General features: G+C 72.0%; 208 protein-coding genes, 5 tRNA genes, 2 pseudogenes and 2 riboswitches (2 of these 217 running past the window's edge). Of the genes and pseudogenes, 60 read left to right on the forward strand and 155 right to left on the reverse strand.

What is annotated here, in order from left to right; genetic code table 11:
• The 19 genes from caldi_RS09450 to caldi_RS09540 all read right to left on the reverse strand — a co-directional run.
• A protein-coding gene (locus caldi_RS09450) for a potassium channel family protein (protein ID WP_264841528.1) crosses the window boundary here: on the reverse strand, window positions 1-411 show its 5' portion. It extends 243 nt beyond the left edge of the window; 411 of the gene's 654 nt are visible here — the first part of the coding sequence; the start codon lies at window positions 409-411; the stop codon falls past the left edge of the window.
• A 93-nt stretch (window positions 412-504) separates the two neighbouring features.
• Window positions 505-858 carry a 50S ribosomal protein L20 gene (gene rplT / locus caldi_RS09455; protein WP_264841529.1) on the reverse strand — a complete coding sequence of 118 codons (354 nt, stop codon included), beginning with the start codon at window positions 856-858 and terminating at the stop codon, window positions 505-507.
• A gap of 22 nt (window positions 859-880) precedes the next feature.
• Entirely contained in the window at window positions 881-1078 is a 198-nt protein-coding gene (gene rpmI, locus caldi_RS09460; protein ID WP_264841530.1) for a 50S ribosomal protein L35, read from the reverse strand.
• A 62-nt stretch (window positions 1079-1140) separates the two neighbouring features.
• Window positions 1141-1776: a translation initiation factor IF-3 gene (gene infC / locus caldi_RS09465; protein WP_454464613.1), complete on the reverse strand. Its 636-nt coding sequence runs from the start codon at window positions 1774-1776 to the stop codon at window positions 1141-1143.
• Window positions 1777-2025: 249 nt separating this feature from the next.
• Entirely contained in the window at window positions 2026-2868 is an 843-nt protein-coding gene (proC, locus tag caldi_RS09470; RefSeq protein ID WP_264841531.1) for a pyrroline-5-carboxylate reductase, read from the reverse strand.
• Between the two features lie 326 nt (window positions 2869-3194).
• Complete coding sequence (gene thrB / locus caldi_RS09475; RefSeq protein WP_264841532.1) at window positions 3195-4124, reverse strand: homoserine kinase; 930 nt, start codon at window positions 4122-4124, stop codon at window positions 3195-3197.
• A gap of 36 nt (window positions 4125-4160) precedes the next feature.
• A complete protein-coding gene (thrC, locus tag caldi_RS09480) occupies window positions 4161-5204 on the reverse strand; it encodes a threonine synthase (RefSeq protein ID WP_264841533.1) in 1044 nt (347 codons plus the stop codon).
• Window positions 5205-5222: 18 nt separating this feature from the next.
• The gene (thrS, locus tag caldi_RS09485; protein ID WP_264841534.1) at window positions 5223-7214 is read right to left on the reverse strand and encodes a threonine--tRNA ligase; all 1992 of its coding nucleotides are present in this window, start codon (window positions 7212-7214) and stop codon (window positions 5223-5225) included.
• A gap of 818 nt (window positions 7215-8032) precedes the next feature.
• Window positions 8033-10045, reverse strand: a complete 2013-nt coding sequence (locus caldi_RS09490; protein WP_264841535.1) for a sodium-translocating pyrophosphatase — start codon at window positions 10043-10045, stop codon at window positions 8033-8035.
• A 176-nt stretch (window positions 10046-10221) separates the two neighbouring features.
• Window positions 10222-11121, reverse strand: a complete 900-nt coding sequence (ytxC, locus tag caldi_RS09495; protein ID WP_264841536.1) for a putative sporulation protein YtxC — start codon at window positions 11119-11121, stop codon at window positions 10222-10224.
• 150 nt (window positions 11122-11271) lie between these two features.
• Window positions 11272-11967 (reverse strand): N-acetylmuramoyl-L-alanine amidase family protein, encoded by a 696-nt coding sequence (locus caldi_RS09500; RefSeq protein WP_264844775.1) that lies wholly within the window; start codon window positions 11965-11967, stop codon window positions 11272-11274.
• A gap of 115 nt (window positions 11968-12082) precedes the next feature.
• The gene (locus tag caldi_RS09505; protein WP_264841537.1) at window positions 12083-15034 is read right to left on the reverse strand and encodes a VWA domain-containing protein; all 2952 of its coding nucleotides are present in this window, start codon (window positions 15032-15034) and stop codon (window positions 12083-12085) included.
• Window positions 15024-16895, reverse strand: a complete 1872-nt coding sequence (locus tag caldi_RS09510; protein ID WP_264841538.1) for a vWA domain-containing protein — start codon at window positions 16893-16895, stop codon at window positions 15024-15026. Before caldi_RS09510 ends, caldi_RS09505 begins: the two co-directional genes overlap by 11 nt.
• Window positions 16896-16926: 31 nt before the next feature.
• Complete coding sequence (locus tag caldi_RS09515) at window positions 16927-17808, reverse strand: DUF58 domain-containing protein (RefSeq protein ID WP_264841539.1); 882 nt, start codon at window positions 17806-17808, stop codon at window positions 16927-16929.
• Window positions 17805-18842: an AAA family ATPase gene (locus tag caldi_RS09520; RefSeq protein ID WP_264841540.1), complete on the reverse strand. Its 1038-nt coding sequence runs from the start codon at window positions 18840-18842 to the stop codon at window positions 17805-17807. Before caldi_RS09520 ends, caldi_RS09515 begins: the two co-directional genes overlap by 4 nt.
• A 34-nt stretch (window positions 18843-18876) precedes the next feature.
• Window positions 18877-20616: a hypothetical protein gene (locus caldi_RS09525; RefSeq protein ID WP_264841541.1), complete on the reverse strand. Its 1740-nt coding sequence runs from the start codon at window positions 20614-20616 to the stop codon at window positions 18877-18879.
• On the reverse strand, window positions 20613-21704 hold the full coding sequence (locus tag caldi_RS09530) for an ABC transporter permease (RefSeq protein ID WP_264841542.1): 1092 nt from the start codon (window positions 21702-21704) through the stop codon (window positions 20613-20615). Before caldi_RS09530 ends, caldi_RS09525 begins: the two co-directional genes overlap by 4 nt.
• Window positions 21701-22627, reverse strand: a complete 927-nt coding sequence (locus tag caldi_RS09535; protein WP_264841543.1) for an ABC transporter ATP-binding protein — start codon at window positions 22625-22627, stop codon at window positions 21701-21703. The genes caldi_RS09530 and caldi_RS09535 overlap by 4 nt, the downstream gene beginning before the upstream one ends.
• The gene (locus caldi_RS09540; RefSeq protein WP_264841544.1) at window positions 22624-25224 is read right to left on the reverse strand and encodes a hypothetical protein; all 2601 of its coding nucleotides are present in this window, start codon (window positions 25222-25224) and stop codon (window positions 22624-22626) included. The genes caldi_RS09535 and caldi_RS09540 overlap by 4 nt, the downstream gene beginning before the upstream one ends.
• Window positions 25225-25475: 251 nt before the next feature.
• Here caldi_RS09540 and caldi_RS09545 point away from each other — a divergent pair, with 251 nt between their 5' ends.
• The gene (locus caldi_RS09545; protein ID WP_264841545.1) at window positions 25476-25688 is read left to right on the forward strand and encodes a hypothetical protein; all 213 of its coding nucleotides are present in this window, start codon (window positions 25476-25478) and stop codon (window positions 25686-25688) included.
• Between the two features lie 50 nt (window positions 25689-25738).
• Here caldi_RS09545 and caldi_RS09550 read toward each other — a convergent pair whose 3' ends face one another.
• Window positions 25739-26170, reverse strand: a complete 432-nt coding sequence (locus tag caldi_RS09550; protein ID WP_264841546.1) for a GreA/GreB family elongation factor — start codon at window positions 26168-26170, stop codon at window positions 25739-25741.
• Between the two features lie 248 nt (window positions 26171-26418).
• On the opposite strand from caldi_RS09550, the gene caldi_RS09555 reads away from it, so the two are divergent.
• On the forward strand, window positions 26419-26913 hold the full coding sequence (locus caldi_RS09555) for a DUF2103 domain-containing protein (protein WP_264841547.1): 495 nt from the start codon (window positions 26419-26421) through the stop codon (window positions 26911-26913).
• A gap of 77 nt (window positions 26914-26990) precedes the next feature.
• Window positions 26991-27248 carry a DUF3243 domain-containing protein gene (locus caldi_RS09560; RefSeq protein ID WP_264841548.1) on the forward strand — a complete coding sequence of 86 codons (258 nt, stop codon included), beginning with the start codon at window positions 26991-26993 and terminating at the stop codon, window positions 27246-27248.
• Window positions 27249-27255: 7 nt separating this feature from the next.
• On the opposite strand, the gene caldi_RS09565 is transcribed toward caldi_RS09560, so the two are convergent.
• Window positions 27256-28221, reverse strand: coding sequence for an NAD(P)H-dependent flavin oxidoreductase (locus tag caldi_RS09565; RefSeq protein ID WP_264841549.1), 966 nt, complete (start codon window positions 28219-28221; stop codon window positions 27256-27258).
• A 179-nt stretch (window positions 28222-28400) separates the two neighbouring features.
• On the opposite strand from caldi_RS09565, the gene caldi_RS09570 reads away from it, so the two are divergent.
• The 3 genes from caldi_RS09570 to caldi_RS09580 all read left to right on the forward strand — a co-directional run bounded on the left by caldi_RS09570 (window position 28401) and on the right by caldi_RS09580 (window position 31810).
• On the forward strand, window positions 28401-28622 hold the full coding sequence (locus caldi_RS09570; protein ID WP_264841550.1) for a hypothetical protein: 222 nt from the start codon (window positions 28401-28403) through the stop codon (window positions 28620-28622).
• 138 nt (window positions 28623-28760) lie between these two features.
• A complete protein-coding gene (locus caldi_RS09575; protein WP_264841551.1) occupies window positions 28761-29684 on the forward strand; it encodes a S1C family serine protease in 924 nt (307 codons plus the stop codon).
• 152 nt (window positions 29685-29836) lie between these two features.
• Entirely contained in the window at window positions 29837-31810 is a 1974-nt protein-coding gene (locus caldi_RS09580; RefSeq protein WP_319951744.1) for an ammonium transporter, read from the forward strand.
• 506 nt (window positions 31811-32316) lie between these two features.
• Here the strand turns inward: caldi_RS09580 and caldi_RS09590 are convergent.
• From caldi_RS09590 to caldi_RS17795, 9 genes and pseudogenes are all read right to left on the reverse strand, one after another.
• Complete coding sequence (locus caldi_RS09590; protein ID WP_264841552.1) at window positions 32317-33147, reverse strand: PilZ domain-containing protein; 831 nt, start codon at window positions 33145-33147, stop codon at window positions 32317-32319.
• Between the two features lie 25 nt (window positions 33148-33172).
• The gene (locus tag caldi_RS09595; RefSeq protein ID WP_319951823.1) at window positions 33173-34636 is read right to left on the reverse strand and encodes a putative bifunctional diguanylate cyclase/phosphodiesterase; all 1464 of its coding nucleotides are present in this window, start codon (window positions 34634-34636) and stop codon (window positions 33173-33175) included.
• A gap of 127 nt (window positions 34637-34763) precedes the next feature.
• Entirely contained in the window at window positions 34764-35087 is a 324-nt protein-coding gene (locus tag caldi_RS09600; protein ID WP_264841554.1) for a hypothetical protein, read from the reverse strand.
• A complete protein-coding gene (locus caldi_RS09605; protein ID WP_264841555.1) occupies window positions 35084-35890 on the reverse strand; it encodes an ExeA family protein in 807 nt (268 codons plus the stop codon). The genes caldi_RS09600 and caldi_RS09605 overlap by 4 nt, the downstream gene beginning before the upstream one ends.
• Before the next feature lie 23 nt (window positions 35891-35913).
• Window positions 35914-37299, reverse strand: a complete 1386-nt coding sequence (locus tag caldi_RS09610) for a DDE-type integrase/transposase/recombinase (RefSeq protein ID WP_264841556.1) — start codon at window positions 37297-37299, stop codon at window positions 35914-35916.
• Window positions 37300-37396: 97 nt separating this feature from the next.
• Window positions 37397-37639: a hypothetical protein gene (locus caldi_RS09615; protein ID WP_264844844.1), complete on the reverse strand. Its 243-nt coding sequence runs from the start codon at window positions 37637-37639 to the stop codon at window positions 37397-37399.
• Between the two features lie 60 nt (window positions 37640-37699).
• Window positions 37700-38140 (reverse strand): annotated as a pseudogene (locus caldi_RS17635) (DUF6431 domain-containing protein); the annotation flags it as partial.
• Window positions 38141-38214: 74 nt separating this feature from the next.
• Window positions 38215-40377 (reverse strand): annotated as a pseudogene (locus tag caldi_RS17640) (GAF domain-containing protein); the annotation flags it as partial.
• A 323-nt stretch (window positions 40378-40700) separates the two neighbouring features.
• Entirely contained in the window at window positions 40701-40877 is a 177-nt protein-coding gene (locus caldi_RS17795; protein ID WP_406568124.1) for a methyl-accepting chemotaxis protein, read from the reverse strand.
• Window positions 40878-41167: 290 nt separating this feature from the next.
• Between caldi_RS17795 and caldi_RS09635 the strand changes: the two genes are divergently transcribed.
• From caldi_RS09635 to caldi_RS09645, 3 genes are read left to right on the forward strand one after another with little or no spacing between them, the layout of a single operon-like run.
• Window positions 41168-42352: a DUF7305 domain-containing protein gene (locus tag caldi_RS09635; protein ID WP_264841557.1), complete on the forward strand. Its 1185-nt coding sequence runs from the start codon at window positions 41168-41170 to the stop codon at window positions 42350-42352.
• A gap of 6 nt (window positions 42353-42358) precedes the next feature.
• A complete protein-coding gene (locus caldi_RS09640) occupies window positions 42359-42778 on the forward strand; it encodes a type IV pilus modification PilV family protein (protein WP_264841558.1) in 420 nt (139 codons plus the stop codon).
• A gap of 1 nt (window position 42779) precedes the next feature.
• Window positions 42780-43274 carry a PulJ/GspJ family protein gene (locus caldi_RS09645; RefSeq protein WP_264841559.1) on the forward strand — a complete coding sequence of 165 codons (495 nt, stop codon included), beginning with the start codon at window positions 42780-42782 and terminating at the stop codon, window positions 43272-43274.
• Window positions 43275-43285: 11 nt separating this feature from the next.
• Here caldi_RS09645 and caldi_RS09650 read toward each other — a convergent pair whose 3' ends face one another.
• The 6 genes from caldi_RS09650 to caldi_RS09675 form a co-directional block, all read right to left on the reverse strand.
• Window positions 43286-43813, reverse strand: coding sequence for a type II secretion system protein (locus caldi_RS09650; RefSeq protein WP_264841560.1), 528 nt, complete (start codon window positions 43811-43813; stop codon window positions 43286-43288).
• A gap of 158 nt (window positions 43814-43971) precedes the next feature.
• Entirely contained in the window at window positions 43972-45303 is a 1332-nt protein-coding gene (locus caldi_RS09655; protein ID WP_264841561.1) for a type II secretion system F family protein, read from the reverse strand.
• A 74-nt stretch (window positions 45304-45377) separates the two neighbouring features.
• Window positions 45378-47081 (reverse strand): GspE/PulE family protein, encoded by a 1704-nt coding sequence (locus caldi_RS09660; RefSeq protein ID WP_264841562.1) that lies wholly within the window; start codon window positions 47079-47081, stop codon window positions 45378-45380.
• 20 nt (window positions 47082-47101) lie between these two features.
• Window positions 47102-47890 carry a type II secretion system protein GspM gene (gene gspM, locus caldi_RS09665; protein WP_264841563.1) on the reverse strand — a complete coding sequence of 263 codons (789 nt, stop codon included), beginning with the start codon at window positions 47888-47890 and terminating at the stop codon, window positions 47102-47104.
• Entirely contained in the window at window positions 47887-49854 is a 1968-nt protein-coding gene (gene pilM / locus caldi_RS09670; protein WP_264841564.1) for a pilus assembly protein PilM, read from the reverse strand. The genes gspM and pilM overlap by 4 nt, the downstream gene beginning before the upstream one ends.
• Before the next feature lie 434 nt (window positions 49855-50288).
• A complete protein-coding gene (locus tag caldi_RS09675; protein WP_264841565.1) occupies window positions 50289-50783 on the reverse strand; it encodes a hypothetical protein in 495 nt (164 codons plus the stop codon).
• A 177-nt stretch (window positions 50784-50960) separates the two neighbouring features.
• Here caldi_RS09675 and caldi_RS17800 point away from each other — a divergent pair, with 177 nt between their 5' ends.
• The gene (locus tag caldi_RS17800) at window positions 50961-52115 is read left to right on the forward strand and encodes a DUF4349 domain-containing protein (protein WP_406568125.1); all 1155 of its coding nucleotides are present in this window, start codon (window positions 50961-50963) and stop codon (window positions 52113-52115) included.
• Here caldi_RS17800 and caldi_RS09680 read toward each other — a convergent pair.
• Both caldi_RS09680 and caldi_RS09685 read right to left on the reverse strand, forming a co-directional pair.
• Window positions 52072-52146: transfer RNA gene (locus caldi_RS09680), tRNA-Val, on the reverse strand. The two genes, caldi_RS17800 and caldi_RS09680, sit on opposite strands and share 44 nt — an antisense overlap.
• Before the next feature lie 165 nt (window positions 52147-52311).
• Entirely contained in the window at window positions 52312-53775 is a 1464-nt protein-coding gene (locus tag caldi_RS09685; RefSeq protein ID WP_264841566.1) for an ISLre2 family transposase, read from the reverse strand.
• A gap of 622 nt (window positions 53776-54397) precedes the next feature.
• Here caldi_RS09685 and caldi_RS09690 point away from each other — a divergent pair.
• Window positions 54398-56938 carry a cation-translocating P-type ATPase gene (locus caldi_RS09690; RefSeq protein ID WP_264841567.1) on the forward strand — a complete coding sequence of 847 codons (2541 nt, stop codon included), beginning with the start codon at window positions 54398-54400 and terminating at the stop codon, window positions 56936-56938.
• Here caldi_RS09690 and thiC read toward each other — a convergent pair.
• The 3 genes from thiC to caldi_RS09705 form a co-directional block, all read right to left on the reverse strand.
• Window positions 56929-58632, reverse strand: a complete 1704-nt coding sequence (gene thiC / locus caldi_RS09695; RefSeq protein ID WP_264841568.1) for a phosphomethylpyrimidine synthase ThiC — start codon at window positions 58630-58632, stop codon at window positions 56929-56931. The genes caldi_RS09690 and thiC overlap by 10 nt on opposite strands.
• Before the next feature lie 108 nt (window positions 58633-58740).
• Window positions 58741-58855, reverse strand: a riboswitch (TPP riboswitch).
• A 112-nt stretch (window positions 58856-58967) separates the two neighbouring features.
• Window positions 58968-60305 carry a DUF3794 domain-containing protein gene (locus tag caldi_RS09700; protein WP_264841569.1) on the reverse strand — a complete coding sequence of 446 codons (1338 nt, stop codon included), beginning with the start codon at window positions 60303-60305 and terminating at the stop codon, window positions 58968-58970.
• A gap of 220 nt (window positions 60306-60525) precedes the next feature.
• Entirely contained in the window at window positions 60526-60777 is a 252-nt protein-coding gene (locus caldi_RS09705; protein WP_264841570.1) for an RNA recognition motif domain-containing protein, read from the reverse strand.
• Window positions 60778-60929: 152 nt separating this feature from the next.
• Here caldi_RS09705 and caldi_RS09710 point away from each other — a divergent pair, with 152 nt between their 5' ends.
• Together caldi_RS09710 and caldi_RS09715 are read left to right on the forward strand one after the other, a co-directional pair.
• Window positions 60930-61811 carry a 3-hydroxyacyl-CoA dehydrogenase family protein gene (locus caldi_RS09710; protein ID WP_264841571.1) on the forward strand — a complete coding sequence of 294 codons (882 nt, stop codon included), beginning with the start codon at window positions 60930-60932 and terminating at the stop codon, window positions 61809-61811.
• A 21-nt stretch (window positions 61812-61832) separates the two neighbouring features.
• Window positions 61833-63083, forward strand: coding sequence for an acetate/propionate family kinase (locus tag caldi_RS09715; RefSeq protein WP_264841572.1), 1251 nt, complete (start codon window positions 61833-61835; stop codon window positions 63081-63083).
• On the opposite strand, the gene caldi_RS09720 is transcribed toward caldi_RS09715, so the two are convergent.
• From caldi_RS09720 to caldi_RS09755, 8 genes are all read right to left on the reverse strand, one after another.
• A complete protein-coding gene (locus caldi_RS09720; RefSeq protein ID WP_264841573.1) occupies window positions 63067-63951 on the reverse strand; it encodes a DMT family transporter in 885 nt (294 codons plus the stop codon). The two genes, caldi_RS09715 and caldi_RS09720, sit on opposite strands and share 17 nt — an antisense overlap.
• Window positions 63952-64098: 147 nt before the next feature.
• A complete protein-coding gene (locus tag caldi_RS09725; RefSeq protein WP_264841574.1) occupies window positions 64099-65352 on the reverse strand; it encodes a D-alanyl-D-alanine carboxypeptidase family protein in 1254 nt (417 codons plus the stop codon).
• Window positions 65353-65392: 40 nt separating this feature from the next.
• Window positions 65393-66064 carry a pyrroline-5-carboxylate reductase family protein gene (locus caldi_RS09730; protein ID WP_406568079.1) on the reverse strand — a complete coding sequence of 224 codons (672 nt, stop codon included), beginning with the start codon at window positions 66062-66064 and terminating at the stop codon, window positions 65393-65395.
• A 174-nt stretch (window positions 66065-66238) separates the two neighbouring features.
• Window positions 66239-67870 (reverse strand): bacillithiol biosynthesis cysteine-adding enzyme BshC, encoded by a 1632-nt coding sequence (bshC, locus tag caldi_RS09735; RefSeq protein ID WP_264841576.1) that lies wholly within the window; start codon window positions 67868-67870, stop codon window positions 66239-66241.
• A gap of 14 nt (window positions 67871-67884) precedes the next feature.
• Window positions 67885-68937 carry a selenide, water dikinase SelD gene (selD, locus tag caldi_RS09740; RefSeq protein WP_264841577.1) on the reverse strand — a complete coding sequence of 351 codons (1053 nt, stop codon included), beginning with the start codon at window positions 68935-68937 and terminating at the stop codon, window positions 67885-67887.
• Between the two features lie 5 nt (window positions 68938-68942).
• The gene (gene selA / locus caldi_RS09745) at window positions 68943-70367 is read right to left on the reverse strand and encodes an L-seryl-tRNA(Sec) selenium transferase (RefSeq protein WP_264841578.1); all 1425 of its coding nucleotides are present in this window, start codon (window positions 70365-70367) and stop codon (window positions 68943-68945) included.
• A 493-nt stretch (window positions 70368-70860) separates the two neighbouring features.
• The gene (locus caldi_RS09750; RefSeq protein WP_264841579.1) at window positions 70861-72006 is read right to left on the reverse strand and encodes a hypothetical protein; all 1146 of its coding nucleotides are present in this window, start codon (window positions 72004-72006) and stop codon (window positions 70861-70863) included.
• Window positions 72007-72010: 4 nt separating this feature from the next.
• Window positions 72011-73354 carry a cytochrome ubiquinol oxidase subunit I gene (locus caldi_RS09755; RefSeq protein WP_264841580.1) on the reverse strand — a complete coding sequence of 448 codons (1344 nt, stop codon included), beginning with the start codon at window positions 73352-73354 and terminating at the stop codon, window positions 72011-72013.
• 182 nt (window positions 73355-73536) lie between these two features.
• Between caldi_RS09755 and caldi_RS09760 the strand changes: the two genes are divergently transcribed.
• Both caldi_RS09760 and caldi_RS09765 read left to right on the forward strand, forming a co-directional pair.
• Window positions 73537-74598, forward strand: a complete 1062-nt coding sequence (locus caldi_RS09760) for a DUF1464 family protein (protein ID WP_264841581.1) — start codon at window positions 73537-73539, stop codon at window positions 74596-74598.
• A 13-nt stretch (window positions 74599-74611) separates the two neighbouring features.
• Entirely contained in the window at window positions 74612-75745 is a 1134-nt protein-coding gene (locus caldi_RS09765) for a pyridoxal-phosphate dependent enzyme (protein ID WP_264841582.1), read from the forward strand.
• A 34-nt stretch (window positions 75746-75779) separates the two neighbouring features.
• Here the strand turns inward: caldi_RS09765 and caldi_RS09770 are convergent, their stop codons facing one another.
• Window positions 75780-76562, reverse strand: a complete 783-nt coding sequence (locus caldi_RS09770; RefSeq protein WP_264841583.1) for a hypothetical protein — start codon at window positions 76560-76562, stop codon at window positions 75780-75782.
• Window positions 76563-77837: 1275 nt separating this feature from the next.
• Here caldi_RS09770 and cbiB point away from each other — a divergent pair.
• Window positions 77838-78821, forward strand: a complete 984-nt coding sequence (gene cbiB / locus caldi_RS09775; protein ID WP_264841584.1) for an adenosylcobinamide-phosphate synthase CbiB — start codon at window positions 77838-77840, stop codon at window positions 78819-78821.
• Between the two features lie 34 nt (window positions 78822-78855).
• Here cbiB and cobD read toward each other — a convergent pair whose 3' ends face one another.
• The 4 genes from cobD to caldi_RS09795 form a co-directional block, all read right to left on the reverse strand.
• Window positions 78856-79995, reverse strand: a complete 1140-nt coding sequence (cobD, locus tag caldi_RS09780) for a threonine-phosphate decarboxylase CobD (RefSeq protein ID WP_264841585.1) — start codon at window positions 79993-79995, stop codon at window positions 78856-78858.
• Window positions 79996-80895 carry a dihydrodipicolinate synthase family protein gene (locus tag caldi_RS09785; RefSeq protein WP_264841586.1) on the reverse strand — a complete coding sequence of 300 codons (900 nt, stop codon included), beginning with the start codon at window positions 80893-80895 and terminating at the stop codon, window positions 79996-79998.
• 88 nt (window positions 80896-80983) lie between these two features.
• Window positions 80984-81910: an agmatinase gene (gene speB / locus caldi_RS09790; protein WP_264841587.1), complete on the reverse strand. Its 927-nt coding sequence runs from the start codon at window positions 81908-81910 to the stop codon at window positions 80984-80986.
• 168 nt (window positions 81911-82078) lie between these two features.
• Window positions 82079-82177: transfer RNA gene (locus caldi_RS09795), tRNA-Sec, on the reverse strand.
• 225 nt (window positions 82178-82402) lie between these two features.
• Between caldi_RS09795 and caldi_RS09800 the strand changes: the two genes are divergently transcribed.
• Window positions 82403-83212 carry a polysaccharide deacetylase family protein gene (locus tag caldi_RS09800; protein WP_264841588.1) on the forward strand — a complete coding sequence of 270 codons (810 nt, stop codon included), beginning with the start codon at window positions 82403-82405 and terminating at the stop codon, window positions 83210-83212.
• 3 nt (window positions 83213-83215) lie between these two features.
• Here caldi_RS09800 and caldi_RS09810 read toward each other — a convergent pair whose 3' ends face one another.
• The 5 genes from caldi_RS09810 to caldi_RS09830 all read right to left on the reverse strand — a co-directional run bounded on the left by caldi_RS09810 (window position 83216) and on the right by caldi_RS09830 (window position 89964).
• The gene (locus tag caldi_RS09810; RefSeq protein WP_319951745.1) at window positions 83216-85024 is read right to left on the reverse strand and encodes a PLP-dependent aspartate aminotransferase family protein; all 1809 of its coding nucleotides are present in this window, start codon (window positions 85022-85024) and stop codon (window positions 83216-83218) included.
• Window positions 85025-85116: 92 nt separating this feature from the next.
• On the reverse strand, window positions 85117-86799 hold the full coding sequence (locus caldi_RS09815; RefSeq protein ID WP_264841589.1) for a peptide-binding protein: 1683 nt from the start codon (window positions 86797-86799) through the stop codon (window positions 85117-85119).
• Between the two features lie 163 nt (window positions 86800-86962).
• Window positions 86963-88396: a rhomboid family intramembrane serine protease gene (locus caldi_RS09820; protein ID WP_264841590.1), complete on the reverse strand. Its 1434-nt coding sequence runs from the start codon at window positions 88394-88396 to the stop codon at window positions 86963-86965.
• Between the two features lie 24 nt (window positions 88397-88420).
• The gene (locus caldi_RS09825; protein WP_264841591.1) at window positions 88421-89443 is read right to left on the reverse strand and encodes a YpdA family putative bacillithiol disulfide reductase; all 1023 of its coding nucleotides are present in this window, start codon (window positions 89441-89443) and stop codon (window positions 88421-88423) included.
• 74 nt (window positions 89444-89517) lie between these two features.
• Window positions 89518-89964, reverse strand: coding sequence for an Hsp20/alpha crystallin family protein (locus tag caldi_RS09830; RefSeq protein WP_264841592.1), 447 nt, complete (start codon window positions 89962-89964; stop codon window positions 89518-89520).
• Between the two features lie 331 nt (window positions 89965-90295).
• Here caldi_RS09830 and caldi_RS09835 point away from each other — a divergent pair, with 331 nt between their 5' ends.
• Window positions 90296-90541: a hypothetical protein gene (locus caldi_RS09835; RefSeq protein ID WP_264841593.1), complete on the forward strand. Its 246-nt coding sequence runs from the start codon at window positions 90296-90298 to the stop codon at window positions 90539-90541.
• Between the two features lie 57 nt (window positions 90542-90598).
• The gene (locus tag caldi_RS09840) at window positions 90599-91414 is read left to right on the forward strand and encodes a DUF2268 domain-containing protein (protein WP_264841594.1); all 816 of its coding nucleotides are present in this window, start codon (window positions 90599-90601) and stop codon (window positions 91412-91414) included.
• Between the two features lie 29 nt (window positions 91415-91443).
• On the opposite strand, the gene caldi_RS09845 is transcribed toward caldi_RS09840, so the two are convergent.
• Both caldi_RS09845 and caldi_RS09850 read right to left on the reverse strand, forming a co-directional pair.
• Window positions 91444-91911, reverse strand: a complete 468-nt coding sequence (locus tag caldi_RS09845; RefSeq protein ID WP_264841595.1) for a GNAT family N-acetyltransferase — start codon at window positions 91909-91911, stop codon at window positions 91444-91446.
• Window positions 91912-92001: 90 nt separating this feature from the next.
• Window positions 92002-92481 (reverse strand): DUF2203 domain-containing protein, encoded by a 480-nt coding sequence (locus caldi_RS09850; protein WP_264841596.1) that lies wholly within the window; start codon window positions 92479-92481, stop codon window positions 92002-92004.
• Window positions 92482-92763: 282 nt separating this feature from the next.
• Between caldi_RS09850 and caldi_RS09855 the strand changes: the two genes are divergently transcribed.
• Both caldi_RS09855 and folE read left to right on the forward strand, forming a co-directional pair.
• Window positions 92764-94113, forward strand: coding sequence for a dihydropteroate synthase (locus caldi_RS09855; protein ID WP_264841597.1), 1350 nt, complete (start codon window positions 92764-92766; stop codon window positions 94111-94113).
• Between the two features lies 1 nt (window position 94114).
• Window positions 94115-94714: a GTP cyclohydrolase I FolE gene (folE, locus tag caldi_RS09860; protein WP_264841598.1), complete on the forward strand. Its 600-nt coding sequence runs from the start codon at window positions 94115-94117 to the stop codon at window positions 94712-94714.
• A 1-nt stretch (window position 94715) separates the two neighbouring features.
• On the opposite strand, the gene glgP is transcribed toward folE, so the two are convergent.
• The 4 genes from glgP to hpt form a co-directional block, all read right to left on the reverse strand.
• Window positions 94716-96323, reverse strand: a complete 1608-nt coding sequence (gene glgP, locus caldi_RS09865; RefSeq protein WP_264841599.1) for an alpha-glucan family phosphorylase — start codon at window positions 96321-96323, stop codon at window positions 94716-94718.
• Between the two features lie 105 nt (window positions 96324-96428).
• The gene (locus caldi_RS09870) at window positions 96429-97226 is read right to left on the reverse strand and encodes a LytR/AlgR family response regulator transcription factor (protein ID WP_264841600.1); all 798 of its coding nucleotides are present in this window, start codon (window positions 97224-97226) and stop codon (window positions 96429-96431) included.
• Window positions 97227-97295: 69 nt separating this feature from the next.
• The gene (locus tag caldi_RS09875) at window positions 97296-98708 is read right to left on the reverse strand and encodes a histidine kinase (protein WP_264841601.1); all 1413 of its coding nucleotides are present in this window, start codon (window positions 98706-98708) and stop codon (window positions 97296-97298) included.
• Window positions 98709-98730: 22 nt separating this feature from the next.
• A complete protein-coding gene (gene hpt / locus caldi_RS09880; RefSeq protein WP_406568080.1) occupies window positions 98731-99300 on the reverse strand; it encodes a hypoxanthine phosphoribosyltransferase in 570 nt (189 codons plus the stop codon).
• Window positions 99301-99371: 71 nt separating this feature from the next.
• On the opposite strand from hpt, the gene caldi_RS09885 reads away from it, so the two are divergent.
• Window positions 99372-100370 carry an MBL fold metallo-hydrolase gene (locus caldi_RS09885; protein WP_264844778.1) on the forward strand — a complete coding sequence of 333 codons (999 nt, stop codon included), beginning with the start codon at window positions 99372-99374 and terminating at the stop codon, window positions 100368-100370.
• A gap of 80 nt (window positions 100371-100450) precedes the next feature.
• Here the strand turns inward: caldi_RS09885 and lipA are convergent, their stop codons facing one another.
• Entirely contained in the window at window positions 100451-101458 is a 1008-nt protein-coding gene (gene lipA, locus caldi_RS09890; protein ID WP_264841603.1) for a lipoyl synthase, read from the reverse strand.
• 155 nt (window positions 101459-101613) lie between these two features.
• Complete coding sequence (locus caldi_RS09895; RefSeq protein ID WP_264841604.1) at window positions 101614-102084, reverse strand: ATPase P; 471 nt, start codon at window positions 102082-102084, stop codon at window positions 101614-101616.
• 191 nt (window positions 102085-102275) lie between these two features.
• Here caldi_RS09895 and caldi_RS09900 point away from each other — a divergent pair, with 191 nt between their 5' ends.
• A complete protein-coding gene (locus caldi_RS09900; RefSeq protein ID WP_264841605.1) occupies window positions 102276-102995 on the forward strand; it encodes a metal-dependent hydrolase in 720 nt (239 codons plus the stop codon).
• A 182-nt stretch (window positions 102996-103177) separates the two neighbouring features.
• On the opposite strand, the gene caldi_RS09905 is transcribed toward caldi_RS09900, so the two are convergent.
• The 4 genes from caldi_RS09905 to lpdA are packed head-to-tail and all read right to left on the reverse strand — an operon-like array spanning window position 103178 to window position 108073.
• Complete coding sequence (locus caldi_RS09905) at window positions 103178-104575, reverse strand: dihydrolipoamide acetyltransferase family protein (protein ID WP_264841606.1); 1398 nt, start codon at window positions 104573-104575, stop codon at window positions 103178-103180.
• Between the two features lie 59 nt (window positions 104576-104634).
• Window positions 104635-105618: an alpha-ketoacid dehydrogenase subunit beta gene (locus caldi_RS09910; RefSeq protein WP_264841607.1), complete on the reverse strand. Its 984-nt coding sequence runs from the start codon at window positions 105616-105618 to the stop codon at window positions 104635-104637.
• A gap of 5 nt (window positions 105619-105623) precedes the next feature.
• Complete coding sequence (locus tag caldi_RS09915) at window positions 105624-106628, reverse strand: thiamine pyrophosphate-dependent dehydrogenase E1 component subunit alpha (RefSeq protein WP_319951746.1); 1005 nt, start codon at window positions 106626-106628, stop codon at window positions 105624-105626.
• 32 nt (window positions 106629-106660) lie between these two features.
• Entirely contained in the window at window positions 106661-108073 is a 1413-nt protein-coding gene (lpdA, locus tag caldi_RS09920; protein ID WP_264841608.1) for a dihydrolipoyl dehydrogenase, read from the reverse strand.
• A gap of 368 nt (window positions 108074-108441) precedes the next feature.
• Here lpdA and gap point away from each other — a divergent pair, with 368 nt between their 5' ends.
• Window positions 108442-109497: a type I glyceraldehyde-3-phosphate dehydrogenase gene (gene gap, locus caldi_RS09925; protein ID WP_264841609.1), complete on the forward strand. Its 1056-nt coding sequence runs from the start codon at window positions 108442-108444 to the stop codon at window positions 109495-109497.
• 54 nt (window positions 109498-109551) lie between these two features.
• Here gap and caldi_RS09930 read toward each other — a convergent pair whose 3' ends face one another.
• The 3 genes from caldi_RS09930 to caldi_RS09940 all read right to left on the reverse strand — a co-directional run bounded on the left by caldi_RS09930 (window position 109552) and on the right by caldi_RS09940 (window position 111175).
• Window positions 109552-110490, reverse strand: a complete 939-nt coding sequence (locus caldi_RS09930) for a D-2-hydroxyacid dehydrogenase (protein ID WP_264841610.1) — start codon at window positions 110488-110490, stop codon at window positions 109552-109554.
• Window positions 110491-110561: 71 nt separating this feature from the next.
• Window positions 110562-110638 (reverse strand) — tRNA-Ile (locus caldi_RS09935).
• 75 nt (window positions 110639-110713) lie between these two features.
• Window positions 110714-111175 carry a PaaI family thioesterase gene (locus caldi_RS09940; RefSeq protein WP_264841611.1) on the reverse strand — a complete coding sequence of 154 codons (462 nt, stop codon included), beginning with the start codon at window positions 111173-111175 and terminating at the stop codon, window positions 110714-110716.
• A 227-nt stretch (window positions 111176-111402) separates the two neighbouring features.
• Here caldi_RS09940 and caldi_RS09945 point away from each other — a divergent pair, with 227 nt between their 5' ends.
• A complete protein-coding gene (locus caldi_RS09945; protein ID WP_264841612.1) occupies window positions 111403-111864 on the forward strand; it encodes a hypothetical protein in 462 nt (153 codons plus the stop codon).
• Window positions 111865-111866: 2 nt separating this feature from the next.
• On the opposite strand, the gene caldi_RS09950 is transcribed toward caldi_RS09945, so the two are convergent.
• Both caldi_RS09950 and caldi_RS09955 read right to left on the reverse strand, forming a co-directional pair.
• Window positions 111867-112439, reverse strand: a complete 573-nt coding sequence (locus caldi_RS09950) for a sulfite oxidase-like oxidoreductase (protein ID WP_264841613.1) — start codon at window positions 112437-112439, stop codon at window positions 111867-111869.
• A gap of 6 nt (window positions 112440-112445) precedes the next feature.
• Window positions 112446-114347: a sigma-54 interaction domain-containing protein gene (locus caldi_RS09955; protein WP_264841614.1), complete on the reverse strand. Its 1902-nt coding sequence runs from the start codon at window positions 114345-114347 to the stop codon at window positions 112446-112448.
• A gap of 267 nt (window positions 114348-114614) precedes the next feature.
• Here caldi_RS09955 and pruA point away from each other — a divergent pair, with 267 nt between their 5' ends.
• The 8 genes from pruA (at window position 114615) to caldi_RS09995 (ending at window position 123047) form a co-directional block, all read left to right on the forward strand.
• Window positions 114615-116171 (forward strand): L-glutamate gamma-semialdehyde dehydrogenase, encoded by a 1557-nt coding sequence (pruA, locus tag caldi_RS09960; RefSeq protein WP_264841615.1) that lies wholly within the window; start codon window positions 114615-114617, stop codon window positions 116169-116171.
• A gap of 66 nt (window positions 116172-116237) precedes the next feature.
• Window positions 116238-117452 (forward strand): branched-chain amino acid ABC transporter substrate-binding protein, encoded by a 1215-nt coding sequence (locus caldi_RS09965; protein WP_264841616.1) that lies wholly within the window; start codon window positions 116238-116240, stop codon window positions 117450-117452.
• Between the two features lie 68 nt (window positions 117453-117520).
• Window positions 117521-118420 carry a branched-chain amino acid ABC transporter permease gene (locus tag caldi_RS09970; protein ID WP_264841617.1) on the forward strand — a complete coding sequence of 300 codons (900 nt, stop codon included), beginning with the start codon at window positions 117521-117523 and terminating at the stop codon, window positions 118418-118420.
• A 14-nt stretch (window positions 118421-118434) separates the two neighbouring features.
• Window positions 118435-119409, forward strand: coding sequence for a branched-chain amino acid ABC transporter permease (locus tag caldi_RS09975; protein WP_264841618.1), 975 nt, complete (start codon window positions 118435-118437; stop codon window positions 119407-119409).
• Window positions 119396-120175, forward strand: coding sequence for an ABC transporter ATP-binding protein (locus caldi_RS09980; protein ID WP_264841619.1), 780 nt, complete (start codon window positions 119396-119398; stop codon window positions 120173-120175). Before caldi_RS09975 ends, caldi_RS09980 begins: the two co-directional genes overlap by 14 nt.
• Window positions 120172-120903 (forward strand): ABC transporter ATP-binding protein, encoded by a 732-nt coding sequence (locus caldi_RS09985; protein ID WP_264841620.1) that lies wholly within the window; start codon window positions 120172-120174, stop codon window positions 120901-120903. The genes caldi_RS09980 and caldi_RS09985 overlap by 4 nt, the downstream gene beginning before the upstream one ends.
• A gap of 63 nt (window positions 120904-120966) precedes the next feature.
• Window positions 120967-121893: a proline dehydrogenase family protein gene (locus tag caldi_RS09990; RefSeq protein WP_264841621.1), complete on the forward strand. Its 927-nt coding sequence runs from the start codon at window positions 120967-120969 to the stop codon at window positions 121891-121893.
• Window positions 121894-121898: 5 nt separating this feature from the next.
• The gene (locus caldi_RS09995) at window positions 121899-123047 is read left to right on the forward strand and encodes an NAD(P)/FAD-dependent oxidoreductase (protein ID WP_264841622.1); all 1149 of its coding nucleotides are present in this window, start codon (window positions 121899-121901) and stop codon (window positions 123045-123047) included.
• Between the two features lie 14 nt (window positions 123048-123061).
• On the opposite strand, the gene caldi_RS10000 is transcribed toward caldi_RS09995, so the two are convergent.
• Both caldi_RS10000 and caldi_RS10005 read right to left on the reverse strand, forming a co-directional pair.
• Window positions 123062-123673: a DedA family protein gene (locus tag caldi_RS10000; protein ID WP_264841623.1), complete on the reverse strand. Its 612-nt coding sequence runs from the start codon at window positions 123671-123673 to the stop codon at window positions 123062-123064.
• An 84-nt stretch (window positions 123674-123757) separates the two neighbouring features.
• Window positions 123758-124606, reverse strand: coding sequence for a deoxyribonuclease IV (locus caldi_RS10005; protein ID WP_264841624.1), 849 nt, complete (start codon window positions 124604-124606; stop codon window positions 123758-123760).
• Between the two features lie 200 nt (window positions 124607-124806).
• Between caldi_RS10005 and queG the strand changes: the two genes are divergently transcribed.
• Window positions 124807-126021: a tRNA epoxyqueuosine(34) reductase QueG gene (gene queG, locus caldi_RS10010; protein WP_264841625.1), complete on the forward strand. Its 1215-nt coding sequence runs from the start codon at window positions 124807-124809 to the stop codon at window positions 126019-126021.
• A gap of 7 nt (window positions 126022-126028) precedes the next feature.
• On the opposite strand, the gene caldi_RS10015 is transcribed toward queG, so the two are convergent.
• The 3 genes from caldi_RS10015 to mqnE all read right to left on the reverse strand — a co-directional run bounded on the left by caldi_RS10015 (window position 126029) and on the right by mqnE (window position 128629).
• Window positions 126029-126352 (reverse strand): HesB/IscA family protein, encoded by a 324-nt coding sequence (locus tag caldi_RS10015; RefSeq protein WP_264841626.1) that lies wholly within the window; start codon window positions 126350-126352, stop codon window positions 126029-126031.
• A gap of 74 nt (window positions 126353-126426) precedes the next feature.
• Window positions 126427-127494, reverse strand: coding sequence for a hypothetical protein (locus tag caldi_RS10020; RefSeq protein WP_264841627.1), 1068 nt, complete (start codon window positions 127492-127494; stop codon window positions 126427-126429).
• Between the two features lie 31 nt (window positions 127495-127525).
• Window positions 127526-128629: an aminofutalosine synthase MqnE gene (mqnE, locus tag caldi_RS10025; protein ID WP_264844780.1), complete on the reverse strand. Its 1104-nt coding sequence runs from the start codon at window positions 128627-128629 to the stop codon at window positions 127526-127528.
• Between the two features lie 229 nt (window positions 128630-128858).
• Between mqnE and caldi_RS10030 the strand changes: the two genes are divergently transcribed.
• The 3 genes from caldi_RS10030 to caldi_RS10040 all read left to right on the forward strand — a co-directional run bounded on the left by caldi_RS10030 (window position 128859) and on the right by caldi_RS10040 (window position 131038).
• Window positions 128859-129401 (forward strand): helix-turn-helix domain-containing protein, encoded by a 543-nt coding sequence (locus caldi_RS10030; protein ID WP_264841628.1) that lies wholly within the window; start codon window positions 128859-128861, stop codon window positions 129399-129401.
• An 82-nt stretch (window positions 129402-129483) separates the two neighbouring features.
• Window positions 129484-130128, forward strand: coding sequence for a DUF1054 domain-containing protein (locus tag caldi_RS10035; protein WP_264841629.1), 645 nt, complete (start codon window positions 129484-129486; stop codon window positions 130126-130128).
• A gap of 79 nt (window positions 130129-130207) precedes the next feature.
• Complete coding sequence (locus caldi_RS10040; protein ID WP_264841630.1) at window positions 130208-131038, forward strand: DUF169 domain-containing protein; 831 nt, start codon at window positions 130208-130210, stop codon at window positions 131036-131038.
• Between the two features lie 22 nt (window positions 131039-131060).
• On the opposite strand, the gene caldi_RS10045 is transcribed toward caldi_RS10040, so the two are convergent.
• Window positions 131061-132467 (reverse strand): (Fe-S)-binding protein, encoded by a 1407-nt coding sequence (locus caldi_RS10045; RefSeq protein ID WP_264841631.1) that lies wholly within the window; start codon window positions 132465-132467, stop codon window positions 131061-131063.
• Window positions 132460-133911 (reverse strand): FAD-binding oxidoreductase, encoded by a 1452-nt coding sequence (locus tag caldi_RS10050; RefSeq protein WP_264841632.1) that lies wholly within the window; start codon window positions 133909-133911, stop codon window positions 132460-132462. Before caldi_RS10050 ends, caldi_RS10045 begins: the two co-directional genes overlap by 8 nt.
• Window positions 133912-134094: 183 nt before the next feature.
• Here caldi_RS10050 and caldi_RS10055 point away from each other — a divergent pair, with 183 nt between their 5' ends.
• Window positions 134095-135513, forward strand: a complete 1419-nt coding sequence (locus caldi_RS10055) for an AlbA family DNA-binding domain-containing protein (protein WP_264841633.1) — start codon at window positions 134095-134097, stop codon at window positions 135511-135513.
• Here the strand turns inward: caldi_RS10055 and ymfI are convergent.
• From ymfI to caldi_RS10090, 7 genes are all read right to left on the reverse strand, one after another.
• A complete protein-coding gene (gene ymfI / locus caldi_RS10060; RefSeq protein ID WP_264841634.1) occupies window positions 135485-136261 on the reverse strand; it encodes an elongation factor P 5-aminopentanone reductase in 777 nt (258 codons plus the stop codon). The genes caldi_RS10055 and ymfI overlap by 29 nt on opposite strands.
• A gap of 17 nt (window positions 136262-136278) precedes the next feature.
• Window positions 136279-138264 (reverse strand): TRAP transporter permease, encoded by a 1986-nt coding sequence (locus tag caldi_RS10065; RefSeq protein WP_264841635.1) that lies wholly within the window; start codon window positions 138262-138264, stop codon window positions 136279-136281.
• On the reverse strand, window positions 138240-138803 hold the full coding sequence (locus caldi_RS10070) for a hypothetical protein (protein WP_264841636.1): 564 nt from the start codon (window positions 138801-138803) through the stop codon (window positions 138240-138242). The genes caldi_RS10065 and caldi_RS10070 overlap by 25 nt, the downstream gene beginning before the upstream one ends.
• Window positions 138796-139857, reverse strand: coding sequence for a TAXI family TRAP transporter solute-binding subunit (locus caldi_RS10075; RefSeq protein WP_264841637.1), 1062 nt, complete (start codon window positions 139855-139857; stop codon window positions 138796-138798). Before caldi_RS10075 ends, caldi_RS10070 begins: the two co-directional genes overlap by 8 nt.
• Before the next feature lie 213 nt (window positions 139858-140070).
• A complete protein-coding gene (locus caldi_RS10080) occupies window positions 140071-140754 on the reverse strand; it encodes a response regulator (protein WP_264841638.1) in 684 nt (227 codons plus the stop codon).
• Window positions 140726-142402, reverse strand: a complete 1677-nt coding sequence (locus caldi_RS10085; RefSeq protein ID WP_264841639.1) for an ATP-binding protein — start codon at window positions 142400-142402, stop codon at window positions 140726-140728. Before caldi_RS10085 ends, caldi_RS10080 begins: the two co-directional genes overlap by 29 nt.
• Entirely contained in the window at window positions 142399-143397 is a 999-nt protein-coding gene (locus tag caldi_RS10090) for a TAXI family TRAP transporter solute-binding subunit (RefSeq protein WP_264841640.1), read from the reverse strand. The genes caldi_RS10085 and caldi_RS10090 overlap by 4 nt, the downstream gene beginning before the upstream one ends.
• A 358-nt stretch (window positions 143398-143755) precedes the next feature.
• Here caldi_RS10090 and caldi_RS10095 point away from each other — a divergent pair, with 358 nt between their 5' ends.
• Window positions 143756-144784: an NAD(P)/FAD-dependent oxidoreductase gene (locus tag caldi_RS10095; protein ID WP_264841641.1), complete on the forward strand. Its 1029-nt coding sequence runs from the start codon at window positions 143756-143758 to the stop codon at window positions 144782-144784.
• 56 nt (window positions 144785-144840) lie between these two features.
• On the opposite strand, the gene caldi_RS10100 is transcribed toward caldi_RS10095, so the two are convergent.
• The 8 genes from caldi_RS10100 to caldi_RS10135 all read right to left on the reverse strand — a co-directional run bounded on the left by caldi_RS10100 (window position 144841) and on the right by caldi_RS10135 (window position 152270).
• Entirely contained in the window at window positions 144841-146112 is a 1272-nt protein-coding gene (locus tag caldi_RS10100) for an NAD(P)/FAD-dependent oxidoreductase (RefSeq protein WP_264841642.1), read from the reverse strand.
• Between the two features lie 63 nt (window positions 146113-146175).
• Window positions 146176-147135: a tetratricopeptide repeat protein gene (locus caldi_RS10105; protein WP_264841643.1), complete on the reverse strand. Its 960-nt coding sequence runs from the start codon at window positions 147133-147135 to the stop codon at window positions 146176-146178.
• Between the two features lie 78 nt (window positions 147136-147213).
• On the reverse strand, window positions 147214-148119 hold the full coding sequence (locus caldi_RS10110; RefSeq protein WP_264841644.1) for an RluA family pseudouridine synthase: 906 nt from the start codon (window positions 148117-148119) through the stop codon (window positions 147214-147216).
• Complete coding sequence (thiE, locus tag caldi_RS10115) at window positions 148116-148814, reverse strand: thiamine phosphate synthase (RefSeq protein WP_264841645.1); 699 nt, start codon at window positions 148812-148814, stop codon at window positions 148116-148118. The genes caldi_RS10110 and thiE overlap by 4 nt, the downstream gene beginning before the upstream one ends.
• Window positions 148811-149629 carry a hydroxyethylthiazole kinase gene (gene thiM, locus caldi_RS10120; protein WP_264841646.1) on the reverse strand — a complete coding sequence of 273 codons (819 nt, stop codon included), beginning with the start codon at window positions 149627-149629 and terminating at the stop codon, window positions 148811-148813. Before thiM ends, thiE begins: the two co-directional genes overlap by 4 nt.
• 17 nt (window positions 149630-149646) lie before the next feature.
• Complete coding sequence (thiD, locus tag caldi_RS10125) at window positions 149647-150447, reverse strand: bifunctional hydroxymethylpyrimidine kinase/phosphomethylpyrimidine kinase (protein WP_264841647.1); 801 nt, start codon at window positions 150445-150447, stop codon at window positions 149647-149649.
• Between the two features lie 101 nt (window positions 150448-150548).
• A complete protein-coding gene (locus caldi_RS10130) occupies window positions 150549-150785 on the reverse strand; it encodes a hypothetical protein (RefSeq protein ID WP_264841648.1) in 237 nt (78 codons plus the stop codon).
• Between the two features lie 99 nt (window positions 150786-150884).
• Window positions 150885-152270 (reverse strand): DEAD/DEAH box helicase, encoded by a 1386-nt coding sequence (locus tag caldi_RS10135; RefSeq protein ID WP_264841649.1) that lies wholly within the window; start codon window positions 152268-152270, stop codon window positions 150885-150887.
• Between the two features lie 190 nt (window positions 152271-152460).
• On the opposite strand from caldi_RS10135, the gene caldi_RS10140 reads away from it, so the two are divergent.
• Entirely contained in the window at window positions 152461-153639 is a 1179-nt protein-coding gene (locus caldi_RS10140) for a pyridoxal phosphate-dependent aminotransferase (RefSeq protein ID WP_264841650.1), read from the forward strand.
• Window positions 153640-153661: 22 nt separating this feature from the next.
• Here the strand turns inward: caldi_RS10140 and caldi_RS10145 are convergent, their stop codons facing one another.
• The 3 genes from caldi_RS10145 to caldi_RS10155 all read right to left on the reverse strand — a co-directional run bounded on the left by caldi_RS10145 (window position 153662) and on the right by caldi_RS10155 (window position 156805).
• Window positions 153662-154957, reverse strand: coding sequence for a radical SAM protein (locus caldi_RS10145; RefSeq protein ID WP_264841651.1), 1296 nt, complete (start codon window positions 154955-154957; stop codon window positions 153662-153664).
• Window positions 154954-155721 carry a hypothetical protein gene (locus caldi_RS10150; protein ID WP_264841652.1) on the reverse strand — a complete coding sequence of 256 codons (768 nt, stop codon included), beginning with the start codon at window positions 155719-155721 and terminating at the stop codon, window positions 154954-154956. Before caldi_RS10150 ends, caldi_RS10145 begins: the two co-directional genes overlap by 4 nt.
• A 94-nt stretch (window positions 155722-155815) precedes the next feature.
• Window positions 155816-156805: a hypothetical protein gene (locus caldi_RS10155; protein WP_264841653.1), complete on the reverse strand. Its 990-nt coding sequence runs from the start codon at window positions 156803-156805 to the stop codon at window positions 155816-155818.
• 298 nt (window positions 156806-157103) lie between these two features.
• Between caldi_RS10155 and caldi_RS10160 the strand changes: the two genes are divergently transcribed.
• Window positions 157104-157472 (forward strand): hypothetical protein, encoded by a 369-nt coding sequence (locus caldi_RS10160; RefSeq protein ID WP_264841654.1) that lies wholly within the window; start codon window positions 157104-157106, stop codon window positions 157470-157472.
• Between the two features lie 39 nt (window positions 157473-157511).
• Window positions 157512-158045 carry a hypothetical protein gene (locus caldi_RS10165; RefSeq protein ID WP_264841655.1) on the forward strand — a complete coding sequence of 178 codons (534 nt, stop codon included), beginning with the start codon at window positions 157512-157514 and terminating at the stop codon, window positions 158043-158045.
• A 72-nt stretch (window positions 158046-158117) separates the two neighbouring features.
• Here caldi_RS10165 and caldi_RS10170 read toward each other — a convergent pair whose 3' ends face one another.
• The 13 genes from caldi_RS10170 to caldi_RS10230 all read right to left on the reverse strand — a co-directional run bounded on the left by caldi_RS10170 (window position 158118) and on the right by caldi_RS10230 (window position 170691).
• Window positions 158118-158603 (reverse strand): tripartite tricarboxylate transporter TctB family protein, encoded by a 486-nt coding sequence (locus tag caldi_RS10170; protein WP_264841656.1) that lies wholly within the window; start codon window positions 158601-158603, stop codon window positions 158118-158120.
• 13 nt (window positions 158604-158616) lie between these two features.
• Window positions 158617-159738: a Bug family tripartite tricarboxylate transporter substrate binding protein gene (locus caldi_RS10175; RefSeq protein WP_264841657.1), complete on the reverse strand. Its 1122-nt coding sequence runs from the start codon at window positions 159736-159738 to the stop codon at window positions 158617-158619.
• 56 nt (window positions 159739-159794) lie between these two features.
• On the reverse strand, window positions 159795-161342 hold the full coding sequence (locus tag caldi_RS10180; protein WP_264841658.1) for a tripartite tricarboxylate transporter permease: 1548 nt from the start codon (window positions 161340-161342) through the stop codon (window positions 159795-159797).
• A gap of 37 nt (window positions 161343-161379) precedes the next feature.
• On the reverse strand, window positions 161380-161664 hold the full coding sequence (locus caldi_RS10185; protein WP_264841659.1) for a hypothetical protein: 285 nt from the start codon (window positions 161662-161664) through the stop codon (window positions 161380-161382).
• A gap of 146 nt (window positions 161665-161810) precedes the next feature.
• On the reverse strand, window positions 161811-162080 hold the full coding sequence (locus tag caldi_RS10190) for a hypothetical protein (protein ID WP_264841660.1): 270 nt from the start codon (window positions 162078-162080) through the stop codon (window positions 161811-161813).
• A gap of 38 nt (window positions 162081-162118) precedes the next feature.
• Window positions 162119-162382, reverse strand: coding sequence for a hypothetical protein (locus tag caldi_RS10195; RefSeq protein WP_264841661.1), 264 nt, complete (start codon window positions 162380-162382; stop codon window positions 162119-162121).
• Between the two features lie 4 nt (window positions 162383-162386).
• On the reverse strand, window positions 162387-162656 hold the full coding sequence (locus tag caldi_RS10200) for a hypothetical protein (protein ID WP_264841662.1): 270 nt from the start codon (window positions 162654-162656) through the stop codon (window positions 162387-162389).
• Between the two features lie 60 nt (window positions 162657-162716).
• Window positions 162717-163805: a thiamine pyrophosphate-dependent enzyme gene (locus tag caldi_RS10205; protein ID WP_264841663.1), complete on the reverse strand. Its 1089-nt coding sequence runs from the start codon at window positions 163803-163805 to the stop codon at window positions 162717-162719.
• Window positions 163806-163835: 30 nt separating this feature from the next.
• Window positions 163836-165053, reverse strand: a complete 1218-nt coding sequence (locus caldi_RS10210) for an oxalate oxidoreductase subunit alpha (RefSeq protein WP_264841664.1) — start codon at window positions 165051-165053, stop codon at window positions 163836-163838.
• A 17-nt stretch (window positions 165054-165070) separates the two neighbouring features.
• Window positions 165071-166927, reverse strand: coding sequence for an NAD(P)-binding protein (locus caldi_RS10215; protein ID WP_264841665.1), 1857 nt, complete (start codon window positions 166925-166927; stop codon window positions 165071-165073).
• 34 nt (window positions 166928-166961) lie between these two features.
• Complete coding sequence (locus tag caldi_RS10220) at window positions 166962-167639, reverse strand: 2-oxoacid:acceptor oxidoreductase family protein (RefSeq protein WP_264841666.1); 678 nt, start codon at window positions 167637-167639, stop codon at window positions 166962-166964.
• 223 nt (window positions 167640-167862) lie between these two features.
• Window positions 167863-169980, reverse strand: a complete 2118-nt coding sequence (locus caldi_RS10225; protein WP_264841667.1) for an AAA family ATPase — start codon at window positions 169978-169980, stop codon at window positions 167863-167865.
• A gap of 3 nt (window positions 169981-169983) precedes the next feature.
• Window positions 169984-170691: a GntR family transcriptional regulator gene (locus tag caldi_RS10230; protein ID WP_264841668.1), complete on the reverse strand. Its 708-nt coding sequence runs from the start codon at window positions 170689-170691 to the stop codon at window positions 169984-169986.
• 745 nt (window positions 170692-171436) lie between these two features.
• Between caldi_RS10230 and ppsA the strand changes: the two genes are divergently transcribed.
• Genes ppsA through caldi_RS10245 form a run of 3 tightly spaced genes read left to right on the forward strand, consistent with a single transcriptional unit; the run spans window position 171437 to window position 175881 of the window.
• On the forward strand, window positions 171437-173854 hold the full coding sequence (ppsA, locus tag caldi_RS10235) for a phosphoenolpyruvate synthase (RefSeq protein ID WP_264841669.1): 2418 nt from the start codon (window positions 171437-171439) through the stop codon (window positions 173852-173854).
• Window positions 173851-174834: a putative PEP-binding protein gene (locus tag caldi_RS10240; protein WP_264841670.1), complete on the forward strand. Its 984-nt coding sequence runs from the start codon at window positions 173851-173853 to the stop codon at window positions 174832-174834. Before ppsA ends, caldi_RS10240 begins: the two co-directional genes overlap by 4 nt.
• A gap of 18 nt (window positions 174835-174852) precedes the next feature.
• On the forward strand, window positions 174853-175881 hold the full coding sequence (locus tag caldi_RS10245) for a type II glyceraldehyde-3-phosphate dehydrogenase (protein ID WP_264841671.1): 1029 nt from the start codon (window positions 174853-174855) through the stop codon (window positions 175879-175881).
• Here caldi_RS10245 and caldi_RS10250 read toward each other — a convergent pair.
• The 9 genes from caldi_RS10250 to caldi_RS10290 all read right to left on the reverse strand — a co-directional run bounded on the left by caldi_RS10250 (window position 175874) and on the right by caldi_RS10290 (window position 185882).
• A complete protein-coding gene (locus caldi_RS10250) occupies window positions 175874-176083 on the reverse strand; it encodes a hypothetical protein (RefSeq protein ID WP_264841672.1) in 210 nt (69 codons plus the stop codon). The two genes, caldi_RS10245 and caldi_RS10250, sit on opposite strands and share 8 nt — an antisense overlap.
• Window positions 176084-176086: 3 nt before the next feature.
• A complete protein-coding gene (locus tag caldi_RS10255; protein ID WP_264841673.1) occupies window positions 176087-176509 on the reverse strand; it encodes a hypothetical protein in 423 nt (140 codons plus the stop codon).
• Between the two features lie 48 nt (window positions 176510-176557).
• Window positions 176558-178018, reverse strand: a complete 1461-nt coding sequence (locus caldi_RS10260) for an Nramp family divalent metal transporter (RefSeq protein ID WP_264841674.1) — start codon at window positions 178016-178018, stop codon at window positions 176558-176560.
• A gap of 57 nt (window positions 178019-178075) precedes the next feature.
• Window positions 178076-179026, reverse strand: a complete 951-nt coding sequence (locus caldi_RS10265; RefSeq protein WP_264841675.1) for an oxalate oxidoreductase subunit beta — start codon at window positions 179024-179026, stop codon at window positions 178076-178078.
• A 15-nt stretch (window positions 179027-179041) separates the two neighbouring features.
• Window positions 179042-180244 (reverse strand): oxalate oxidoreductase subunit alpha, encoded by a 1203-nt coding sequence (locus caldi_RS10270; protein WP_264841676.1) that lies wholly within the window; start codon window positions 180242-180244, stop codon window positions 179042-179044.
• 12 nt (window positions 180245-180256) lie between these two features.
• Window positions 180257-181213, reverse strand: a complete 957-nt coding sequence (locus caldi_RS10275; protein WP_264841677.1) for an oxalate oxidoreductase subunit delta — start codon at window positions 181211-181213, stop codon at window positions 180257-180259.
• Between the two features lie 29 nt (window positions 181214-181242).
• Window positions 181243-183435 (reverse strand): CDC48 family AAA ATPase, encoded by a 2193-nt coding sequence (locus caldi_RS10280; RefSeq protein ID WP_264841678.1) that lies wholly within the window; start codon window positions 183433-183435, stop codon window positions 181243-181245.
• A 269-nt stretch (window positions 183436-183704) separates the two neighbouring features.
• On the reverse strand, window positions 183705-184358 hold the full coding sequence (locus tag caldi_RS10285) for a response regulator (protein ID WP_264841679.1): 654 nt from the start codon (window positions 184356-184358) through the stop codon (window positions 183705-183707).
• A gap of 12 nt (window positions 184359-184370) precedes the next feature.
• Entirely contained in the window at window positions 184371-185882 is a 1512-nt protein-coding gene (locus caldi_RS10290; protein WP_264841680.1) for a PAS domain-containing sensor histidine kinase, read from the reverse strand.
• A 251-nt stretch (window positions 185883-186133) separates the two neighbouring features.
• Here caldi_RS10290 and caldi_RS10295 point away from each other — a divergent pair, with 251 nt between their 5' ends.
• The 3 genes from caldi_RS10295 to caldi_RS10305 are packed head-to-tail and all read left to right on the forward strand — an operon-like array spanning window position 186134 to window position 188022.
• Window positions 186134-186916, forward strand: coding sequence for an ABC transporter ATP-binding protein (locus caldi_RS10295; RefSeq protein WP_264841681.1), 783 nt, complete (start codon window positions 186134-186136; stop codon window positions 186914-186916).
• Window positions 186913-187683: an ABC transporter permease gene (locus caldi_RS10300; RefSeq protein WP_264841682.1), complete on the forward strand. Its 771-nt coding sequence runs from the start codon at window positions 186913-186915 to the stop codon at window positions 187681-187683. Before caldi_RS10295 ends, caldi_RS10300 begins: the two co-directional genes overlap by 4 nt.
• Window positions 187684-187701: 18 nt before the next feature.
• The gene (locus caldi_RS10305) at window positions 187702-188022 is read left to right on the forward strand and encodes an antibiotic biosynthesis monooxygenase family protein (protein WP_264841683.1); all 321 of its coding nucleotides are present in this window, start codon (window positions 187702-187704) and stop codon (window positions 188020-188022) included.
• A 25-nt stretch (window positions 188023-188047) separates the two neighbouring features.
• Here the strand turns inward: caldi_RS10305 and caldi_RS10310 are convergent, their stop codons facing one another.
• From caldi_RS10310 to caldi_RS10345, 8 genes are all read right to left on the reverse strand, one after another.
• Window positions 188048-188899: a universal stress protein gene (locus caldi_RS10310; RefSeq protein ID WP_264841684.1), complete on the reverse strand. Its 852-nt coding sequence runs from the start codon at window positions 188897-188899 to the stop codon at window positions 188048-188050.
• A gap of 165 nt (window positions 188900-189064) precedes the next feature.
• Window positions 189065-190594, reverse strand: coding sequence for a tripartite tricarboxylate transporter permease (locus tag caldi_RS10315; protein WP_264841685.1), 1530 nt, complete (start codon window positions 190592-190594; stop codon window positions 189065-189067).
• 12 nt (window positions 190595-190606) lie between these two features.
• Window positions 190607-191047 carry a tripartite tricarboxylate transporter TctB family protein gene (locus caldi_RS10320; RefSeq protein ID WP_264841686.1) on the reverse strand — a complete coding sequence of 147 codons (441 nt, stop codon included), beginning with the start codon at window positions 191045-191047 and terminating at the stop codon, window positions 190607-190609.
• 116 nt (window positions 191048-191163) lie between these two features.
• Entirely contained in the window at window positions 191164-192216 is a 1053-nt protein-coding gene (locus tag caldi_RS10325) for a Bug family tripartite tricarboxylate transporter substrate binding protein (protein ID WP_264841687.1), read from the reverse strand.
• A gap of 262 nt (window positions 192217-192478) precedes the next feature.
• Window positions 192479-193258: an enoyl-CoA hydratase/isomerase family protein gene (locus caldi_RS10330; RefSeq protein ID WP_264841688.1), complete on the reverse strand. Its 780-nt coding sequence runs from the start codon at window positions 193256-193258 to the stop codon at window positions 192479-192481.
• Window positions 193251-194492, reverse strand: a complete 1242-nt coding sequence (locus tag caldi_RS10335; protein ID WP_264841689.1) for a CaiB/BaiF CoA transferase family protein — start codon at window positions 194490-194492, stop codon at window positions 193251-193253. Before caldi_RS10335 ends, caldi_RS10330 begins: the two co-directional genes overlap by 8 nt.
• Complete coding sequence (locus caldi_RS10340) at window positions 194489-195187, reverse strand: GntR family transcriptional regulator (RefSeq protein ID WP_264841690.1); 699 nt, start codon at window positions 195185-195187, stop codon at window positions 194489-194491. The genes caldi_RS10335 and caldi_RS10340 overlap by 4 nt, the downstream gene beginning before the upstream one ends.
• 151 nt (window positions 195188-195338) lie before the next feature.
• Window positions 195339-195974, reverse strand: coding sequence for a ribonuclease HII (locus tag caldi_RS10345; RefSeq protein WP_264841691.1), 636 nt, complete (start codon window positions 195972-195974; stop codon window positions 195339-195341).
• 216 nt (window positions 195975-196190) lie between these two features.
• On the opposite strand from caldi_RS10345, the gene caldi_RS10350 reads away from it, so the two are divergent.
• Entirely contained in the window at window positions 196191-196670 is a 480-nt protein-coding gene (locus caldi_RS10350; RefSeq protein WP_264844781.1) for a peroxiredoxin, read from the forward strand.
• A gap of 31 nt (window positions 196671-196701) precedes the next feature.
• Here caldi_RS10350 and caldi_RS10355 read toward each other — a convergent pair whose 3' ends face one another.
• The gene (locus caldi_RS10355; protein WP_264841692.1) at window positions 196702-197658 is read right to left on the reverse strand and encodes an aldo/keto reductase; all 957 of its coding nucleotides are present in this window, start codon (window positions 197656-197658) and stop codon (window positions 196702-196704) included.
• Between the two features lie 761 nt (window positions 197659-198419).
• Here caldi_RS10355 and caldi_RS10360 point away from each other — a divergent pair.
• Window positions 198420-198504, forward strand: a tRNA-Leu gene (locus caldi_RS10360).
• 374 nt (window positions 198505-198878) lie between these two features.
• Here the strand turns inward: caldi_RS10360 and caldi_RS10365 are convergent.
• The 9 genes from caldi_RS10365 to caldi_RS10405 form a co-directional block, all read right to left on the reverse strand.
• The gene (locus caldi_RS10365; RefSeq protein ID WP_264841693.1) at window positions 198879-199451 is read right to left on the reverse strand and encodes a DUF6036 family nucleotidyltransferase; all 573 of its coding nucleotides are present in this window, start codon (window positions 199449-199451) and stop codon (window positions 198879-198881) included.
• Window positions 199438-199779 carry a hypothetical protein gene (locus caldi_RS10370; protein WP_264841694.1) on the reverse strand — a complete coding sequence of 114 codons (342 nt, stop codon included), beginning with the start codon at window positions 199777-199779 and terminating at the stop codon, window positions 199438-199440. Before caldi_RS10370 ends, caldi_RS10365 begins: the two co-directional genes overlap by 14 nt.
• Before the next feature lie 301 nt (window positions 199780-200080).
• Window positions 200081-200710 carry a lytic transglycosylase domain-containing protein gene (locus caldi_RS10375; protein WP_264841695.1) on the reverse strand — a complete coding sequence of 210 codons (630 nt, stop codon included), beginning with the start codon at window positions 200708-200710 and terminating at the stop codon, window positions 200081-200083.
• Window positions 200707-201351, reverse strand: a complete 645-nt coding sequence (gene coaE, locus caldi_RS10380; protein ID WP_264841696.1) for a dephospho-CoA kinase — start codon at window positions 201349-201351, stop codon at window positions 200707-200709. The genes caldi_RS10375 and coaE overlap by 4 nt, the downstream gene beginning before the upstream one ends.
• Entirely contained in the window at window positions 201341-201616 is a 276-nt protein-coding gene (locus caldi_RS10385; RefSeq protein ID WP_264841697.1) for a hypothetical protein, read from the reverse strand. The genes coaE and caldi_RS10385 overlap by 11 nt, the downstream gene beginning before the upstream one ends.
• Before the next feature lie 69 nt (window positions 201617-201685).
• Window positions 201686-202510, reverse strand: coding sequence for a bifunctional DNA-formamidopyrimidine glycosylase/DNA-(apurinic or apyrimidinic site) lyase (gene mutM / locus caldi_RS10390; RefSeq protein ID WP_264841698.1), 825 nt, complete (start codon window positions 202508-202510; stop codon window positions 201686-201688).
• Between the two features lie 13 nt (window positions 202511-202523).
• A complete protein-coding gene (gene polA / locus caldi_RS10395; protein WP_264841699.1) occupies window positions 202524-205250 on the reverse strand; it encodes a DNA polymerase I in 2727 nt (908 codons plus the stop codon).
• Window positions 205251-205396: 146 nt separating this feature from the next.
• The gene (locus tag caldi_RS10400) at window positions 205397-206647 is read right to left on the reverse strand and encodes a zf-HC2 domain-containing protein (protein ID WP_264841700.1); all 1251 of its coding nucleotides are present in this window, start codon (window positions 206645-206647) and stop codon (window positions 205397-205399) included.
• Complete coding sequence (locus tag caldi_RS10405; RefSeq protein ID WP_264841701.1) at window positions 206637-207275, reverse strand: RNA polymerase sigma factor; 639 nt, start codon at window positions 207273-207275, stop codon at window positions 206637-206639. Before caldi_RS10405 ends, caldi_RS10400 begins: the two co-directional genes overlap by 11 nt.
• Window positions 207276-207627: 352 nt before the next feature.
• Here caldi_RS10405 and caldi_RS10410 point away from each other — a divergent pair, with 352 nt between their 5' ends.
• Both caldi_RS10410 and caldi_RS10415 read left to right on the forward strand, forming a co-directional pair.
• Window positions 207628-207831 carry a hypothetical protein gene (locus caldi_RS10410; protein WP_264841702.1) on the forward strand — a complete coding sequence of 68 codons (204 nt, stop codon included), beginning with the start codon at window positions 207628-207630 and terminating at the stop codon, window positions 207829-207831.
• 52 nt (window positions 207832-207883) lie between these two features.
• Window positions 207884-207971: transfer RNA gene (locus caldi_RS10415), tRNA-Leu, on the forward strand.
• Between the two features lie 52 nt (window positions 207972-208023).
• On the opposite strand, the gene caldi_RS10420 is transcribed toward caldi_RS10415, so the two are convergent.
• On the reverse strand, window positions 208024-208716 hold the full coding sequence (locus caldi_RS10420) for a protease complex subunit PrcB family protein (RefSeq protein WP_264841703.1): 693 nt from the start codon (window positions 208714-208716) through the stop codon (window positions 208024-208026).
• A 123-nt stretch (window positions 208717-208839) separates the two neighbouring features.
• On the opposite strand from caldi_RS10420, the gene caldi_RS10425 reads away from it, so the two are divergent.
• The gene (locus tag caldi_RS10425) at window positions 208840-209640 is read left to right on the forward strand and encodes an SDR family NAD(P)-dependent oxidoreductase (protein ID WP_264841704.1); all 801 of its coding nucleotides are present in this window, start codon (window positions 208840-208842) and stop codon (window positions 209638-209640) included.
• A gap of 69 nt (window positions 209641-209709) precedes the next feature.
• Here the strand turns inward: caldi_RS10425 and caldi_RS10430 are convergent, their stop codons facing one another.
• Window positions 209710-210819, reverse strand: coding sequence for an Mrp/NBP35 family ATP-binding protein (locus caldi_RS10430; protein ID WP_264841705.1), 1110 nt, complete (start codon window positions 210817-210819; stop codon window positions 209710-209712).
• 246 nt (window positions 210820-211065) lie between these two features.
• Here caldi_RS10430 and caldi_RS10435 point away from each other — a divergent pair, with 246 nt between their 5' ends.
• The gene (locus tag caldi_RS10435; protein ID WP_264841706.1) at window positions 211066-211503 is read left to right on the forward strand and encodes a hypothetical protein; all 438 of its coding nucleotides are present in this window, start codon (window positions 211066-211068) and stop codon (window positions 211501-211503) included.
• Between the two features lie 30 nt (window positions 211504-211533).
• On the opposite strand, the gene pyk is transcribed toward caldi_RS10435, so the two are convergent.
• From pyk to caldi_RS10480, 9 genes are all read right to left on the reverse strand, one after another.
• Complete coding sequence (gene pyk, locus caldi_RS10440) at window positions 211534-213291, reverse strand: pyruvate kinase (protein ID WP_264841707.1); 1758 nt, start codon at window positions 213289-213291, stop codon at window positions 211534-211536.
• A gap of 31 nt (window positions 213292-213322) precedes the next feature.
• Window positions 213323-214282: a 6-phosphofructokinase gene (gene pfkA, locus caldi_RS10445; RefSeq protein WP_264841708.1), complete on the reverse strand. Its 960-nt coding sequence runs from the start codon at window positions 214280-214282 to the stop codon at window positions 213323-213325.
• A gap of 68 nt (window positions 214283-214350) precedes the next feature.
• Window positions 214351-214560, reverse strand: coding sequence for a hypothetical protein (locus caldi_RS10450; RefSeq protein WP_406568081.1), 210 nt, complete (start codon window positions 214558-214560; stop codon window positions 214351-214353).
• A gap of 210 nt (window positions 214561-214770) precedes the next feature.
• Window positions 214771-215295, reverse strand: coding sequence for a thiol peroxidase (gene tpx / locus caldi_RS10455; RefSeq protein ID WP_264841709.1), 525 nt, complete (start codon window positions 215293-215295; stop codon window positions 214771-214773).
• Window positions 215296-215387: 92 nt separating this feature from the next.
• A complete protein-coding gene (locus tag caldi_RS10460; protein WP_264841710.1) occupies window positions 215388-217028 on the reverse strand; it encodes an ASKHA domain-containing protein in 1641 nt (546 codons plus the stop codon).
• Entirely contained in the window at window positions 217025-219619 is a 2595-nt protein-coding gene (locus caldi_RS10465) for a homocysteine S-methyltransferase family protein (protein WP_264841711.1), read from the reverse strand. Before caldi_RS10465 ends, caldi_RS10460 begins: the two co-directional genes overlap by 4 nt.
• Before the next feature lie 46 nt (window positions 219620-219665).
• Window positions 219666-220388, reverse strand: coding sequence for a hypothetical protein (locus tag caldi_RS10470; protein ID WP_264841712.1), 723 nt, complete (start codon window positions 220386-220388; stop codon window positions 219666-219668).
• Window positions 220385-221317: a methylenetetrahydrofolate reductase gene (locus caldi_RS10475; protein ID WP_264841713.1), complete on the reverse strand. Its 933-nt coding sequence runs from the start codon at window positions 221315-221317 to the stop codon at window positions 220385-220387. Before caldi_RS10475 ends, caldi_RS10470 begins: the two co-directional genes overlap by 4 nt.
• A 79-nt stretch (window positions 221318-221396) precedes the next feature.
• Window positions 221397-221515: riboswitch (SAM riboswitch) on the reverse strand.
• 161 nt (window positions 221516-221676) lie between these two features.
• On the reverse strand, window positions 221677-221913 hold the full coding sequence (locus caldi_RS10480) for a DUF2249 domain-containing protein (RefSeq protein WP_264841714.1): 237 nt from the start codon (window positions 221911-221913) through the stop codon (window positions 221677-221679).
• 196 nt (window positions 221914-222109) lie between these two features.
• Between caldi_RS10480 and caldi_RS10485 the strand changes: the two genes are divergently transcribed.
• The 6 genes from caldi_RS10485 (at window position 222110) to caldi_RS10510 (ending at window position 227290) form a co-directional block, all read left to right on the forward strand.
• On the forward strand, window positions 222110-222856 hold the full coding sequence (locus tag caldi_RS10485) for a DsbA family protein (protein WP_264841715.1): 747 nt from the start codon (window positions 222110-222112) through the stop codon (window positions 222854-222856).
• On the forward strand, window positions 222856-223275 hold the full coding sequence (locus caldi_RS10490) for a vitamin K epoxide reductase family protein (RefSeq protein ID WP_264841716.1): 420 nt from the start codon (window positions 222856-222858) through the stop codon (window positions 223273-223275). Before caldi_RS10485 ends, caldi_RS10490 begins: the two co-directional genes overlap by 1 nt.
• 275 nt (window positions 223276-223550) lie before the next feature.
• Window positions 223551-224603 (forward strand): nucleotidyltransferase family protein, encoded by a 1053-nt coding sequence (locus caldi_RS10495; RefSeq protein ID WP_264841717.1) that lies wholly within the window; start codon window positions 223551-223553, stop codon window positions 224601-224603.
• Window positions 224604-224608: 5 nt separating this feature from the next.
• Window positions 224609-225796, forward strand: coding sequence for a glycosyltransferase family 4 protein (locus tag caldi_RS10500; RefSeq protein ID WP_264841718.1), 1188 nt, complete (start codon window positions 224609-224611; stop codon window positions 225794-225796).
• Entirely contained in the window at window positions 225771-226940 is a 1170-nt protein-coding gene (locus caldi_RS10505) for a glycosyltransferase (protein WP_264841719.1), read from the forward strand. Before caldi_RS10500 ends, caldi_RS10505 begins: the two co-directional genes overlap by 26 nt.
• Entirely contained in the window at window positions 226937-227290 is a 354-nt protein-coding gene (locus caldi_RS10510) for a cupin domain-containing protein (RefSeq protein ID WP_264841720.1), read from the forward strand. Before caldi_RS10505 ends, caldi_RS10510 begins: the two co-directional genes overlap by 4 nt.
• Before the next feature lie 51 nt (window positions 227291-227341).
• On the opposite strand, the gene caldi_RS10515 is transcribed toward caldi_RS10510, so the two are convergent.
• The 3 genes from caldi_RS10515 to caldi_RS10525 form a co-directional block, all read right to left on the reverse strand.
• Window positions 227342-229237, reverse strand: a complete 1896-nt coding sequence (locus caldi_RS10515; RefSeq protein WP_264841721.1) for a PrkA family serine protein kinase — start codon at window positions 229235-229237, stop codon at window positions 227342-227344.
• A 187-nt stretch (window positions 229238-229424) separates the two neighbouring features.
• Window positions 229425-230135: an ABC transporter ATP-binding protein gene (locus caldi_RS10520; protein WP_264841722.1), complete on the reverse strand. Its 711-nt coding sequence runs from the start codon at window positions 230133-230135 to the stop codon at window positions 229425-229427.
• Window positions 230128-230686, reverse strand: the 3' portion of a protein-coding gene (locus caldi_RS10525; RefSeq protein ID WP_264841723.1) for an ABC transporter ATP-binding protein. 248 nt of this gene lie beyond the right edge of the window; only the last 559 of its 807 coding nucleotides appear in the window; its start codon lies off the right edge, out of view; the stop codon is at window positions 230128-230130. Before caldi_RS10525 ends, caldi_RS10520 begins: the two co-directional genes overlap by 8 nt.

Here is a 230686-nt window from a genome sequence, read left to right on the forward strand (position 1 = left end):
GACGTTGGCGGACACCAGGTTGTGCGCCACGCGGACCCCCATGTCGCGCTGCGGATACACCACCCGGTCCGCCCCGCAGCGGGTCAGCGCCTTGCCATGGGCGTCGCTGATCGCCTTGGCGATCACCCGCCGCACCCCGAGCTCCTTGAAGGCCAGGGTGGTGAGGATGCTCGCCTCCATGCTGTTGCCGATGGCCACCACGGCCACGTCGCACCCCTGGACGCCCAGGACCCGCAGCGACTCCATGTCGGTGCAGTCGCACCGAGCCACGCGGGGCAGCACGTGCGACATCTCCTGCACGCGCTCCGGGTCGACGTCCAGGGCGAGCACCGACTGGCCTTCCTCGACCAGGGTCCGGGCCACGGCCCGGCCAAAGCGGCCGAGGCCCGCGACCACGAAGAAACGGGGCACCCGCAACACCCACCCGTCCGGCCCGCCTCGGCGGTCCGGGTCCTCAAAAGGGAGACGACCCGACCGCTCCCCGCAGCCGGGTCGTGGGGCCACTCACAGGCTGGCTTTGGCGCGCTGCACGAGTTCCTCGAAGGCCCGGGCATCCCGGACCGCGAGGTCTGCGAGCATCTTCCGGTTGATGGCGATGCCCGCCCGCTTGAGGCCGTTCATCAGGCGGCTGTAGGAGAGACCGCTCTGGCGGGCGGCGGCGTTGATGCGCGCGATCCACAGACGCCGGAAGTTCCGCTTGTTCTGACGGCGGTCCCGGCGGGCGTAATCCAGGGCGTGCAGCACCTGCTCGTTGGCTGCGCGGAACAGCTTGGACCGGCCAGCGTAGTACCCCTTCGCCAGCTTCAGGATCTTCTTGTGCCGCCTCCGCGTGCGCGGGCCGCCCTTGACGCGAGCCACGACAGATCCCTCCTCCGTTCAGCTACGCATAAGGAAGCAGGCGCCGGACCTTCTTCTCCATGGTCTCGGCCACCACCGTCGACTGACGGAGGCGGCGCTTGCGCCGGCTCGACTTGTGCGTGAGAAGGTGGCTCCTCCAGCCCTTGCTCCGCTTGAAGCGGCCCGTCGCGGTGAGCCGGAAGCGCTTGGCGGCGCCCCGGTGGGTCTTCATCTTCGGCACCTTGTCCACTCCTTCTTGTATCGAGGGCACCGGCCCGCGCGGCGGGCGCGGGTGCCGGCAACCTATTCGCTGACGTCGGGCTGGGCAGCGGCTACCGGGGGCTCGCGCCGCTCCTGCCGTTCGGGCCGTTCGGCCCGCTGCTGGGGCTGGGGACGGGGCGCGAGGATCATGATCATGTTGCGGCCTTCCACCTTCGCCGGCCGCTCGACGATCCCCAGATCCCGCACCCGCTCCGCCAACCGGTCGAGCACCTGCTTGCCGAGGTCCGCGTGGACGATCTCCCGGCCACGGAACATGATGGTCGCCTTGATCTTGTCCCCGTCCCGGAGGAACCGCTCCGCGCTGCGCACCCGCACCTCGAAGTCGTGGTCTTCGATGTTCGGGCGCATCTTGATCTCCTTCAGGTCGATGACCTTCTGCTTCTTCCGGGCTTCCCGCTCACGCTTGGACTGCTCGTACTTGAACTTGCCGTAATCCATCAAGCGGCAGACGGGCGGCCGGGCGAGGGGGGCCACCTCCACCAGGTCCAGCCCCCGGTCCTGGGCGATGCGAAGCGCGTCCCGGAGGGGCATGATCCCGATCGGCTCACCGGTCTCGGAGACGAGGCGCACTTCCCGGGCGCGGATCTGCTCGTTCACCCGGTGCTGCTGATCCCTACTGATCGAATTACACCTCCTGGCTTCTCGTCGGACCACCACGCCGGCGCGCGAAGCGGGCGGCCGTAGCCGCCCGTCAAGGCCTCCAACCCCAAACGGTCCGGACCTGTCCGGACCCGGAGCCCCGGAACCATACTGGCCGCAGCCGTATGGTGAGAAGCGTGGCGGCTTCTGCTTACGCACAACATTCCCTATGCGTTTGGCGCTACTACCTTAACATGGCCGCCTTCCACCGTCAAGCACCGGGCGGGCACGGCACTGTGGCACGGCACCGGAGCCCGGCGAAGGGTGTCAGTCGGCCCCCGGCGCCGACGCCAGGAGGAGGCCGAGCTCCCTGGACCGCTCGGCGGCCCGGGAGACCGCCCGGACGATCGCCTCGTGGAAGCCGTGCTCGCTCAGCACCTGGAGGCCGGCCATGGTGGTCCCGCCCGGGCTCGTGACCTTCTGGCGCAGGACCGCCGGGTCCTCCCGGGTCTCGACCAGCATGCGGGCCGCGCCGAGGACCGTCTGGACCGCCAGGTCGTGCGAGACCTCGCGCGGCAGGCCGGCCCGGACCCCCGCTTCCACCAGTGCCTCGACCATGGCGTAGACGTACGCCGGACCGCTACCGGAGAGGCCCGTGACCGCGTCGAGGAGAGGCTCCGGGACCTCGACCACCTTGCCGACCGCCCCCAGGATGGCCCGGCACACGGCGACGGCCTCCGGGGTCGCTCCGGGCCCGCCGCACAGCGCCGTGGCCGACTCGCGGATCTGGCTGGAGGTGTTGGGCATCGCCCGGACGACCTGCACGCCGGGGGTGAGGCCCGCCGCCAGGGCCTCGGTGCTGATCCCCGCCGCCACGGAGAGGGCGATCTGGCCGGGGCGGGTCTTCCGCCCCACCTCTGCCAAGAGGCCCGCCACGTCCTTGGGCTTGCAGGCGATCACCAGGACGTGCGACCGCTCCACCACCTGCGCCTTGTCCGGCGTGACGTGCACGCCGAACCGCCGGGCGAACCCGCCGAGCCGCTCCCGGTTCGACCGGTTCGTCACCCAGATCCGGTCGGGCGCGGTGAGGCCCGCCCCCAGCAGGCCGTGGACCAGGGCCTCCGCCATCGACCCGGCGCCGAGAAAGCCGATGGTGAGATCCTCCAGCATGCGCCGACCCCTCCCGCTCCCAGACGAGAAACCCTTCCGTCCGTGAAGGACGGAAGGGTTTCTTCCGCGGTACCACCTTCGTTGGCCCCTCCGGGGGCCCCGCTCTACCCGGGCCCGCAGGCCCGGCCCCCGGTATCGGCGGGGTGGCCGGCCGGCTCATCGCCGGCTGCTCCGGGGTGGGTTCGGAAGTGCCCCGACCGGCCGGGCTTGCACCGGATGCCCGGCTCTCTGGGCGGCGGGCGTCCTCCTACTGGCCCCGTCATCGCCTTGGCCGATTCTTCTGGCCTCGCTGTTGCCAAACACTATAGCAGCGACTGGAGCAGCCGTCAAGCACGATCGTCAACCCATTCCACCCGGGCCCCTTCCCTCGCCAGGGCCACGGCCCGCACGGTACAGTCGCTCCCGTGCCACTGGAAGGCCGCCTCCATGGCGCTCTGGACAGGCTCCTGGTTGCCCCGCTCCACCAGGGCGATGACCGACGGGCCCGCCCCGGAGAGCGCCACGCCTCTCGCCCCGGCGTCGAGGGCCGCCTGGATCACGGCCCGCAGGCCCGGCACGAGCGCCTCGCGGTAGGGCTGGTGCATGCGGTCCTTCGTGGCCGCGGCGAGGAGGTCGAGCCGTCCGGTCAGGAGGGCCGCCACCAGGAGCGTGGCGCGGCTCAGGTTGAAGACGGCGTCCGCCATCGTGACCTCGCCCGGGAGGACCCCCCGGGCGGTCTTCGTCGGCAGGGGGATCTCCGGGATGGCGATCACGGCCTCGAGCCCCGGCGGCGGGTCGAACCGCACGAAGAGCGGCCGGCCCTCGTCCATGCAGGCCACGGTGAAGCCGCCGACCAGCGCCGGGGTCACGTTGTCCGGATGGCCCTCCATCTGCACGGCGAGCTGGAGGATGTCCTCCTGACTCAGGCCGTGCCCCGTGGCCCGCTCGGCGAGGGCGCTGGCACCCACCAGGCCGGCCACGATGGCCGCCGCGCTCGACCCCAGCCCCCGCGCCACGGGGATCCCGATCCGCTCGCGCAGGAGGAGGCCGTACGGACGGTAGCCCAGGCGGTCGAAGGCGAGCCGGGCCGCCTGGTAGACGAGGTTGTGCTGCGGCTCCTCCAGCATCCCGCCGCTGTGGCCTTCAACCTCGATGACGTCGTCCAGGATGCCGGTCTCGGCCATCTCGATCTCGTTGTACATCTCGAGCGCGACGCCCAGCGTGTCGAACCCGGGGCCCAGGTTGGCCGAGGTGGCGGGAACGCGGACCTTGATCACGGCGGGGGGCCTCCCGACAGGCAGGTGAGCGGAGGTTCAGACGCCAAGGGCCTCCACCAGTGCTTCGTAGGCGGCCGGGATGCGCAGCGGGTCGCGGGAGACCTTGAGCGCCGTCCCGGGGTCCTTGAGCCCGTGGCCGGTGAGCACGGCGACGACCCGCTCGCCACGGAAGCGGGCCAGGGCGCCCTCCCGGGCCAGCCGGCGGAGCCCGGCGATCGACGCGCAGGAGGCAGGCTCGGCGAAGACGCCCTCGGCGGAGGCGATCAGGCGGTAGGCCTCGAGGATCTCGTCGTCGGTGACGGCCCAGAAGCCGCCGCCGGACTCCTGCGCCGCGGCCACCGCGCCGCTCCACGAGGCCGGGTTGCCGATGCGGATCGCCGTGGCGACGGTCTCCGGATGCTCCACCGGCCGGCCGTGGACCAGCGGCGCGGCGCCGGCCGCCTGGAAGCCCAGCATCACCGGGCGCCCCCGGCCGTACTCCTTGAAGCCCATCCAGTACGCGGTGATGTTGCCGGCGTTGCCGACGGGGATGGCGAGGGCCGCCGGGGCCGCGCCCAGGGCGTCGACCACCTCGAAGGCCGCCGTCTTCTGCCCCTGCAGGCGCATGGGGTTCACGGAGTTCACCAGGGCGATGCCGGGTCGCTCGGCCGAGAGACGCCGCACGAGGGCGAGCCCCTCGTCGAAGTTGCCGGCGATCTGCAGCACCTGCGCCCCGTAGGCGACGGCCTGGGCGAGCTTGCCGAGGGCGATGGCGCCGTCGGGCACCACGACGTAGGCCGGTACCCCGGCCCGGGCGGCGTAGGCGGCGGCGCTGGCGCTCGTGTTGCCCGTGCTGGCGCACACGACCGCCCGGGCGCCCTCCTCTAGGGCCTTCGACACCGCCACCGTCATCCCCCGGTCCTTGAAGGAGCCGGTGGGGTTGAGGCCCTCGAACTTGAGGTACAGGTCGACGCCCAGCTCCCGGCCGAGGCGCGGGGCGGGGATGAGCGGTGTCCCGCCCTCGAGGAGGGTGACCACGGGCGTGCGGTCGGTGACGGGAAGGTACGGACGGTAGGCGGCGATGACGCCGGGCCAGGGCATGGGTGGTCCTCCTCTTTCTCAGCCTTGGGCCAGCTGGGTGGCCTTGCGGGCGGCGTCGTCGAGGACCTTCCCGGCGACCTCCCGGCGCGCCAGGTCGGCGAACTCGCCCACCAGCATGGCCCCCAGGTCCTGCATCCCCCGCCGGCGGACGGAGACCGTGCCGCCGTCGACCTCGCGGTCGCCGACCACGAGGATGAAGGGGACCTTCTTCACCTCGGCCTCCCGGATCTTGTAGCCCACCTTCTCGTTGCGCAGGTCGGCGTCCGCCCGCAGGCCCCGGGCGCGCAGCTCCTCGGCCACCCGGAAGGCGTACTCGTGGTGCCGCTCGGCCACCGGCAGCACCCGGACCTGCTCGGGGGCCAGCCAGGCCGGGAAGGTGCCGGCGAAGTGCTCCGTGAGGATGCCGATGAACCGCTCGATCGACCCCATGACGGCCCGGTGGATCATCACGGGCCGCTTCTCCCGGCCGTCCCGGTCCACGTAGGTGAGGTCGAACTTCTCGGGCAGCTGGAAGTCGAGCTGGATGGTGGCGCACTGCCACTTGCGGCCGAGGGCGTCGGTGACGTCGAAGTCGAGCTTGGGGCCGTAGAAGGCGCCGTCGCCGGGGTTGAGCTTGTAGGGCCGGCCGGACTTCTCCAGCGCAGCCGCCAGCGCCGCCTCGGCGCGGTTCCAGGTCTCGATCTCGCCCATGAAGTCCTCAGGCCGGGTGGAGAGCTTCACCTCGTACTCGAGCCCGAGGGTGCCGTAGATCTCCTCGATGATCCCCAGCACCTCGCGGATCTGCTCCTCGATCTGGTCCTCCCGCACGAACAGGTGGGCGTCGTCCTGGTGGAAGCCGCGCACCCGCACGAGGCCGTGGAGCGCCCCGCTCACCTCGTACCGGCTGAGGGGGCCGTACTCGGCGATCTTGATGGGCAGGTCCCGGTACGAGCGCACCTCGGCCTTGTAGAGGAGGCAGTGGCCGGGGCAGTTCATCGGCTTGGTGGCGAACCACTCGTCCTCCGACCGGATCAGGAACATGTTCTGCCGGTAGTGCTGCCAGTGTCCCGAGGTCTCGTACAGCCGGGAGTGGAAGATCCAGGGGGTGCGGACCTCCTGGTACCCCCGCCGCTCCTGCACCTCCCGGGACCAGTTCTCCAGGGTCCGGTACAGGAGGTACCCCTTGGGCAGCCAGAAGGCGAAGCCGGGGGCCTCGTCCTTGAAGGCGTAGAGGTCGAGCTCGGCGCCGAGCCGGCGGTGGTCACGGCGCTTCGCCTCCTCCAGCCGGCGCAGGTAGAGGTCGAGGTCGGCCGGCTTCTCGAAGGAGGTGCCGTACAGGCGCTGGAGCTGCTTGTTGCGCTGGTCGCCCTCCCAGTAGGCCCCGGCCACGGAGAGGAGCTTGAAGGCCTTGAGCCGACCGGTCGACGGCACGTGCGGGCCCACGCACAGGTCAGCGAACTCGCCCTGGCGGTAGATGCTCACCGGCTCGCCCTCGGGGATGCGGTCGACCAGGAGGACCTTGTAGTCCTCGCCCCGCTCGGCGAAGAAGCGCTTCGCCCACTCGCGGTCGACCTCCTCGCGGACGATGGGGAGATCTTCCTGCACGATCCTCGCCATCTCCGCCTCGATCCGCGGGAAGTCGTCCGAGGAGATGGGCTGCGGCATGTCGATGTCGTAGTAGAACCCGTCCTCGAGCGGCGGCCCCACCGTGAGCTTGGCGTCCGGCCACAACCGCTTCACCGCCTGCGCCATGAGGTGCGCGCTGGAGTGGCGGAAGACCCGGCGGCCCTCCTCGTCGGCGAAGGTGAGGATGCGCAGGGAGCAGTCCTCCTGAAGCGGCGTGCTCAGGTCCCGCACCTCGCCGTCGATCTCGGCCGCCAGCGCCGCCCTCGCCAGGCGCGGCCCGAGGCTGCGGGCCACCTCCGCCGCCGTCGTCCCCCGGGGGAACAGGCGCTCCGAGCCGTCCGGAAGGCGCACGCGGATCTCGCCCGCTCCCACCTCGGGGCCTTGCTGCTTCTCCGGCTGTGCCATGGACTGGGCCTCCTCGTCCCGGCGGTATGGAAACGGCCCCCGTCCCGGTCAGGGACGGGGGCCGGATCGCTCCCGCGGTTCCACCCTGCTGCCCGGCGCCGCGGCGGCACCGGACGCTCGTACGCGCTGTAACGGGCGCAGGCCCGGCCGGTCTTACTCGGGGCGTTCCCCTTTCGCCGGCGGCTCCGGGGTGGTTTGCCGCAGTCCGTGCCGGGTGCGCTCGCAGCCGTGGCGCTCCCTCTCTGGGGCCGGTCCCGGCGGCCTTGTCCCCGTCTTCGCCATGCTGTCGCCGTCGACGCCCCCATTCTACGGCGCGTGCGCACGGCTGTCAACGCGGGGGAGGGGCAGCGTGTTCCTGGCGAGATGCGCGATGGCTGAGTGGGCCGGCGCGAATCGGTTTCCCAAGCCCTGCAACCCCGTGCCGCCCCGCGGAACGAACCGCAAAACGTGACAGTCGAACCTGGGGTCAGCCTGTCACCTTTTGCGTTTGCCCCCGCCTGCGGTGGCCGGTCGAGGGTCGCTGCAGACATGAGAACCCAGCAATTCAGACATAATGTGGACGTTATGTCGACAAGGCGGCTGCTTGTGGGCCCAGCAGGCGCACAAGTTGAGAGGCAAGCCGGCGGTTTGCCTCTCAAGATTTGCGTCTTCCCCTGCCCGCGGGCAGGGTGACGGAGAGCACGGGGCTCGGCTGACGGCACACGCAGTGGGCTGGGGCGAGGTGTGCGGACCGCGCGGGCCGGGGCCCACCCCGCGGGTGGACCCCGGCCCCACGAGCGTCCGCGGCAGGACCCGCCCGGTCGGCGGACCCGTCCGCCTCACATCCGCGTGAAGAGCGTCGAGAACACCAGGGCGACGATGCTCATGAGCTTGAGCAGGATGTTCAGGGAGGGACCGGACGTGTCCTTGAAGGGATCGCCCACGGTGTCCCCCACGACGGCCGCCTTGTGCGGGTCCGAGCGCTTGCCGCCGTAATGCCCGGCCTCGATGTACTTCTTCGCGTTGTCCCAGGCGCCTCCGGCGTTCGCCATCTTGATGGCCAGGAGCACGCCGCTCACCAGCGAGCCGGCCAGGAGGCCGCCCAGGGCGGTCTTGCTCCACAGCCCCACGGCGACCGGCACGACGACGGCCATGAGACCGGGGACGACCATCTCGCGCAGCGCCGCGGCGGTCGAGATGTCCACGCAGCGGGCGTAGTCGGGCTTCGCCTTGCCCTCCATGATCCCGGGGATCTCCCGGAACTGGCGGCGGACCTCCTCGATCATGCGGAAGGCGGCCCGGCCGACGGCCTGCATGGTCATCGAGCTGAACAGGTAGGGGAGCATGCCGCCGAGGAACAGGCCGACCACCAGCCGCGGGTCGGTGAGGCTGACCTCGTGGAGCTTGACGGCGGTGGCGTACGCGCTGAACAGCGCCAGGGCGGTCAGGGCCGCCGACCCGATGGCGAAGCCCTTGCCGATCGCCGCCGTCGTGTTGCCGACCGAGTCCAGGGTGTCGGTGATCTCCCGGACCGTGGGCAGGAGGCCGGACATCTCGGCGATGCCACCGGCGTTGTCGGCGATGGGGCCGTAGGCGTCGACGGAGACCGTGGTGGCGGTGGTGGAGAGCATCCCGACGCCCGCCAGGCCGATGGCGAAGATGCCGGCGGCGCCGCCGCCCGCCACGGTGTAGGCGAGCAGGATCGCCGCGGCGATCACGACGATGGGCCAGGCCGTCGAGCGCATGCCCACCGCCAGGCCGGCGATGATGTTCGTCGCCGGGCCGGTCTGCGACGCTTCGGCGATGCCCTTGACCGGCGCGTACTCCGCCGACGTGTAGTACTCGCTCAAGAGGCCGATGGCGATGCCGGCCGCCAGGCCGGCGAGGGTGGCCCAGAACCAGCGCAGGTCGCCGTACCCGAGGTAAGAGATGAGGAACACGGCGATGAGGGTGAGGATGCCACTGGCGAACGTGCCCGCGCGCAGCGCCCGGGCGGGGTCGTTGCCGCCCGCCGCCCGCACGAAGAAGGCCCCGATGATGGAGGCGACGATGCCGCCGGCAGCGATGATGAGCGGCAGCGTGGCAGGCAGCGGCGTCTGGCTCGTCGCCGCCTCGGCCGCGATGGCGATGGCGGCCACGACCGAGCCCACGTACGACTCGTACAGGTCGGCACCCATCCCGGCGACGTCGCCGACGTTGTCGCCCACGTTGTCCGCGATCACGGCGGGGTTGCGCGGGTCGTCCTCCGGGATGCCCGCCTCCACCTTGCCCACCAGGTCGGCGCCCACGTCCGCCGCCTTGGTGTAGATGCCGCCGCCGACCCGGGCGAAGAGGGCGACCGAGCTGGCGCCGAGGCTGAACCCGCTGACGACGCTGATGTCGCCCTGGAAGAGGTAGTAGACCACGCCCAGGCCCAGCATGCCCAGGCCGACCACCGAGAACCCCATGACCGAGCCGCCGGAGAAGGCGACGTCCAGGGCCGGAGCCAGGCCGCGGCGGGCCGCCTGGGTCGTGCGCACGTTGGCGAGCGTGGCCACCCGCATCCCGATGAAGCCAGCCAGCACCGACGTCACCGCGCCCGCCACGTAGGCGATGGCGGTCTCGGGCTTCATGACCTCTGACGGAGTGAGGAAACCGATGACCGCGATGATGACAGCGAGGGCCACGACGAAGATGGCCAGCGTCCGGTACTCCCGGGACAGGAACGCCATCGCGCCCTGCCGTATGGCTTGCGAGATCTCCTGCATGCGGGGCTCCCCGGGGTCCTGCTGCGCCACCCTGCTGGCCAGGAAGAACGCCATCAGGAGGGCCAGCGCGCCCGCTGCAGGAGCCAGCCAGGCCAGCTGCTCCATGAGTCCAGGTGACCTCCCCTGCCGACGGTTTGAACCCGCACTCCATTATGCACCATCCATGGTGCGGGAGGAAACCGGTTCCGCACTCGGGAAAGGCATTCCACACCGAGGAATCCCGGCGGGCTCGCCTTACCGCCGCCGGCGCGCGAGAGCGGCCGGCGCCGGGCCGGCCGCTCTCAGCACGTGGGGCAGCGGTCTTTTGGGACCTCCAGGTCGCACAGGGCACAGCCCGTGCAGTCCCGCACCCGGTCGCCGAAGACCCCGCGGAGGGTTGCCACGCCCCCTTCCCACACCGGCGGGACGGGCCCGTGGATCACCACCCGGCGCGGGGCGAGGGTGATCAGTGCGGAGATCAGGAGGTCCTCGTAGCTGACCTCGCTCTCCACCATCTCGACGACGAACTGTTCCAGGACCTCGCTGCGCAGCGTGTGGCCCTGGGGATCGACGAGCGAAAAGGAGCCGCCGGGCCGGATCCGGACGTGGACCTCGTCGACCCGCGGCTCCTGCACGTCCAGGAAGTACCGCAGCAGCCGGACGAACTCCCGTTCCTCCCGTTCCGTGAGGAAGTCGTCGACTGCCCGGTCCACCGCCTCCTCGAGCTCCTCGAGGTAGTCCCGCAGGCGGAAGTGCAGGAACCCCTCCACCACCAGCTCGGAGTTCTGGTCGAGGTACTCCCGCAGCTGGTTCAGGATGCGGGCCTTGCGCTCGCTGCGGCTGTGCCGGTCGCCGGCCGTCGCCCCCTCCCCGCCGAGGTTGCGATCGGCGTGATCCAGGATCCGGTCCTGCTCCTCCCGGGAGAAGTAGCAGTACTGGCCGTGGATCATCCGGCGGACGAGGTCCTTCTCCCACTTGTCCACGATCACGTCGGAGAGGGCGCTGGCCACCGTGTGCCGCAGGAGAGCCTCCGTGTCCGGCCCTTGGGGGTCCACGCTGCAGTCGAGGAAGGTGAACCGCCCCCGGTTGTGGAGACCGATCCGGACGTCGAAGCCCTCCCGCCGGAGGGAACGAAGCCCTTCGTCCAGGCGCTCGATGATTTCCTCGGCCCGGTGCTCCGTCCCGATGGAGATCGTTTGCACGGCCGATTCACCCCTCGCAAGGAGCGGTGATCCTGCCGGGCTAGTATATGTCGGGCCGGCGGCCCGGATGCGGCGCGCCGCGAGGCCGCTCCGCTCCAGGCGAAGCGGCCGTGCGCGCACCCGGCGTCCAGACTGCGGCGCCTGCCGGCTTCAGCGCGTCCCGATCAGGCTTTGGTAGAACTCGTAAATGGAGAATGCGAGCGCCATCGCCACCCGTTCCATGTGTTGTTCGTCGCGGAACCGGGCACGGTCGGCCCCGTTGGAGAGGAAGCCGAGCTCCACCAGCGCGGCGGGCGGCCGGCAGTTCCGGAGGACGTACAGGTCCGTCCGCGCGATCGGGGGTTCCCGCCGGCGGGCGAGGGGCGCCAGCGCCCGGTCGAGGCGCTCGGCCAGTTCGCGGCTGGCCGGCGCGTCCTTCTGGTAGAAGACGAGGAAGCCGCGCTCGGTCGGGTCCCGGCTGGAGTTGGCGTGGAGGCTCACCAGGAGCGCCGCCCCGCACTCGTGCGTGCGGCGCACCCGCTCGGCCAGGTCCCGCCGGTGCCGTCCCCGGGTCAGCGGGCCGCCGAGGTCCTCGTCACCCTCGCGGGTGAGGCGCACCGGCACGCCCATGGCTTCCAGGTGGCGGCGCAGGCGGAGGGCGACGTCGAGGGTGACGGCCTTCTCCAGGAGCCCGTCCGCCGACGCCCCGCCGTCCACGCCACCGTGGCCCGGGTCGATCATGACGGGCGGCGGCGCCTGGGCCTGCACCCGCCACCACGCCAGCACCGCGCCCAGCGCCATGAGCGCCGCCGCCCCGGCGGCCCCCCGCAGCAGGCGCCGGGGGAGCACCCACACCCGGGTTCGCACCGCCAATCCCCACCATGCTCCCCATCTGCACGTGGAGACTGTATGCCGTGCCAGCCGCTAGCATGCGCGGGACCGCTGCCCGGTACGCGAGGCGTGCGCGCGACCCGCCGTCCCTCTACGGCTTGCGCTGCCTGCCCGGCGTCCCTGCGGTCTGACGCTCCCGCTTGCGCGCCAGCAGCCGGGCGGCGGTGTCGCCCGGCGGGGCACCGCCGGCGCCCCGGGGGCCGGCCGGCTGCGCTCCGGCACCGGCGTGCGGCGCTCCGGTCTCCGGGCGCCCCCCTCCAGGCCCGCCCGGGGCTGCCGCGGACGGCTCCGAGCGGCCCGGAGGCGTCCCCGCCTCCAGAGGGGCCAGCCGGCGGAGGCGCCGGGCCTCGGCCCGGCTGCGGGCGGCCTGCAGGTGCCCGAGCGTGGGGGTGGCGGCACCGGCGGGGACGGATTCCGCCGGCTGCCACAGGCGCCGCCGGAGCCACGCCAGGGCGGCGGCGCGGTCCTCGGCGGTGAGGACCAGCCGCCGGCCGGCGACGTCCACGAACCAGAGCAGGGCGCCGGCCGCCAGCAGGGCCGGACCCAGCGGCCACGGCGCCCGCACGGGCGCGGGGCGTTCGGCGTGGAGCGCGGCGGGGTCCGTCAGCACGCGGCCGCCACCGGCGCGGGCGATCCGCTCCAGCCGGGCCCGGTCGACCCCCGTCTCCCGGAATTCGGCGGGGTAGGGCATCACCCAGCCGGCCTCGGCCCGCAGCGTGAGGCCGCCGGGGGCCTCCTGGACCGCGCGGGCCACGTAGGCGCCGGGCTCCAGCCCGGCCAGGGCCGCGCGGTAGGTGCCCGGCCCGGCGGGCCGCATCTCGACCTCCTGGCGCTGGCCCCCGGGTCCGATCACCGTCAGGTGGGTCGGCCGCACCTCGGTCCACCCCGCCTGTGCCTCGGCCACCACCTCCACGGTGCCGTCAGGCTGCGGCCGGGCGTGCAGGGTGAGTCCTCCCCCGGTGCCGCCGGGCAGGAGCCACGACAGCGCGTTGCCCCAGAGCGTCACGAAGGCCTGCGCCGACGCCCAGGACCCTGCCCAGCGGCCGCCGGCATCCGGCGTCCACGCCAGCGCCCGGCCGCTCCCGTACTGCCAGGCCGCCAGGACCGGGTCGCCCTCGGGGGAGACCAGGACCACCTCAGCCCGCTCCTTGGGCGTCGTCGCCACGTAGCCCTGAAGCGGCGGCACCTCCCGCAGCCCCTCCAGGAGCGGGCTCGGCGAGGCGGCCGCGGGGTAGAAGGTGCCGTCGACGATGAAGCTGCGGGTGGCAAGCGCCGTCTCCTTGGCGAAGATCTCGGGGATCGACGACGGGTCGGCGGTGAAGTAGTACCGCCCGCCGCCGGCGCGGGACAGCGCCTCAAGGAGCATCTGGTCGGCGTCGCTGCCCACGGCCACCCCGGAAAGGGTGATCCGGGCCTGGCGCATCGCCTCGATGAGCTGCGGGTAGTCGCCGGTGCTGCCGGAGCGGCCGTCGGTGAGCAGGATGATGTGCCGGAGGTCGGCGTCCACCGCCGCCAGGGCCTGGTAGGCCGCCATCAGGGCGGGGTAGATCTCGGTGCCCCCGTCGGCGTAGATGCTGCCGATCGCCTCGGCCAGCCCGGCCCCCTCCCCGACCGGCCGGGGCCCCACGACCCACTGGGGGACCGTGTCGAAGGCGAGGACGCCGACCGTGTCCCGGGGCCGGAGGAGCCGAACGCTCCGCAGCGCCGCCTCCTTGGCCAGGCCCATCTTGTCCGCCTCGCCGGCCCCGCCGCTCATGCTGCCGCTCTTGTCGATGACCACCACCAGCGCCAGGCGGGGCAGGCGGCCCCGGCCGCGCAGGTCCATGTAGACCGGCAGCGCTCGCTCCACGGGGGTACCGGCGTACCCGCCCAGGCCGTAGCTGTCCGGGCCGCCCACCATGGCCAGACCCCGGCCGAGGTCCCGGACGTAGGCCTCCAGGGCCTCCATCGCGCCCGGCGGCAGGGCGGTGGCGGGCACGTTGGCCAGGACGGCCGCCTCGTACGCCGCCCACCCCGCCAGGTCCTGCGGCACCGCGCCGGGGGAGAGGCGTTCCACGTCGCCCGCGCCGGCCGCCCGGAGGGCCGCGGTGAGGGCGCGGACCTCGGTGTCCCCGGGGGCCACCACCGCGACCCGCGGCGGCCCCCCCACCCGCTGCACGGCACCCAGGGCGTCGTTGGCGGACACGGGGTCGGCGGCGGGGTCGTCGGGCTCCCAGGCCACCCGGTAGCGATGCAGCCCCGCCGGTCCCACCGGCACTGCCACGGTGAGGGCCTGCAGACCGGGCGCCAGCCGGGCCTGGCGCTCGGCCACGAGCGCGCCGTCCCGGTACACGCGCAGCGTGCCGGCGGCGGCCGAGGCCGCCCGCACCCGCGCCACCAGGGTCGACTCCTCGCCCGCGTAGGCGACCTCCGGCAACTCCACGGCCTCCAGCCGCGTGTCCGCCGCCGGGGGCTCGCCCACGGGCACGACGTCGACACGCATCCCTGCGGCGGCGAGCGCCCGGGCGGCGGCCTCCGGGTCGGCCCCGGTCGCCCGGCCGTCGCTCACCAGCACCACGCGGCCGGCGAACCCGGCCGGCACGAGCGCGCCGGCCAGCTCGAGCCCGGCGGCGAGGTCGCTGCCGCCCGGGTCGACCCGGGCGCCCAGGCGGGAGAAGACGGGATCGGCCGCCGGGGCTTCCTCCACCGCCGCCGCTGCCCCCACGGCGACCACCGCGGCCCGGTCCCCCGGCGGCAGGGCGTCCAGCGCGCGGCGGGCCCACGCCTCCACCCGGTCCCGCACCGGCGCGGTACTGGCCGAGGCGTCCAGCACCAGCACGACTGTCTGCCGGCTGAGCCGGCGCACCAGCGCCGGCTCGGCCAGGGCGAGGCCGACGAGGAGGACGACCAGCCCCCGCACGGCGAGGTGGCGCAGCTGCCGCCGCCACGCTGCCCGGCCCGCCCGGCGGGCGGCCCGCAGCCAGGCCCGCCGGGCGGCCCAGACCCAGGCCAGCGCCGGCAAGAGGAGCAGCAGGCGGGCGGGGAACTGGAATTCAACGCTCACGGCCGTCCACCCACCATTCCACCAGCGCCACCCCGAGCGCGACCGCCGCCAGGGCCGGCCACAGCGGCCGCCGCGCCGCAGGCGCCGGCGCCGCCACGCCGCCGGGGCCGGGCAGGGTCACCGCCTGCCCGGTCAGGCGGGACTCCCGCGGGTCGTAACCGTTCACCGCCACCGGGTACTCGCGCTGGCCGCCGCCGGCGGCCGGTTCGCGCTGCACGGCCAGCCGCCAGAGGCCGGGGCGGTCCGGCACGAGCGGCCGGGGCGGCCAGGGCGGGGCCAGCTCTGTCCGCGTGCCGTCCGGGCTCACGGCCGATACTGCCCGCGCCAGGGGCAGCGGCGGCAGCGGCAGCGCCTCACCCGGCCGGAGGACCCCCCCGATGGCGTCGGGCCGCGGGGCCAGCCAGTCGACGAGGTTCGCCATGAGGACGGGGAAGGCGGGGCGAAGCCCCAGGTCCGAATCCTGGAGCCGGAAGGTCAGCACGGCCCGCCGGCCCGACCCCGCCTCCTGGATCGCCAGCAGGGGCCCTCCGTCCGAATCGACCACCGGCTCCCAGGCGTGGCCGGACCCCCGGGCCGACGGCTCGAGGGGGAGCGAGACCGCCCTCGCCACGTGCACCTGCCGCCAGTCCACGTGGGCCAGGAGCGGGTGGCCGGCCCGCGGATTCACTTGCCCGGGCCGGAACTCCCCCTGCACCGGCAGGAGAGGGCTCCCCGGCGGAGGACCCACCACCAGCACGCCGCCGGGCGGCCAGGCGGGGGGAAGCCAGCGGTCGAAGATCGTGAGGTCGTACGCCCCGCCGGCGACCCCCGCGTAGTCCTCCGGCGACACCCGGAAGGCGTCCACGCCGCCGTGCGCGGCCAGGGCCTGCTCGAGAAAGCGGCTGCCGGGCGAGACGAGGAGGACCCGGGCCCGGCCGGCGCCGGTGGCCACCCACCATGCCGCGTCGTCGTACGCCAGGGCGTTCCCCTCGGACGGGAAGCCATCGAGGCGGGCGGCCAGCACGCGGGCCGGGGGGATCGGTTCCCAGGTGACGTGCGTCTCCGCCCCCGGGTCGAGTTCCACCTGCCGGCTGGCGAGCGGCCGGCCGTCGCCTTCCAGAACGACCCTGCCTGCGACCCGCTCATCGCCGAGGTTCGCCAGCCCCACCTGCACGGCGCGGCCCCGGGCGGCCAGCCCGGTCACCGCCACGTTGCCTGCCGGGCCACCCACCCGCACGTGCCGGAACGCCACCCCCGGTCGCGGAAGCGCGGCCGCCGGGGGGAGGTCAAGGGCACCGTCGCTGACCAGCATCCACTCGGCCGCCCCCGCCTCGCCGGTGAGGCCGGCAGCCAGGGCCAGGGCGGCGCGCAGGTCCGCCGGCCCGTAGCCGGCCTCGGGGGCGCCGGCGAGGACCGCCTCCACCTGGGCCGCACGGGTCGCCTCGCTCACCAGCACCCGGGGCCGGGCGCCCACGAAGATGACGCTCATCCGGTCACCCGGGGCCATCGCCCGGGCGACTTCCCGCACCCGCTCCAGGGCCAGGCCGTACCGGCTGCCCGGCGGGTCGGGGACCGCCGCCCGCATGCTGCCGGATCCGTCCAGGAGCACGATCCGGTGCACGCTGCGGCCGGCCGCACCCGACCAGACGGGGCGCGCGGCCGCCAGCGCCAACGCCAGGGCGGCGAGGAGCTGCAGGAACAGGAGGAGCCGCGGGCGCAGGCGCTGCCAGGGCGCGTTCGCCTCCTCCTCCCGGCTCGCGGGGCGCCAGAGAAGGAGGCTCGGCACGCGCCGGCGGGGCCGGCGGCGCCGCAGGAAGTACAGCGCGAGGATCGCCGGCACCGTCAGCCCCAGAAAGAGCGCCCCGGGCGCCTGCCACTCCATCCGCCGCCTCGCCTCCCTTCGCGGTCCCCCTTCACCGATCCAGGAGACCCGTGGCCGGAAGCACCCGCAGCACCGCCTCCTCCACGGCCGTGGCCGTGTTCAGCGCCGCGTGGGTCAGCCCCTGCCGGCCGCAGCGGGCCCGGACGGCACCCAGGAAGGCGTCCAGCCGGCACCGGTAGCCGGCCAGGCCGGCCGGCGTGAGCTGGACCTCCCGCACCTCGCCCGTCTCGGCATCGACCAGTTCGACCTCCCCGCCGAGGGGCGGCTCCCACTCGTCCGGAGCCAGGACCTGCAGCACCGCCCCGGCTTGCCCGGGCCCGCCCAGGAGGGCCGTCCCACGCTCCCAGTCCGGCTCCAGCAGGTCGGAGAGGAGGATGAGCGTGCGGCGGGAACGGAGGAGGGCCCCCACCTCGCCGAGGCGCGCGGCGCCCCCCTCCCGCACCCCGCCCAGGAAGCGGAAGGCCGCCGGCAGCCCTGACCGCGCCGTGACGACCGGCCCCGGCTCCAGCCGGCCGTCCCGGACGCACAACACCTCGACCCGCAGGTGCCGGAGCACGGCGACCTGCGCCAGCGCCGCCGCCAGCCGCCGGGCGTAGAGCCCCTTGTGGCTGGGACCCTCGCCGTGGTCCATGGACGCGCTGACGTCGACGGCCAGGGTCACCGTGCGGTCCCGATCCTCCTCGAACCGGCGGGTGTAGAGGCGCCCGTGGCGCGCGTAGGCCCGCCAGTCGACGAGGCGGGGCTCGTCGCCCTCCGCGTAGGGACGGTGGTCGGCAAAGGCCAGGCCGCGCCCGACCGCCCGGGACCGCTGGGCCCCCGCCCAGCGCCCTGTCGCCGGGCGGCGGAACCGGAGGGCGAGCCGCTCGAGCCGCGCCTCGAAGTCCGGCGAAAAACCGGGGAATCCGGCGGTCACGGCCTCTCCGGACGCACCTCGTCCAGGATCTGCCGGACGAGGTCGTCCGGGCTCACCCCCTCGGCCTCTGCCTCGTAGCCGAGCACGAGCCGGTGGCGCAGGGCGGGAAGCGCCGTGGCCCGGACATCGGCGAAGGAGGCACCCCACCGCCCGTCGCGCAGCGCTGCCACCTTGGCGCCCAGGACGAGGGCCTGGAGGCCACGGGGGCTCGATCCGTAACGCACGAAGCGGCGAACGCCCTCGACCGGCGAGCGGTCGGGATGCGTGGCCGACACGAGTCGGACGGCGTACTCCAGCACCGGCGGCGCCACCACCACCTGGCGCACGAGGGCGGCCGCCTCCTCGAGCTCGCCCGGCGTGAGGACCGGCCCGACCTGCAGGTCCGCCGCGCCGGTGGTGCGCCGGGCGATCTCCGCCAGTTCCTGCTCGGACGGGAACGGGACGAGGATCTTGAAAAGGAAGCGGTCGAGCTGGGCCTCGGGCAGGGGATAGGTACCCTCCTGCTCGATCGGGTTCTGGGTGGCGAGGACGAAGAACGGGCTCGGCAGCGGGTGCGTGCTGCCCCCCGCGGTGACGGCCCGCTCCTGCATCGCCTCGAGGAGCGCGCTCTGGGTGCGGGGGGTGGCGCGGTTGATCTCGTCGGCCAGGAGGAGGTTCGTGAACACGGGGCCCGGCTCGAAGCGCAGGCGCCCGGTCTCCCGGTCGAAGATCTGCGAGCCGGTGATGTCCGCCGGCATGAGGTCCGGGGTGAACTGGACGCGACCGAACCCCAGGCCGGTCACCTGGGCCAGCGTCTTGACCAGGAGGGTCTTGCCCAGCCCGGGCACCCCCTCCAGGAGCACGTGCCCGCCGGCGAGCAGGGCGTCCAGCGTCTGGCGGATGACCTCCTCCTGCCCCACGATCACCGCCCGGATGGCCTGCGTGAGCCGCTCCAGCCGGTCCCGCACCCGGGCGGCCGTCGCCTCCAGCGCCGCAGGGCTCCCCGGCTCGCCGGTACCCGGATGCGCGGCCGGCATCGTCTCGTCCCGCTTCATGCGCCACGCCCCCTTCCCGCCGTGTGGGCCCCGCTCAGGGGGCCGCCTCGCCGTCTCCCGGCTTCCCCGCCTCGCCGCCGGCCGGGGCGACGGCCGCGAAGTACCGCTGCACCATGCCCTGAAGCGCTGGCGGCAGAGGCGACTGGGCCAGCGTCCTCCGGGCCTCCGCCGCGTAGCGGCCGTACACTTCCGCCAGGGGACGGGCCTGCCCGGCGGTGAGGGGCGACTCCGGCAGCGTCACGACCTCGTCCCCCCCACCGGTCCCGGCCGTCTGCCGCCCCGGAACCCGGGTGCCGGTGCCGCCGGGGAAGGAGGGCGCCCCGCCGCCCGGGAAGTCGATGGGTCCGAATCCTGTCGGGTCGCGTCCGGGCAGAGACCCCCCGGTGCTACCCCCCGCCAGGCGTCCGGGCTGCGAGCTTCCGGGGCCGCCGCCAGCCCCGGCGCCGCTGCCGGTTCCCAAACCGCCACCGCGGGTCCCTGCCCCTGCAACGTTGCCGACCCCTGCCCCGTCCCCACTGCCTGCGCCTGCCAGGGTCCCGGCGCCGCCCCCCGGCGCGGCGCCAGCGCCCGGCGACCCCGCGACCGGCCCTGCGCCGCCGGCCTGCAGGCCCGCGACGAGCGAGCCCAGGGCCCCCATCTGCCGCAGGAGGCCCGACAGCCCGGCCGCCCGCGCCACGCCCGACGCCATCAGGGGCTGGAGGGCGCGGAGCGCGCCGGCTGCCCCCTCCTCCCCCCCGTCGCCCGCTGCGCTGCCGGCCTCGGGGCCTCTGGACCCGCCCTCCGGGGTGGCCGCCCGCTGGAGCGAGCCTGCGGACCGGCGCAGGGCCTCGGCGAGTTCAGGCACCGGCCGGGCCGCGTTGGCCCCGGCCTGAAGCGCAAGGCCCAGCCGGCGGAGGTCGTCCGAAGACGCCCCCTCCGCCTGCCGGGCGAGTTCCTCCAGGGCCCGGGACACGGCTGCCGGATCCTCCCGGCTCAGCGCCAAGCGGAGGTCCGCCAGCTCCGGCCGGTCCTGCCAGGCGGCCTGGAGGCCGGTGATCGCCTCGCGCCAGGCGGCATCGCCCGGGTCCACCTGGCGGGAGAGGCTCTGCCGGACCTCTTCCACCGCGGCCGCGGCCCCGTCCCGTTCCCGCTCCTGCCCGAGCCGCCGAGCCAGCGCCTCGAGCTCGGCTCGGGCCGCCCGGGCGGCGGGCGACGCCTGCAGGACGGGCTCCGGCCACTCCCGGGCGAGGCGCTCCACGGACGTACGGGTTTGCGCGATCGCCTCCCGGTCCGCCCGGCGGCGCATGGCCTGGACGCCGCCGTGGCTCGGAAGGAGGGCCAGGAGCGCGGCGACCCCGGCAAGGACCCACACGCCCCGCCAGCGCCGCCAGGAGGGGATGATCGGGTACGCGGCCGGGTCCAGCCTCTCGAGGCGCCCCCGCGCGTCCGCCTCGGCCAGGGCAGCTGCCGGATGGCCCGTCGCTCCCGCGTACAGCGCCGTCACGACCCGCTCCTCGAGCCCCAGCCCGTCGGCGGCCAGGGCCGCCTCGGGCAGGCCCGGCAGGCGGCGGAACGCGCGGGCGAGCGCGAGGGCCGGGCCGCTCACAAGGGCCACGAGGGCCCACGCCCGGCCACTCTCCCACGGCACGAGCCGGGCAATCGCCAGCGGCACCCCGGCAGCGCCGAGGCCCCACACCAGCCCGCACCGGAGCCACTCCGCCAGCCAGCGGGCACGCACCCGCAGCACGTAAGGGCGGAGGGCCCGGGCGAGCTCTCCGGCGGCCCCGGCGCTCATGCTCGTGCCTCCAGCGGACGGGACCGCGCCCGTGCCCGCCGGCCGAGCCGCCACCGACCCTGCCCGGCGCCCAGGCGAATCGCGCTCGCCACCACCGAGGCGGCCATCAGGAGGAGGCTGAACGCGAAGTGGTACACCCAGGGCGCCCAGGCCTCCCGCATCTTCGGCACCTCACCCGGCCCGCCCGGTGGCGCCACCACGTATGCCACCCTGGCGCTGCCGATCAGGCCGAAGCTCCGGGTCGAGGCCACGGCCGGGTAGGGGGTGCCCCGGACCACCCCGAACGCGTACTTCACCGGCACGGCGCCGTAGCCGTACCGGAACAGTTCGTTCAGGAGCCCGCCCAGCACGGGCACCGGGACGTTCACCGGCGAAGCGACGGTGGTGAGGGCCGCCAGAGGGCTGGTGTACGTGTACACGGGCGGCGTCCCCATCTCGGGGGGGCCGTCCGGGCGCGCCTCCCGCACCGACCGGGTGATGACCCCGAGGAGCGGCGTCCCCAACACCAGCACGAAGGTGAGGAAGTACGCCACCACCGACGCCCGCTGGGTCGTGCGGAAGAGCGCGGACAGGAGCTGCCCGAGCGCCGCGTACCCCAGCGCGGTGAAGCCCGCTGCCGCCAGGACCACCCCGATCATGGACAGCGGGACCCCGCCGAAGAGGTAGACCACCGCGAAGGCGGGCAGGGAGGCGAGCAGGAGGTACAGCACGTACACGACCGACGCGGCCAGCTTGCCGAGGGCGATGCCCAGCGGCGACGCCCGGGTGACGAGCAGCAGGTCCAGCGTCCTGCGCTCCCGCTCACCGGAGATGCTGCTCACGCTGAGGGCAGGGGTGAGGAAGGCCAGGAGCAGCACGTAGCCGATCGCAAGCGCCGAGAACACCTGCTGCCCGACGTTGGGCCCGCTCCAGCCGCTCCGGCTGAGAAGCCACAGGAAACCGGTCACACCCGCCGCCAGGGCCAGCAAGAACGCGGACACGACCGCCACCGGCCGCCAGCCCCGGCTGCGGGCCCGCAGTTCCTTCCCCACCAGCGGGCCGACGCCGTCCCGGATGCCGTACCACGTCTCGAGCAGCCAGCGCTTCACGCCTGCACCTCCTCCCGGGCCAGACGGAGGAAGACGTCCTCCAGCGTCCCGCCGGCCTCAGCGAACCGCACGACCGGCACGCCGGCCGAGACCACGGCCGCCAGGACCTGCGCCAGGCCCTCGGCGTCGCCCTCGAAGCGGAACTCCACCACGCCGTCCTCCACCGTGACCCCGGTGACCCCCTCGATCTCCTCCAGCACGGCCCCCGCGCGCTCCGCGTCCCGCAGGACGTGCAGCACCCGTGCGGTGCCGCGGCTCTCCTGCAGAACCTGTGCGACCGGCCCCTGCCGCACGAGTCGCCCGGCGTGCACCATGCCGATGTGGGTGCACATGTCCGCCAGCTCGGAGAGGATGTGCGAGCTGATGACGATCGTCTTGCCCATGCGGCCGAGTTCCTTGAGCAGCTCGCGCATCTCGACCCGGGCGAGGGGGTCGAGCCCGCTCGCCGGCTCGTCGAGAAGGAGCACCGCCGGATCGTGGATGAGGGCCCGGGCGAGGCACAGGCGTTGCTGCATGCCCCGCGACAGGCTGTCGACGTACTCGTCCCGCTTGTCGGCAAGGTCCACCAGCTCGAGGAGCTGATCCCGCAGCCGGCGGACCCGGGGGCCTCGGATGCCCTGCAGGCCGGCGTAGAACTCGAGGTACTCGCTGACCCGGAGGTCGTCGTAGACGCCGAAGAAGTCCGGCATGTAACCGATGAGCCGGCGAACCTCCATGCGCCGCCGCACCACGTGGTAGCCGCCGATCTCCGCGACGCCGGCGTCCGGCACCAGGAGGGTCGCCAGGATGCGGAGGGTCGTCGTCTTCCCGGCGCCGTTCTGGCCGATGAACCCGTAGATGGCGCCCTCGGGCACCTCCAGGTCGAGCCCGTCGAGGGCCTGCGTGCGCCCGTACCGCTTCTCGAGCCCCTGCACCCGGATCACCCTCCGACCCTCCCCTCGAAGGTCACGTCCGGCACCACGAAGGCGGTGCGGCCCTGGACGGCCGTCACCCGCACCCGGACCTCGTGGTCCGGCCCGACGTACGCCGCGGCCGGGACCACCCGCACCTCCTCGCGGCCGCCGGGGAGCGGGTCCCAGGTTCCCGCGCGCCAGTTGTAGAGGCTGAACACGCCGGCCTGGGCGGCCTCGGCCTGCGGGCCCTGCGCCGCCGCAGGGGGGCCGGGCGGCGGCACCTTTCCCGGCGCGAAGGGCGGCTGTTGCAGGTTCATCTGCCGGGTCGTGATGGTCAGGGCCTCCACCCGGGCGCCCGGGGGCAGCGGCGGCCGGTAGGCCAGGTCGATGGTCCCGCTCTCGATCTCCATCCAGCTGATCTGGCCGCTCGAGCCCCCGCCCCAGCCGGGGCTGGTCATGCCGGCCAGCTCGCTCGTCACCAGCCCCGGGGGGAGCCGGAAGGGTCCGGGGGGGAGGGTCAGGGTGAGGGGCTGTTCCAGGAGGTTCAAGTGGTACGTGGGGTGGCCGGCGGGTTCGAAGTCGACCTGTCCCACCGGCGACCGGGTGAAGGCGAACACCGTGAGCGGCAGCGACGCCTCGGCGGGGCCGGGCGTGGGGCGCTGCGCCAGCATGTCGAGGATCCGCATCCGCTGCTGGATCCTCGGGTCCTGCGGGGGCGGATCGTACAGCTGCCACACGTCCAGCGGGATCCCGGGCTGCGGCGGCTTCGGAGGCGGGTTCTTCAGACGCGCGTACGCCCTCCACCCCAGCCCCGGGCCGCCCTGGAAGCGGGCCACGCCCGCGGGGGGCTCGAGGCGGACCTGCGCCTCCTCGCCGGGAGCGAGGTCGCCAATCTTATGGAACGCAGGCCCCAGCACGACCAACACGTCTTCCAGGGGGTAGGGCGTCGCGTTGCGGAGGGTGCCGGCGACGGCGCCGCCATCAAGGCCGAGCCGCGCCTCGATCCGGCCGATCTCCGGACCCAGGGTGCGCTCGAACTGGATCCGCCGCATCCCCCACTCGCCGCCGCGGAAGAGGACCCGCGTGCGGCGGCCCGCCAGCACGCGGTAGGGCGGGTCGGTGGGGAAGCTCTCCGGGCCGACCGGCCCCCACGGCCCGTACGGGCCGGCGGGCCCCTCCGGCCCGCCGCCGGCAACCCGCAGCGCCAGGTCGCCCGGCACGGCCACCTCGATATCCCGCCGTGTGGGGGAGAACACGCCGAGCACCAGGTTCTGCTCGCCGCCCCCGGCCGGATCGAGCCGCACCCGGCTCACCACGCTGCGGATCACGTCCCGCTGCTCCACGCCGAACCCGAACCCGTAGAGCCCCCCGGCCACCGCCAGCGACAGCGCCGGTACGGCGACCCAGGTCCACTCCCGCCGGTCGAGCCGGCTGAGAAGCCAGTGCACGAGAGGGCCGGCGACCAGGGCGAACCCGCCCAGGATGAAGGCGATCGTCCTCCAGTCGGGGAACGCCTCCGGGGGCAAGGTCTCGGCGGCATAGAGAACGTTCTCCGCCGGCCCGGTCTGCCCCCGCCAGCGCGGGAAGCCGAACTTCTCCGGCTGCTCACCCACGGGCAGGACGGGCTCGAGCACCTTCTTCCACAGGGCTCCCAGGCCGTCCCAGGCCCGGAGAGGAGCCAGGGAGGGGTCGGCGGCCAGCACGGTGACGCCGCCGCTGCCCAGCGCGAAGCGCCAGGCCAGCGGCCGCTCGGTCGGGCCGGCCAGGACCACGCCGCCTGCCGGGCGGAGCACCGCGACCGGGGCCGGCTCGCCGGCAGGCGCAGGGGAGCCTCCCCACGCCGCCAGTGCGCCGAGGTCGCGGACGGTCTCCACGCCGTCCAGCCGGAGCGGCAACGTCCCCTCCGGCAGGGCGCGCAGGGATTGCGCCGCCGAGGGCCCGCCGAGCAGCACGAGTTCGCCTCCCGACCGGACCCAACCCCGCAGGGCCTCTCGCTGGCTGTCGGAGAGGCCGGCACCTGCATCGCCGTGCACGACGATCGCGGTCAGGGCGTCCATCCGGGAGGGCTCGTCCGGGATCTCCGCCGCGGCCACCCTGGCGACCCCGATCGGAACCGGCAGGCCCTGCAGCGGGATCTCTACCTTTTGTATCCCGCTCGCCACGGCGTCCCCGGCGGCGAGCACCCCCACCAGCGGCCATCCCGGGGCGCGACCGAACTGGAAGGTGACCTGCCGGCGGTCGAGCACCTGCTCGCCGGCGCTCACCCGCACCTCGGCGCCCACGTGCCCGCTGACCGGGACCCAGAGGACGACGTCCTTCTCGACCCCCGCCGGCAGAGCCTCCTCGCGTCCGTAGCTGGCCACCGGGAAGCGCGTGGTGCCGGTCGGAGTCTGCCACTCGTTCTGCAGGACCGCCTCCACCGCGACCTGCAGGTCCTGGTCGCCCCCCCGCAGCCGCACGCGCACCGGCGTCCAGGTCCCGTGTGTCGCCTGGCCGTCCCAGCCGGCGGTGACGGAGACCAGCGCCGGCTGGGACGCCGCGGCGCGCCCGGGCAGCCCGCCCACCGCGATCGCCAGGGACAGCGCGAGCCACGCCCAGGTCGGGGCAAGGCCCACGCGCGCCGCCATCCGCATCCGCTCCCCCGCCTCCCTGCGTCCTCGACGTACGCGTTCCTTGCAATCAGACGCACGGCGGCAGGGGAGGGTTTCATGCCTTTCCGGAGGCACGGGGGCCCCACCCCGGTAGCCGGAGTGGGGCCCGGTTCTCCGCCGAAGCCGGCCCGGTAACCGGACGAGGCAAACGTTGCGTACCGAACGGGGCCGCGTCTATAATGACCGGGGAGTCGTCTTGGTGAAGAAAGATCCGGGAGGGGACCCGCTTGAGCGTGTGGGTGATGCTCGTCCTGTTCCTGATCGGCAACGCGGTGCTGGGGTCCGGGGTCATGATGCTGGCGAGGGGGACGTTCCCGCCGCCCTTCACGAACCGCAAGGCGCACCCGATCCTCTCGACCCTGGTGCTCCTCGTCGGGCTGACCCTCATGCTCCACTTCGGGACCCCGGAGCTGCTGGACGAGCTCCTCAAGGCCCTGTGACGCACGCGCAGACGGGCCCGGCACAGGCCGGGCCCGTCTGCGGTTTCCTGTCAGGACTCGCCGTCCTCCCAGCGGCCCTCCTGCGGGCGGTCGAGGCCGTCCTCGAGCTCCGAGTCCTCCTCGTCGCCGGGAAACACGCCGTCCCAGGCTTCCGCGTAGCCGATCCGGACGGTCAGCCCGCCCAGGCCGAGCGTGGCAGCCGGCTCCTCGTCCGCCGCCTCCCGGCCCCCCACCGGCATCTCGATCGCCTCGACCCGGAGCCAGTACGGCCCCCCGGACTCGCGGGGGCTGAGCACCTCGCCCACGTGCCTCCCGAGAAGCGCCCGGGCCAGGCGGGTCCGCCGGCCCAGGACGCCTTCCTCGACCCGGGTGCGACCCCGGGAGATGAGCCACTGGATGGTCCCCTCGCGCCCGCTGCGGGAAACCCGCAGCGTCACCGTGCAGCCGACGCGGATGACACCGGGGGCAAACGGCTGGGCCATCTCTCCTACCTCCTCGGCGTGGGGTCCGGGTCGGTGCCGGACGAGGACCAGGCCGCGTAGGTTTGCTAACGAATCCCCATTTTAGACCTGGTAGTGTCCGCTGACAAGTGGGTGCCGGGCGGATTCGGCCCCCGCCTCCGGGGCCGCCCCAGGGGCGGGCGATGGGCAGGGGACCCCACCAGACCCCTGCACTATACTTTATGATGGCCCGGCCACCGCGCCCGGCGGTGCCCGTCCGGAGGGACGCGATGCCCAGGTTCCGAAGCCACAAGGTCAAGCACGAGCACAGCATCATCGACGGGCTCCGGCCGGTCCTCGACCGCATGGCCGCCTGCCCGGCGGTCCATGCCGTCATCCCCGGCACGATCCGCCCGGTTCGCGCCCCCCGCCAGCTCTCCGTCACCGTCCAGTACCCGACGGACACCGGCCTCCGCCTCCTGGCGCGCACGGGTTCGGCGGTCCAGGAGATCTTCCTCGTCACCGACGACCCCGCCGGCACCCGGCAGTGGCTCGAGGCACAGGGGCTGGTCGAACGGGAGGCACCCCCGGAGGAGCCCCCACCGGAGCCTGCCCACCCCTCGCGGCAGGTGGTGGTGCGCTTCGACCACGACTGCGCCCGCTGCGGCCGGCGGATCGCGGCGGGCAGCCGGGCCGTGCGAATCGGCCAGCCGCCCGCCGAGCAGTACGTCCACGTCCGGTGCTTCCGGGCCCCGGCGCCGCCGGATCGCGGCCGGCCGCGCTAGGCCAGGGATCACGCATGGTTTTGACTGCCCCGCGGCAACACTACGCACGAGAGATCCGGTAAGGAGGTCGGCCTGCCGTGGAGGCCATCGATTCCTTCGAACAGTGGAAGGAGTTCCTGTCCCGGAACGTGAACATCGCCCGGGAAGCGGGGATGTCGCAGGGCGCCATGGTCGACGCCGCGACGCGCATCGGCGAGTTCCTGGCAAGGAACGTGGACCCGAAGAACCGGGAGCAGCGGCTGCTCTCCGAGATGTGGAAGGTCGCCGACGAGGAGGAGAAGCGGGCCATCGCCTCCACCATCACCAAGATGGTGGGCGACGGGCAGCGGCACTAGTCGCCCACTAGTCGCCCAGCACACGGTGGAGGCGCCGCGCCGTTTCGCGCGCCTCCTGGACGATACGGCTCATGAGCTCGGCCACCGTGGGTACGTCGCGGATCAGACCGACGCCCTGCCCGGCGTAGACGAAGCCTTCCTCGAGGTCGCCTCCGACGGCGGCCTTCTCGTTTCTCTGCCCGGAGATGAGGGGCAGGAGCTGCTCGAGGGTCGCCCCGGCGGCCTCCGCGTCCAGGATCCGCTGCGCCCCGGCCGTCCGGAGCACCCGGGCCGGCCGGCCCACCGAGCGCTCCACGATCACCGTGTCGGTGGGTTCGGCCTCCAGGAGGCGCTGCTTGTACGCCGGGTGGGCGGGGCTCTCCGCCACGGCGACGAAGCGGGTCCCCATCTCGATGCCCTCGGCGCCCAGCGCCAGCGCGGCGGCCAGGCCACGGCCGTCGACGATCCCGCCGCTGGCGACCACCGGGATCTTCACGGCCTCCACGATCCGCGGGATGAGGGCGAACGTGCCGATATCCTCGCGCCCCAGGTGGCCGCCGCCGTCGAAGCCCACGGCGATGACCGCGTCGGCGCCCAGGCTCTCCGCCTTCTGCGCGGTCCGCACCCCGGCCACCAGGATGAGCTTGCGCACCCCCGGCACCCGCTGGTCGATGTGACGCATGTACGGCTCCGGGTTGCCGCCCGTGATGGTGACGATGCGGACGCCCTCCTCGAGGGCGACGTCGATGTGCCCTTCGAGCGGACGGTGCCCCATGGCGAAGTTCACGGCGAACGGGCGGTCCGTGAGCGCCCGCACCCGGCGGATCTCCTGCCGCAGAGCCTCCGGGTCGCCCAGCGTGGCGGCCGTCACCTGGCCGAGGCCGCCGGCCCGGGACACCGCCGCGCAGAGCTCGGCCCGGGCCAGATAGGCGAGCCCGCCCTGGATGATGGGGTACTCGATGCCGAGCAGTTCGGTGAGACGCGTGCGGATCACGGGTGCAAAGCCCCCCTGTGTGGCGCGTGTCCTTTGCAGTTACCACATCTGTAGTTACCACACAGCCGGCGGGGATACCTTTTGGGGGCTCCTGAGGCAGGGATCGGCGCCCGGCGTGGCCGGGCAGACTGGTACCGGGGGCGTCCGGGCAGCGGGCCGCCCCCGGGAGGGACACGCCGATGCCCCAGTGGCACATCGCCCACCTCTCCGACGAGCAGCTCCGGGCCATCCGGCGGCTGGAGGAGGCGACCGGGCTGGTCCTGGTCGCCTGGGAGCGGGGGAGCCGGGAAGCGCCCCGCGCCCGCGGCCGGGAAGAGCTCGGAGCGGAGATCTCGCCGGACGTCTCCGCCCTGAGCGGGCTCCGTGACGTCTACCGGTCGGTGAGCGCGCCAACGCCCTGAGGGAGGCGGGCTGCGGCCCGCCTCCCGCGCGCGGACCGCCGCGACGGGTGGTACCCCCATGGGTACTTGACAACGCCGCGGGGTTAAGGTAAAAGATAGTCAAGGTCAAACAGGGAGCCCTGGAAGGTGGAGTCAGCCATGATGGAACGGGATGGCCGGCGGCTTTCGGAGACGATCGCCGCGGTGGCGGAGCGGGTGGGCCGAAACGTGGTGCAGGTCCGGGCGGAGACGGCGCAGGGCTCCGGCCTGGGCTCGGGTATCCTGCTCGGCCCGGCCGGGGAGATCCTCACCAACGCCCACGTGGTGGCCGGACGGGGAGACATCCGGATCACGTTCCACGACGGCGTGACGCGCCCGGGCGAGGTGGAGGCCCTTGACCGTCTGTACGACCTGGCCCTGGTGCGGACACGCCCCTACATCGACTCGGAGGTCACCCTGGGCGGAGACGACGATCTGCGCCCGGGCCACCTCGTGGTCGCGGTCGGCAACCCCTTCGGCTTCGGCTGGACGGTCACGCTCGGGGTGGTGAGCGCCACGGAGCGGATGCTCGGCCCCCTCGACGGCCTCATCCAGACGGACGCCGCGATCAATCCCGGCAACTCCGGCGGAGCGCTGGTCGACCTCGAGGGACGGGTCGTCGGCATCCCGACGGCCGTCCTGGCAGCCGGTCAGAACCTCGGCTTCGCCATCCCGGCCTGGCAGGCCGCACTGGCGCTCGAGCAGTTCCGGCGCCACGGGCGCGCCTTCCACCCGTACATCGGCATCAGCGGGCAGACGGAGGTCATCGACCCGGCCCTGGTCCGGGCCCTCGACCTGCCGGCCGGCCGCGGGGTCGCGGTGCTGGAGGTCGACCCCTACGGCCCGGCCGCCGGCTCCGGCCTGGAGCCCCTCGACCTGATCACGGCGGCAGGGGACCAGCCCACCCCCACCATCGCCGCCCTCCGGCGCGTCATCCGCCGCACCCCGGTCGGCACCCCCCTCGTCCTGGAGGTGCTGCGGGGCAGCGGGCTCGTGCGCCTCTCGGTCGTCGTGGGCGAACTGCCGCAGCGGGCGCGGCGGTAGGGAAGGCGCCTGGCCTTGCCCGCTCTTGTCAGGAATGCTGACAAATGAGCACGAAATTGCTGACATGAACGCTTGTGCGGCTGCACCCTCCCCACTAGAATCCAAGGTGTGCCGGGGTGCCTGGCACAAAACCTGACAGGAGGGTGCTGCGCATGTGGAGGCGGTTCCTGTTCGCCGGGCTGCTGGCGGCGATCCTGGCCCTGTCCGCCCTGCCGGCCGTGGTTGCCGCCGCGGAGGCGGTGCCGGACCCCAGCGGGGCAGCCACGGGCAACGTCAGCGACATCGCGGCGGCGACGGCCGGGTCCCCCACCCCGGACGAGGTCGCGGCGCAGGTGGGAAAGAACAAGGCCGGCATCAACATGATGTGGGTGCTCCTCACCGGCTCTCTCGTGTTCTTCATGCAGGCCGGCTTCGCCCTGGTGGAGACCGGGTTCACGCGGGCCAAGAACGCCGCCCACACCATGACGATGAACCTGATGGTCTTCCTGGTGGGCGCCCTGGGGTTCTGGCTGCTCGGGTTTCCGCTGATGTTCGGTAACTTCGGCGCCATCGGGACCCTGGGAGGCCAGCCCCTCCTGTCCGGGGGACTGAGCATCGGCGGCTGGAACATCCTCGGCACGAGCGGCTGGTTCCTGTCCGGGCTGGCTTATGACGTGACGGTCGTGGCGCTGTTCTTCTTCCAGATGGTCTTCATGGACACGGCCGCGACGATCCCGACCGGCGCGATGGCCGAGCGTGTCAAGTTTTCTGCCGTCGTGGCCAGCACGTTCTTCATCTCGATGTTCCTGTACCCGATCTACGGCAACTGGGTCTGGGGCGGCGGCTGGCTCGCGCAGCTCGGCTCGAAGCTCGGCCTCGGCCATGGCGCCCTGGACTTCGCCGGCTCCGGTGTGGTCCACATGATCGGCGGCGCCGCCGCCCTGGCGGGGGCCATCGTCCTGGGCCCGCGGATCGGCAAGTACCGCGCCGACGGCACCCCGAACGCGCTGCCCGGCCACGACATCCCCATGGCAGTGCTGGGCACGATCATCCTGTTCTTCGGCTGGTTCGGGTTCAACCCGGGCTCCACGCTGGCCGGAACGGACCTCCGCTTCTCCGTGGTGGCCGTCAACACCATGCTCGCAGGCGCCGCCGGTGGCTTCGCCGCCATGGTGTACCACTGGCTGCGTTACGGGAAGCCGGACCCCTCCATGATCTGCAACGGCGCCCTGGCGGGCCTGGTAGCCATCACCGCGCCCTCGGCCTTCGTCAGCCCGGTCGGCTCGGTCATCATCGGCCTCATCGCCGGCGTGCTCGTGGTGGAGTCGGTGCTCTTCATCGACCGGCGCCTGCGCATCGACGACCCGGTGGGCGCCATCAGCGTCCACTTCGTCAACGGCGCCTGGGGTCTCCTGGCGCTCGGCCTCTTCGCCGACGGCACCTACGGCGCCGGGCTGAACGGCGTCGACGGGCCGGTGACCGGCCTCCTGTACGGCGGGGGCGCCGGACAGCTCCTCGCCCAGGTGATCGACATCGCCGTCGCCGCCATCTGGGGCGTGGGGGTCTCGTACCTCTTCTTCAAGTTCTGGGATGCCATCGCCGGGATGCGGGTGAAGCAGGAGGACGAGGTCGGCGGCCTCGACGTCCCCGAGATGGGCGTTCCCGCCTACCCCGCCTTCGTGTTGATGCCCGAGCCGGCCCTCGCCGGCGGTGGGCCCGCGGCCGCCGGCGCCGCCCCCGCTGCCGCGGCGGCTGCTGGGGGGACCGTCGTCGCCCTGAGGCACCCGCCGTCGGCCGAGGGTGCGCCGCTCCAGAAGATCGAGGCCATGATCCGGCCGGAGCGGCTCGAGGCGGTCCGCCAGGCCCTGTACGAGGCCGGAGCCCGGGGCATGACGGTCACCGAGGTGCAGGGCGCCGGTCTGCAGCGGGGCGTGGTCGGCCACTACCGGGGGGCCGTCGTCGAGTCGTCGCTGCGGCCGAAGGTCAAGATCGAGGTCGTGGTGCCGGCCACGCAGACCACGCGGGTCGTGGAGGCGCTGGTCGGCGCCGCCCGGACCGGCGACGTGGGCGACGGCAAGGTCTTCATCTACCCCCTGGAGGACGCGGTCCGGGTCCGGACGGGAGAACGCGGCGAGGTGGCCGTGTGACGGGGCCGTCGCATACGGGGCCCCGGCAGCCTCCGCTGCCGGGGCCTCTTGCCGGGCGCCCGGGGCAGGCGCTGGCCTCCTGCAGCTCCCTGCTCAATCATCTGCCCCGGCACTCAATCGCCCGTTGACCGCACGGCGCTGCCGGCGGCGAGGCTCACCTCACGGCGGGCCTCGTCCGCCTTCAACGTTCTGCAACCAGGAATTCCGCGGGTCATGTCTACATGTCTTCGGTCAAGCGGATCACCGGGAGTAGAATCCGATCCACGTGCGTAGAGTCCGAAATAGCAGAATTGATTCAAGGGATACAGGTGCTGAGCTCCGCTGTGGTGGTACCGGCGAAAGCCTTTCCGGAAGTGGTGTGCGAACGTGCGGGGTTGAACCTCTCGGCCGGCAGTAGACAAGACAGAAACCTTCCGCGTACCGGCCTTACATGCTAACGAGCACGTACGGCTCGCCAGAGCGCAGCGAGAAAGTGCCCTGACCTCGCCAGTCGAAAGTAGGGTCACTTAGTCTGCACCTTTCGACCTCAGGGTCTCAATCAGTTTGTTCACCTCGTCAATCAGTTCTGTGCTCAGGCGAATCGCCTCATGAATGTCTTCGGCTTTCATGTTGCTATTCATGACGATCCGCGCAACCTGGGTAATCAGCTCTTGCGCGCGTTCCGCGCGCCGCCTGGCTGCGTCCCCCGTTGAGCCGGCTCCTGCGTCTCCTTCGCGCGGCCACCGTTTCGAAAGCACCGCGAGAAGCAGTTGCTTTAGTTTCTCCCGATCCTCTGTGCTGATGTCTTTCCACTCGACACCCACAGACCAGGTTTTGTCATCCAACGCTGCAACACGCTGAACACGGCCGTTCAACTTCAAGGAGCCAACGGGCGTAGACGGAATTTCGACGCGAACAACGTGTCCTGGTCTCAGCTCAGTCGGAGAGATGATCCGCGCGCCTCCGAGGCTGAGATCGCTCAAAGTGGCGCCAACGGCTGCAGCACCAGCCGCACCGAGTTCCAAAGAGACTGGATGCTGCACCGAAAAGCGAAAATGGGTTCGGCGCTGCGTAACTGTGACGGGCCCGGACACGAAAACCTGGAATCGTTGAGGACTCTTCCGAATCAACAGCCCACTGCCGGATACAACCCCCCGAGCCGTGAACACCAGGAGTTGAGCGAACCCACGGTCCGGGACGTTCTCCGCAGCTTCGGAGCTTGCCACGAAGTGCAGGTCTTCGCCCGTCACCAGAATCTCGCCTTCCAAAACGACGTCTGGTTGCGAGGGGTTCTTCCACCGAACCTTCGCGTAGCAACTGTCCAGCGACGATAGTATCTGATTCCACGTCAACTGCACTGCGCTCCCGGCCCTCCTCCCACGTTCAACGCGCGTTCATGACCTGATCGACGGTGACAGGCTTGCCGATGAGGTAGCCCTGGGCGTAGTCCACCCCGCACTCCCGGAGGAGCTGCAGCGTCTGGTCGTCTTCCACGAACTCCGCGATGGTTTCCTTCCCCAACCGTCGTGCCACGTCCACGACGGCCTCCACCAGGTGCCGGCTCACGGGGTCGTACGACAGGCTGCGGACGAAATCCCCGTCGATCTTCAGCGAATCAACCGGTAGATACTTGAGAGCATAGATCGAGGAGAACCCGACCCCGAAATCGTCCAGAGCAAAGCGGCAACCAAGGCTCCGCAGTGTCCGAATGAACCGGCCTGCCTGGTCAACGTCGCGGATGGCGGCCGTCTCCGTGATTTCGAGCGTCAACTGGGAGGGGTCGATCCCGGCGGCATCAAGTTCGCGCTGCACGAAGGTGAGGAACTCCCGGTCACCCAGGACCGTCCCGGAGATGTTCGCTTCGAGCCGCAACGTCTGGCCAGCCTTGGAACCCTCAGCGATGAGGTGGATCGCCCGGCGCACCACCCAGCGGTCGACGGCCTGAATCAGGCCGAACCGCTCGGCCACGCCGAGAAACGAATCCGGCAAGATCAGGTTGCCGGTGTCATCCGGCAGGCGGAGCAGAAGTTCGTACCGTGCAATCTCGCCCGTACGCAGGTCGAGGATGGGTTGCAGGTGCACGACGAACCGGTCGTTCTCAAGCGCCCAACGGATTCGCTGTTCCCAGGCCAGCTTCGACTCCGCCAACGACTTGCCTTTCATTTTCTCGATGTTGTACATGCAAACCCCGTTCCGGCCGCTTTCCTTCGCCTCGTACATGGCGGTATCGGCCCGAGCCAACAATTCCTCTGCGGTCGTCCCGTGCTGCGGGAACACGGCGATCCCGATGCTGGCGGTGACCCGAACGGGATGCCCGCTCACCACCATCACCTGGGCCCGCAGGGTCTCAACGAGGTCCTGGGCCACCACCTCCGCCTGCCCGGCATCCGTCTGGGGCAGCAGGATCGCGAACTCGTCGCCGCCAAGGCGTCCGATGGTGTCGGCCTCCCGCAGCCGGCGCTGCAACAACGCGGCCACGTTTTTCAGGAGGGCGTCCCCGGCGGGATGCCCCAAGCTGTCGTTGACGTACTTGAAGCCGTCCAGATCGACGAACAACAGGGCACCATGGACACCGTAGCGCCGGGCCTGGGCGAGCTGCCAGTCGAGTTCCTCGAGGAAACGCCGGCGGTTGAAGAGGCCGGTGAGCGGATCCCGGCTTGCCAGGTAAGCGAGTTGCTCCTCCGTTCGCTTCCGGTCGGTGATGTCCCGCAGGATCACGGTGAAGATGATTCCCTGGCTGAGGTGCACCTTCGAGATCGAGGCTTCGGCAGGGAACTCCTCGCCGTTCTTCCTGCGCCCGGTGATCTCGCCCCGCTCGCTCATGGGCCGTGTTGCTGCCCGCGCTATTTGTCGCTCCGGTGACCAGCGACGATGTCATGGCCGTTCATGAGATGTGACCGGTCCGCTGGCGCTGAAGGGGCGCAGCCCGTGGTAAGGATGCGCCCCAGAGTCCGAAATGCAGGGCCGGCAGCCACTAGAATCCACCAGGGCCGTACGGGTGGTTGACCCCGGGGCTGTGAACGAACTCCCGGTAGAGGCGCCACCACCAATGCTCGTAGTCCTCGATATACCGGAAGACGGGAAGGTCGAGCCGGCACGTGGGCCGGCTCTTCAGGTCCCGTAACCGGTGGAGCAGACGGTAGCCCAGGATGAACGCCGTGACCGCCTGGCCGCGCCGGACCCCATCTCCGGTCGTGGCCTGCCGGATGGCGGCCTCCAGCAGGTCGAGCAGGTCGGTGATCTCGTACCCGTAAAGCCGGAGTGAAACCCCGGCGTGTTGCAGGCGAAAGTCTGTCACCACGGGCTACCTCCTCTGGGGGCCTGGGTATCCTGCAGCTCCAGCAGCACCCGCTCGACGTGGGCCTCCTCCACTAGGCGCTGGTCATGGGCGCAAGCGTCCAGGAGGCAGCTCGTGCAGATCGTGTTGATGACCCGCGGGATGCCCCGGGACTCCGTGACGATCTTGCGCAGGGCCTGCTCGGAGAAGAGGGGCCGGTCGGCGCCGGCCAGGTGGAGATGGTGCTGGATGTAGGCCAGAGTCTCGGCCTCCCCGAGGCCGGTGAGGTGGAAGCGCACCTGAACCCGCTGGGCGATGGCCTCGAAGGTGCGAAGCCGGAGCAGCCCCCGGAGTTCGCTCTGGCCGGCGAGGATGAACGTCAGCGGCGAGATGGAGTCCATGTGGAAGTTCAGGAGGAAGCGGACCTCCTGGAGCATGGCGCCGCTGAGGAGGTGGGCCTCGTCGATGACGATCACTGGCTGACGGCCGTTGGTGGTGTAACCGTCCAGGATGGTGCGCTCGAAAAGCCGTTTCACCTCCCGCCCGTGGAACAGAGAAGGCGGGGCCACCCCAAGCTGGGTGAGCACGTCTCGGTAGAACGCGCTGGGGGTGAGACGGGAGTCGGCGATGTACACGAACAGGTGGCGGGTCCGGTCGAGCTGATCGTACAGGGCCCGGATGGCGGTGGACTTCCCGGCGCCGACCTCACCCGTGACGACCGCGAACGCGCGGTGGCGGATGGCGTACTGGAGGCGAGCAAGCAGTTCCTGGTGCTGGGGAGCGGGGAACAGCCGGTCGGTGGGAATCTCCCTGGCGAAGGGCACCGCTTTGAGGCCGAAGTACTCGGTCAGCGTGACGGCTCACCGTCCTTGTGGCCGACCAGGCGAGCGTAAGAGGTCTGACCCAGGCGGCGCTGCTTCTCGGCCTCGTGGTGCTTGCGGGCCAGGGTGAGGAAGTTCATCCCGTCGCTGGACGGGGGTTGGGCCGGGGCAGGGACGGCGTGGTGGTGAGTGCGGCGGAGCTGGAGGGGGGCAGCGTCCGGGAAACGCTTTCCCTCGTGCCAGACCTGGATCTGGCTGAGGTCGTAGGGGTCGTAGCGCAGGAGCACCCGGTGGCCGCTGAGGGCGGCGTCGACCTCGTAGCGGTTCCCATGCAGGGAGAAGCATCCGGTCTTGTCGACGACCCGCTGCTCCTCCCAGAGGAACACCTCCCGCAGGGCCGTAGGGTCGATGCGGCGCAAGGGCTCGGTGTCCGCCTCGAACCGCTGGCGGGGGGTCTGGTGGGTGCTGCCGTGGGGGCGACTGAGGTAGGCCACCTCGAGCCAGGCCCAGAAGAACTCGTTGAGTTCGTCCAGGGTGCGGAGCTGGCCGGCTTCGACCAGCGCGTGCGCTTCGGGTACAAAGCTGCGGCGGACGTACTGGAAAAACTTTTCAACCTTTCCCCGCCCCTGGGGTCGGTAGGGGCGGGAGTGGCTGAGGCGGATCCCGAGCTTGGCGCAGATCCGGGCCAGGTGGCGGGTGGAGTAGATCGCCCCGTTGTCCACGTAGATCTGGCGGGGCAGGCCGTAGCGGAGGATGGTGCGTTTGAGGCAGTCCTCCAGGCGGGGGAGCTTCTCCTCGAAATACATCTGGCCGTAAACGACTCGGCTATGGTCGTCGAGGAAAGCCATGAGGTAGACTTGGCGCCGCTTCCCGGGTTGTCCCGGCACCGGCAGCGACAGGGCGTGCAGGACGTCTCCTTGCCACAGGTCGTTGCGGTGTTGGGCCTCAAACCGGCGGAGCAAACTCCGGGCGGCTTTGCTGCGCAACTCCTGGCGGGTGCAGCCTGCCCGGGCCAGGTAGCGGCCCAGGGTGGTGCGTTTGAGACGCCCGGGTGCGACCTTTCCGTCCAGCTCGAGCAAGGCGATGATCTGTTGCACACTGCGGTCGGGCACCGCCCGCCGCAAGGCGATCGCCGCTTCCAGGACCTCCGGGGGAACGGCCCGTCCCTGGTCCGCATCCGCCCGGGTGTGCGGTTTGAGCCCCTCGAACCCGTGCTGCCGGTAGGCCTGGACCCAGCGCTGCAGCGTCCTGAGCCCGACTCGGGTCTTGTCACTGGAAGGGATCTCGTGCGGGTGCCCGGCGATCTCCCGCAACAGGCGCTGGCGCTCGGACGGGCTCAGGTTCTGGGTCAGTACGGGGGCGATGAGGCTCCAGCGGAAGGTGGCGATCTCTTCCCGCTGCTGCTCGTCCATGGAATCCCTCCCCTGCTGGCGTCGTTGCCGCCATTATGGCCGGCACGCCGAGCCAGCCGGGAGGGACAAAGTTTGTGGTGGGGGGTATAGCCGTACCTCACAGGGGTGCCGGCGCCTCGCAAAAACTGTTCAGGAACGCAAACAGCCCACGGTGGCGGACAGGGTCCACAGGCATCTGCCGCCGGAGCCAGTCACCCAGCGCGAGCAAAAAGTGGAGGGCGGCGTCGGGACCCTCGTGGCGGGGGACCAGCGTGAAGACGTCGACGGCGGGTCGCTGTTCCAGCAGCCAGGCGGTCAGGAACTGTCCCCAAGTCCCCGCGATACCGCGAACCGTACGCACCCACCGGCGCAACGTTCGCTCCGACACCACACTGACCGCCGGTGAACTGATTTCCCAGGCGAGATCCCTCCACGACCTCCCTTGCTGAAGGCGCCGGCGCACGACCACTTCCCGCAGCAGCGTGACAAAGCGGGCGTACGGACACAGAAAGTCCGGCAGGACTGAGCACGTGTGCTTGCACCGGGGACAGAACCAGCGGTAGATGGGGATGCGGTAGATGCGCCGGCGGGTAACCACTGACCGATGGTGGGCGCCATGCTCCCGCATCTGCCGGCCGCAGCCTGCACAACGAAGCGCCAGTGCGGGTCCGTCACGGCCGTACCGGCGTAAGTACGCTTTGACTGAGACCGCAAGGGGCAGTATGATGGACACGCAGAGGTAACTCCTCTGAAGCCTGCCCCGGGGCTTGGCTGCGAAACTCGACCCGGGGCAGGTGTCTTTATTTCCACCCCCCGCGCGAAAAGGGGGAGGCTCGACCTCCCCAGGCTCTTCCACACCCATCTCCTCGTCCCCTTCCAGCGCCAACCACTCCGGTCAACGCGGCGACAAATAGCGTGGGCGAAAACAGGCCGTGCCACTGCGGGTTCAGCGGCAAAGCGCTGAACATGCCTCCGGTGCGCGTCCCGTGCCCGCTCCGGCAGGAGCACGTCCAGCGGTTGACCCATCACTTCTGCGGCAGAGTAACCGAAGATGCGCTCGGCCCGCTTGTTGAACACGATGATCCGCTGCGCCTCATCAACGCAGATGATGGCGTCATGCGCCAGGTCCACGATCCCGGCCAGCCTGGCCTCTGAGTCCCGCAGACTCTGCTCCTTCCTGCTGAGGGACGCCAGGGCCTCCTGGAGTTGCTCCTGCTGCGCCTCCAAGGCGTTTCGCTGTTGGATGAGTTCTTCGTTTTGGGCTTGCAACTCTTCCTGCTGCGCGACCACTTCCTCGTGGAGCGCCTGCAACTCTTCGTGGGCCTGTTGCAACTTCCTGTGGCTGGCCAGCAGGTCTTGATGGGTGCGAGCGTGGGCGATGGCGACGCTCACCTGACTGGCCACCGCTTCGAGGAAGCGCACTTCGTCCGGCGTCCACTGCCTGGGGGCGTCGCACTGGTGCAACCCGATGAGTCCGAGCACAACATGTCCCAACCGAAGAGGCGCCACCAGCACCGCCCGGGCGCCAACGGACAAGAGTTCCTGGCGGAGGCCAGGGACGGCGGACTCCAACCGGGCGTCTGTCGCCACGTCCGAGATGGCCACGGCCTCATCGTGGGTGGACAACACCACCGCCGACCGGGGCGTGACACTGCCGACACCGACAGGAGCGACCCCGGGCGCCGTCCATTCCTCTGCCAGCCGAAAGCTCCCGTCCTCCTGCCGTAGCCGGATGAAGCTCCGGCTTGCGCCCAGAGCCTCCCCCAAGTTGCGCACGGTTTCACGGAGCACGTCATCCAGATCCAGGGAGCCGTGGACTGCCTCGCTGACCTCCCGGATGAGGGCCTGCAGGCGGATCTCCTGCTTGAGCCGGGCGTTGGTGCCGGCCAGATCCTCCTCCCGCTGCCGGTACTCCCTCGAAAAGCGCATGCCCACCGCTGCCCCTGCGCCCAACACGGCGGCCGCCAGCGCGCCCGTCGACAGCGCCAGGCCCACAGACCTGCCCCCGGCGAGTTCCACTCGGAGCGCACCGGCGAACACCGCCGCCACGGAGAGGATCAGTAGCCTGCGCCCGGCCGCGGCGCCCAGGGTGTAGGTCGCCACTCCGGGGATGAGCACCATCGAGGACAGAACACTGTACCCAATCCGTCCGGACGCGGAAAGAAGAAGACCGAGGGCCACGCTGAGAAAGACCATGCGCCAGAACACCCGGCGGCTGAGACTTCTCGGGCGGCACAGGGCCCAGCGCATGCCGGTGTTGTAAAGGGCGACCGCGCTGACGAACACATGGCCTGCGACGGGCGAAGCCACCACTTCGTGACCGCTCAGGGGGCTGAGCCCGACCACGAGGACAGCGAGGAGCCAGCCCCACGCCTCCAGCACCTGATCCACCCTGGTCAGGGTTGCCTTCGTTGCGGACGCTCGATCGTCCGCCACGTCCTGTTCCACCGACGGGGTGTAGCGTTCCGCGAGCAGGACCAGGGCCCAGATGCCCCAGGCGACCATGCCGGTCCACTGCTCTGTCCGGGCGAAGTTGTACGCCAGCAGTAGCGGCAGCAGCGCCCCGGCCAGCGACCGCGCCCAGCCTGCCGGGGCGGCCCGGCGGGATGCGCCACCGGGCGAGAGGAGGGCCACGGCTCCCGCCAGCCCGGCGACGCCGGCCCACCGGATGGCCCCCCGGAGGGCTGCATACGGTGGGCTGGCGAAAATGCCCGGAGCGAGGAGCATGAGGGCCCCGGTGGCCGCTTCGATGAGCCCGAGGGCCATGTGGCTGAGGTTCAGACTTGCCTCCGTGTCGCCACGTGGCTGCGGCAGCCAAGTCGCTACCAGCACGCTGGCGGCCAGGAGTCCGTACAAGATCACCCCAGTCCAGGACGCGGCCCTCAGGAACAGGTACACCAGCACGCCGAAGGGCAGGGCTGCCAGTACAGAGAGAGTGCCGGCGATCCAGGTCGGAAGGGCATATGCGATCTGGACCAGAAGGGCCAGACCCCCCAGCATCAGGATCGTGGCAAACCCGGAAAAGTACGGACGAACGGGATCATAAGTGGGAGACCGAAACTGGCTTTGGAAAATGTAAATCGCCACTGCCAGGAACATCTCGATGGTGGCCGCCACGACGCGGAACTGGGCAGTCCGAAACGCGACCTTGCGCACGTGCTTGTCCTCCCGACTGGGCTACGTCGGCCGACCCCAGGGCCAGTACGCCCCTCACCTCGTCCCGGCACAGACCCATGCTGTGTCCGCCCCGCTCAGCGGCCAGGATGTGTCCGCCGTCCGCGCCCCGCTGTGGTGCAACTCGCAGACGCCACCACAGGTCCGCCTCCCGAGGGCCACTGGTCCGTCACATCGACGCAACATCTCCCGTCTCACGTTCGCCGCAGCTGACCACTTCCACCAGGCCAACTCCGAGGCAGCGGGGATCACATGCCTTCCGCGTGGCACCCCACTCCCCGCCGGTTCTCGATCAGGCCCGCGATCTTCCTGGCCGAGGCCGCCCACCGCTCCGCCAGCCGCCGCACCTCGTCCGCCACCACCGCGAACCCCCACCCTCGCTCCCCCGTCCGGGCCGCCTCGTTGGCCGCAGTCAGTGCCAGCAGGTTCGTCTACTCCGCGATTCCTGAGATCTCCTGGGTGGTGTCCCCGATCTGGTTCGACATCCCCTCCGGGTTGCGCATGCGGCTCGCAGACCCGGAGATCGGGTCCGCGCACCACCGGCCGCCCCACGCCGTCCCGGTCGTTACGCGCTGACAACAAGGCCACACACAGCGACACGCTCTCCCGGTGAGGGAGAAGACTCGTCCCGGGACCATGGGCGCGTGTAAAATGTTCGTGGAGTTTCGGGTAGAACTGCACCAGATATTGAGATTTGCGATGGGACGGTGAGCCCGTGCGCCATACCGGCCCGGAGTCGGCCCGGGGCAGCGCCCTCGTGTGGGTGCTCGTGGTCGCCGCCGTCTTGAGCCTCCTGGCCGCGGCGGTGGCGCGCGCCAACGTGTTCGGGCTGCGGAGCGCCACGTTCTGGCAGGAGCGGCTCCAGGCGTTCTACGCAGCGGAGTCCGGGCTGAACGTGGCGCTGTACCGGCTCTGGGAACTGCGGGAAACGCTACCGGCACCCGGGAGCACCGACTGCACGAAGTCCCCGTGGTTCGAGAGCAGCCCGAACGACTTCCCGGGCAAGCCGGACACGGGATATCGCGTCTGCGTCGAGGAAGGTCCCGGCGGCCGGGTGCTGGTCGCCCGGGGGTACAGCGGCCGGAGCACCCGCACGGTGCGGTTGACCCTTCGCAGGCCCCGGTCCGCCGCCGAGTACTTCCCGGAGGATCGGCAGGAGAACGGCGTCATCGACGCCGGGGACGGGGAGTGGGAGTGGCCGGAGGTCGCCCTGCCCGACCTCGCCCCGCCGTCCGGTACGCCCGAGGAGCCGGAACTCGCCGGCGACCCGGCGACGATGCCCCCCGGTACGTACCGGTACGACAAGCTGGAAGTGGAGAAGAACGCCACCCTCCGCATCCAGGGCCCGGCCACGATCTACGTGAAAGAGGATGTCCGCGTCAAGGACAACGCGGTCTTGGAGGTCACCGGTTCAGGTGCCGTCAGCATTTACGTGAAAGGAGACTTTGACCTCGCAAACCGCGCCCGACTCGTGCGCACGCAAGAAACCGCTCTGTACGTTGGTAAGGGCGTGAAGTGGGAGAATAACGCCCGTGTCGAAGGCAGCGGGCGGCTGCTGATCGTGCTTGGCGGCGATCTCGAAGTCGAGAACGGGGTGGCGGTGAACTCCGGGGCGAGCGCGGACGCCATGGGCATCTACCTGACGACGGACGCCAGTCACAAGGTGAAACTGAAAAACAACGCCACCTTTGTCGGCGGTCTCTACGCGCCGACCGCAGCGAAAGTAGAGATCGAGAACAACGCCAGCCTGGTCGGTGCGACGGTCGGAGAGACCGTCACCCTGGACAAGAACGCGACCACGGCCTGGGACCCTCGTGTGCAGGACGCCCCCGCCCCCGAGGCCGGCGGGACCGGTGGTGGCACCTGGGTCGCCGACTGGGGAACGTGGAACGAGGAGTGAGGCACCGTGCTTGCGGCGACCCGCCGGCAGCCCGTCCTGCAGAACCCCTCTGGCGCGGCGTACGTGGAAACGCTCGTCGCCCTGACGCTGCTGTCCGTCGTCCTCGTGCCGCTGTGGGGCTCCCTCGTCTCGGGGCTGCGGACGGCGGGGCGAGCAGAGGAGCGGTTCGCCGCGGTGAACGTCCTGCGCTCCGAAGCCGAGTCGCTCAAGGCCGAGGTTGTGCGGCGTGGCGACCTCACCTTCCTGCCGGAGGGCGGGACGACCAAGACGGTGACGGCCGAAGGCGAGGAATTCACGGTGGAACGCTCGGTCACAAAGCCGGGGGAGTTCCGGGGCAGGGTGGCCCGGGTCGACCTCACGATCCGGTCCGCCGACGGGCACCTGACAGGATCCACCACGCTTTACCTGTACGAGCGGGGCCGGTGACATGGCGAGGCGGCTGCAAGACCCCTCCGGGATCGCCCTCATCGAGGTCCTCGTCGCCACCACGCTCATCGCCATCCTGACGCCGGTGCTCGTCCGCCTCACGCTCCAGTCTTACCGGCTGCACGAGGCGGCGACCACACGGGTCCGCGAGCGCGAGCGCCTCCAGGAGGTGCTCGACGAGATCGTCCACGGCTTCGACGGGGACGCGGGTAGGTACCCCGGGCTCACCGGGGTCCCGTGCGACGCCCTGACCCCGCTCCCGGACGGGTTCCGCTACGTGGTGGGCCCGCACCGCGTGGAGTACCGCGTCGTGGACGGGGCGCTCCAGCGCCAGGTGGACGCCGGGGTCCCGAACGTCCTGATGCCGGGGGTCGAAAAAGTCGAGGCGTCCTGCGATGCAGAACGCCTCGTAACCGTCCACGCAACGATACTTGCAGACAGCAGTCGAGTATCGGCCTCCACGTCGGTTGTGATCCGAGTCGGAACCAACCCCTGAACCAGGACGAGTTACTGCCAGTTGATGGTTGTCGGGTCCGTGTTCGGATCGAGCGCGCTAGGCCCGACCACCCCGTCCGGAGTGATGGTGATCTTCCGCCAGTCGGCCGGATTGGTAGTGGGATCCTCAGTGGCGGGGATGAACAGTTCAAGTGTGTAGCTCTTGCCGTTGCTGGAGCGGTTATATGAAACCGTAGCTGCAAAGATCTTAGCTGAGGTGTTCGCCGTTTCGATGTCGATCCAACGATCGAGCACCGTCGCGAGTTCGCTGAGGTTCTCAACGTTGCTATCAGCCGGGTACCCTTTTTCCTCCGCCTTGTACATCTCCATGGCCGAACGGATCTGGTGCGCCTGTTCGACCGCCACCTGCTGCGTGGCCGTTCGGACCGCGCCCCAGAGCTTCGGCACCGCGAGGAGCCCCAGAACCGCCAGAACAGCCAGCACCACCATGAGTTCGATCAGCGTGAACCCCTCTTGCGCCCCCCAGCGCTTCGCCAGACGCCTCCACTGCCGCGACCTGCCCTTCAGCCAGCCACCCATGGTTCTGTCCCCCTCGAACAGACGTAGTCCTTCTACTGGCAGCCCCAGTCCAACGCGTGAACGCGATTCCAGTGTAGGGGCGGCTGTTCGTGCGGTCAATAGACTGCGGCCACAAACATGAACCCCACATATTTAGCGTCTGAAAGTACCTTGCCCCCTCACCGTAACCGGGGCGGCTTCGTGAACGCCTCGAACATCGGCAGGTACACCGAGAGCAGGATGACCGCCACGATCCCCCCGAGCCCGATGATGATCGCCGGCTCGAGCGCGGCGGTGAGCCGTTCGGCGAGGCGGTCGAGTTCACGTTCGTAAAAGTCCGCTACTTTATCGAGCATCCGGTCGAGGGCGCCGGTCTCCTCGCCCACCTCCACCATCTGGACCACCACCGGCGGGAACCAGCGGCTCTGCCGCAGGGATGTACTGAGGCGGCCCCCCAGGCGGACGTGCTCGCGCGCGGCAGCGACGTCCTCCTCCAGCGCGGCGTTCCCGACCGTCCGCACCACGAGGTCCAGGGCGGTCAGGATCGGCACGCCGGCCCCGACCAGGCTGCCGAGCGTCCGGCTGAAGCGCGCGATGCCGCGCAGGAGGGCGAGGCGACCGGCGATCGGGGTGCGGAGGACCAGCCGGTGCAGCCGGAGCCGGCCGGCAGGGGTCTGACCGTACGCGCGCAGTGCGGCGTAGGCGGCCACGAGACCCCCCAGCACGAGGTACCCGTACTGCCGCAACCCGGCGCTCAGACCCAGGAGAATCCGGGTGGGCAAGGGGAGCGGGGTGTCCATCTCCCGGAACATCGCCGCGAACTGGGGAAGCACCACCGTGGTGAGGAGAACGACGAGCGCCAGGCCGGTACCCACGACGATCTTGGGGTACGTCGTGGCCGACCGGACCTTCTGGTTCAGGGCGTCCTCCTTCTCGAGATGCTCGGCCAGGCGGCTCAGCGTGACGTCGAGGATGCCGGCCATCTCCCCCGCCTCTACCATATTCACCACGAGGGCGGGAAAGAGAGGCCCCTGCCGGGCGAATGCCTCCGCCAGGGTGCTACCCTGTTCGACCGACTGCACGACGGCCTCCAGGGCGCCTCGCAGGCCCCGGTGCTCCGCCTGTTGCGCCAGGAGCCGGATGGCGGTCACCACCGGCACGCCGGCGCCCAGGGCGGTGGCGGCCTGCCGGCAGAAGGCGGCCAGCACGGCGAGCGGGAGGGGCCGGGGAGGACGGAGGCGGACCGGCTGCCGCCAGAGCGGCGCACGGGCCGGCGGTTCCTGCACCGGGGCCGGCTCCGACGCCGCGCCCGCTGGGGTGGCGCGCCTCAGGCCCGCGGCGAGGGCCCCGTTGCCGCCCCGATCCTCGCCGCGGGAAACGCGCACCAGGTCGACCACGTACAGGCCCTGTTCCCGCAGGCGCCGGACGACGCTCTGCTCGTCCGGCCCTTCGGCGGTGCCCCGCGTCACCGCGCCCGCCGGTGTCCGGGCGCGGTAGCGGTAGAGCGCCAACCTTGCCACCCCCTCCCGCTCCGGCGGTCGGGCCGGCGGCCCGTCCCCGACCCGGGCGAACCGGCACCGCCGAACTATGCCTCCGAGTACGCCACCCGCTGGACCTCCTCCAGGGTCGTGATGCCCGCCAGGGCCTTGGCCACGCCATCCTCCAGGAGCGTGCGCATGCCCTGTGCACGGGCCCTCTCCCGGATCACGCCGGCCGGTGCCTTCTCGGTCACCAGCGCCCGCAGGTCGCCGGTCATCGTGAAGAGCTCGAACAGGGCCACGCGGCCCCGGTACCCCGTCTCGTGGCAGGCGGCGCAGCCCCGGCCGCGGTAGACCCGCACCGGCCCCGGCGGCAGCGCGAACAGCGCGCGCTCGGGGGCGTCCGCCGGCAGGTCGACGGGCTCCCGGCACCGCTCGCAGATCCGGCGCCCGAGGCGCTGCGCCACCACCGCCAGGACCGACGAGGCGACGAGGTAGGACTCGACCCCCATGTCGAGCAGGCGGGTGGTCGCGCTCGGGGCATCGTTGGTGTGCAGGGTGCTGAACACCAGGTGGCCGGTCAGGGCCGCCCGGATGGCGATCTCCGCGGTCTCGAGGTCCCGGATCTCGCCCACCATGATCACGTCGGGGTCCTGCCGCAGGAACGAGCGCAACCCGCTGGCGAACGTGAGCCCGGCCTTCGGATTGATCTGGACCTGGCTGATGCCCGGGATGTGGTACTCCACGGGGTCCTCGATGGTGAGGATGTTGCGGTGCGGCCGGTTCAGGTGGCGCAGGGTGGCCATGAGCGTGGTCGTCTTGCCGCTTCCCGTGGGACCGGTCACCAGGATCATGCCATACGGGGTCTGAAGGAGCCGCCGGTACTGCTCGAGGGTGTCCGGCAGCATGCCGAGCTGCTCCAGATGGGTGATGGCCCGGCTCTTGTCGAGGAGCCGCATCACGACCCGCTCCCCGGCGATGGTCGGCAGGGTGGAGACGCGGACGTCGACCTCCCTCCCCCCCGTCCGCAGGTCGAAGCGGCCGTCCTGCGGCACCCGGCGCTCGGCGATGTCCAGGTCCGCCATCACCTTCACCCGGGACACGAGGGGGGCCAGGAGGGACAGCGGCTGCTCCATCACGTCGCGGAGGAGGCCGTCGACCCGGAACCGGATGCGCACCCGGTCTGCCTGGGGCTCCAGGTGGATGTCGCTCGCCCCCTGGTCGAGGGCCTCGGCGATGAGCTGCTCGAGGAAGTCGACCACCGCCCGGCTCTCCGTGACGGCCCGCCCCTCCGCTGCGCCGCGAGCCCCGGGGGACGGGTGCGCCTCCCCCGTCGCACCCCCGGCGGCCATCGCTTCGCCGCCGCCCGCTCGCGAGATCTGGCCGGCCACCCCGTAGGCGCGCCGGAGCGCCCGCTCGAGACCCTTCGGGGTCACCACCACCGGGACGGCCTCGCGGCCGGTGAGCCCGGCGATCTCGTCCAGCGCGAAGACGTTGAGGGGGTCCACCATCGCCACCCGGACCTGCCGGTCCGTGGCCGAGAGGGGCAATGCTCCGAGGAGCCGCGCCGTGGCCTCGGGCAGCAGCCGGGCGGCGCCGGGGTCGACCTGGATGAGGTCCGCCGGAACGTACTCGTACCCCAGCTGGCGGGCGAGGGTCAGTGCGATGTCCTCCTCGGTCGCCAGCCCCATGTCGACCAGCACCTGGCCGAGGCGGCGTCCGGAACGCCGCTGCTCCTGCAGGGCCTTCTCGAGCTGCTCGGCAGTCAGGAGACGGGCCTCGACGAGGATCTCCCCCAGACGTCTGGCCACCGGCCTCACCCCTCACGCGACTACGGCGCCGCCTCGACCGTTTCCTGCGGGACCACGCCCAGCTCCTCGAGGTGCCGCTCCCCAAGGGATGGGGCCTCGGCGTCGGTGAAGAGGACCAGCTCCAGCACGGCCCGGGCCGGGCCCGCACCGGCGGCCGGGGGAGCCGGCCCCCGCAAGAAGGCGGCCCCGCCCTCTTCCCCCGGTGCGGAGGCCCCCTGGGAGTTCCGGGCGCCAGCGCTCGAGGGCGTGAGCTCGAGCCGCTCCAGGCGCCACAGCCGCTCCCATCGCTCCAGGACCCGGACGAAGTCGAGCACCTGCTCGTAGGTCCCGGCCACCTCGATCTTCACCAGCCAGGACCGGAAGCGGCTGTCCTCACGGGCGCCCTGCTGCCGGTCGCGGCCGCCGCGCCCGGCCTCCCCGTTCCCGGTCTCCCCGTTCCCGGCCTCCCCGCTTGCCGGTCCCGGCCCCAGGTCGATGGCCACGAGGCGCGCCCCCGCCTGACGGGCAGCCTGTTCCAGGAACACGCCGACGGCGGCGGGCTCGAGGTCACGGGGGACCTGGTGGGCGGCCGCGACCGCTGCCTGCTGGAGTTCGGCGAGGCGGGCCCGGTACGAATCGAGGGCGGCCTGGGCACTGCGGTGCTCCTTCAGTGCCGCCTCGGCCGCGGCCAGGTCCCGCCGCAGGCGCTGGATCCGGGTGACGGCCGGCTCCACCGCGGCCCGCCAGGCGGCCGCCGCAGCCAGGAGCACCCCGAGGAGGGCGAGGAGGAACCGTTCGCGTCGCGACAGGCTCTGCCACCACACGCTCATGGCTTGCCCTGCTCACCCTTCCCGGCCGGCGACAGCGTCATGGCGAAGCGCACGCCGCCTCCCGCCTCGCCGGCGGCCTGCGCGAAGGGCTGCGGAAACCGCACGTCGGCGTCCCCGAACCGGCCCCCGGCCCGGAGGTTCACGGCCAGCTGCGCCACCGAGCGCACGTCGGGCGCCCGGCCCTCGACCGTCACCCGGCCGTCCTTCGCCACCTCGAGCCGGTCGATCGCCACCCCCGAGGGGAGCCGCTGCGGCAGGCCGGCCAGGACGTCCGACGGGCGCCACTCCGCCCGCTGGCTCTCGACGAATTCGGCCCGGGCGGCCTCGAGGCGTTCCGCCGCCTGCACCTGCTCCCGGACCCGCACGGCCTCCGCCAGCGCCGCGTTCTCCCGGCGCAGGGCCGCAAGGCGCGCTTCGAGGCGGTCCACGGTGGCGCGCACGGCCACGCCGCCGCCAACCAGCCCCGCCACCCCCACGCCCGCCAGGAGCGCAGCGGCGGCACGGCGCAGCCGGCGGCGCCCCGCGTCGCGCCACTCGCGGGGGAGCAGGTTGAGCCGCACTCCCGGTGCCGATGGCGATCCGGCGTCGAGCGCCAGGCCCAGGGCCACCAGGAAGCGGGGGTCGACAGGGTCCCGGCCGTCCCCCGGATCCTCACCCACCCACCGGACGTCGAAACCCGGGTGGTCACCGAAGCGCTCCCGCACCCGGTCGTCCAGGAAGCGGGCGAGGTGCGCGTCGAGCCCGGGCATCCGGGAGGTTCCGCCGTACACGAAGAGCGGCACCGCGGCCCGCGGCTGGGCCTGCCGCAGGAAGTACTCGAGGGTCCGCCAGACCTCACCGAAGAGGTCGGTCAGAGCGGACTCCAGGACGGCGGCCACCGGCGTGTCGCCGAGGAGGCCCGCCTGCTCCTTCCGGGCGCGCGCCTCGTCGGGCGATACGCCCAGCACGTCCTGGACGGCCCGGGTCAGGTCGTCGCCCCCCTGGGGGATGGTGCGGGTCAGTTCCGGCACGCCGCCCACGAAGATGCTGAGCCGCGTGGCGGCGGCGCCGAGGTCGACCAGCACGAGCGGCCCGGGCCCCGCCGGGAGGAGGCCGAGGGCCTCCAGGGCCCGGTAGGCAGCGAGGCAGTCGACATGGACGGCCGTGACCCGAACCCCCGCTGCCACCGCCGCCCGCACCTGGGGCGAGACGAGCCGCTCGGGCACCGCCGCCACCAGGACCCGGAGTCTGGGCTGCCCACCGGGGTCGTGGATCCCGAGGGGGACGAAGTCCCACGCCGCCTCATCCACCGGGATGGGGATCAGGTCGGGGATCGTGAACCGCACGGCCCGGTGCAGGTCCCTGGCGGGCATCGGGGGAAACTCCGGGGTGCGCAGGATCACCCCGTGCTGATCCACGCCCAGTGCGCCGCGCACGCCCCGCCGCCCCAGCCGCGCCAGCGCCTCCGGCAGTGCGTCTGTCAGGCGTGCGCTGTCCGGCCCGGTGCCGGCGCCCCTCCCGGCCCGCGCCGGGACGGTGATCTGGGCCAGGATCTGCGTCGAGCCCCGCCGCGGGCCCACGGCCACGAGCTTGAGCGAATCCCTGCCGGGATCGATCCCCACCCGGACGCGCCGGATCCTCCCCCCGCGCAGGCTCTGCAGGGTGGCGGGCTCCGGCCCGGGCGTCCGGCCCGACTCGCGTTTGCGCCGGCGCGCCCGAACCGCCATCCACAGCGCCGTTCCCACGAGCAGCGTGAGGGCAGCCACCCCGGCCCACCGGAAGGCCGGACTGACGCGGGCGAGGTCCGCCAGGATGGCGAGCGTCCGCGTGAGCGCCTGGATGCCGGTGTCCCGGAAGGAACGCAGCGTGACCGCGACCCGGTCGAGGTGCGCGCGGTCAGCCCAGGTCCGGCTCCACCGGGCGGCGGCGCCGTCCCAGACCGCCGGCCAGAGCCAGCGGATCGCGATTGCGGTCGCCCCGGCCAAGAGGGCGACCAGGGCGAGCCACCCGCCCGACGACCGTCGCCTGCGTGAGCTCCTTGAACCGAGCGGCTGCGTGGGGATCCCCCCTGCGGGTTGCCGGACTGGTACAAACCCGTCGCCCGTCCTGCCCGGACGTTCGGAAGGGCGCTACACGGCACCCCTCAGCACTTCGACTGGCGGGCCCCACCGGGGACGGGGATGCGGCCGTGGCGATGGCGCCGCACCCGGCACCGGGGACAGCGGGCCGGCAGGCGCCCCGCGGGCGTGCCCGGCGTCCCCGGGTCCGATCGCCCGATCAATCCCTTTCGATGGTAAATCATTCGCGGCCGAGGCTACAAGCCATGGCCGCGCTGGAGGTCCCAGGCGTCCGCATTCCTCTGGGACCGCCCGGGTCCGTGTTGCCGGAAGATTGATACTTATTGCGTACCCCGTGGCGCTCACGACGATGCTCCACTCGCCACCCGCCGGCGGTGGACCATCTCCCAGCAGGCCACCGCCGCCACTGCTGTGGCCAGGAGGGGGTCGCTGACTCCGGGCTTGAAGCGGACGTCGTAGCCCACCAGGCTGCCGCCCAGCCGGCCCGCGACGCTGCCGTCCGGCCTCACCGCCACGTCCACGTCGAAGCCCACCAGCGCGCCGCCGATGCGGCCCGTCACGCGGTCGCCGGACCGTTCCAGGACGAGGTCGGCCCCGATCACGGCGCCGCCCAGGCGCCCTTGCAGGCGGCCGCCATCGGCCACGAACTCGACGTCCCTGCCGGCGATCGCCCCGCCCATCCTGCCGGCCCAGCGGCCCTCAGCGTCATGTTCAAGGCGGAGATCCGCTCCCCAGATCCTGCCCCCGAGGCGGCCGCGGATCCCCGCGGCATCCGCCTCCACGGCGATGTCCCATCCTGCGATCGCGCCGCCGATTCGCCCACGCCAGACCGCCACGGCCTCACCCCCCGCGTCACCGTTTGGACCGCACGCGCCCAGCCTCCACCGGAAGTTCACCCCCTCCTTTCGACGCCGCCGCGACAGATCCGGGTTCAGTGCCGGCCGCGGCGGTGAATCGGAGGGACCGCCTCCCCCGTCGAATCCGTGGAACTGACAGACAGAGGGGGCGGCAACATGAGGCGGGTCCTGTCGCTCGTCGCCTTGGTGGTGCTTTCCACGACGCTGCTGACCGCCTGTGGCTCGGGCATCCGGAAGTCGGCGCCGGCGCCCCAGAGGCAACCAGCCACCCCGGACGGCGCACCCAGCCCGGCCGTCGGCCGCGGCTCTCCGGAGTCCGGGTCCCTTCTGGACGGCGGCGGGACCGCCGCCAGCGCGCCCGTGCAGCCCGGCGCCGGGCAGGCGGTGCCCGGGGCGTGGCCGGCACCGGTGCCCCTGGAGGCGGCGGCCACCTCGGTCCCGACCCCTGCGGACGCCCGGCGGAAGATCGTCCTCAACGCCCAGTTTGACGTCAAGGTCAAGGACGCCGACGAGGCGGTGAACCGCATCGGTATATCCGTACGGGCAGCCGGCGGGTACGTGCAGGAGACGAAGGTCTCCGGAACCCGCCAGCAGGGGCGGAGCGTGAACATGAGCCTGCGGGTTCCTGCCGCCCAGTACGGCAACATCGTGGACCTGATCATCGGCCTGGGGGAAGTCACGGGCCGGCGCGAGTGGACCGAGGACGTGACCGAACAGTACGTGGATCTCGAGGAGCGGATCCGCAGCAAGGAGGCCCACCTCACCCGGCTGCGCCAGCTCCTGAACCGGAGCGGATCCGTGAAGGAGCTCATGGAGGTCGAGCAGGAGATCGACCGCGTGACGGCCGAGCTGGAGTCCCTCCAGGGCCGCGTGCGTCTCCTCGCCAACCGGGTGGACTTCAGCACGATCGTCCTCAACCTGTACGAGCCCCAAATGCCGGCGCCCATCGAGGAGCCCGGGAGCATCTGGGAGCGGATGAAGCTCGCCTTCAAGGCTTCGGCCAGCTCCCTGGCCAACTTCACGGGCAACGTCGCGGTCGTTCTGGCCTCTGCGCTGCCGGTGGTGGCCTACGTGACCACGCTCGTCGCCCCCGCCTACGCGGTCTTCCGGGCCATCCGCGGGGCCTGGCGGCGCCGGGCAGCACCCGTACCCCCCCTCCACCCCGCCGCAGGCGTGACGGGCCGCTGCCGCAAAAGCACCCCCGGCGCTCGCCGGGGGTGTGTCGCGACCGCAAACGCATCGCCAAGCCGGTCGCCGGTATGTGCACTGGTGGGCGTGCAAGGGGTCGAACCTTGGACCTCCCGCTTGTAAGGCGGGCGCTCTCCCGCTGAGCTACACGCCCTCGCTGCCGTCCCGCCCGCGCCCGGGCCGCAGGCCCGTCTCGCGGCCGAACTCGGTACGGCGCGGGCATTATAACACCCTCCGGAAAGGCCGTCAACGGCGGCCCCTCGGGCGGCCGTGTCAAGCTTCGGTAGGTGACCCGACAAGGCCCGAATTTTTTGGTTCGTTATGCACTCCGCGGCAGCGCCCTCACAAGCTCACGTAGCACGTACTTGACCCACGGCGAGCCGGCAGCTGGTCCGCTGAGCGCCGGCAGGTTCACCCGCAGCCATGCCTCCGGATCATTCAGTTCCCCGGGCTGCACCCGAATCGCCGTCGAGCCGGTTGCCTGGCGCAACACCTCCGACTGCATCGGCCAGGCCTGCCGCCCCATCACCGCCAATTCCCCGTTCGCCCGGGCCGCCAGCAGCCGCACCAGATGGTCCGCTCCCCTGTCACTCCACTGCGCTCCATGGCGCTTCATCCGTCGGGCGACATGGTGGAACACCTGCCCCTCAATGGTGCCCAAACTGTCTGCGGCCCCGGAACGGCAGATGCCGTCCCAGTTCTCCTGCAGGTACTTCCGCAGCCCTGCCACACGCTTGCGCTGCGCCCCACGACTGGCCCGCTCGGCCGTCGCCAGCACCTGCTCCACCTGGCTCCAGTCCTTGACCTTCAGGGCCTCCACCGCCTTCCGGTAGGCCTCCTCGTCATGCGACAGACCCTCCAGCAGCGCCCGGCGGAGGTGGAACGGGTCCAGCTGGTACCTCGCTCCGGCAAACGTCCCCGCCCACTGCTTCACCCACGGGGCACCGTCGCCGCCCACCACCACGTCCTGTACCGCACTCAGATCCCACTTGCTGCCGAAATCCGCATACGTCTGCTCCGAGAAGACCTCCGCACTGGCCAAGCCTGCGGTCACCCGGCGCTCTACCAGTTGCCACCGGTTTTGCCCGACTTGCTCTTTGCCCTCATAGCCGACCGCCAGCTTCAGCCCCAGGTGCCTGTGGGCTCCCCGGGGACCACGGCCTTGGACCACCACCTCGTCCACCTCAATCCGCAACCGCTCGGTCCGCCGCTGCCCCGCCGGCACCTCGCCACGGTCGAACACTGCACGGCGCTGCGCTTCGGCTTGCTCCACCCGTACAGCGCCCACCTCCTGGACCTCACGCCAGACGCTCATCGCTCGGACATCCATGCCCCCCAGCGTGAGCTTCGCCAGCACCGCCGCCGCCCGGTGGTACGGCATCTCCGCGGCCATCGCCACCGCCAGTTCTGTGGCCCACGGCGACAGCCGCTGGCGGGCTGTCCACCCCAGCGCCTCGTCCAGCAGGAAATGGCCTTCCCCGCTCTGACGGTCCCGGTAGTACCGCCGCCGCACCTGCACCTTCCCAAACGGCGTCACGATCGTCCGCGGCTTGCTGTGCACCAACTCATATCGCGCCGCGTCCCGCCGGCGCATCAGCTCGTCGTCCAGCCGGTGCAACGCCAGCACCAGCGCCCGTCGCGCCACCTCCTGCACCAGCCGGAAGATCCCCTTCTCCAGTTCCATGAAGTCGTGGCGGGTCCGCAGCAACTCCGAGATCCCATGCACCAGCAGCAGGATTAGGTCCATGATCTCACGAACTAGCCACATCGAGACCTCACCCATTACCAGGCCTTGTCGGGATGGTTGCTACCGCAACCTACCAGGTGAGGTCTCATTCTTTGTTGTCCCCACCATCTCCTCCCGAAATGTTATCCGGCCCCCTCGGGCGCGCGGGCGGGTACCGCCTGCGGAACGGCTGTGGAAGAGGGACTTCGGCACCGATCGGACACCGCCGTGGAGAAGCTGGACGCCGCTCCGCGTGCGCGTGGCCCCGTCGTCCACACGTAGGGATCTCGAATCGTGGCCCGAGGGATACGGCACAACAATTGACCCAAGTTTCCACGTGGGAATCGGGTCAACAATTATGCAAGCGGGTTAGGGAAAACGCTTTTCAGCCCATGAGGGTAACGGGAATTCGGTATTCCGTCACCTGGATTCCAGGCTGCCGGTGGTGGAATGCGGGCCAGAGGCACCACCAGGACAACAATTGTGCCCAGCGGACGAACCGAACCGGATCAAAACCTGTCCCGGTCCCCTCTCAGCTCCGTCGCGAGGCCTCCTCCCGAAAGCCAACCCACGACCGGCGGTCCCGGCTGGGTGGTCTACAATAAGGGGTGTCGCGGCCGTCCCGCCGTGCGGAACACGCACCCCCGAGGACACACGCGTGCAGAGGATGTGGAAAACCGTGGCACTCGGAACCGGGTCGAGCCCCCCCGCCGGCACTCCTGCTCCCGCCGGGCCACCGCCCGAGCGGGGGCTGACCGAGAGGGAAGCGCAGGAGCGGCTCAAACGTCACGGCCCCAACCGCACCGAGGTCCCCCGGGCAGTCCGGTTCGGGGCCATCTTCCTCGAGGAAATCCGGGAGCCGATGATCCTCCTCCTCCTCGCCGTGGCCGCCGCCTACTCCGTGTTCGGCGAGGTAGGCGAGGCCCTGACCGTTCTGGCCATCATCGCCGGAATCGTCCTGGTGGAGGTCTGGACGGAGTACCGGGCCAAGAGGGCGGTGGCCGCGCTCGCGGCCCTCAGCGCGCCCGTCGCCACCGTCATCCGGGACGGCGCCGCGCGCCAGATCCCGGCCGAACAGGTCGTCCCGGGCGACATCCTCGTCCTCCGGGCGGGGATGCGGATCGCCGCCGACGGCATCCTCCTGGAGGCCAGCGACCTGGCCGCCGACGAGTCGGCGCTGACCGGCGAGTCGGTCCCGGTCGAGAAGGCCGCGGCCGACCCGGTCTTTCGAGGCACCGCCGTCGTCCGGGGCGAGGGCGTGGCCCGCGTCGCGGCGACAGGCCTCGAGACCGAGCTGGGGCGGATCACGGGCCTCACCCGGGCGGCCCGGCCCCCTCGCACTCCCCTCCAGAAGATGATGAAGGCCCTCAGCCGCACCCTGGCTGCCGTGGCCCTGGCCTTCGCCGTCCTCATCCCGCTGCTGCTCCGTCGGACGAGCGCCCTGCCGTGGCCGCAGGCCGTCCTGACGGGTCTCAGCCTGGCGTTCGCCACCATCCCGGAGGAACTCCCCATCCTGGTGACCATGGTCCTGGGTCTGGGCTCCCTCCGCCTGGCCCGGGAGCGGGCGCTGGTGCGGCGCCTGCAGGCGGCGGAGACGCTGGGCCACGTGACGGCCATCGTCACCGACAAGACCGGGACGCTGACGGAGAACCGCCTGCGCCTGGTGACCGTCGAACCCGTCGCTGCGGGCGGGGAGCAGCTGCTGGCCCGGGCCGCGCTGCGCAGCGTCGGGATCGATCCGTCTCGCGGTCCGGGACCGGGCAAGGAGCTGAGCGACCCTATCGACCGCGCGATCTGGGAGGCGTTCGGCCCCGGCGCGGCGGCGGCGCCGGGCTCCGACGGCGCGGCCGGGAGCCTGGGCATGCTCGTCCGCCGGCTCCCGTTTCACCCGGAGCGGGGCTGGTCCGGTGCCGTCTGGCGAACGGAAGAGGCGGAATACCAGGCGGTGAAGGGGGCGCCGGAGGCGGTGCTGGCGCTGGCCGGTCCCGACCCGGGACCGGATCCCGGGACGCTGCGGCGGCGGGTCGACGCGCTGGCCGGCGCCGGGCACCGGGTCCTGGCGGTGGCCGAGAACGGAAGGGTGCTGGGCCTTCTCGCCTTCGCCGACCCTCTCCGTCCGGAGGCGGCCGCCGCCGTCAGGGCAGTCCGGCGGGCCGGGGTGCGGGTCGTGATGGCGACGGGCGATCACCCCGCCGTCGCCCGGGCGATCGCCGGGCAGATCGGGCTGGACACGGGCCGGGTCCTGACGGGGGCCGACCTCGACCGCCTGGACCCGGCCGGCTGGGACGAGGCCGTCCGTACCGTGTCCGTGTTCGCCCGCATCACCCCGGAGCACAAGCTGCGCATCGTCGAGACCCTCGAGCGCCGGGGCGAGGTCGTGGCCATGACCGGCGACGGGGTGAACGACGCGCCGGCGCTCAGGGCTGCGGACATCGGGGTGGCGATGGGGCAGGGCGGCACGGACGTCGCCCGGGAGGCGGCCGGCCTCGTCGTGACGGACGACCGCTTCGCCACCCTCGTCACCGCGATCCGGGAGGGCCGGACGCTCTTCGCGAACCTGCAGAAGGCCGTCCGCTACTACCTGGCCGTCAAGGTGGCCCTCATCGCCGCCATGCTGGTCCCGGCGGCGCTGGGGTGGGCACCGCCCTTTCCGCCGATCCTCATCGTGCTCCTGGAGCTCTTCATGGACCTGGCGGCCTCGACGGCGTTCGTGATCGAGAAGCCGGAGGGGGAACTCATGGAAGAGCCGCCACGGGACCCGAAGCGCGCGCTGCTCGACCCGCTGATGGTACGGGGGATCCTGACCGGCGGCCTGCTCTTGGCGGCCGCCGTCCTGACCGCGGCCGAGGGCGCTGCGCGCCGGGCGGGCGGGGATGCCGCCAGCACGGCCTCCGTGCGGGTCTCGGCGGCCTTCGTCACGTGGATGCTCGGGCACGTGATCCTGGCCTTCGCGATGCGGACCCTGCGGCTGCCGCCCTGGCGAGCCGGGCTCTTCGGAAACCCGGTGATGAGCCTCTGGGCCGCGGGGGTGCTGGCGACAGGCCTCGCCGTGACCACCCTGCCCGCCCTCCGGCGCACCTTCGGGACCGCCCCGCTCCCGCCCGCCGGCTGGGCCTGGACCCTGGGCGCGCTGGCCGGACTGGTGGCGGCGCTGGGCGTCATCGGCCCCGCCGCCCTCTGGCGGCCCGGGCCACAGGCACAGGCCAACCCTCAGCGGTAGATCTCGCTCCCGCCTTCCCGGAATTCCTTGGCTTTCTCCACCATCCCTTCCCGTATGGCCTCCTCGGCATCCAACCCTTTTTCTCGGGCGTACTCCCAGATGTCCTGGGTGATGCGCATGCTGCAGAACTTGGGGCCGCACATGGAGCAGAAGTGGGCGGTCTTGGCCGGCTCGGCGGGCAGGGTCTCGTCGTGGTACTCCCGGGCCCGCTCCGGGTCCAGCGACAGGTTGAACTGATCGTACCAGCGGAACTCGAACCGGGCCTTCGACAGGGCGTCGTCCCAGTACTGCGCCCGGGGATGCCCTTTGGCGAGGTCCGCGGCGTGTGCGGCAATCTTGTACGCGATGACGCCCTCGCGCACGTCGTGCTTGTTCGGCAACCCCAGATGCTCCTTGGGCGTCACGTAGCACAGCATGGCCGTACCGAACCATCCGATCATGGCGGCCCCGATGGCAGACGTGATGTGATCGTACCCCGGAGCGATATCGGTGGTCAGGGGCCCCAGCGTGTAGAAGGGCGCCTCGTGGCAGATCTCCATCTGGAGATCGACGTTTTCCTTGATCTTGTGCATGGGGATGTGGCCGGGGCCCTCGATCATCACCTGCACGTCGTGCTTCCAGGCGATCTCCGTCAGCTCGCCCAGGGTGCGCAGTTCGGCGAACTGGGCCTCGTCGTTGGCGTCAGCGATGGAGCCCGGCCGGAGACCGTCGCCCAGGGAGATGGCGACGTCGTACGCCCGGCAAATCTCGCAGATTTCTTCAAAGTGGGTGTAGAGGAAGTTCTCTTCATGGTGGGCCAGGCACCAGGCGGCCATGATGGAGCCGCCCCGGGAGACGATGCCCGTCACCCGCCGGACCGTGAGCGGGATGTACCGCAAGAGCACCCCGGCGTGGATGGTCCAGTAGTCCACCCCTTGCTCGGCCTGCTCGATCAGGGTGTCCCGGTAGACCTCCCAGGTCAGGTCTTCCGGCTTGCCCCCCACCTTCTCCAGCGCCTCGTAGATGGGGACCGTGCCGATCGGCACCGGGGAGTTCCGGAGGATCCATTCCCGGGTGGCGTGGATGTCCCGGCCGGTGGAAAGGTCCATCACCGTGTCCGCGCCCCAGCGGATGGCCCACAGCAGCTTCTCCACTTCTCCTTCGATGGAGGAAACCACCGCGGAATTACCGATGTTGGCGTTGACCTTCACGTGGAAGTGGCGGCCGATGATCATCGGCTCCAGTTCCGGGTGGTTGATGTTGGCGGGAATGATGGCCCGGCCCCGTGCCACCTCGTCCCGGACGAACTCGGGCGAGACACCTTCCCGGATGGCGACGAACTCCATCTCCGGGGTGACGATCCCCCGGCGCGCGTAGTGCATCTGGGTCACCGCACGGCCCTGTCGGGCCTTCAGCGGGCGCCGCGCCCCCCGGGGACCCGCGCACTCCTCCACGTCCTGCCGCTCCAGGATCCAGGCTCTCCGCAGGGGCGGCAGGCCCCGGTGCAGGTCCACCACGTAATCGGGGTCCGTGTAGGGCCCGCTCGTGTCGTACAGGCGCACCGGCGGGTTCGGCCGCTCGCCGCTCGGGGTGCGCGTGGGGTTCAGCGCCACCTCCCGGAAGGGAACCCGCAGGTCGGGACGTGACCCCTGGACGTACACCTTGCGGCTGCCGGGGAAGGGCCGGATGAGAGGTTCGCTCGCGAGATTCACCACGGGAACTCCTCCTTCGCGATGCGTTCAACCGGCATACCGCGGCGGAAGGTCCCTGACCGGACACCGTACAGCAAAAATCCGACACCGTAGGTGTCGGAAGAACGAACGTGCATTCGACCGACGCTTCCCTACGCTGGTATGATCCAGATCAGGTTCCGAGGGTACAGGCCCTCATCGCGGCCTGTTCTCAGCCCACGCTCCGTGGACACCCCTAGCGCCTGGGTATGCGGTTTGTTCAACGGAATTCTGCACGCCCGGCGTGATTCCTGCCCGTGCGGGAATTCGGTGTGGCACCCCGGAACACGTCCGGCACCCCTGGGGGGTGCCGGGTGGCGTCACAGGGTGAACTGCGGTAGCGTGGTCTGCATCGGCACGGTGCGGACGTGGATCTGCTGGTCTTCCGACACCGAGGCGACGATCTGGATCACGGTCTTCTCGGCCAGCTTGCAGAACACCGGCACCTCGTCCTCCCGGTCGCCGAAGCGAAGCCCGCGCTCCGACGTGGCAGGGTCGATCAGGTGCCACGAGATGTGCTCCACCATGCCCGACACCGTGCAGGTCATGCCGGGCTGCGCGCCGGGGACCTCGACGAAGGTCGTGAAGGGGATCTCCTCGGCCTGGTGGTGGACGATGTCGTCCGACCCGACGAAGAAGATCTGCTTGTGCAGGTTTCCCTGCACGATGACCTTGTTCGAGATGACCTCGCAGGTGAGATCGGCGAGGCGGGCCTGGATCTCATGTACCTTCTGGGCGGCGATGGAGAGCTCGACCACGCTCTCCACGAGCACCTGCCGGGTTCCGGAGGCCACCACCCGCCGGCAGACGGCGAGCGGGCCGGTTATGTCCTCGGCGACGTTCACGTCGATGGTCTCGGTCACCTTCACGAAGACCGAGAGGATCACCCGCTGGCGGACCTGGGTGGCGCTCGTCAGGAAGCGGTCGACACGGATGAGCTGCGGGCGGATCTGGACGTTGTGGCCGGGGCGGGCGCCGGGGATGACGACGGCGCCGGTGAAGGGCACCTTCTCTTCCTGGTGGAACTCCTCGTTGTTCGTGGCGATGTAGAAGATCTGCTTGTCGAGCGTACCCTGGAAGATGACCTGATCGTCGCTGACCTCGGCCGTGATGCTCTCCAGGCTCACCCGCACATCGCGGATCTTGATGGCCTCGCGCTCCAGGGTCACCACGTTCTCCACCGGGACCACCTGGGTGGCCTCGCCCACCACGAGCTCGGCCTTGCACAGGGGGCCGGCGGGGTCGAGCACCACGTTCACCTGGCAGTCCTCCGTCACCTTCACGAAGAACTGCAGAATCGCACGCTGCGTCAGCTCCTGCATGTCCACCAGGCTGTGGCTGAGCTTCGCGATCCGCCCCTGCACCCGGGCACCCATGCCTGCCTGGGCGCCGGGGACGTCGACGAACACCGCGAAGGGCACGTCTTCCGCCTGGTGGTGAACCCGATCGTCCTCGCCGACGAAGAAGATCTGCTTGTGGAGCGTCCCCTGGACCATGACCTGGCCGTCGAGGACGTCCGCGCTCAGGTCGATGAGCCTCGCCTGGATGTCGGCGATCTTCTTGGCCCGCTTGTTCAAGACGATGCGGGACTCGACGGAGGCCTCGCCGGTGTTCTCTCCGACGACGCACTCGAGCTTGAGAAGGCGGGTCTCTGGCAAGTGCCTCGTTCCCCCTTCCTCGCTGGGAATCGGCCGGGGGCCGCGCCGTCCCGCCCGCCGGGCCCGGGACGCGGGCTTAGCCCGCCTTTTCTACAGCATGATATGAGGGGGCAGGAGGCCCGGTGATCGCGCGCAGGCCCCGGGCAGGCGGGGTGCCTGCCCGGGGTCGGGTCCGCGGCTGCCGGAGCGTCCGGATGCCGGCCGCGGGGTATCGGCGCCCTCAGCGGCGCTGGTTCTGGGCGACGTTCACGGTGATCTCCCGGCCGCCCAGCAACTGGCCGTTCATGGCGGAGACGATCCGGTCGGCGTCCTCGTCTGCGACCTCCACGAAGCCGAAGCCGCGGGAGCGCCCGCTCTCCCGGTCGGTGATGATCCGGGCGGAATGAACGGTCCCGTGCGCGGCGAAGGCGCGGCGAAGCTCCTCCTCCGTGGTGGCCCACGGAAGGTTGCCGACGTACAGGGTCGTGGTCACTCGGTTCACCTCGCTTTGCCTGGCCGTAGTGTGCGGCCCTCCGCCCGGAAACATGCGAGGGAGGCAGCCGTCCCGCAGCAGGGGGCTCGGATGCACGGGACAAATTAACTAGGCCGTGGGAAATGCTCGGAAGCGGAGGAGGAGACCTGGCCTTGCACGGCATCAAGACGATCGGCGTGGTGGGGGCCGGGACGATGGGCCGCGGCGTGGCGGAACTGGCCGCGACGAAGGGGTTCGAGGTCATCGTCATGGACAACTCGCCGGCGGCGCTTCAGCAGGCTCCCCGGCTGATCGACGTCGCGCTGAGCCACCAGCTGGAGAAGTGGGCCATCACGGAGGCGGAGATGCGGGTGATCCGCGGCCGCATCCGGTTCACCGAGCACGTGGCCGACCTCGTGGGGGCCGACCTGGTCGTCGAGTGCATCGTCGAGGACCTCGGCGCAAAGCGAGAGCTCTTTCGCACGCTCGACCAGGTCTGCCGCAAGGAGGTGATCCTGGCCACCAACACCTCCACCCTCTCCGTGACGGAGATGGCGGCTGCCACCTACCGGGCCGACCGCTGCATCGGCCTGCACTTCCTGCAGCCGGTGACCCGCACCCGGGTGGTCGAGGTGGTGCGAGGGCTCCGAACCAGCAACGACACGGTGGCGACCTGCATGGCCCTCCTGGAGGACCTGGACAAGGTCGGCGTCGAGGTGTACGAGTCGCCGGGGTACATCACCACCCGGCTCATCGTCCCGCTGATCAACGACGCGGCCAACCTGGTCATGGAGGGCGTGGCCACCGCCGAGGCGGTCGACACCGCCATGCGGCTCGGCTTCCACATGGAGCGGGGACCGCTGGAGATGGGTGACCGCACGGGGCTCGACACGCTGCTGGTGATGCTCGAGCGGCTCTGGCAAGAGTACGGCGACCCCCGCTACCGGCCCTCCCCCTACCTCCGCAAGCTCGTCCGGGCCGGCCAGACCGGGGTCGAGGCCGGGCAAGGCTTCTTCCGGTACGACGCGAACGGGAACCGGATCCCGGAAAAGTAGGCCCACGGGGAGGGCGAACGCTTGAAGGTCCTGGTCATCAACAGCGGCAGTTCGACGATCAAGTACCAGCTGATCGAGATGGACACGGAACAGGCGGTGGCGGCTGGCAGGGTCGAGCGCATCGGCTACGACGACGCCCAGCACCAGCACCTCGTCGCGCCGGGCGTCCTGCCCCACAAGCCGGACGGGTACGAGTTCCGCGAGGTCGCCCCCGTGCTCGACCACACGGCGGCCATCCGCCGGGTGCTGGCGGCGCTCACCCACCGGGAGATCGGCGTGGTGCGCGACGCCACCGAGATCGCGGCGGTGGGCCACCGGGTCGTGCACGGCGGCGAGAAGCTCACGCGGTCGGTCCGGGTCACCGAGGAGGTCAAGCGCGAGATCCGGGCCACCTTCGACCTGGCTCCCCTCCACAACCCGGCCAACCTGCTGGGCATCGAGGCGACCGAGTCCCTCCTGCCCGGGGTGCCGCAGGTCGCCGTGTTCGACACCGCGTTCCACGCGACGATGCCACGCGTCGCCTACCTCTACGCGCTCCCGTACGTCATCTACAAGCGCCACCGGGTGCGCCGCTACGGCTTCCACGGAACCTCGCACCGCTACGTCTCCCGGCGCCTGGGCGAACTGCTGGGCCGCCCGTCGCTCGAGGGCTTGAACGTGGTCACCTGCCACCTGGGCAACGGGGCCTCGGTGTGCGCGGTGAAGGACGGCCGGTCCGTCGACACCTCCATGGGCTTCACTCCGCTCGAGGGGCTCATCATGGGCACCCGCAGCGGCGACGTCGACCCCGGCGCCCTCCCTTACATCATGGCACGGGAGGAGCTCACCCCCGCCGAGCTCAACTCGATGCTCAACAAGCACAGCGGCCTCCTCGGCATCTCCGGCATCAGCGGTGACTTCCGGGAGATCGAGGAGGAGATGGAGCGAGGCGACAGCCGGGCCCGGGAAGCCTTCGAGATGTTCGAGTACCGGCTCCGCAAGTACATCGGCGGCTATGCCGCCGCCATGGGCGGGCTCGACGCCATCGTCTTCACGGGGGGCATCGGGGAGAACTCCTGGCGGCTGCGAGGGGCGATCGTCCGGAACCTGGCCTTCCTGGGCCTCGAACTGGACGAGGACGCCAACGTGGCGGGTCGGGGCGAGCGCCGCATCACCACCGAAGGCTCGCGCGCCAGCGCCTGGGTGATCCCGACCAACGAGGAGCTGGTGATCGCCCGGGACACCCTGGCGACGGTGCAGGAAGCGGAACCGGCCGCTATCCCCGGGCGGTGACGATGCACCCGATCACGACCCCCAGGCCGCCCAGGAGCTGAAGCCACGTGAGACGCTCGCCGAGGATGAGCGACCCCAGGAGCAGCGTCCAGACGGGGATCAGGTTCTGGAAGGTGCTCGCCGTGGTGACCTCCACCCCCTCGAGCCCCCGGTACCAAGCCCAGAAGCCGGCGGCACCGCCCAGGATGGCCATGTAGAGGACCGAGGCCCAGCCCGCGGCGCTCATGCCGAGCCCGTCGCGCCAGACGTGGACCCCGGGCAGGAGGGAGACGGCGAGGAAGCCGGCAAAACCGGTGACCGCCGCCATGGCGGTCGCCACGAGAGGGCTGTGCCGCCTCATGACCTCCTTGCCGAGGAGCGTGTACACCGCCCAGCAGCAGGTGGCGCCGAGGGCCAGGAGGTCGCCCACCAGGCGCTGGGCCGGCGGGGTGCCGGGCAGAGGCCTGCCCGCCAGCACGACGGCGGCCAGGCCGGCCACCGACAGCAGGATGCCGCCCACCCGCACCGGACCCAGCCGTTCTCCCCGGAACTGCCAGCCCAGGATCCCGCCGACCACCGGCGAGGCGGCGAGCATGAGGGCGCTCTCGGACGCGCTGGTGAAGTGCAGGCCGGAGAAGAGGAAGAGGTTGAAGCCGAACACCCCGGTGAGGCCCAGCAGGGCGAAGTCGCGCCAGTCGGCGGCGCGGTAGCGGAGGGAGCCCCCGCTGAGGCGCACCAGGAGCACGAGCACCGCGCCCGCCACCAGGAAGCGCCAGGTCGCCAGGGTGAGCGGGCTGACCTCGCGCAGCCCGAACTTCGCCACGACCTGCGTGCCGCCCCAGAAGAGCGTCGCCAGCGCCAGGAACAGGTAAGACGGCAGCCGGTTCATTCCGGCATCCTCCGTTCCGCAGGGCCCTTCGTTTCTCTGCAAGTCTTTCGCCTTCCGTGAGTTTGGTCCTGCGGCGGACAGTTGAGGAAACGCACAGGACCCGGCGGGCTCCACCGGAGACCCGCCGGGTCCGGTTCGGGTACGCTCTCACTTCGTGAAACGGGCGAGCAGACTGCGCAGTGCCAGGCGGAGCGAGTCCCAGATCCGCTTGAAGAGGCCTCCCGGGGGCACCTCGTCCTTGGCCACGAGCGGCACCTGCCGGATCGCCTTCTCGCCCAGGAAAAGCGCCGCGCTCCCGAGTTCCTGGTCCTTGGCCACGGGCGCCACGACATCGGCCGGGGCCTTCACGGCCGCCACCAGCCGGCCCTCCTCGCCCTTGGGTACCGCCACCCAGACGTCGGCCGGCACCACCAGGTCGACCTGGTCCGCCTTCCCCTTCCACACGCGGACCGAGGCGACGGCTTCACCGGCCCGGTACTTGCGGATGGAGGTCCAGTTGTTGAACCCGTATTGGAGCAGCGCCTTGCCCTGCTGGGCGCGGGCCGCCTCGCTGGCGGTACCCAGCAGGACCCCGATGAGCCGCGTGTCCCCGACCTTCGCCGTCACCACGTAGTTGTAGCCGGCGGCCTCCACGTACCCGGTCTTGAGGCCGTCGACCGGCAGATCCTTGTCCCACAGGAGCCAGTTCCGGTTGTCCTGGGGGATGGTCGGCCGGCCGGCCAGCCGCCCGGGCAGGTTCTCCGGCTTCGGGTACTCGATGCGCTTCACCGAGTGCAGATCCCGCAGGACGTTGGGAAACTCGCGGATGTACCGGGCGGCCAGCGTCCCGATCTCCCGGGCAGTGGACACGTTCCCTTCCGACAGCCCGTGGGGGTCGACGAACCGGGTGCGGGTCAGGCCGAGGTCCTTCGCCTTGGCGTTCATGCGCTCCACGAAGGCGTCGACACTACCCGCCATGTGCTCGGCCAGCGCGATGGCCGCGTCGTTGCCCGAGGCCACGGCGATGCCCAGGAGGATCTCCCGGACGGTCACGTCCTGTCCCGGCTCCAGGAACATGAGCGAGGAACCCCGGAGGGCGGGGTTCTGCGACCACGCCCGCTCGCTGATGGCCACCTTCTCGTCCGGGCTCAGCTTGCCGTCGCGGATGGCCTCCTGGGCGAGGTAGAGGGTCATGATCTTGGTGAGGCTGGCAAGGGGCAGCGGCTCGTCGGCGTTTTTCTCGTAGAGGACCTCACCGGACTCGAAGTCGAGCAGGAAGGCCGACCGGGCCTCGGCGTCGTATGCGGGCTGGGCGTGAGAGCGATGTCCGGTGAGGAGGGTCAGGGCGGCGGTCAGAAAAGCGAGGAAGAACGGCAGGACCCGGGCAGCCCGCCTGTCCGGGCGGGATACGGTGTGTGGCAACAGAGAACCTCCCTGGGGATCCGCCCGGCCGCGGGGCCGGTCACGCCCCGCGCAGCCGCCGGATCACGTCCTGTACGAAGGGGCCGGCGTCCCCGTCCGAGAGGGACCGCATGACCCCCGGGGCGGTGGTCTTGATGGCGACGCGGATGAGTTCCGGTTCCAGGCCCAGCTCCTCCAGCCGGCGGCGCAGGCTCAGTTCCGCCTTGACCATCTCCTCGGCCACGGCGGTGTTGGCCAGCCGGACCTTCTCCTCGCTGTCCCGGATGACCGGGCCGAGCCCTCCGAGGATGCTCGCCAGAAGCTCCTCCTCCTCCGGGTTCACCCGGTCGAGAACGACGATGCCGGGCGAGCCGTGCGCCATCTCCCGGGCGTGGCCGATCACCTTGGCAGCCACGATCCGCAGGTCCGGGAAGCTCTCGGCGAGCTCCTCCGTGGGTACGTCCGTGGCCATGTTCACGACGATGGCGTCGCGATCCAGGTGCGGAGCCAGGTCCGACAACACGTTCGGGATCTCCGGCCCCGGAATGGCCAGCAGCACCACGTGGCAGCCCCGTACTGCGCTGAGCTGGTCGGAGGCGACGCCCCCCACCTCGTCCGCGAGCTGCACGGCCCGAGCCCTGCGCCGGGCGATGATGACCTTCCGGAAGCTTCCCGGAAGCCGGGCGGCCAAGAGGCTCCCCATCCGTCCGGCCCCGACGATGGCGACCTTCATCCTACCGCTCCTTTCCCCCGCGACCAGGCAAGCCCGGAGCACCCCCGCTGAGGCACAGGATGCCCGACCCCTGCCTGCCACAAACATACGCCGTTTGGGGGGCACATGCCAGCGGCCGATGAAGGCTACCCCTCAAATTGTAGCAGTAAACCCCGTCGCGTGCCACAATCCCTTTTACAGGTAAACGGCAAGGTGCTGCCACGGTTCCGGCAGGGGAAGGGTCTCGACCAGCCGGGTGACGAGATCCGGGCCGTACTTGACCAGGAAGTACACGACGTTCGCGTGCCGCTCCTGGAGCCGGCCGTGGGGCGCGAGGTGGGCGGACAGGCGGTCCAGCTGCCGCAGGTCGACCTCGCAGCGCTTGCGCAGCGCCTGCGCCGCCTTCTCCTGCAGGCGGTCGAGCTGGAACGCGATCTGCCGGCGGTTCTCGGCCGCCACCTGACGCAGTGACGGATCGAGCTGAACGAGGGTCTCCACCAGCGCGTCGTACTGGCGGTAGAACCCCTCGCGAAGCTCGCCGAACCGCACGCCGAGACCGATGCGGTCTTCCCGGTCCAGGACCTCCCGCCGCTTGGCCTCCAGTCCCCCGAACACGTCCCGGGGGCCGATCCCCTGCTTCTCCAGGTAGCGGGCCAGGGCCGGCTCCACCAGCGTGACCGACGTCCGGGGGTACACGGGCGGCAGTTCCCGGCCGAAGACACGGAAGACCTCACGCAGGACACCCATGTACTGGATCTCGCCGGGGCCGCCGACGTACGCGAGGTCGGGCAGGAGGAAGCCCTGGGCGACCGGGCGCGTGACCACGTTCGTGCTGAAGGCGGCCGGATCGGCCAGGGCGCGGGCGCGGAGTTCGGCCACCGTGCCGCCCACCTCCGGGCGGTCCCGGCCCCGGATCCGCTCCCCCTCCCCGACGAGGGGCACCCGCTCGCCGTCCGCGTACGCGAACAGGTTCACGGCCCCGGGTTGCCGCTCCACCGTCGGCTCGAAGCCCAGGCGCTGCCACGCGGCGAGCCCGGCCGCCAGCGCGGCGTCGACCTCCGGGTAGCGCTCGAGCGCCAGCGCGAAGAAGGGCGCCTCCAGGCGGCGCACCGAGGGCCAGAGGGGGTTGCAGAAGACAAGGGGGGTGTCCCGGAAGAGCCAGGCCATCAGCCGGGCGAACCAGTCGCCGAGGTCCGCCGCTTCCCCGGCCGCCTGCCGGAGACGGGCCAGGACGCCGGCTCGGAACTCCGTCGCAGGCAGCGCCTCTTCCAGCCGGTCCAGGAGGTCCCGGACGGCTGGCCCCGCCGGGAGATGCCCCACGGAGACCCGCCGGGGAGGCTGGCCGTCGAGCACGAGGCGGGTCCAGCCGTCGCCGGCGGGGAACTCCACCGGGGCGATCTCCTGGAAGTCGTGGTCCTCGCTTCCCACCCAGAACACCGGGACCACGGGCACCCCGAGGTCGTCTTCCTGACGCCGCGCCAGGTGGATGGCGGTCACGGCCTTGTAGATGGTGTAGAGCGGGCCCGTACACGCGCCCGGCTGCTGGCCGGTCACCACCGCCACGGCTCCGGGCTCGGCCAGCCGCCGCGCGGCGGCCAGCGCCGCCTGCCCCGCACCGATGCGGGCGTTCTCCGCCACGAGAGCGCGGGCCAGGGCGGCCCGGTCGGCCGCATAGGTCGCGTGCAGGTAACGAAGGCGCTCCCGGAAGCTCTCCGGGCGGAACGGATGATAAGGAAAGCGCTCCAGCACCGGCCCCTGCCCCGCCACGTACTGGCGGACGGCAGGGGCCGGGCCGAGCGCGACGCCGGGCACCGGTTCGACTCGCATGTACGTGCTCCTCGTCACGGCAGGACCTGGATGATGCCGGGGTGCTCCTCGGTGCACTCGCCGATGATCGCCGGCGCCGGAGCCCCGGCCTCCCGGAGGGCCGCCACCAGATCGCCGGCCCGGTGAGGCGCGATCGGGATCAGGAGCCCGCCGGAGGTCATGGCGTCGCAGAGGAGCGTTCGGATGGGTTCCTCGAGGGCATCGTCGTAGATGACCTTGTCCTCGAGCCACTTCCGGTTGTTCCGGCTGCCGGCGGGGAACACGTCCTGGCGGGCGTACTTCTCCGCCCCCGGCAGGAGGGGAACCCGGCCGGCGTGAATCCGCATGCCGACTCCGCTGGCGCGGGCCATCTCGGAGGCGTGGCCGAGGAGGCCGAACCCCGTCACGTCGGTCATCCCGCGGACCTCGAAGGCCAGGACGGTGTCCACCAGGTTGTTGAGGGTCGTCATGACCCGGATCGCTTCGGCGATCTCGGCCGGTTCGGCGAGTCCCCGCTTGATCGCCGTGTTCACCGTCCCGGTGCCGATGGGCTTGGTCAGCACCAGCTTGTCGCCCGGCCGGGCGCCGCCCTTCGTGCAGACGCAGGTGGGGTCGATCAGCCCCACGACGGCCATCCCGTACTTGGGCTCGGCGTCGTCGACGGAGTGGCCGCCCAGGATGATCACGCCGGCCTCCCGGGCCTTGTCGGCCCCGCCCCGGAGGATGTCCGCCAGCCACTCTCCCGGGAGCTTGCCGACCGGGTAGCCCACCAGGTTCAGGGCGACGACAGGCCGGCCGCCCATCGCGTAAATGTCCGACAGCGCGTTCGCCGCGGCGATCTGGCCGAAGGCGTACGGATCGTCGACGATCGGGGTGAAGTAGTCGACCGTCAGCACCAGCGCCAGGTCGTCGGTCAGCCGGTAGACCGCGGCGTCGTCGGGGTTGTCGAGGCCGACGATGACCTCCGCCGACGGCACCATCTGGGGCAAGTAGCGCAGAACCTGCGCCAGATCGGCAGGGCCGATCTTGCACCCTCAGCCGGCCTTGCTGGTCGTCTGGGTGAGGCGGATGCGCTCGCCCTCGGTCACCGCTGTCACCTCCCCTGCCCGGCGGCACGGGCCACGGCCGCGGCCACCAGGGGGATCTCGTCCGGCCAGAGCGTGCGCGGGTCGAGGAGGACCTCGCCCCGCTGGACCCGGGCCAGGACGGGCGGTTCGTGGGCCCGGAGCCCGGCCTCGACCTCGTGGGCCGGCCGGCCGGTGGGCTCCACGGCCACCAGCACGGTGGGGATCTCCACGCCCGGCAGCGATCCGCCGCCGACGGCCGAGAAGCCCTCGGCCAGGCGCACCCGGACGGCGTCACCGGCCTCCTGGCGGATGCGCGCCGCCAGGGCCTCGGCGACCGGCTGCAGGTCCTCCGGCCGCAGGGCGAGCATGCGCAGGATCGGGATCCGGGCGGCGGCCCGGTCGGGCTCGAGGTAGAGCCGGAGCGTCGCCTCGATCCCGGCGAGGGTCAGCTTGTCGACCCGCAGGGCCCGGGTGAGCGGGTGGCGCCGGCAGCGGTCGACCAGGGAGCGCCGCCCCACGATGAAGCCGCCCTGCGGGCCGCCCAGGAGCTTGTCGCCGGAGAACGTGACGAGGTCGGCGCCGGCGGCCAGGAGCTCGGGCATCGTGACCTCCGGCTCCAGGCCGAGCCGGCGGAGGTCGAGCATCACCCCGGAGCCCCAGTCGACCAGGAGCGGCAACCCGTGGCGGTGGGCCAGGGCGGCAAGGTCCGCCAGGGGCGGCGCCTCGGTGAAGCCGATCACCCGGAAGTTCGACTGGTGCACCTTGAGGATGGCGGCGGTCTCGGGCCGGAGGGCGTTCTCGTAGTCGCGCAGGTGGGTCTTGTTCGTGGTCCCCACCTCGACCAGGCGCGCCCCCCCCTGCACCATCACGTCCGGGACCCGGAACGAGCCGCCGATCTCGACCAGCTCGCCCCGGGAGACGATGACCTCCCGGTCCCGGCACAGGGCACTCAGCATCAGGAGCACCGCCCCGGCGCCGTTGTTGACCACCATGGCGGCCTCGGCGCCGGTCAGGCGGCACAGCAGTTCCTCCACGTGCGCGTAGCGGCTGCCCCGCTCGCCCGTGGCCAGGTCGAGCTCCAGGTTGTTGTACCGACCGGCCACCCGGACGATCGCCTCGATGGCTTCCTCGGCCAGGGGGGACCGGCCCAGGTTCGTGTGCAGCACCACGCCCGTCGCGTTGACGACGTGCCGCAGCCGCGGGCGCAGCCGGCGCTGCAGGTGCCGCTCGGCACGGCGCGCCAGCGCCTCGGGGCTGAGGTCCACGGCCTGCGCCGCCGCCTCGTCGGGCGCAGCCGCGATCTCCGCCCGGACCGCCGCCAGGACCTCACCCACGGCCTCGGTCACGAGTTCCCGGTCGTGCGCCCGGAGGAGGGCCTGCGCCGCCTCAGCGGACAGGATCTCGTTCACCGGGGGGATCTCCCGCAGCCGCTTCTGCTGCCATTCCTGCAAGGGCGCCCCTCCGCCCCTCTCACCGCTCGACCCCGCCTGCCGCCAGGGGCTCCTCGGTGGGGGAGCCCCTGGCGCGGCCGGACAGGAGCATTATAACACACTGGCAGCGCTCCCAACGGCGCAGGGGGGTGGCACCCGGCCATTCGCCCGGTCCTGGAAGCGCTTCCCACGGGGAATCCGCCGTCGCGCCCCCTGGTCTCGCTGCGGCTGCGCCTTCTGCTCGTGGCCCTCACGGTCGTCCTGATCGCGGGCTTGACCCTCCTGGACATCTACCCGCCCAACGTGACCAGGAACGCCGGCGGGCTCGCAGGGCCAATCTCATAGGCCCTCAACCCCGCGCAGGGGGCGCAGCCCGTGACCGGGCTGCGCTCCGGGACGCCGATTCAGGGCCGGAGGCGGCCGGACCGCCGGCGGGCACCACCGCAGGCGTGCCGTTCTCCTTCGCCGTACACCTGCTTGCGACACTCGGCCAGCACCCGCGCATCCGCCAAGGCTAGTCCCCCGGCGAGGGCTCCGGCTCCGGCGGGATCACACCCTCCCTCTCCCGGGCATACGGGAGCACCATCCAGACGACGGTACCGAGCGCCAGGACGAGGAACGCGGCGAACACCGCCATCAGACCCCACTGGGCGGCGACCTGCCAGCCCTCCGGGGGCAGGTACTGGACGGCCTGTGCCCGGCGGGCGACCTCCCGGAGGATCGCCGGGGGGGCGGCGGCCAGGGCCAGGACGAGGGCCCCGAGGAGGCCCGCGAGCCGGGCCTGTGGGCGCCCCGGCACGGCCAGGGCCAGCAGGACGAGGCCGAGCAGCGCGAGCACCGGCCCGGCCGCCAGCAGAACCGTGCCACCCGGCAGTGCGCCGATGGCCGCCCGGGCGACCTCGGGCAGGGTACGCCAGTACCACGGAGCCACGACCGCCTGGCCGCCCAGGCTCATCACCAGCACGGCGAGGCCCAGCTTGCGCCCCGCCCCGGCGTGGGCGGGAACGTCACCGGGCCGGCCGGCCCACGCCGCGTACGCCGCCAGGTAGCCGCCGGCGAGCGCGAAGGCCGCGAGCAGGGCGTGAAGGAAGCGGGGCGCGCCCTCGGCGCCGGCGGCCGGAAGGCCGAGCCCCCGCGGGTCGGCCGAGTAGACGGCCATCCACCGCTCCGGCTGCAGCATGAACGCGTAGCCGCGGCTGAACACCATCGCCACGACACCGACGAGCAGGGAGACGCCGAGCAGGATCCACGTGCGAGCCTGGCGGAGGCGACGCCCGGCCAGCGCCGCCACGTACATGCCGTAGTAGGCAAGGATGAGGAGCCCCAGGGTCGAGAGCCAGGGCCAGCCCATGAGGACCGTCGCCGGGTAGAACAGGTTGCCGTACAGGAGCTGGATGAAGAGGAGGGGCGCCACGCCCAGTGTGATGGTCGCCGGCATGGCCACCGGCAGGAGCCCCGCAAGGCGGTCGGCCAGCTCGCGGTAAGCGGGCCGCCTCCGGCCGAGCAGGTCGGACACCAGGGTCAGCACGCTGCCGCCCAGCACGGCGGCCATTGGCAGGACGTGGAGGAAGAAGGTGAGGACCAGGAGGCTCTCCAGGAGCCAGACAGGCGCCGGCAGCGGGAGCGCCTCGGCCCGCGGGATGGGCATCGACGCCGGCATGGACTTATTCACCTCCGGTGAGCGCGCCGGCCCGGGCGAGGGCAGGCTGCTGGGCGGAAGCCGTCTGTCCAGGCGGGTTCAACGAGAGGAGGTAGGCCACCAGTGCCTTGCGCTCCTCGTCGGTCCCCACCAGCGGCGGCATGAAACCCTTCAGCCGGTCCAGGTGCTGCAGGCCGGTGTCCAGGAGCTCCTCGTTCCATCCCGCCACGAGCGGCCGGATGCCGTTGTAGCCGTCGATGGTGTGACAGCTCATGCACTGCACCCGGAAGACCTCCCGGCCGGCGGTGAGCGGATCGGCCTCGGCGGCCGACTTCACCAGGCTCCACCGGGCCTCGGCGAGCACGCTCCGGCCCTGCATGGCGGGGATGTCCCGGGCGTAGAGGCCGTTCGAGTAGAGCACCCCGTACACCAGGTAGGGCTTGCGGATCCCTTCCCGGACCCACTCGGTGCCGCCGGTGGCGACCAGGCCGAGCGCCAGCACCACCGCGGCGGCGACCGGGGTCACGTGCTGGGCCCGTGCAAAGGCGCCGTAGCGGGCGTAGAAGAAGATGAGAGCCGATGCGGCGAGCGTGAAGAAGAACATCAGGCTGACCGGGGCCGCCCCACCGAGCACCAGCGCCCGGGCCGGGGCGGGCGCCACGGCGAGGAACCAGATGCTCGTGAGCGGCAGGGCGAAGAAGCCCGGCATGAGCCAGTAGGAGGCGAACCGCACCATCTCCTCCCGGACGCGGGCATCCCGGGCCACGGGCGCCGTCAGGAGGCCCCACAGGCCGGCCAGGGCGAGGCTGGCCGCCGTGCGGGCGAGCATCGACGGCACGTACCCGGGGTTGAAGAAGGCATGCAGCACGTTCCCCGTCTCCGGCCACCGTCCGGGGGTGAGCATGAAGGCGACGATGCCGCTGATGACGGCCAGGCTGAGCCATGCCGCGGCCGCGTAAATGGCCCCGGTGGCGACGTGGGTGCGGGGGCTCATCCGGTCCCACCCGTAGTAGTAGAGCAGGGCGGCGGCGATCTCGACGATGAAGAACGTCCACTCGATGGCCCAGAACCAGACGAAGTTGCGGATCAGCAGGGCGGTGCCGTGCGGGCTGACGAGGCCGATCGTGAACCAGATCCCGACCCCCGTCAGCGCCCCCAGCACGATCGTCAGGAGCAGGAAGATGCGGCTGTGGTAGCGCAGGTAGGCGAGCTGTTCCCTGTCGCCCTTGCGATGGGCGCGCCACTCGGCGACGGCGAGGAAGATGCCCCCGCCGACGGCAAACTGGGCGACGTACACGTGGACGATCGCCACGATCGCGATCAGCAGCCCGCCCCCGAGGCCGGGCAGCTCCCAGACCGGGTAGTTCACCCTACCACCCCCAGGCTTTGTTCCTGTGGTATCAAATTAAATCACGGTGTTGAGCCGGACAATGATTCGGCAGGCCTAATTTCCCGTGCGACAAAATAGGCGAACTGGAACGCCCGGCGCAGACCCCTGTCCGGCAGGATCACCCAGGCCTCTGCCGTATTCCTTGGCGGGGGTGGGGGGCGATGGTCCGGGTCCTGGGCGTCGACCCCGGCACGGAGAGCTTCGGCCTCTGCTGCCTCGAGGGTGGGGAGATGGCCTGGGAGGAGGAACTCCCGACGGCGGACCTCGGAGACGAGCCGGACCGCCTCCGCGAGCACCTGGCGGCCCGGGGACCGTACGAGCTGATCTGCGGGCCGTCGGGGTACGGTTTGCCGTGGCGACTCGCCCGGGATCTTGAGGAGGACGACATCCGCCTGGCGGCCCTCGTCCGGCCCGGTGACACCGGGAGCGGGGGCATCGGCGCGTTCACGCGGGTGCTCCGCAACCTCGCCCGACTGCCCTGGCCGGTCGTGCTCGTCCCGGGCGTCGCCCACCTGGCCACCGTGCCGTCGCACCGGAAGGTGAACCGGATCGACATGGGCACCGCCGACAAGGTGTGCGTCGCCGCCCTGGCCGTCGCCGACTGGGCCCGCCGTACGGGTCGGCCGTATGCCGCAGCCCGGCTGGTCGTCGTCGAGGTGGGGGCGGCGTTCACGGCGGTGATCGGCGTCGAGGGCGGCTGCATCGTCGACGGCCTGGGTGGTTCCAGCGGGGCACCGGGGTTCCGCTGCGGCGGCGCCATGGACGCCGAGGCCGCGTACTGGCTGGGGTCAGTCTCGAAGGCGACCGTGTTCTCCGGCGGCGTGTACCGGGTCGCCGGCCAGCCCGATCCGGACTGGCGGGGGTTCCTGGACGCGATCACGAGTGGTGCCGCCCCCGACCGCTACCGCCTCGCCTGGGACTGGTGGCTGGAGGGGATCGAGAAGGCGGTCGCGGCGGTGGCAGTGAACGTGGGTGAGCCGCGGGAGGTCGTCCTGTCCGGGCGGGTGGGGCTCGAACCCCCTGTCGCCCGCGCGCTGGCGGAGCGGCTCCGGCGGTACGGGGGGGTGGCGGAGCTCCGGCCCCGGGCGCGAGCCAAGGCCGCCGCCGAGGGGGCCGCCGTCATCGCCGACGGGCTGGCCGGCGGGCGGTACGCCGGGCTCGTCGAGGCCATGCGGCTCCGGGAGGCCGGCGGAACGGTCCTGGACCACCTCTACTACGGCTGAGGGAGGCGCCGGCATGGAGTTCGTCTGCAACTCGTGCGACCACCACCACCGCGGCGCCGACGCGCCCTGGCGCTGCCCCCGCTGCGGCGGGGCGTTCGACCTGCGCCTGGAGGTCGACCTCCGGCGGCAAGCCATCGAGACCGGCCCTCCGAACCTGTGGCGCTACGCCGGGGCCCTGCCCCCGGTGCCGCCGGAGGCCCGCGTGAGCCTGGGTGAGCCCGTGACGCCCCTGGTGGAGTCGACGTGGGCGGGCGTGCCGGTCCGCTTCAAGCTCGACTACCTCTTCCCCACGGGCTCGTACAAGGACAGGGGGAACGCCGTCTTCGTCAGCGTCCTGCGGGCGGCCGGGGTCAGCGCCGTGGTCGAGGACTCCTCCGGCAACGCGGGGGCATCGCTCGCCGCCTACTGCGCCCGGGCGGGCATCCGCTGCACCATCTACGCCCCGGCGGACACCTCCCCCGCGAAGCTGGTGCAGATCCGGGCATACGGGGCCGAGGTCGTCGCCGTGCCCGGGTCCCGCGCCGAGACCGCCCGGGCCGTGCAGGTAGCCGCCGAACGGACCTACTACGCCAGCCACAACTGGAACCCGATCTTCCTGCACGCCATGAAGACCCTGGCATTCGAGATGTGCGAACAGCTCGGCTGGCGGGCCCCGGCGGCCGTCGTGATGCCGTGCGGGTACGGGAGCGTGGTCCTCGGCGCGTACCTGGGGTTCCAGGACCTCGTGTCCGCGGGTCTCATCGACCGCCTGCCCCGGCTTGTCGCCGTCCAGGCCGCGGCCTGTGCGCCCCTGTACGCGGCGTACCGGGCGGAAGGCAGGGCGCCCGCGTGCTCGGGCCACACCCTCGCCGAGGGCATCGCCTGCGCCGAACCCGTCCGCCCGGAGCGGATCCTCGAGGCGATCCGGGCGAGCGGAGGCGAGGTGATCGCGGTCTCGGAGGACGAGATCCTGGACGGGCTCCGGGCGCTCGCGGCGCAGGGGCTTTACGTCGAGCCCACCTCGGCGGTCGTGGCCGCCGCCATGAGCCGCCTCGCCGGGGAAGGCCGGCTCGAGCCCGGCACCGTCGCCGTCCTGACCGGCAGCGGACTCAAGGCCACGGAGAAGTTGGTGAGGGTCCTGACGACCGGGACCCAGGTCCGTTTCTGAGCTCCGCCGACCCCGGGAGGGTGTGCCCACCGGTTCACGCGACCCCATACGGCACGTGTTGCTCACGGATCCGGTCGCCGCCGGAACCGCCGTTGAAACCGCCGGGGAACCCGAACGCGAGGACGTCACGAAGGAGCTCCGGCCACTCGTCGCGTCGGAGCCTCGTTCCGTGCAAGGAGGCGAGGATCAGAATGGTCCCGGCCAGCTGCGGACTACCGGGTGTCCAGGCACGGCGGAGGAGCGGGAGAAGAGAGCGATCGCCGAGGGCGAGCGCGACGTCGGCCAGGAGTTGTCGGTCGTGGGCAACGATGTCCGCCCAGTGTCTCTTGATCAGTGCGACTGAGCGCTGGACCGGGACGAGCGAGAGGGCACGCAGAAGCCCTGCTTTCTCTTCGGGTGCCGCCGGATGCAACCTGCGCGCGATGGCAGGGATGGCGCCGGCGCCCTGTGCGGCCAGGGCCTTCACCACATGGGGGCGGTTCCCGCCCGCCCTCGGCAGTGCGGAAAGAAGACCTGGTATGGCGGCGGTGCCCCGGCCGGGGTGCTGGAACGCGAGTCGGCGTAAGAGCTTCGCAGTGCGCCTGCCTGCCCACCCATCCGGACGGGTCGCCAGAAGCTGGCCCAGGGCCCCGGCCACGTCAGGGCCGACACCGAGCATCTCGGCTTCCCACTGGCCCGGCAACCACGGCACCTCCAGGCTCCACACCCAGAGCCGCGTGGCATGGTCGGGGCCGGTACCTTGAATCACGCCTCGGTGGGCCATCCCATAAACGGCGAGCATCTCCGCCGCAGCCAGGGCAAGAAGCGATTCCTGCAACCGAGCCTCGTCTGGTCGGAGTCCGGGCACGGAACCCGGCGGCCCGTCACCTCCGGCAGCCATGCCACGCGTCGCCGCATCGCCCGGCGCGGGATCGGCCAGAGCGGCAAAAAGCCAGACCAGCCGGCGCGCCGGGATCAGGAAGGGCGATACTCCAGAGGCGGTCAGGTCCGCAAAGAATTCCCTTACCCGGGTGGCCCAGTTCCGAATGGATGCCCCCTCGGGTTCCTCTGGACGGGCCCACGCAGCGGGGACCGGTGATCCGCCGGGTCCCCCGACCCGCTCGAGATTGGCCTGCACGTCTTGCACGGCGGCTGTCCACCCACGTTGCGCAAACACGTGCGTCAAGGAGGCGATGCGACGGGCGAGCCCTAGACCTTCCGAAACGGCGAGGAACAGGGGACCCAAGACCTGGCCGTCCCGGAGCCGGTACCACCTCACGGCCCGGTGCAGATCGGCCCGTGTCCCGACGCGCACCAGTGCCTCGAAGACAGCCTCTCTCTCGTACACCCGACCGGGTGAGAACGCGATGCGACGAAGGGCTGCGAGGACAGGTTGCGATCGGACCATGGCCAGGGCCTGGGCCAGAAGGCGAACGGTTGCTTTTCGGTCCTCGTCGCGGGCAGGCGTCCCGGTGCCGGGGCCCGTGTCCTCGAGCACCTGTCCGAGGAGGCGGAGAGCGGCCGGCACGAATGTCCGGTCCCCGCACCGTGCCAGTGCGACGCAGGCATGCCCCGCACCCGGTCCGGTGGCTCGTTCCACGTAACGGCGCAAAGGCTCCGTGGCCACCGACGGCGCCCACTCTGCCATGGCTTCGGCGGCGTACCCGCGGACTTGGGGGTCCGGATCCTCCAGGAGAGCGGTGAGAAGGGACTCGCCCCGGGTAGAGGGCGCCAGGTCCGCGAGACGCCAGCATACCCAGGAGCGGACCAGGATCTGCGGCGACCGGGACCATCGCTCGATGTCGTCGAGGGTCCAGAGGGGACGATTTCCCGCGCCTCGCATGCCGTCACTCTCCCTGCCGAACCGGCCGAATGCCGAACTCCAGTTCGATCCCCATTGCGCAGGATACCATACCGTATTCTTGTTGGCAAGACAGGCAACGAAAACCATTCAACGGCAGGCAACATCCGGAGTGCCTCGCAGGCGCAGGGATTCCGGTGGCCGGGATCTAAGAAGATAAGGCATGAGCAACCGGACCCAGCGACCGTACGCCCCGAAGCAATTCCTGCTCTCGCCGCCCTCCTCGCCGCCGGCCACCCCGACGGAGCACCCATGATTCCCCAGTGGGTCCTGGTCGGCGCCGCTTACCTCGTCGACGGCTGGGTGGGCGACCCGCCGCGCTGGCCCCACCCGGTCCGCTGGATCGGCGCCCTCATCACCGCCCTCGAGCGCCTGGTCCGCCCCCGGACCCGGGGACCCCGCGCCGAACTGGTGGCAGGGGCGGCGCTCGCCGCCGCCACCGTCGCCGTCTCCGCCGGAGCCGCCTGGGCCGTGCTGCGGGTTGCAGGTGCGATCCACCCCCTCGTGGCCGACGGGGTGGCCGCGCTGGGGATGGCGTCGCTCCTGGCCCGCCGCAGCCTGGCTGACGCCGCCCGTTCCGTCTGGGCGCCCCTTCACGCCGGCGACCTGCCCCACGCCCGAACCGCCGCCGGCCAGATCGTGGGCCGGGACACGGTCGGGCTCGACGCCGGCGAGGTGGCCCGGGCGGCGATCGAAAGCGTCGCCGAGAACACCTCGGACGGCGTCATCGCCCCCCTGTTCTACGCCTTCATCGGCGGGCTTCCCCTGATGGCGGCGTACAAGGCCGTCAACACCCTGGACTCCATGATCGGCTACCGCAACGACCGGTACCTGTACTTGGGGCGGGCGGCGGCGCGCCTGGACGACGCCGCCAACTGGATCCCCGCGCGCCTCGCCGCGCTGTCGCTGGCCACGGCGGCAGCGCTGCTCCACCGGCGCGGCACCCGCGCCTGGAAAGCCGCGCTGGCCGACGCCCGCAAGCACCCCAGCCCCAACGCCGGCTGGCCGGAGGCCGCCATGGCCGGCGCCCTGGGGGTGCGCCTGGGCGGCACCAACTTCTACGGCGGTGTACCCTCCCACCGGCCGGTGCTCCACGGCGCGGGCCGGCCGCCGGCGGCGGCCGACCTGCCCCGGGCGGTCCGCCTCATGCAGACCGCCTGCCACCTGTTCCTGCTCGCCGGCCTCGTGGTGAGCGCTCTCGTCCACGGTGCGGGCGCCTGGGTGCCGGGGCGCTGAGTGCCGCGCGGCGGCAGGTCCCTCCCGCCCGGGCTCAGACGCCTTCGCCGAGGGCTCGCCGCAGCGCCGCCAGCAACCGGGCGTTGTCCTCCCGGGTCCGCACGGCGACGCGGAAGTACCCCGCCGGCAGGCCGAAGCTCCGGCAGTCCCGGATGAGGATACCAAGCGGCCCGAGGCGCTCCTGCAGCTCCCAGGCGGCGAGGCCGGTGCTCGAGCCGTCGACCAGGATGAAGTTCGCTGCCGGCGGCAGCGGCCGCAGCCCGGGGATGGCCGCAAGCTCCCGGTAGAGCCGCGCGGGCTCCTCCGCCACCCACGCCCGGGTGCGGGCGGCATACGCTTCCTCCGCCAGGGCCTGCCGCCCGGCCACCTGGGCGAGCGCGCCGACGCTCCACGGGTCCTGGAGACGGCGGAGCGCGCCGGCGAGGGCCGGGGCGGCGACCGCGTACCCCAGCCGGAGCCCCGGCAGGGCGTAGAACTTGGTCAGCGACCGGATGACGACCAGTCCCGGCCGCCGGGGGGCCTCCGCGAGCACGCTGGCGGCCGGCGGGTCGGGAGTGAGGTCCACGAAGGACTCGTCCACCACCAGGAGGCAGTCCTGGGCCGCCAACACGCCGGCGAGTTCGAGGACCTCGCCGGCGGGCAGGAGCACCCCGGTCGGGTTGTTCGGGTTGCAGAGGAAGAAAAGCCGTGCGCGGGCCGCCCGGGCAGCTCCGCCGAGGGCGGCCACGTCCGGGCGGAAACCCCGGTCGGGGTCGAGGGGCACGCTCACCCACGTCCCCCCGGCGGCCTCGACAGCGCGGGGGTACTCGCCGAAGGTCGGCGAAGGCGCCACGGCCACCCCGCCCCGCGCCAGCAGCGCGGCGAGCCGGATCAGCTCGGTGGCGCCGGCGCCCACGACCACGGCCGGAGCCGGCACCCCTTCGCGCTCGGCGAGGGCCGCCGCCAGCGTGGCCGAGTGCGGCTCGGGGTACAGCCGGATCCGCCCCAGGGCCGCCCGGACGGCCTCGACCACGCCCGGCGGCGGCCCGAACGGGTTCAGGTTCGCGCTGAAGTCGAGGACCCGGTCGGGGTCAAGCCCCCACCGGGCCGCCGCCGCATACACGTCGCCCCCGTGCGGGGGCGCCGGGCGCTCTCGCCCCGGCTGCCCGGCGCCCCCGCCGACGTCCGGCAGCACTCAGGACCCGGCCTCCAGCGCCCCGACGGCCCGCAGGATCTGCCGCAGCTCCTCCCGGGCCGCCTCGCCCAGCGGCTGCAGCGGACGCCTGGGCGGGCCGCCGTAGTAGCCGATGAGGTCGAGTGCCGCCTTCAGGCCCGCCACCCCCCAGCTGGCAGTGACCGCCTTGTTCACGGCCAGGATCCGGAGCTGCAGCTCCCGGGCTTCGGCGATCCGGCCCGCCTGGGCCAGTTCCACGATCTCCGCGCACAGGTCGGGGATCACGTTCGCCGCCGCCAGGGTGCCGCCGACGCCGCCCACGACGATCGTCGGGAGCAGGAAGCTGGCCGAGCCGGCGAACACGGCGAAGTCCGCCGGGGCCCCGGCGACGATCTCGGCGATCTGGGTGATGTCGCCGCCGCTGTCCTTCACCCCGACGATGTTCGGGTGGGACGCCAGCCGGACCACGAGGCTGGCCGGCAGGTTGATCCCGGTGTTCCTCGGCATGTTGTAGATCATGACCGGGATGGGCGAGGCCTCGGCCACGTCGAGGAAGAACCGGGCGAGGACCTCTTCGTTCATCGATCCCTTGTAGTAGGTCGGGTTGAGCACGAGGGCCGCCGACGCCCCCAGCTCGGCCGCGCGGCGCGTGAGGCGGATCGTCTCCCGGGTCGATTCCGCCCCCGTGCCGGCGATCACCGGCCGGTCGGACGGGAAGTGCTCCCGCACGAAGGCGATGAGCCGTTCCTTCTCCTCCGCGTCCAGGAGCACCGACTCGCCGTTGCTGCCGAACACCACCAGGCCGGCGAGGCGGGTGCGCGCCCAGCGCGCCAGGTTTTCCTTGAGCTGCGGGTAGGCGACCTCCTCGTTTGCATCAAACGGGGTCGGGATCGGCGCGAACACGCCCGTGAACCGCTTCACCTTGCTCTTCACTCCTCGACGTGGGACCGGTTGATGGTGCGATCGACGATCTCGCCCCAGTGGAGTACGCCGGGGCAGGCCGCAATCCCTACCGAGCCGGGATGTGGCGGACCGCCGCCAGCGCCAGGAACTCGAACACGAGGTTGGCGGCCAGGATCGCCGTGACGCCCGCCGGGTCGTACGCCGGCAGGAACTCGACGAGATCGAAACCGGCGAACCGCAGGCCGGCCAGCCGGCGCAGGATGGCCAGGATTTCCCGCGAGGTGAACCCGCCGACCTCCGGGGTGCCGGTGCCGGGTGCGAAGGCCGGGTCGACCGCGTCGATGTCGAAGCTCAGGTACACCGGTCCGTCGCCGACCCGCTGGCGGATCGCCTCGGCGAGGGCGTCCGGGGACATCCCCGCGGCCTCGTCCATCTCGACCACCTGAAAGCCGAGCCGGCGGGGCATGTCCGGGTCCCCCTCGTCGAGCACCGGGCCGCGCAGCCCCACCTGGATCGACCGGGCCGGGTCGATGAGCCCTTCCTCCAGGGCCCGCCGGAACGGGGTCCCGTGCCCGAGGGGCTGACCGGACTGGGCCGGCCAGGTGTCGGTGTGGGCGTCGAAGTGCACGAGCGCCAGCCGCCCGTTGTGACGGGCCACCGCCCGCAGGCACGGGAGGCTGATCGAATGGTCGCCGCCGAGGAAGATCGGCACGCAGGTCGCGGGCAGCGCCGCACCCAGCGTCTCCGCCAGGAGGCCGAACGTCTCCCGGGCCCAGCCGGGGAGGACGGAGACGTCACCGTAGTCGACCGCCCGCAGCACCCGGGCCGGGTAGAACCGGAAATGCGGATGGTACGGCCGCAGCCCCGCCGAGGCCATCCGGATGGCCCCGGGCCCGAACCGCGCCCCCACCCGGAGGCTGGCGCCGGTGTCGAAGGGAACGCCGATGATCGCCACGTCGGCGCCCTGCAGGTCCTTCGTGTGGGGGAGGCGGAGGAAGGTGCGCAGGTCGGCGAAGGCGGGCATGTAGGCCATGGGGGCTCGCTGCCTCCTCGCGTCACTCTCACGACGCGGATGGCACCGGGCCGGCCGGGACACCGGCCCGACCTCTGTCGAACTTCCACCCCCCACCCCCCGGATCCTGCGCAAGGGACGCGCGAAGGCCCGGTGCGTCCGTGGCACACCGGGCCGTCCGGAACCTTCTGGCGGGAGCATGTGGGAATCGAACCCACCCAGCGCAGGATCACTGCGCCGCAGACGGTTTTGAAGACCGCGAGGGCCACCAGGACCCCATCTGCTCCCGATCCCACAGAGGCCGAGGCCATAGCTGCCCTCCGCACTTTCCCGATTATAGTGCCTGCCCGAAACCGGCGCAAGCGGCCCAGCGCCGGTCAAGACGCTTGTTGGGGACGGGTTGCTGACGAGGCACGGGCCGCGGCCGCGGCCGCGCCGTGCGGCCGGGGGCATGGCCGGGCCGGCCCGCCACTACACATGTGGCAGAGGCCGACGAGGGGCAGGCGATGTCGGGTGAGCGCACCGGCGTGGCGGGGCCGGGAAGGCTTGCGCAGGTTCGCCCTGGTCGGAGGGATCGTGGTGGCGGCTGCGGCGGTGGGCTACCCCGTGCTGCGCGCGCCCGTGCCCGAGCGCGAGGTCGCTCCTGCATCGGCGCAAGGGATGCCGGCGCACCTGCGGCCGATTTACTCCGCCCGGACGGCGGACCCCGTCCTGGCCCTCACCTTCGACATCTCGTGGGGCAACCGGACGTGGCCGAAGGTGCTGGAGATCCTTGAGAAGGAGCAGGTCAGGGCGACCTTCTTCCTCTCCGGGCCGTGGGCGCAGAAGCACCCGGAGGCCGTGAAGCAGATCGTGGCCGGCGGCCACGAGATCGCCAGCCACGGGCACCGGCACGACAACTTCTCCCGCCTGGGCCGCGCCGGCACGGCGGAGAACATCCAGACCGCGCACGCGATCCTGCGGGAGGTGAGCGGCCGGGAACCCCGCCTCATCCGACCGCCCAACGGCGACTTCGACGCCGTCTCCCTGCAGGCCACCCGGGACGTCGGCTACGAGACGGTGATCTGGAGCGTCGACTCGCTGGACTGGAAGAACCCCGGGGTGGGGGTCATGGTGCAGCGGGTGCTGTCCCTGGCCCACCCCGGGGCCATCGTGCTCTTCCACGCGAGCGACTCGTCGAAGCAGGTCCACGAAGCCCTTCCCCGGGTGATCCGGGGGTTGCGGCAGAAGGGCTACGCCTTCATGACGGTCGGGGAGATGCTCGCCAGGTACGGCCCCGACCCCACCGGCTGCATCCGGGTGCCGGGCCGCACGGGGTGCTAGACGCTACACCGGCTTGAACGTCACGATGCTCCCCTTGAGCCGCTGCGCCTCCTTGTAGGTGCAGCGGTTGTGCACGACCTCCAGTCCCCTCTGCAGGGCGTAGGCGGCGGCCTCGTCGTTCACCACGCCCTCCTGGAGCCACAGGACCCGGGCGCCGATCTCGGCCGCCTCCCGGGCGGCCTCCAGCGCTGCGTCGGGGCGGCGGAAGACCTGCACGACGTCGACCGGGAAGGGGATGCTCTTCAGGTCCGGATAGGCCTTCTCGCCCAGGACCTCGGTCTCCCGGGGGTTCACGGGGACGATCCGGAACCCCAGCCGCTGCATCTTCCGGGACACCCGGTTCGAAGGCCGGCCGGGGTCGGACGAGGCGCCGACGACGGCCAGGACCTTGGGCCGGGTCCGGGTTTCCCCGTCGGGACCGGTCTCGGTGACGTAGGGGCTGTCGAGGACCCAGCGGATCACGGCCTCGTCGTTGATCACCCGGCTCCGGCCGCCGGGGGCGGTGAGCCGGCCGTGGCCGGTGGCGGCGGCGAGCGCCCGGTCGAGGTCGGCCAGGAGGTCGTCGGGGTTCTCGATCCCCACCGACAGCCGGATGAGGTCGTCCGGAACGCCGGCGCGCGCCCGGTCCTCCGGGCTCAGCTGGCTGTGGGTCGTGCTGGCCGGGTGGATCACGAGGCTGCGCGCGTCGCCGACGTTGGCCACGTGGGACCACAGGGCGAGCGCGTCGATGAACCGGGCCCCCGCCTCCACCCCGCCCCGGATGCCGAAGGTGATCATCGACCCGCCCATGCCGCCGTCGAAGTAGCGCCGGACGAGGTCGTAGGACGGGTGGTCGGGCAGGCCGGGGTAGTTCACCCAGGCGACGCCGGGGTGGTCCTTCAGGAACTCCGCCACCCGTACGGCGTTCTCGCAGTGGGCCCGCATGCGCAGGTGCAGCGTCTCGATCCCGAGGAGCGTCAGGTAGGCGTTGAACGGGCTCAGGCAGGCGCCCATGTCCCGCAGGAGCTGCACCCGGAGCTTGGTGGCGAAGGCGAGCGACCCGAACTCGTCGGCGTACACGATGTCGTGGTAGCTGGGGTCGGGCGTGGTGAAGCCGGGGAACTTCGGGTTCTTCCAGTCGAACCGGCCGGAGTCGACCACCACGCCCGCCAGGGAGGTGCCGTGGCCGGACAGCCACTTCGTCGCCGAGTGGACGACGATGTCCGCCCCCCACTCGATCGGCCGGCACAGCGCGGGGGTGGCGAAGGTGTTGTCGACGATGAGCGGGATCCCCGCCTCGTGGGCGATCCTCGCCACGGCCTCGACGTCCAGGACCCCGAGGGACGGGTTGCCAATGATCTCGGCGAAGATGGCCCGGGTCGCCGGGGTGATGGCCTGCCGGAAGTTCTCCGGGTCGGCGGGGTCGACGAAGCGGACGCGGATCCCGTACTTCGGCAGGGTGACGGCGAACATGTTGTAAGCGCCGCCGTAGATCTGGCTGGAGGAGACGATCTCGTCCCCGGCGTGGGCGAGGTTCATGATCGTCGCGGCGATGGCGGCGTGCCCGCTGGCGAAGGCGACCCCGGCCACGCCCCCCTCCAGGGCGGCGACCCGTTTCTCCAGGACGTCCACCGTGGGGTTGCCGATGCGCGAGTAGATGTTGCCCGGCTCGTCCAGGGCGAACATCCGCGCCGCGTGCTCCGTGCTGGCGAACTGGTAGGCCGTGGTCTGGTAGATGGGCACCTGCCGGCTCCCGGTGGTGGGGTCCGGCGCCTGCCCGGCGTGCACGGCCAGCGTCTCCAGGCGATACGTGGGCGTCTCCTGCTTGGGCAAGCGAATCTCCCTCCCGCCCGCGGGTCCCCCGCGGATGGGGAGAGAATTCGGCGGTACGGGGGGCATTCCTCCCGGATTCGCCCCCGGGGCGATCACTCCTCCTCCACGTACCACCGCCAGGGGAAGAGGGCGATCCCGTACCCGGGCGTGTTGACCACGCCCTTCACCCGCGCCGAGGTGAAGTCGGTGCGCGTGTTCGTGTACACCCAGATGTGCGGGGCATCCTCGACGACGAGCTCCTGCACCCGGGCGTAGAGCGCCTTCCGCTTCTCCTGATCCGCCGTCCGGCGGGCCTCCTCGAGCAGGCGGTCGACCTCCGGGTTCGCGTAGCGGGAGCGGTTGAAGCCGCGCACCCGACCCTGGGCGTCGGGCCGGCCGCTGGAGGAGTGGTAGAGGGCGTAGAGGCTGTCCGGGTCGGCGTCCAGGCTGAAGGCCGAAAAGGCCGCGTCGTAGTTCCCGGGCATCACGTAGGTCTGCATCATCGTGGCGAAGTCCAGCAGCTCGACGTCGACCTGGATGCCGAGCGCCCCCCAGTCCTTGCGGACCTGCTGCGCCACCCCCTCGATCACCGGGCCCGCGTTGCTCCCGTAGAACTTGAGCACCAGGGGCTTGCCGCCCTTGACCAGTCGACCCTCCGCGTCCCGATTGTAGCCGGCCTGCACCAGCAGCTCGGCGGCCTTCTGCGGGTCGTGGGCGTAGCCCTTCGCATCCGGCTTGTACGCCCAGGAAGCCGGCGGGATCGGGCCCGGGGGGACCACGCCCATGCCGTGCAGGACCTCCCGGACGATCGCCTCGCGGTCCAGAGCGTAGGACAGGGCCTGGCGCACGCGCCGGTCGTCGAGCGGCGGCCGGGACGTGTTCAGCGCGATGTACCCGAAGCCCATCCGCTGCCAGTCGTAGGCGCGGAGGGTGCCCTTCTTCTCCTCCTTGAGCCGCGCGACCTGTGCCCCGGGGACGTTGTAGACGGCGTCCACCCGGCCGCTCTCGAGGGCGGCCACACGGGCATCGGGGTCGGGGATGACCTGCCACCGGATGGTCTTGATCCAGGGCCCGAGCCCATCCTTCTTCAGAAACCAGTCCTCGTTCGCCTCGAGCTCGATGTACTGCCCGGGCTGCCATTCCACGAAGCGGTAAGGGCCCGACCCGACCGGCTCCTGGCCCCAGGGCGCCTTTTCGAGCTCCTTCACGGGCACCCCGGCGAGGAGGTGCCGGGGCAGGATGCCGATCTGGGTGCCCGTCCGCAGGAACGGCGCGTACGCCTCCTTCAGGGTGAACCGCACGGTGTGGGGGTCCACGGCGGTCACGTCCCGCACCGGGGCGACCGACTCCGCCCGGGGGCCGGTGTACCCCCGGTCCATCAGGACCCGGTAGGTGTAGACCACGTCCTCGGCCGTCACGGGTTGGCCGTCGTGAAACGTCGCGTCCTCGCGGAGGTGAAAGGTCCATTCCGTGCCGTCCGGGCTGGATTCCCAGCTGCGGGCCAGGCGCGGGGCCACCTCGAGCTTCTCGTTGATGTAGGTGAGACCGTCGAAGAGGAGGTCCGTGAGGTAGAAACCCTCCGCCGTGGCGGAGTAGAGCGGGTTCAGGCTGTCCGGGTCCGCCTCCAGCGCCAGCGTCACGCTCCCGCCGAACGCAGGCTTGCCCACCGCGGCCGCGCGGGCGGGGGGAGCGGTCGACGTGGCGGGGAGGGCGACACGGCGACTGCAGGCCGGAAGGGTCAGAACAAGTCCCAGGAGGGTGCAGGCCGCGCCCACGAGGCGCCGTCGGGCAGACACCGGAGGAACCCCTCCTCCGCGCGGGCTTCGCCCAGCATCGATGGAACATGCGTGCCGACCCCAGAGCGGAACGGCATGACCCGGAACGTATTCGCAACTGCCGCCGGGCCTCTCCTGCCCCGGCCGGACTTACCGGCATTCCACTTTTTGCTATGAGCCGAGCTCACCGCCGTATGCCCGCCCGCCGCCGCGCGTCCTCGACCGCCCCGAGAATGATCCGCGCTTCCCGGTTCCCGGGGGCGAGGCCCAGCACCTGCTCCGCCTCGGCGCCGGCCTCCTCGTACCGGCCGGTGAGGTAATAGAGGCGCGCGAGCTCGAGGTGGGGGCGCCAGTCCCCGGGGCTTGCACGCGCCGCCTCCCGGAGCCAGTACTCCGCCTCCTCGTACCGGCGCACCGCCATGGCCGCCTGGCCTTGCTCCAGGGCGTCCCTCGCCCGGACCGGGATCGGGAAGGCGCCGGCCACCAGGAGGACGGCCACGGCCACGACGGCGAGGACCGCGGGCCGCCGCCACCGCGCCCGGCCCTGCCGGGGTACGCCGGCCACCGCCGCGGCGGCGAACCCGCCAGCCAGCCCACCCAGGTGCGCCCAGTTGTCGATGTTCGGGATCAGGAGCCCGATCGCGAGGTTGAGGCCGATCGGCCACAACAGCTGGCCCCATGGCACGCGCCACTGGCGCGGCGCGGCGATCCGGAAGTACACCGCTGCGCCGAAGAGACCGAAGAGCGCCCCCGAAGCTCCGACGCTGGGACGCACGAAGCTGCCCAGGAGAAGGCTCATCAGGCTGCCCGACAGCCCGGCCGCCGCGTAGATGAACGCGAAGCGCCACGAACCGAACAGGGTCTCGACGAGACGCCCCATGTGCGCCAGCACCAGGCCGTTCATCACCAGGTGGGCGATGCCGGCGTGAAGGAACATCGCCGTGAAGAGGCGCCAGTACTCGCCCCCCAGGACGATCGCCGGACCGTAGTTGGCCCCCCAGCGGATCAGGACCGAGCTGCGGGTCGACCCGCCGTGGACCTCGAGCCACAGGTACACCGCCCCGATGGCCGCCAGGAGCGCGTACGTGACGTACGGCACCGGCAGGTCCCGGGCGGGACGCTCCACCCCCGGGGTCGCTCCGGCCTCTGCCTCTCCGGGCAGGGCCGGCGGGTGCGGGTGCAGCAGGACGTCGGCCAGGAAGGCCGGGCCGCCGGGCCGGAGCACTTCCCGGCTCTCGAGGTCCACCACCCACGGCTCGACCGCCCGGCCCCCGTCGCCCCGGGTCCCGAGACGCAGCACCTCGTCCAGCACCGGGGCCGTGAGGGTCCCTGCGAACACGAAGGCGACCACCACGTGGGCCGGCCAGGGTCCGGCGGCGCCCCACGGCCCGGCGGCGGCAAGCCCGGCGGCCACCCCCGCCCGCTCGGCGGGGGTGAGGGCGTCGGCAGGGACGAGCACCACGGCCAGGCCACCCCCGGCGCCCGGGTCGGCCGTCCGCCGGACCGCGACAGGGCAGTAGGCGCGCAGGTGCGCCGGCAGCTCGTCTTCCGCCGGCAGGAACCCCTCCCGGCCGACGAGCCTCCACCGGACGGCGTGCAGGTAGCCGGAAAGGTCCACGTGGCGGCCCCCTTCGGGCCTGCGCTAGCGCGGCACCGGAAGGCCGCGCCCGACCAGGGCGCGCACGATCCGCTCGCCGTGCTCCCGCCCGTTCTCGATGAAGATGCGGTTCGCGTCGTAGCCGGCGGCGACCACCCCGGCGAGGAAGAGTCCCGGCACGTTGGTTTCCATCGTCGCCGGGTCGTGGGCCGGCACCCCCGTGACCGGGTCGACGGAGACGCCGAGCGACCGGACGAGCGCGTGGTCGGGACGGTAGCCGGTGAGGGCGAAGACAAAGTCGCACGGGAGTTCCTGCCCCCGGCCCTCCGTCTCGACCACGATCCGGCCGGGGCGGATCTCCCGCACCACCGTGTTCCACAGCGCCCGGATGGACCCCTCCTGCAGGCGCGCCCGGATGTCCGGCAGCACCCAGGGCTTGACCCGGTCGCTGAGGTCCGGGCCCCGGTGGATGAGGGTGACGCGGGCACCGTGCCGGTAGAGGTCGAGCGCCGCCTCGACCGCCGAGTTGCGGCCCCCGACCACGGCCACGTCCAGGCCGTAGTAGGGCGCAGGCTCCGTATAGAAATGGCTGCAGAGCTGCGGGTCGTCCTCCCCCGGCACCCCGAGGAGGTTCGGGGAGTCGAAGTAGCCCGTGGCCACGACGAGAGCCCGTCCGGCAACCCCGTCCGGGCGGCCGTCGCGGTGGCGGGTCTCGAGGGCGAAGCCCTCCGGGCTCCGCCGGGCGCCCACGACCCGCTCCCACTGGCGAATCCGCAGGCCCGCGGCCTCCGCGATCCGCCGGTAGTAGCGGATGGCCTCCCGCCGGGTGGGCCTCTCCCCCTGGACCACGAACGGCACCCCGCCGATCTCCAGCCGGTCTGCCGTGCTGAAAAAGGTCATGAAGAGGGGGTAACGCGTGAGGGAGTGCGCGACCGACCCCTGCTCCACCACCACGTAGTCGAGCCCGGCCCGGTGCGCGGCCAGCGCCGTGGCCAGCCCGCAGGGGCCGGCGCCAACGATGACGAGGTCGTGCAGGCGCGCCACCTCCGTCCGTGAGGTCGCCCCCATTGTAGCGCGCCCGGCTCCGCAGCGTCACCGATCGAGAGCCCCGGGGCGCCGGCCACCGCCGGCGCCCCGGACGTTCACTGGATATCGATGGGAAGCCTCCGCCCGCCCGCCGGCCCCGCGGCCCGCGGGATGCGGATCTCGAGCACCCCGTGCTGGTACCGGGCATGGGCCCTGTCCGCATCGACGGGGACGGGCAGGGGCACGGTCCGCTGGAAGGCGCCGTACCGCCGCTCCCCGTAGTAGTACCCCTGGCGCTGCTCTTCGGCCGCCCGGCGGACCTCCCCCCGCAGGGTGACGGTCCGGTCGGTCACCCGCACGTCCAGGTCCTGGGGGTCCACCCCCGGCACCTCGGCGCGGACGACCACGTCATCGCCCTGCTCGAACACCTCCACGGTCGGCGTGTCCCCGAGCGCCCGCTGGAGGAGGGCGAAGGGCTGGTCGAAGAGCCGGCGGAACTCCTCCATCATCCCCCAGGGCCCCGGACCGCTCCACCCGTCGCCGCGCGGGATGAGCTCTCGCACCGCGATCCCCCCGTTCCGCTTCGCGTTCATGCTTCTCACGGTCTGTTTCTGGCGGGGCCGCCGCGCCGTGCGCCCGGTGCCCGCAGCCGGGATACCTGCCACCGGCGCCGCGGCAGCGGGCCCGGCTCCCGCACGGTGTGCACCCGCCGGACCCGGCCCCCGGGGGCATCGCCGCCTGCGGGCACGCCGGCGGCGGAGGGGCAGGTTCCCTGAAGCCGTTTGCCGGCGCAGCGGCTCCGGGCATAGCTTGCGCGCCGTGACGGCACCCTATCGGCCACGGGACGTGATCGCTCGTGGATGTTCCTGGCACTGGAGGCGAAGGAGGCTGACGATGGCGCGAGAAGAGACCGCCGGCCGGCGGCCCGCCGGCAGAGCTCGGGAGGGCGGGGAGCCGCAGGCGGCCGGCCTGCCGCTCCCACCGGAAGTCGGGGCGCAGTTCGCCCAGGAGGCGCGGGAGGACCTTCTCCACCCGGCCGCGACCGAGGCGCTGGAGGACAACCTCGAGGCCACCCACGTCCGGCGCCACCGGTTCACGCGGGCCCAGGTGGCCGCCCGGTACGAGGCCGGTCCGCACTGAGGCGCGGACCGGCCGGGTCCGGCGCCGCCGCGCATACGCTGATGCAGGGTGAGCGCGGTGGCCATCATCCCGGTCTGGCGCGAGCTTCTGGCGGGCACGGCGGCAGGCCCCGGCTGCCTGAGCCTCCTCGCCGCGCTCGAGGAGACGTATGGCCCGGAGGTCTACGGTCCCGGCGGCGCCCCCGGTGCCCTGGCGCGGACGTGGCTGCCGGCGATCGGGCAGATCGCCCGGGTAGGGGGCGACTGGTGGGAGGCCAGCATCGCCACTCTGCTCGGCCGGGTCTACCGGCACCTCCCGCCGCCGCCCCCGGACGTCTACCTGGGTACCCTCCTGTTTCTCGCCCCGGCCGCGACCCTCTCCCTGCAGGGTCGCCCCGTGGTCGCGGTGGGGCTGGAGCGGTTCGATCCGCTCTGCCCGCCCGGCATGCCGCCCCCGCGCGGACTCTACCACCCGAGCGAGGTCGAGGAGATGCTCCCCCACGAGGCGGCGCACGTGGCCCGGATTCGGGCACTCGGCCTCTGCCCTTCCCCCCGCGACCTCACCCTCGCCGACATGGTCCTCCTGGAGGGGACGGCCCTGCTCTTCACGGACTGGTTCCTCGGCCGGCAGACCCTCCCGACGTTCATGCCGGCCGCGGAGATCGCACGCCATCAGGCCGAGGAGGCCGCGCACCGGGCGGTCGTGCGCGGCGCCCTCGGCGAGCGCGGCATGCCGGCGTTCCTCCGGTTCTTCCGGGCGAACGCCCCGGTTTCGGGATACTACGTGGGCCTGTCCCTGTGCCGGGAGTACTGCGCCCGCACCGGCGTCACGCCCGACCGCCTGGTGCTCGTGCCCACGCGGGAGATCCTGGCGGCCGTGGGGCTCGGCAGCTGATCCGGGGCGGATCCGGCCCCGGACGTCCGCTAGATCAGCGGGCGGGCCATGAGGATGCGCTCGGGCCAGTACCCGAGTGCCGTGGCGAAGCGGAGGGCGTCCGTCGCGTGCAACCCCACGACCACGCCCACCCCCCGCGCCCCGGCCTGCCGCAGGTGCTGTTCGGCAGCCCGCAGGAGGATCCGGCCGACGCCCTGGCGCCGCCAGGCCGGGTCGACCCGCAGGTGCAGGACCAGCCCTTCGGTCTGGCCGGTGAGCGGGTTCGGCTGCATGTGGTAGAGGATGGAACCCACCGGACGCCCGGCCGCCTCCGCCACCAACACGGTGCCGCCGGGCTGGGCCAGCGCCGCCCGGACGACGGTCTCGACCCGCTGGGCCACGACGGGGAAGTGGGCCCCGACCTGCTCCCGCTGGGAGATGTGCTCCCAGGCGGCCAGGGCGCACTCATGCAGGAGCCAGGGCAGGTCCTCCGCCCGCCCCACCCGGACCTGCACCACGGCGCGACTCCCCCCTCACAGGAGACTATGCGCGCCGTCGCGCGGCCATGGCGAGACGCGAGAAGGACCGGGGCATCCCGGTCCGTCCTGCTAGTGCTTCCCGCCGCCCGGCTCACCGGGGCCAGGCCCCTCCCGGCCTTCTGTGCCCTTGCCCGGGCCGGCGGTGCCCGGCGGCAGGGGCTTGCGGCCCGCGAAGCCGTCCGTCAGGCCGTGGAAGTAGAGGATCTCGGGCTCGCCGAGCCGCCAGCAGAGCATGACCTCCTGGTCCCCGAGCTTCATGGGGAAGTCTACCAGTCCAGAGCCAATATCTTGCAGGATCGCGCCGATCTCCTTGATCCGCGCGATGTGCCCCTGTGCGGCGATCTTCAGGAAGTCCAGCTCGGCCTCTTCCTGAAGGAATGTGCTGGCGTCGATGGGCCGTCCCTGCCTGCGGGCGAGTTCCTTGGCCTCCCGGAGCTTCCAGAGTTTCTCCTCCATCTCCTTCAGCAGAGCCTGCAGCTGGCTCAAGATCTTTTCGAGTTCGGGGATGCAGGCATTGGCCTCTTCAACCGAGAAATACCGGGTGAACATACTCATCCCCGCCTTCCGGGCGCCGTGGTAACAGATTATAGGGTCTCCGGTGGGAGAAGTCAAACCGCTTCTCCTCGACGGTTCTCCGCCCCGGTCCCCGATCCCTGCAGCCCCTGTCCACCCCCGGGCGGCCGGGCGAGGGGGGAGGGCCATCGGCTCGGCGGAGGGGGGCTTTTCTCTCCTTCCGTATTCCGAAAGTCTCTGTTAGAATGGTTCTCGAAGGATGTCCCCGGTGGGCGGCCTCCGGCGAGGCCGCCCACTCTTCGCACACCCGAGAGGCAGGTGAGCCCCATCCAGGACGCTCCCCGGTTCCGTGCCCGCATGCTCGACCTCCCGACCCTGGAGGCGCTGAGCCGCGAGATGCGGCGGCTCGAAGTGGACCGCGGGGGCATCCCGCTCATGGCCCCCAAGGGGATCGTGCGGGCGATCCTGGTCGAGGACGTCCCCACCAAGGCCGCCAACATCATCAAGCAGGAGGCGCTGGCCCGCGGCGGGGACCTCGTGACCCCGTGGATGGCCGCCGACTTCGCGGCGGACACGGTGGACGTGATCGTGATCGGGAACGTGGTGACGCTGCGCAGCCTGGTGGCCAAGCTGTACCGGCAGACCGTCTACTTCCTGCCCGAGTTCGCCGACGCGCTCCAGGACGTGCTCATGAAGACCGTCCCCGGCTACCTGCCGGTGGCGCGCCGGCCGGGCCGGCAGGGACTGGTCGTCGAGGAGACCCTGGACGACCTCTTCGGGGGGCGCATCCCGACGGCCCGCGGCGGGCGGGCGGTCGCCCTCCCGACGCTGGTGCCGCCCCCCGGGACGCCGGATCACGCGTGGCATTTCGGCCGCGAAACCTACATGCTGGGCATCCTGGAGCCGGAGGGCGGCCCTCTGGGCGGCGCTCCCGCTCGCGCCGACGAGGCCGGTCCCCCGGAGGTGCTGCTCGAGCGGGCCCGCTCCCTGGTTGCCGCAGGGGCCCGGATCGTGGAGGTGGACGCGGAGGGGGGCGCCGCGGCGGCCGGCGTGGCGCCCCTGGTCCGCTCGCTGCGCGAGGCGCTGCCCGGGGTGCTCGTCGCCGTCCGGACCACCCGGGCGGAGACCGCCCGGACCGCCCTGGCGGCCGGGGCCCACCTCCTGGTGACCGGAGCGGCCCTGCGTGACGATCCCGACCTGCGTGAGGTCGTCGCCGAAAGCGGCGTCCCCGCCGTCGCCGTCCACGCCCCGCCGCAGCCGGAGTACCGTGACCTGATGTCGGACGTCGCCCGGTTCTTCTGGGACACGCTGGACGCCGTCACGAAGGCCGGCGCGCGGGTCGAGCAACTCCTCCTCGACCCCGGCCTGGGACTTCAGAAGACGCACGAACAGGACCTCGAGTGTACCCGGCGGCTGCGGGAGCTCACGAGCTTCGGCCGGCCGCTGGTGTACACCCCCCCGGCTAGACTGGCCGCCGACCCCATGGGCACCGCGGCGCTGGTGACCCTGGCCGTCGCCGGGGGGGCCGACTTCGTCCGGGTGCGCGACGTGGGAGGCATCGTGGGCTGCGTCCGCACCGCAGACGCGCTCGTGCGGGGCCACCTGCGCCCCGGCGAGCCCGACACGGGCCGGGAACCGGTCCACACACCGCGGGAGGGGGAGCGCTGAGTTGCAGGAACCCTTGGAGGGGCGCGGCGGCGTCGACAAGGAGAAGATCGAGCGGGCCGTGCGCATGATCCTGGAGGCGATCGGCGAGGACCCGGACCGGGAGGGGCTCCGCGAGACGCCCCGGCGGATCGCCGACTTCTACGAGGAGGTGACGGTGGGGCTCCGGGTCGACCCCGGGCGTCACCTCGCCACCGTCTTTCACGAGGACCACCACGAGGAGATGGTCATCGTGAAGGACATCCCGTTCCAGTCGCTCTGCGAGCACCACCTCGTGCCCTTCGTCGGCAAGGCGCACGTGGTCTACATCCCCCGTGACGGGCGGCTCGTCGGGCTGTCGAAGCTCGCCCGGGTCGTCGAGGAGTTCTCCCGCCGCCCGCAGCTGCAGGAGCGCCTGACGAGCCAGGTCGCAGACCTGATCGTCGAGCGGCTCAACCCGCTCGGGGTGATGGTGGTGATCGAGGCGGAGCACATGTGCATGACCATGCGGGGGGTGCGCAAGCCGGGATCGATCACCGTGACCTCGGCGGTGCGCGGCGCCTTCGCCCACGAGCCCGCCACCCGTGCGGAGGCGATGGCGCTCATCAAGGGCGTGTCGCGGTAGCTCACAGCCCGTACATGAGCTGGCGGTACTGCTCGACCATCCGGTGCGCGGTGAACCGGGCGCTCATGTCGATGCTGGCCCCCATCATCCGCACCCAGCGGTCCCGGTCCCCGTAGAACGTGGGGATCACCTCGCGCTCGAGCACGTCGTAGAGGGCCCGGGCGTCGTGATCCGCCTGGCCCTCGCCGACGTATCCGCCGCCGAACTGCCAGCCGTTCACCCCGTGCTCGCAGGCCTCGGCCCACCACCCGTCCAGGACGCTGAGGTTGAGCACCCCGTTCATGGCCGCCTTCATGCCCGATGTCCCGCTCGCCTCGAGGGGCCGCTGCGGGTTGTTGAGCCAGACGTCGCAGCCACGCGTCAGCACCCTGGCGAGGCGCATGTCATAGTTCTGCAGGAACACGACCCGGCCCGGGAAGCGCCGCGCCCAGTCGACGAGGCGGGCCACGATCTCCTTGGCCGCCTCGTCCCGCGGGTGGGCCTTGCCGGAGAAGAGGAGCTGGAGCCGCCCCGACTCCAGCAGGCGCACGATCCGGCCGGGGTCCCGGAAGATCAGGTCGGGCCGCTTGTAGGGGGCGGCCCGGCGGGCGAACCCGATGGTCAGGACGGCGGGATCGAGCCACAGCCCCGTGCGGGCCTCGACTTCCTGGAGGAGCTCCCGCTTGCACTCCAGGTGGGCCTCCCAGAGGTCGCCGGCCTGTCCCCGCGCGGCCCGGATACGGGGGTCCTGCCAGGTGCCGGGATGAACGCCGTTCGTGATGTGGACGATGGGCGCGGCCTGGTCGACGTCGCTCCACATGGCCCGGGCCACCCGGCCGTGCAGGGCCGAGACCCCGTTGGCCAGGCGCGCGAGCCGGAGGCCCGCCACGGTCATCCCGAAGGGGTCGCCCCCGATGCGGCGCATCTGCTCGTAGCTCAGGCCGTGGTAGGCCTCCATGTAGCGGAGCAGGCCGTGGTCGTGCACCTCGTTGCCGGCCGACACCGGCGTGTGGGTGGTGAAGACGATCTGCTCCCGGACGGCCTCCCGGGCGTCCTCGAAGGACAGGCCCCGCTCCATCTGCTCCCGGATCAGCTCAATCCCGGCGAAGACGGCGTGACCCTCGTTGAAGTGGTACACGGTCGGGTTGAGGCCCAGGCGCCGCAGCGCCCGGACGCCGCCGATCCCCAGGACCATCTCCTGGGCCACGCGGTCCTCCGCCGAGCCGCCGTACAGCTGCGCCGTGATGGCCCGGTCGGGGAACGGGTTCTCCGGCAGGTCCGTGTCCAGGAGGTACAGCGGCGCGTTGCCGTAGCGGTCGACCAGCCAGACCTTCACGGCGACCTGCCGGTCCCGGATGCGCAGGCACAGCCGCACCCCGGTGTCCTCCAGGAAGTCGTACCGGAAGTCCGGGTACGTGTCGTACGGGCGGCCGCCCTCGCCGATGAGCTGGGTGGTGTAGCCTTGGCGCCACAGCAGGCCCACCCCCACGAGGGGCAGGCCGATCTCCCTGGCAGCTTTCAGGTGATCGCCCGCCAGAACCCCGAGGCCCCCCGCATACGTGTGCAGTTCCTCGTGCAGGCCGTACTCCATGCAGAAGTACGCGACCAGCGGCCTGCGCGCGCCCTCCACCCCTTCACCCCCGCCGGCTGCCTGTCAGGGTAGCGCGCTCAGGATGGCCCGGCGCGGCCGGCGTCTATGCACCCGCGAGCGAGGGGCCGGGAACCGGCCCCTCGCTCAGTCCATCGCGAACAGTTCCTTCAGCTTCTTCACGTTGGAGCGGCTGACGAGCACCTCGCTGTGGTTCTTGTCCTTCATCCGCAGGAGGTAGGCTCCGTTGAAGTACGGGCTGATCTCGCGGATCTGGTAGATGTTGACGAGGTAGCTGCGGTGGCAGCGGAAGAACTGGTCGGAGGGGAGGCGCTCGGTCAGCTCCTGGAGGGTGTAGCGGGTCACGAGGCGCTCGCTGTGGGTCTGGACGTAGACGTTGTACCCCTCGCTGAAGATGTAGACGATCTCGTTCGGCGCCACGGGGATCTGCCGCTCGTCCCGTTCGCACAGCACCCAGGTGAGCGTGGGGCTGCGGCGCCCCTCCCGCTCCCCCTCGCCGGGCTCGGGCCGGGCCAGGCCCCGGGCCTCCCGCAGGCGCTGGATCGTCTCCGCCAGCCGCTCGTCGTCGATGGGCTTGAGGAGGTAGTCGACCGCCCGCATCTCGAAGGCGGGCACGGCGTAGTTCTCGTACGCCGTGACGAAGACGATGCGGGGCGGCACCTCCCGGCCGCGCAGCTGGCGCGCCAGCTCGATGCCGTTCACCCCCGGCATCTGCACGTCGAGGAAGATCACGTCGTAGTCCAGCGCCTCGATGAGGTGGAGGGCCTCCCGGGCGCTCGTGGCCTCACCGATGATCTCCACGTCCGGGTACTTCTCCAGCCGGTAGCGGAGCTCCATGCGCGCGGGATACTCGTCGTCCACGATGAGCGCCTTCAGCACCGCCGGCGCCTTCTCCGCCGCGGCCTGGCCGGTGCCCTTCTGCACGGGACCTCCGACTCCTTTCTTCACGACGGGCTTGCCACGACCCGAGGGTCACGACCGGCCACGTCCGGCTCAGGCCGGCACCTGTCCGGCTCCGGAGGGGCCGGTGACGACGGGTTCCGGGACCTCGGCGGGGATGCGGAGCGTCGGGGCCAGGGCGGGGGCGCGGTCCCCGTCGGCCGCGGCCCCGGCGGGAGCGCGCAGGGGGATGCGCACCCGGATGGCCGTGCCCTTCCCCGGCGCCGACCGCACCCGCAGCCGGTACGCCTCGCCGTACAGGCTGACGAGGCGGTCGTTCACGTTCGTGAGCCCCAGGCCCATCCCGGTGCCGTACCCGTCCCGGAAGACACGCTCGACGGTCTCCCGGTCCATGCCCACGCCGGTGTCGTAGACGAGCACGTGGATCTCGTCCCGGACCCGGCGCGCGAGCATCCCCACGGTGCCTCCTCCCTCCAGGGGGGCGATGCCGTGGACCACCGAGTTCTCCACGAGCGGCTGCAGGGTGAGGATCGGGATGGGCACGCTGAGCACCTTGGGGTCGATGCGCATCCGGACCCGGAGCTTGTCGCCGTACCGGGCCTTCTCGAGGGCCAGGTACGTGTTGATGTACTCGAGTTCCTCCTGGAGGGTGATGAAGTTCCCGCGGTAGCTGAGCGACCGGCGGAAGAAGCTCGCCAGCTGCACGAGGAGTTCGCGCGCCTTCTCCACGTCGGTGCGGCTGAAGTGGATGATCGTGTTGAGGACGTTGAAGAGGAAATGCGGGCGGATCTGGGCCTGCAGCGCCTCCAGGCGGGCCTTGGTGACGAGCTGGCGCTGGCGCTCGGCCTCGGCCAGCTCCATCTGCATGTCCAGGATCTGGGCGATCCCGACGGCCAGCCGGGCGACGTGGGGCGGCAGCGCCTGGGCCTGCGTCCGGTAGAGCTTGAAGGTGCCGACCACCCGGCCCCGGAACTTCAGGGGCGCGATCACCGCCGACTTGAGCGGGTGCGGGCAGCCGGGCTCGTCACAGGACAGGACCCGGGGATCCACGACCACCTTGGGCTGGCCGGTCCGCAGGACTTCCCGGGTGGCGTCGGTGAGGATCGGGCCGCCCTGCTGGTGACGCCGGCAGCCGACCCCGCTGAAGCCGAGGATCTTCTCCGTGTCCGTGATCGCCACGGCGTCGACCTCGGTGATCCGCCGCATGAGCTCCGTGATCTTCTGGGCGGACTCCTCGTTCAGGCCCTGGCGCAGGTAGGGCAGCGTCTCGCCGCTGATCCGGAGGGTCGCGTCGAAGGAGTTCGACAGGCTCTCGAGCTCGCTGCTGCTGGGCGGGCGGGGGGTGGGGTCGGCGGCCGAGAGGATGCCCACCGCCACGACCAGCTGGAGCACGAGCGCCAGGGCGGCCACGGCCCCGCCCCAGGGCGCGAGGAGGAGGGCGGCCACACCCGCCCCCGTGATGGCCAGAAGGAAGTACAGGATGCGGTACTTGCGGTTGATGCCCACCGGGGGCACCTCCCTTCGGCCCCTACCCTCCCTTGAAGCGGACGACGCCGATGTACGGCAGGTAGCGGTACCGCTCCGCCCAGTCGATGCCGTAGCCCACGACGAACTCGTCCGGGATCTCGAACCCGACGTAGTCCACCGGCACGTCGACCTGGCGGCGGGAAGGCTTGTCGAGCAGCACGCAGATGCGGACGGAGGCCGGCTGCTGGCGCTCGATGTGGTCGCGCAGGTAGCGCAGGGTGAGGCCGGTGTCGACGATGTCCTCCACCAGGAGGACGTGCCGCCCCTCCACGGCCGTATCCAGGTCCTTCAGGATCTTGACGGCGCCGGAGGACTCGGTCGCTGCGCCGTACGACGACGAGGCGATGAAGTCCACCTGGGCGTCGACGCCCTGGAACTGGCGGAGCAGGTCGGCGCAGAAGACGAAGGCCCCCTTCAGCACGCCCACCACGAGGAGGGACTTCCCGGCGTAGTCCGCCGAGATCCGCCGCGCCAGCTCCGTGACCTTCTGCTTCAGATCCGCCTCGGCGATGAGGGGTTCGACGCTGTGGTCCAATCGCTCTCCTCCCCGACAGGGCTCTGCGGCTTCCATTATCGCACAGCCAGGGCCGGAGGAGAACCGGCCGGTACCCGGGGCACGAAAAGTGTGCTATGCTGTTGGACATGAACATCTCGGAAGTCGCGCCAGGTCTCTACCTGGTTCCGGTTCCCATCCCGGTCCCGCTCAAGTACGTCAACTGCTACGCCGCCCGGGGGCGCAGCGGGTGGACGCTGGTGGACACGGGCTTCCACGACGCGGGCGCCGAAGCGGCCTGGCAGGCGGCGTTCCGCCAGCTGGGCTTCGGCCCCCGGGACGTCGAGCGCGTGGTGGTGACCCACTACCACCCCGACCACTACGGGGCCTCCGGGTGGCTCCAGCAGCTCACCGGGGCGCCGGTGCTGATGCTCGACCGGGAAGCGGCCATGACGGAACTCATGTGGGACCCCGCCTTCCGGCAGGGGGCCGAGCTGGCCGCGTTCTTCCGGCGCAACGGGATGCCCGAACCGCTCACCCGGGAGATGGACTGGTACCAGGGCAAGTTGCAGGCGCTCGTTTCCCCCCGGCCAAAGGTAACGACCGTTCGGGAGGGAGACCGGATCCCGGTCGGGGACCGGCTCTTCGAGGTCCTCTGGGCCCCCGGCCACAGCGACGGCCTCATGGTGCTCTGGAACGAGGAGGAGCGTATCCTCCTGGCGGACGACATGGTCCTCGTCAAGATCACGCCCAACGTCTCGCTGTGGCCCCGCATGAACCCGGACCCGCTCGGGGACTTCCTCGGGTCGCTGGAGAAGGTGGGCCGGCTCCCCGCCGTCCTGACCCTCACCGGCCACCGCCAGCCCGTGTACGACCTGGCCGGCCGCTGCGCCGAACTCGCCCGGCACCACGACGAACGGCTCAACGCCGCCATGGAGCTCGCCGGCGGCGGCGCCACCGCGTGGGAGGTGTCCCTGGGGCTGTTCGGCGAGCAGGACAACCTCCACAACGCCCGCTTCGCCGTGGCCGAGACCCTCTCCCACCTGGAGTACCTCCACCGCCGCGGGTTCCTCGCCCGGGACGAGGACGAGGGCATCGTGCGCTACCGCCGGTCGGAGCCGCGCCGCGCCGTGAGCGTGGCGCCGTAGCCCCCGCGCGGCGGGGCCCCCGGACGGGAGAGCGTCCGGTCGCGGACAGCCCCCTGGCCGCCGCCAGGGGGCTGTCCCGCTCACGTGGGGTCCTTCCGCATGTACGCCTCGACGGCCTCCAGGATGGCGACGTCGTCCGGCGGCCCGTCGGGAACGGCAACGGGCGTCGGGGTCTTCAGCCCGCGGCGGTGCGCCGACTTGACCTGGTCCCAGGCGTGGTACGAGGTGCGCACGAGGGGCCCGGACTCGCAGTGCCTGAAGCCCCGCCGCAGCGCCTCCTCCTTGAGCTCGGCGAACTCCTCGGGCGGCACGTAGCGCATCACCTGCAGCTGCCTCGGCGTGGGCTGCAGGTACTGCCCGATCGTGAGGATGTCCACGCCGGCCGCCCGCAGGTCGTCCATGGCCTGCAAGATCTCCTCCCGGGTCTCGTCGAACCCGAGCATGATGGACGACTTGGTCGGGATGTGCGGCTTCATCTCCTTGGCCATGCGCAGCACGGCCAGGGAACGGTCGTACTCGGCCCGGGAGCGGACGAGCGGGGTGAGGCGGCGGACGGTCTCGATGTTGTGGTCGTAGATGTCGGGTTCCGCGTCCATGACGACCTGGAGCGCCTCGCGGCGGCCCTGGAAGTCGGAGGTGAGCACCTCGACCCGGGTCCCCGGGCTCAGCTGCCGGATCGCCCGGATGGTGGCGGCGAAGACCGATGCGCCCTGGTCCTCCAGGTCGTCCCGGGCGACGCAGGTGATCACCACGTGCTCCAGCCGCATGGACGCGACCGCCTGGGCCACGCGGAAGGGCTCCTCCAGGTCGAGCCCCGTGGGGCGGCCGCTCTTCACCGCGCAGAAGCCGCAGTTCCGCGTGCAGGTGTCGCCGAGGATCATGAAGGTTGCGGTGCCGTGGTTCCAGCACTCGTAGATGTTCGGGCAGCGCGCCTCCTCGCACACCGTGTGCAGGGTCTTGGCGCGCATGAGCCCCTTGAGGTGCGTGAAGCTCTCCCCGGTCTCCAGGCGCACCTTCAGCCAGTCCGGCTTGCGCAGCGCCACCCCGGCCTCCGGCCTGCCCCGGCGCAGCACCGGCGCGTGTCCCATCGCCTCTACGTCCCCTTTCGAGCGCCGTCCCGGTACCCACAGTGTACCGCACCGGCTTGATTTCTCGGTAGCGACCGGCCGCTCCTGCCGCGGCGGTCCCGCTTGCAGCCGCGGCGCCGGCGCGGGTGGGCACCCCCCGGTCCGGGTGTGACGGGTCACGTCCGCAGCGTGGCCACCAACCGCCGCGGGTGGAGGAGCAGGTCCAGGGCGTCCTCGATCCGCAGTGCCACCACCCGCGCCGCCGCCAGGGCGGCGGCGCTCGCCCCCTCTGCGCCGATCACCACGATGCCCAGGGCCGCCTCCCGGAGCATGGCCACGTCGTTGAAGCCGTTCCCGATGACCGCCACGTGCGCCGCCCCAAGGTCGCGCACGACCCGGGCCTTGTCCTCCCCTCCCCCCACCCCCCGGACGGCCGTCAGCCGCACGGGAAGGCTCGCCGTGGCCTGACGGGCGGTCCCGAACGTGTCGGCGGTAAGCACGTGGATCTCCAGGTCCCGGGCCAGCGCCTCGAGCCGCGGGGCGACGCCCTCGATGAGCTTCCCGTCGGTCGCGATCGTCCCGTTGAAGTCGAGAAGGAGGTAGCGCAGCTGGAGCACGCCGCTTCCCGGGATCTCGATCTGCCGCATCGATCGTACCTCCCGACACTTGCCGGCTGCGCCGGAATTGCCCGGCCCCGCGGGGAACCCTGGAGTGCGCCCGCAGGCACCACTCGATGGCGGCCACCGGGACGAAGCAGGGAGGGACCGGGGCCCTGGCGTAGTCCGTTCAGGGAATGCTATGGCAGGGCCAAACCCTGATGCCGGAAGGAGTGGAAGCCGTGAACCGGATCGGCCGCGACGTGGAGATCACCTGGCTTGGCCACTCGACCTTCCAGATCCGGACGCCGGGCGGCAAGACGGTGCTCATCGACCCGTGGGTGCAGGGCAACCCGGCCACCCCCGAGCGCTTCAAGCAGGGCCTGAAGCCGGACATCCTGTTCGTGACCCACGGCCACTTCGACCACATCGGCGATGCGGTGCAGATCGCCCGGGAGAGCGGGAGCCAGGTCGTCGCCATCTACGAGACGGTGGCGTGGCTGGAGAAGAAGGGTGTCAAGAACACGGTCGGCATGAACAAGGGCGGGACGGTCGACCTGGGCGGCATCCGGGCCACCATGGTCCACGCGGTCCACAGCTGCGGCATCATGGATCAGGACGAGGGCCGGATCATTTACGGCGGTGAGGCGTGCGGCTACGTGCTGGAGCTGGAGAACGGCTTTCGCCTGTACCACGCCGGCGACACCATGGTGTTCGGCGACATGAAGCTCATCGGCGAGCTGTGGCAGCCGGACGTCGCCCTCCTCCCCATCGGCGACCACTTCACCATGGACCCCCGCCAGGCTGCCTACGCCGCCCGCCTGCTCGGGGTGAAGCGCGTGATCCCGATGCACCACGGCACCTTCCCGCTCCTCACCGGCAAGCCCGCGCAGCTGGAGGAACTCCTGCGGGCCGACGGCATCGAGGTGCTGACCCTCCAGCCGGGCGAGTCGTTGACCTGAGACGGCTTGGACCGGGCAGCAGCCGGCCGCCCGGCTGCTGCCCACGCAACTCCAACGTGCCGGGACCCCGGGGACCCGGCCCCAGCGGAGTGGGTCCTCGGGGGGCTGCACTGCACCCGCCGGTCGACCCCGAAAACGGGCGGGCAGAGCAGATCTCTGCCCGCCCACCGAATCCCATGCGACTACACCACTTCCATCCCCGGCCGGTACGCCTCCAGCCGGCGCTTCACCGCCTGCAGGAACCGGCCGACGGCGAGCCCGTCGAGGACCCGGTGATCCATGCTGCAGCAGAGGTTCACCATGTGCCGGATGGCGATGGCGTCGTTCTCGAGCACCACCGGCTCCTTCGTGATGGCCTCCAGCGTGAGGATGGCCGCCTGGGGGTAGTTGAGGATCGGCGCCGAGGCGACGGACCCGAAGGCCCCCGTGTTGTTCACCGTGAAGGTGCCGCCCTGCACGTCCTCGAGCGTGAGCTTCCCGGCCCGGGCCCGCTCCGCCAGGTCGTGCACGGCGTGGGCCAGCCCGGCGAGGCTCAGCCGGTCGGCGTGGTGGATGACCGGCACGACGAGCGCGTCCTCGGTGGCGACGGCGACCGAGATGTGGATGTCGCCGTGGACGATGATCTGGTCCCCCGCCCACGTCGAGTTGAGCATCGGGTACTCCCGGAGCGACTCCACGACGGCCCGGATGAAGAACGGCATGAAGGTGAGGTCGATCCCCTCCCGGGCCCGGAACGCCTCCCGGACGGCGTTTCGCAGCTGGACCAGCCCGGTGACGTCGGCGCGGACCATGGTCCAGGCGTGGGGCTGCTCGTGGCGGGCCTGCACCATTCGCTCGGCGATGCGCCGCCGCACCGGGGTGACCGGGATCGCCCTGTCCCCGGCGCGGGCGGCGGGCAGGACTGCGCCCGCCGGCGCGGCGGCCTGCGCGAGCGCGGCGGCCGGCACCGGCACGGCCGCCGGCGCCGGTGCGGCGCCGGTCCGGGAAGGCGCCGGCGGGACGGCCACGGCGCCGGCGGCGCGCGCCGCCAGGTAGCGCTCCACGTCCTTGCGCGTGACCCGTCCGCCCAGGCCGGTGCCCCGGATGAGGCTCAGGTCGATCCCGTGCTCCTGGGCGAGCCGCGTGACGGCGGGGGAATAGCGGACCGGCGCCCCACTTCCGTTGCTCCCCGCCGCCGGCCGCTCCGGCGCCACGGCGAGAGCGGCCGCCCGGGGCACGGCAGGGCCGGCCGGCGCGGCGGACCCCCCTGCCGCGGCGGGAACGGGCGAGGCGGGTGTAGCCACCGGGCGCGGCTCCGCCGGGGCGGCCGCGGCCGGCGCAGGGGCCCCGGCGGCGGCCCCCTCCGGGACCTCCATCCGGGCAATGAGGGCGCCGACCGGCACCGTGGTGCCCTCCGCCACCTCCAGGGAGAGGATGACGCCGGCCTCCGGGGACGGGATCTCGGCGTTCACCTTGTCGGTGATGACCTCGGCGATGGGCTGGTACTTCTCCACCCGGTCGCCGGGCGCCACGAGCCACCGGGTGATGGTGCCTTCGGTGACGCTCTCGCCCAGCTTGGGCATCGTGATGTCGAACGGCAAGGCGTGACCCCCCGTTCCAGGTGTGGGCGCGCCGGGCCGGCGAGGCCCGGCGGAAGGCGTCAGAACGCAGCGAGTTCCCGCATCTTGGCCGCGACCTTCTCCGGGCTGAGCATGTACGCCTTCTCCAGGGGCGCCGAGTAGGGCATGGCGGGGATCTCCGGGCCGCACAGGCGCATGACCGGCGCGTCGAGTTCGAAGAGCACCCGCTCGGCGATCAGGGCCGCCACCTCCGCGCCGATGCCCATGAAGGCGTTGTCCTCGTGAACGATGAGCACCTTGCCGGTCCGGGCGGCGGCGCGGAGGATCGTCTCCTCGTCGAGCGGCCGGAGCGACCGGAGGTCGACGACCATGGCGCTGATCCCCTCGTGCGCGACCTGCTCGGCCGCCTCCAGGCAGAAGTGCAGCGTCTTGCCGTAGGAGAAGACGGTGATGTCGGTGCCGTCGCGCTTCACGTCGGCCTTGCCGATGGGGATCGTGTAATCGCCCTCGGGCACCTCGCCGCGGGCGGCCCGGTAGAGCCCCTTGTGCTCGAAGAACAGCACGGGGTCGTCGTCCCGGATGGCCGAGCGCAGGAGCCCCCGGACGTCGTAAGGGGTGCTGGGCACCACGATCTTGAGCCCCGGCGAGTGGGCGAAGTGCGCCTCCACGCTCTGGCTGTGGTACAGCCCGCCGTGGACACCGCCGCCGAAGGGGGCCCGGATGACCATCGGCACGAACCAGTCGCCGTTCGACCGGTACCGCATCCGGGCGGCCTCGGAGATGATCTGGTTCATCGCGGGCCAGATGAAGTCGGCGAACTGGATCTCGCACACCGGCCGCATGCCGGTCAGGGCGGCGCCGATCCCGACCCCGACGATCGCCGACTCGGTGAGCGGGGTGTCGATCACCCGCTCCTCGCCGAACTCGTCGATCAGGCCCTGGGTGGCACGGAAGACCCCGCCCCGGCGGCCGACGTCCTCGCCCATGACGAAGACCCGCTCGTCCCGGCGCATCTCGTCCCGCAGGGTCTCCCGCACGGCCTCGATGAACTGCATGACCGGCATGGCGCTCAGGCCTCCTTGTACACGTGCCGGAACATGCTCTCCACGCTCGGATGCGGCTGGGCCTCCGCCCAGGCGGCGGCCTCGTCGATCTCCCGGCGGACCCGGTCCTCCAGTTCCTTCTCCCGCGCCTCGTCCAGGAGGCCCGCCTCGTACAGGTACTGGCGGGTGGTCGCCAGGGGGTCGCGGCGGCGGGCCGCCTCGAGCTCCTCCCGCGGGCGGTAGGTCTTGTCGTCGTCGTCGGACGAGTGGGCGGTGAGGCGCACGTTCTTCGACTCGATGAGCGTGGGCCCCTCGCCCCGCCGGGCCCGGGCCACGGCCTCGCGGAACACCCGGTACACTTCAAGGACGTCGGTGCCGTCGACGACCACCCCGGGCATGCCGTAGCCGGCGGCCCGGTCGGCCACGTTCTGGCACGCCAGCTGTTTCCTCAGGGGTACCGAGATCGCGTACTCGTTGTTCTGCACGTGAACGATCACGGGCAGCTTGTGCACGCCCGCGAAGTTCAGGGCTTCGTGGAAGTCGCCCTGGTTCGAGGACCCCTCGCCCAGCGCGGTCAGGACCACGATGTTCTTGCCCTGCATCCGGGCGCCGAGGGCGATCCCCACCGCATGCGGCACCTGCGTGGCCACGGGCGACGACCCGCTCACGATGTTCCACCGCCGGTGGCTCCAGTGATGCGCCATCTGGCGGCCGCCGGAGGACGGGTCGCCCTCCCGGGCGAAGGCGTGCAGGAACACCTCCCGGGGGGTCATCCCCATCACCAGGACCGTGCCGAGGTCCCGGTAGTAGGGCACCACCCAGTCGACCCCCTTCTCCAGGGCGAAGGCCGCACCCACCTGGGCGCCCTCCTGCCCCTGCGCGGAGATGACGAAGGGGATCTTGCCGCTGCGCTGCAGGAGCCACAGGCGCTCGTCCAGACGGCGGGTGAGGAGCATGTAGTAGTACATCTCCAGCATCCGCTCGTCCGTCAGCCCCAGCTCCCCGTGGCGGCTTCCGGTCCGGGTCGCCACCGCCACCACCCCTTCTTCCGCTGTCCGGCTTCCTAGATATGGATCGCCCTGCCTTCGGTCGCCAGTGCCGCCTCGCCGAAGATCTCCGAGAGCGTCGGGTGCGGGTGGACCGCCACCGACACCTCCCAGGCGGTGGCGTTCAGCAGCAGGGCGAGGCCGGCCTCGCTGATGAGGTCCGTCACGTGCGGGCCGATCAGGTGCGCCCCCAGCAGCTCGCCGGTCTTCGCGTCGGCCACCAGCTTCGCGAAGCCGTCCACGTCGCCGAACACCAGCGCCTTGCCGATCCCCCGGAAGGGGAACTTCCCGACCTTCACCTCGTGCCCGGCCGCCCGGGCCTCCGCTTCCGTGAGGCCCACCGAGGCCACCTCCGGCCGGGTGTACGTGCACCGGGGGACCTTCTTGAGGTCGACCGGGTGCGGCTCCAGGCCCGCCATGTGCTCCACGGCGACGATCCCCTGGTGCGCCGCCACGTGCGCCAGGCCGCCCCCGACGACGTCGCCGATCGCATAGATGCCCGGCTGGCCCGTGCGGCCGTACTCGTCCACCACGATGTAACCCCGGTCGAGCCGGATGCGCTCGAAGTTCTCCAGGCCGATCCCTTCGCTGTTCGGCGCCCGCCCGACCGACACCAGGAGCATCCCGGCCTCCGCCTGCCGCGCCTCCCCGCCGGCCTCGTACCGCAGGGTGACGCGCCCGCCCTCGACGCGGACACTCTGCGGGTCGACCTTCGCCCCCGTGACGATCTCGATCTTGCGCCGGCGCAGCAGCTTCTCCGCCTCCGCCGAGACCTCCTCGTCCTCCAGCGGCAGGATGCGGGGCAGCATCTCGAGCACCGTGACCCGCACGCCCAGGTCGGCGTACAGGGAGGCCCACTCCATGCCGATGGCTCCCCCGCCCAGGATCACGACGCTGTCCGGCAGGCGGTCCCAGTTCACGGCCTCGTCCGAGGTGAAGACGTGCTCCCCGTCGACGGGGATCCCCAGCGTCCGGGGCCGGCTCCCCGTGGCGATGAGGATGTGCTGCGCCTCGAGCTTCTCCTGCCCGCCTCCGGCGGTCTCGACGGAAACCCAGCCGTTGGGGGTGAAGATGGACGGGGCCATGAGCGTGCCCGTGCCCTCGATCACGGTCACGCCGTTCTTGCGCAGGAGGCCCTGGACGCCCTTCCAGAGGTTCGTGACGACCTTGTCCTTGCGGGCCAGGACCTGTGCCCAGTTCACGCCCACCTCGCCGGCCCGGAGGCCGTACTCGGCCGCGTGGGTGAGGTCGTGGTACACCTCCGCGCTGCGCAGGAACGCCTTGGTGGGGATGCAGCCCCGGTGCAGGCACGTTCCGCCCACCCGGTCGCGCTCCACCACGGCCACCTTCATGCCCAGCTGGCCGGCGCGGATGGCCGCCACGTAACCGCCTGTGCCGCCACCGAGGATGACGAGGTCGAACTCGGGCATGCTGTCAGGTCTCCTCTCTTCGTATGGGGCTGCTCCGTCTTTCGCCCCCTTCCGGAACCGTTCCTTCCGAGCCGCTGTGCGCGGAGGTCACAAGAACGGCTTCGGCTGCCTCGCCCGCACTAGCACGCAAATTCCATGCCACCCGCCGGAGTGCCTGCTCGCCTTCTCCGGACGCCCTTCCCGGCCGGTATGTGCAACTTCTTGCGTAAGTGCGCGGACTTGTGCAGGAATCGGCATGCAGCCCGGTGCCGACGGGGGCGGAAGGCACGCCAGGGTATTGAAGCGATCGATACATCACGACGAAAAAATCGATTACTCCGATCGATGGCGGCCATGGTATGGTCCTGGTAGGAAGACGAGACGCGGGGGTGCACGGAGCCGTGCTGCGCGTCGCCATCAACGGGTTCGGCCGGATCGGCCGGATGGTTTGCCGCAGGCTACTCCAGAGCCCGCTCCTCCAGGTCGTCGCCGTCAACGCCTCGTACGACAGCCAGATCCTGGCCCACCTGCTCCGGCGCGACAGCCTCCACGGGGTACTCGACCGCACGGTGGAGGCCGGAGAGGACGCCCTGTGGGTGGACGGGCAGGAGATCCGCCTCACCCACGAACGCGACCCGGCCCGCCTGCCGTGGGCGGAGATCGGGGTCGACCTGGTCATCGAGGCGACGGGCAAGTTCCGCGGCGGCGAGGGGGCACAGGCGCACCTGGACGCCGGCGCCGGCCGGGTCATCGTGACCGCGCCGGCCAAGGGTCACGTCGACGCCACCATCGTCTACGGGGTGAATCACCACACCTTCGACCCCGAACGCCACCGGCTGATCAGCGCCGCCTCGTGCACCACCACCTGTCTGGCGCCCATCGTGAAGGTCCTGCACGAGGCGTTCCACCTCGAAACCGGTCTCATGACGACCGTCCATTCCTACACGAGCGATCAGAACCTGCTCGACAACCCGCACAAGGACCTGCGGCGCGCCCGCGGCGCCGGCTTCAACATCATCCCGACCACGACCGGCGCGGCGAAGGCGGTGGGCCTCGTCGTGCCCGAGGTCGCCGGGCGGCTCACGGGCTACGCCCTGCGGGTGCCGACCCCGGACGTCTCCGTCGTGGACCTGACGGCCCGCTTCCGCGAGCCGGTGACGGTCGAGTCCGTGAACCGCGTCCTGCGCGAGGCGGCCGAGGGGGAACTCAAGGGGATCCTCGGGTACAGCGAGGAGCCCCTGGTTTCCTCGGACTACGTCGGCGACTCCCGCTCGGGCATCGTCGACGGCCTTTCCACCCTGGTCGGCCGCGACAACCTGGTCAAGGTCGTGGCGTGGTACGACAACGAGTGGGGCTACTCCTGCCGGGTGGCCGACCTCGCCGAGCACATGGCCCGCACCCTCCTCCGCGCCGCCGAGGAGGAGACCCCGGTGGCGGCCGGCTAGGCGCCGCCGGTACGACGAGGGCCCGTCCGGGCACGCCCGGACGGGCCCTTGCCTTCAGTAGCCCCGCTGCCGGTCGACCACACCCAGGAGCGGCTCACCGCTCACCCAGCGGCGGTAGTTCTCGAGGAAGACAGGGACGGCATCGGCAGGAACGGTGGGGCCGGAGCAGTGCGGCGTGATCACGACCCCGGGCAGGTCCCAGAGCGGGCTCTCCGGCGGCAACGGCTCGGTCTCGAAGACGTCGAGGACGGCCAGCCGGATCCGCCCGGACCGGATCACGTCGGCCAGGGCAGCCTCGTCGACCGTGGCGCCCCGGCCGACGTTCACCAGCACGGCGCCCGGCTTCAGGTTCTCCAGCACAGATCGGTCGAACAGGTGGTAGGTCTCCGGGGTGTTCGGGAGGACCAGTACGAGGTAGTCGACCTCCCGGACGAACTCCCGCACGTCCCGCACCGGGAAGACCCGCTCCGCGAGCGGATGCGGCGCCCCGCTCCGGTTGAGCCCCCGGATCCGCATGCCCAGCGCCTGGCCGAGCCGGGCGATCTCGGTGCCGATCGCCCCGAGCCCGGCCACGCCGAGAACCCGCCCCATGAGGCGCTCCGGGCGGTGCTGCTTCCACTCGCGGCGCGCCTGCTGCTGGCGGAAGAGATCGATGTGGTAGGCATGGGCCAGCAGGTGGGCGAAGACGTACTGGGCGATCAGGGGGCCGAAGGGACCCACCATCCGGGTCAGCACCACGCCGTCAGGGATGGGCAGGCTCATCCACTGCTCCACGCCCGCCCACAGGCTCTGGATCCAGCGCAGGCGGCGGGCGCGCTCCATGGCCTCGGCTGGAAAGCGCCCGGCCAGGAGGATCTCGGCTTCGGGGCTGAGCGCCGTGGCCTCCTCGGGGGCCGTCGCCCGCAGGATCGGCCCGGGGTAACCGCCTTCGCGCAGGAGACGGACGATCTCGTCGGCTTCGGTGCGGTGATACACCAGGAGCGTCTCTGCCACCTCGAGCCCTCCACCTCCGTGGAACCAAGAAGGGTGCGGCACAGCCGCACCCTTCGTTCGTCCCGCATCCCTGGTGCGAGGGAGTGGACTCGAACCACCGACCTCGCGCTTATCAGGCGCGTGCTCTGACCAGCTGAGCTACCCTCGCATGCGGCCGGTCCCCGGCCGGCGAGGTGCATTTTATCACGTTCCGGCGGCGAATTCAACCGGGTCACGGGCCGGGTCACGCCGGGCCGTCCGCGCTCCGAGCCGGTCCGGCCATGGTCGCCGGTCGGGCCGGGGAAAACCGCCGGTAGACTGCCCGCGCCACGGCGATCAGGCTCCCGTCCCCGTCCGTGATCCGGACGTCCGCCACGAAGATGCGCCGGCGGGCGCTCAGGATCTCCGCCCGGGCGACCAGGCGTCCCTCCTTCACCGGGGCGATGTACGTGACCGTCAACTCGATCGTGCTGATCGGCTCGTCCGGCGCGATCAGCCGAAAGGCCGCCGCGGCGGCCGAGTCGGCCAGAGCGCTGATCACCCCGCCGTGGACGACGCCCTGGACCTGCAGGAGCTCAGGCCGGACGGGGAGCTCGACCTCCGCGTAGCCGGGACGCTCGGTCAGGACGCGCATTCCGAGGAGATGCCAGAACGGCGAGCGCTCGAAGCCGGTTCCCTCCGTGCTGGCGGCGTTCAGCGAGTTCAACCTGGCGTACACCCCTGACGTATTCGGTCTGTGGTGAGGGCGGTGCGCGCCTTGGCGGCCGCTTCTCGTTCCAGTACGCCACTCGGGGTGCCGGTACCTTCCGGCCCCTGAACGTGCCCGGCTCCTGTGACGGGGCGACGGATCACCAACGGCTGAACCGGGTAGCGGCGGATGGCCGTGCATACGCTGAGGAAGAACACCGCGCGGAGTCGAAGGAGGGGCCTTCCGTGCCGGCCAGCGCATTTCCCTCGTCCGCCCCCACCCTGCAGCCGGTCTCCGTGAGCCCGACCGCCCGGGTCGTGATCCCGGCGGGCCAGTTCACGTGCCTGACGGGGTTCGTGACCCGGCGCCCGGCCATCGGCATCCCGTTCGCCGGCACCCACCTGCTCGTCGGGCTGGGCGGGCAGGTCATCGCGAGCCTGGAGAGCACCATCGTGAACCTGGAGGCCCTGGTAGGCCAGTTCGTGACGCTGTGCGGGGTCAGCCGGGGGGAGATCGAAGGCGTCACCGCCGTCAACGTCACCAGCGCCTTCGCCTCGCCGTTCGGCATCTCTCCCCTGCAGGTGCCCTTCCTTTCGCCGCTCCTCCAGTGGTTCCTCCTGCAGCAGTTTCTCCTGTCCGCACTGCAGGGCCAGCCGGGCGCGCCCGGCGCGTTGGGAACCCCGGCGGGCCTTCCGTTCGGCGCCTGAACTCAGTCATCCCAGTACCTCTCCTGCTTCCACGGGTCGCCCCGGCGGTGATACCCGTTCCGCTCCCAGAACCCGAGGCGCTCCTCGTGCAGGAGCTCGAAGCCCCGTACCCACTTCGCGCTCTTCCAGAAGTACAGGTGGGGGACGACAAGGCGCAGGGGCCAGCCGTGCTCGGGGGTGAGGGGCTCGCCGTCGGCACGGTCGGCCAGCAGGACGTTCTCCCGCAGGAGGTCCTCGAGAGGCAGGTTCGTGGTGAAGCCGGCCTCGGCGTGCACCAGGACGTGCCGGGCCTCCGGAAGAGCACCGGCGGCGTCCAGCAGCACCCGGGCGGGAACCCCCTCGAACTCGGTGTCCAGCCGGCTCCAGCGGGTGACGCAGTGGATGTCGACCCGGACCCGCTCCCTGGGGAGGGCCTGGAACTCTTCCCAGGTCCACGTGCGGGGTTCCTCCACGAGGCCCCACACCCGGAAGGTCCAGGTGGCGAGGTCCACCCGGGGCACGTCACCGTGGTGGAGCACCGGCCACTTGCGGGTCACGACCTGCCCCGGGGGGATCCGGGCCCTTTCCTCCCGCAAGTTCTTTCACCTCCCGGTTTCGATTGTACCACCCGCCAGTCCGAGGCGGCGCAGCTTGTTGTACAGTGTGGCCCGGGAGACGCCGAGGAGGCGCGCGGCCCGGGCCCGGTTCCCGCCGGTCGCCGCCAGCGCCGCCTCGATCGCCTGTCGCTCGGCCGCCTCCGCGGCGCTGCCGAGGGGCAGGACGGCCGCGGCAGCCGCGCGCCCGGACAAAGCGGCATGCGGCGCCGGGGCAGCGGGCCTCTCCACGGTAGCGGACCTCGCCGCGGGGGCGGGCGGCACCGGCGCGGCCGGATCGGCGACGGCGCGCACCGGCGGCACGATGCGCGGTGCGGGCGCCCGGGGGCTCGCGTCGGCGGAGGGGGACGGCAGCAGGTGCTCGGGGAGCTGGGCGACGCGGATGATGCCGTCGTCCGCCAGCACCACCAGCCGCTCGATCACGTTGCGCAGCTCCCGGATGTTGCCGGGCCAGTGGTACCGGAAGAGCGCCTCCATGACCTCCGGCTGCACGCCCAGGATCCGCCGGTCGTACTTGAGGCTGAACTCCTGCAGGAACTGGTGGATGAGGTCGGGCAGGTCGTCCGGCCGCTCCCGCAGCGGGGGCAGCTCGATGCAGATCACGTTCAGCCGGTAGTACAGGTCCGCCCGGAAGGCGCCGCGGCGGACCATCTCCTCGATGTCCCGGTTGGTCGCGGCGATCACCCGGATGTCCACCGTCTGGGGGCGGGTGCCCCCGACCCGGTAGAAGGTCCGGTCCTGCAGCACCCGGAGGAGCTTCACCTGGATCTCCAGCGGCAGGTCGGCCACCTCGTCCAGGAAGAGCGTGCCGCCGTGCGCCAGCTCCAGCTTGCCCGGCTTGCCCTTGCGTTCCGCGCCGGTGAAGGCGCCGGGCTCGTACCCGAACAGCTCGCTCTCGAAGAGCGAGGGGGGGATCGCCCCGCAGTTGATGGCGATGAAGGGCCCCCGGGAGCGGTCGGAGGCGCTGTGGATGGCCTGCGCGAGCAAGTCCTTGCCTACCCCGCTCTCGCCGCGGATGAGGACCGTCGCCGACGTGCCGGCCGCCCGGCGCGCCAGCTCCACCGCCCGGCGGACTCCCTCGGCCCGCCCGGTGACCGCCCGGAAGGGGTCCCCGGCCCCTGCCTGGCGGAACTGCTCGACCCGGGACTGCAGCGCCTGGACCTCCGTCCGGGCCGCCTGGAGCTGCTCGTTCATGCGGACGAGCCGCGTCACGTCCTGCTCGACCGAGACCGCGCCGACCACCTGCCCGTCCAGCTCGACGGGCGCCGCGTTGATGATCACGTGCACGTCCGGCCGGGGCAGGTGGTAGCCCTGCCGCACCGAGGTCCCGTGCCGGATCGCCTTGAGGCTCCAGAGGTCCTCCGGCCGGAAGAAGGAGGCCAGGGGGCGGCCCAGGATCGCCTGGGGGGAGATCCCGTAGAGGCGCTCGGCGGTCTCGTTCCAGGCGACCACGTTGCCCTCGCCGTCGATGATCGAGATCGCGTGCTCGCTCAGCGTGAGCACCGAGCGGAACCGGGCCTCCAGCAGGGCCAGGTTTCGGGCCACCCAGACGCCGAGGTCGGCAGGGTCGACCGCCCCGCGCACCTGCCCGTCCTCCCCCACCAGTACGGAGAAGCCCTCGTAGAGCGACGGGTCGGTGAGGTCGTCCAGGCTGAGGCCGCGGCGGACCGTCACCGGGCGCCAGGGCAGGTCGGCCGCGGCCCGTTCGTCGCGCCCACCGAGCAGGGGCAGGAGGGCGACCCTCCGCGCGGCGCCGGACGGGAGCCCGTCACGCAGGAGCACCACCACGGGCGCATCGCTCTCCCGGATGGCCCGGACGGGAGCATGGGCGTCGACGGAGACCACCCGGCGTACGGGAATCGTGGCGGGGTCAGGGCGGAGATACGTCATGCCGGCGACCTCCCCGCGGGGTGTCTAACGATCTATACGTCCAGGGAATTCGACACGGCCGGTGTCTATTCCTTGATACATTTCGAGCCAGCCGCGCCGGGTCGTGGAGCCCAGTACAGAGCGAGCCACGTCCACGCCGCATGACTGGCACGATCCTTGCTACACTGTGTCGTGGCCCCCACATCCGGTCCGGGGGACCTGCCGAGAGACCGGGGCGGCCGCCCACGCGGCCGGTGTGCCCCGGAACGGTTCCGGGAGGTGTGGCACGTGGCGGTTGCAGAGTTCCGGAACGAACCGGCCACCGACTTCGGCCGCGAGGAGAACCGCCGGGCGTACGAGGCGGCGATCCGGAAGGTCGAGTCGCAGTTCGGCCGGGACTACCCCCTCATCATCGGCGGCGAACGCGTGACCACCGCGGAGAAGATCGTCTCGCGCAACCCGGCGGCGCCCTCCGAGGTCGTCGGCACCACCGGCAAGGCCGGTCCGGCCGAGGTCGACCGCGCGCTGGAGGCGGCCCGCAAGGCCTTCGAGACGTGGAGCCGCACGGATCCCCTGGCGCGGGCCCGGATCCTGTGGAAGGCGGCGGCCATCATGCGGCGCCGCAAGCACGAGCTGAGCGCCACCATGACCGTGGAGGTCGGCAAGACCTGGCCGGAGGCAGATGCGGACACGGCGGAGGCCATCGACTTCCTCGAGTTCTACGGGCGCGAGATGGCCCGGCTGGCCCAGGCGCAGCCCCTGACCCGCCTGATGGGCGAGGACAACGAGGTCTACTACCTGCCCCTCGGTGTGGGCGTGATCCACTCGCCCTTCAACTTCCCGCTGGCGATCCTCACGGGGATGACCTCCGCGGCCATCGTGGCCGGGAACACCGTGCTGGTCAAGCCCTCGGTCCACACGCCGGTCATCGCCGCGAAGTTCTTCGAGATCCTCGAAGAGGCAGGGCTGCCGCCCGGGGTGGCCAACTACGTCCCCGGCGATCCGGCGGAGATCGGCGAGATGCTCACCACCGACCCCCGGATTCACTTCGTCAGCTTCACCGGGTCGGCGGCGGTGGGCGCGAAGATCCACGAGCAGGCGGCCCGGGTGCAGCCGGGGCAGCGGTTCCTCCGTCGGGTCGTGGCCGAGATGGGCGGCAAGGACGCCATCATCGTGGACTCGGAGGTGGACGTGGACGAGGCCGTGCTGGGCATCGTCACCTCCGCCTTCGGCTTCGGGGGCCAGAAGTGCTCGGCGTGCTCACGGGCGATCGTCCTCGAGGACCGCTACGACGAGGTCCTGGAGAAGGTGACGAAGGCGGCCCAGGCCCTGCGCCTCGGCGACCCGCGGCGGCCGGAGGTCCAGATGGGACCGGTCGGCTCCGAGGCGGCGTACCGGCGGGTTCTGGAGTACATCCAGATCGGCCGGGGCGAGGGCCGCCTGGTGACCGGCGGCGGGGCGCCGGAAGGGCTCGGCGACGGCTACTTCGTCTCGCCGACGATCTTCGCGGACGTGGACCCGCACGCCCGGATCGCCCAGGAGGAGATCTTCGGCCCGGTGCTGGCGTTCTTCAAGGCCGGCAGTTTCGAGGAGGCCGTCGCCATCGCCAACGACACGCAGTACGGCCTCACCGGGTCCGTGTACAGCCGCAACCGGGCCAACCTGGAGTACGCCCGGCGGGAGTTCCACGTCGGCAACCTGTACTTCAACCGCAAGTGCACGGGCGCCCTCGTCGGAGTGCACCCCTTCGGCGGCTTCAAGATGTCCGGCACCGATTCGAAGGCCGGCGGACGGGACTACCTCCTTCTCTTCACGCAGGCGAAGAGCGTGTCCGAGAAGTTCTGAGAGAACACAGCCGCGGGAACGGCCGGAGCTCTGAGCTCCGCCAAACATAAAAGGGGGTCATCGCAGGTGTCCAAGGTACGTCGCGTCGTCACAGCCCTGGGACTGGCCGCGGCCGTCGCCCTGGCAGCGGGCTGCGGCGGCGGGGGTGGATCCGGCGGGCAGCCGTCCGGGAGCCAGGCCCAGGGCGGCGGATCGGGCGGCGGGGAGGCCGCCGGGACCATCCGCATCGGGGTCCAGGGGCCGCTCACCGGGAACTATGCGTACGAAGGTACGGGGTTCGTGCGGGCCATCACCATGCTGGCCGACGAGATCAACCAGGCCGGCGGCGTGAACGGAAAGAAGATCGAGATCCTCAAGGAGGACGACAAGGGCGACCCGAAGGAGGCCGCGCTGGCCGCACAGAAGCTCGTCAGCCAGAAGGTCGTCGCCGTCGTCGGCAGCTACTCCTCCAGCGCCACCGAGCCCGCCCAGCAGATCTACGCCGACGCCGGCATCCTTCACATCACTCCCTCCTCCACCGCCACCAAGCTCAGCGAGAAGGGCATCAAGACGTTCTTCCGCACCGCCTTCATCGACGACGCTCAGGGTCGCTTCGCGGCGAACTTCCTGGTGAAGGAACTGGGGAAGCAGAAGATCGCCCTGGTGCACGACAACTCCACGTACGCCAAGGGCCTGGCCGAGTGGACGAAGAAGTACGTCGAGGAGAACGGCGCGCAGGTCGTGTTCTTCGACGCCCTGAACCCCAAGGAGAAGGACTTCAGCCCGCTCCTCACCAAGCTGAAGGGCACCCAGCCCGACGCCATCTTCTTCACCGGCTACTTCTCCGAGGGCGGGCTCCTGCTGAAGCAGGCCCGTGACCTGGGGATCGAGGCCACCTTCGCGGCCGGCAACGCGAACAACAACCCCGAGTTCTTCAAGATCGCCGGCAAGGACCTGGCCAAGCAGGCGATCATCGTCTCCGAGCCCATGCCGGTCGACCTCGCCGCCCAGAACCCCGACGCCAAGAAGTTCATCGACAGCTACAAGCAGAAGTACGGCGAGGAGCCGGGCAGCGTGTGGATCGTCTCGGCCGCCGACGCCTTCCGGGTGATCGTCGAGGCCATCACGAAGACCGGCAAGACGGACGGCAAGGCGCTGGCCGAGTACCTGCACACCCAGCTGAAGGACTTCCCGGGCCTGACCGGACCGATCAACTTCAACGAGAAGGGCGACCGCACCGGCACCATCCACCGCGCCTACACCTTCGACGACAACGGAACCCTCGTCCCCTTCAAGAAGTGACGTCATCCCCGGCATGAGCCCCGGGCCCGGCAGCGACGGGCCCGGGGCCGGCCCCGGGAGGGGTGCGCGTGCAGGCATTCCTGCAGCAGATCGTCAACGGGCTCACCATCGGGTCGGTCTACGCCCTGGTGGCGCTGGGCTACACGATGGTCTTCGGCGTGCTCAAGATCGTCAACTTCGCGCATGGCGAGCTGTTCATGCTGGGGGCGTACCTGGGCTTCACCGCCGCCGTCACCTGGACGGAGGTCGCCCGCACGGCGACCGGTCTCATCCTCTTCACGCTCGGCGCGTCGCTCGTCGTCGCCGTGGTCGGGCTGCTCGTGGAGCGGGTGGCCTACCGCCCCCTGCGCCGGTCGAGCCGCCTGGCCACCGTGGTGTCCGCCCTGGGCGTGTCGATCTTCCTCCAGAACGCCGTGATGCTCCTCTACGGACCCAACTACCAGGTGTACCCGGAGGGCCTCGTCTCCGACCGGGCGTGGCAGGTGTTCGGCGTCGAGATCACGCTCATGCGCGCGGCCATCCTGGCCACCTCGCTCGCCCTGATGGCGGGCCTGTACTTCTTCGTCATGCGGACCCGCCTCGGGATGGCGACCCGGGCGGCCGCGATCGACCAGGACACGGCCCGGCTCATGGGCATCGACGTGGACGCCATCATCCGGCTCATCTTCTTCCTCGGGCCGCTGCTCGGGGCCGTGGCCGGGATCCTGGTCGGCCTCTTCTACCGCCAGATCAACTTCACCATGGGCTGGACCTACGGCATGAAGGCCTTCACGGCCGCCATCCTGGGAGGCATCGGCAACATCCCCGGGGCGATGGTGGGCGGGCTCCTCCTCGGCATCCTGGAGACCCTCGGTGCAGGATACGTGTCTGCCGCCTGGAAGGATGCCCTGGCCTTCTTCATCCTCATCGGGATCCTCATCCTGCGGCCGACCGGCCTCCTGGGCGAGCGCGTGGCGGAGAAGGTGTGACAGGGGGTGAGGCCATGCTCGCAAGTCCGGGCGCCCGCCGGCTGGCCCTCGGGGGCCTCGCCCTGGCGGCGGCGCTCCTGCCTCTGGCGCTGACGAACTACTGGCTCGACGTGCTCACCTTCTACGGGCTGTACGTCCTTCTCGGCCTCGCCCTCAACGTGGTGGTGGGTTACACGGGCCTGTTCAACCTCGGCCAGGCGGCCTTCTACGGCATCGGCGCCTACGTCACCGCCATCCTCAACACCCGCCTGGGCGTGCCCGTCCTCCTCACCCTGCCCGTGGCCGCCGTGGCGGCCGGCGCCGTGGCCTACGCCGTGGGCCGTCCCATCCTGCACCTGCGCGGCGACTACCTGGCCCTCGTCACCATCGGGCTGGGCGAGATCACGCTCATCGCCATCAACAACGACGTCTTCGGGCTCACCGGCGGGCCGAACGGCATCTTCGGCATCGACCGGCCGTCCGTCCTCGGTTTCGTCTTCGGAACCTCGCTCCGCTATTACTACCTCGTCTGGGCGGTCGTGGCCGTGGTGATCGGGCTCCTGCACCGGCTGGAGAACTCCCGGGTGGGGCGGGCCTGGATGCTCATCCGGGAGGACGAGGTGGCCGCTGCCGCGGCCGGCGTCGACGTCGCGGCGTACAAGACCCTGGCCTTCAGCCTGTCCGCCGCGCTGGCGGGCGCGGTCGGGACGCTCTACGCCGGGAAGATGACGGTGATCGCCCCGGAGAGCTTCAGCACCTGGGAATCGGTCCTGATGTTCAGCATCGTGATCCTGGGTGGCGCCGGCTCCATCCCGGGCGTGTTCGTCGGCGCCCTCGGCATGGTGGTGCTGCCCGAGCTCTTCCGGGACTTCTCGAACTGGCGAATGCTCGTCTTCGGCGCCGCCATGGTGGCGATGATGGTCTTCCGCCCGGCGGGCCTGTGGCCGGCACGTCCTTCCGCAGCCCCGGGGCGGCCCGCGAAGGGAGGTGCCCGCCGTGCCGCTGCTTGAGCTGGAGCGGGTGACGCGGCGGTTCGGCGGCCTCGTGGCGGTCCAGGACGTCTCCTTCACGGTGAACGAGGGCGAGATCCTGGGGCTCATCGGGCCCAACGGCGCCGGGAAGACCACCGTGTTCAACCTCATCACCGGCATCCTCCGCCCCGACAGCGGCCACATCCGCCTGGACGGGACCGACATCACCGGCTGGAAGCCGCACGCCGTCGCCGCCCGCGGGATCGCCCGCACGTTCCAGAACAACCGGCTGTTCTGGGGCCTCACGGTCCTGGAGAACGCGCTGGCCGGCCAGCACAGCCGGGGCCGGGCCGGGGTCCTGGCCTCGGTCCTTCGGACGCCGGCGCAGCGGGCCGAGGAGGAACGGATGGCCGCGACCGCGCGCCGCAGCCTGGAGCGGCTGGGGCTCTGGGAGCGGCGGGACCTCCCCGCCCGGTCGCTCCCCTACGGCGACCAGAAGCGGCTGGAACTGGCCCGGGCGCTGGCCTCCGAGCCGCGACTCCTCATCCTCGACGAGCCGGCCGGCGGGCTCAACGAGGAGGAGACGGCCGAGCTGGCCGAGATCATCCGGGGCATCCGCCGGGACGGCATCACCGTGCTGGTGATCGAGCACGACATGAGCCTGGTGATGGGCCTGTGCGACCGCATCGTGGTGCTGGACAACGGGCAGAAGATCGCCGAGGGGACCCCCGCCCAGGTCCAGTCCGACCCGGTCGTGATCGAGGCGTACCTGGGTCGCGACCAGGCGGAGGAGGTGGCGGGATGACGCGGCTCCTCACCGTCACCGACCTGCACGTGTACTACGGAAGCGTCCACGCACTCAAGGGCGTGAGCCTGGAGGTCGCCGAGGGCGAGGTCGTGGCCCTGCTGGGCGCCAACGGCGCCGGGAAGACGACCCTCCTGCGCACCATCTCCGGCCTCGTCCGGCCCCGGCAGGGCGAGATCCGGCTGGGCGACCGGGTGATCACGCACCTGCCCGCCCACGAGATCGTCGCACTGGGCGTCGCACACGCCCCCGAGGGCCGGCGGGTGTTCGGCACGCTCACGGTGGAAGAGAACCTCACGCTGGGCGCGTATGTCCGCGGCGCCACGCCGGAGGTCGAGGAGACCCGGGCCTGGGTCTACGACCTGTTCCCCCGCCTCCGGGAGCGCCGCCGCCAGATGGCCGGGACGCTCTCCGGCGGCGAGCAGCAGATGCTGGCCATCGGCCGCGCCCTCATGGCCCGGCCCCGCCTCCTGCTCCTCGACGAGCCTTCCCTGGGGCTCGCGCCTCTCCTCGTCCAGTCGATCTTCCGCACCATCGCCGAGATCGCCCGGCAGGGCGTCACCATCCTCCTGGTGGAGCAGAACGCCCGGGCGGCGCTGCGTCTGGCGCAGCGGGGTTACGTCCTCACCACCGGGACGATCCTCGCGTCGGGCTCCGCCGCCGAGCTGATGGCAGGGGATCGGGTGAAGGCCGCCTACCTGAGCGGCCGCTCTGCCCTGACGAGCTGAGCGGGTCCCGGCCGGCCGCCCTGCCGCCGCACCCACGTCATCCTCTCCAAGGGGGCTTCGGCTATGGACGCCACACTCCTCGCCCGCCGTGCCATCCTCTCCCTCTTCCTCAACCCGACCGTGGCCGGAGCTGCCCAGCGCTACGGCATGAAGCTGGGTGCGCTCCGGTTCATCGCCGGGGCCGAGCGCGCGGACGCCATCGCCGCGGTGAGGCGCCTGAACGAGAAGGGCATCGCCGCCACCCTCGATTACCTCGGCGAGAGCGTGACCCGCCCGGAGGAGGCCGAGGCGACGGTGCGGGAGTACGTGGAGCTTCTCGGCGACATCCACCGGGCCGGGGTCGACTCCAACGTCTCCATCAAGCTCACGGCCATGGGCCTGGCCATCGACGCCGACCTGGCCCTGGCCGGCGCCCGGCGCCTCGTGCAGGAGGCCGCCCGCCTGGGGAACTTCGTCCGGATCGACATGGAGGACACACCGTGGACCGACGCCACCCTCCGGATCTACCGCACCCTGCGGGCGGAGGGGCTGGACAACGTCGGCGTGGTCATCCAGGCCTACCTGTACCGGAGCGAGAAGGACCTGGAGGACCTGGCCGCGCTGGGGGCCAACGTGCGCCTCTGCAAGGGTGCTTACAAGGAGCCCCCCGACCGGGCGTTCCCCGACAAGGCGCAAGTTGACGCCAACTACCTCAAGCTCGCCGCCCGGCGCCTGCGGAGCGGGCTCTACACGGGATTCGCCACCCACGACGAGCGGGCGATCGCCTTCGTCAAGGAGGAGGCGCGCCGCCTCGGCCTCGGCCGGGACCGCTTCGAGTTCCAGATGCTCTACGGGATCCGGGGCGACCTCCAGGAGCAGCTGGTCCGGGAGGGCTACCGGGTCCGGGTCTACGTGCCCTACGGCACCCAGTGGTACCCGTACTTCGTGCGGCGGCTGGCCGAGCGCCCGGCCAACGTGGCGTTCGTGCTCCGCAACATCCTGAGGGGCTGATGCCGGTGGCCGAGACCGCGGACGTCGTGATCGCGGGCGGGGGGATCGTGGGCCTGGCGACCGCCTACTACCTGGCCGCCCGGGGCATCCGCGACGTGCTCGTCCTGGAGCGGGAGCCGGCGCTGGTGACGGGGTCGACGGCCCGCAGCGCCGGCGGCATCCGCCTGCAGTTCTCGACCGAGGTCAACATCCGGCTCTCCCGTTACGGGCTGGAGGTGCTGCGGCGGTTCCGCGACGAGTTCGGGGTCGACCCGGCCTTCCGCCAGGTGGGCTACCTGTTCCTCCTCAGCACCCCCGAAGAGGAGGCGGCGTTCCGCCGGAACCTGGAGCTGCAGCGGCGGCTGGGCGTGCCGGTGCACTGGCTGGAGCCGGGCGAGGTGGCCCGCGACTTCCCCTGGGTCAACCCGGAGGGGCTCGTGGGAGCCACCTTCTGCCCGGAGGACGGCCACGCGGACCCCTACACGGTGGCGATGGCCTTCGGCCGTCGGGCCCGGGAGCTGGGCGTGCGGGTGGCGACCGGCCGCTCCGTGACCGGGGTGCGGGTGGCCGGAGGACGGGTCCGGGGGGTCGACACGCCGGCGGGGCCGGTGGAGGCGCCGGTCGTCGTGAACGCCGCCGGGCCGGACGCCGGTGCGGTCGGCCGGATGGCGGGCGTCGACGTGCCGGTCGAGCCCTACCGGCGCCAGGTCTTCGTCACGGACGCGTTCGCCGGGCTCCCGCGTGAGATCCCGCTCACGATCGACTTCGCCACCTCGTCGTACGCCCGCCGGGAAGGCGACCGGGTCCTCTTCGGCATGAGCGACCCCGAGGAGCCGCCGGGCCGGCCCCTCGTGGTGGACGACGCCTTCCTCGTGCGCGCCGCCGCCACGATCGCCGCGCGCATCCCGGCCCTCGCCGAGGCCCGCGTGGCCCGTGGGTGGGCGGGCTACTACGAGGTGACGCCGGACCACAACGCCATCGTGGGCCCCGTGCCGGAGGTCGAGGGGCTGTACGTGGCGGCGGGGTTCAGCGGCCACGGCTTCCAGCACGGGCCGGGCGTGGGCCGGGTGATCGCGGAGATGATCGCCGGCGAGGAGCCGTTCCTGGACGTGCGCTCCCTCTCGATCGAGCGCTTCCGCACCGGCAAGTCCCTGCGGGAGCAGGGCGTGGTCTGACGGCGCCTCCGCCCTCAGCGACCCAGCCGGGGGCGCCCGAGGCCCCGCAGCGCCAGCAGGACCAGGGCGGCGAACCCGGCGCCCGCGATCCACGTGAGGGGCAGCCGGATGTCGCCCCAGCGCTCCCCCAGGGCATACCCGGCGTAGGCGAAGCCGTAGGACCACGGCAGCGAGCCCAGAAACGTGAGCCAGAGGAAGCGGGCGGGCGGCATCCGGGCGATGCCGGCCGGGATGGAGACCAGCGTGCGCGCGCCCGGGAAGAAGCGCGCGCCGAACACTGCCAGCGCGCCCCACCGCTCGAACCAGCGCTCCAGCTGCTCGAGCGCGTCCGCCCGGAGGCGAATGGCCGGACCCCAGCGACGCACCAGGGCCCGGCCGCCGGCGCGCGCGGCCGCGTACGCGGCGGCGGAACCGGCAAGGAAGGCCAGGTTCGCCATGAGCACGAGCGCCGGCAGCCCTCCCCCCCGCCGGGCCGCCAGGAAGCCGGCGAAAGCGAGGATGGGCTCGCTGGGGACGGGGACGCACGCCCCGTCCAGGAACATGAGGATGGCCACGCCGATGGGCCCCCAGTGCGCCGCCGCATCGGCCAGGCCCCCTCGCCACAGCTCGCTCAGGCCTCCCGCCACGGCGTCACCCCCGCCAGAGGGCTACGCCGGGTCGGGGCGGCCTATGCGAGCCGGAGCCACCCCGGCGGGCTCCGGCGCGGCAGGTCAGTCGCGCTCCGCCAGGATCTCCCGCACGGCCCGGATCTCGTCCGCGTACTCGCGGATGTCGTCCACAGGCGTTTCCAGGACGACCGGCAGGGTACGGATGAAGGGGTTCTCCAGGATGGCACGGATGCCGGCCCGGCCCAGGTGCCCCCGGCCGATCAGCTCGTGCCGGTCCCGGTGCGAGCCGAGCGGCGTCTTGGAGTCGTTGAGGTGCAGGCAGCCGATGCGGTCCAGGCCGATCACCCGGTCAAAGGTCTCCACCATCCCCGCCACCCCCTCGGGGGTGCGCAGGTCGAAGCCGGCGGCGAAGAGGTGGCACGAATCCAGGCACACGCCCAGGGCCGGGTGCCAGTCGGCGGCCTCGAGGATCCGGCGCAGGTGACCGGGTTCGTAGCCCACCTCGCTTCCCTGGCCGGACATCGTCTCCAGGAGGAGCCGGGTGCGCCCGGCGTACCCGTCGAGGGCGTGGCGGACCGCCCCCGCGATGCGCTCGATCCCTGCGTCGACCCCTTCGCCCACGTGGCTGCCGGGGTGGACCACCAGCACGTCCGCGCCGATCCGGTCGCCCCAGCGGAGGTCCTGGTACAGCACGTCCCGGGCGAAGCGGTACGCGTCCGGCTTGGGCGAGGCGAGGTTCACGGTGTACGGGAAGTGCCCGACGAGGGCCTGCACCCCCAGGGCGGCGCGGCGCTCGTTGCCCTCCTGGATCTCGCCGTCGGTCATGTCGCGCTGCTTGCCCCCGCGGGGATTGCGGGTGAAGAACTGGAACGTGTTCCCACCGAGTTCGACGCACAGGTCCATGGCGGCGGCCAGTCCGGCCGTGATGGTGAGGTGCGCGCCCAGGATCAAGACACAAACCTCCTTCCGGATCATCTTACCACATGCGTTCCGCCCGCCTCGGACCGGCCGGACCGGGACCAGGCAGAACCGGTGCCGCCGGCAGGAACGCCAGCGCGCGCACGCCGGTCGCACCGGCCGGGTCGCGCCACGTCCGGCGAACCCCGAGGTGACCCTGCGGTGCTACACTGGATCGCAGGAGGCTTGTGGCGGTGCGGCTGGAGGACGAGCTGAAGGCGTACGCCCGGTCCATCGGTCTGGACGCCGTCGGCATCGCGGCGGCCGGGCCCTTCGCGCCCGAGCGCGACGTCCTCCTCGACCGGCAGGCCCGGGGGCTCCGTACGACCTTCGAGGAACCGGACGTCGAGCTCCGCACCGACCCGCAGCGCCTTCTTCCCGGCGCCCGCTCGATCGTCGCCGTCGGGGTGAGCTACCTTTCTCGGGCACACGTGCCCGGAGCCAGGGACGGGGAGTCCGGCGCGGACGGCCCGCGTGGCTTTCTGTCCCGCTACTGCCGGGGACCCGACTACCACGTGTACCTGCGGGAGCGCCTGCGGCTCCTGGCTGCCTGGCTCGCCGCGCGGGTGCCCGGGGCGCGCACCTACGCCTTCGCCGACACGGAGCCACCCATCGACCGGGCGGTCGCCGAGCGGGCCGGACTCGGCTTCTACGGCCGCAGCGGCCTTCTCATCAGCCCCGTGTACGGCACCTGGCTCTTCCTCGGCGGGCTCCTCACCGACGTCCAGCTCGAGCCCGACCCGCCCTGGCACGGCACGTGCGGGAACTGCACCCGCTGCGTGGACGCCTGCCCCACCGGGGCGATCATCGAGGACGGGGTGGTCGACCCGCGCCGCTGCCTGTCCTACGTCACCCAGATGAAGGGCTCCCTGCCCGAGGACCTCCGGGAGCCCCTCGGCAACATGATCTTCGGCTGTGACGTCTGCCAGGACGTCTGCCCGTACAACCGGCGCCCCTCCGTGCGGGCCGGCGATCACCCGGAACTGTCCGCCCTCCCGCAGGTCGGCGGCGACGACGGACCCCTCCTGGCCGAGCTGATCCGCCTCTCCCCGGCCACCTTCCGGTCCACGTACGCCCGCACGGCGGCCGGCTGGCGCGGGAAGACGGTGCTGCAGCGCAACGCGGCCGTCGCGCTCGGCAACAGCCGGGACCCCCGGGCGGTGCCCCTGCTGGCGGAAGCGCTGGGAAACCCTTCGCCGGTCGTGAGGGCACACGCGGCCTGGGCCCTGGGCCGGCTGGCCGCCGCCCTGCCGGACCTGGCCCCGGAGGTGCGGGAGATCCTGGAGCAGGCGCTGGCCACCGAGACAGAGCCGGCGGTCCGGCAGGCCCTCTCGAAAGCCGCGAACGACGCGAAAACCCCCGCCGGAACGGCGGGGGAGACGCCTGTCCGTCCGGGCGGGCCCGGGTAGCCGCGGCTCAGTGGTGGCCGTGGCCCCCGCAACCGCAACTGGAGCGCACGTTGGGGTTGTGGATGGCGAAGCCGCTGCCCTGGGGATGCTCGACGAAGTCGATCTCCGCCCCGTCGAGCAACTCGGCGCTCTCGGCGTCCACCAGGAGGCGCATCCCGCCCTGCTCCACGACCTCGTCACCGGGACGGGGGCTCCGGTCGAGGCTCATGTGGTACGCGTAGCCGCAGCAGCCGCTCCGGGTCACCGCGATCCGCACCGCGAGCAGCTCGCCCTTCTCGGCGATGATCTCGCGCAGCCGGCCGGAAGCCCGCTCCGTCAGGGTGATGACCACGCTCCCTGCACCTCCTCTCAGACGTCTGCGCCCATTCTAACATACGCATCGCATTTCTGGCACCGGCGCCCGCCTCAAAGTTCGCCCAGCCGGCGCACCACCGGCTCGCCGCCGGCGTCGCGAATGAGGCGCTCCGCTTCCTCCGGGGTGAAGGGCCCCTCGCGCCCGGCCGCCAGCTCGAGCCGCTCCACCTCGAGGTGGGTGCCGCCCAGGTCGTCCGCGCCGCCGCCCAGCGCCACCTGGGCGACCTTGGCCCCCAGGACGAGCACCGACGTCTGGACGTGCGGAACGTTATCGGCCAGGAGGCGGGCCAGGGCGACGGCTCGCAGGTACCCGTACGCCGGGGTCCGGGCCGAGGCCGGGAGCACCGCCACCGCAGTGAACCCGGCGGACCCCGCGGCGAGGAGGCGGTCCTGCAGCGCCCGCAGCCGCAGCAAGTACAGGGCCTGGTCCCGGGGCGACTCCCCCGCCCCGACCGGCAGCGTGGCCACCAGGCGCAGCCCCGTCCGGGCCGCCGCCAGGGCCGCCTCCTCCCACTCGGGCCACGGCCCGCTCAGGAGGCGCCGGGCCTCCTGCCCGCGCATCCCCTGCACGGCGTCGAGTGCCGCCGCGGGGAGGACGTCCGCCCCGGCCGCGCGCAGTCCGGCCGCCAGCTCCGCTGCCGGCCTCCCTTCCCTTTCGGCCCACAGGATCAGGTCCGTGGCCGAGAGGGCCACCAGGCGCATCCCGGGCGCCGCCGCCCGGACGGCCCGGACGATCGCCATGAGGTCGTTCCAGGAGAGGTCCCTCGGGTGGCCCCCCTGCAGCACGGCCTGCACGGCTCCCCGCGCGGCGGCCTCGGCGGCCCGCGCGGCCGCCTCCTCCGGCCGGAGCCGGTACGCCCCCGCCGCGCCGGGCGCCGGCCCCTCCCCGCACATGGGGCAGCCGGCGTCGCAGGTGCCCGTGTAGGCGATCGTCACGTCCGGAGCGTACCCGACCTGTGCGCCCCGCCGCCGGGCCATCTCGCCGGCCGCCAGGGCCAAGAGCGGCACCTCGGCTTCCCCGGCGAGGAGCAGGGCGCCGGCCTCGTCGGGGCGGCGCCCTTCGAGCAGGTCGCGGAGAACCGCCGCGACACGGGCCGATCCGTACGTCACCGCCGGCACGTGCGATACCCCCGTCAGCAGTCGATCCCCATCAGGCGGGGATCTTCAGGATCCGGTAGTACGGGTCCCGCTCCGCCGGGATGAGCCCGGCGCCGCGGATGAGGTCGACCAGCTCGCGCTCGCTCTGCTCCAGCGGCGACGTCGAACCCGCGAGATGGTAGATCCGCTCCTCCCGGATGGTACCGTCGACGTCGTTCGCGCCCCAGCGGAGCGACACCTGGGCCATCCGGGGCGACATCATCACCCAGTACGCCTTGATGTACCGGAAGTTGTCCAGCAGCAGGCGGGAGGTGGCCATGATGCGCAGGTCGTACCACCCTGTCGGGCCGGGAAGGTGGGCAAGCTCCGTGTTCGTCGGGTGGAAGGCCAGCGGAACGAAGCACTGGAAGCCGCCGGTCTCATCCTGCAGCTCCCGCAGGCGCTCCAGGTGGTAGACGACGTGCCGGGGCTCCTCGACCGTCCCGTACAGCATCGTGGCGTTCGACCGGATCCCCCGCCGGTGCGCCAGGCGGTGCACCTCGAGGTAGCGCTCGGCGCTCATCTTGCCCTTGCAGATGACGTCGTGCACCTCGGGGTGCATCTGCTCCGCCCCGCCGCCGGTGATCGACCCGTGGCCGGCGGCCTGCAGGCGGTCGAGCACTTCGTCGAGCGAGAGCTTGAACTTGCGGGCGAAGAAGTCGATCTCCACCGCCGTGAAGGCTTTCAGGTGCACGTGGGGAAGCGCCCGCTTGATGGCGCTCAGGAAGCCCGTGTAGTACTCGAACGGAAGGTCGGGGTGCAATCCGCCGACCATGTGAATCTCGGTGATGCCGGCGCTCGCCCAGGCCCGGGCCTTGGTTACCATCTCCTCGATCTGGAACGTATAGGCGTCGGGGTCGTCACGGGTCTTGCCGAAGGCGCAGAACTTGCATACATTGTGCAGGACGCAGACGTTGGAGTAATTTATGTAACCGGCGTTGTTGTAGTAGACGTGGTCCCCGACCCGCACGTGGCGGGCGAGGTCCGCCAGCATCCCGATCGCTGCCAGGTTCGGATGGGTGAGGATCCGGACGCCGTCCGCCCCGCTCAGCCGCTCGCCGGCCTGCACCTTCTCGTAGATGTCGTAGAGATCGCGAGGCAGGAGCGCCTCGATCACCGGCGCCAACGGACATCCCTCCGCAGCCACTGGTCGGGGCTATTGTACACCTCCGGCGTCGGAAAAGGAAACACCTGCGGTTTCGGGAAGCGACTCCGACACGAGGCAACGGAGCAATCCGGAAAACCCGCCCCGGTTGCGACTTTCGCGTTTTTCCCCGCTGGCGTGAAATGAATCTTGACCTTCGTGAAACCGCAGGTTTATACTCTTAACGAAGGGAGGCGCAAGAATGGTTGATACCTATACGACCCTCACGGGGGCCGTTATCGACCTGGGCAACCTCACGCCGGAACAGCGCCAGTTCTTCGTCCGTTGCCTCGAGGCCTACCGGCAGGAGATCAGCTGGCCCGACTTCATCAACCTGGTGCGGGGACGGGAGAATCCCCTCCTCCGCGAGACCGGGGCGATCACGAAGGAGGTCACCGAGCACCCGCTCTACAAGGTGCTGAGCGATCTGGAGGAGCGGCTGGGCGTCCGGCAGGGCTGGACCCGGCCTCAGGGCGGCGCGGACGTCCACCGGGACCCGACGGAGGACCGGTGGGTGTCGGTCGCCGAGGCCGCCCGCATGAAGGGCGTCAGCGTGCCGGCGATTCACAACGCGGTCCGGCGGGGCGATCTGGTCGCCCGCCCGGCGGGCGCGGGCAGCCGCTTCCTGGTGATCTCGGTGCGCAGTCTGGAGGCCTACCGCCCGCGGCGTGTCCGGCGCGGCCGCAAGGACAGCGAGGCAGCCGGGGATGCGCCGGCGGAGGTCGAGGCCAGGGAAGGCGAGTGAGGGCTTGCAGCGATCGGCACCCCGGGCTGGGCCCGGGGTTTTCTTCTTTCCGGATGGTACAATAGCAACGAGGTGACACAAAATGTTGGCCTTCTCAGGCTTCGAGCCCGATGATTTCGAGGTGTTCGCGATTCCCGGCCTCGGGCCCCGGATGGCGGCCATCAAGGAGCGGCTCCGGCCCAAGCTGGAGGCCATCGGCCAGGCGCTCGCCCCGACGCTCACCGAAGCGACCGGGGTCCCGTTCGTCATCCATGTGGCCCGCCACGCCCGGCGCACCGTGAACCCACCGGACCACACCTGGGTGGCGCTCGGCACGAATCCCCGCGGCTACAAGGCGCACCCGCACTTCGAGGTCGGCCTGTGCGCCACCCACGTCTTCATCCGGGCCGGGCTCATCTACGAGGCGGACACCCGTCCCGCCTTCGCCGACGCCCTCATCGCCGCGCTGCCGGAGGTCCGGCGGGCTCTCCCGGCCCACTACCGGTGGTTCGACGACGCCGACCCGGGCGAGGGCAAGCGCCACGGCGACATGACCGGCGCCGACTTCGAGGCGCTGGCGCAGACGCTCCGGCACCGCCGCGACGCGAGCGGCCTGGCCGGCCTCAACGTCGACCGGGAAGAGGCCGTCCGGCTGGGCGGGGCGGGGTTCCTGCAGCTGGCGGAGGAAACCTGCCGGACACTCGTCCCCGTGTGGCGGCTCGCCGCCGGGGCGGCCGCCCGCACGTAGCAAGCGTACGACCCGACAGGGAACCACCCCGCGCCGGCGAATTCCCACGCTAGAAGACTCCGGCGGGGAGGCATGGACCATGCCGCAGACCGAGGCGCTCGACCCGAGGGCGGTGGCCGAGGCCATCGACCGCCACGTCCGCCCCGAGACCTTCCCGGTGGCCATCCGGGTCCTGCGCGGCGGTGAGCCGCTCCCACCCAAGGTCCGGAGGCCGCTGCAGGACATGGGGATCCGGATCAGCATCTGCCAGGGCATCTCGATGGCCCGGCGCTACGGCTGGTCGATCGCCATGGGCGAGGAGGACCTCTCCTGCCCGATCGCCCTGGTGGCCTTCGGCTTCGCCCCGGCCATCCCGTACTACACGGAGGGCAACCTCGCCGCCGGCATGTACGTGGAGACCTGCGGCCAGGGCAAGCTCACCGAAGAGGAGGTGCCCCGATTCGCCGCGGAGGAGGCCGGGGTGGTGGTCGCCGCTCCGCTCGCGCGAGCGAACTTCGAGCCGGAGACCGTGCTCGTCTACGGCAACTCGGCCCAGGTCATGCGGCTGGTCACCGCGGCCCTGTGGAAGCGCGGGGGCGCCCTCACCAGCGCCACCGCGGGGCGGGCGGACTGCGCGGACATCGTGGTGAAGACGTGGCGCACGGGCGAGCCGCAGTTCATCCTGCCCTGCTACGGCGACCGGGTCTTTGGCCAGACGCAGGACCACGAGATGGCCTTCACCATCCCCTGGAGCCGGGTGCCCGAGCTGCTGGAGGGCCTCGAGGGAACCCACCGCGGCGGGGTACGCTACCCCATCCCGCACTATCTGCGCTATGAAGCCCGGTTCCCGGACACGTACGAGCACATGAAGCAGCTCCTGGAGGAGGCCAGGCGCCAGGCGAGCGCGGGCACTCCCCGTCAGGACGGCTGAGCCACCACGAACGCCACGGGGTTCACTCCCGTGGCGTGTCCGTCAGCGCGCGGTCCAGGACCTGCGCCAGGTGCAGGACCTCCACCTCGGCGCCGAGGCCGTGCGTGCGCACGCCGTGGGCCATCTGCAGGTGGCACCCCGGGTTCGCCACGACGATGACCCGGGCCCCGGTGGCCGCCGCGTGGCTCATCTTCTCGTCCAGGACCGCGCCGGCCATGGCGGGCTGCAGAAGGTTGTAGATCCCCGCGCTGCCGCAGCAGCGGTCGGCCTCCTCCATCTCCACGAAGCGCAGACCCGGGATCGCCCGCAGAAGCTGACGGGGCTGCGCCCGCACCCCCTGCCCGTGGGCCAGGTGGCACGAGTCCTGGTAAGTGACGGTGAGGGGCAGCGGCCGGAGCGTGGCGTCGCCGAGGCCGTGCTCGGCCAGCCACTCGCTCAGGTCCCGGACCCGGGCGGCGAAGGCTGCCGCGGCGGGGTCGTCCGGCAGGAGGTGCCCGTACTCCTTCAGGTGTGCCCCGCAGCCGCCGGCGGCGTTCACGATCGCGTCCACGGGACCCAGCCGCCCGAACGCCTCGACGTTCTGCCGGGCCAGGCGACGTGCGGCTTCCCGGTCGCCGCTGTGGGCGTGGAGGGCCCCGCAGCACGTCGCCGCCGCGGGGATCACCACCTCGCAGCCCGTGCGGCTCAGCACGCGCACCGTGGCGAGGTTGACCTCCAGGTAGAGGGCGTCCTGGATGCAGCCCGGAAAGAAGGCCACGCGGTGCCGGCGCCTGCCCTGCGCCGGGACCACCCAGCCCGACCCGTCCGGTAACGGCCGGAGGAGCCGCTCCCACTCCGCCCACAGGCGCCGGTCGGGCGCCGGGGGCATGGAAAGGCCCAGCTCCCGCAGGTGAGCCGGCACCAGCCCGGTCGCACGGCGCAGGAGCGGGCGTGCGGCCGAGGCCAGCCGCACTGCCGCCCGCAGCCGGCCACGGTGCGGGAGCAGGTGCCGGAGGGCCAGGCGCTGGAGCAGGCGGCCGAGGCGGGAACGCCGCCGCGCCAGGGACGGGGCGATGGCCGACCGCGCCCCCTCGAGGACCCGCCCGTAGCGGATCCCCGAGGGGCACGCCGTCTCGCACGCCCGGCAGCCGAGGCAGAGGTCGAGCGGGCCGGCCACGGCGTCCGGGCCAAGGGTGCCCTCGACCAGCGCCCGCACGAGCGCCAGGCGGCCCCGCGGCGAGGCGGGCTCCAGGCCGGTCTGCCGGTAGGTCGGGCACGCCTCCAGGCAGAAGCCGCACTTCACGCAGCGAAGCGCCTCGTCGTACTCGGCCGCCAGGAGCACCGCGAGGGGGCCCGCGGCCGCGCCGGCGCCGCGCCCGGCCGCCGCGGCCCCGCCGGGATCGGCAGGGGGGGCGGGCTGGAGGGCGACCTCCCTCTCCGGCTCAGCCACGGGTCCCACCCCCCGTCGGGGCCGGCCCGGGCTCGGCCGCCGGCGCCGCCTCCGTGGCCTGGGGTCCGTCGAGCGCCATCTTGCCCGGGTTGAGGATGTTCAGCGGGTCCAGGGCCCGCTTCACGGCCCGCATGACCTCCATGCCGACGGGGCCGACCTCCCACTCGAGGAACGGCGCCTTCAGGAGACCGATCCCGTGCTCGCCGGTGAGGGTGCCACCGAGGTCGAGCGCCACCCGGGCCAGGTCCGCCAGCCAGGCCTCGACGCGGGCCCTCTCCTCGGGCCGGCGGGGATCCATCACGACGTTCGGGTGCAGGTTCCCATCCCCGGCGTGGCCGTAGACGACCATCGGCAGGTCGCGGTAGCGCTCGCGCAGGTACTGGAAGCGCCGGATGAAGGCCGGGATCTCGCCGGGCGGAACGGTCACGTCCTCCCCCACCTTGATCGGCCGGATGCGGGTGAGGGAGGGGTTGATCGCGCGGCGGGCCTGCCAGAGCTCGGCCGCCTGGGCGGCATCGGCGGCCACCCGCACCGCGCTCGCCCCGTGAGCCTCGCACAGCTCGGCCACCCGGCGGGCCTGGCGGTCGACGGCCTCGGCGAAGCCGTCGACCTCGATGATGAGGACGGCCTCCGCTTCTACCGGCAGCCCGGCCTGGAGGTAGTCTTCGACAACCCGGAGGGCGGTCTGGTCGACGAGCTCGAGGGTCGTGGGCACGATCCCCTTCGCCACGATGTCCCCCACGGCAGCGCTGGCGTCCGCCAGCCGGGGGAACACCCCGAGGAGGGTCCGCTGCGTCTCGGGCTGGGGAATGAGGCGGAGCGTCGCCCCGGTGATGACCCCGAGCGTCCCCTCGGAACCCACCAGAAGGCGCGTCAGGTCGTAGCCCGTCACGTTCTTGACCGTCTTGCCGCCGGTCCGGAGCACCTCGCCGGAGGCCAGGACGACCTCGAGGCCCAGCACGTAGTCCCGGGTCACGCCGTACTTGAAGCACCGGGGGCCGCCGGCCCCCGTGGCGATGTTGCCGCCGATCGTGGAGACCTTCGCCGACGCCGGGTCCGGCGGGTAGAACAGGCCCTCCCGGGCGACCTGCCGCTGCAGTTCGGCGGTCACGACCCCCGGCTCGACCACGGCGAGGAGGTTCCGGGTGTCGATGTCCACGATGCGCCGCATCCGGGTGAGGCTGAGCAGGATCCCGCCCCGGACGGGGACCGCCCCGCCCGCCAGCCCGGTGCCGGCGCCCCGCGGGGTGACCGGGATGCGCTCGGCCGCCGCCAGCCGCACGATCTCCTGGACCTGCCGGGTCTCCGCCGGCAGCACCACCACGTCCGGGCGCCCCGTGTGCCACGTCGCGTCGAAGGAGTAGCAGACCAGGTCCTGCGGCTCGGTCAGCACGTACTGCGGGCCCACGATGGACTGCAAGGCCTGGATCACGCGCGCGTGCACAGCCGACCCCTCCCGTGCCACGATCTGTCATAGCTTCCATGCCCGGCACCATGCATCCTGCCGTGTGATGGGGGACCGCCTCCGACCGATCGTATCCGCGCGCGATCATCGGTCGATAGGCTTTATCGCTAGGTTATCGCTAGGGTATAATGCATAGTAGAGCGTTACACGGGAAGTGTCCACATGGAACGTCAGGAACTGAAGGCGCTCGAGGGTCCATTCGTGGAGTTCAAGCGCCAGTTGGACGACCCGCTCGCCCTGGCCCGCACCCTGATCGCATTCGCCAACGGGCGGGGTGGGCGCATCATCGTCGGAGTGGACGATCGGACACGGGAGCCCGTGGGCATCCCGAGCGACGACGTTCCCTCGCTCGAGGAGTGGGTGACCAGCGTCGCTTACGACCGGTGCGAACCGCTCATCGTCCCGGTGGTCCGCACGGAGTGGTGCGAAGGACATCTTCTCTTGGTCATCCACGTCTACCCCGGCCCGGAGAAACCCTATCACCTCAAGGGAAGGCCGCCGTCCGAGTCCACGTACATCCGAGTGGGTTCGACGAGCCGGCTCGCCGACCGGGAGACGATCCGCCAACTGGAGCGGGAGAGCCGCAACATCGGGTTCGACGAGACGCCGGTCTACGACGCTACCCCGGACGACCTCGACACGGGGCTGATCAAGGAGTACCTCCGATCGCGCCACCAGCACCGTGGCACTCCACCGGAGGACGTGACGCCCGAACTTCTACGCAAGCTCCGGGCCACCGTGAGCGAGCAAGGCCGCGTCTACCCCACGGTGGCGGGGATCCTCCTCTTCACGACCCAGCCGGATCGGTTCCTCCCGAACGCCCGCATCCGGTGCGCCCGGTTCAAGGGGACCACGACCGACGAGTTCATCGACCAGCAGGAGATCACGGGTCCCCTCTGGGAACAGGTCGACCAGGCACTCAAGTTCGTACGGCGGAACATCCGGCTCAGCGGCCGGATCGAAGGGGTGCGGCGGGTGGACCGGTACGAATACCCCCTCGATGCCGTTCGCGAAGCCGTGGTCAACGCGGTCGTACACAGGGACTACTCCATATCCGGTCAGGACATCCGGCTCGCCATCTTCGACGACTGCATCGAGATCACCAGCCCGGGCCTCCTGCCGACCGGGATCTCGGTTGAAGAACTGGGAACCGGGGCTTCCGAGGTGCGAAACCGGGTCATCGCCCGAACACTGAAGGACATGGGCCTGATCGAGGAATGGGGGCGCGGCACGCGGATCATGAAAGAGGCGATGGCCGCTTGGGGCCTTCCCCCTCCCCGATTCGAGGAGAAGGGTCGCGATTTCCAGGTGACCCTCATCGGCCCGGGGCCCGGCGGGGTGGGGGCGATTCCCCCCGACGTGGCGGCCCGCCTCACCCCGCGGCAGCAGGAGATCTTGCACCTGGCCCTGGCGCGCGGCGGGGTCACCGCCGGCGACGTGCAGAGCGCCTTCGGTCTCTCACGGGCCGCCGCCTACCTCCACCTGCGCGGACTCGTCGACAAGGGCCTGCTGCAGCCCGTGGGCACGAGGCGGTGGCGGCGCTACGTCCCCGTCACATGGCCCAGCCGCCGTTCACGCTGACCACCTGCCCGGTGATGTACGAGGCGCCGTCGGAGGCGAGGAACAGGACCGCCTCCGCGACGTCCTCCGGCCGGCCGATGCGGCCGAGGGGGATCCGGCGAACGAGGTCCTCCCGGTCCGCGGGGGTGAGGTCGGCGAGCATCTCCGTCTCGATGGCTCCGGGGGCGACGGCGTTCACCGTGATGCCCGCCGGGGCCAGCTCGCGCGCCAGGCCCCGGGCGTAGCCGGCGAGCGCCGCCTTGGCGGCCGCGTAAGCGGCCTCACCGGCGGCGCCGGTGAGGCCCCAGATCGACGAGATGAGGATGATCCGGCCGGCGCCTGACGCCCGCAAGTAGGGCAGGGCCGCCCGCACGCAGGCCACGGCGCCCCCCAGGTGGACGGCCCACAGCCGGTCCCACTCCGCCGGCGTGGTGTCCAGGATGAGCTTCTCCAGGGCGACCCCGGCGTTGTGAACCAGGACGTCCAGCCGGCCGAAGGTCCGGGCCGCCGCCTCGACGAGCCGCCGGGCCTCGCGGGGGTCGGCCACGTCCGCCTGAGAGGCGAAGGCGGGGGGCACGTCCCCGGTGCGCTGCGCGCCGGCGCCAAGTCGCCGGATCGCCTCGACGGTCGTCTGGGCCCCGGCCACATCGTGGCTATAGTTGACGCACACGGCCGCGCCGGCACGGGCCAGCGAGAGGGCGATCGCCCTGCCGATCCCGCGCGACGCCCCTGTCACCAGCGCCGCCCTGCCGGCGAGCGGCCCCACCATCCGGATCCCCCCGAAGCTCAGGCCGACGCCTGCTGCTGCCCTCCGGCGCGGGACCGCAGCCCCAGGTACTGCCACACCAGCGCGGCGGCGAACAGGCTGAACCCGACGACGTCCCCGACCGGGGTCGGGTAGATGAGCAGGAGCCCTGCCGCCACAAGCATAACACGCTGCAGCCACGAGGCGTGACCGAGGAGCCACCCGCCGGCGCCGGCCACGAGGGCGGTGATGCCCACCACGGACGTCGCCACGCCCAACAGCACCTGCGGCCACGAGCCGATGAGCAGCAGGCTCACGCCCTCCGGCCGCAGGGTGAACATGAAGGGCACGATGAACGCCGGCAGGGCGTACTTCCACGTCTTCCACATCGTCTTGTACGGGTTCCCGCCGGTGATGGCGGACACCGCGAAGCACGAGAGGGCCGTGGGCGGCGAGACCTCGGACAGCAGCGCATAGTAGAAGATGAACATGTGGGCCGCCGGTTCCGGCACCCCGAGCCGGATGAGCGCCGGGGCGGTGATCACCGCCGCCACGATGTACGAGGCCGTGATCGGGAGCGCCAGCCCGAGGATCAGCAGCACGATGGCCGTGTACAGCAGGGTCAGGAACAGGTTCCCCCCGGCCAGGTCGATGATGATGCTGGAGAACTTGAGCCCCAGGCCGGTGAGGTTGACGACGCCGATCAGGATGCCTGCCGTCGCCGTGGTGGCGGCCACGCCCAGGACCGAGAGCGCGCCCTGCTCCAGGGCGGCGAGGAGCTTCTTCGGCGTGAGGGCCGTGTCACGGCGCAGGTAGCTGACCAGCACCGCCACCAGCATGCTCCACAGCACCGCCCACATGGCCGAGAAGCCCAGCGCCAGGAAGATCACGATGACGACGAGGCTGGTGAAGTGGAACCAGTAGGTGCGCACGAGCTGCCCCAGGGGCTTCGTCTCCATGGGGACCTCGCGCGTCCCGAGCTTGACCGTGTCCAGCTCGATCATCAGCAGGATCGACAGGTAGTAGAGGAGCGTGGGCAGGAGCGACCACTTGATCACTTCGAGGTAGGAGACCCGCGTGAGCTCGGCGATCAGGAACGAGGCCGCACCCATCACCGGCGGCGACAGCACGGCCCCGATGCCGCCGGCGGACAGGATCGCCCCGGCCGACTCCCGGTCGTAGCCGGCCTTGCGGAGGATCGGGTAGGTGATGGACCCCAGGGTGACCGTGGTGGCCACCCCGCTGCCGGACGGACCGCCGAGGAGGAACGAGGCGAGCGTGACCGTCCGCCCCGCACCGCTCCGGCGCCGGCCCATGGCGGCGAACGAGAAGTCGACGAAGAAGCTGCCGGCGCCGCTCATGTCGAGGATCGCACCGTACAGGGTGAACAGGATGATGAACGTGGCGGAAACCCCGATCGGTACCCCGAAGATGCCCTCGAGGGTCATGTACTGCAGGCCGACCAGCCGGGTGAGCGGGTACCCGCGATGGGTCCAGGGCGCCGGCAGGTAGGGGCCGGCGAAGGCGTACACCAGCGCCAGGATGGCGAGGATGGGCAGGATGGGCCCCGTCGTCCGCCGGCCGGCCTCCAGGACCAGGACGATCGTCACGATGCCCAGCACCAGGTCCAGGGTGTTGGGCGTCACGGAGCGGTAGACGAACTCGTCGAAGTCCACCACGATGTAGGCCATGGCGGCGACGCCTGCCAGGGCCAGCACCCAGTCCAGGACCGTGAGCCGCCGCAGCCGCTTCGAGGGCGGGTACAGGAGGAACGCGAGGAAGAACAGGAATCCCACGTGCACGGCCCGCAGGAGCTGGGCCGGCACCGTGCCGGCAGCGGAGTACAGGCCCCACAGGCTCATGAGGATCGCCGCGATGCGGATCACCCAGCGCATCGGACCCTCGAACTTGCGCGTGGCGCCCTCGTACTCCTCGATGATCTCCTGGACGCGCGCCTCGTCCAGGACCGCGCCGGTCTCCTGGAGATCCGGATCCGCGGCGGTCACTCCGCGCTTCTGGTCGCGCAATCCGCAGTCCCCCTCCCCAACCAGTACAGCGACAGCCCGAAGGGTACGAGGCGAACCCTGAGCGTGGCCGGCCCCCACGCGCCGGCGACGGCGCTGAGCGGCAGCCGGCACGTCCGGTCCTCGTACGTCCGACGGCCCACCGGCGTAGCCGCCACGGTGAGGCGGCGGTACGGGAACCGGAACCCGTACAGCCGGGTGCGGCCCGGCACGACCTCGGCGCGCGCACCCGGGATGTCGTAGTAGCCGGCGATGCGCTCGTCCGGAGCGACCACCTCGTAGAGCACGAGCCGGCCCCACAGGTCGACCTCGAACGCCTCGGTCACGGGTACATCGAAGAGCGAGTGCTCGTAGCGGAGTGCGAAGCGATAGCCGGGGTACACCGGACGGCGAAGGGGGGCCCCGCGGCCGGGGCTGCCCACCTCCAGCACCGGCACCGGCAGGAGGGCGGCGAGCAGCACGAACAGGAGAAGGAGGGCGCCGGGCCGCACACCGACCCGACGCCCGGTCCGGGGACGCCGGCTCACCGTCCGGCTAGACACCCTTCTCCTTGTAGAACTTCATGGCACCGGGGTGGAACTCGACGGGCGACCCCTTCGTCGCGGTCTGGAGCGTGAGCTTCTTCGCCTCGGGGTGGACTGCCTCGAGTTCCGCCTTGTTGTCGAACATGGCCTTCAGGATGTTGTAGGCCAGATCCTCCGGCATGTCCCGGTGCACGACCAGCAGGTTCGGCACGCCGGCCACGATCACTTCCTGATCGACGCCGGGGTACACGCCGGGCGGCACGGGCACCGGCGTGTAGAGCGGCCCGTACTCCTTGACCAGCGCGTCGATGATGTCGTCCGTCGGCAGGAGCTTGATCTTCACGCCCGGAGTGGAGGCCAGCTCGAGCACGCCGGCCGTGGGAAGCCCGCCCGACCAGAAGAAGGCGTCGATCTTGCCGTCCTTCAGGGCGTCCGCCGACTCGCCCACGCCAAGCCGCTCCCGCTTGATCCCGCTCTGCGGGTCGATGCCGTAGGCCTTCAGGACCCGCTCGGCGATGACCTCGGTGCCGCTGTTGGGCGACCCCGTGGAGACGCGCTTGCCCGCCAGGTCCTTCACCGAGTTGATGCCGCTGTCCGCTTTCACCACGATGTGGGTGTAGTTGGCGTAGAGTACCGCAAGCGCCTGGATGGGCAGGGGCTCCTTGAACTTGCCCTTCCCCTTCACCGCGTCGTAGGCCGAGTCGCCCAGGGTGAACGCCACGTCCGCAGACTTCTGGGCGAGAAGGTTCAGGTTCTCGACGGAGGCCGACGTCACCTCTGCCGTGGCCTCGACGCCCGGCACGTGCTTGGAGAGAACCTGCGCCAGACCGCCGCCGTAAACGTAGTAGACGCCGCTGGTGCCGCCGGTGGCGATCGAGATTCGCTTGACCGCCCCGCTGGACGCCTGCTGGCCGCCCTGCGCCGGCGCCGCCCCGCTCGAGCTCGCCGCCGGGGCGCTACCGCCCGTGCCGCCCTGTCCTCCCGAAGCCGGGGCGGCCGGTTTCTGTCCGCAGGCAGACACGAGGACCGAGAGCGCGAGGACGAATGGTACGACCAACCGTGCGCGTTTCACCCCAGGAACCCCCTCCCGGGCAGTCCCCCACCGCCCGGCGGGCGAACCCGCCGGGGCGGCCGGAGGCGTGCGCCCTTGGTTCTTCTTTCGTGTCCAAATTACACAACCGCGAACGTAAACCTGTTTTGCATCTTTACACGCTTGTCCTGTGCGTTTTGTGCGTTTTGCTCATAAAGATCACGAAGGCCGGCGTCGGGCCCACCGAAAGAGGGATCACGCTTTCGGCCCGATCCACCGGTAGGACCGCTCCGGCCGCCCGACCGTGCCGTACACCGGGCTCACCTCCACCCGGCCGGCGCCGGCCAGGTACCGGAGGTAGCGCTGGGCCGTGCTCCGGCTCACCCCGGCCGCTGCCGCAACGGTCTCGACCCCGACCGCCTCGCCGGCCGCCCGCAGAGCCGCCTCGATCCGCTCGAGGGTGAGCGGGTCGATGCCCTTGGGAAGGGACGACATCCCCTCACGCCGCCCCACCAGCGCGTAGAGCCGGTCGATCGCCGCCTGCTCCACCTCCCCTTCCCGGGGCATCTCGCTCCGGTAGCTGCGGTAGCGCTGCAGCGCCTCGTGGAGCCGCTCCATCCGGAAGGGCTTGAGGAGGTAGTCAACGACGCCCGCGCGCACCGCCTGCTGCACCTCCGCCGCCTCCCGGGCCGCGGAGATCACGATCACGTCCGTGCCCAGGCCGAGGGCCCGGATGCGGCGCAGGACCTCCTGGCCGCTGATGTCGGGAAGGTACAGGTCGAGGATCACGAGATCGGGCTTGAGGGCCTCCACCTGGTCGAGGGCCTCCCGCCCGGAGCGGGCCGTGCCGACCACCTGGAAGCCTTCCACGCGGCCCACGTGGCGGGCGTGGATCTGAGCGACCATGAAGTCATCGTCCACGACGAGCACCCGGATCATCGCGCCGGCCCCCCTCTCCGTCCCCGCAAGGCAGGCGCACCACGAAGCGGGCGCCGCCCCCCTCCGACTCGCAGACCGTCACGTCCCCGCCCACCTGACTCACCCGGCGCCGCACCAGGGCGAGCCCCAGGCCGCGGTGCCCCGGCGACTCGGACCGGGTGCTGAACCCCTCGGCGAAGATAGCCTCCCGCAGCGCCGGCGGCACCCCGGGGCCGCCGTCGGACACTTCGAGGACGGCGTCCGGGCCCGTGTCGTCCAGGCGGACCCGGACCCAGCGCCGCTCCTCGGGGAGGTTCTGGACCGCCTCCACGGCGTTCTCGATCAGGTTGCCGAGGACCGTGACGAGGAGGCTCCGCCCGAAGCGCTCCGGCGCCCGGGTGAGCCGGCTCGCCGGGTCCAGCTCCAGGCGCACGCCCAGCTCGGCCGCCCGGTTGTACTTGCCCAGGATCAGGGCGGCCACCGTGGTGTCCGGCACCGCCCGCGCCAGGTGGTCCAGGAGCCGCTGGTGCTGCTCCTCGGTCCGCATGATGAACTCCAGCGCCTCGTCGGCCGCCCCGAGCTGGATGAGTCCGGCGATCGTGTGCAGGCGGTTGGTGAACTCGTGCGTCTGCGCCCGCAGCGCCTCGCTGTACCTGCGGATGTCCGTGAGCTCCCTGGCGATGCGTCGGATCTCGCTCCGGTCGCGGAAGCTGGCCACCACGCCGGCGATGCGGCCGCCGATGTGGATGGGGACCTGGTTGGCCACCACCTCGGCGTCCCCCAGGAGCATCTCCTGGTCGTACTCCGGCTCCCCGGTCTCGAGCACCCGGAGCATGCGGCAGCCCGGCAGGATCTCGCCGACGTGCCGGCCGACCGGGCTCTCCTCCAGGTCCATCAGGCGCTGCGCCTCCCGGTTGCACACCGTGATGCGCCCCTCCGCGTCGATGGCCAGGATCCCCTCGCGGATGGCGGCCAGCACGGCGTCTCGCTCCTCGACGATCCGGGCGATCTGCGGCGGCTCCAGACCGAAGATCTCCCGCTTGATCCCCCGCGCCAGCCGGGCAGCGCCCAGCGAGCCCAAGATGAGCGCCGCGGCGGCGATGAAGGCCGCCTCGCGGCCGAACCGCAAGGTGAGGAGGCGCACGTCCTGCACCCGGAATCCCACGGAGACGAGCCCGAGGATCTCGCCGTCCCGCCCGTAGATCGGGGCGATGCCGGCCAGCGCGGTCTCGTTCGCTTCCCGGATCCGCGTGTAGTACGCGGCCCCCTCGTACAGGGCCGGGCCGTAGTCGAGACTGGCGGTCGCCTTGCCCACCCACTCCGGAACCGGGTGCGACAGCCGGGTGCCGCTCTGGTCGAGCACCACCACGAAGTCGGCCCCGACGAGGCGACGCACGCGCTCGGCCAGCGGAGCCACCACCGGGATGGGGTCGCGGGTGTATAGGCTATCGGCGATGCCCGGCATGGCGGCCACGGTGCGGGCGATGTCGAGCGCCCGCGTTCCGATCTGCCGCTCCAGGGCCTCGGCCGCCCGGTACCAGAGCGTGCTCACCGTGAGCACGAGGAGCCCCAGGAGGAGGGCCAGCACGAGGAAGGTGACCTTCCGCTCCAGGCCCATCCGCCCGAGGCCGGTGGCGGCCCTCGGGAGGGCGGCCCCGCCGGCCGTCACTGCAGGATCCCCGCTTCCCGGAAGAACCGCGCGGCGCCCGGGTGGAGCGGGACCACCCCGGTGATGCCGCGCAGGGCAGCCGTGAGCTGGAGCCGGCCGGCCGGGTGCGCCCGGGCCAGTTCGTCCGACTCGGCGTACAGGGTCCGGACCACGTCGTAGGTCAGGTCGTCCGGCAGGTCGGCCCGGCAGATGAGGATGTTCGACACGGCGACGGTGCGGACGGGCTCCGACTGACCGGGGTAGGTGCCCGCCGGGATCGTGTAGGGCGCGTACCACGGGTGCCGGGCGATGAGCGCCCGGACCCGGTCCTCCTCCAGCCCGATCAGCCGCGCGACGCCGGAGGACAGCGCGTCCACCACCGCGGGGGTGGGCACGCCCCCGGCGATGACCGCCGCGTCTGCCTTCCCCCGGGCCAGGGCCTCGACGCTCTCCCCGTAGCCCAGGTAGAGCGCCTCGGTGTTGCCGCCTTCGCCGTAACGCAGCCCGTAGACCTCGAGCAACTCCCGGGCATTGATCTCGGTGGCGCTGTCCCGGGGGCCGGGCGCCAGGGGGCGGCCAGCCATGTCGGCGACCCGGGTCACCCCACTCCCTTCCCTGGCGAGGACGTGGATCACGTTCGGGTAGAGGTAGGTGAGCCCCCGCACGGCCGTCTGCCGCGGGCGGCCGCTCAGCGGTCCCGCGGCGTTCACCGCGTAGTAGACGATGCCGCTCTGGCCGAAGGCGATCTCCGCTTCGCCCCGCGCCAGCAGGTCGACGTTCTCGGGGGTTCCCGCGGTGGCCAGCGCCACGAACCTCCGGCCGAGCCGCTGTTCCAGCACCCGGGCCATCGCCTGGCCGAGCGGGTAGTACACGCCGGCGGGGGTGGCGGTGGCGATGCGGACCGCGGGCGGAAGCGAGGCCGGCGGGGAGGCCGGCTGAGCGGGGCGGCGGGCGTACAGGCCGCCCAGCACGACGAGCGCCCCTGCCGCCACGGCCGCGACGGGCTGCCAGCGCACGGGTCCGGACCCCCTCTCGCGCGGCTGGACTCCCGTCGCTTGGTTCCGCGCGCGAACCGCACACTCCTGCTCCCGGCCGCCGCGGGGGTGCCCGGCGCCGCCCCCGTCGCCGGGCGAGTCCCGGGTCATACGAATTGTTGATAGGCGAGCGACGGGTCTGCCGGTGCCGCATCGCAGAACGGCGTTCCGCTCCGTGTTTCGGGCGGTCGCTGCGGCGTCCGCCGCTGCGCTCCGGCCGGCGCACCTATGCCCTGCTCGCAAAGTTGTGTTATAGTCTTTCCGTGTCGGGGAAGGGGCACGAGCGGGACCCCTGGGTCGGGGGCCTCGACCTGATCGAGCGGGAGGTAAGCCAAGACCCATGTCGGAGCACAGCGCAGACCTCTACGACATCACGTTCATCGGCGGCGGGCCGACGGGCCTGTTCGGCATCTTCTACGCCGGGATGCGGCACGCGCGCACGAAGGTGATCGAGAGCCTGCCGGAACTGGGCGGCCAGCTCACGGCTCTGTACCCCGAAAAGTACATCTATGACGTGGGCGGCTTCCCGGAGGTGCTGGCCAGGGACCTGGTCGAGAACCTGAAGAAGCAGGCGTTCACGGCCAACCCCGACTGCACGGTGTGCCTGGGCGAGCGCGTGATCGGCCTCACCAGGGAGGCGGACGGGACCTTCACCCTCACCACCGACAAGGGCACGCACCGGAGCCGGGCCGTCATCATCACCGCCGGCATCGGCGGGTTCGAGCCCAACCGCCTGCCGAACGAGGACGCGCAGCGCTTCGAGGGCAAGGGCGTCTGGTACAACATCCCCGAGCTGGCCTGGTTCCAGGGCAAGCAGGTCCTGGTCATCGGCGGCGGCGACTCCGCCGTGGACTACGCCCTCATGCTCGAGCCCATCGCCCGGCACGTCACCCTGATCCACCGCCGGGACGGCTTCCGGGCCCACGACGCCAGCGTGAAGAAGCTGGCCGAGTCCTCCGTCGAGGTCAAGCTGTTCTACGAGCTCAAGTCCCTCTCCGGCGACGGCTGGGTGCGGGAGGCCACGATCTTCGACAACCGCACCAAGGAGGAGACCACCATCCCGGTCGACGCCGTGGTGATCGGCACGGGCTTCAAGGCCTCCCTCGGGGCGATCAAGGACTGGGGCCTCGAGATGAAGGGCAACCAGATCGTGGTCAACTCCAAGGGAGAGACGAACATCCCGGGCGTGTACGCCGCCGGTGACATCGCGTGGTACCCCGGCAAGATCCGGTTGATCGCCACCGGCTTCGGGGAGGTCGCCACGGCCGTGAACAACGCCAAGGCGTTCATCGACCCCGGGTCGGCGGTGTTCCCCGGCCACTCCTCGGAGAAGAGCGAGGAGAAGAAGGAACTGAGCGAGAAGAAGTAGTGCCCGGCGGGCGATCCGCGCGCCGGCCGCCCCCGTGGCGGCCGGCGCGCGGCGCGTCAGGCGGGCGAGACCTCGCCCGGTGACGGCGCAATCCGCCCGTTCTCCCCGGCCGCCACCTCCAGCCCCCCCGGCCGCAGGCCAGGCCGGGGCCGCAGCGTGCGCAGCGCCAGCCGCCGCGCCCACGGCCGGGCGTATCGGGCGAGCACCGGGATGAGGCCCCCGGTCTCGACCGCGTGGTGGGCCTCGATGAGCCGCTTGATCACGACCGCCGGCAGGCCGGTGAAGCGCCCGGCGCCCACGTAACCCACCGCCTCCCGGCCGCCGAGGGTGGCGAAGGCCCCAAGCAGGCGGGGCTGGAACGGCACCTCGTCCCGGCCTGCCAGGCGCCGGAGCAGGTTGCGGGCAGCGTGGCGCCCCATCTGGACGGCCAGCTGGGCGGAGGGGGGCAACTCCTGCCCCGTGGCCGGGTCGGTGAACGATGCAGCGTCGCCCGCCACGTAGATCTCGGGGAACCCCTCGGCGCGCAGGAGCGGGTCGACCTTCACGCGACCCCGGGGGGTGACGGGCAGGCCCGATCGGGCCAGCACGGGGCTTCCGCGTACCCCGCCCGCCCAGACGAGGAGGTCGTACGGGAGGGCGGGGCCTTGCTCCACGTGCACGTGCGCCGGGTCGACGGAGACGATCTTCGTCCCGGTCCGGACGCGTACGCCCTTCTCCTCCAGCACCCGCTGCGCCTCCCGGGCGAGGATCGGGTCGAAGCCGGGCATGAGGGCCGGGGCGGCCTCGACGACGGTGATCTGCAGCCGGTCCGGGTACCGCTCGGCCAGCTCGCCGGCCACCTCCACCCCGGTGAGGCCACCCCCGGCGATCACCACCCGCCGGGGCCCGCCGCCCTCCACCAGCCCGGCGACGCGGGCCGCCAGCTGCCGGGCGGCCGCCGGGTTCCCGACCTCGAGACCGTGCTCCCGGGCGCCCGGGATGCGGAAGAACTCCGCTTCACCCCCCACGGCCAGGATGAGGTAGTCGTACGGGAGAGACTCCCCGCCCGCGAGAACGAGCCGGCGTGGGCCGGGCTCCACCCGGTCGACGCTCCCGACGACCAGCCGCCCCCGCGCGGCGACGAAGCGCCGCAGGGACACGCGGACGCCCTCCTCCTCGACCCCGCCGGCCACCAGCGCCGGGAACTCCGTGACGAAGTAATGGTAGGGCGTGGCGCTGACCAGGAGGAGCTCGAGGCGCGGACCCCGGTCCGCCAGCTCGCCGAAGGCGCTCAGGCCGGCGTAGCCGCCGCCGGCCACCACGACGCGCGTCCGCCCCGCTTCGGGCACCGCCTCACCCCCCGGGCCGGCTCCGCCTCCAGCCCGGGGATTAGTGTGCCCACGCCGGGGGCGTCACGGCGCGGCCGGGGCCACGGGTCCCACCTGCTCCGTCAGGACCGCGAGGTCGACGGCGAGGAGGTTGCCCACGACGTCGCCGGGGTCGAGCACCAGCGCCACCGCCGCCTCGCGGGCCGCTCCCTCCAGGTCGCCCGTCAGGATCTGGACCTGGGCGAGCGACAGCCGGACGGCCGCCGCGAAGGACGCGGAGTAGAAGTCGGGGTAGCGGTCCACGCTCGCCAGGGCGTCACGGTACGCCCGGGCGGCCAGGGGAGGCTGGCCCAGGGCCCGGAAGAGGTTGCCGAACTGAATCAGGACTTCGCCCCGCAGTTCCTCCGGCACGACCCGGTAGGCCTGATCCAGCTCGACGGCCGCCGCCTCGCGCTGCCCGCCGAAGGCCAGGGCCTGGGCCTTCTGCACGTGGGCTCGGTAACTCCAGGGGTCGATGGCCAGCATGGTGTCGGCCACCTGCCCGAGGGTCGCCACGTCGCCCCGGCGGGCCGCTTCCCGGGCCCGCTCCACCAGCGGATCGGCCAGACCGACCCCCCAGCGCCCCTCCTCGTAGCGGAGCGTCACCCACCACTCCCGGCCCTCGAGCGGCGGCGCGCCCTCGAGCTCCCAGCGCACCCCCCGCACCGGGAAACGCACCCAGCCGGGGTCTTCCTCCCGGGGCTCGCCCACCTCGCGGTAACCGTAGGCCACGTACGATTCGAAGAACGCCTTCAGGTCCTCGAGGCGGTATGCCTTCCTGGCCCGGGCGCTCAGCAGCTCGTACACGCGCGCCCAGTCGAGCGAACGGCGTGCCTGCAGGTAGGCCTCCAGCGCCGCGCGGGCGCCCTGGAGCGAGGGGTCCCCGAGAGCCGCCGCGGGGGTCGGGTCCCGTCGCCCCTGGCAGCCTCCGGCGAACAGGGCCAGCGCCAGCGCGAGGACGGCCCACCGCGCCACACTCCCGGAGCGGGCTGACGGCCGCCGCACAGGGGCTCCCCCCTCTTCTCCCGGTTGGAATCATCTTACGTCCCACGTTCCGGCCCCGTCCAGACGGGAAGCGGCGGTTCAGCCCATCCCGCCCTCCGGGGCGCCGAGCGCGGCGAGGAGGGCCTGAAAGTCCGGCGGCGGCGGAACTTCCAGGGACAGCAGCGTCCGGTTGCGCGGGTGGACGAAGCGCACCCTCCACGCGTGCAGGGCCGGCCGGGCCAGCCGGTCCGTGGGGCCGCCGTACAGCGCGTCGCCCAGCAGGGGGTGCCCGGCCCAGGCCAGGTGTACCCGGATCTGGTGGGTCCGGCCCGTCTCGAGCGTCACCTCGCACAGGGTGGCGGCGGGCCAGCGGCTCACCGCGCGGACGCGGGTCACGGCCGGCTGGCCGGCAGGGTCGACCCTTCGGCGCACGGGGTGGTCCGGGTCGCGCCCGATGGGCTGGTCGATCGTGAGCGCATCGGCCTCGATCCGGCCCGAGGCCACGGCCAGGTAGACCCGCTCCAGCCGCCCGGCCAGCGCGGCGTGCGCCCAGGCGTTCTTGGCGAACACCACGAGCCCGGAAGTACCCCGGTCGAGCCGGTTCACGGGATGCACCGGCGCGGGTTCGCCCCGCGAGGCCAGGTAGTGCACGGCCGCATTCGCCAGCGTGCCGCCGCACACCCCCCGGGTGGGGTGGACCACCTGGCCGGGCGGCTTGTTCACGACCAGGAGGTCGGCGTCCTCGTGGACCACCTCCAGCGGCAGCGGCTCCGGCGCCACCCCGGGCGAGGCTTCCTCTTCCACGAGGACGACGACCTCCGCGCCCGCCGGGACGGGGTCCACCACCCGCCGGGGCTCGCCGTCCACCAGGACCCGGCCGTGGTGGCGGACCCGCCGCAGGAGCGTGGAGGTGACCCGGAAGCGGCGGCGGAGCAGCGTGTCGAGCCGGAGGCCGGCGGCCTCCGGCTCGACGGTGAAGCGGAAGAGCTCGCGCAGCCCGCTCACGCCCCCCGGGAATCCGGCCTGCCGCCCGGCGCCGCCGTTCCGGCCGCAGCCTCCACGGCGTCCAGGAGCGCGCGGGCGGCGGCGCGGACGTCGGGGGCGGCCACCACGGCGGAGATGACGGCCACCCCCGCCGCGCCGGCGCGCACCACTTCCGCGGCGTTCCCCGCGTGAATGCCGCCGATCGCCACCACGGGGATCCGCACCCGCCGGGCGATGCGGGCCAGGCCTACCACGCCGATCGGCTCGCCCGCGTCCGCCTTGGAGCCCGTGGGGAACACGGCGCCGACGCCGAGGTAGTCGGCGCCGCCCGCCTCTGCCGCCAGGGCCTGCGCCTCGTCCTCCACCGAGATGCCGATGAGGAAGTCCGGCCCGGCGACCCGCCGCGCCTCGGCCAGCGGCAGGTCGTCCTGGCCCAGGTGGACGCCATCGGCCCCGACGGCCAGGGCCACGTCCAGCCGGTCGTTCACGAAGAAGAGCACCCCGGCCTCCCGGGTCAGCTCGCGCAGGCGGCGACCCACCTCGACCAGCCGCCGGCCACCCCAGTCCTTCCCGCGCAGCTGGATCGCCGTCGCCCCCCCGGCGATGGCCTCCGCCACCACCTGGTCGGTGGGGCGCCCCCGCGAAAGGCCCTCGTCCGTCAGCACGTAGAGCCGCAGCCGCCGGGCCAGGGCCTCGCGGCGCCCGCCGCCGGTCATGCGGCTCCCCCCTCGACCCAGTCGATCCGCACGCCTGCCGCCAACTCGGCCGGGGTCAGGCCGTACAGCGCATCGAAGAGGCTGACCTGGAAGGAGCCCGGGCCCGCCGCCCGGGCGGCGGCCACCTCCGCCGCGTACCCGTAGTAGGCGAGGGCGCAGGCAGCGGCCACCAGCGGGTCGCTGCCCACGGCGACGAACGCCGCGACCACGGCGGTGGCCATGCAGCCCGTCCCCGTCACCGCCGTGAGGAGCCGGTGCCCGTTCCGCACGGCGGCGACCCGGCGGCCGTCGCTCACGTGGTCGACCTCCCCGGTCACCGCCGCCACCACCCCGAGCCGCTGCGCCGCCGCCCGGGCCAGTGCGGCGCCGCCCGCCGCGGCCCCGGCCGAGTCGACCCCCTGCACCCGCCCTCCAACGCCGCTCAGCACGCCGATCTCCCCCGCGTTGCCCCGCAGCACGGCGACCCGCAGCTCGCGGAGGAGCCGCTCGGCCGTCCGGGTGCGCAGCTCGGTCGCGCCGGCGCCCACCGGGTCGAGCACCACCGGCACCCCGGCGTCGTTCGCCGCCCGTCCGGCGCGGAGCATGGAGTCGACCCAGCGCTCGTCGAGCGTGCCGATGTTGAGCACCACCGCCCGGGCTGCCCGGGCCATCTCCGCCACCTCTTCGGCGGCGTGCGCCATGACCGGCGCGGCGCCCACCGCCAGGGTCGCGTTGGCGGTGACGTTCATGACCACGAGGTTGGTGAGGTGGTGGATGAGCGGCCGCTCCCGGCGCACCCGCACCAGGAGGTCGGCTGCGGTCTCGCCCCAGTTCATGCCGCTGTGCCCCCCGATCAGGCGTCCGCCAGGTGGGCGAAGAAGTGGTTGGTGGGCCCGTGCCCCCCGCCGATGCCGGGCGCGTGCGCGATGGCCCAGGAGATGACCTTCTTGGCCCGCTGGAGCGCCGCCGGCACGTCGAGGCCGCGCGCCAGCCCGGCGGCGATGGTCGCCGAGAACGTGCAGCCCGTCCCGTGCGTGTGCCGGGTGTCGATCCGTTCGCCGTCCAGCTCGAAGAAGCCCTGGCCGTCGTAGACCAGGTCGACCGCCCTGCCCTCTGCCAGGTGCCCTCCCTTGACGACCACCCAGCGGGGCCCCAGCGCGTGGATGCGGCGGGCGGCCTCCTCCATGTCCGCCCGGCTGCGGACCGGCCGGCCGGCGAGCGCCGCCGCCTCCGGCAGGTTGGGGGTGACGACCAGCGCCAGGGGCAGGATCTCGTCGACCACCGCCTGCCGGGCCTCCGGCTCCAGCAGGGGCTCGCCCCCCTTGGCGACCATCACCGGGTCCACGACGAGCCGCTCCACCCGCCAGCGCCTGAGCGCCCGCGCGGCGGCCCGCACGATGCCGGCGCTTCCCAGCATGCCCGTCTTCGCCGCGTCCGTGCCGATGTCGCTCAGCACGGAGTCGATCTGCTTCTCCACCATCTCCGGCGAGACCAGCTCCACGGCCTGCACCCCGAGGGTGTTCTGGGCCGTCACCCCCGTGATCGCGGCCGTGCCGTACACGCCCAGCGCGGCGAAGGTCTTCAGGTCGGCCTCGATCCCGGCCCCGCCGCCGCTGTCCGAACCGGCGATGGTGAGCGCCCGTGCCATGCCCATCTTCTGCAGCCTCCTGTGGTGCGGCGCCGGCATTCCGGGCCGCCGGCCGGCCCTGCGAAGGGAAGGCCGGCCGCCACGCGTGCCGGAGCGGCCCCGGCCCTTCAAAACGGGAGACCCCGGGCGATCCGCCACTCGACCAGCAGCACCCCCGCCGCCAGCGCGCCCAGGCTGAGCACCGCCAGGGCCACCCCGGTCACCGGCACGTGAAGCCACAGGGGTAGCGGCTGGTGATCGATGAGCCAGATCAGCAGGGGGATGTCGGCCAGCGCCGCCGCGGTGGCCGCCGCCGCCCCCCACAGAAACCGATCCGCCGGCGCCTTGCCGCCCTCACCCTCCACGAGCCCACATCCTTTCCCGCGCATGCGTGCCCGGTAGCTTCCGGGGACCTTTGACGAGGAGAGTTCGGCGCCTGCGGCCCGGGTTCCTCTGGGTCGCCCTCAGCGCACGAGCGAGAGCACCTCGTCCTGCACCGCCCCGGCGGTGAACGATGCGGCGCCCCGGGCCCGGGGACCGGCCGCCGGCCCCTCCCCGTCCAGGATGGCGGACAGGAGCCGGCGCTTCTGCTCGACCAGCCCGGCAATCCGCTCCTCGATGGTGTCCCGGGCCAGGAGCCCCGTCACGAACACCGTCCGGTGCTGGCCGATGCGGTGCACCCGGTCCTCCGCCTGCTCGGCCGCGGCGGGGTTCCACCAGTGGTCGAGGTGGTAGACGTGGTTCGCCCGTGTGAGGGTGAGCCCCACCCCGCCGGCCTTCAGCGACATGAGGAGGACCCGGGGCCAGTGGTCCTCCTCGAAGCGCCGCAGCAGTTCGTCCCGCTGCCACTGCGACAGCTCGCCGCTGAAGAGCGCCGCCCCGAAGGGCTCGAAGCGGGGCAGGAGGGGCAACAGGGACTTCTCGGGGAACTGGGAGAACACGAGCACCTTCTCGCCCCGCGCCAGGATGTCGGGTAGGTCGCGCAGGATGTAGTCCACCTTGCTGCTCGCCCCCGTGGCGGGGTCGAGGTTGCAGATCTCCTTGAGCCGGGTGAGCAGGCCGAGCACGGCTCCGCCCCCGCCCCCGGCCGGCCCCGGCAGTTCGCCCCGGGCGGCGGCGAGGGCAGCCTCGTAGGCGGCCCGCTGGGCCGGGTGCAGGTCGACCCACACGTCCCGCCGCAGCTTGGGCGGCAGGTATGCCAGCACCTCGGCCTTGCGCCGGCGGAGCATGAAGGGCGCCAGCGCCTCCCGGGCCTCGGCGGGGCTCGGCGCGGTCCGCCAGGACGGCCCGGGCACCGCCCCGGCGAGCAGGAAGGAGAACACGGCCAGCAGCTCCTCCAGCCGGTTCTCCAGGGGGGTGCCGGAGAGGCCCCAGCGGATCGGGCTCCGCAGCCCGGCCACGGCCCGGGCGAGCTGGGTGGCCGGGTTCTTGATGCGCTGGATCTCGTCGAGGATCACGAGGTCGAACGCCCGGGCGTCGGGCAGGGCGGAATCCACCCGCCACGTCTCGTACCCGCAGAGGAAGATCTGGTTCTTTGGCCACTGCCAGTACCAGATCCGGCGGGAGGGCGGGCCGTACACGGGACAGCAGATCAGTTCGGGCGCCCAGCGGCGCACCTTGCGCCACCAGTCCCAGAGGAGCGTCTTGGGGCACAGGACCAGGGCGCGGCGCACCTTGCCCACGGCGAACAGGCGCCTTGCGGCGCAGATCGCCTGGATCGACTTGCCCAGGCCCATCTCGTCGCACAGGAGCGCCGCCGGCCGCTCGACCAGGAAGCGCACGCCCTCCTCCTGGAACGGGTACAGCGGTGGCGGCGGCGGTGGCGGGGCGAGGTAGGCCACCGTCTCCATCGGCGTTCACTCCCCGGGGCTCGGCGGAACCTGCGAGTTATGTTCCGCCCGCACGCGGGAGCCCATGCGGCGAAAAGAAAGGCAACGCCGGCGGCCACGTCCTGTTTCCGGCGGCCGTTGCCGGCGTGTTCGCGCGCGGCAGGAAGGGCCCGCCGCACCGCGGAAATCGGTTTTGAGGAGGCATGAAGACGTGAAGCCGCTTGCGCGTGTCGCCGCCGAGATCCCCCCGCAGGGGGTCCGGGTCATCTTCGAGCTGGCCTGGAAGATCCCGGACGCCATTCACCTGGAGGTCGGGGAGCCGAACTTCCCGACCCCGGCCCACATCGTCGAGGCGGCCGCACTGGCCGTCCGGGACGACCGCTGGCACCACTACACGCCGAACGCGGGGATCTGGTCCCTGCGCGAGGCCATCGCCGAGAAGATGCGTAGCCGCAACGGCCTGGAGGTCACACCCGAGCAGGTCGTCGTCCACGCGGGCGCCGTGGAGGGCATCGCCAGTATCCTTCTGGCGCTCGCCGAGGCCGGCGACGAGGTGCTGATCCCGGGCCTCGCCTGGCCGAACTACGAGATGTTCCTGCGCCTGCAGGGTGCCACGCCGGTCCCGTACCCGCTGCGCGAGGAGAACGGCTTCCTCCCCGACCCGGACGAGATCGCCCGTCGGATCACCCCGCGGACGAAGGCCCTCTTCATCAACACGCCGGGCAACCCCACCGGCGCCGTCTTCCCGGCCGAACTCCTGCGGACGCTCGTCGACCTCTGCCGGCGCTACGACCTGTACCTCGTCTCGGACGAGGTGTACGAGGACATCGTCTTCGACGCCCCGCACGTCAGCGCCGCCCGGTTCGACACGGACGGCCGGGTCATCACCCTGTCGGGGTTCTCGAAGGGGTACGCGATGACGGGCTGGCGGATCGGGTACACCGTGTCGCCGCCCCGCATCGCCGAGGTGATCACGAAGATCCAGGAACCCCTCATCTCCTGCACGAACGCGGTCGCCCAGAAGGCGGCCGAAGCCGCCCTGCGGGGCCCGCAGGACGTGGTCGAGGCGATGCGTCAGGCCTACCGGCGCCGGCGAGACATGGCCCTGGACATCCTGCGCCGGGAGGGGCTCTACCGCTACACGCCGCAGGGCGCGTTCTACCTCCTCGTCGACGTCCGCGGCGCCGGCGAGGACTCTTACGCCGTGGCCAAGGCCCTGCTCCGGGAGGAGAAGGTCGCGGTCGCGCCCGGCGAGGCCTTCGGCGCCCAGGGGCGCGGCCTGGTCCGGGTCTCTCTCGCCTCCAGCGAGGAGGCCATCCGCGAGGGGCTCACCCGGCTCGCCCGCTTCGTGCGCCGGCCGCTCCACGCCCCCGCCGCTGGCGACGACTGACGGCCGCCGACTACAGCCGGGCTCAGTAGATGAACTCCCGGATGTCGTAGAGCGACACGCGCGGACCGGGGTCGGAGCGGAGGGCGGCGCGCAGGGTCTCTAGCTGGGCGCCGACCTCCTCCTCCGTCAGGGCCCGCACGCCCTCGGCCCGGGCGCGCGCCGCGTACTCGAGGGCCGGGTGCTCCACGAACGGCGAGAGGTAGATGATGTCCCCCGGCCCCAGCCCCATCGCCCGGACGACGCGGACGGTCTCCGCCACGTGCCGGGCGGCGTACCGGTCCCCGCCGGCCCCGGCCATGACGATCACCCCGACCGCCAGCCCCGCCGCCTTCATCTCCCGCACGAGCTCCACGGCGTCGGCCGGTGTTCCCGGCTTGTTGAGGAAGGCCAGCAGGTCGGCGCTGCCCGTCTCCAGCCCGACGTAGACCCGCCGCAGGCCCCGTCGCGCCATCTCCTCGAACTCCCGGCGCCCCTTCGTGATGCTGCCGGTGAAGACGTCCAGGAAGGAGTAGAAGCCCTCGAAGTGGACCGGGTGCTCCCGGCGCCAGGCGGCAAGGGCTCCGCCGGCCAGCCCCGCCGGGGGCACGGGGAACACCCGGGCCGCCGCCTCCATGTGGGACAGCAAGAGCGGTTGCGGGGTGACCAGCGCGTTGGCGTCGGCGAGGAAGACCGTGCGGCGCAGGCCGAGGGACGGCCCCAGGAACGCCCGCACCGCGTCCAGGTGGGCGGCGAACTGGGCGGCCGTCCGCACCCGGAACGGCCGGTCCCGGTAGAAGTTGCAGAAGGTGCACCGGTTCCACGAGCAGCCTTCCGTCGCCTGCAGCACCACGGCCAGGTACTGGTCCGGCGGCAGGATGGTCACCGGCCGGTACACCTGGCGGAAGCGTTCGGCGGTGGCCTGATGGTCGGCCCAGGAGTACGCGGCGGCGCGTTCGAGCCAGGCCGCGGCAACGGCGGTCAGGTCCGTCTCCGGACGGGTCTCGCCGGCCCGCACCAGCCGGGCCTCCCCCGCTCCGACCGCGCGCCGCGCGGCGGCGGCGGCTTCCCGCACGCGGGCGAGAAGGGCCTGCTTTCCCTCTTCGTCCAGGTCGGCCCGCACGTGCTGCAACCCGGCCGGCCCCCGTTCCCAGCCCTTCTCGAGCACCTGGCCGGAAAGCCCCCACTTGTAGGTGCGCCGGCCTTCGAAGGTGTAGAAGACCCGGCCGGTGGCGTCGAACGCGCTGACGTGCCGCCCTCCGATGCTCACCGAGAGGGAGTGCGGATAGATCGCCACCGTCACTTCGGCGGCCGACACGCCAGACCCGACGGGGATCGTCACGGCGAACCCACCTCGTCGCCCGGTCTCCGGGCCGCGTCCCGTCGCGGGCGACCCGACCCCTCCCGCGCGACGTCGGGGCGCTGCGCCAGGGCGGAGCCGGGCATGGCCAGGAAGCCGGCGAACAGGACGACGGTGCCGGCGGCCAGGGTGACCCAGAAGGCGCCGGAGCCCTGGAGGACCCGGGCCATCGTCCCGGCCGCGGCGTTGATCAGCGTGCCTCCGGCGATGAGGGCGTTGCCGAGGAGCAGCCGCCCCGGCGAGCGGCGCCGGAGGACCCGCCACGCGCTCCACAGGGCGACCCCGAATACCCCGACGGTGCCGTACGTGTTCATGAGGATGAGCACGGCGAGCCCCGGCCCGAGATCGAGCACGTGCACGCCCGCCCCCGCCCCGGTGGCCGCGACCTGGCGAAGGGCCTGCAGGTCCGCAGGCGCCCGGAAGATGACGTACGCGCCCACCGCGCCCAGGGCGACGAGGGCCCAGAGGAGTCCCCCGGCCACGCGGCGGGGCAGCGCCATGTAGAGGCTCCCCTGGCCGAGCAGTGCCGCCATCAGCAGGGCGCCGGTGAGGTAGTACACCCGGAACCACGCCAGGCTGAGCCAGACGGTGCTGAGGATGAAGGCCACGGCCCCCACCCCCGAGAGGAAGAGCGACAGCGCCCACACGGCCTGCTGCGGCCGCCGCCTGTGGACGTACTGCCGCAGCACCAGCGCAGCGAAGGCGAAGCTGACGGCCGCGACCACGGCCGGGTACAGGTACTGCACCGCAATCCCTCCCGCGAGCTTCTTCGGCGCGCGGACGCCCCGCACCTTCGCGCCCGCCGGCTGCCCGGGCAGGAAACCCGGAGCGCCGGCCGTCCTACGCCTCGGGGCCCGCCGGGCTGCGGCGGGCCAGCAGCTCGGCGGCCTCGATGTACGCGGCCGACTCGCCGACGTGCCACGGGTACTCCAGCCCGGCGAACCGCTCCTCCACCTCCGCCAGCGCGGCCGCCGCGCGCGGCCTGTCGCCGGCCCGTGCGGCCGCCACCGCCGCCAGCACCCAGGGGAACGCGTCTTCCTCCAGCCGGTGCCACGCGGGGTGCGCGGCGGCGAACGCGTGGTACCCCGCAGGGTCGTCGGTGAGGCCATGGACGAGCGGGAAGAACTGGACCACCCCGTCCGGGTAGAAGCGGCCCTCGCTGCGCCAGCGGGTCCCGTAGGGCCCGAGGCCCCAGTCGAGGCGGCCGTCACCTCGGGCGAAGCGCCCGAGGGCCGACTCCACGCGCGCCGCCCGCTCCCGGGCCGCGGCGGCCTCCTCCCGCTCCCCGGCGGCCTCCAGGACCCGGGCCCAGTCGAACCACCCCCGCCAGACCTCGACGTTGTCCATCAGGAACTTGACCGGGTAGTCGGCGCGCGCCCAGGTGAGCCCGTCCCGGTCGGTGAGGGACTCGATGGCGCCGGCCACGCGGCGCAGGTCGTCCAGGTGGGCCCGCACCCACCGCACGTCGCCGCCTGCGTCCAGGTAGGCAGCCACCAGGGAGAGGAAGGTCGCCGCGTAGGCGTCGGACGAGTCGCGGGTACCCCGGGAGACCTCCATGCCGTGGCGGACGGTGAAGTCGTCGATGGTCCCGTCCGGGTTCAGGTGCCGGACGTACCAGTTCATGTAGCGGCGAACGGCCGCACGGCCCGACCGGTCCGCCAGCAGGGCCCGGGCGGCCCGATTGGCGAAATACGGATTGATGTCGAGCCGGGCCGGGGTCAGGGCGATCGCGCCGGTGGGCCGCTGGGACGCCAGGATGTACTGCCGGTGGCGCGCGATCCGGTCCGCCGGCCGGTCCCGGCGGGCTCCACCCCCACCCGACCAGCCCACCACACACGCCACCCCCACCAGGGCCAGGAGCGCGAGGCCACGGCTTCGGAACCCACGGTTGAGTCTTCCCGCCCGCCCCATCCCCATCCCCTCTCTCCACCGTGTTCCGCCGTTCCGGCAGGGCCCCTGGACATTCACTCAGGGTCCTGGAATAATGGTAACGCAAAGGATATGTGCCGCGTTTTTCATTTGCTTTACAAAACGGTTGGTGAACGATTGCAGGCACCACGAATTCGGCCGGCCGCGTGCTCGCGGGGTACGCCGAGAGGACCGGCCCGGAGGGAAAGGAGGGAACCCGGTGGACGGACACGCACACGGCCACGGCCCGGGGCACGGACATGCCCACGGGCACGGGCGCCTGGACGCCCACGGCCACACCCGGTTCCACGCGCCGATCATGGAGCGACCCACCACGCTGTGGGGCAAGATCAAGCAGTTCTTCTGGGGCTTCCTGTTCTTCGAGTGGTACCACGAACTCCAGCACGAGCGGGCCAAGTACAACGACGTGATGAACCTCATCCTCTTCGGCGAAATGCTGGGCATCCCGCTCATGAACTCGTCGATCGGGCTGCGGCTGCTCCCGTACGCCCTGCCCGACCTGCCGGCCTGGAAGCACCGCCAGCTCGAGGAGCACGTCGTCGAGGAGCACGCGCCGCACATCCACTGAACGGGGGACCCGCCGCCCTAGGCAGGGAGGGCTGCGCCGTTGGAACAGACCTTGACCCGCGTGGTCGTCTTCCTGGCGTTCGCGCTGCTCGGGTGGTGGTTCGTGGGCAACTGGCTCAACCGCCGGCGGGCGAACGCCCTGGCCCGGGTGATCTACCACGCCGTCCCGGTCCTCGGGCAGCGAGCCACGATCCGCCCGGTGGGCTCGGGCAGCGCCGGGTTCCACATCGAGATCCAGGACCCGGTCCCGGGGGTGCGCTGGGCCGCCCTCCTGTGCCTGCTGGAGGCGCGCGACTTCCCCCTGGCGTGGATCTATACCCGGCTGCGCGGCCGGCGTGACACGGTCATCCTGCGCGTGGACTTCGCCACCCCCCCGAAGGAAGAAGCCCGCCCCGACCCCCGCACGGCGGGGGCGCAGGCGGGCCTGCGGCGGGTCATCGCCTTCCGGGTGCAGCCGGAGAGCCCCCACCTGCAGCTGAGCTTCGGCGTCGGCGGCGGCGAGGAGGACGAGATCCGGCGGGCCTTCGAGTTCGCCGCCCGCCTGGCGCGGGGCGAGGTCGCCCCGTCGGGCTGACCGTGCCCCCGGAGGCCCGCACCGCGAGAAGGCCGCCCCGGCGAGGGGCGGCCTTCGCCGCGGCGGCGCGGGCTAGAACGGAAGCCCCAAGCGGTAGAAGATGCTCTTCGGCAGCGCCACCCGGAAGCCCCGCTCGAAGACGAAGTACAGGACCACGGCGAAGACGATGCCGTGAAGGAGCGTCCAGTACCAGCGGAAGCGCCCGTACCACCAGCCGAAGAGCCACGAGTAGGCGGCGGCCACGACGTAGAAGCCGAGGCGCCCCGCGCCGGCGGTGGCCAGAAGGATTGGCAGGCCGACCTTCCCCACCTCCGCGGCGGCGCGAGGGTCCTCGAAGAAGCGGACGTCCCCCTTCCTCCGCCACGCCTCCCAGCCGGCCCCGAGGATCCCCAGCACCATCAGGAGGCTGAGGAAGAAGGGGAAGAAACCGGGGGCGGGGCCGGAGTCCCCCCATCCCGGACCGAGCCGGACGGCGTCGTAGGCAACCAGCCCGGCGAGCACCAGCATCCCCAGGGTGACAACGAGGTCCACGGCTCGCAGGCTCACCCTGCTCAGCACGCCGTCCGCCCCCCTACTTCACCCAGCCGATGTCCCGCATGAGCTGCGCGTGCAGGGTGTCGTACTGGTGGAGGAACTGCCTGAACTCGTCCCCGCCGAGGAAGCGCGCCACCATCATGTTCTGGGAGAGGTAGTCCTGCCACTCCTTCGTCTCGAACACCCTCTTGAACAGGTCGACCAGCCAGGCACGGTTCTCCTCGGGGATCCCCGGCGCGGCGATGATGCCGCGCACCTGATAGTACGCCAGCTCGGAGTGGTCCCCCAGCCCGACCTCCTTGTACGTCGGAACGTCGGGAAGGAACTTGAGGCGCTCCTCCGTGAAAGCCACGAGGGGCCGCATCCGGTCGGGGTAATGCGGGGAAGCCTCGCTGGGCTGGTTGACGCTGGCCTCCACGTGCTTGCCGGCCACCTGGGCGGCGACCTGCCCGCCGCCCTTCTCAGGAACGTACTTGAACGGTTGCCCGCCGAGCGCCCGCTGGAGCAGGTTGAACAGGATCTCGTCTTCCTGCTTGCTACCGGTCCCCACGACGGTGACGCTCCGCTCCCTGGCCGCCTTGACGAAGTCGTCCCAGGTCTTCCAGGAGTCGACGTGCGTCCAGAGCACGAAGGGATCCAGGGCCATGAGGGCGACGGGGGTGAAGTCGCTGGCGATCGCCTTGAAGGGGAGCTTCTGCAGCTGCGGGGTCGTGAACACGGAGTTCAGGGTGATCAGGACGGCGTTCGGGTCGCCCTTCTTGCCGTAGAGGTACTGCAGGCCCACGGCCCCGGCCCCGCCGGGCTTGTTCACCACCAGGAAGGGCTGGGGCGAGAGCTTGTACTTGTCGATCACGCTCGTGATGAACCGCGCGTACTGGTCCGACCCGCCCCCCGGCTCCGTGGTGACCACGAACTCGACGGGCTTGTCCGGCGGCCTGGGCGTGACGGCCGCCGCCCCCGACGCCCCGGCGGGCGACCCCTGCCCCGGCGACTGCGCCGGACCGGCGGGCTGCGCCTGGGCGGACGGCTGGTCCTGTCCGGAGCGCTGGCTCCCCTGGGCCGGCGCCTGGCCGCCTCCACACCCTGCCAGGACGGTGAGGCCGAGGCCGGCCAGGAGCGCGACCAGGCCCCTCTGCCAGGGCTGTCGATGGTGGATCACCGCTGACCCCTCCTCCCCAAGATGGAACGTGCCGTGCGCGCGGGCCCGCGCACCGGTCAACCGGCCCTCGCCACGACCTCCGACCGGCTCTCGCCCCGCCCCGGGCCCCGCCGTCCCAGCCGGACCAGGGCCTGGACCGCCGGCAGGAGGAACAGGGCGAGACCGATCACCGTGAGCGGTGCCGCCAGTGGCCGGGCGAACAGGATCGCCGGGGACCCGTTGCCCAGGATGAGCGTCTGGCGCAGGGCCGTCTCCGTGGGGGCCCCGAGCACCAGGGCCACGACCAGCGGCGCGACCGGGTACCCCAGGCGGCGCAGCACGAAACCGACCACACCGAACAGCAGGACGAGCCAGACGTGGAACAGGGAGTTGCTGATGGCGTACGCCCCCAGCATGCTGAAGATCACGATCATCGGGGTCAGCAGCGCGTAAGGCACCCGCATGATCGCCGTCAGGGCCGGGGTCGCGAACAGGCACACCAGGAAGGCGAAGGCGTTGGCCACGTAGAGGCTGGCGATGAAACCCCACACAAGGTCCGGCTTTTGCTCGAAGAGCGTCGGGCCGGGCAGGAGGCCCCACGTGTACAGCCCTGCCATGATCACCGCCGCGGTCGGAGAACCCGGGACACCCAGGGTGATCATCGGCAGGATCGAGCCGATGGCCGCCGACTTGTTGGCCGACTCGGGGGCCAGGACCCCCTGGATCGCCCCACGGCCGAACTCCTCCTGGTTCCGCGCCGTCTTGCGCGCCAGCCCGTAGGCCATGAACGAGGCAGGCGTGGCCCCCAGCCCCGGCAGGATGCCCACCCAGAAGCCGAGCAGCGACGACCACACCGCCAGGAGCCAGTTCCTGCCGATGCTCCGGAGGCTCTCGACCACGTCTGCCAGCCCCAGGCGGCTCGCTGCCTTCTGGGTGCTCCCGTCCCCCTGCTCGGTCGCGCTGGCAAGGATCTCACCGATTCCGAAGAGGCCGATGGTGACCGGAACGAAGTCGATCCCCTCGAGCAGGGTCACGCTGCCGAAGGTGAGGCGGGGCTGGCCCGTCACGATGTCGAGGCCGACCGAGGCCATCAGGAACCCGAGCGCCATCATGATGAGGGTCCGGAACGGCGACTTTCCGCCCATCCCGATGAAGGTGCCGAACGTGATCAGGAGGACGGCGAACAGTTCCGGAGCCCCGAACTTGAGGGCCATGCCGGCGAAGGGCTGCGCGAGGAACGTGAACAACGCCGCGGACAGGATCGCCGAGAACAGCGACACCAGGAACGCCGCCGTCAGCGCCATGCCGCCCCTGCCCTGCCTGGTCAGCGGGTAACCGTCGAACATGGTGGCGACCGACCACGGCTCCCCGGGGATGCCGAAGAGGATGGAGGTCACCACCCCGCCGAAGGCCGACCCCCAGTAGATGCCGGCCAGGAACATGAGAGCGGCGTTCGGCGGCATGAAGATCGTGATGGGAAGCAGGATCGCCACGCCGGCCGTCCCGCCGAGTCCCGGCAGGACGCCGATCACGAGGCCCAGGATGACGCCGAGCCCCGTGAAGAGCAGGTTGTATGGTTGAAGGGCGGTTTCAAACCCGAGCCCGATGCTTGCCAGCGCACCCATGGATGCTCTTCACTCCCCCTCCCCGCCAGACGGGTCATCACCCGGCCGCCGCCTGCCCCAGGCCGCCGAGCAACGCGGCGGCCGCGATTCCGACCCCGCCGCCGCACCAGATCGCCCCGAGCACCCGCCAGCCGATGGGACCCAGGAAGTCCCGGCCGGCCACCCGCCCCCAGTCCACGCGGGCCCGGAGCCGCGGCACACGGTCCGCAGCCAGCCGTGTCCCCCAGATCAGGCACCACGCCCCCCAGGCCACCCACGTCAGACCGATCGCGAACAGCACCGCCATCACCGCCATCGCCGCCCTCGCCTGCGGAAGTCTCACTTGACCGCCTTATTCACCTCCATCTCCCTAGTCCTGTTTGCGTAAGTACCTGTAAGATTCTGACGTATAAAGGCACTCACTCCCCCTTCGCGCCAGGGACGGCCTCTGCCCGCTCCCAGGTCCGGATGACCGGCCCGCCGGCGGGACTACGGCAATCGTACCACGCTCACCGGGTCCGGGGAGCGGATGTCACGGGCGTTATCGATGAGTTCGATCTCGCCCCGGTCCGACATCACCCGGAACGACCCGTCGAGCCGGTACTGCCGGATGATCGCGACCGTCCCGTCGGCGTACCAGTACCGGCGCTCCGAGAAGTCCGGCGTCTCGCGCACCTGGCAGCTGACCGCCGGCTCGCCCCTCCACACGAAACGGTACGGGGCGGGCGGCAGGCGCAGGTCGTAGGGGAACTCCTCCACGGACCAACCCTCCCCCGGCGCAAGCCCCGGCCACCGGGTCACGACAGCCCGAGCGCGGCGAACAGGGCGTCACGCTGCGGCCCCGGCTCGAGCGCGGCGATCAGCTCTTCCAGCCCCCACCCGGCCTCCTCGAGCAGCACCTGCGCCCGCACGAAGTGCGGCAGCCGCTCCCCCGGCGGCACCGGCGCGACGACCAGGTGCTCGATCACCTGGAGGACCGCCGCCCTGACGGGTTCGACCTCGTGCGGCAACACCCGTTTGAAGGGCGACACGGACAGCCGGATCCGCCACTCCGATTCCAACGGCTCATCCTCCCCCCGCGGCCTCGAGTTCCTGCGCCAGCCGGTCCCAGAGGTCCGACTCGCGGAAGTCGAGCACGGCGCTCAGGCGGAACCGGCGCCCCAGCGTCCGGCCGTCGGCCAGCTCGACCGGCCCGGCGTCCTCCCAGACCTCGAACCGGGGATCGTCCACCTGGAGGCTCAGCCTGAGGACGGCCCGCAGGAGCTGCTGCCGGTCGGCGAAGTACCGGCGCTGCCGCCCGCCCTCGAACCGGACCTCGTACCGGGCTCCGTGCATGGTCTCTCCCTCCGCGGGGCCGGGGCGGGGAAGCACGGGGCCTCCCCGCCCGCGCGGCCGTCAGGCTCCCCGGGTGCGTGCGACGGGCAGGGCGTACTCGGCCTGCTCGATCGGCACCTGCCGGGCGGGGTCCTCCAGCTCGCGCAGCCACTCGGGCACCTCGACCCCGATCATCTCGAAGTTCCTGTTCGCAGCCCGCTGGAGGGCGGCCACGTGCTCCGGCAGGAGGTGGCCGAACCGCCCCTGCATGGCGAGGTAGTCGGTGACGGGCCGGATGACCGGTGGCTTGAAGTAGCTGTACTGGCGCGTCCCGGGATCGTACTCCCACACCGGGAACAGGCCGCACTCGACGACCCGCCGGCTGAGCTCGACCGACATCGGGGTCTGGTAGACGAAGCCCTTCTGGCACGGCGTGTAGATGTGCAGGAAGGCCGCCCCCCGGTGGTTGAGGCCCTTCCGGACCTTGTTGATCACGTCGATCGGGTAGCCGATTGTCGTGGTCGCCACGTAGCACCACGGGTGACCCTCGGCCATCATCCTGGCGAGCTGCTTCGGCCACAGCTTCTTCCCCTCGGGGATCACCGGCCCCGGCGGGGTGAAGGTCGTCATGCCGCCGTACGGCGTGGTGGGCGACACCTGGATGCCCGTGTTGGCGTAGCACTCGTTGTCGTAGCAGATGAACAGGGCGTCGTGGTTGCGGTAGAGGGCGCCGGAGAGGGAGCCGAGGCCGATGTCCGAGGCGCTGCCGTCACCCGCCATGACGATGACGTTCGGGTACTCCCCGTCGTACTTCCCCTTGCGGATCCGCGCCTCGTAGGCGGCCGCCACCCCGGAGGTGAAGGAACCCGCCGAGCCGATCTGGGTGTGGGCCCACGGGATCGTGTACGGGGTGCACAGGTAGCTCGAGTTGGCCACGTACATGCAGCCCGTCGGCCCCACGGCGATGGTGTTGTTGCCCGCCGCCTTGAGCACCCAGCGGTACTCGATCGCCGGACCGCACCCGGCGCAGGTGCGGTGGCCCGCCTGGTACGGGTCTTCCTCGGGGAGGTCGGGGAGGTAGTGGCGGAGCCGCTCCTGGTCGGCCACCGCCGCGCTGCGCCCGTCTTCGGGGAGCAGCGGAAGATGCTGACGCACCACGGCCTGAGCCATCGTGTCCGGACCTCCTCCCGGTCTCCGGCCTCAGTCCTCGAAGTTCACCCAGTGGGCCAGCTTCTCGACCTTGCCGGTGCGCAGGGCCTTGAGCATCTTGCCGGCCATCCACAGGAACTCCCGGAGCGGGATCGTCTCACCGCCGAGCCCCGCCATGAAGGACGTCACGAGCGGCCGGTTCGGCAGGTGGTAGAGGGCCGTCATCACCTCGGGGGTGAGGATCCCGCCGTAGGTGGGCCCGCCGAGCCCCAGGTTGGTCTCCACGACCCCGACCACCTTGGCCCGCTCCAGCGCCTTCTGCAGGTCCTCGGTGGGGAAGGGCCGCACCCACAGGAGCCGCGCCATCCCGGCCCTCACGCCCTGCTCCCGCAGCCGCCGCACCGCGAACCGGCAGGTGACCGCGTGGGCGCCCTGGATCACGAACACGATGTCGGCGTCGTCGAGCATGTACTCCTCGACGAAGTCCGGGTAGTGGCGCCCGAAGATCTCGCCGAAGAGCCGGGTCTTCTCCCGGATCACCGGGATGGCCTCCTCCATCGCCCGCTGGCGCTCGAGCTGCAGGGGCGGCCCCTGCTCCGGCATGATCTGGGGCCCGTGGGACACCGGCTTCTTGGGGTCCAGGGCGTAGGGTAGCTTGAAGGGGGGCAGGAAGTCCTCCACCTGTTCCTGGTCGGGCAGGCGGACCTCGCCGGCGATGTGGGAGACGAAGTAGCCGTCCTGGCAGATCATCTGGGGGAGCAGCACCCGGGGGTCCTCGCCGATCGCGTAGCCCAGGAGCGTCTTGTCGAAGACCTCCTGCGGGGTGCAGGCCCAGCCCATGATCCAGCCCATGTCCCGGGTGCAGAGGGCGTCGGTGTGCTCCGAGCCGAAGTCCCCCGGCGGGTCGAGGGTCCGGTCGGCGATGGCCATCTGGATCGGGATGCGGGCTCCCGAGGTGGGCGAGTACAGCTCGTACGCGTAGGTCACCCCGACGCCGGACGACCCCGTGTAGGCCCGGGCTCCGGCGGAACCCGCCCCCAGGGCGGCGCTCAGCTGCGCGTGCTCGCCGTCGGCGTGGATGAACTCGGCGTCCAGCAGGCCGTCGGCGATGAACTGGGCCAGGGTCATCATGATCGCCGTGTAGGGGCGGATCGGGTAGGCGGTGACCACGTCGACGTCGGCATAGAGGGCACCGTAGGCGGCGGCCGTGCAGCCGCTCATGCGCATGGTCTTGGCCCGCAGCTTGCCCGGCTTGGTCGCGATGGCCAAGGGCTCTCCCTCCTCGCTCAGTCGTCCCCGTCATGCCCGGCGGCCACGTGGCGCCGGCTGGCGTCGTATTCCGCGATGGCCTCCTCCAGGAGCCGCCGGATGTCCTCGGACTGCTCGGCATGTGCCCCTTCGTAGACCGCGAAGGCCGTCTCCATGCGGATCACGCCGTCGGTGAACTCGATCTCCTCCACCCGCTCCAGGCAGCCGGTCGGGCACTCCTGGACGCAGACCAGGCAGCCCTTGCAGTAGTCGAGGCGAATGCGGTAGCGCCCGTTCTCCCGGACATCCCGCATCACGCTCACGTCCGGGCACACGATGTAGCAGTTGTCGCAGGCGTTGCACACGCCGCAGCTCATGCAGCGGTCCGCCTCACGGACGGCCTGCTCCTCGGTGTAGCCGAGCGTCACCTCGATCTCCTGGCTGGTGCGCCGGACCTCGACCGGGGTAAGCGGGACCGGGACTCGCGGCGCGTTCCTGAAGTAGTACGGGTTCAGGCGCTCGTAGGGCATGACCTCGGCGGGCGGTGGTGGCGTGAGTTGCTCCCCCCGCAGCACCCGGTCGATGTTCTCGGCGGCCCGCTTCCCGTCGCCGAGGGCCTGCACCACCATGCCCGGGCCCCGGACGATGTCGCCGCCGGCGAAGATGTTCCCCTCGACCCGGCCGAACTCGTCCGTGACGATGAGGCCGCCTCGCACCAGGTGCTGCGGCACCCAGTCGAGATGCTGTACCTGGCCGATGGCCACCAGAACCATGTCGCAATCCATCTCGAACTCGGTACCCGGATGCAGCACCGGCCGGATCGCACCGCCCGGATCCCGCTCGAGGTGCGCCTCGCTGAGGACGACGCCGCTCACTCCGCCCTGGCCGAGGATCCGGACGACGCCGCAGTGGTTCCGCAGCTTCACGCCCTCGTCCAGGGCCTGCAGCAGGTCCTCCTCGATCGCCGGCATCTCGTGCCGCCCCTCGAGGGCCACCAGGGTCACCTCTTCGGCGCCGAGGCGCAGGGCCGAGCGGGCCGCGTCCAGCGCAGTGTTGCCCCCGCCCACCACGACGACCTTCCGGCCGACCTTCACCGGCTTGCCGAAGCCGAGCTCACGCAGGAACTCGAGCGCCCCGACCACGCCCTGCAGGTCGCTGCCCGGCACCGGCAGCTTGCGGCCGGCGTCCTGGCCCACGGCGACGAAGGCGGCGTCGAACTTCTTCAGGTCGTCCCACGAGAGGTCGCGGCCAACCCGGTGGTTGCACCTGATCTCGATGCCGCCGAGACCCACGATCTTCTGGATCTCGGCGTCGAGGATCTCCGCCGGCAGGTGCCAGTGCGGCACGCCGCCCCGCAGCATGCCGCCGGGCCTGCCGAGCGCCTCGAAGATCGTGACCCGGTAGCCCCGCCGGCGCAGGTGGTAGGCGGCCGCCAGCCCGCCGGGGCCGGAGCCCACCACGGCGACGTGCTGGCCACCCAGTTCGGGGAGCATGTCCTTCAGGGGGTCCTCGGCGAGGGCCAGGCCGAAGTCGCCCAGGAACCGCTCGACGCTGCGGATCGCGATGGGCTCGTCGTGCCGGCCCCGGTTGCAGGCGGTCTCGCAGGGGTGGTAGCAGACCCGCCCGGTGACGGAGGGCATCGGGTTGTCCTCGAGGATGGTCAGGTAGCCCTCGAGGTAGCGGCCGTGCTTGACGTAGTCGAGGTACTTCTGGATCTTCTCGCCGGTGGGGCAGGCGTGGTTGCACGGGGGCGTCTTGTCCCGGTACACCGGCCGGTAGAAGCGCCAGTTGCCGGTGGGGAAGAGCTTCTGCCCGTCCTTCTCGGTCGGGGCAGGCGTGACCCCCGCGAAGGGGAGCTGGAGGTGCTTGGGGATCCGGGTCCCTCGGGTCGACATGCGCGTACCTCCTCCGGATGCCGCCTGCAGACGATCAGGCCGTGGCCCTGTGGCTCTCGGACCGGTAGTGCAGGACCTTGCACCCCTCGTAACCCCGGCGCACGGCCTCCTTGTCGTGGCAGCGGGCCACCACCGACTCGAGCTTCAGGACCCCGGTGCCGGCGACCAGCGCCCCCAGGAGCGGCGCGGCGATCCCCACCCCGACCTGGCGCTTCTCACCGGCCCCCTCGGTGGACAGCCGGTCGTAGGCCAGCTCGGGCAGGGAGCGGTTGTACATCCACGGGCTGGAGCCGCGGGGCTCCGCCAGGCGTGCCGCATCGACCGCGACGATGGTCTTGAGCTTGGCGAGCATGGCGTCGGGGAGGAAGCGCAGGAGGTACTCCGGCTCCTTTGTGGTGTTGACGATCACCACGCCCTCGCCGTCCGGCGTCCCACGGAAAAAGTTCACCGCCTTGATGAGCGTCTGCTCCACGAGCACGACGATGTCGGGGCGGGCGTTCTCGTACACGAAGAGCTCTTCGATGGGCGAGTCGCTCACCCGCGCATACTTGCGGATCAGGCAGTTCGTCCGGTCCGGCGCATCGACGTAGTCGTTGATGTACTGGCTGTAATACCCCTCGTCCGCGGCCGCTGCGGCGACCACGTTGCAGACGTCGCGGGCCTCCTTGTCCATGATGATTCCCCGGGTCCACGCGGTGATCTCGTGATACACGCGGCATCCCTCCTCCGCACATGCCGGCTCTTGCCGTACAGGAACGTGACCAGCTCCTCGCCGTCAGGTCGACAAGGAACCACCCCCTGACCGGGCCGCGGACGGCCGCCGTGCAAGTGATTTCTCTTTTGAGGGAGTATACAGATACTTTTTGGCACGAATCACCCAGGCACCAGTAGCTGTTCCGGCCCCCCGCTCCGCCTTCCTGGCCGGCCCGGGCGGCCTAGCCGGCCCCCCTCGAGGCCGGGTGGAGCTGCAGTCCGTCCAGGGCGGCGAGGAAGGCCCCCATCCCGACCGCACGACGCCGGGCCGGGCCGGGATCCGGTGCCACGGCGCTCCGCGCCCGCCGGCACACCGCCGCGATGGCGGCGGGGCTGAGGCCACAGGACCGCCGGGCGAGTTCGCCCAGGTCGACGCCTTCGAGGGGCAGGTCGCGAGTGTGCACCTCGTACACTTCACGCAGGTCCTCGTGGGTCAGCGGGGGGAACGGCACGCAGTAGTCGAACCGGCCGGGCCGGAGGACCGCCGGGTCCACGAGTTCGGGCCGGCTGGTGGCGGCCACCAGCACGACCTCCGGGAACTCCGCCAGGCGGTCGATCTCCCGCAGCAGCTGGGCCAGGAGCCGGTGCTGGGACCCGGTTTCCTGGCCGGTCCGCCGCGCGGCGATCGCGTCGACGTCGTCGAAGAACAGGACGCAGGGGGCGGCACGCCGGGCCCGGGCGAAGAGCTCGGCCACGGCCCGCTCGGACTCGCCCTGCCACTTCGAGTACAGGGCAGGCGCCTCGACCTCCAGGAGCGGCAGGCCGGCCTCCCCGGCGAACGCCCGGGCGACGTAGGTCTTGCCGCAACCCGGCGGGCCGACGAGGAGGATCCCCCGTCCCGGCGCCGGCGCCTCCCGGCGCAGCCACGGCTGGAGCATGCGCTTGACGGACGCCAGGCCGCCCACGTCGGCCCAGCCGAGGGCGGGCCGCTCGAGGGCCACCTCCCGCGTCGCGCTCGGCTCCACCTCCCGCAGCGCGGCGAGGAAGTCCTCGTGGCGGACCACGAGGTCGTCGAAGGAGGGGCCGTCCCCCGGCACCAGCGGCCCGTGGCTGGAGAGGTACCGCCGCATGGCCGCCATGGCCGCCTCCTGGGCGAGCGCCGCCAGGTCGGCTCCGACGAAGCCGGGTGTGCGGTCGGCGAGCTCAGCCAGGTTCACGTCGGGGGCGAGCGGCAGGCGGCGGGTGTGGATCTGGAGGATCTGCAGCCGCCCGTCCCGGTTGGGCACCCCGATCTCGATCTCCCGGTCGAAGCGGCCGGGCCGGCGGAGCGCCGGGTCGATGTTCTCCAGGAGGTTCGTGGCGCCGATCACCACGACCTGACCCCGGCCCTGGAAGCCGTCCAGGAGGGCGAGGAACTGGGCGACCAGCCGCTTCTCGACCTCGCCCGGCACCTCCGCGCGCCGCGGGGCGATGGCGTCGATCTCGTCGAAGAAGATGATGCTGGGGGCGCGGTGCTCGGCCTCGTCGAAGATCTCCCGCAGCCGGGCCTCGCTCTCGCCGTACAGCTTGCGGACCACCTCGGGGCCGTTGACGTGGATGAAGTAGGCCTGGCTCTCGGCGGCGAGGGCACGGGCCACGAGGGTCTTCCCGGTGCCGGGCGGCCCGTAGAGGAGCACGCCCTTCGGGGGCTGCACCCCCAGCCGCTCGAAGAGGCGGGGATACCGCAGCGGCCACTCGACGATCTCCCGGATGCGGGCGAGCTCGTGGTCCAGGCCCCCCACGTCCCGGTACGAGACGCCGGTCGGCCGCTGGGAAACGATCTCGGCGTCCACGAAGGTGATGTGCGTGGTGCGGACGATCCGCACCGGGCCGTCCGGAACGGTGGCGGCGACGCGGAAGGCCGGGACAGCCGGGTGCTGCCGCGGGTCGGCGAGGACGTTCCCCTTCAGGACGGGGACGCCGCTCAGGGACTCGACCAGCCGGGCCGTGTCCTGCGGAGCCGGGCGGGTGCCGGCGGGCACCAGCCGCGCCAGCCGGACGGTCACCGCCTTCGAACACTGGACCTTCTCGAGGCGGACGCCCTCGCCGATCCCGACCCCGGCGTTCTGCCGACCAAGCGGCCCGAGCAGCAGGACCCGCTCGCCGACCACGTTGGTGGGCATGAACATGGCGACGGCCATGGCCGACTGCCGGCCGGTCAGGCGCACCGTGTCCCCGGGCTCGATCCCCAGCACCTTCATGTCTGCCGGGTGCAGGTAGACCGCGCCCTGGACATCCCCGCCCACGACGGCGTCCATCACCCGGAAGACCGGCTGCGAGGAGCGCCGGTGCTCGGATGCCAGGCCTACAGCGGCGTCCACGGTTCACCCTCTCCCGTTCTCCGCGGCGCCCAGCGCCGCCAGGTACACGTCCCGGGAGCGCCGGATGTGCCTCCGGGCGGCCGCTTCCGCCGCCTCGGGGTCGCCCACCCGGATGGCCGCCACGATCAGCTGGTGCTCCTGGTGAGCCTCCTCGATCCAGCCGGGCCGTTCGTAGTTGACCGCCGAGAACTGCTCGACGTATGTCCGCAGCGTTTGCAGCATCTCGTGGAGCCGCGGGCTGTTGGCGACGCGGTAGATCGTGTCGTTGAACTCGTTGTGGAGGCGGCGGTACTCGTCGAGGTCGGGCGGCGATCGGAGGCAGCAGCGGTCCATCTCGGCCAGCAGGCGGTCCAGGCGCTCCACGTCGGCCGGGGTGCGCCGCCGGGCGGCCATGGCCGTGACCAGCCCCTCGAGCGCGGCCCGGATCTCGTAGATGTCCAGGATGTCCTGGCGCGACATCCCGCTCACCACGAGGCCGCGCCGCGGGTACTTCTCGGCCAGACCTTCGACCTCGAGCCGCTGCAGCGCCTCCCGGACCGGCGTGCGGCTGATCCCGAGCTTCTGGGCGAGCTCCCGCTCCACCAGGCGCTCGCCCCGGGGCAGGGAGCCGTCGAGGATCGCCCGGCGGAGCACCGAGTACACGGCGTCGCGAGCCAGGACCGGGGACTGCGGGTCGAGCGCGAGGGCGGGAAGGGTGAAGTTCTGGCTCAACGTGCATCCCCCTGGGCACCGCCTCAGGTCTCACGTGTGAGACTGCGCATGTCTTGGCGGCTAGTTGGTATGCCGTTTGGTATACCAACTCTTTCTGAACGACATTGTATCTCAAGGCCGAAGAATGCGGTACCCCTTTCGGGGCACCCGGGCGATTCCTTTTTGCGATCGCCAGTCGGGCACGGGATTTGAAGCGGCTATGGCCAGGGCGCCGCGCGCTCAGGGCGGCTTCCCGTCCGGCTCCCCGGGCGAGCGCAAGAGGACCTGCGGCCGGGGTTCACCGCTCTCCCCCGCCGGCCCGTGCGGGGCGAGTTCCGCCTTCATCCCGTTGAGCAGGTACAGGGCCTGATATCACACGCTGCCTCTCCGGCAGCGTGGTGTCTCCTCCCGCGGCTTCGGTCCACCGGGCCCCGCTCCGGCCCCGGTTCGGCAGTGAGTGTTCAACTCCGAAAGGGGAATTCCTTCTGACTTGGGATGCCTCATCCCCGGCCCCCATGCCGTCTTGTCCCCGAATTGGTATACGGCCTGACTCCGGCGGCGGGCGGGCGGAATTCCGGGATGAAACGCGCGGCGTGCGGGCAGCCCCCCGTCTCCCCGCGGTTCGGCGACGGAAGATGCACGCTGGCGCCGCACTCCGCGCCGTTGGACGGCCGTCCCCTGTTCGTCCGACATGTCCCTCGATTAGAATTCGGCATGCCACGATCGGAGCCCCCACGTCGGGGGCGCCGGGAAGGAGGAGAGGCGGATGCGTCCGGACAGCACCGTCCCCGTGGCGCACGCGCGGCCGGGGTGGGTCCTCCCCCTCGCCGCGGCAGGCCGCGGCGCGGCGGACCAGGTGGGCGGAAAGTGCGCCGGCCTGGGTGAACTGATCTCACTTGGTATACCGGTGCCGGAAGGTTTCGCGGTGACCGTCCACGCGTTCCGCTACTTCCTCGAGCACAACCGGCTGCGCGAGCCGATCGCCTCCCTCCTGCGCGAGGCCGGCGCGGCCGACCCCGCCCGGCTCCAGGCGGTGAGCGCGAGGATCCGGGACCTCGTGGAGGCGCAGCCGCTGGGCGACCTGGACGCCGCCATCCGGGCCGCGTACCGCCAGCTTGGAGGTGGGGGATGCGCCCTGGTGGCGGTCCGCAGCAGCGCCGTGGCCGAGGACCAGGTGGATGCCAGCTTTGCCGGGCAGCTGGACACGTACCTGTTCGTCCGCGGGGAGGAGGCCGTGCTGGCGGCGGTGCGCCGGTGCTTCGGTTCGGCGTTCACGGCACGGAGCCTCGCCTACCGGCGGGAGAGGGGGCTCGATCTGCTGGGCGCGGACATGAGCGTCGCGGTCCAGCGGATGGTGGTGCCGCGTAGCGCCGGCGTCCTGTTCACCCTGGACCCGCGGACCGGCGACCGCACCGTCGTGGCCGTCGAGGCCTGCTTCGGCGCCGGTGAGAGCCTTGCCCAGGGGCGGGTGACCCCGGACCTCTACCTGGTCGACAAGTCGGGGCCGGACGGCAGCCCGGCGGTCCGCCACCGGCGGATCGAGACGAAGGCGGTCATGACGGTCCCCGACCCGGCGGGGGGCACCCGCGAGGTCCCCGTGCCGCCGGAACTGCGGCGCCGGGCGTGCCTGACGGACGGGGAACTCCTTGAGCTCGCCCGGTGGGGGATGCGGATCGAACAGCACTACGGCGCACCGGTCGACGTCGAGTGGGCCCTGGAGGAGGAGACCGGCCGCCTCTACATCCTCCAGGCCCGCCCGGAGACCGTCTGGAGCCGGCGCGGGCCCGCTCCGCCGGACCCCCGGGCGAACGGGGGCGGCCACCCCGAGGTGGGTCCCGCGGCCCGGGTGATCCTGCGCGGGCTCGGCGCGTCGCCCGGCGTGGCCACCGGGCGCGTCCGGGTGATCCGCGACGTCGCGGAGATCCCCCGGTTCCGGCCGGGCGAGATCCTGGTCACCGAGATGACCACCACCGAGTGGCTCCCGGCGATGCGTGCCGCCGCGGCGCTCGTGACCGACGCGGGCGGGGTGACGTGCCACGCGGCGATCGTGTCACGGGAACTCGGGATCCCGTGCGTCGTGGGGACCGGAAGCGCTACCCGGACGCTGGTGACGGGGCAGGAGGTCACGGTGGACGCCGTGCTGGGGACCGTCTACGAGGGTCGGGTGGACGGCACCCGGCGAGGCGCTCCGGGCGCCACGGGCACCCCCGCGGGGCCGGCGCCGGGCGCAGGTGCGCCCGGAGCGTCCGCCATCACCCCGGTGACCGCCACGCGCCTCTTCATGATCCTCGGCAACCTGGAGCGGCTGCCGGAGGTCCGGTCGCTCCCCTTCGACGGGATCGGCATGATGCGGATCGAGTTCCTGATCGCCGAGCGGATCGGGGTGCACCCGCTGCACCTCATCGACCAGGGCCGGGCGGACGAGTTCGTCGACCGCCTCGCCGGCGGGATCGCCGAGCTGGCCGGGGCCGTGGCGCCCCGCCCGGTCATCGTGCGCTTCAGCGACCTCAAGACGAACGAGTACCGCGTGCTGCGGGGGGGAGCGGACCACGAGCCGGTCGAGGCCAACCCCATGATCGGCTGGCGGGGCGCCGCCCGGTACGTCAGCGCCGAGTACGAGGCGGCGTTCCGCCTCGAGGTCCGGGCCGTGCGCCGCGTGCGGGAGGCCGGGGGCCTGCGCAACGTCCACGTGATGATCCCCTTCGCCCGCAGGACACGGGAGGTGGAGGCCATCCACCGGATCCTCGCGGAGGAAGGGCTCCGCCGCGGGCCGGACTTCCAGGTGTGGATCATGACCGAGGTCCCCAGCAACTTCATCCTCGCCGACCGCTTCGCCCGGCTCTGCGACGGCTTCGCGATCGGCACGAACGACGTGGTCCAGACGAACCTGGGGGTCGACCGGGACTCGGAGCTCCTCGCCCGCATGGGCTACTTCGACGAGCTCAGCCCCGCCGTGCTCGCCCCGATCGGACACCTGATCGACGCCGCCCACCGCAATCGCATCCCGGCGATGGTGTGCGGCCAGGCTCCCTCCGTGTACCCCGAGTTCTGCGAGTACGTGGTCCGCCGCGGGGCGGACATCCTCGGGCTTCAGCCCGACGCCGTGGCACGCACCCGGGAGATCGTGGCGGCCGTCGAGCAGCAGATGCTGATCGAGGGCCTGGCGGGGAGGCGGTCGCCGTGAGGGACGAGAGGATCCCCACCGCCACCCGGATCTACGTAAACCTTGACGGGCCCGTGACGGAGCCGCCGCTCGAGTCGCTTCCCGCCGACGGGGTCGGCCTCCTCCGGCTGGGACCGCTCCTCGCCGGCGGCCCCGACCCGGCGCACCCGATCCTGCGGGTGGAGCAGGGGCGGGGCGAGGAGCTCGCCTTCGGGCTGGCCGGCCACATCGCCCGGGTAGCCCGCGCCGTGTACCCGCGCCCCGTGTGGGTCTGCTTCAGCGACCTCACCTCGGCCGAGCTCCGGGCCCTCCCCGGCGGCGAGCGCCACGAGCCCGCGGAGAACAACCCGGCGATCGGGCGGCGCGGCTGCGCCCGGCTCGTGAGCCCGGACTACCGGCCCGCCTTCCGGCTCGAGTGCCGGGCGGTCCGGGAGGTGCGGGAGTCGGAAGGCCTTCGCAACGTCCACGTCCTCCTCCCATTCCCCCGCCTGCCGGGCGAGGTCGAGGCGGTCCAGGCGATCATGCGAGACGAGGGCCTGGTCCGTTCCCGGGACTTCGAGGTGTGGGTCTCGGCCGAGGTGCCGAGCGCCGTCATCCTGGCCGAGGACTTCGCCCGCCTGTGCGACGGGTTCACCGTGCCGATCGAAGGCCTCGCCCGGCTCGTCCTGGCCGCCGACGGGGCGTCCGAGCGCCTGCGCCGCCTGGGCTACCCCGACCCGGCGGACGACGCCGTCCGGGAGGCCGCCCTTCGCCTCGCGGAGGCCGCGCGCCGGCACGGGCGGGCCGTGTGCGTGGCCGGGGAGGGTGGCCTCGACCCCGGCCTCGTCGATTTCCTGGTCGACCTGGGGGTGGACGCCGTGAGCGTCCCCCCGGGGGCGCTCGTTCCGACCCGCCGGCGCGTGGCGGAGGCCGAGCGGCGGCTCCTCCTCCGGCGGGTCGTCGCCGACCGCCGCGGCCGGGATCCGGCCGCCGGCCGCTGGTGGGTCTCGCATCCAACCTGATCACGGGAGGGCATGAACATGAGGAAGATCCGGGTCGGAATCACCGGGTACGGGACGATCGGGCGCCGGGTGGCGGACGCGGTGGCGAGGCAACCGGACATGGAGCTCGTGGGCATCGCGAAGGTGAGGCCCGACTACAAGGCACGCCTCATCGCCGAGCGAGGCTACCCGCTCTACGGCGCCGACGAGGAGTCCCTCGCCGCGCTGCGCGCCGCCGGGCTCCCGGCCCGGGGCGTCGTGGCCGATCTCGTGGCGGGATGCGACGTGGTGGTCGACACCCTGCCCCCCAAGCAGGCCAGCCGGCTCCTGCCCATCTACCAGGCCTCGGAGGCCCGGGTGATCTTCCAAGGCGGCGAGCCGGCCGGCATCGCCGAGGTATCGTTCAACGCCCAGAGCAACTACGAGGCGGCGGTAGGGCGGCGCACGGTGCGGGTGGTCTCCTGCAACACGACGGGCCTCTGCCGGGCGCTCGGCACCATCGACCGCGCCTTCGGGGTCGAGAAGGCGCGGGTGGTGCTAGCCCGCAAGGCCACCGATCCGGACGACCCGGACACCGGCCCGGTCGACGCCGTGGTGCTCGACCCCGCCCCGGCCCAGCTCCCGTCCCACCACGGCCGGAGCGTTGCCACGGTGCTCCCGCACCTGAAGGTCATCTCGATGGCGGCGAAGGTCCCCACCACCCACGCCCACTTCCACAGCCTCCTGATCACCGTGAAGGACCGGAACGTGACCGCAGGGGCCGTGGTCCGCGCCTTCGAGGAGGCCACCCGCGTCGTCCTCCTCGACAGCCGCGAGGGGTTCCGTTCGACGGCGCAGGTCTTCGACTACGCCCGGGAGCTCGGCCGCAGCCGGTCCGACCTGTACGAGCTGGCAGTGTGGCGGGACTCCGTCACGGTCGTGGACGACGAGGTGTACTTCTTCATGGCCGTGCACCAGGAAGCGATTGTGATCCCGGAGAACGTCGACGCCATCCGGGCGGTCACGGGAACCATGGACCGGGACGAGTCGATCCGCCTCACCAACCGGACGCTCGGGATCCTCAAGTGAGGCCGGCTACGAGCAGTCCGATGCCCAGCCCGATCCAGACCAGGCCGAGGAGCCTCGCTTCCCACGCCTGGAGAAGCGGCGGGCCCGTCCCGGCACCCTCGCGCGGGAGCATCCGCCGGTAGCGCGCCGCCACCTCCGGCGCCCAGACCAGCATCCAGACCCCCCAGGCGATCAGGGCGGTGGGAAGGAGCCATCCGGGCACGGCTCACCCCTCCTCGCGCAGCCACGGCCGCAGCAGGGCGTGCACCTGCACGTGCAGCAGCAGGAACCCGATGCCGTAGACCCCTCCCACCGCCGCCTGGAAGGTGAGAAAGGCGCCCGCACCCTGGCGTCCGAAGGCCGGCTGGCCGGATCCCCACGCCAGCACGACCTGCTGGAGGGTCCGGGCCACCGGAAAGGCCAGCGCCCAGTAGGCCACGACCTCCGCGAGGCCGCCGGGCCGCACCCGCCCGAGTTCGAGCAGGAGATCATAGCCCGCCCCCAGGAGCGCCAGCGGTATCCCGAGGGTGAAAGCCGCCAGCGCGGCGGTGGCGGGCGGGGCGCCGGCCAGCGCGGCCAGCGCCCCCGCCACGACGCCGGTGAGAAGACCTGTCAGGAGCCCGGTGACGGTTCGCCTGAGCAGCCTCACGGGGCTCGCCCCCTGCTGCGTCGCCTGCCGGACGGGCAGGACCCGCGCTCAGCCCTTCGGGATGGCCCCGAGGAAGAGGACGCTGTAGAAGAGCCCGCCCAGGTAGAACACCGTGGCAACCCCGAGGAGGAGGTTCGTGAGCCACCCGGGCCGCAGCGGCCGGGGCAGCAGGCGGTTGTTGGTGAAGAGCAGCAGCAGCGAGTAGGCGCCCATCACGAAGGCAGAGAGAAATGCGAGCGTGTCGAGGATGAACGCCGGACCCCTGGGCGAGCCGGCGAGGAGCGTGAGGATGCCGAAGCCGATGACCCCCCAGAGGAAGCCGTAGTAGATCTTGCTCATGCTCCAGCGGCGGGCGCCCGGCACGAAGTAGTACGTCATGTCCGCCTGGCCCCGGGAGAAGGCGTCGAAGATGCCGAAGGTCATCTTCCACCCGACGATGGCCACGAACACGAAGAAGAGCGCCCGCGTGACCGACCCGCCCACCGAGCCGAAGGCGTTCGCCATGCCGGCCAGGGCGGCCGTCTGCTTGCCGGCGAGGATGAGGTCCCGCACCTGCGGGTCCATCCGGGCGGCGGACATCGCCATGATCGTGTAGATGATGGTGGTCAGCATCGTGAGGCCCCAGAACAGGACCCAGGCGTCGAACGCGTTCCACCGCCGCCAGGCCGCCCACTTCCGCATCTCGCCCGGGTCACTGGTGTCGAAGGTGAAGCCCCGGCTGGGCATGGTCTCCTCCTCGCCCCTGGCGAGAAGGCCCTTGATCCGCGGGATGTAGGCACCCATGCCCGCGCCCTTGTCCCGGAGGTACAGCGTGTACCACATCTGCTGCATCCCCGAGGGGCCGGCAAAGGCGATGGAGCCCACGATCACCGGGAACCACTTGGCGCTCAGCACCTCCGCCGGCAGGTAGCCGAAGGAGAACAGGCCGCGGATCGTGTCCCAGAGGTCGCCCCAGGTCCCGACCATGGCGGCGATGATCGCCGACCCGATGACCAGGACGGAGATGAGGGTGGACAGCACCCCTTCGACGACGCTGTACACCTGTTTCGAGAACGTCAGGATCAGCCCGATCAGGATGAGCCCGCCAATTGCCCCGACCTGCCAGGGAATCCCCGTCAGCGTCTGGAGGGACTCCGCGCCGAGGGAGACGTGGCCGGGCCAGATGTACACCAGGATGGCGACCGCCCAGAAGAACCACATCACCAGGCGGCTCAGGCGGGCAGCACCGAAGAAGATGCTTTCCCCGGTGGCCATCGCCCAGCGGGCCATCTCCATCATCACGACCAGCTGCAGGGTGACGCCGACGAGGAACAGCCAGCGGATCTCCGGGCCGAAGAGGATCACCAGACGCGGCCACATGAACGTCTCGCCGAGGCCGACGCCCAGGGCGGTCAGGACCATGCCCGGGCCGAGCAGGTGCACCGCGCTGGGGGCCTCGGGCAGGGACCGGATCGGGAGCGGTTCCTCCCGCCCCATCGGGACGGCACCGGGTTTGACGGCCTCCACCATGTGCTCGCTACCTCCTTTCCGGCTCGTCGTCGTGACGGACGCCGACGGGATGTACGCCTACTCGACGGGCGGCAGCACGGCCGGCAGCCCCACCTCCTCCGCGCGCCGGTCCACCCAGGCCTGGATCTTCTCGACGTGCTCGGGCGCCAGGTGGTCGAACCGTCCCTGGGCCTTCAGGTACTCCGCCACCGGCTTGCGGCGGCGCGGCTTCCACGTCACCCGGAACTCCCCGTCCACGACCTCGTACAGGAGGTACATGCCCGTGTCGACCGCCAGCTTGGCCATCTCCATCGTCTGGTTGGAGGGGAAGGTCCACCCCTTGGGGCAGGGAGCGTGGACGTGGATGTACGCCGGGCCCTGGGCGTTCAGGCCGCGCCGCACCTTGTTCATGAGGTCGATCGTGAAGGCCAGCGAGGCCGTGGCCAGGTACTTGAGGGTCGGGTGGCCGCCGGCGACCAGCTTCGGGTTGTCCTTGGGCCAGAGGTTCTTGCCCTCGGGCACCACGGGACCTGCCGGGGTGAAGGTGGTCCACGCCCCGTAGGGCGTGGTGGGGCTGGTCTGGATGCCCGTGTTGGCGTACGACTCGTTGTCGTAGCAGATGAAGAGCACGTCGTGGTTCCGGTAGAGGGCGCCGGACAGGGAGGTCAGGCCGATGTCGGTGGCTCCCCCGTCGCCCCACATCACGATCACGTGCGGGTCCTGGTCGGTCTTGCCCTTGCGGCGCATCACCTTGAAGGCGGCCTCGATGCCGGCGGCCACGCCGCCGCCGTTCGTGATCTGGGCGTGGATCCAGGGCACCTTGAACGGCGTGCAGCCGTACGAGGTGTTGGCGACGTACATGCACCCGGTCGGTCCGACGAAGATGGTGTTCGGCCCGGCCGCCTTCGCCACGAGGCGGTAGACGAGCGCCGGCCCGCACCCGGCGCACGTCCGGTGGCCGGGCACGTAGTACTCCTCCAGGGGCACCTGCTTGATGCCCTTGATCTCCGGCAGGATGGCCTGAGGCATCGTACGACCCCCCATTCACATCGGCAGATCGAAGGGAAGCCAGTACCCGTCCCGCTCCACCTTCCCCGTCCTCGCCACCGTCTGCAGGACGTGGGCCATGTGGTAGAACTCCTCGCGGCTGATGACCTCCCCGCCGAGACCGGCGACGAAGCCGACGATCTTCGTCCGGTCGCCGAGCCCGTAGCAGGCGGCGCGCACCTCGGCTGCGAGCGGGCCCGCCCCGGCCGCCACGCCGAAGTCCACGCTGTTGTCCACGACCCCGACCGCCTTGAACCGGGAGAGGCTCTCCCGCAACTCCTGCGTCGGGAACGGCCGGATCCAGCGCAGGCGAATGACCCCCACCTTGTCGCCCAGGTTGCGGAGCTTCTGCGCCACCGTCCGGGCCGTGAGGGCGTGCGCGCCCTGGAGCACGAAGACGACCTCGGCGTCGTCGGTGAGGTACTCATCGAGGAAGGGGGCGTAGTTGCGGCCGAAGGCCCGGTTGAAGTCCTCGGTCACCTCGTAGATGACCCGGCGCGCCTCTTCCATGGCCTGCTGACGCTGGTACTGCAGCGGAGGGCCCATCTCGGGCTCGATCTGCGGGCCCAGGGACATGGGATGCCTCGGGTCGAGCACGTGGCGGGGCCTGTAGGGCGGCAGCCACTCCCGCACCTGCTCGTCGGGGTAGATCTCCACCTCGTCCGCCACGTGCGAGACGAAGTACCCGTCCTGGCAGGAGAACTGGGGAAGGCTGACCCGGGGGTCCTCGCCGACCCGGTATAGGAAGATCGTGTTGTCGAGCGCTTCCTGCGGGGTCGCCGCCCAGCCCATGATCCAGCCCTGGTTGCGGAAGGTCATCGCGTCCGTGTGCTCGGACCCGAAGTCGCCGGGCGGGTCGAGGGTGCGGTCGGCGATCGCCATCTGCACGGGCAGCCGCTCGCCGGAGATGGGGGAGTACACCTCGGCCGCGTAGGTGACCCCGACGCCGGAGCTGCCAGTGAAGGTGCGGGCACCGGAAGCGGCGGCGCCGTACACGATGCTCAGCTGGTCATGCTCGCCCGCCCCGTGCAGGAACTCGGCGTCCAGCTCGCCGTCGGCGATCATCCGGGCCAGTTCCGACATGATGCCCGTGTAGGGCCGGATGGGGTAGGACGAGATGACGTCCACGTCGGCGAGGCGCACCCCGTGGGCGACCGCCACGCACCCGGTGATCAGGCGGCGCTTCGTGGCGACGGCCATGCTGCTCCCTCCCTAGACGGCGAAATCGAGCTCGGGGACGTCCTTGAAGGCCTCGGTGGGGCAGACCTGCGTGCAGATGCCGCAGCCCTTGCAGTACTCGTAGTCGACCTGGACCGCCGTCTCCGTCAGCGTGATGCAGGCGTCCGGGCAGTCCACGACGCAGATCATGCACTGCGTGCACAGCTCAGGGGTGAGGACCGGCCGCGTGATCCGCCACGTGCCGGTCACCATCTTGTCGTTGCGGCGCTCCGGCGCGTCGACGGTCCCGGCGAAGGGCGCCTCGAGGTACCGCTTCGGCTGGGAGTCGCCGGCCCAGGGCTTGCCGAGGCCCCGCTCGAAGAGCTCCTGCGCCGGGGTGATGGTGGCCGTGTCGTACCCCCGCTGCGCGGCGGGCGGGTCCTTGACCACGGCCAGGAGGGACTCGAGCGTCGCCAACCCCGTGGCCCGGACGACCGCCCCGGCCAGGGGCCCTGCCCACCCTCCGCCGATGCCGGTCGCATCCGTCGCGCCTTCCTGCCCCGACAGGCTCTTGACGGCGCTGGAGATCCCCGAGGCGTCCACCGTCACGATCGACTTGAGGTTGGGGTGGCGCGGCAGGAAGCGCGCCAGCTCGGCGGCAGGCCGCTTCGAGTTCACCACCAGCACGGCGCCCGGGGTGATGTGGTCCAGGACGGGGCCACGGATGAGGGATTCCTCGACGATCACCACCACGTCGTGGGCGTAGTTCTCGTAAAGGAAGCGCGACTCGATCGGCTCCGCGCTGATCCGCGCGTAGGCCGTCACGGGGACGTTCACGCGGTCGGGCAGGTCCACGTAGTTCTCGAAGGCCTGGACGTGCTTTCCCTCACGCATCGCCGCATTCGCCAGGGCGAAGGCCACGTCGCGCCCTTCCTTGCCCAGGATGACACCCCGGCTCCACACGGTGACCTGCTTGAGGGTCGGCTCGGCGAACAGGTCCTCAGGCCGCATGGGCAGCACCCCTCCTTCACGGCTTGCCGTCAGCGTGCTTCCACGCGTCGCGGCGGCGGCATCCCTCCGCTACCTCCTTCCATCTCCGCCAGCGCCAACCGGAAGTGGCGGGCGCCGACGCGGGGGGCAGGGGCCGTCCCCGGCGCTGCCGGCGGCCGGCCGCCTGCTCCCTCCGCTTCCTCGAACCACTCGTCGGCCGCCAGGAGAGCGGCCCGCTGGCAGAGCGCACGCAGTTCGGCACCGGACCAGCCCGCGGTGGCCTCCGCGAGCGCCCCCAGGTCCACGTCCCCGGCCAGCGGCAGCCGGCGGGTGTGCACCGCGAGGATCTCCTCCCGCTCGGCCACGTCCGGCAGCGGGAACTCCAGGATGTAGTCGAACCGGCCCGGTCGCAGCAGGGCGGGCTCCAGGCGATCCGGCCGGTTCGTCGCGGCGATCACCAGGACGCCGGGGTGCTCCCGGATCCCGTCCATCTCGGCCAGGAGCTGGCTGACCGCGCGCTCGCCCGCCTCGGTGGCGCCGGCTGCGCCCCGGGCCGGGGCCAGGGCGTCGAGTTCGTCGATGAACAGAATGCAGGGTGACGCCTGGCGCGCCTTGCGGAACAGGTCCCGCAGCGCCTTCTCCGTTTCGCCCATCCACTTGCGGAAGAGGGATGGGCCTTCGACCCCGATGAAGTTCGCCCGCACGCTCGAGGCCAGGGCCCGCGCCACCAGCGTCTTGCCGGTCCCCGCGGGGCCGGTGAAGAGGATGCCCCGGGGCAGGTGGAGGCCGAATCCCGCCAGCAGGTCACCGTACCGCAGGGGACGCTCCACGAGCACCCGGAGGCGGGTCCGGATCTGGCTGAGCCCGCCCACGTGCTCCCAGGTCTCCCGCGGCCGCTCCAGCACCAGCTCCCGCGTGGCGCTCGGCTCCACCTCGCCCAGGGCGTGCCGGAAGTCGGCCATGGTCACCTGGATCCCGCCGGAATCGGCGCCCGCCTCGGGGTCCAGCCGGATCTCCGGCAGCAGGCGCCTCAGCGCCGCCATGCCGGCCTCGCGGCAGAGCGCCGCGAGGTCGGCGCCCACGAAGCCGTGGGTCACGTCCGCCAGTTCCTCGAGGTCGACATCCGCAGCCAGGGCCATGCCGCGCGTGTGGATGCGGAGGATGGCCAGGCGGCCGTCGCGATCCGGCACCGGGATGGGGATCTCCCGGTCGAACCGGCCGGGGCGCCGCAGCGCCGGATCGAGCAGCTCCGGGATGTTCGTGGCGCCCACGACGATGACGTCCCCGCGCTCCTCCAGCCCGTCCATGAGCGCGAGCAGCTGCCCCACGACGCGCTTTTCCACGTCACCGTGGACCGCCTCGCGCCGGGGGGCCAGCGCGTCGAGTTCGTCGAGGAAGATCACGCTGGGGGCGTGCCGGCGCGCCTCGTCGAATACCTCCCGCAGCCGGGCCTCGCTCTCGCCGTAGTACTTGCGCATGATCGCGGGGCCGTCGACGTGGACGAAGTGCAGCCGGCTGTCGGCGGCGATGGCCCGGGCGATGAGGGTCTTGCCGGTCCCCGGCGGGCCGTAGAGGAGGACGCCCCGGGGCGGCCGCACGCCGAGCCGGCGGAACAGCGCGGGGTACTTGAGCGGAAGCTCCACGAGCTCGCGCACCCGGGCCAGCTCGCGGTCGAGCCCGCCCACGTCCTCGTAGGTGACCGCGCCCGCCCGCGGCGGCTCCACGTCGACCGCCGCGATGCGGATCCGCGTGCCCTCCTGGACAAGCACCGCCCCGCGCGGGGCCGTGCCGGTCACCGTGAAGAGGAGCGGCTCCCCGCCGAACCGCGGGACCGCCACCACGTCCCCGGCCACCACCGCGCAGCCCAGGAGACGGCGGTGGAGGAGCGGCACGGGGTCCTCTCCGTGGGCGATCCCACCGGGGTCCGACGGGGTCAGGACCACCGCCCGCGCCGGGCTCACCCCGATGCGCTGGACCGTGACCTCCTCGTCGAGTCCGACCCCGGAGTTCTGGCGCGTCGTGCCGTCGATCCGGAGCGTGCGGGGCGGCGTGCCGGAGTCGGCGGGCAGCGCCCGGGCGACCGTCGCCCGCAACCCCGCGATCTGCACGACCTCGCCGGGGCTCAGGCCCAGGTACGTCATCTCGGCTACTCCCAGGCGGGCGATGCCCCGGTGGAGGTCCTCAGGCAGGGCTTCGGCGACGCGCAGGCGGAGGCTCCGCCGGCCCGTCTCGGGCTCCTCCACGGCATCACCCCCCTGCCGAGAGACGTCCCTGGCACGAAGCTACCCGCGGCGCCCGGTCAAGGCCCAGTCGCCACGCGGGCAAGCCGCACGGTCCTCCCGGGCCGACTTGCTACCCCGGTGGCCAACCGTCCCTGACCAGGTGGACAGATCGGAGCCGGCGGCCCTGGACCGGACCGCGCGCCCGCGCGCGGGAGCCCGGGGGCGATGCACCCCCGGGCTCCCGCGTTGCCGGCGGCCAAGGACACAGGAAGGATACAAGGCCGTCCGCTTCACGTCCCTCTCCACAGGCCCGTGCGGGCCGCGTGGGCCACGAGTTCGGTCCGGTTCCGCAGGTTGAGCTTCCGGAGGACGTTGCGCAGGTGGAGCTTCACCGTGCTGACGGACAGGAATAGCCGGCGGGCGATCTCCCGGTTCGAGTAGCCCTGGGCCACCAGGGTCACGAGCTCCCGCTCGCGAGGGGTGAGGGGCACGGCGTCGCCCTCCCCGGGCAGCAGGTGGCGCTCCTCCAACGAGGTGAACAGCTTGAGCGTGATGCTGCCGGAGATGGGCATCGCCCCCGCCGCGGCCGCCCGCACGTGCGCCCACAGCTCCTCCGGGGCCACGGTCTTGAGGAGGTAGCCACGGGCTCCGGCCCGCAGCGCCGCCAGCAGGCTGGCCTCGTCGTCCAGGTAGGTCAGGACGACCACCCGGGCTTCCGGAACCTCCCGGACGATCCGGCGGGTGGCCTCGAGGCCGCTCTCGTCCGGGAGGGAGAGGTCCATCAGCACCACGTCGGGGCGCAGGGTCCGCGCCCTCTCCACCGCCTCCCGGGCGGTGCCCGCCTCCCCGACCACCTCCAGCCCGCCCAGCAGCCGCAAGGCGTCGGCCGTTCCCCTGCGGAAGATGGCATGGTCGTCGACGAGGAGCACGCGGATCGGCTCCACCGGGCGACCCCCCTACCGGTGCGGTACCGTCAGGACGACCGTGCAACCGGAGCCGGGAGCGGACGTCACGGTGAGGGCGCCCCCGACGCGCCGGGCCCTCTCGGCCATGATGGCCAGCCCGAAACCGCCCCCGGCGTGCTCCGGCACAAACCCGCGGCCGTTGTCGGTGACGGTGAACGTGTGCAGGGCTCCCATGAAGCTCCAGCGCACCTCCACCCGGCTGCCACCCGAGTGCTTGCGGGCGTTGGTGACGGCTTCCTGCACCACCCGCAGGATCTGCAGGGCGACGGGGGCAGGGACGTGGGGGCGGTGCGCGGGAGCCTCAACTAGCCGTACTTCCAGGCCGGTCTGCCGGGCGAAGCGGTGCAGGTACTCCTGCAGCGCGGGCAGGAGATCGCCGCCGGCCGCCGGCGCCAGCAGGTCCCCGAGGGCCAGGCGGAGCTCCCGATGCGCCTTCTCGGACAGGTCCAGGACCTCCTCGAACTGCGCGGCCAGGCTGGCAGCGTCCGGAGCGCTCCCGAGGAGCCAGCGGACCAGCTTCAGCTTCTGAGTCAGGGCGGCGAGCAGTTGCGCCAGCCCGTCGTGCAGCTCCGCGGCCAGCCACTCCCGCTCGGCCCGCACGGATGCGGCCTGGGCGCTGAGTGCCCACTCGGCGTCCGACAGCACCTCGCCGGCCAGGCCCGCCAGTACCCGGAGCACGCGCTCGTGTTCCGGCCCGTACTCTACGGGCCGGCGGCTGGCCACCATGAGAACCCCGGTGGGTTCGCTCCGGACGGTCACCGGCACGGCCAGTGCGGCCTTCAACCGTTCGGACCGCATCGTGGGATGCTTCTCGGGCGGATCGGGCGCGTCCTCCGGAAAGCGGGCGATCCGAAGCGGCCGGCCCAGGCTCACGACCCGGCCGCGAATCCCCTGGCCGAGCCGGACCCGCGTCTCGGCCGTGCGGCTGGACCGGTTGCCGTCCTGGACGAGCCACGCCACCTCCGAAGCGTTGACGTCCACACGGCCGAGGGCCGCGTAATCCGCGGACAGGAGTTCCCGTGCGGCGTGTACCAGGGAGCGCAGGACCGTCCGCCCCGGTTCCGTGATCGGGTCCAGGGGCTCCCCCCGCGCCGTCGGCGCGCCGGGGGCGAGGTGGAAACGCGGTCGGAGCAACAGGACGGCGTGCGGGCGGGTTCCGGGAATCGGGGTACAACTGCCCTCCACCCACACCCGGGCACCGTCCGGCCCTACGGCCGTCTCGAAATGGGAGGTCGCGACCTCGTGGCGCAGCGCCTCGGCCCCCCAGCAGTTCCCGCAGGCAGCGCCGGGGGCTTCCGGGGGTCCGCACCGCAGGAGAGCGCTGCAGGTCGCCGCCTGGCGGCGCGAGCCGGGGGGATCCCCCACGAGCGCTCGCGCGGCCCGGTTCATGTAGCGGACGTGCCGCCCCCCGTCGATGATGACCATGGCTTCCCCCAGGTGATCACATGCAGCCACGAGGGCCTGGGGGACGAAACCCTCCACGTAGCGGCGCTCGATGGCCACGGCACGCCCCTCCTCGGGAGAGGCCGACCGATTCGAATGTCCATTCGAATGTGTCCTTCTAGTCCAATTATGCACTCGTGGGTCTAGACCGGCTATGGTCAAAAAGCACTAGCCACAGCGCCGGGCCACGCAAGCCGCAAGACCGGAGACTCGAACTTGACATCCGTGCCGGCCGGGGAGAAGCTCTTGGAGGATGCTCGTAGCCGTCGCAGCCCGGCCGGGCTCACGGCCGGGTCCACGGGAGGGAAGCCATGAACCGCCCTGTGCCGGCCACGCATGCGGCGGTCGAGTTCGTGGACGTGGTCTTCCGCCGGCCCGCGGCGGGGGAACGCGGCAACGGGGTCGCCGTGCTGGACGGGGTCAGCTTCACCCTGAACCGGGGGGAAGTGCTGGCCATCGTCGGCCCCAGCGGCGCGGGCAAGACGACGCTCCTCCACCTGGTGAACCGCCTGCTGGAGGCGGACGGAGGGGAAGTCCGGGTCGGCGGCCGCCGGGTGCGCGACTGGCCGCCCCCGGCACTCCGGCGCCACGCCGGCCTGGTTTTCCAGTCCGCCCCCATGCTGCCCGGCACGGTGTTCGACAACCTCGAGGCACCGCTCCGCTTGGCGGGCCGCGCCCTGTCCCGGGCGGAAGCGGCCCGGTGGCTGGAGGCCGTGGAACTGGATCCTGCCCTGCTCGAGCAGGACGCTGCGACCCTCTCGAGCGGGCAGAAGCAGCGGGTCGCCCTCCTCCGCACCCTGGCCACCGAGCCGGCCGTCCTCCTCGTCGACGAGGTCACCTCGGCCCTCGACATGGCCTCCGCCCGGGTGGTGGAATCGCTCGTCCTGGACCGGGTGCGGACCCGGGGGCTGAGCGTGCTGTGGGTCACCCACGACGAAGCCCAGGCGCGCCGGGTGGCCCACCGCGTCCTGCATCTCGAGGGCGGCCGGGTGCGGTACCTCGGTCCCGTGGACGGCTACCGGTGGCCCGCGCACCCGACCGATGGGCCGGGGAAGGTAGCCTGCCGGCCCGCTGGGGAGGGAGGCGGGTCGTGAGCACCGCGGCGCTCCTGTGGACCCTCTCCTTCACGGCGCTGGCCGCCGTGCTGTCAGTGTACCAACGTCTGGGGCTCGAACGCGACATCGCCGTCGGTGCCGTGCGGGCGGGCGTTCAGCTCCTCGCCGTCGGCTACGTGCTGCGCCTCGTGTTCCGGGCCCACTCGTGGCTTTACACGGGGCTGATGCTGACGGTGATGGTCGCCGCCGCCGTCCAGGTTGCGACCCGCCGGGGCGGCGGGATGCCGGGCACCCGGAGCCGGGTGGCCGTGGCCATCGCTGCCGCCGAGATCGTGACGGTCGGCCTCATGCTCGTCACGGGCCAGATCCGCTTCGTGGCGGAGCACGTCATCCCCCTCAGCGGGATGGTCGTCGGCCAGTCGATGGTCACCGCCGGTCTGCTCCTGAACCGGCTGCGTTCGGAGGTCGGGCTGCGCCGGGAGGAGGTCCAGGTCTGGCTCTCCCTCGGGGCGTCGCCCCGGCAGGCCGTCGACCGGGCGCTGCGGAGCGCGGTGCGGGCGTCGATGATCCCCTCGATCGACAGCCTCAAGACCGTCGGGCTCGTGCAGCTGCCGGGGATGATGACCGGCCAGATCCTCGCGGGGGCAGACCCCGTGGTGGCGGTGCGCTACCAGATCCTCGTCATGTTCAGCCTCACCAGCGCCGCCGCACTCACGAGCATTCTGCTTGGTCTCCTGGCCTACCCGCTCTTGTTCACGCCCGCCCAGCAGCTCCGTCCCATCGAAGGGTCTCCGGCGGCAGACTAGCAGACGGGAGGGAGAAGCGTGTTCGTGGCCGTGAACCACCTGATCGTCAAGCCGGGCCACGGTGCGGAGGTCGAGCGCCGGTTCGCTGCGCGAAGCGGGGTCGAACGGCAGCCCGGGTTCGTCCGGTTCGAGCTGTGGCGCCTGCGCAAACAAGCGGACCACGAGGAGTACCTCGTGGTCACGCACTGGGAGTCCGAAGAGGCCCACGCCGACTGGGTGCAGTCGGAGGCGTTCCGCCGGGCCCACGCCGGCGGGCGGCCGGACTTCTTCCTGGACAGCCACCTGTCGTTCTACGACGTCCGGCTGACCTCCGGCCCGGCCGCGCCCGCCTCTTCCTGATCCCGTCCGGCGTCCGAGCCCGGGCCTACTTGACGACGACGACGGGTCCCGGGGCGAGCCGCACCAGCCGCTCGCTGACGCTCCCGAGGAAGAGCTCGCCGAGGAGGCCGAGACCCCGGCTGCCGACCACCGCCAGGTCGTAGCCACCGGTCCGGTACTCGGCCAGGAGCTGGTCGGCCGCGCTGCCGGTCGCGGCCAGCGGCCGGACGCGGTCGGCGGGAACCCGGGCGAGGTCGGCGGTGCGGTTCACCACGTCCCGGGCGGCCCGGTCCACCGCCACGTCGAACGACAGGTCGGTCTGCTCGAACAGGGCCCGCGCCTCGGGCGACAGGTGGAGAACGTGGAGCGCCGTGATCTCCGCCTCGGGGGCCCAGCGAAGGGCGAAGGCCAGGGCGCGGGCGCTGTGGGCGGAGCCGTCGACCCCGACCAGCACCCGACGGAGCGGCCGGGCGTGGTCGTGCCGCGCGACGAGCACGGGGACGCGGGCATGGTGGACGACCTCCGTGCTCACGCTGCCCAGGAAGAGGCTGGCCGCGAGGCCCAGGCCCCGGCTTCCCATGGCGATGAGGCCGGCTCCCACCTCGTCGGCCACCGCGAGCACCGCGGGCGCCGCCGCCCCCTGGCGGAGGTGGGTCCGCACTGGCACTCCCTCGACCGATGCGGCCATCCGGTCGAGGAGTTCCTGGCCGTCCTCCCGGGCCTCCTGCAGGGTCCGGGCGTACTCGATCGCCATGCCCTCGGAGATGGGGAGCGGTACGTGGTAGGCATGCACGAGATGGAGGACGGGTTCGGGCACCGAGCGGGCGAGCTCCCGGGCCCAGCCGAGGGCCTTCTGGGCGTGTTCGGAGCCGTCACAGGCCACGACGATGTTCGTCATCCGGGTGAACCTCCAGTCCGCCAAGTGTTGGTCGGCATATCATTTAGGCGCACTAATAGTAATCCCCTGCAAACGCACGCACGGACCGGCCGGTGATCCACAACACGGGCGCCGGACCCTGACGGGCGCGGGTCCGGCGCGATGCGTGTCGCTCGGAACCATGGCTCAGGTGCCGTAACGAGTCCCCCGGGCCTCGGCCACGACCACGCGGCGGCTACGCAGCATGCCGGCCACGACCGGCGCCAGGAGCGAGACGACCGTCAGGAGCAGCAGCACCAGGGCGATCGGGCGCGTGACGAAGATCGCCGGCGAGCCCCGCGACAGCAGGAACGACCGCCGCAGGGCCGTCTCCAGGTCGGGACCCAGCACCAGCGCGAGGATCAGCGGCGCCACGGGCACGCGGAGCTTGGTGAGGAAGTACCCCAGGATCCCCGCCACCAGGACGACCCCCACGTCGAACAGGCTGTTGTCGATGGCGTACCCGCCCACCAGGCTGAGGACCGCCACCAGCACCATCAGGATCGGCGCCGGCAGGGCCAGCACCTTCACCACCGCCGGGATGGCGAGCGTGTTGATCGCCAGCAGCATCAGGTTGGCGATGTAGAAGCTGGCGATGAGCCCCCACACGAAGTCGGGGTTGTCCCGGAACAGGAGCGGCCCCGGGCGAAGCCCCCACATCATCAGCCCGCCCATCAGCACCGCCGTCGTCCCCGAACCCGGGATCCCCAGCGACAGGAGCGGCACGTACGCGGCGATGGCGGCGGCGTTGTTCGCGCTCTCCGGCGCGGCCACGCCTTCGATCGCCCCGCGGCCGAACTTCGCCGGGTTTCGGGAGACCTGCCGTTCCACCGTGTACGCCAGGAACGACGACGTGGTCGCCCCGGCACCCGGCAGGAGCCCCACGAAGAAGCCGACGACCGTCCCCCGCACGATGGCCCACACCGACGACGCCCACTCGGCCGCCGACGGCAGGACGTTCCGGATCGAGAGACCTGTCCACTGCGTGGACCAGCGCTCCTGCCTCTCCAGCCACACGAGGACCTGGGTGATGCCGAAGAGCCCGATCACGACCGGCAGGAGCGGGATGCCGTCCAGGAGCTCGATGCTCCCGAAGTTGAACCGGGCGTTCCCGTTCACGCTGTCCATCCCGACCAGCGCCAGCAGGAGGCCGATCACGCCCGAGATGAGGCCCTTGACCGGCGACTCCCCGGTGAGCCACCCCAGGCTGGTGAGCGCCAGCAGCATCAGCATCGCCATCTCCGGCGGCCCGAAGCGGAGCCCGAACCGGGCCAACGGCGGCGCGAAGAAGCTGAGCATGATGATGGCGAACGTGCCGGCGACGAACGAGCCGACCGCCGCCACGAAGAGCGCCTGGCCGGCCCGGCCCTGCTTGGCCAGCATGTGACCGTCGAGCCCGGTCATGATGGCGGCGGAGTCACCCGGGATGTCGATCAGCACCGCGCTGATCGTGCTCCCGTACATGACCCCGTAGTAGATGCCGCTCAGCATGATGATCGCGGCCGTCGGGTCCATCCCGAACGTGAGCGGCAGCAGGAGCGCCACCCCCGAGACGGAGCCGATCCCCGGCAGCGCCCCGATCACCTCCCCCGCCACCACCCCGATGACGGCGAAGAGGAGGTGGTTCGGCTCGAGGGCGACCGCAAACCCTCTCAGCAGGTAGTCCCAGGTGCTCACGCCTCCACCTCCTCAGATGCCCAGAAGACCCACCGGCAGCGGCACCTTGAGCCAGTAGCTGAAGATGAGGTAGACCCCGCCGCCCGTACACAGCATCACGAGGAGGCCGGTGCGCCAGGGGTACCGGCCCACGAGCCGCGTCCAGAGGAGCGCGAAGAGGGACAGCGCCAGAAGCATGCCGAGGTAGTTCATGAGAAGTGCCGTACCGATCAAGGCCGCCATCCCCAGCAGCGCGGCGCGCAGATCCCCCTTCCCCCACAGGCGCTCTCCTCGCCCCCGGGTGCCGATCCACAGCCACACGCCGAGGATCGCCGCCAGCCCACCGACCAGGATCGGGAAGAAACCCGTGCCCGGACCGGTGGTGGAGGTCCAGTAGCCGTAACGCCAGCCCTGCCACGTGACCGCGAGGCCGACGAGCAACAGGATCGAGGCCAGCACTCTGTCCGGGTGCATGTGGTGTCCCTCCTCGGGCGCCCTCCCCCCGCCGGGCCGGGGCGCAAGGGCGGGGCCTCCGCCCCGCCCTCACCCCGGCGTCCGCGGCCGAGACTCGTGCCTTCCGGCAGCCGGCGCTACTTGATCACGCCGATGTCCTTGAGGATCTGCGCGTACCGGGGCTCCTCTTCGGCGATGAGCTTCTTGAAGTCTTCTGGCCCCAGGTAGCGGATCGTCAGGCCGTTCTTCTTGGCGTAACGCTCCTGCCAGCCCGGATCCTCGGTGACCTTCTTGAGCGTGTCGGCCCAGAACTTCACGGCGTCCGCCGGCATGTCGGGCGGGCCGACCACCCCGCGGAACTGGCGGAACACCACGTCGAGGCCCGACTCCTTGAAGGTGGGGACGTCCGGGAACATCGGCATGCGCTCCGGGGCCGCCACCGCGATCGGGCGGACCAGGCCGGCCTCGATCTGCGACATCGCCTCGTTCGGGTTGGCCCAGGCCACGTCGACCTGCTTGCCGAGCAGGTTCGTCATGACCTCGCCGCCGCTCTCGAACGGGATGTAGTTGAGCTTGACGCCGGCGGCCTTCTCCACGATGCCGGTGAGCATGTGGTCCTCGGCGCCGGTGGCGGTCCCGCCGATGCTGACGGCCTTCTCACCGCTCCTGGCCTTGTTGATGAAGTCCTGAACCGTCTTGAACGGCGAGTCCTTGGTGACCACCAGGAGGAACTCGTCCATCGCCAGGTTCGCCAGGGGGGTGAACGTGCTCGCCTTGATGCCGCCCTGCACCGTCAGGGGCGCGGACACCTGGCCGCTGATGAACGTCATGATCGTGTACGCGTCGCCCTTCTTCTGGGCCACGTAAGCGCCGCCCACCTGGCCGCTGGACCCGGGCTTGTTGACGACGACCACCGGCTGGGACAGGGCCTTGGTGTCCTGCAGGGACTGGACGATGTTGCGTGCCAGCACGTCGCTGCCGCCGCCCGCGGCGTAGGGTACGACGAACTCGATCGGCTTGTCCGGGTACGACGCCTTCGCCTGGGCCTGCGGCTGGGTCTGGCCCGACGGCTGCGTCTGGGCCTGGCTCCCCCCGGCCTGCGGCTTGGTTCCACCTCCTCCCCCACACCCGGCGAGAACCATCGCCACCACGCCGGCAGCCAACAGGGCCACGAACCTCTTCCCTCGCATCGCTCTCCCTCCCAAACTTGATTGCGAAGCTTGAGCGGCACCCCCGACCGGGGTCGGCGCCGCGCCCCCCCTGAGCTTGGCGTGGTCGGCCCCCTTCCGGACTCACCCGGCGCACCACTCGGGCATACGAATGATTTGGCTATCCCCTTACGACCTTTTCACTAGTCAGACGCAAGCAAGGACAGTACGGCCCGGGGACCGTCCGGAAGCGGGTCTTGCTCTGCGGCGCGCCGGGCCGGCGCCCGGCGCGGCCGCTCCCTCGCTACCGCCCGCGGAAGACGGGCTTACGCTTCTCGAGAAAAGCGGTCACGCCTTCCCGGAAGTCCTCACTCGTGTAGGCCATGGCGATCAGGTCTTCTCCGCCCTCGAACCGGCGGTGCGCCTGCAGCCGGCGGATGGCCTCCTTCGTCACCCGGATCGTGATGGGCGCGTGCTCGGCGATCTCCAGGGCCACGGCGCGCACGTACTCGTACAGCCGCTCCGCCGGCACGACCTCGTTCACCAGTCCGGCCTGCCGGGCTTCCTCCGCCTCGACGAGCCGGGCCCGGAAGATCATCTCCTTGGCACGACCCGGCCCCAGGAGGTCGACCAGCCGGGCGTAGTTCGCCATGGAGAGGCAGTTGCCCAGCGTGCGGGCGATCGGGATCCCGATCTTGCTCTCCGGCGTGCAGTACCGCAGGTCGCAGGCCAGGGCGATGCCGGCGCCGCCGCCCACCGCGTACCCCTCGATGGCGGCGATGGTGGGCTTGGTGACAGACTCCAGCCGCGAGACGACGCGGTCCATCCGCCGCTCGTACTCGATCCCGTCCTCCGCCGTGCGGAACGACGTGAACTGGCTGATGTCCGTACCGGCGACGAACGCCTTCCCGCCGGCTCCCCGCAGGATCAGCACCCGGATCTCGGGGTCGGCGTCGACCGTCTCGCACGCCGCCACCAGCCCGTCGTACATCGCCCACGTCATGGCGTTGCGGGCGTGGGGGCGGTTGAACGTCACGATCGCCAGGGGACCGTCGCGCTCGAACAGGAGCTCCGGCTCACTCACCGGCTGCACCTCCCGCCCGGCGGGTTTCTGCCGCTTCCCCGCGGCGGGCCATGGTGACCACGCCCGCCTCCGCCAGCGTCCGGATGTCCTCGTCGCTGTACCCGAGCTCCCGCAGCACCTCGGCGGTGTGCTCGCCGTAGAGCGGGGAGGGGCGCCGGATGCGCGCCGGCGTCTCCGACAGCTTCACCGCCGGCCCCAGCACCCGGATCCGCCCGCCCACGGGGTGGTCGATCTCCTGCACCATCCCCCGCTCCTGGACGTGCGGGTCGGCGAAGACCTCCGCGTAGTTGAGGATCGGCCCGCACGGGACCCCCGCCTCGTCCAGGACCTTCAGCCAGTGTGCCCGCGGCCGGGTCGAGGTGACCTCCTCGATCTCCCGGGCGAGCTGGTGGCGGTTCTTCACCCGGTTCGTGTCGTCCCTGTACTCCGGCCGCTCGATCAGGTCCGGGCGGCCGATCGCGTGGGCGAACCGCTCCCACGTGCGCTGGTTGGCGGCGCCCAGCGTGATGTAGCCGTCCGCACAGCGGATCGCCTGGTACGGAGCGGACATGCGGTGCGCCGACCCCATGGGCTCCGGGATGCCGCGCCCGGAGAAGTACTGCGCCGACTCCCACACCGAAAGGGCAACGCCCGCTTCCAGGAGGGAGGCGTCGATGTACTGCCCCTCGCCCGTCCGGAGCCGGTGCACGTACGCAGCCAGGATCGCCTGCAGCGCGAACAGCCCGGCCCCCAGGTCGGTGATCGGGATCCCGCACTTCATCGGCGGCAGCCCGACCTCCCCGGTGATCGACATGATGCCGGACATCCCCTGCGCCACCAGGTCGAACCCGCCCCGCTGGGCGTAGGGTCCCGTGTGGCCGAACCCCGAGATCGAGGCGTAGATCAGCCCCGGGTTCACCTTCCGCAGGTCCTCGTACCCCAGGCCGAACGAGTCCATGACGCCGGGACGGTAGTTCTCCACCAGGATGTCGGACCGGGCCGCCAGGGACCGGAAGATCTCGCGGCCCCGCTCGTCCTTCAGGTTCAGCACGATCCCCCGCTTGTTGCGGTTGATCGCCCAGAAGCTCGGGCTCTCCGTTCCCAGGCTGCCGGCCATCTTCCGGGTGGGGTCGCCCCCTGGGGGCTCCACCTTGATCACGTCGGCCCCCATGTCGCCCAGGAGCATCGTGCAGAACGGCCCCGCCATCACCTGGGTGACGTCGAGCACCCTGACCCCGCTCAGCGCCTGCTTCACCCGGCTACCTCCTCGTGGCCCCGCGTCTCCGACCGTGCACGGGCCAGCGCCCGCCGCCCCCGCACCAGGTCCCCCTGCAGGTGCGCCTCGATCCGGGCTACCGCCCCGCCCGGATCGCGGGCCGCGATCCGCTCCAGCACGGCCTCGTGTTCCCGGAGCACCTGCTCCTCGTCTTCCGGGGCGCTGAGCGCGTTGGCCCGGAAGAGCACCATCTGGCTCCAGAGCTGCTCCAGGAGGCGAAGCGTCCACGGGTTGCCGCCCGCCAGGGCGATCTCCCGGTGGAAGTCCACGTTGACGTTGAGGAGTTCGGGCAGGTCGCCGCGCTGCATCGCCGCCCGGGCGTTCTCGAGCGCCGCGCGCATCCGGGCGAGGCTCTCCCCGTCTGCCCGCTCGGCCGCCCGCCGCACGGCCAGGCGCTCCAGCGCGATGCGGCATTCGTACATCAGTTCGACCTCCGCCAGGTCGAGCGCCGGCACGGCCAGCCCGCCCTCGTCCTGGCGGAGCAGCCCCTCGGCCTGCAGCTGGCGGATCGCCTCGCGGAGCGGCGTGCGGCTGATGCCCAGCTGCTCGGCGAGCTGGGTCTCCGCCAGCCGCTCGCCCGGCCGCAGCTGCCCCCGGAGGATGGCGAGGCGCAGAACGTCACGAGCCTTCTGGTACAGCGGCGGGCTCTTGATCGACGAGGGCTCGAGCGGCATGTCCCCACCCCTTTGCCGGTCCGGGTCGCGTGCGGCCACGGTGGCACCTGTGCACACTGTATACCGCACACGGTGATTTCCACACACATGCGTGAATTCCTGCCGGGATGGATCAGGTCGCACAAAAGATTTGCAGCGGCCTCCCCGGGCCTCACAGCTCCAACCGCACCTGCAGCCCGCGGAGGAAGCTCCGCCGGTGCAGGGGGCAGGGGCCCCATCGGGCCAGGGCGGCGATGTGCTCGGGCGTTCCGTACCCCTTGTGCCGCGCGAACCCGTACTGCGGGTACTGCCGGTCCCACTCCAGGGCGAGGCGGTCCCGGGTGACCTTGGCGACGATCGACGCCGCCGCCACGCTCAGCACCTTGCGGTCGCCCCCCACCACGGCCCGCTGGCGGCCGCCGTACCCCGGCAGCGGCGCGTCGCCGTCGACGAGGACGAACTGGACGCCGACGGGCGGGGTGAGGCCGGCGAGCGCGGCCTCCATGGCCTCCAGGGCCGCGTTGCGGATGTTCACCCGGTCGATCCGCTCGGGCTCCACGATCCCGATGCCCACGGCGAGCGCCCGCTCGCGGATCACGTCGTAGGCTTCCTCCCGCTGACGGGCGGTGAGGCGCTTCGAGTCGTCCACCCCCGGCAGCTCGGTGCCCGGCGCGAGGACCACGGCTGCGGCGACCACCGGCCCGGCGAGCGGGCCCCGGCCCGCCTCGTCCACCCCGGCGACGGCCACCAGGCCCCGCCGCCACAGCACGCGCTCCATCCGCAGGTCCGCCACGTCCCGTCCCTCCACGGGGCTGTCCCCCACCAGATGTCCGATGTTCTCGGCCGCGCGCCGGGCCTCCTGCACCGCCGGGGCGGCAGGAGGGGATCACCGGCCGCCCATGCGGGCCGCACCGTCCGGGGTGCGCGGGCAGAAGGCGCGCCGGGGCCTGGTTGAGATCGGCGCCGCCGCCGTGCTATCCTGGGCTTGTCCAGCCCCGAGAACGGAGGGATCCGGGTGGCAGAGATCCCAGGCGCCCCCGTCGCGGAGGGAAGCCCGGCCCCGGACTTCACCCTGCCCGCCCAGGACGGGCGGGAGGTCTCCCTGCGCGACTTCCGCGGGAAGAACGTGGTCCTGTACTTCTACTCGAAGGACGACACCCCGGGCTGAACCCGCGAGGCGAGCTCGTTCCGGGACCTCCACGGCGAGTTCGAGCGCGCCGGCACGGTGGTCCTCGGGGTGAGCCGGGACAGTGTGCGGTCGCACACCCGGTTCGCGGAGAAGCTGGGCCTCCCGTTCCTCCTGCTGAGCGACGCGGAGGGGAAGGTAGCGACCCTCTACGGGGTCCTCAAGGAGAAGGTCCGCTACGGCAAGCCGTCGGTGGGGATCGAGCGGTCGACCTTCGTGATCGACCGTGACGGGGTCGTCCGCAAGGCGTACCGGAACGTGAAGGTCGACGGCCACGCCGAGAAGGTGCTCGATTTCGTCCGGACGAACCTGACGTGAGTTGCCGGACTCCCGCGCGGGGGAGGCGGGCTCATCCGCCCGCCTCCCCCGCCGCGGCTTCGGCGGCCCGGCTGAGGGCGGCCACCTGCTCGTCCGTCAGCCGCCACTCGAGCGCGGCCAGGCTCTGGGCGAACTGCTCCGGGGAGGACGAGCCCACGATCGCCGTCGACACGGCCGGGTTCGCCAGCACCCAGTTGAGGGCGACCTCCAGGGGAGGCCGGCCCAGGCCGGCGGCGAACCGCTCGACCGCCCCGGCGATCGCCAGGTTGCGCGGGGTGAGGCGAAGCTGCTGCCAGCTGGGGTTCTGGTAGCCCCGGGAGCCGGGCGGGGCCTCGCCGCCGCGGTACTTGCCCGTGAGCACGCCGCCGGCGATGGGGCTGTAGACGAGGACCCCCACCCCGAGCTGCAGGCAGCACGGGAACAGCTCTCGCTCCGGTTCCCGGTGGGCCAGGTTGTAGCGGGGCTGCACCGAGACGAAGGGCTCGAGACCGAGCCGCTCGCTCACCCCGAGAGCCCAGGCGATCTGCCAGGCCGCCCAGTTCGAACAGCCGATGTAGCGGACCTTACCCTGGCGCACGAGGTCGTCGAGCGCGCGGAGCGTCTCCTCCACGGGCACCTCCGGGTCGAACCGGTGCACCTGGTAGAGGTCGATGTAGTCGGTGCCCAGGCGCCGCAGGCTCGCCTCCACCGCCTGCATGACGTGATGGCGGCTGAGCCCCCGGTCGTTGGGGCCCGGACCGGTGGGCATGTACACCTTCGTGGCCAGCACCACCTTGTCGCGGCGCCCCTCCAGGGCCCGGCCCACGATGCGCTCGCTCTCGCCCCCGGCGTAGACGTCGGCGGTGTCGATGACGTTGACGCCTGCGTCGAGGGCCTGGTGGATGATCCGGATGGCAGTCGGTTCCTCCACCTTCTCGCCGAACGTCATCGTCCCCACGCTCAACACGGACACCTTGAGCCCGCTTCTGCCGAGCCGGCGGTACTCCACGCGCCGTCCCCTCCCGGACGATCTGCTTGCTCAAGTCAAGACTACCCTTCCCGGCCGGGCCCGCGCGCTCCTGCCAGCCCCCCTCACGATACCGAAGCGGGGGCTGGTATGTCCTCGAGTGCCACCGCGGACGACAGAACGCCGACTTGCGAGTAACGCCGGGGCGGATCGGGCCTCAGGACCCGTCGTCGTCGGGGCGCCTGGGACATCGCAGTACATGACCCGCCGGGCGGGCCGGCGTTCACATATGTGACCGGAGACCGCGGCGACGTGAAGAGCCACCGCACGATCCCGAGGCCCGATCACGCAAACCCCGGTTTTACCATGCGCCAGTGAGGTGCCAGGAGGCGCATGTCCCACCAGACGGAACAAAACGCACATCTTGAACCCCGGGAGCTTACCTTGCCTGTCAAGATCTGCGTCCCCACGTCCGCGCAAGGGCTCGAATGGGCAGGGTTTGGCGGGCGCAAGGGGTTTCAGTCGACCCACGCATGGCGTTATGTCACCAGCGCCAGGGCACCGGCCGGCACGAAACGCAGAAGTTGACAGGCGGAGACCGATCTTGCCTGTCAACTTCTGCGTCAGGCGGCAACGAGTCGCATGGACAGCCGGCACAAGCATTCGGGAAACGGTGCGACATCCCCTTCCGCGCCATTTCGGCCGGATTGGTAGAAAGCGCAACCGTAATTTCGCGCGTGCACCCCTGAAGTGAGGCCCGTTGACAGGCGGCCAGGTGCTGGCTAGAATGAGCTTGCCGACACGTCGGAGTGGCGGAACTGGCAGACGCGTACGTTTGAGGGGCGTATGGCGCAAGCCGTGCGGGTTCAAGTCCCGCCTCCGACACCAGGCTTGTAGAGCGGGTTTCCGGCTTCACCGGTTCTCAGCCCGGCTGGTTCCCGACCGGAATGGGAACTTGCAACGCCAGAACCCGGTCTTGTAGACCGACGCCCGGTGCGGCTACAGCGGGCGTCGGCAGGCGGCTCTGGTGGCCGCCGGTCTCTCCGTCCGAAGCCGTCCGGGTGATGCCATCCAAGGCCCGGACGGCTTCGTCGTCACTCCCCGCTCGGCGCGCCGGGTGATGCGGCGGCCCGCAGGTCATGCAGGTGCAGGCGGGCTTTTTGCCCCCACACATTCCTCGCCGGCGGTCCTCCACCCGCTCCGAGAGGGGCCGGCGAGACCACGAAGCCGATCAGAGTCCCGCTCTTCGAAAAGCGAGGCGCTCATCGGCTCATGCCCTGATCACGAACGCGTTTCTCCCGTTCGGCGAAGTGTCTCCGTATCGTGACGGCCACGCGTGCCATTTCTTCCTGGGTACATGCTGTCCGTCGCAAGCGGTCAAGCAGAGTCCGCTCGCTCACCAGACCTGCCCGCACGACGGCCGAACAAAACTCGAGGTCCTTTGGCCTGCCCGCGAGGTACTTGCTCACGAGAAGGTCATGGGGTTCCAGGCAATATCCCGTGATCCCCATCGTATTTGCGTTCTCGACCGGGATCAGCCGGTCCCGCCAGCCATCCGGAAGCCGTGCAGTCGTTTCGTCCACACCGTGGGCATAGATGCCGAACGTGTCGTGGAACATGGACCCTTCCCCCAGGGTCCCGTCGATCAGGTCCGCCTTCTTGCCGTCCGGATCGTTCACGGGGAGAAGGTAGGCTTCCATTGATTCCGTGGCCTCGGGAGGAAGTCCGGAGGGGAAGCGCCCCAGGATGGCCTGGCTGCCCAGGACGATCACCTCACGATCCCCCAGGATCGCGCCGGCGGCCCGGATGATATGCTCCAGCTCATCGCGCCGCACGGCTTCGCCTCCATTCCCTGGCAAACTCTCGGAAGGCGGCCGAGCGCTCCCGCGGCGGGACGACGCCCGCGAACGGCGTGCACTGGCGCAGGGCTCTGGCGTCCTCGCCGGGCGACACCATCACGTTGAGAAGCTCGTCCAGGGGGCCCTCCAGGAGAGCCTGCCATCTCGCCATGTACGGCTCGGAATTCGGATGTTGACGCCGGAGCCGGGCCAGGTTCGCCCGCGCCTTGGCGAGCACGCGCTCGGGTTGGGCCTTCAGCTTCTCCGCCACGAGCTGATGGTAGCGGATCGACCACTCCTCGACGCGGCGGTGCGTGCTCTCCATAGCGCACTCCCCCCAGGTAGAGTGTATCATGCTCGGCGGCGGGCAGGGCTCCGGCCCGAGGCGGCACCCGCCGCCGGATCCGGATGGGTACCGTGCCTGTGTTCGCAATCGTCCTGTGGCGTCCCACGGCCGCCTGGCCGCGCAGACGTCGCGGACGTCCTACCGGACGAACAGGAGCCAGAAGAGGAAGTACACCGCCAGGACGGCCGCGATGAACAGGACCACGACCGGCAGGACGATCTGGTACGTGGCGATGATGAGCGCGAGGACGTCCTGCCAACCCAGCCGCGGCCGGCCCGGCTCAGCGGCTTCCTCCGGGCGGTCGGGCGGACGGCGATCCCTGGTCAGGCGGCACCACCTCCTGCTCCGGCGCCTCCGGGTTGCCGTAGATCCACGCGTAGAACCGGTAGGACCGAAGCACACGCTGGACGAAGGCCCGTGTCTCCGGGAAAGGAATCGCCGAAAGGTCGCCGGCGCTCCCGCTCCAGCGGCCCTCCTCGAGCCAGTTGCGCACCGGGCCGTCCCCCCCGTTGTACGCGGCCAGGGCAGCCGGCACCTTGCCGTCGAACTGGCGCACGAGGTAGGCGAGATACCAGGTCCCCACCCGGATGTTGATCGTCGGGTCGTACAGGTCGTCCGGGCGGATGGGCCCGAGGCCGATGCGGTCCGCCACCCAGTGGCCCGTCTCGGGCATGACCTGCATGAGCCCCCGCGCCCCCTGGGGCGACGTGCTCCCCGGCCGCCAGTGACTCTCCGTCCGGATCACCGCGGCCACGAGCCACGGGCTGAGCCCGTTCTCCCGCGCCGACCGGATCACCAGCTCCCGGTGGGGCAGCGGGTAGAACCGGGTGAGGATGGCGCGCGCCCCGCGCGGGACGAGCGCGACCAGGACGGCAAGAGCCAGCGCCCAGGCGAGCAGGCGGCGCTTCATCGCCCGGCCTCCCCGCCCCCCGCCGCGGCCAGGACGGCCCGCCACGCGGCCTCCACCTGGGCGCGGGTGGCGGCAGGGTCGCCGCGGTTGTCGATCACCACGTCCGCCAGCCGCCGCTTCTCTTCGAGCGGCATCTGGGCGTCGATCCGCCGGCGCGCCTCGGCCTCGTCCAGGCCGTCCCGGGCCACGAGCCGGCGCAGCTGCGTCGGGGGGTCGACGTAGACGACCCAGACCTGGTCGACGTGCGCCTGATACCCGGTCTCGAAGAGGAGGGGGATGTCGAGGACCACCGCCCGAGCCCCCGCCCGGGCGGCTGCCTCCACTTCCTCTGCCATGCGCCGCCGGACGATCGGGTGCACGATCGCCTCCAGGCGCCGGCGCGCCTCCGGATCCGAGAAGACGCGCCGCGCCAGGGCGGCCCGGTCGAGTTCGCCGTCCGGCCCGACCACCCCGGGGCCGAATGCGGCGACGATGGGGCCGTACGCCTCGCCGCCCCGGGCCTCCACCGCGTGGACGATGCGGTCCGCGTCCACGACGGCCGCGCCGAGCTCGCGCAGGATCGCGACCACGGTCGACTTGCCGCTGGCGATGCCCCCCGTCAGCCCGATCCGGAGGACCTTGCCGGGACCCTTACTCGCCATCGCGACCGCCGGCGTCGTCGTCCCCGGGCGAGACGGCCCCCGGCGGCTCGAGCGCGCCGGCCGGCGGCGCGTCGACGCGGTAGCGCTCGAAGGCCTTCAAGGTGGACTCGCGCAGCTCCTTCTCGGAGTTCACCACGAGCCGCCAGCGCCCGCCCGGCTGCGGCACGATGTGGATCTCGCCGGTCACGCCCAGGCCTTCCCAGAGGCGCCGGGCCACCTCCCGCATCTCGCTCTCCCGATCGAACTCGAAGGTCAGGAACTGCAACCTCCGTCACCCTTTCCGGTGCGACTCCTGCCCGCCGGGGGGCCGGGCCGTGGGCCCGGGGCGGCCCCGTCAGGCCTGGCAGCGGGGGCAGAGATGCGTGCCCCGGCCGGCCACCCGGATCTTGGCGATCGGCCTGCCGCAGCGCGGGCACGGCTCTCCCTCCCGGTCGTAGACCCGCAGCTCGCTGTAGAAATCGCCGGGGCGGGCCTCCCCGTCGAGGTAGAGGGAGAACGTCGTGCCCCGCCGCGCGATCGCGTTGTCCAGGACCTCCCGCACGGCGCGGTGAAGGCGCTCGACCTCGGCCCCGCCGAGGGCCCCGGCAGGGCGGGCGGGGTGGATCCCCGCCCGGAACAGGGCCTCGTCCGCGTAGATGTTGCCCAGGCCGGCCACGGCCCGCTGATCCAGCAGCACGGCCTTGACGGCCGCCCGGCGGCCCTTCAGCTCCGCGGCCAGCTGCTCCGGACCCCAGTCCGGGTCCAGGGGTTCGGGGCCCAGCGTGCGGAGCCCTGCCGGCGCGCCCTCGTCGCCCGGCCCCACGAGGTGGAAGCCCCCGAACGTGCGCTGGTCCTCGTAGCGCAGCTCGGTCCCGTCGTCCAGGCCAAGGACGACGTGGGTGTGCCGGGCCCGCGGAACCTCCGGGGAGACCACGTAGAGCCGGCCCGACATGCGCAGGTGGCACACGAGCGTCCGGTCGCCGTCCAGCGGCAGGAGCAGGTACTTGCCCCGGCGTCCCGGCTCGCCGAAGGTCCGTCCGGTGAGGGCGCTCCGGAACGCGTCCGGGGCGGGGTGGCGGATCTGGCCGGGCCGGATCACGTCCACCCGCCGGACCTGCCGGCCGGGCAGGCGGCGCGCGAGGGTGCGGCGGAGGGTCTCCACTTCCGGCAGCTCGGGCATCCGCCGCCTCCCCCTAGCTGCGGGCGGCCAGCCACTCGTCGGCCGGCACCATGTCGTACCAGTTGGGGCCCACCCGGGTCTCCACGGCCAGGGGGACCGACAGCCGCATCGCTCCCGTCATCTCGCGCTCGGCGATCTCCCGCAGGCGGGGGATCTCCTCGGGCGGCGCCTCGAAGACCAGCTCGTCGTGGACCTGCAGGAGCATCCGGGCCCGCAGCCCCGCCCGGCGCACCTCCCGGTCGACAGCGATCATGGCGAGCTTCATGAGGTCGGCGGCGGTCCCCTGGATGGGCGTGTTGATGGCCGCCCGCTCGGCATTCTGCCGCACGGCGAACGTGCGGGAGTGGATGTCCGGGAGGAAGCGGCGCCGCCCGAGCAGCGTCGTGACGTAACCCTTCTCCCTGGCCTCCCGCACCTTTTCCTCCATGTAGCGCTTGACGCCCGGATACCGTTCGAAGTACCGCTCGATGAACGCCCGGGCCTCCCCGCGGCCGATCCGCAGCGCCCGGGCAAGGCCGAAGTCACTTTGACCATAGAGCAGGCCGAAATTTACAGTTTTTGCCATGCGCCGCTGTTCCTTCGTCACCTGGTCGATCTCCAGGCCGAACACCTCCGCCGCCGTGCGGGCGTGCACGTCCTGGCCCTGCTCGAACGCCTCCCGCAGGGCCGGGTCGCCGGAGAAGTGAGCGGCGATGCGCAGTTCGATCTGCGAGTAGTCCGCCGCGAACAGGACCCAGCCCTCCGCCGGGACGAAGACCTTGCGGAGCCGGCGGCCCTCCTCCTCCCGGATCGGGATGTTCTGCAGGTTCGGGTCGGCGCTCGACAGCCGGCCGGTGGCGGCGACCGTCTGGTTGAACGTCGTGTGGACGCGGCCGTCCGGCTCGACCAGCTCCTTGAGGCCGTCCACGTAAGTACCCTTGAGCTTCACGAGCGTCCGGTAATCCAGGATCTTCGCCGGCACGTCGTGGAGCGCGGCGAGTTCCTCGAGCACCTCGGCGTCGGTCGAGTAGCCCGTCTTGGTCCGCTTGACGGTCGGCAGGCCGAGCTTCTCGAACAGGACCTCGCCCAGCTGCTTCGTGGAGTTGATGTTGAACTGCATCCCTGCCGCCGTCCAGATCTCCTGCTGCAGCGCCACGATCCGGTCGTCGAGCTCGCGGCCGATGGCTTCGAGCTGTTCCCGGTCCACCCGGATCCCCGTGGCCTCCATCCGGGCCAGGATCGGCAGGAGGGGCATCTCGACCTCCGCGAAGAGCGGCCAGAGGCCGGCCTCCTCCAGGTCCCGCCGCATCGCCTCCCGCAGGCGCCCGAGGCGGGCGGCGGCGGCGGCCCGCCCGCCCGGCGATGCGGGGTCGGGCACCTCGCCGAGCCCGTACTGCCGGAGCAGGTCGTCAACCCGGTACGTGCTCCGGCCCGGGTCCAGCAGGTAGGCGGCCACGGCGCCGTCGAAGGCCGGCGGGGCCGCCGCCACGCCCCGCCGCAGGAGCCAGACGTAAAACGGCTTGACGTCAAACGCTGCCAGGTCCGTCGCCCGGGACCAGTACGCGTCCAGCCCGGGCAGCGCCGCCGGCTCGAACCATACGGCGGTCGCGGCGCCCCCGTCCAGCGGGGCCAGGGCGACCCCCTGCGGCTCCCCTCGCCCGTACGGCCCGACGGGCCCTCCGGCGGGCACGGGCTGTACCGGGGCGATGAGCCCGGCCGTCCCCGGCAACGCGTCCGCCAGGCGGGCAGCGGGCGCCGCGTCCGCCACAAGCTCGATCTGCAGCGCTGGCCCGGCGGGGGCCGCCTCGCTCCCGGCTGCCGCGAGCGCCGCGTCCGGGGGCCCGGCCCCGCCCTCGGCCGCGGAGGACTCCGGCACGTCCACCGGAGGCGTCACCCGCGGCAGGAGCGAGCGGAACTCCAGCTGCTTGAACAGGCGCTGCGCCTCGGCGTAGTCGGGCTCCTGGCGCCCGAGTGCGTCGAGGTCGACCTCGATGGGCACCTGCCGGTCGATCGTCGCCAGCCGCCGGGAGAGCCGGGCGTCCGCCTCGTGCTCGCGCAGGCGCTCCTGCAGTTTCCGGCCCGGCACCCGGTCGATGTTCGCCAGGATCCCCTCGAGCGTGCCGAACGCCTGGAGGAGACGAACGGCCGTCTTCTCCCCCACCCCGGGCACGCCGGGGATGTTGTCCGACGGGTCGCCCATGAGGCTCTTGAGGTCGACCACCTGCTCGGGGGTGATCCCGTAGGCGGCCCGGACGGCGGCCCGGTCCATCCGGGCCACGTCCGTGACCCCCCGCCGCGTGAGCAGCACGGTGACGTGGTCGTCCACCAGCTGCAGGGCGTCCCGGTCGCCGGTGACGATCACCGTGGGGATCCCCCGCTCCGAGGCGATCCGGGAGAGGGTGCCGATGAGGTCGTCCGCCTCGTAGCCCGCAAGTTCGAGATAGGGCACGCGCAGCGCCCGCAGCACCTCCCGCAGCGGGCCGAGCTGCACCTTGAAGTCGTCGGGAGCCGCCTGCCGGGTCGCCTTGTAGGCCGCGTACCATTCGTCGCGGAAGGTGGGGCCGGGAACGTCGAAGGCCACCGCCAGGTGCGTGGGCTGCTCGTCGTCCAGCACCTTGTACAGCATCCGGAGGAAGCCGAAGATGGCCCCGGTCGGGAAGCCCCCCGAAGCGCGAAACTCCTGGAACGAAAAATAGGCCCGGTAGGCCAGGCTGTTGCCGTCGATCAGGACGAGCTTCCCCGCTCCCGGCAATTCCTTCACCTCACTGCCGCTGCCGCCGTCACCACTCTACCACAAGAGGCGCCGGGACGGGTACCGGCCCCTCCGGAAGGCGCGGGCCGCCAACAGTCCGGGGGCCGCCACCCCCGGGTGACGGCCCCCGATTGTGCCCGCCCCATGCGAAGGCGTCACGGCTGCGGCGCGGGCCCGGCGGGCTCCGCCGGTGCTGCTGCCGCCGCGACCTTCTCCACGGTGACGACGAACTCGACCCTGTGGGCCCGGTCCCACCAGTAGTCCCGGTTGCGCTCCGCCGTCTCCAGGATGGCCTCCAGCTTGGCCCGCTGCGCGGCGGCGTCCTGCGGGGTCCACACGCCCGTACGCACGTACTCGTCCAGATTCGCCAGGGTCTCTTTCGCGGCCCGGATGTCGTCGTAAGCGGCGGTGTATTGCTCGGAGTAGTCCACCTGGCCCGACTCCTCCGACGCCACCCGTCCCGTCTGCCGCAGCGCGATCTCCCGCAGCGCGGCCCGGGCCTCGTCCTGCTTGTCCGCCGGTACCCAGTAGATCCGCTCTTCGGACGGAACGACACCGCCGCCGAGTCCGGCGATCGCCGTCTCGACCGCCCGGAGCGCCTGGTCGATGTCCGGGACCTCCAGCCTCACCCTGTACGTGATGGCAACGAGCGTGCCTTTCTCGACGCGGGCCGGTTTGGCGCCTTCGGCGCCCGCCACGCCCGCGCTGAGGCCGTTGACCGGGATCGAAGGCTCCATCCCGGGAAGTGTCGGCGTACCCGCCTGTTCCCCGGGTTGCGGCCCGCCCGCCCCCGGCTTGGCGCCCGGTGTCTGGGCCCGTACGCCGGCGCCGGGGCCCGGCGTGCTCCGCCCCGTCACCGGCCCCGAACCGCTCGAACCGCTGCTCGGCCCTGCTGCGACGGATCCGGCGCCGTCCGGACGGGCAGCCGGTGCGCCGGGGCCGTCGACCCGGGTAACGTCCGCTGCCGTCGCAGGCGCCGTGGATGGGCCGGTCAGCCCCGCCCCGCCGGCCAGAGGCACCGGACGCGTGCCGCCGAACGGACCGGCCGGCGAGTAGGCCAGCGCGAGGATGGCGGCGGCAGCCGCAGCCGCCGCGGCGGGAACCCCGGCCCGGCGCCAGCTCCGGCGCACCCGCTCCCAAGCCGGCACCACAGCCGGACGGGCGGCAGCGACCGGCGGCGGCAGGGCCGCAAGCCGGGCATGAAGGCTCTCGCGGAACCCCGGCGGAACCTCCAGGTCCGGGTCCGCCAGGTCGTGCAGCATCGCGACGGTCCGGCGCAGGAGGGCCTCTTCTGTGGCGCACGCGGCGCAGCGCCCCAGGTGGTGCTCCACCTGAAGGCGCGCGAGTTCATGGAGCTCCCCGTCGATGTACGCAGAAAGGTGCTGTCGGACGCCCTCACAGTTCACCGCCGCGTCGCCTCCTGGCTCTATAGACGGCGGCAGGTGCGAAAAGTTCCCTGTCGGCCAGACGCGACCGGAGGGCTTCCTTGAGAGCAGCCCGGGCGCGGTTGAGCCGGCTCTTCACCGTCCCCAGGGATACGCCCAGCACGTCGCGGATCTGCTCGTAGGTGAGATCCTGAAAATCGCGGAGAATGAGGATGTCCCGGTGGTCTTCGTCGAGGTCCAGCACGGCCTCCCGCACCAGTCGCTGGAGTTCGCGGCGCTCCAGGGCCTGCTCGGGTCCGTCAGCCGGGTCCGCCCACTGGCGGGCCAGCTCACCATCGTCTTTGTCCATCGGCTCGTCGAGAGAGGACACCCGTTGCCGCTGCCGGCGCCGGAGTTCATCCCGACACGCGTTGTAGACGATCCGGTGCAGCCACGTCGAGAAGGACGAGTCGCCCCGGAACTCCGCGAGCGACGTGTAAGCCCGGACGAACGCCTCCTGGGCCATGTCGCTGGCGTCTTCGTGGTTGCCGGTCAGGCGGTACGCCAGACCGTAGACCCGCTTCTCGTACTGGCTGATGAGAGCCTCGAAGGCCGCCACGTCGCCTGCGCGGGCCCGCTCGACGAGGCGCGACTCGTCGCTCGAGTTCACCCTGCCGCTCCCTCCACACGGACGCAGCCCTGACGGGAGATCCCGTGGCGACATCTGCTGGCTCCATGTTCGGGACTGGGAATGTGAAATCCTGTTGGGACACCCTGCCGGCGGCGCGCGCCCGAACCGGCACCCCTGCCGGCCCTGGCAATGGTAACCCGGCCAGGGGAGGCTGACAACCGGGGTGCCACCGCCTGCCGCCCGGATCGCCGGGTCCACGTCCGGCTACCAGTCTCTTCGCCCGGCGCCGGCGCTTTGCGGGGGTCGCGTGCCGGCCACGCCGCCGGCGCCGCACCGCCCGCCGGTTACCGGGGCTTCGGGCGAGGCATCCTACCGGCGGGAGGGAACGTGCATGCCAGAAGGGCCCGAAGTGGCACCGCCCGGAAAGGTCGAACCGGAGCGCGGGACCCGCCCCCTCACCCCCGGCGCGGGGATGAGCACCGGGGTCCACCGCCCGGAGGACGACCGGGAACCCAAGGCGCCGGCCCGCGGGGTCGGGGCTGCGGGAACCCGTCCGGAGGAGAAACACAGCGGCGGCAGGCGGGTGTCCGGGTAGGCACCCGCCTATCTCGCCCCGGCCGTGTGATATAATAGGGGCGTGAGTGCTCGCCGGAGTATCCGAACTGGCACAGGAGCCCGACTCAAAATCGGGTGGGGTAGCCCCCCGTGTGGGTTCGACTCCCACCTCCGGCACCAGCAAGGCGAAGGTCCGGGTCCGACTGGCCCGGACCTTCGCGCGCCGCCGGCCTCACTCCCAGTTCACCTCGAGCCGGACAGGCCCCTCCTGGCGGGGAATGCGCACCAGGTGGTACGGCTGGCTCAGCGCCGCGGTGACGGCGGCCCCCGGGGCGGGCGAGCGGGTCCGGACGGACAGGATCAGCCGGTCACCCAGGCGCTCCACCCCCACCACCTCGACCGCGTAGCCGCCGCTCGACTTCTCCCCGAGCGAGACGGCGATTACCGAGTACGCGTGGAAGTCGATCTCCGGGGGAGGCGGGGCGGGCACGCGGGGGGACACGTGGCGCTGCCAGAGTTCTGCCCACGACCCGGCGTCGGTCACCAGCACTGCGGCCCGGTCGGTCAGGCCGGAGTAGTACCCCTTCTCCAGGGTCTGGAAGGGGACGGGCCCCCGGGGCCCGGGCGAGACCGGCTCCACAGGGTGCTCGGACGGCCCGGACGGTTCGCCGCCTGCCTTGCCGGACGCGGGCGGGCTCTCCGGCCGCCCCGGAGCGGCGGGAACGGCAGGAGCCGGCCCGGGTGCCGGCTCGCCCGGGGCGCCGGCCCCGGGAACCCCCGGGCCGCCGGGGCTCGCTGCCGGCGGCGATCCGCCGACGGACGGCGGTGTCCCGCGCGCCGGCGGCCGGCCGCACGCGCCCAGCGCCAGGACGAGCAGGAGTGCGGCCGCTGCGGACAGGGGCCGCAGGGCATGCACGCGTCTCACGGCGCTCACCTCTACCCGATTGGACGGGCCGGGCCGGCCCGGCGTTTCCCCCCGCTGTCCGGGAATTGTTGACAGGCCGCAGCGTCCGGTGCTTCGATGGTGACAGCGGGAGGGGATGGGCCCATGCAGATCGCGGGGGCGGTGGCCCTGGTCACGGGGGCGTCGAGCGGCATCGGGCGCGAGGTCGCGCTGGCGCTCGGGCGCCGGGGGGCGGCCGTCGCGCTGATCGGCCGGGACGAGACCCGGCTCGGCGAGGTGGCCGCGCAGTGCCGCGCCGCAGGCGCCGCGGCGGCTCTGCCGCTTCGCGCCGACGTCGCCGACTGGGAGGCGGTGAACACCGTGGTGGGGGAGCTGGAGCGAACCCTGGGGCCCGCCGACATCCTCGTGAACAGCGCCGGCGTGATGTACACGGGACCCGTCCACCGCATGGCGCCGGAGCATTTCGCCGAGATGGTCCGCACCAACTACCTCGGCACCGTCTACCCCACCCGGGCGGTGCTGCCGGGGATGATCGCCCGCAGGCGGGGCAGCATCGTCAACCTCTCCTCCCTCGCCGGCCGCGTGGCCGCCCGGGGCTACGGCGGCTACGCCCCCACCAAGTACGCGGTTGCCGGGTTCACCGACGCCCTCCGGCAGGAAGTCGCCCACCGGGGGATCCACGTCTGCGGCGTGTACCCCGGTCCCGTCGACACCCCGATGGTCCGGGATCGGGAGGGGAAAGGGCCTGCGGATCCGTTTCCCCTGGTCCCGCTCCTTCGCCCGGAGCGCGTCGCGGAGGCCGTGGTCCGGGCGATCGAGCGGCGCCGGCGGCACGTGTACCTTCCCGCCGGCGCCGGGCTGGTCGGCCTCCTGTACACGCTCTGGCCCCAACCCGTGGAGTGGATCTACGCGCGCTTCCCCATCGGCCAGAACCGGGTCGACTGAGAACCGAGCCGAGAGGCGAAAGGCCCCCTCACCGGACCCGGGTGAGGGGGCCTTCGTCCGCAGTGCCGGTCACACCACGCGGCGGGCCTCGCCGGCGACGGAGACCGGCGGGGCGAGCTCCACGACGCGGCGGGCGACCTCGAAGAACGCCCTGGCCGCCAGGGAGTCGGGATCCTCGACCACCACCGGGTCGCCGACGTCCCCGCCCAGGCGTACCTCGCCCTGGAGCGGGATGCGCCCCAGCACCTCGGTACCGAGCTGCGCGGCCAGGGACTGGGCGCCGCCCTTGCCGAAGATGTAGTGCTCCTTCGAGCACTGGTCGCACACGAAGTACGCCATGTTCTCGACGATGCCGAGGATGCGCTGGTTCACCTTCTGGGCCATCGCGCCCACCCGGATGGCGACCTGCGAGGCGGCCGCCTGCGGAGTCGTGACGATCAGGATCTGGGCGCCGGGCAGCATCTGGGCGATGGACAGGGCGACGTCGCCGGTGCCGGGCGGGAGGTCGATGAGAAGGTACTGGATGTCGCCCCAGAGCACGTTCGTGAGGAACTGCTCGATCATCTTGGTGAGCATCGGGCCGCGCCAGATGATCGGCGTGTCCTCGTCGACCAGCGACCCGGCCGAGATGAACCGCACCCCGTGGTTCTCGACCGGCACGATGCTCTGCTCGTCCAGCACGACCGGGCGGTTCATGTTCCCCATCATGCGCGGGATGGAGAAGCCGTAGATGTCCGCGTCCAGGATGCCGACCGGGTAGCCGAGGCGCTCCAGCGCGACCGCCAGGTTCACGGTGACGGTGGACTTCCCCACCCCGCCCTTGCCGGACGCCACCCCGATGATGCGGTACTTCTCCGCCAGCCGCGCCGTGTTCGCGGTGGGCATGGGCGCGCCCCGCACCTTCGCCGCGACGGCCGCCCGCTCCTCGTCGGTCATCGCGCCGAAGTGGAGGTTGATCTGGCCGATATCCGGGATCTCCCGCCGCAGCCTCTCCACGACGTCCCGCTCGAAGGTCGCCTTGAGCGGGCAACCGGGCACGGTCAGGTTGATCGTCAGGTCGACGTCGTTTCCGTGGATCCGGACTTCCTTCACCATGTCCAGTTCCACGACGCTGCGCCGCAGTTCCGGATCCATGACCCCCTTGAGGGCCTCCATGATGGCCTCGTGGGTGACCGCCATCCGCTTATCCCTCCCGGACGGCCCCTCTGGGGCCCATCCCCTCGTAGTTTACCCCTTCCGGGGTCGCCGGCTGGTGACCCGAATCACTATCCCCTTTATACCATAGTCCTGTTGCAAACCACAACGAACGGCGGTCCGGCGGAGGCCGGCGCGCCCCGGCCGTCACCCGTTCTGGGCAGGCGACGTAACCTGTTAACGTCACCGGCCGGTGGCCGGCCGGACCATCCTCCGGAGGAGGAGTCTCCCATGCCCCATCGGATCGCCGCGGCCGTCCAGCCCCTCGCCCGCCTGCACGCCCGGGAGATGGCCGATGCCTTCGAGGCACTGTGCGCGCACGCCTGCGAGATGACCGGGATCTCGTCCGCCCTGGTCGCCCAGGGAATGTCGCCCGGCGCGGCGCACATGCTGGCCAGGCAGTGGCACGCGGCCGGTCTGACCATCCACCCCGAGGTCCGCGCGGCAGCGCTGATGCCCGGCGTGATGGGCGTCCCGGGGATGATGGGGATGCCCGCCGTGATGGGCATGCCCGCCATGATGGGCATGCCGGTCGGTGCCTTCGGGATCTCGCCCTGGGCGGCCGGCATCACGGCAGCGCCCTGGCTCGGCGTACCCGGCCTCGCCGGCATCACGGCCGGCGCGGTGCCGCGCCTCGGGCTCGCCGGGCTCCTGCTCGACCCCGACTGAGGCGGCCGCCCCACGCCACCCCGGGCACGCTCACCGCACCGTCGCCTTGCCCCGGTACACGAGCCCCCGGGTGGCGTCGACCGTGACCGTGTCCCCGTCGGCGATGCGGGCGGTGGCCCCCTGTGCCCCCACCACGACCGGGATGCCCAGCGAGAGGCAGACGACCGCCGCGTGAGAGGTGAGACCGCCCTCCTCGGTCACGACGGCCGCCGCCCGCTCCATGGCGGGGACGAAGTCGGCATCGGTGAAGGAGGCCACGAGCACGTCGCCCCGGCCGACCCGGTCCAGGTCGGCGGGCCCGCGCACGACGCGGGCCACGCCCACCACGGCCCGGCGGCCGATCCCCGTGCCCCGCGCCAGCACCTCCGCCACCGTCTCGACGCGGATGAGGTTCGTGGTGCCCTGGATCCCCAGCGGCACCCCCGCCGTGATCACCACCAGGTCGCCGCCCCGGACCAGCCCGGACTCCAGCGCCCCCTCGATGGCCCGGTCCATCATCGTGTCGGTGGAGGTGGCCTCCTCCTTCACCACCGGATGGACCCCCCAGACCAGCGTGAGCTGGCGGGAGACCCGCGGGTTCGGGGTGACGGCGATGATCGGCGCCCGGGGCCGGTACTTGGAGACCATCCGGGCGGTGAAGCCGGAGGCCGTCGCCGTGATGATGGCCGCGGCGCCGAGGTCCGCCGCGGTGGCGACCGTCCCGTGGGAGATCGCCTCGGTGACGGTGGCGAGCCGCTCCCCCGCCTGGCGGCGCTTGCGGGCGAGGATGGCGGCGTAGTCCAGCGCCTCCTCCGTGCGCTCGGCGATGCGGGCCATCGTCTGCACGGCCTCGACCGGGTGCGCGCCGGCGGCCGTCTCGGCAGAGAGCATCACGGCGTCGGTACCGTCGTAGATGGCGTTGGCCACGTCCGAAGCCTCCGCCCGCGTCGGGCGGGGCCGCTGCACCATGGACTCGAGCATCTGCGTGGCGGTGATCACGGGCTTGCCGAAGCGGTTGGCCCGTTCGATCATCGCCTTCTGCATGAGGGGGACCTCTTCGGTCGGCACCTCCACCCCCAGGTCGCCCCGGGCCACCATCAGCCCGTCGGCGATCTGCAGGATCTCGTCGAGGTTGTCGAAGCCCTCCTGGGACTCCACCTTGGCGATGATCTGCTGATCGCCCCCGGCCTCCTCGAGCACCCGGCGGATGGCCAGCACGTCGGCCGCCTTGCGCACGAAGGAGGCGGCGATGAAGTCGACCCCCTCGGCGACGCCGAAGCGGATGTCCTCGACGTCCTTCTCGGCCAGGGCGGGGAGCGACACGCGGATCCCGGGGAGGTTGACCTTCTTGCGGTCCGAGAGCACGCCGCCCACGACCACGCGGCAGTGGACGTCCGGGCCCGCCACCGACTCCACTTCCAGGACGATGTTCCCGTCGTCGAGATACACCGGCCGGCCGGGTCGCACGTCCTCCGTGAGCCCGGGGTACTCGACGTAAACCCCCTCCGCCGTGCCGGGGCGCGGCCGGGTGCTGAGCGTGAAGGGCTGCCCCTCCCGGAGGGTCACACGTCCCCCCTCGAAGGTGCCGATGCGGATCTCGGGTCCCTTCAGGTCGAGCATGACGCCCACCGTGGCGCCGGTGATCCGCACGGCCTCCCGGATGGCGGCCAGGCGGCGGCGGTGGTCCTCGAGGACGCCGTGCGACATGTTGAGCCGCGCCACGTTCATGCCGGCACGGATGAGGCGGACGAGCACGTCCACGTTTTCGCTCGCGGGTCCGATGGTGGCCACGATCTTCGTCCTACGCACGGTCCGGCCTCCCTGATTCGCTCCCCCGGTTTCACACCGCCAGCCCTTCGGCCAGCCGGACGAGCTCCAACGGAATCGGCTTGGGCTTGCCGATGACGTCGTCGAAGTCGCGCTCCACGACAGTCCCGTGCTCGATCCCGACCATCTTCCCCGACTCCCCGCGGGCCAGGATCTCCGCCGCCCGGGCCCCGAGCTGGCTGGCGAGGACGCGGTCGCTGGCGGTCGGCGCCCCGCCGCGCTGCACGTGGCCCAGGACGGTGACGCGCACGTCGAAGCCCGTGCGCTGCTTGATCTGCTCGCCCACCTCGAAGCCCGACCCCGCCCCCTCCGCCACCACGACCAGCGAGTGCCGCTTGCCGCGGGCGAAGCCCCGCTTCAGGCGCTCGCACACCTCCTCGACGGGCAGCGGGTGTTCGGGGATCAGGATCGACTCGGCGCCGCCCGCCAGCCCCGCCACGATGGCGATCCAGCCGCTGTGCCGGCCCATGACCTCGATCACGAAGGTGCGGTCGTGGGAGGTCGCCGTGTCCCGGATCTTGTTGATGGCGTCGACCACGGTGTTCACGGCCGTGTCGAAGCCGATCGTCACGTCCGTGCCCGCGATGTCGTTGTCGATGGTGCCCGGCACCCCGACGGTGGGCAGGCCGAGCTCGATGAGCCGCTTCGCCCCGCGGAAGGACCCGTCGCCGCCGATCACCACGAGCCCCTCGATCCCGAGCCGGCGGGCCGTCGCCATGGCCTCGGCCTGCCCCTCCGGGGTGAGGAAGCGATCGCTGCGGGCGGTCTGCAGGATGGTCCCGCCGCGGTGGATGATGTCGCCGACGTCCCGCAGGGTCAACGGCACGTGCTCGCCCGAGATCAGCCCGGCGAACCCGTGCCGGACGCCGATGACCTCGAGGCCGAGCTGCTGACCCCACCGCACCACGGCCCGGATGGCCGCGTTCATCCCCGGGGCGTCGCCGCCACTCGTCAGGACGCCGATCCGCTTCAAGACCCCTCTCCCTTTTCGTACCGGATGTCTGGCCGGGCGGGCCGACCCCCGGAGGCCCCGCCGCGCGCTCAGAACGAGCGCCCCAGGTGTTCGGCCAGGATCTCGTGCGCCTCCCGGGCCTCGCCCTGCGGAACCAGCACCTCGACCGGCGCGCTCGGGCCTCCGGCCTGGCTCACGACCCGCAGGTTCACGAGGAAGCCCTCCCGGGTCAGGATCTCCTTGATCCTGTCGGCCTTCGCCTTGCTCGGCGCGATGTAGACCACCGTCCACACACCCACCCGCCCCCTCCCCGCAGGGCAGGTTCCCGCTCCGGCACGCCACTGGCTGGGCTATCATTCGACAGGTGGCTGAGCGTTCCTCCTGCGTGGCGAACGCCCCGGCCCATCTGAAGCGGTATCCTTACCGCCGTGCCCGGTCCCCTATCCGGCGCGCGCAAGGGCCCCCGCGGCCGGCGACCGGCTGCGGGGGCCCGCTCGCGTACACGTACCCTACGAAACCCTGGCCGCCGCCTGGCGGGCTGCGGCGATGGCCGCCTCGTAGTTCGGGTGGTTGTGGGCGTCCGGCACGTACTCCACGTAGGTGACCTTTCCGCTTGCATCCACGACGAAGACGGCCCGCGCCAGGAGCCGCAGCTCCTTCACGAGCACCCCGTACGCCTGGCCGAAGGAGGCGTCCCGATGGTCGGACAGGGTGATCACGCGCTCCACGCCGGCGGCCCCGCACCAGCGCTTCTGCGCGAACGGAAGGTCCATGGAGATGGTCAGGATCGTGACCCCGGGGAGGCCCGTGGCCTCCTCGTTGAAGCGCCGGGTCTCCGCGTCGCACACGCCCGTGTCCAGCGACGGGACCGAGGCCAGGATGAGGGGCTTGCCCGCGAAGTCCTTCAGGGAGACGGGCTTCAGGTCAGTGCCGAGGGCGGTGAAGTCCGGGGCCGTGTCCCCGACCTTGATCTCCGGGCCGATGAGGGTGACAGGCTTGCCGCCGAAGCTGACGACGCCGGTGCGCTCGACCATCGGCTGTTACCTCCTTGCGGACCAGTCCCTTCGGGCCGCGCAGCCAGCGGGACTTTGTACACGCCAAAGTTTAGCACCGGGGGTGGACCGCGTCAACGAACGCCGGCGGGGAAGGCGAGGGCGGCCATGAACACCGCCTCGAAGTCGGGGTGGGTGGCCAGGTCCACGTGGCGGATCCGCTGCGCCAGGACCGCCGCGCGCCGGCGCGCCTCCCGGCTCAGCAGGGCGAGCTTGGCGCCCTGTGCGGCCAGGTTGCCCGCCGGGACGACGCGCTCCGGGGGTACCTGCGGCAGGAGGCCCGTGGCCAGCGCCGCCTCCCGGCGCAGGTAGTTCCCGAAGCCGCCGGCCAGGAGCACGGCGTCCAGTTCCGCCGGCGTCACGCCCGCGCTCCGGAGGAGCACCTCCACCCCGCTCCGGACCGCGCCCTTGGCCAGCTGGAGCTGGCGCAGGTCCCGCTGGGTGAGCACGACCGTCGGCTCGCCCGGCGGCTCGGCCAGGACGAAGGCCAGCCCCTCCCACGCGCCCTCCCGGATGCGGCCGGCCAGAGGCCCGCGCGCGTGCAGGCGCCCGTCCGGGTCCAGGGCACCCGTGGCAAGGAGCACCTGCGCGGCGTCGAGGAGACCCGACCCGCACACCCCCCGGGCCACGGCCCGGTCGCCACCGGCCACGCCGACGCGCAGGCCGGCCCCGTCCCACTCCACGGACTCCACCGCCCCAGGGCCGGCCCGCATGCCCATCGAAAGCTCGCCGCCCTCGAACGCCGGCCCCGCCGGGGCGGAGGCGGCCCACAGCTCGCCGCGGTGGGCCAGCACGGCCTCCCCGTTCGTCCCGATGTCGACGACCAGAACAGTTTCCCCGGTCCGGTCCAGCCCCGCCGCCAGGGCGCAGGCGACGGCGTCCGCCCCCACGAAGCCGGCCACGACCGGAAGCGTGTGCACCGGGGCCTGCGGGTGGATGCCCAGGTCCCCCAGGGCCGCCGCCGGGGTGTCGAGGCCGCCGCGCACGACGGGGCGGTAGGGCGCGACGGCCAGGCCCTCCACCGGCAGGCCGAGGAACAGGTGGTGCATGGCGGTGTTGCCGACGACCGCGGCGGCCACCGCCGCCTCGGGCGGCAGGCCAGCCCGGCGCAGGAGCCGGCGGGAAAGGTAAGCCACGGCCCGCACGGCCAGCGCCTGAAGCGCCCGCCGTTCGTCCGGTCCTGCCATGGCGTGGGTGAGCCGGGACATGAGGTCGGCGCCGTACACCGACTGGGGGTTCGGGAGCGTGGCCGCGCCCAGTTCCTCGCCGGTCTCCAGGTCGAGGAGGGCCGCGACGATCGTCGTCGTGCCCAGGTCGACCGCCAGCCCCACCGGGCGCGCCCCCCGGGGGGCGAGGTGGAGCGGCGCCCACGGCTCGACCGGCACGTGCCCGCTCAGGCGCCCCAGGCCTGCCTTGCGGGGGTCGGCCGCGCCCCCGGGCAGGATCGCCACCTCCAGGACCCCTGCCGCCCGGTGCTGGCACGAGAGGCGGAAGCCCAGCTCGAGCTCGGCCGGGCTCAGGTGCTCCCGGTCTGCCGCCGAGGGCGGCGGCACGTCGCCTCCCAGGCGCACCCGGCACTTGCGGCACGTGCCCCGTGCGCCGCAGGGAGTCTCCACGTGGAACCCGTGCTCGTTCAGGGCGATGTGCAGGGGCGTGCCGGCCGGCACCTCCACCGCCCGGCCGCCCACGACCAGCCGCGCGGTGCTCTCCGTCATGCCTCCGCTCCCGCCCCGCGCCGGGCCCGGACCGCCTCCAGCACGCGCAGGGCCTCGCGCACGGCCTCCTGGGCGTCGCGCCCGTGGCCGGCGGCGCCGATCTCGTCGGCGTACCGGCGGCTGGTGGCGGCTCCGCCGATCAGGACGGGCATGTCGCTCCCCCGCTGGCGGAAAAGTTCGATGACCTTGCGCATCTGGGGCATCGTCGTCGTCATGAGGGCGCTCAGGCCCACCATGTCCGCCCCTTCCTCGAGGGCCCGCTCGACCACGACCTCGTTCTTCACGTCCCGCCCGAGGTCGATCACGCGGAAGCCGTAGTTCTCCAGCAGGACGGCCACGATGTTCTTGCCGATGTCGTGAATGTCCCCCTGCACGGTGGCCAGCACCACGGTGCCGATCTCCGCGCGGCCCGTCCGCTCCTTCTGCAGCTCGGGCTTGAGCCGCGCGAAGGCCTGCTTCATCGCGGTCGCCGAGAGCATGAGCTGGGGCAGGAAGTAGATGCCCGCCCCGAAGAGACGGCCCACCTCCTCGATCGCCGGGATGAGCGCCTCGTTCAGGATGGCCATGGGCCCCATGCCGTCGGCCAGGGCGGCCTCCACGTTCTCGAGCACCCGGTCCCGGTCCCCGTCCAGGATGCCCCGGTACAGGGCCTGCTTCCGGGCGCCGTGGGGGTCGTCGGGGCCGTGGATGACGGGGGGGATGGGCCGGTCGCCGCCGCTGAGCGGCGCGGCGGCCCCCGCGCTGCCGGGGCCGTCGCCGGCGGTCCCCGCAGGTAGCGCCGGGCCGGGTGCCGGCCCCCCGGTCGGGCGGTCCAGGAGCCGGCGGGCCTCCTCCAGGCTGTGCACGAGGGTCTTCTTGCCCAGGACGGCCACGTACTCCCGGGCGTCACGGTCCCGGTTGAGGAAGAGGCGCACCGCCCGGATCGTGTCCATGATCCGCTCGTCGAGGGGGTTCGTGATGACCATGTCCAGCCCTTCGCCCAGGGCCATGGCCAGGTAGACGGCGTTGAGGAATCCCCGGTTCGGCAGGCCGAAGGAGATGTTGGAGAGCCCCAGCGAGGTGCGCACGCCGAGCTCTTCCTTCACCAGCCGGATCGCCCGCAGCGTTTCCTTCGCCCCCGCCTGCTGGGCGCCGGCGGTGAGGGTGAGGACGTCGATCACGATGTCCTGGCGGGGGACCCCGGCCGCCAGGGCGTGGTCCACCAGCCGGCGGGCGACCGCGAGCCGCTGCGAGGCCGTGGCGGGGATGCCCTTCTCGTCCAGCGTCAGGCCGATCACCCCGGCGCCCCAGCGGCGGGCGATGGGCAAGACCTTCTCGAGCCGCTCCGGCTCGCCGGAGAACGAGTTCACCAGCGCCTTGCCCACGAAGGCCTTCAGCCCCGCCTCCAGGACCTCCGGCCCCGGCGAGTCGATGCTCAGCGGAACGTCGGCGACCTCCTGCACCGCCCGCACGGCGGCGGCCATGGCGGCGGCCTCGTCGATGCCCGGCACGCCCACGTTCACGTCCAGCATCACGGCGCCGGCGGCAACCTGCGCCCGGGCGTCCTCCCGGACCATGGCCAGGCGCCCGGCGCGGAGCTCGGCGCTGAGCTTCTTCCGCCCCGTGGGGTTGATCCGCTCCCCGATCACCATGGGCAGGTCTCGCTCCAGGAGGAACACGCTGCGGGTGCGGGACGCGAAGGCGGCAACCTCCGCCCGGGCGTCCTGGCGTCGCGGCGGCCGGAGCCCCGCCACCGCCGTGGCCAGGAGGCGGATGTGCTCGGGCGTGGTGCCGCAGCAGCCGCCCACGATGCTCGCCCCGGCCTCGACCAGGCGCGGCCCGTACGCGGCGAACTCCTCCGGGCCCATCGGGAACACGGTGCGGCCGTCCGGCTGCAGGAGAGGCAGCCCGGCGTTCGGCTGCACGGAGACGGGCACCCGGGCGACCCGCGCCATCCGGGCGACGAGGCCCGTCAGGGCATCGGGGCCCACCGAGCAGTTCAGCCCGACCACGGCCGCCCCGAGGCTCTGGAGCACGACCACGGCCGTCTCCGGGTCCGTCCCGGTGAACGTGCGCCCCGTGCGGTCCATCGTCATCTGGGCGATGATCGGGATGCCGGGCGCGTGGTCCCGGCATGCCAGGATCGCCGCCCGCATCTCGTTCAGGTCGGCGATGGTCTCGATGATGATCAGGTCCGGCCGGGCCTCCGCCAGGGCGCGGGCCTGCGCGGCGTACTGCGCGTAAGCCTCGTCCCACGGGTAGGGTCCGAGCGGCTCGAGCAGCTGGCCCAGCGGGCCCACCGAGGCGGCGACCAGGGCCCGGTCGCCCGCTGCCTCGCGGGCGAGCCGGACGGCGGCGACGTTGATCTCGCGCACGCGGTCCGCCAGGCCGTAGTGGCCCAGCCGCAGGGGGACGGCACCGAAGGTGTTGGTCTCCACGACCTGGGCGCCGGCCGCCACGTAGTCCGCGTGGATGGCCCGCACCACGTCCGGCCGCTCGAGGTTCCACAGCTCCGGGCAACCCCCCGCCGGAAGCCCCCGGGCCTGGAGCTGCGTCCCCATCGCCCCGTCGAACACCACGACGCCGTGACGCAGCCGTTCGAAGAAGTCCACTACCCAACACCCCTGTACGAGCGTGCGAAAAGCGCCCCGGCGGGCTTCAGGCCCCCCGGGGCGGCAGGCGATAGGCGCAGTCGACCCGGTCGCAGGCGCCACAGCCGGAGAGCGGGGCGGCCGGACGGTCACCCGCCCACCCCAACACCACCGCCGCCGACTTGCGGGGCACGAGGGCCCCGCCGGACGTGGTACCCACGCCGATCCGGTCCCCGCCGGCCAGCTCGAGCAGGCCGGCCAGGGCCGCCGGATCCCAGTCGGCGTAACCGGGGCCGAACGGATCGGTGAGGCGGAGTCCGGCACCGGCGGCCTCCCGGGCGACCCGGGCGCGCACCTCGCCCAGCCAGGCCTCCACGGCGGCCGATCCGGCGGCGTCGACCGCCACGGCCAGCGCGTGCTCGTTCCTGGCGAAGAGGGCGTCCAGGGCCTCATCGATCGCCGGGCCCAGCGTGAGCACGGCGACGGTCACCGCCCGGGAGCCCGCAAGCCCCTCCGCCAGCCGGCGGCTGCGCAGCACGTCTCCAGTGGCCAGCGCCACCCCGTCGGGTCCCGCCCCGGCCACCGCGCAGGTGAAGACCGCCGCGCGGGGCACGGCCAGGCGGCGCGCCAGCTCGGAGGCCCGCTCCACCGTTTCCATGGCGGCCGGGGTGGCCCGGGTGCGCCCGCGGCGGTATCCCAGGTAGTGGAGCACCCGCGCCCGGGAGGGCACGACGGGGCGGGCCGGGATGAGGATGGCGGGACGGGGGCCGGCCGCCGTGGTCGGGTTCACGCGGTGGCCCCCCCGACCGCTGCCCGCAGCGCCGGGTGGCTGCGGCGCAGGCCCATCTCCTCCATCCGGTCCAGCAGGCCGAGCACCAGGCGGGCCGAGTTCATCGGGAACAGGTGCACGCCGTGGACCCGGGGCGCGATCGCCGCGATCACCTCGGCGGCGATCCGGACGCCCTCGTCCCGGTCGCCGCGCTCCATCCGCTCGAGCACCCGGGGCGGGATCCGGACCCCGGGGACGTTCCGGGCCAGGTACAGGGCGTTCCGGTAGCTCTTCAGCGGCATGATGCCGTACAGGATGGGGAAGTTCTCGAGCCCGCGCCGGGCCAGGTGCTCCTGGAAGCGTTCCACCACGGCAGGGTCGTAGACGGGCTGGGTCTGGGCGAAGTGGGCGCCTGCCTCCACCTTGGCCAGCAGGCGGTCGACCTCGCGGGCGGGGTCGTCGGAGGCCGGGCTCGTGGCGACCCCGATCGCGAAGCCCGTGCGACCCCCGAGCTCCCGGCCCGCCACCGTGTACCCCCGGTTGAGGTTCGCGGCGATCGCGACCAGCCCGGCGGCGTCGCACTGGAACACGCCGGCGGCGTCCGGCTGGTCACCCCGCTCCGGGTCGTCCCCGCGCAGGGCGAGGATGTTGCGCACGCCCAGCCCCGCGGCCCCCAGGAGCTCCGCCTGCAGCCCGATCAGGTTGCGGTCCCGGCAGGTGAGGTGGAAGATGCATTCCACCTGCAGGTCGCGCTGGAGGAGGTGCGCCAGGGTGATGGGGCTCATGCGAACGCTGGCCATGGGGCAATCTGCCACGTTGACGGCGTCCACCCGGTCCGCGAAGAGCCGGACGAACGCCACTGCCTCGGCCGGGTCGGGACCCCTTGGCGGGTCCACCTCCACGGTCACCGTGAACTCGCGCTGCTGCAGCCTGTGCAGGAGCCGCGCCACCAGCCGCACCCCCTGGCGATACGTCGACCCCCCTCCGGGCGGAGGGGGGTGAAAGCGTACGTGGGTCCGCGTCACCCCGCTCTCATCTCCCGGTGCCCAAGAGGCCACCGCAGGATTTGGCACCGCTGCAGCCAACCTGTGCGGCTGCCGGTTGCCGGGCGTCATCGGGCCAGTCCCTCAGCCTGCTCTCGATAAGAGACGGGTCCGGATTCAGTTGTAACGAAAACCCGTATGGTCTTAAGTTACCAGCACCCGGCCGTGCGGGCAAACCGCCGAAAGCCCGGATTGCGGCCGTTCACGGGCTACGGCCGTCCCAAAGCGCCGCCGCAGCGTGGCGCGCGCCCCCGCACGGCCCCGTCCTACTTGCGGCGGATCTGCACCCGCCAGACCTCGGGGCCCTGCTCCAGGTACTCCCACTCGAACCGCCCCGCGCGCTCGGCAGCGAACTGGTAGTAGAGAGGCTTGGGGTCGTGGTCGTTCACGAGGACCATGGCCTCGCCCGCGCCCAGGCTCTCGAAGGTCTGGAAGATCAGCGGATGCCGCTGGAAGGGCGGGACCTGCCGGACGTCGAGGACCTTGGCACCGTCCTGGCTCATGGAGCGAACCTCCCTTTTTACAACCTCGCTATTGACTTTTCCACCGAAGTAGCCCCCGTGCCAGTGACGTGCGTCACCACACGGCGTCACCACACGGTTGGAAGCCAGCGTGCGGACACCGCGCGGTGGCGGCGGGGGAGAAATGTGCTGTACACTTGGGGACGGGCCCCGAGACCTGGCGCGAGGTGGGACGTCCATGGGGAAGAGGCGAAATCCGGCGCAGCCGCCGGGGCGCGGGACGGCGCGCCGGCGCAGCGGGATCTCCGGGGGCGCCATGGCCGCCGTCGCGGCCGTCGCCGCCCTGGCGGTGTTGCTCGCCATCTGGTTCGGCACGGGACCGGCTCCGGACGCGCCGGCCGGAGGCAGCGGCGGCCCGGCCGGCACGACCGCCGGTGACACCGCTGGTGTGCCGGCCCGGAGCGGCGGCCGGACGGTGGGCAGGGCCGACGCGCCGGTGGTCGTGGAGATGTACTCCGACTTCCAGTGCCCCCACTGCGCGACGGCCGCCCGCGAGGTGGTCCCGCCGCTGCTGAGGGAGTACGCCGACGCCGGGCAGGTACGGTTCGTCGCCCGGTACTTCCCCATCCTCGGCCCTGGCTCGACGCTGGCGGCGGAGGCAGCGGCGTGCGCCGACCGGCAGGGCCGGTTCTGGGCGTACCACGACGAGCTGTTCCGCCGCGGCGAGAGCGGCGATCGCAGTGCGTTCACGCTGTCCGGCCTGCACGAGATCGCCGGAGACCTGGGGCTCGACGGAGCGCGTTTCCGGAGCTGCCTCGAGAACCACGAGACCCGCGGCGAGGTCCAGGCCGACTACGACCAGGGCACACGGCTCGGCGTGCGGGCCACCCCGACGTTCCTGATCAACGGGGTGAAGATCGAGGGGGCCCTGCCGTACGCGGAGATCAAGCGCCTGGTCGACGTGGCCCTGAAGGAGAAGCGCTGATGCGGGTCGGCTGGGCCGTCGCCGCGACCAGCCTGGCCGGGGCGGCCGTCTCTGGCTACCTCCTGTGGCACAAGCTCACGGGGGGCCCCGTGCTGTGCCTGGCGGGGGGCGGCTGCAGGGCCGTCAACGCGAGCCCGTGGGCCCAGCTGTTCGGAATCCCCGTCGCGGGGGTGGGGCTGGCGGTCTACCTGGCGCTGACCCTGCTCGGCGTCCTCTGGGCCCGGTCCGGCGGGGCGGGCGGCTGGGCGGCGCTCGGCGCCTTCGGGCTGGCCCTGGGCGGCTTCCTGTACTCGGCCTACCTCACCTGGGTCGAGGCCGCCGTCCTGCACGCCTACTGCAGCTGGTGCCTCCTCTCGGCGGGGCTCATGACGCTGGATCTGGTGCTGGTGGGCGGGGGCCTCCTCCTCCCCGGCCGGTGACCGGCGCGGGCGGGCGCTCACTGCCTTCGCGCCCATTTCGTGGAAGGAAATACCTTGCATTCCCACGACCGCCAACGCTATAGTGAAACATGGAGTTTTTGCTGTCCAGCGGCTTCGGCGGCTCCGGCGCCCGGTGCGCGTGCCGTGCTTTCTGCGGGCTCCGCGGGTGGCCGTAACTTTCGCCTTCACTTTTGCAGTCCTTCACCTTGGCAGCCAGCTAGTTTGAGTGCTAATATGCAGCGCTGAGGAAATCCGGGTTGCAGGAGGGAATTCGCGTGCAGGTGAAAGCGGTTCTGCTGGCCGGCGGCCTCGGGACACGGCTGCATCCCCTCACCGAACACCTCCCCAAGCCCATGGTTCCCGTGCTGGGAAGGCCCTGGCTGGAGCGCCTCCTGGAGGACCTGGCGAAGCAGCGGGTGACCGAGGCCGTCTGCGCCCTCCGGCACGAGCCGGAGGCCATCATGGATCGAATCGGCGACGGCGAGTCCCTCGGGCTGCCGGTGCGGTACCGGATCGAGCCGGCACCCCTCGGCACCGGCGGTGCCATCCGGTACGCGGCGCAAGGCATCGGGGAAACTTTCCTCGTGTTCAACGCGGACGTGGCCCACCAGTTCGACCTGAAAAAGCTGGTGGATTTCCATCGTGAGCGCAGGGCGCTCGTGACCATCGGTCTCGTCGCCCTGGAGGACGTTTCGGGCTACGGCGTCGTGGAGCGAGACGACGCCGGTCGGGTGCTCCGCTTCGTGGAGAAGCCCGAGCCCGGCGAGGTGCGAAGCCCCTTCGTCAACGCCGGCGTCTACGTGTTCGAGCCCGCCGCGCTCGAGTACATCCCCGAAGGCAGGGAAGTATCCGTCGAGCGGGAGACCTTCCCCGCGCTGCTGGCTGCGGGCGAGCCGGTGTATGCGACCGTCCTCGACGGATACTGGTCGGATCTCGGAACCAGGGAACGCTACCTCCGGGTGCATCGCGACATCCTCGCGGGACGCTGGCCGCTCCCGGAGGTGGGCCTGCAACCCGCCCGGGATCGGGTCTGGCAGGATCCCAGCGCCCGTGTTCACCCGGAGGCGGAGCTCGTCCCCCCCGTCTGGCTGGGGCCCCGGAGTGTCGTCGAGTCCGGCGCCGTGGTCGGCCCGTGGGTGGTCCTCGGGCCGGGCAGCCGCATCGGCGCCGGCGCCCGGGTGCAGGATGCCGTGCTCTGGGAAGGGGCGCGCGTGGGCCCCGGCGCTCAGCTGGAGAGTTCGGTCCTCGGCCGCGGGGCCTCCGTCCCCGGCGGGGTCCGGTGCTGGGAGTGCCTGGTTGCCCCCTCCCCGGCCACGGCGGGGAGGTGAGACGTTTGAAGCTCGCGATCGTCTCGACGTGGCCCCCGCGCCGCTGCGGCCTTGCCTCGTTCGCGGCCTGGCTGCGCGCCGGGCTGTCCGACGCCCGCCACGGGCCCCTGCCCGTGGTGGCGGTCTCGAAGCGGCCGGGCGAGTTCCCTTACGGCCCCGAGGTGATCTTCGAGATCGTTCAGGAGGATCCGGAGAGCTACCGTGAGGCCGCGCGCCTGCTGAACCAGGCCGCCGTCGATGCCGTGCTGCTCCAGCACGAGTACGGGATCTACGGCGGCCAGGACGGGCGCATGGTGCTCGAGCTGGCATCCGAGCTGGAGGTCCCCCTCATCACCACTGCCCACACGGTGCGGTCGGAGCCGACCCCGGGCCAGCGGGAGGTCCTCTCCCGGCTCGCGTACCGTTCCGAGCGGGTCGTGGTGATGGCCCGGCGGGCCGTGACCCTGATGGAGTCGGTGTACGGGGTGCCGGCGAGCAAGACCGTCCCGATCCCCCACGGCGTGCCCGCCCCCCCACCGGCCCGGCGGGTGCGCGAGCTGCGGCGAACCCTCGGCGCCCGGGGGCGCGTGCTCCTCATGACCCTGGGCCTCCTGGGCCCGGGCAAGGGAATCGAACTCGCCCTGGAGGCCGTGGCGCTTGCCCGGAAGAAGTGCCCCGAGATCCTCTACCTGGTCATCGGCGCCACCCACCCGGGTGAACTCGCCTACCGGGGCGAGGCGTACCGCGAAGCGCTCGTGCGCCGGACCGAAGCCCTGGGCCTCGAGGAGCACGTCCGCTTCATCAACCGGTATCTCGACGAGGACGAGGTCCTGGCCCACATGGCGGCGGCGGACATCTACATCACCCCATACCCGGGGCGTGAGCAGATCTCCAGCGGCACGCTGGCCTTCGCCGTCGGCCTGGGGCGCCCCGTGATCTCGACGCCGTACGCCTATGCCGAGGAACTCCTGAGCCGCGGCGCGGGGGTTCTCGTCCCCTTCGGCGATGCGGAGGCCATGGCCCGGGCCATCGAAGAGCTCGCGACGGATCCGTCCCTGCGCGAGGCGGTTTCGGAGCGTGCCGCGCGGGTGGGCGCGACCATGGGGTGGCCGCGCGTCGCCCGCCAGTACGCAGCCCTGGTGGCGGGGCTCCAGGAAACCCGGACTGCGCACGTGGAGGTGAAGGCCGATGTCCCCTCTCTCCGCTCCCGCTAGGCCGCGGCTCCGGGATCCGCACCTGCCGGAGGCGGGCCGGTCCGCGCCGGTTCTCCCGGCGCCCCGCCTCGAGCACCTGCGGCGCATGACCGACGACACGGGTCTCATCCAGCACGCGCTGGGTCCCGTGCCCAACCGAAAGCTCGGCTACACCACGGACGACAACGCGCGGGCTCTCCTGGTGGCCCTCCTCGCCTGGCAGCAGGGCGACCTGGGAGCCCGGGTCCTCGCCGACACCTACCTGGCCTTCCTGGCCTACGCGCAGGAGCCGGACGGTTCCTTCCACAACCTCTTCGCCTACGACCGACGGCCGCTCGAGGAGGAACCCTCGGAGGACTGCCAGGGCCGGGCCCTGTGGGCCCTGGCGGCGGCCGCCCGGGCGTGGGGCGGCACCCCGGCCGGCACGGTCGCCGCCCGGCTGTTCGACCGGGGGCTCGACGCCTTCGCCCGCCCGGTGCAGCCGCGGGGGCAGGCGCAGCTGATCCTGGCCGGAGCCACCCTGCTCGACCCCGAAGGCGGGCCGTCCCTGACCGATACCCCGCCGGCCCTGCCGGAGAGCGTCCTGCAGCGGGTCCGCAGCGCCTTGATCCTGGCGGCCACGGATCTCGTCCTCCGGTACCGGCACGAGAGCGGGGAGGGCTGGCACTGGTTCGAGCCGGTGATGACCTACGACTGCGCCCTCCTGCCGGCGGCTCTCTTCTGGGCCTACCGGGTGACCGGCGCCGGCGAGTACCTGCAGGTGGCGCGGGAGAGCCTGGAGTTCTTCGCCGGCGCCACCGTGCGCAACGGGACGTTCTGGCCGGTCGGCAACCGGGGCTGGTTCCCCCGGGGCGGCCAGCCGGCCGAGTTCGACCAGCAGCCTCTCGAGGCGGCCGCCCTGGCGGTCGCCGCCGTCGCCGCCCAGCGCGCGACCGGGCAGAAGGGCTGGCGGGAACTGGGGCTCATCGCCGGCGAATGGTTTCTCGGCCGCAACGCCCTCGGGGTGCCGCTGTATGACCCCCGCACCGGGGGGTGCCGGGACGGGCTCTCGCCCGACGGCGTGAACGAGAACCAGGGTGCGGAGTCGACCCTGGCCTTCCTGCTGACACGGCTGATCCTGGAGAGCGAGCGGGAGCGCTGGGCCATGGAGGTGCGGGGCGCGTGAGCGCGGAAGCGCTGCCCAAGATCGTCGAGAAGCCCTGGGGCCGGGAGATCTGGTACGCGGTCACCGACCGCTACGCCGGCAAGGTGCTGGAGGTGCGCGCCGGGCACGCCCTGAGCCTCCAGTACCACCGGCAGAAGAAGGAGACCCTCTACTTCCGCAAGGGTTCGGGGACCCTGGTCCTCGGGGACGAGGAGATCCCCATCCGGCCGGACCTCTCCGTCACGATCGAGCCGGGCACCCGGCACCGGATCGTGGCGGCGACGGACCTGGAGATCCTCGAGGTGTCGACCCCGGAACTCGACGACGTCGTCCGGCTGGAGGACCGCTACGGGCGAACGGCGCAGCCGTAGTTGCTGGACGCGCATACCCCCTGGGGCAGTGCTCCCAGGGGGTATCCTGTCCTACCGGCTCAGCAGCGTGCCCACGTACCGGAGAAGCTCGTTGGCGCACACCTGGCAGTACCCGTGCTTCTCGATCAGGCGGTTCGTGACCTCGTTGATCTTCTCCTGCTGCTCCGGGTCCGGCGTCTTCGTGCTGGTGAGCATCTTGACCACGTTCTTGAGGTCGGCGAAGAGCTTCTTCTCGATGGCCTCCTTCAGGCGCTCGTGGGAGGTGTAGTCGAACTTCTGGCCCTTGCGGGCGAGGGTGGAGATGCGGATGAGGATCTCCTCCCGGAACGCCTTCTTCGCGTTCTCCGTGACCCCGATCTGCTCCTCGATGGAGCGCATCAGCTTCTCGTCGGGGTCGACCTCCTCGCCGGTGATCGGGTCGGTGATCTTCTGCTTGTTCACGAAGGCCTCGACGTTGTCGAGATACGCCTCCCACGTCGCCTTCGCCTGCTCCTCGAAGGAGTACACGAAGGCCCGCTGCACCTCGTTCTTGGCGATCTCGTCGTACTCCTTGCGCGCCTCGTAGATGAAGTTGAGGTACTGCTCCTTCTCCTCCCGGGTGATGCCGGTGTGCTGCTCGAAGCCGTCCTTCAGCGCCCGCAGGGCGTCCAGTGGGCCGAGGCAGCGGACGTCGTCGTCCGCCAGCGCGGCGGACAGGCGGTTGATCACGTATCGGGGCGAGATGCCGATCATCCCTTCGCGGACGGCCTCTTCCTGCAGCTCCTTGATGTCCTTGCGCGTGAAGCCCTCCACCGACTCCCCGTTGTAGAGCTTGAGCTTCTTCATCAGGCTCATGCCGGCCTTCTTGGAGGGCTCCAGGCGGGTCAGGATCGCGAAGATGCTGGCGACCTTGAGGGTGTACGGCGCGATGTGCACGCCCCGGACCCCGCTCTCCCGCAGGAGCTTCTCGTAGATCTTGACCTCGTCGTCGACGCGCAGGTTGTAGGGCACCCGGATCAGGATGATCCGATCCTTCAGGGCTTCGTTCTTCTTGTTGTTGACAAAGGCGTTGTACTCGTTCTCGTTCGTGTGGCTGATGATGCACTCATCGGCATAGATCATGGCGAACCGGCCGGTCTTGATGCTCTGCTCCTGGGACAGGGTGAGAAGCCCGTACAGGAACTTCTCGTCGGACTTCAGCATCTCGATGAACTCCATGAGGCCGCGGTTGGCGATGTTCAGCTCGCCGTCGAACCGGTACGCCCGGGGATCCGACTCCGACCCGTACTGGCCGATGGTGGACAGGTCCACCGAGCCGGTGAGCTCGGAGATGTCCTGGCTCTTCGGGTCGGACGGGCTGAAGGTCCCGATGCCGACGCGGTTCTTCTCCGAGAACACGATGCGCTGCACGATGACGTCCTCGATCCGGCCGTCGTACTTGTCCTGCAGCATCTGGCGGCAGTACGGGCAGAGGTCGCCCTCGATGTAGATGCCGTACTCCCGCTCGATCTCCGGACGCAGCGCATCCGGGACCAGATGGAGGGGCTCCTCGTGCATCGGGCACCCCTTGATCGCGTACACGGCGCCCTCGTCGGTACGGGAGAACCGCTCCATCCCGCGCTTGAGGAGGGTCACGATCGTGGACTTGCCGCCCCCGACCGGACCCATCAGGAGCAGGATCCGCTTGCGCACCTCCAGGCGCTTGGCGGCCGAAGCGAAGTACTCCACCAGCTGTTCGAGCGGCTTCTCCAGCCCGAACAGATCGTTCTCGAAGAACTTGTACCGGCGGACGTTGTCCTCCCCGGTCTCGACCCCGGCGGAGGCGATCATCCGGTAGATGCGCGCGTGGGCCAGGTCGGCGACGTGCGGGTTCTGGCGGACGATGTCGAAGTATTCCAGGAACGTACCTTCCCACTGGAGCTTTCTTTCCTCTGCCCGGTGCTGCTCCAGCCGTTCTCTGAGGTCCATAGCCAGCCCTCCCTCATGTGCGGGGCCGCGGCCTAGGCCGCGGCGGACCTGCCGACGGCGGGGCCCCAGCACCGGCCCCTTTGCCCCATCATATGCGCCGACCGTCCCGGCCCCTGACTCGCGCGCGACGGACCGGCCGCAAGCCGCGGCCGGTCCCGGGCGTCACGCACGGGCCTCGAGAACGGCGCTACGCGCCGCCTCCCAGGTACGCCGCGATCACGCCCTCGTCCTGAAGGAGCTCGCTGCCCGGACCTTCCCGGGTGATCCGCCCGTTCTCGAGCACGTAGGCCCGGTCCGCCAGGGCGAGCGCCATGGCCGCGTTCTGCTCGGCCAGGAGCACCGCCGTGCCGGCGCTGCGGATCTCGCCGATCGTCCGGAACAGCTCGTCGACCAGGAGGGGCGCCAGCCCGAGGGAAGGCTCGTCGAGGAGGAGCAGCCGGGGTCGAGCCATCAGGCCGCGGCCGATCGCCAGCATCTGCTGCTCCCCGCCCGACAGCGACCACCCGTAGCTCCGGCTGCGGGCCCGCAGGCCCGGGAACAGGTCCAGCACGCGCCCCACGTCCTCACGGACCCGCGCCTCCGGCGCCCCGACGGCGTATGCCGCCACCTGCAGGTTCTCGACCACCGTGAGCCCGGGGAAGATGCGCCGCCCCTCCGGCACGTGGGCGACCCCCCGCCGGACGATCTGCTCCGGCGCCCGCCCCAGGAGCTCCTCGCCGGCGAAGCGCACGGACCCACAGGCGGGCACCAGGCCCGAGATCGCCCGCAGGAGCGTGCTCTTGCCGGCGCCGTTCCGGCCCACCAGGGTGACGATCTCCCCCGCCTCCACCCGGAGCGACACACCGAAGAGGGCCTGCACGGGACCGTAAAACACCTCAAGGTTCTCGACCTCAAGCACCGCTCCGGGCCTCCCTTGCGGCCGGGTCGGCAAAGCGAGTGCCCAGGTAGGCGCGCACGACCTCGGGGTGGCGCCGGACCTCCTGGGGGGTCCCTTCGGCGACCCGGGAGCCGAAGTTGAGGACCGTGATCCGGTCGCACGCCTGCATGACGAGGCTCATGTCGTGCTCGACCAGCACGACGGTCAGCCCGAACTCCCGGTTCAGCCGGCGGATGAGGGCCAGGAGCTCCTGCTTCTCGGCGGGGTTCATGCCCGCGGCCGGCTCGTCGAGGAGGAGCACCCGGGGTCCGGTCGCCAGCGCCCGGGCGATCTCGACCAGCCGCTGCTGCGCGTAGGGGAGGTCGCCCGGCAGGTCGGCGGCGCGCCGGCCGAGGCCCACGAGGTCGAGCAGTTCGAGGGACCTACGGCGGGCGGCCTCCTCCTCGCTGCGCATCGCCGGCGTCCGGGCGAGGACGGCGAGGAGACCGGCCCGCGTGCGGGGGTAGGTGGCGGCGAGCACGTTGTCGAGCACCGTCAGGTGGCGGAACAGGCGGATGTTCTGGAACGTGCGG

This window comes from Caldinitratiruptor microaerophilus (assembly GCF_025999835.1).
Classification (GTDB): Bacteria; Bacillota; Sulfobacillia; order Symbiobacteriales; family ZC4RG38; genus Caldinitratiruptor; species Caldinitratiruptor microaerophilus.

What these genes read in the sequence shown, in the direction of transcription:
- mutM (WP_264841698.1), bottom strand. Translation starts at nt 202,510, where the DNA reads ATGCCCGAGCTGCCGGAAGTGGAGACCCTCCGCCGCACCCTCGCGCGC.
- caldi_RS10180 (WP_264841658.1), bottom strand. Translation starts at nt 161,342, where the DNA reads ATGGGTGCGCTGGCAAGCATCGGGCTCGGGTTTGAAACCGCCCTTCAA.
- caldi_RS10055 (WP_264841633.1), top strand. Translation starts at nt 134,095, where the DNA reads ATGGAACGTCAGGAACTGAAGGCGCTCGAGGGTCCATTCGTGGAGTTC.
- hpt (WP_406568080.1), bottom strand. Translation starts at nt 99,300, where the DNA reads ATGGAAGCCGCAGAGCCCTGTCGGGGAGGAGAGCGATTGGACCACAGC.
- coaE (WP_264841696.1), bottom strand. Translation starts at nt 201,351, where the DNA reads ATGGCGAGTAAGGGTCCCGGCAAGGTCCTCCGGATCGGGCTGACGGGG.
- proC (WP_264841531.1), bottom strand. Translation starts at nt 2,868, where the DNA reads ATGCTGGAGGATCTCACCATCGGCTTTCTCGGCGCCGGGTCGATGGCG.
- caldi_RS09650 (WP_264841560.1), bottom strand. Translation starts at nt 43,813, where the DNA reads ATGGGTGGCTGGCTGAAGGGCAGGTCGCGGCAGTGGAGGCGTCTGGCG.
- caldi_RS10480 (WP_264841714.1), bottom strand. Translation starts at nt 221,913, where the DNA reads ATGAGCCAGGACGGTGCCAAGGTCCTCGACGTCCGGCAGGTCCCGCCC.
- caldi_RS09520 (WP_264841540.1), bottom strand. Translation starts at nt 18,842, where the DNA reads ATGAAGCGGGACGAGACGATGCCGGCCGCGCATCCGGGTACCGGCGAG.
- caldi_RS10410 (WP_264841702.1), top strand. Translation starts at nt 207,628, where the DNA reads ATGCCAGAAGGGCCCGAAGTGGCACCGCCCGGAAAGGTCGAACCGGAG.
- caldi_RS09750 (WP_264841579.1), bottom strand. Translation starts at nt 72,006, where the DNA reads ATGCCGGCGTCGATGCCCATCCCGCGGGCCGAGGCGCTCCCGCTGCCG.
- caldi_RS10340 (WP_264841690.1), bottom strand. Translation starts at nt 195,187, where the DNA reads ATGCCGCTCGAGCCCTCGTCGATCAAGAGCCCGCCGCTGTACCAGAAG.
- tpx (WP_264841709.1), bottom strand. Translation starts at nt 215,295, where the DNA reads ATGGTCGAGCGCACCGGCGTCGTCAGCTTCGGCGGCAAGCCTGTCACC.
- caldi_RS10095 (WP_264841641.1), top strand. Translation starts at nt 143,756, where the DNA reads ATGTCGGAGCACAGCGCAGACCTCTACGACATCACGTTCATCGGCGGC.
- caldi_RS09955 (WP_264841614.1), bottom strand. Translation starts at nt 114,347, where the DNA reads ATGACGTATCTCCGCCCTGACCCCGCCACGATTCCCGTACGCCGGGTG.
- caldi_RS09765 (WP_264841582.1), top strand. Translation starts at nt 74,612, where the DNA reads ATGGAGTTCGTCTGCAACTCGTGCGACCACCACCACCGCGGCGCCGAC.
- thiD (WP_264841647.1), bottom strand. Translation starts at nt 150,447, where the DNA reads ATGGGCATGGCACGGGCGCTCACCATCGCCGGTTCGGACAGCGGCGGC.
- caldi_RS10310 (WP_264841684.1), bottom strand. Translation starts at nt 188,899, where the DNA reads ATGACGAACATCGTCGTGGCCTGTGACGGCTCCGAACACGCCCAGAAG.
- caldi_RS10205 (WP_264841663.1), bottom strand. Translation starts at nt 163,805, where the DNA reads ATGGCTCAGGCCGTGGTGCGTCAGCATCTTCCGCTGCTCCCCGAAGAC.
- caldi_RS10200 (WP_264841662.1), bottom strand. Translation starts at nt 162,656, where the DNA reads ATGCACGGAGCCCGGTACGAGGTCCGGTTCGAGGGCGGGCGGCAGCGC.
- thrC (WP_264841533.1), bottom strand. Translation starts at nt 5,204, where the DNA reads ATGCCCTGGCCCGGCGTCATCGCCGCCTACCGTCCGTACCTTCCCGTC.
- caldi_RS09910 (WP_264841607.1), bottom strand. Translation starts at nt 105,618, where the DNA reads ATGCCGGTCATGCAGTTCATCGAGGCCGTGCGGGAGACCCTGCGGGAC.
- caldi_RS09555 (WP_264841547.1), top strand. Translation starts at nt 26,419, where the DNA reads ATGCCCAGGTTCCGAAGCCACAAGGTCAAGCACGAGCACAGCATCATC.
- caldi_RS09525 (WP_264841541.1), bottom strand. Translation starts at nt 20,616, where the DNA reads ATGAGCGCCGGGGCCGCCGGAGAGCTCGCCCGGGCCCTCCGCCCTTAC.
- gspM (WP_264841563.1), bottom strand. Translation starts at nt 47,890, where the DNA reads ATGAGCGTGTGGTGGCAGAGCCTGTCGCGACGCGAACGGTTCCTCCTC.
- caldi_RS10040 (WP_264841630.1), top strand. Translation starts at nt 130,208, where the DNA reads ATGCCGCAGACCGAGGCGCTCGACCCGAGGGCGGTGGCCGAGGCCATC.
- caldi_RS10080 (WP_264841638.1), bottom strand. Translation starts at nt 140,754, where the DNA reads ATGATCCGGGTGCTCGTCGTGGACGATGACTTCATGGTCGCTCAGATC.
- caldi_RS10215 (WP_264841665.1), bottom strand. Translation starts at nt 166,927, where the DNA reads ATGTCGACCCGAGGGACCCGGATCCCCAAGCACCTCCAGCTCCCCTTC.
- caldi_RS10035 (WP_264841629.1), top strand. Translation starts at nt 129,484, where the DNA reads ATGTTGGCCTTCTCAGGCTTCGAGCCCGATGATTTCGAGGTGTTCGCG.
- caldi_RS10485 (WP_264841715.1), top strand. Translation starts at nt 222,110, where the DNA reads ATGGGGAAGAGGCGAAATCCGGCGCAGCCGCCGGGGCGCGGGACGGCG.
- caldi_RS10430 (WP_264841705.1), bottom strand. Translation starts at nt 210,819, where the DNA reads ATGGCGGTCACCCACGAGGCCATCATGGAGGCCCTCAAGGGGGTCATG.
- thiE (WP_264841645.1), bottom strand. Translation starts at nt 148,814, where the DNA reads ATGACCGGCGGCGGGCGCCGCGAGGCCCTGGCCCGGCGGCTGCGGCTC.
- caldi_RS10460 (WP_264841710.1), bottom strand. Translation starts at nt 217,028, where the DNA reads ATGACGGAGAGCACCGCGCGGCTGGTCGTGGGCGGCCGGGCGGTGGAG.
- caldi_RS10030 (WP_264841628.1), top strand. Translation starts at nt 128,859, where the DNA reads ATGGTTGATACCTATACGACCCTCACGGGGGCCGTTATCGACCTGGGC.
- caldi_RS09490 (WP_264841535.1), bottom strand. Translation starts at nt 10,045, where the DNA reads ATGGAGCAGCTGGCCTGGCTGGCTCCTGCAGCGGGCGCGCTGGCCCTC.
- caldi_RS10490 (WP_264841716.1), top strand. Translation starts at nt 222,856, where the DNA reads ATGCGGGTCGGCTGGGCCGTCGCCGCGACCAGCCTGGCCGGGGCGGCC.
- caldi_RS17800 (WP_406568125.1), top strand. Translation starts at nt 50,961, where the DNA reads ATGAGGCGGGTCCTGTCGCTCGTCGCCTTGGTGGTGCTTTCCACGACG.
- caldi_RS09895 (WP_264841604.1), bottom strand. Translation starts at nt 102,084, where the DNA reads ATGCGGCAGATCGAGATCCCGGGAAGCGGCGTGCTCCAGCTGCGCTAC.
- caldi_RS10325 (WP_264841687.1), bottom strand. Translation starts at nt 192,216, where the DNA reads ATGCGAGGGAAGAGGTTCGTGGCCCTGTTGGCTGCCGGCGTGGTGGCG.
- speB (WP_264841587.1), bottom strand. Translation starts at nt 81,910, where the DNA reads ATGGCCTACATGCCCGCCTTCGCCGACCTGCGCACCTTCCTCCGCCTC.
- caldi_RS09760 (WP_264841581.1), top strand. Translation starts at nt 73,537, where the DNA reads ATGGTCCGGGTCCTGGGCGTCGACCCCGGCACGGAGAGCTTCGGCCTC.
- caldi_RS09835 (WP_264841593.1), top strand. Translation starts at nt 90,296, where the DNA reads ATGGCGCGAGAAGAGACCGCCGGCCGGCGGCCCGCCGGCAGAGCTCGG.
- caldi_RS10435 (WP_264841706.1), top strand. Translation starts at nt 211,066, where the DNA reads ATGCCCCATCGGATCGCCGCGGCCGTCCAGCCCCTCGCCCGCCTGCAC.
- caldi_RS10245 (WP_264841671.1), top strand. Translation starts at nt 174,853, where the DNA reads ATGAGGAAGATCCGGGTCGGAATCACCGGGTACGGGACGATCGGGCGC.
- caldi_RS09885 (WP_264844778.1), top strand. Translation starts at nt 99,372, where the DNA reads ATGAACATCTCGGAAGTCGCGCCAGGTCTCTACCTGGTTCCGGTTCCC.
- caldi_RS10270 (WP_264841676.1), bottom strand. Translation starts at nt 180,244, where the DNA reads ATGGCCGTCGCCACGAAGCGCCGCCTGATCACCGGGTGCGTGGCGGTC.
- caldi_RS09990 (WP_264841621.1), top strand. Translation starts at nt 120,967, where the DNA reads ATGGACGCCACACTCCTCGCCCGCCGTGCCATCCTCTCCCTCTTCCTC.
- caldi_RS09580 (WP_319951744.1), top strand. Translation starts at nt 29,837, where the DNA reads ATGTGGAGGCGGTTCCTGTTCGCCGGGCTGCTGGCGGCGATCCTGGCC.
- caldi_RS09610 (WP_264841556.1), bottom strand. Translation starts at nt 37,299, where the DNA reads ATGGACGAGCAGCAGCGGGAAGAGATCGCCACCTTCCGCTGGAGCCTC.
- caldi_RS09575 (WP_264841551.1), top strand. Translation starts at nt 28,761, where the DNA reads ATGATGGAACGGGATGGCCGGCGGCTTTCGGAGACGATCGCCGCGGTG.
- caldi_RS09975 (WP_264841618.1), top strand. Translation starts at nt 118,435, where the DNA reads ATGCTCGCAAGTCCGGGCGCCCGCCGGCTGGCCCTCGGGGGCCTCGCC.
- caldi_RS09850 (WP_264841596.1), bottom strand. Translation starts at nt 92,481, where the DNA reads ATGTTCACCCGGTATTTCTCGGTTGAAGAGGCCAATGCCTGCATCCCC.
- caldi_RS10260 (WP_264841674.1), bottom strand. Translation starts at nt 178,018, where the DNA reads ATGGTGGAGGCCGTCAAACCCGGTGCCGTCCCGATGGGGCGGGAGGAA.
- caldi_RS10505 (WP_264841719.1), top strand. Translation starts at nt 225,771, where the DNA reads ATGTCCCCTCTCTCCGCTCCCGCTAGGCCGCGGCTCCGGGATCCGCAC.
- bshC (WP_264841576.1), bottom strand. Translation starts at nt 67,870, where the DNA reads ATGCGAGTCGAACCGGTGCCCGGCGTCGCGCTCGGCCCGGCCCCTGCC.
- ymfI (WP_264841634.1), bottom strand. Translation starts at nt 136,261, where the DNA reads ATGGTGGGGCCGCTCGCCGGCAGGGCGGCGCTGGTGACAGGGGCGTCG.
- caldi_RS09985 (WP_264841620.1), top strand. Translation starts at nt 120,172, where the DNA reads ATGACGCGGCTCCTCACCGTCACCGACCTGCACGTGTACTACGGAAGC.
- caldi_RS09720 (WP_264841573.1), bottom strand. Translation starts at nt 63,951, where the DNA reads ATGAACCGGCTGCCGTCTTACCTGTTCCTGGCGCTGGCGACGCTCTTC.
- caldi_RS10135 (WP_264841649.1), bottom strand. Translation starts at nt 152,270, where the DNA reads ATGGAGACGGTGGCCTACCTCGCCCCGCCACCGCCGCCGCCACCGCTG.
- lipA (WP_264841603.1), bottom strand. Translation starts at nt 101,458, where the DNA reads ATGGGACACGCGCCGGTGCTGCGCCGGGGCAGGCCGGAGGCCGGGGTG.
- caldi_RS10425 (WP_264841704.1), top strand. Translation starts at nt 208,840, where the DNA reads ATGCAGATCGCGGGGGCGGTGGCCCTGGTCACGGGGGCGTCGAGCGGC.
- caldi_RS09540 (WP_264841544.1), bottom strand. Translation starts at nt 25,224, where the DNA reads ATGGCGGCGCGCGTGGGCCTTGCCCCGACCTGGGCGTGGCTCGCGCTG.
- caldi_RS10515 (WP_264841721.1), bottom strand. Translation starts at nt 229,237, where the DNA reads ATGGACCTCAGAGAACGGCTGGAGCAGCACCGGGCAGAGGAAAGAAAG.
- caldi_RS09645 (WP_264841559.1), top strand. Translation starts at nt 42,780, where the DNA reads ATGGCGAGGCGGCTGCAAGACCCCTCCGGGATCGCCCTCATCGAGGTC.
- caldi_RS09825 (WP_264841591.1), bottom strand. Translation starts at nt 89,443, where the DNA reads ATGGGGGCGACCTCACGGACGGAGGTGGCGCGCCTGCACGACCTCGTC.
- lpdA (WP_264841608.1), bottom strand. Translation starts at nt 108,073, where the DNA reads ATGCCCGAGTTCGACCTCGTCATCCTCGGTGGCGGCACAGGCGGTTAC.
- caldi_RS09730 (WP_406568079.1), bottom strand. Translation starts at nt 66,064, where the DNA reads ATGAAGGTCGCCATCGTCGGGGCCGGACGGATGGGGAGCCTCTTGGCC.
- caldi_RS09510 (WP_264841538.1), bottom strand. Translation starts at nt 16,895, where the DNA reads ATGGAGTGGCAGGCGCCCGGGGCGCTCTTTCTGGGGCTGACGGTGCCG.
- caldi_RS10265 (WP_264841675.1), bottom strand. Translation starts at nt 179,026, where the DNA reads ATGCCTCAGGCCATCCTGCCGGAGATCAAGGGCATCAAGCAGGTGCCC.
- cbiB (WP_264841584.1), top strand. Translation starts at nt 77,838, where the DNA reads ATGATTCCCCAGTGGGTCCTGGTCGGCGCCGCTTACCTCGTCGACGGC.
- thiM (WP_264841646.1), bottom strand. Translation starts at nt 149,629, where the DNA reads ATGAACTGGGGCGAGACCGCAGCCGACCTCCTGGTGCGGGTGCGCCGG.
- caldi_RS09550 (WP_264841546.1), bottom strand. Translation starts at nt 26,170, where the DNA reads ATGGCCCAGCCGTTTGCCCCCGGTGTCATCCGCGTCGGCTGCACGGTG.
- caldi_RS10375 (WP_264841695.1), bottom strand. Translation starts at nt 200,710, where the DNA reads ATGAAGCGCCGCCTGCTCGCCTGGGCGCTGGCTCTTGCCGTCCTGGTC.
- caldi_RS09570 (WP_264841550.1), top strand. Translation starts at nt 28,401, where the DNA reads ATGCCCCAGTGGCACATCGCCCACCTCTCCGACGAGCAGCTCCGGGCC.
- caldi_RS09685 (WP_264841566.1), bottom strand. Translation starts at nt 53,775, where the DNA reads ATGGGTGAGGTCTCGATGTGGCTAGTTCGTGAGATCATGGACCTAATC.
- caldi_RS10295 (WP_264841681.1), top strand. Translation starts at nt 186,134, where the DNA reads ATGAACCGCCCTGTGCCGGCCACGCATGCGGCGGTCGAGTTCGTGGAC.
- thrS (WP_264841534.1), bottom strand. Translation starts at nt 7,214, where the DNA reads ATGGCACAGCCGGAGAAGCAGCAAGGCCCCGAGGTGGGAGCGGGCGAG.
- caldi_RS10275 (WP_264841677.1), bottom strand. Translation starts at nt 181,213, where the DNA reads ATGCGGCCTGAGGACCTGTTCGCCGAGCCGACCCTCAAGCAGGTCACC.
- caldi_RS10320 (WP_264841686.1), bottom strand. Translation starts at nt 191,047, where the DNA reads ATGCACCCGGACAGAGTGCTGGCCTCGATCCTGTTGCTCGTCGGCCTC.
- ppsA (WP_264841669.1), top strand. Translation starts at nt 171,437, where the DNA reads ATGCGTCCGGACAGCACCGTCCCCGTGGCGCACGCGCGGCCGGGGTGG.
- caldi_RS10370 (WP_264841694.1), bottom strand. Translation starts at nt 199,779, where the DNA reads ATGGAGAGCACGCACCGCCGCGTCGAGGAGTGGTCGATCCGCTACCAT.